Here is a 202,281-nt window from a genome sequence, read left to right as displayed (position 1 = left end):
CCGAGGTGACCGTGTGCGCGACGATGAGCGAGCCCCTGGAGGCGTCCGGCTCGGGCCCGGTGCCCATCGGGCGGCCCATCGCCAACACCCGGGCGTTCGTCCTCGATGACTGTCTTCACCCGGTCCCCGCAGGTGTGCTGGGTGAGCTGTATGTCGCGGGTCCTGGCCTCGCCCGTGGCTACCTCGGCCGCCCCGGGCTGACGGCGGAGCGCTTCGTCGCGTGCCCCTTCACGAGTGGGCGGATGTATCGCACCGGGGATCTGGCCAAGTGGACTGCGGACGGTCAGCTCGTCTTCGGCGGTCGGGTGGACGACCAGGTCAAGGTGCGTGGCTTCCGGGTCGAGCCCGGTGAGATCGAGACCGCCCTCGCCGCCCACCCGAGCGTCGGCCAGGTGGCGGTCATCGCCCGGGAAGACCGTATGCGGGGTAAGCGGCTAGTGGCCTACGTTGTTCCGGATGGCGCGGTGGACGGCACGCTGGATGGTCTGGCCGACGTCGCCCCGTTGCGGAGGTTCCTCGCTGACCGGCTGCCCGACTATATGGTCCCGGCCGCCTTCGTGACGCTTGACGTGTTGCCCCTCACGGTGAACGGCAAGCTGGATCGTGCCGCTCTTCCCGCTCCGGACTTCACCGGCGAGGCAACGGCGGGGCGCGGTCCGGAGACGCCCACGGAGGAGCGCTTGTGTGCCCTCTTCGCCGAGGTGCTGGGCCTGGAAGAAGTTGGTGTCGAGGCGTCGTTCTTCGAGCTCGGTGGCGATTCGATCCTGGTGATGAAGCTGATCGCCCAGATCCGTGCCGTCCTCGGCGCCGAGGTGAGCATCCGCGGGCTGTTCACCGCTCCGACGGTGGCCGACGTGGCACGGCTGCTCGACGGTACGGAGGGCGGCACCGCCCCCACCGACTCCGGCGAAACCGGCCTGTTGCTGCCGCTCCGGACCGAGGGCGACCGGCCGCCCTTGTTCTGCGTCCACCCGAGCACCGGGCTGGGGCGCTGCTACGCGGAACTCACGGACCACCTGCCGCCGGACCGCCCGGTCTACGCACTGCAGGCCCGCGGCTTCGGCACGGATGAGTCACTGCCGGGGACGGTCGCGGAAATGGCCGCGGACTACGTGGCGAGGATCCGGACCGTGCAGTCGGCCGGGCCCTATCACCTCCTCGGCTGGTCGTTCGGTGGCACCGTGGCCCATGCGATGGCGGCACTCCTCCAGCAGCAGGGCGAAACGGTGGATCTCCTGGTCAGCCTCGATGGTTACCCCGGTGGAGACGAGGCGGAACCGACGGGCGGGCGCGCGGGCGAACGCACCGGTGAGCCCGGTGAGCCCAATGAGCTCACCGGCGAGCCCACCCATAAGCCCGACGTCGGCCCCACCCGCAAATCCGACGTCGGCCCCACCCGCGGACCCGCCGAAGGCCCCCACCACAGGCGGCGCCAGCAGGTGCGGATGCTCTCCGAGATCCATCGGGTCAACGCCAACAACAACCGGCTCCTCCAGCGCCACACGCCCGGCGTCTTCCGCGGAGAACTCCTGCTCTTCGTCGCCACGGAGGGCCAATCCGCGTCGGCCCCCGCCCGGCTGGCTCCGGACAGCTGGGCGCCGTACGTCGACGGGCCTGTCGAACCGGTCCGTATCACCTCCGATCACGACGGAATGCTCGCCGGAGAGCCCCTTAAAACGATCGGTCGGCTTATTTCCGCGCGGCTGCTGACAGAGAACAGCTGCTGACGGAGAACTGCAACTGCTGCTGCCGGAGAATGAAGGAGAGGGTGGAGAGAGTATGGACGAGAAGGAGAACGCGGCCGCGGGCGAGCCGCCCGGGGGCGCGCGCCGACAGGGCAGATTAGCCATTCTGCTCGTTTCGCTGGGAGCCGCCCTGGCGATCGCCATGGTGGCGGGCGGATTGGGATTCGCGCTCGGCTCCGACGATTCCCCGAAGTCCTCCGGCAGCGCCAGCGCCGGGGCGGGGGACAAGAGGGCCAAAAGCATGGCATTTGTCGAATGCCTCCGGGACAACGGCGTGCCGGACTTTCCCGATCCCGCCGCGGACGGCTCGATCCTGCTCGACCCGAGCAGCGGCATAGACGTCGAGGGCGCTGCGTACAAGAAGGCGGAGAAGGCCTGCGAGCGTCTGATGCCCGAGGGGCGCCGGGCCTCACCGCCGCCCGGTGGGATGCCCGATCTGACGACGTACGTGAACTGCATGCGGAAGAGCGGGGTGCCCGACTTCCCCGATCCGAAGGGCGGCGGCTTCGCGCCCGAGGAGGCCGGGATCGACGTCCAGTCGCCCGGGTTCCGGGACGCCCACAAGGCTTGCCAGCGACACCTGCCCGCAGGAGCGCCGGGGCCCGCGTAACCCCGTACGACGCCCTGAAGGGTGCCCCTCCGCCCCGGTCCCGCCGGACCACCCGTCCGGCGAAACCGGGGCTTCCGCATGCTCGGCGGTCCGGGGGCTTCCACCTGCGCCGGCAGACCATGGCTTCCCCCGCCCGGCGCCAGGCCCCGCCCACCGGGCCCCACGCCCCCGGCCGTAACCCCCACTGAAACCTCGGCGAAACCGCCTCCTCGCTACAACAGGAAGCACAGGAAAGAAATCCCGAGGGAATGGGGACAGTGGCATGGTGGTTATCACGGAGCGGCCGTCGGATGGCAGTGCCGCATCCAGGAAGAGGCTGCGGCGCACCACCGCATTGGCGGCGCTGCTGACCGGGGTCGCCCTGCTCGCCACTGCCTGTGGCGATAGCGATGAACCGGACAAGAGCGTGGCCAGCGTGGGCTCCGGGAAGAACTCGCAGTCCAAGCAGCCGGAGGCCGGTGCACAGGGGGACGGGCTGAAATTCGCGCAGTGCATGCGGAAGAACGGCCTGCCCGATTTCAAGGACCCGAAGCCCGGTGAGGGAATGGGCGCCGGAATCGATCCGCAGTCGTCGGAGTTCCAGAAGGCCGAGAAGGCCTGCAAGCAGTACATGCCTGCGCCGCCCCCGCAGGAGGGCGGCGGCGGTCCGGGCGATGTGTGGCCGACCGAGGACAAGCTCAAGTACGCCAAGTGCATGCGCAAGAACGGCGTGCCCAGCTTCCCCGACCCCGATGAGAGCGGTGCCTTCAAGCTGGAGGTCGACCCGACCACACCGCAGTTCAAGAAGGCGGAGGACGCCTGCAAGCAGTACCAGCCGGAGTCCCTGCGCAACATGGAGCCCAACAAGCCCGGTGGGGGCTCCGCGTGAGTGCGACCCAGGTCCCGACCGAGGACGAGGAGACGAGCCCCCCGGAGCGGCAGGGCGCGCCGCCACCGGCGCGGCGCAAGCGGCGCGGGCTGACCGCGATCGTCGTCGTGGCGATCGTAGTCGTGGCGGGCGCGGGAGTCGTCGTGGCCGATCCGTTCAAGAAGTCCGAGAAGGGCTCGTCGGCCAGGACCAGCGCGCCCACCGGACTGGCGAAGGTCACCCAGGGTTCCCTGTCGGCCCGCACCCTGGAGAACGGGACGCTCGGCTACGCGGGTTCGTACGACGTCGTCAACAACGCCAAGGGCACCATCACCGAGCTCCCCGCCGTGGGCGACGCGATCAGCCAGGGCGAGGTGCTCTACCGCGTGAGCGGCAAGCCGGTGGTGTTGCTCCAGGGCGCCGCCGCGCCGGTGTACCGCGATCTGGCCTACGGCGCCGAGGGCGCCGATGTGCGACAGCTCAACGCCGCGCTCGTCAGCCTCAAGTACGCCACCGAGGCACAGATCGACCCCGACTCGGACTACTTCAGCCTGCAGACCTTCTACGCCCTCAAGGAGCTCCAGGAGGACGTCGGACTGAAGGAGACGGGTGAACTGTCCCTCGGACAGGCCGTGTTCCTGCCCGCCGACGAGGTCCGGGTCATCAAGTCGGGCGCCGTACGCGGTGGCCCGGCCGGGCAGGGGCAGAACGTCCTGCAGGTCTCCTCGACCAGGCGGCAGGTCACCGTCGAGCTCAACGCCAGCCAGCAGACCGGGGTGGCGGTCGGCGACAAGGTGACCATAACCCTCCCCAACGGCAAGTCCACCGATGGCGAGGTGTCATCGGTGGGGAAGGTGGCGAAGCAGACCGACGACAAGACCACCATCGAGGTGCGGATCAGGCCGGAGGACCCGAAGGCCACCGGAGGGCTCGACCAGGCGCCCGTCCAGGTGGCCATCGTCTCCGACACGGTGAAGGACGTGCTGTCGGTGCCGGTGAACGCGCTGCTGGCGCTCGCCGGAGGCGGTTACGCCGTCGAGGTGGTCGACGCGGGCGGCAAGCACAAGCTGATCCCGGTGCGTACTGGGATCTTTGACGACAGTGAGGGCAAGGTGGAGGTCAGCGGCGCCGGGCTCGGGGTCGGCCAGAAGATCGCGGTGCCCGCCTCATGACCGGCGTGGAGACCGAGACGCGGCCGGTCGAGGTGCGGAGCACCACCGGCGAGGCGGTCCTTCAGCTGGAGGACGTGACCAAGGTCTACCCGGGCGCCTCCCCGGTCGTGGCGCTCGACGAGGCCGGATTCACCGTCCACCGGGGCGATTTGGTGGCCATCGTGGGACCCTCAGGATCCGGCAAGTCCACTCTGCTGCAGGTGATGGGCACCCTGGACCGGCCGACCTCCGGCACGGTACGGGTCGTGGGGGAGGACGTGGCCGCGATGTCCGACCGAGCGCTGGCCGGGCTGCGCGCCACCCGGATCGGCTTTGTCTTCCAGCAGTTCTTCCTGGCCGAGCACGCCACGGCGCTGGAGAACGTGGCCGACGGGATGCTGTACTCCGGCGTCCGTCGCCCGGCCCGGCTGTCCGCGGCCGCCGTGGCCCTGGACCGGGTCGGCCTCAGCCACCGGATCCACCACCGGCCGTCGCAGCTGTCGGGTGGCGAGCGGCAGCGGGTGGCCATCGCCCGCGCCCTGGCCGGTGACCCGGCGATCGTGCTGGCGGACGAGCCCACCGGCAACCTCGACAGCGTCGCGGGTGCCGCCATCTTCACACTGTTCAAGGAGCTCAACGCCGAGGGCACCACCATCGTCATGATCACCCACGATCGGGAACTGGCCGCCCTTCTGCCACGCCGGATCGAGGTGCTCGACGGCCACATCGTCGCGGACGTCAGGTCGGCGGAGGATCCGCTGGGCACCGAGAGGCGGTTGCCATGACTCCCACCGCCACCGCCCCCGGCCGGCTCCACCCCGCCGACCTGGGCCGGACCGCCAGCGTGGGGCTGCGCACCCGCCGGATGCGGGCCGCCCTGTCGGCGCTGGGCATCGCCATCGGTGTCGCCGCGATGGTGGCGGTGCTCGGGCTGTCCTCCTCCTCGCAGGCCGGGCTGCTCGCCGAGATCGACAAGCTGGGCACCAATCTGCTGAAGGTCACTCCGGGCCAGTCGCTGGGTGGCGGGGACGCCGAACTCCCCATCGAGGCACCGGGCATGATCTCCCGGATCGGCCCGGTCGAGGCGGTACAGAGCACCGGCAAGACCGACGCCGAGGCGTACCGCAGTCCGCACATCCCGAGCCTCAACACCAACTCCCTCTCGGTGAACGCCGCCAGCCTGCGCCTCCCGGCCGCGGTGCGCACCTCGATGGCCCAGGGCAGATATCTCAACGCCGCCACCGCGCGGCAGCCGGTGGCCGTCCTTGGCTGGGACGCCGCCAGCCGGCTCGGCATCTCCCGCATCCACCCGGGCATGCGCATCTGGGTCGGCGGTCAGTGGTTCTACGTGTCCGGGGTGCTCAAGCCCGCGAAGCTGACGCCGGAGATCGACTCTGCGGTGCTGGTGGGCTACGAGGCCGCGAAGACATACCTGGACTTCGACGGCCACCCCTCCACGGTGTACGTACGGTCGGACACCGACCAGGTCAAGGACGTCCGGAAGGTCCTGGCCGCCACGGCCAACCCGCAGAACCCCAGCGAGGTCAGCGTCACCCAGCCGTCGGCCGCGCTCGAGGCCCGGGCCGCCGCGCGATCGGCGCTGGACGGGCTCTTCCTCGGGCTGGGGGCGGTGGCCCTGCTCGTCGGGGGCATCGGCGTGGCCAACACCATGGTGATCTCCGTGCTGGAACGCCGCTCGGAGATCGGCCTGCGGCGGGCGCTCGGCGCCACCCGTGGCACCATCCGGCTGCAGTTCCTCTCCGAGGCGATCCTGCTCGCCATGCTCGGCGGCGCGGTCGGGGTGGTGCTGGGCACACTGGCGACGTTCGTCTACGCGGGCGTCAAGGGCTGGGAGACGGTCGTACCGGTGCTCGCCTGGGCGGGTGGACTCGGCGCCGCCGTGGCCATCGGCGCCATCGCCGGGCTGCTGCCCGCCCTGCGGGCGGCCCGGATGCCTCCCACGGAGGCGCTGCGCACGGTCTGAACCGAACCGCCCGGCACCGTGGTGAATCCCCCGTCTCCGTCCCGGTGCCGGGCTCCGGGCTGCCCGTCCAATCGTCCAAGTGCACATTTCTGTCTGGGAGTTGGCTCGCCGAGACTGGGCGGATCCGGTGACGGGGGAGGGCCATGGCCATGAGTGGCAGTGTGCTGGAAGAGACCATCCGTGATGTGCTGATCGGCCTCGCCGTGGTCGTGCCCGCGGCCATCGTCTGCGGCCGGATCGCCCAGCGGCTGCGGCAGCCCGCGGTGCTGGGGGAAATCGCCGCGGGCCTGATGCTGGGGCCCAGTCTGCTGGGGCTGCTGCCCGGGAATCCGACCGCGGCCCTCTTTCCCGAGCAGGCCCGGCCCTTCCTCCAGCTGCTGGCCCAACTCGGCCTCGTCCTCTTCATGTTCGGCGTGGGATACCACCTCGACGTGGCGCAGCTGCGCGGCCGGGGCCGTCAGGTGGTGTCGGTCTCGCTCAGCTCCGTCGCCCTGCCGTTCGCCCTGGGCACCGGCCTGGCCGTCGCCTTCGCCTCCTGGGGTCTCACCGAGCGGGGGCGGACGGGGCTGCTCGGCCCGGCGCTGTTCCTGGGCGCGGCCATGTCCATCACGGCCTTCCCGGTGCTCGCCCGCATCCTGACCGACCATGGTCTGGCCCGGGAGCGCATCGGCACCATGGCGCTCGCCTGCGCCGCCCTGCAGGACCTGCTGGCGTGGGGCATCCTCGCGGTCGTGGTCGTCGTGGTGAACGCCGACGGCCCCTGGCCACTCGCCCGGATGGCGCTGCTGTCCGCCCTCTTCGTCCTCGGCATGCTGTACGTGATCAAGCCAGTACTGCGCTGGCTGCTGGCGCCCGAACGGCCCTGGAACGGGGACAGCACACTGGCCCAGGGCGTGGTCTTCAGCGGCCTGCTGCTGTCGGCCTGGGCCACCGACGCGATGGGACTGCACACCGTGTTCGGCGCCTTCGTCTTCGGCGCCGTCGTACCGCGCCGCCAGCTCGAGGCCCACGCTCCGGACGTGCCCGCGCGCATCGAGCAGTCGAGCCTGCTGCTGCTCCCGGTGTTCTTCACCGTCACCGGGCTGTCCGTCGACTTCCGGGGACTCGGCGGCCAGGGCCTGGCCATGCTGCTCGCCGTGCTCATCGCGGCCTGCGCGGGCAAGTTCATCGGCGCCGCGGCCGCCGCCCGGCTCACCGGGGCCACTCCACGGCAGGCCACCACCCTCGGCGTGCTGATGAACGCGCGCGGGCTCACCGAACTCGTCCTGCTCAACGTGGGTCTGGGCCTCGGTGTCATCGACGGCCGTGTCTTCACCGTGATGGTGGCCATGGCCGTGATCACCACGATGATGACCGGCCCGCTGCTGCAGCGCCTGGTGCCGACGCCCCCGTCGCGCACCGCCTCCCGCGGGCGTGCCGATGCAGTCAGATGACGGATACCGCCCATGGCCCACCACGGGGAGGATTCTGCTGCGAATCGGATTTCCCATGAACGAGGCGATTACCCATGCAGCGGATAACCCTGGGCGATGTCACCGTCACACGCGTTGAGGAATACGTCGGGTCCGTCGATCTCACGTCCGGAACCTTCTTTCCGGAAAGCCCGAAGGAGGCCTGGGAAAACAATGCCCCCTTGCTGGTCCCGGACTTCTACGATCCCGGTACCGATGACGTGCGGTCCGCGATTCAGACCTGGGTGCTGCGCAGTGAGGGCAAGACCATTCTCGTCGACACCGGGGTGGGCAACCACAAGCACCGGCCCTACGCACCGGTGTGGAGCTATCTGAACACCGGCTTCCTGGAGAATCTCGCCAGGGCCGGGGTGCGGCCCGAGGACGTCGACATCGTGGTCAACACCCATCTGCACGTCGACCACGTGGGCTGGAACACCCGCCTCGACGGTCGGCAGTGGGTGCCGACCTTCCCGAACGCCACCTATCTCATCCCCGAGCGGGACTTCGAGTTCTGGAATCCGGAGAATGAGCACAAGCCGCTGCTCGGCAGGGGCAACCAGAATGTCTTCGAGGACTCCGTCGCCCCCATCAGGGAAGCGGGCCAGGCACTGCTGTGGGACGGCGGCTTCGATATCGACGCCCATCTCCGGCTGGAACTCGCCCCCGGACACACACCGGGGTCCTCCCTGCTCACCCTCGATTCCCGGGGCGATCGCGCGCTCTTCGTCGGGGATCTGCTGCACAGCCCGGTGCAGCTCGTGGATCCGGACACCAACAGCTGCTTCTGCGAGGACCCGGCCGAATCCCGCGCCACCCGCCGCCGGGTCCTCGGCCGGGCCGCCGATCAGAACGCCCTGGTCTTCCCCGCCCACCTGGGCGGCCACGGCGCCGCCGAGGTGCGGCGCGAGGGCGGCGGGTTCGCCGTCAAGGAATGGGCCGCCTTCGCGCGCCTGTGACCGGCGGACCGGAGCGAAGCCGAGGAAGCGACGCCGAGCGAGCGGTATCCGGCCAGCGACGCCGAGCGAGCGGTACCCGGGCAGCGACGCCGAGCGAGCGGTACCCAGGACAGCGACACCGAGGAAGCGACATACCACGCATGACGCACCACACCACCGCCCCCACCGTCGTGACCTCCCAGGGCGCGGTCCGTGGCCGCCAGGAGGAGCACGCCACCGTCTTCCGGCACATCCCCTACGCAGCCCCGCCACGCGGCGCCGCCCGGTTCGCCCCGCCGGTGCCGCACCCGCCGTGGGACGGTGTCCGGGACGCCACCGCCGCGGGCCCCACGGCACCGCAGCCGAGGCGCGACGCGTTCGGCCGCCTCGACATGTCCCCGTACTTCGGACAGGGCTGGGTCCCGGGCGAGGACTACCTCGCGGTGAACGTCTGGACGCCCGACACCGCACGTGACGACCTCCCCGTGATGGTGTTCGTGCACGGCGGCGGCTTCGTGGCCGGGTCCACCCGCTCCGAGCTCTACGACGGCACCGCCTTCGCCCGGGACGGCGTCGTCCTGGTCACCCTCAACTACCGGCTCGGGATACCCGGCTTCCTGCACCTCCCCGACGCCCCCGACAACCGGGGCCTGCTGGATGTGATCGCGGCGCTGCGCTGGGTCGGGGACAACATCGCGGCCTTCGGCGGCGACCCGTCCCGGGTGACGCTCTTCGGCCAGTCGGCGGGCGCCACCATCGTGGGCGCGGTGGTGGCCGACCCCCGGGCCGACGGGCTCTTCCAGCGGGCGATCATCCAGAGCGGCAACGGCCAGGGGGCGTTCAGCCGCGCCCAGGCGAGCCGGGTCACCCGGGCCCTCGCCCGCGTCCTGGGGACCGCCGCGACCGCGGAGGCACTGGCGTCGGTCCCCGATGAGCGCTTCGTCGAGGCCATGCCGCGACTCGCCGGGATCGATCTCACGGTCGACGGACGCTTCGACCCGCTGATCGGCCTGAGCGCGTTCAGCCTGGCCCTGGACCAGCAGCCCGCCGAGGCGGTGGCCACCGGACGTGGCGCGGGCATCGATCTGCTGCTCGGTACGACCGCCGAGGAGGGCAACCTCTATCTGGCCCCGCCGGGTCACCTCACGTCCTCGACCGAGGAGGACGTCCACGCCACGGCGGCACGCTGCCACCCCGACCCCGAGAAGCTGGTGGCGGTCTACCGCCGGGAGCGGCCCGGGGCGTCCCCCGGCGAGCTGCGGGCCGCCATCATGACGGACGCCCTGTTCGGTGCGGGCACCCGGCGGCTCGCGACCGCCCACGCCCGGCACCCCTCGTCGCGTACCCACGTCTATGAGTTCGCCTGGCGGTCGGGGGCGCTGGACGGTCGGCTCGGCGCCTCGCACGTCGTCGAGCTGCCGTTCGTGTTCGACCGCACCGGGCTGGCGCGGCTGCACGGGCCCGAGGCGATCCTCGGCCCGACCGAGCCGCCCGCGGACCTCGCCACCCGTGTCCACGCCGTCTGGATCCGGTTCGCGAGGACGGGCGACCCCGGCTGGCCGCCGTACGACGGCGTGCGCAGGACGACCATGCGCATCGCCGAGACCTGGACGCAGGTGGCGGACCCCGGCGCCCAGGTACGGCTGGCCTGGGAATAGCGCCATCGCGGGCCCGCCGCCGCGGGCGGGCCATCCCGGGCCCGCGCCGCGGCGGTGTGCTTTCGGCCCCGGCAAGGACTTGACCAGAGACGAAGTGGCTCCTACATTCCTCACACCCTCGAGGTAGATCGATTAACCACTCGTTAACCGCCTGGTTGGAGACCCCCGCAGTGCACTCACCGCTGACCCGGCGCGGCTTCCTCGCCGCCGGTTCCGGCCTCGCCGCCGCGACCGTCCTGCCCGGCCTCTCCGCCTGTTCCGCGCTCACCGGGGCGGACTCCGATCCCGATACGCTCGTCGTGCACAGCCAGCTGGGCACCACCGCCCCGGGATCGCCCACCTACCTCGCGGCCCTCGACCGGTTCCGCGAGGAGCACCCGGGGCTCAAGGTCAAGAACCTCATCAACGGCGACGACCTCGCGCAGGTCTACGAGACCTCCCGGCTGGCCCGCAAGGAGCCCGACGTCGTCATGGTCAACCTCTACGACAAGACGCTGGCCTGGACCGACGTCGGCGCCACGGTCGACGTCAAGGGCTATCTGGACGACTGGGGGCTACGGACGCGCGTGCTTCCGCAGGCGCTCGCCGAGTGGACCGATCCCAAGGGCAGGGTGCGCGCCTTCCCCTACTTCGCCACCAACTGGCCGATCGCCTACAACCGGTCCCTGCTGGACCGGGCGGGCGTCGACGCGATACCCGCCACGGGCGACGAACTGATCGCCGCGGCCCGCAAGCTGCGCGCCAAGGGGATCGCGCCCGTGACCGTCGGCGGCAACGACTGGACGGGCCAGAAACTGCTCGCCCAGATCATCCAGACCTTCCTCACCGAGGACGAGGCCCGGCACGCCTACTCCACGGGGGACTTCGGCGGCAGGGGCGCCCGCGAGGGCATCGAGTACTTCGTGACCCTGCGCGACGCGGGCGTCTTCGCCGACAAGGCCCAGGGCCTCACCTCGGACTCCATGACCACGCAGTTCAACACCCAGACCGCGGCGATCCAGTCGGCGATGTCCTCGGCGCTGGCGAAGGTGCCGCCGAAGGTGGCCCGGCACACCGAGGTCGGCGGGTGGCCGCTGGCCGACGGCGCCGCGCACGACAAGCCCACCATCCTGCGCACCTACACCCTGATCGGGTTCTGGATCAGCCCGAACGGCACCAAGAAGATCGACGCCGTCGAGAAGTTCCTGCGCTTCATGTACCGGCCCGACACCGTCGCCCGGTTCATCCGGGAGAGCGGCCGCGACATGGCGCTGCGCTCTGACGCCGTCAGCACCGATTTCCCGCTGGTCGCCGCCGCCCAGCGGCTGGGCTCGACGGTGAGCCAGGCGCTGCTGCCCGATGTGTACGTACCGCCGGCCGCCGCCCAGCCGCTGATCACCGCGACCAGCACCTCCTTCACCCGCGGCACCAGCGCCGCGAAGGTCCGCGCCGCGCTCGAGACCGCGTACCGCTCCGCGTGAACCGCCCGCCCGTTCGCTCATATCCCGAGCCCGACTCCACGGGAGCCACCTCATGACGACGCTGACGTCACCCCCGGGCGGGGCCGCGATCCGCCACCCCGCACCGCCCGCCACCACGGGCCGTACCGGCACACCCCGGCAGGGCGGTACGATCCTCGCCATCCCGGCGCTGGTCTGGTACGCGGTGTTCATGATCGGCCCGGTGATCGCCATCTTCGTGATCGCCGCCCTGCACTGGCCGGGCATGCTCCAGCCGGTGTCATTCGCCGGGCTCGGCAACGTCCGCACCGTGCTGGACGACCCCGTCTTCTGGGACGCGGTGCGCAACACCGCCGTCCAGCTGGCGGTGGCACTGCCGATCATGATCGTATGCGCCTACATGCTGGGCTACTACGTGGCGCAGAAGCCGCCCGGACACCGGGTGATCCGCTATCTGCTGTTCATCCCCGGCCTGGTCTCCACCCCCGCCAAGGCCATGGTGTTCTACGCGGCGCTGTCCCCGGACGGGCTGGTCAACGGCGCGCTCGACGCCACGGGGCTCGGTGCGCTCACCGACGCCTGGCTCGCCTCGCCCTCGACAGCCCTGGCCTGTCTGATCGCCCTGGACGTGTGGAGCGGCATCGGCTTCACCGCCGTCCTGTTCGCCGCCCGGCTCGACAGCGTCCCCGACGACCTCGGCGAGGCGGCCCAGCTGGACGGGGCCGGGCACTGGCGGACCATGTGGCGCGTCCACTTCCCCGTGATCCGCGACTACGTCGGCGTCGTCACCATGCTGCAGTTCCTGTGGACCCTCTTCGGCTCGGCGCAGCACGTGCTGCTGCTCACCCAGGGCGGTCCCGGCAGCTCGTCCACGACCCTGTCGTTCCTCGTCTACCAGAAGGCGTTCATCGCGGCCGACCTGGGCTACAGCCAGACCGTCGGCGTCATCCTCTTCCTGGCCGGGCTCGTCGGGCTGCTCACCATCCGCCGCGCGTTCCGCCAGAACTACTGACCGTAAGGCGGCTCACCATGAAACTCGGCAAGCGCTGGCTGCCCGCGCACATCCTGGTGTGGACCTACGCGGTACTGCTCATCGTGCCGCTCTACTACTTCCTCGCCTCCGCGTTCAAGAGCAACGAGGAGATCTTCGCCCATCCCTTCGCTCTGCCCGGGTCATTGGGCTTCGGCAACTTCCGCACCGCCTACGACAGCGCCGATCTGGGCACGGCCGTCGTCAACTCCGCCCTGGTGACAGTGCTCGCGCTGGCGCTGACCCTGCTACTGGCGCTGCCCGCGGCGTTCGCGCTCGCCCGCTCCACGGGACGGCTCGCCTCGGCGATGGAGAAGGTCTTCTCGCTGGGCTTCCTGATCCCCACGTTCGCGGCGCTCTTCCCCACCTTCCTGCTCGCCGCCGCCACCGGGCTGTTCCACACCCGGCTGTTCATGGTCTTCTTCCTGCCCGCGACGGCGATGCCGCTGTCGGTGGTGATCCTGGTGCAGTTCATGCGGACCATCCCCAGGGAGATGGAGGAGGCCGCCCGGATGGACGGGGCCTCCACCTACACCGTGCTGCGCCACATCTACATACCCATGTGCCTGCCCGGCATCGCCACCGTGCTGCTGCTGAACTTCCTCACCTTCTGGAACGAATACCTGTATTCGCTGGTCATCATCGGCCCCGACCCCGAGCAGCGCACCGTGCAGGTGGCCCTGCCCACCCTCAAGGCCATCACCGGCACCGACTACGGCGTGCTCACCGCCGGAACCGTCCTGACCCTGATCCCCGTCTGGGTCGTCTACACGGTGCTCCAGAAGCGCATGCAGCAGGCGCTCATCAACGGGGCGGTCAAGGCGTGAGCACGACCGCCGCGAACGTGGACACGACCGGCGCGAACGTGGGCACGACCGCCGCGAGACCGGGACGGCGCCCCACCATCAAACAGGTGGCGGCGGCCGCCGGGGTGTCCACCGCCGCCGTGTCCCAGGCGTTCAACGACAAGGGCCGGCTGTCGGAGGCCACCCGGAAGCGCATCCTGGACACCGCGACGGAGCTCGGCTGGTCGCCGAGCGCGTCCGCCGCCGCCCTGCGCAGCGCCCGCACCCGCACCCTCGCCCTCGTCGTCCGGCGCCCCACCGATGTGCTCGGCGCGGACCCGCACTTCAGCGAGCTGATCACCGGCATCGAGGGCGAACTGGCGCCCCGCGGCTACGGTCTGCTGCTGCACCTGGTGGCCGGGGCCCAGGAGGAGAACGCCCTCTACAAGCGGCTCGCGGCCGAGGGCCGCGTCGACGGCGCCGTCCTCACCGACGCCCGCGCCGACGACCCGCGCCCCGCCCTGCTGGCCCGCCTCGGCCTGCCCGCCGTGCTGCTCGGTCCCCCCGACCGTGCCGCCGCCGTGCCCCGCGTCGGGCTCGGCCACCAGGACGCGGCCGTCGAGGAGGTCGTCCGCCACCTGCTCGGGCTCGGCCACCGGCGGATCGCCTATGTGGCGGGCCCGGCCGACCTGAGGCACACCCGGCTGCGCGGCGGTGTCTTCGCAACCGCCCTCCGGCGGGCGGGCCTGCGGCCCTACGCGGTGCTGCACACCGACTTCACCGAAGTGTCCGCCGTCGCCGCCACCCAGGCCCTGCTGGACGCCACCGACCGCGCCACCGCGATCGTCTACGCCAATGACTCCATGGCGATGTGCGGCATCGGCGCGGCCCAGCGCGCCGGGCTGCGCGTCCCCGAGGACCTGTCGGTCGTCGGCCACGACGATCTGCCGCTCGGCCGCTGGCTGCACCCCCGGCTCACCACGGTCGACCAGCAGGTGCAGCGGGTCGGCGCGGCGGCCGCCCGGCTGCTCCTCGCGCGCTGCGGCGAGGACGTCGAGGAGACGGCGCTCGACGACCGGCCGCGGCTGGTCGTCCGCGAGTCCACCGGACCCGCGCCCGGCTGACGCACCACCCCCGGCCCGGACCTGGACCCCGCCCCACCCCCCGACCCCGGTCAGCCCCGACCCCGGCCATATGCCGGGCACCCCCCACCCCGTACCACCGACATCCGAGAAGGACCATGCGACGCCACAGCGCCCAGCTCACCCACCACTCCGCCGTCCTGCCCTGGCTCGGCGCCAACTTCTGGTCCCGCACCGGCGGGCCCCTGATGTGGCGCGACTACGACCCGACGACGGTCCGCGCGGAACTGCGGGTGCTGCGCGAGCACGGCCTGACGATGACCCGGTCGTTCTTCTACTGGCCCGACTTCCACCCCGAGCCCCACCGCGTCGACGAGACGCTGTGCGAACGCTTCCGCGACTTCCTCGACGCCCACACCGAGGCGGGCATGGCCACGGTGCCCACCTTCATCGTCGGCCATATGTCGGGCGAGAACTGGGACCCCGTCTGGCGCGGGGGCCGCGACCTCTACGAGGACGTGTGGATGGTCGGCCGCCAGGCGTGGTTCGTGTCCCAGATGACCCGCCGCTTCAAGGACCACCCGGCGGTCACCGGCTGGCTCATCACCAATGAGATGCCCGGCTACGGCCGTGTCTATCAGGTGGATCCCCCCTCCTCCGAGGTGGTGACCGCCTGGGCGCAGGCCATGTGCAACGCCGTACGGGCGGCCGGTGGCACCCAGCCCGTCTCCCTCGGCGACGGCGCCTGGGGCATCGAGGTCACCGGCCGCGACAACGGCTTCTCGCTGCGTGAGACCGCCGAGTACGTGGACTTCGTGGGCCCGCACGTCTACCGCTCGGACACCGACCGGCCGCGCCAGCACCTGCGCGCAGCCTTCGAGTGCGAACTGGCGGCGGTCACCGGACAGCCCGTCGTCCTGGAGGAGTTCGGGCTCTCCACGGACACCGTGTCCGATCGGCACGCGGCGGTGTACTACCGGCAGACCCTGCACAACTCGCTGCTCGGCGGGGCCACCGGCTGGATCGCCTGGAACAACACCGACTACGACGATCTGTGGGACCGCTCGCCGTACGACCACCACCCCTTCGAGATGCACTTCGGCATCACCGACCACACCGGAGCCCCCAAGGCCCCGCTGCTCGAACTCGCCGCGTTCGCCGAGGTGTTGAAGGCCGTGGACTTCGCACACTGCCGGCGTGCCGACGCGGACGCGGCCCTGGTCGTGCCCGCCTTCCTGGAGCGTGGCTACCCCTACAGCAGGCCCGCCGACCGGCCGCTGATCTTCACGTCCCTGCACCAGGGCTATGTGGCCACCCGCGCCGCCGACCTGCCGGTGGGCTTCACCCGGGAGGCGGACGGCCTGCCCGGCGACGCGGCCCTGTACCTGCTCCCCGCCACCCGCCAGCTCACCACCCGCACCCGGCGTGAGCTCGAACGCCGCGCCCACGAGGGCGCCACCGTCTACCTCTCGTTCTGCTCCGGCGAGCACCCCGGGACCCGCGGCCCGTGGTTCGACGACCTGGACGGGCTGTTCGGGGTGGAACTGCAGCTCTCCTACGGCGTGGCCGAGCCCATCGAGGACGATGCCCTGGAGATGACGTTCACCGAGGACTTCGGCGGGCTGACGGCCGGGACCTCGCTGCGCTTCCCCGTCGCGGGCAACGAGGACAGCCGGGCGTATCTGCCGGTCGTTCCGCGTGACGCCCGGGTGGTGGCCGTCGACGCCCACGGGCGGCCCGCCCTCCTGGTGCGCGACACCGGGTCCGGCCGCACCGTGCTGGCCACCTACCCCCTGGAGCACATGGCCGCCCGCACCGCCCGCGTCAACCCCGAGGAGACCCACCGGCTGTACGCGGCGCTCGCCGATGTGGCCGGGGTCCGCCGCCCGGTGACGGTCGACAGCCCCCATGTCGGGGCTGACCTCCTCGTCCACGACGACGGACGCCGCTTCGTCTGGCTGGTCAGCCAGAGCCCCGAGGAGGTCACCGTCCGCCCCGCCACCGGGGGAACGCTGTACGACCTGGTGTCCGGCGCGGCGACGGCGGACGTGACACTCGTCCCGTACGGTGTGCGCGTCCTGGAGCTGAGGTGACCGGCCCCCGCTATCGCGACCCGGCCGCGCCGGTGGCGGAGCGGGTCCACGATCTGCTCGGGCGCATGACGCTCACCGAGAAGGTCGGCCAGGTCAACCAGCGGATGTACGGCTGGCACGCCTATGAGCGCGCCGACGGCGGCCACGGACACCGGCTCACCGACGACTTCCGGGCCGAGGTCGCCGCGTACCGCGGGATGGGGGCCCTGTACGGGCTCCAGCGGGCCGACGCCTGGTCCGGTGTCGGCTTCGCCGACGGCATCGCGGCGGCGGACGGGGCGCGGGTCGCCGACGCCGTACAGCGGCATGTCGTGGAGAACACCCGTCTCGGCGTACCCGTGCTGCTCGTGGAGGAGGTTCCGCACGGCCACCAGGCACTGGACGGCACCGTGCTGCCGGTCAATCTCGCCGTGGGGGCCACCTGGGACCCCGGGCTCTACGAGGCCGCGGCGGCCGCGGTCGGCGTGGAGGTGCGGGCACGCGGTGGCCACGTGGCGCTGGTCTCCGCCCTCGACCTGGTGCGCGACCCGCGCTGGGGCCGCGCGGAGGAGTGCTTCGGCGAGGACCCGTATCTGGCGGCGCGGCTCACCGAGGCGCTGGTGCGGGGAATGCGCACGGCCGGTGTGGCCGTGGTGCTCAAGCACTTCGCCGGGCAGGGGGCCACGGTCGGCGGACGCAACAGCGCGGCCACCGAACTGGGCGCCCGCGAGCTGCACGACATCCACCTGGCGGCGGCCCGGGCCGGGATACGCGCCGGTGCGGCCGGGGTGATGGCGGCCTACAACGAATTCGACGGCCTGCCCTGCGTGGCCAGTCGGCCACTGCTGACCGAACTCCTCCGGGAGCGGCTGGAGTTCGACGGTGTGGTGATGGCGGACGGCGGCGCCATCGACCGCCTGGTCCGGCTCACGGGAGACCCGGTGGCCGCGGGCGCCCTGGCCCTCAACGCCGGATGCGACCTCAGCCTCTGGGACGCGTGCTTTCCGCGGCTGGCCGAGGCGGTGGCCCAGGGGCTGGTCGCGGAGCGGACCCTGGACACCGCGGTGGCGCGGGTGCTGGCGCTGAAGTTCCGCCTGGGGCTCTTCGAGCGGCCTTATGCGCCTGCCGTCGAACCGCGCCATGCGCCCACCGTGGCACAGCCCGCTGGGGCTCGGCCCTCCGACGCGTGCGAGCTGAGCGAACGCATCGCCCGCGCGTCCATCACCCTGCTCGCCCACGACGGCGGAGTCCTGCCGCTGGCCCCCTCGACCCGCAGGATCGCCGTCCTCGGCCCGAACGCGGACTCCATCGCCCAGCAGATCGGCGACTACACCGCGCCACAGCGCCCCGGCCACCACCACATCACGGTCCTGGACGGCATCCGCTCGGCCGCCCCACCGGACACCGAGGTCACCTACGCGCCCGGGTGCGAGCTGGTCGGCGGCGACCTCTCGGGTGTCCCCGAGGCGGTCGCGCGCGCGGCGGCGTCGGACCTCGCGGTGCTCGTCCTGGGCGGGTCGAGCGCCCGGTCCGGCGACACCACCTTCGACACCAATGGCGCGGCCGTCGTGAGCTCCGCCGACCCCACCGGTATGACCTGCGGCGAGGGGGTGGATCTGGCCGAACTGGGACTGCCCGACGGACAGTTGGCGCTTCTGGGCGCGGTGGCGGCCACGGGTGTGCCAGTCGTCGTGGTCCTCGTCCAGGGCCGTCCGCACGCCCTGCCCGACCTCTCCGGCACGGCCGCGGCGGTGCTGAGCGCCTGGTATCCGGGTCCATGGGGCGGACGGGCCGTCGCCGACGTACTGTTCGGCGCGGCCGAGCCCGAGGGGCGGCTCCCGGTGTCCATCCCCAGGTCGGCCGCGCAGCTGCCGGTGTTCTACAACGCCAAGGACCACGGGTACCGCGGCTATGTGGACCAGCCCGCCACCGCCCGCCACGCCTTCGGCCACGGCCTGTCGTACACCACGGTCGGCTACGCTCCGCCACGGCTCTCGCGCACCCGGGTGACCCCGGACGACCCGGCGCTCAGCTGCCGGGTCACCGTGCGCAACACGGGGCAGCGGCCGGTGCGCGAGACGGTCCAGCTCTACGTACGGCGACGGTCGGGCGGCTCCTCGTGGCCGCGCGTCCGTGAGCTCCGCGGCTTCGTCCGCCTGGATCTGCGGCCGGGGGAGGAGGCCGACGCGGTGTTCGCGATCGACGCCGACACCCTCGCCTCCGTCACCCGGGACCTCGGCCTCGCCGTCGAACCCGGTGAACTCCTGCTGGAGACCGGGCCCTCGTCCGGGGCAACGCAGGGGGTACGGCTGGTGATCGAGCCGTCGAGCTGATCACACGCTGGCTGGACGGTGATGTGTTGGTCCGTCAGTCGTCGCGCATGGACTGGGAGGTGCGCGCGGGCACCGTGCGCCGCCCTGGACCGTGGAGATCGGCCATGCTGTTCAGGCGGCCGAACGACCGCTAATGTGGCCTGCGCCGTAGGGCCGACTTTCGCTCCGCGCCGCGCGTCAGATGCCGTGTGGCGCCTCCCACGAGGACCTTGCGGCCCGGCCGGAATGGCCCAGCTGTCGCACTAAGGACATCGAAATGCACTTGCCCCCTGCCGAGCCGTCCGAGCTGGAGTCCCTGGCGGTCGAGCCGCTGATGACACGGGACTTCGAGACCCAGCCCGCCTCGGTCTACACCCGTCTGCGGGCCCAGTGGGGGCCGGTGGCACCCGTCGTTCTGTACGGGGTGCCGGTATGGCTGGTGCTCGGCTATCGCGAGGTGCGGGAAGTGCTGCGCGACGAGAGCGTATGGAAGAAGAACGTCCAGCACTGGCGGTGGCTGCGCGAGGGCCGGGTGCCGTCCGACTGGCCGCTTCTGCCCGGCTACCAGGCCAGCTTTCTGCTGTTCCAGGACGACCAGCGGCACAAGGCGACACGCGCCGCCGTGGAGGAGGCACTCGCGCCTTTCCAGGACCCCGACGCGCCCCAGTCCTGGGAGCTGACGAACGCCGTCTCCCGGCACGCCGACGAGCTGATCAGCTTCTTCGCGGACGGCAGCGAGAGCGGATGGGTGGATCTGGGCGCGCAGTTCGCGCGGGCGCTGCCGCTGATGGCCGTCAACCGGCTGTTCGGCTTCCCGGTCGAGCAGGGCGACGACGTGTTCATGGACTCGTGGCGGGCGGTGGACGGCGGCCCGGACGCCGCGGCGGCCATGGGCCGACTGACGGCCGCGACGACCGAACTCGCGGTGTACAAGAGACAGCACCCCGGTGACGACCTGACCACCCGCCTGCTCGCGATCGAGCCCCCACTGACGGTGGAACAGATCGGCCGGGAGCTGCTCGCGATCATCGTCATCCTGTCGGATCTCGTCAGCCACGCCATCACCAACAGTGTGCTGGAGGTGCTGGCCGGGGAGTCCGGGACACGAGCCGGGCTGATGGCAGGGCCGCCCGAGGAGCTGGTCAACCGCGTGCACATCGCCTCGCCGCCGTGGGTCAACCTCACCGCCCGCTTCCCCGTGGCCGACACCGACCTGGGGGACTTCCGGCTCGCCGCGGGCGATGCGGTGATGCCCTCGATCGCCGCCGCACACGGCGATCCGATGTTCGCCACGCCCGGCAGCCAGGACGCGTCGGTGAGTTCGCGCGCGCATCTGGCGTGGGGCGCGGGGCCGCACCAGTGCCCGGGACGGGGGCTCGCCGACATGATCGTCACCACGGCGGTGGGCAAGCTGTTCCAGCGGTGTGACTTCGAACTGGGCCTGCCCGTCGACCACTTGCCCTGGCGCTCATCTACGTATGTGCGCGGGCTGAAGGCCTTCCCGGTCCGGTACCGGATGCGGACGCGGCGGGCCCCGATGCCCTCGGCCCCCGGAGCCGCGGCGGCCGCCTCGCTGCCGGAGCCCGAGCCAGCCGCCCACCCGGCACCCGCCGCCGAGGCATCCGCCTCCGCCCAGCCGGAACGGCCCCGTTCCGCGCTCTGGCGCTTCCTGGCGAGCCTGCGCCGGGACTGAGGGAGCCTTCTGATGGATCTCCGCGGCGGTCGCGACGCGGAGATCCATCAGAAGCCCTCTTGGGCGTGTTTCGGGGGTTCGTGGACGAACTGCCCGTGGACGTACTCCTGATGGCCGGTGACCACGAGGATGCCGAACTGCTGTCGCCGGGCGCCGTGGTGGAGCACCGGCTGGACGGCAGGCGGGCACCGCGCTACCTGCCGTTCACCGGGAGCCGACGCCTCCGGTGAACGGCCCCATCGGAACGTCTGCCGCAAAGGCCACGGATACTCGCGCTAGTGTGCGCGCGTGAACCTACATGTCGTCATAGGATTCGGGCCCGCGGGCGCGGCCACTGCTCGGCTGCTCGTCGAAAAGGGCCATACGGTACGTGTCATCACCCGGTCGGGCCGCGCCCCGGAACCGGGTATCGAGCACCTCGCGCTGGACGCGAGGGACAGTGAGCGGCTGACCGAGGCCGTGCGGGGTGCGGCCGCCCTCTACAGCTGCGGGGCGCCGCCCTACCACCGCTGGGCGAGTGAGTGGCCGCCCCTGGCCGCGTCGCTCCGCGCGACCGCCGAGGCCACCGGGGCGGTCCTGGTCATGCTGGGCAATCTCTACGGCTACGGCCCGGTGGACGGCCCCCTCACCGAGGAACTGCCGCTCGCCGCCACCGGCACCAAGGGGCGGGTGCGCGCCGCCGTGTGGGAGCGGACGCGGGACCTCCATGAGCAGGGCCGCATCAAGGCGGTCGAGGTGCGGGCGTCGGACTTCTTCGGGCCCGGGGTGACCGACGGCGGACACCTGGCCGCGCGGGTCGTGCCGAATGTGCTGCGCGGCAAGGCGGTGTCCTCGCTCGGGGACCCGGACACCCCGCACAGCTGGAGCTATGTCCCCGATGTGGCCGCCGCCCTGGCCGAGGTGGCGGGTGAGGAGCGGGCCTGGGGGCGCGCCTGGCACGTACCGACGGCGCCCGCGCTGTCCACCCGGGAGATGGTCGGCCGCCTCGCCACCCAGGCGGGGACCGGCCCGGTCGCGGTGCGCAGGCTGCCGTCGGCCGTGCTGGGGCTCGCGTCGCTGGTCTCCCCGCTGCTCCGCGAACTGAGGGAGGTCCGCTACCAGTTCGACCGGCCCTTCCTCATGGACGCCAGCGCCTACGAGGCCGAGTTCGCGGTGCGCGCCACCCCCGTCGACGAGCAGGTCAAGTCGACGGTGGAGTGGTGGCGCGAGCGACTGGCCAGCGCCCGGTGACGGCCGTGACAGCGAAGGAATCCACCGTGGGCGCGAACGGAGCGCGGCGCGATGACATCGCGATCGTGGGAATGGCCTGCCGGTTCCCGGGGGCGCGCGACGTCAACCAGTACTGGCGGCTCCTCAATGAACCGTGGCCGCAGTTCGCCGCCGTACCGGACTCGAGGTGGCGCACCGCCGCCTTCCTCAGCGACAACTTACGCGACACGTCCTCGACCTATACCGACACCATGGCGCTGCTGCCGGACGTGGGCCACTTCGACGCGGCGCACTACGGCATCCCGCCACGCCGGGCCAGATCGATGGACCCGCAGGGGCGGCTGCTGATCGACCTGGCCCGGGAGGCCATCCAGGACGCCGGATGGGAGGCCGAGGGCTTCGACCGCGAGGAGACCTCGGTGATCACGGCGCTCACCGAGAGCGGCTATCGCGAGATCACCACCATGCGCATCCGGATGCGCCAGCTGGCCGGCGGCGAGTTCGGGGCGCGGGCCACCGGTCCCGGGTGGCCGGAGACCGTCCGTGCGGTGGACGGTCTGCACGGCTCCTCGGTGGCCGGGCTCCTGCTCAACATGGGTCCGAACACCGTCAGTTCGGTCTTCGATCTGCACGGCGAGAGCTATGCGCTGGACTCGGCGTGCTCCGGTGGCCTGATGGCCGTGGCCAACGCCGTGTTCGCCCTGCGCGCGGGCCGCTGCCGCATCGCCCTCGCGGGTGGCGCCCAGCTGATCCTCACCCCCGACCTGCTGGTGGGGCTGTGCCGGATCGGCGCCATCTCGCGCACCGGCAGATGCCTGCCGTTCGGCGCGGAGGCCGACGGCTTCGTCCTGGGGGAGGGAGCGGGGGTCCTCGCACTGCGCCCCCTGGCCGACGCACTGGCCGCGGGCGACCGGGTCTACGCGGTGATACGGGGCGTGGGCACGGCCAACGACGGGACCGTACAGGGCGGAATGCACCCCCAGGCGGCCGGTCAGCTCAGGGCCCTGCGCCGGGCCTACCGCGACGCCGATCTGGCCCCGGACGCGGTGGGCTACCTCGAGGCCCACGGCACCGGGACCACGGTCGGCGATCCGGTCGAGGTCGGCGTCCTGGGCGAACTGCGCGGCGAGCGGGGCGCGCCCGCCTACCTCGGCGCGGTGAAGGCGGTGGTCGGACACGCGCTCAACGCCGCAGGGATGGCCGGGCTCGTCAAGACGGTGCTGGCCGTGCACCGGGGAGTGATACCGCCACAGCCGGAATTCGACCTCGCCGACCGCTCCGGGCTCGACGCCGCGCGGCTGACCGTTCCGACGAAGCCGACCGCATGGCCGGAGTCCGGGCAGCCCCGCCGGGCCGGGGTGAGCGCCTTCGGCTTCGGCGGCACCGGGGTCCATCTGGTGGTCGAGGAGTGCGCCACCGCACCGGCCGGCCCCGCACCGGACGGGGAACAACTGCTGGTGCTCAGCGCCCGCGACCGGGCCGGGCTGGCCCGCCACGCCCGGGAGCTGGCCGACACCCTCGCCGAGGACCGTCCGCCGCTGGCCGTGGTGGCGGACACCCTGGCCCGCCGGGCCCCGCTCGCCGAACGCCTCGCCCTGGTGGCCGAGGACACCGCCGACGCCGCCGCCAAGCTGACCGCCGCCGCCGAGGCCGTGGCGGCCGGGGACGACGGACGGCTCGGGGCGGGGCTGGTGGCCGGGACGGTGCCACCCGGCGAACAACCGGAAGCCGCCGTGCCCGCGCCGGGCTCGCTGTCCACCGCGGAACGCTCGGCCGAGCTTGCCCGGCTCGCCGAGCGCGCGGTCACCGGCGCGGGGCTCCGCCCGGTGATGGAGCACAAACCACCCTGCACCCTGCCACCGAGCCCGCTCGCCCCGCGCCACCACTGGGCGGTGGACGAGGCGGCGCGCGCTCCCGAGGAGGCCCCGGCCGCCCCCGAGGAGGCCCCGCCCGACCTCGCGGCAGCGGTGGGGGAGGGCCGGGCAGGAGGCGGATCCGCCGCGGCCATCGTGCTCGAAGAGCTCTCGCGGACCGGGGTCTTCCCGCTCGCCGAGCTCACCGAGCCAATGGAGCTGGTGACCGACCTCGGTTTCGACTCCCTGATGCTCCAGGAACTGGAGGTCAACATCGGCAAACGAATACCGGGATTCCGCGCCGAGGAGATCTTCTCGCCCGACCTCACCGTGGCACGGCTGGTCGGGCTGGTCGATCCGCACCTCACCGGGGAGCCCGTCCCCGGGCCGCCCGTCCTCGGTGGGCCCGCCCCCGGCGAGCCACTGCCCCCGGAGACGCGGGCGGCGGACTGGGACGCGGCGACCGCGCGCCCCGATGACTTCCCCGAGGTGCGGCAGTTCGAGGAGCGCCTGAGCACGATCACGGGCAGCGGTGCGGACTTCCCCTACTTCCGCGTCCACCAGGGCACCATCCGCGATACGACCATGATCGACGACAGGCCGTATCTGTCCTTCGGCAGCTACAACTATCTGGGGCTCTCCGGCCATCCGGCGGTCAACGAGGCCGTGCACGCGGCGGTGGACCGCTACGGGACCTCGGTCTCCGCGAGCCGGGTGCTCTCCGGCGAACGGGACCTGACCGTACGGCTGGAGCGGGCGCTCGCCGACTTCCTGGGCACCGCGGACTGCCTGGCCCTGGTGAGCGGACACGCCACCAACGTCACCGCGATCGGGCACCTCGTCGGGGCGCGGGACCTGGTGGTGCACGACGCGCTCGCCCACGACAGCATCCTCCAGGGCTGCACCCTGTCCGGGGCGGCCCGGCGCCCGTTCGCCCACAACGACATCGGCGCGCTGGAGGACACCCTGCGGCGCAACCGGTCCCGGTTCAGACGGGTGCTGATCGTCGTCGAGGGCGCGTACAGCATGGACGGCGACCTGGTGGACCTGCCCGCCGTGATCGAGCTGAAGCGGCGGTACGGCGCACTGCTGATGGTCGACGAGGCGCACAGCATCGGCACCGTGGGCGAACGCGGCCGTGGCGTCAGCGAGTTCTTCGGCGTCGACCGGGGCGATGTGGACCTCTGGATGGGCACCCTGTCCAAAACGTTCGCCAGCTGCGGTGGCTATCTCGGCGGCTCGGCCCGGATGGTGCGGTGGCTGCGGCACACGCTGCCGGGCTTCGTCTACAGCGTCGGTCTGACCCCGGCCAACGCGGCCGCGGCGCTGGCCGCCACCGAACTGATCGTCGCCGAACCCCACCGGGTGTGCACCCTGCGGCGCAACGCGGAGCTCTTCCTCGGCCTGGCCGCCTCGGCCGGTCTGGCGACCGGCACCAGCGCCCACACCCCGATCGTGCCGTGCCTCCTCGGAAACTCGGCGCGGACCCTGCACATCGCGGACCGGCTGTTCGACCGCGGTGTGATCGCCGATCCGATCTTCCACCCCGCCGTGGAGGAGGGGCTTGCCAGGCTGCGGTTCTTCGTCACCAGCGAGCACCGTGAGGACGACATCCGGCGCGCCGTGACGATCCTGGCCGAGGAGGTGGCGGCCACCGGGGGATGAGGGGAACACCGTCGGATCCGCCTCAGATCAGCGTGCGTTCGATCCGGCTGAGCATGGCGTCCTTCCCGGATGCCCCGGCGTCCTGGGCCGTGGGCGCGCCGGGCGGCTCCTCGGCGCCGCCCACCCGCTGGGAGAGCAGATAGGCGATGACCTCCGCCTCCTGCTCCTGGACGTCGTCGTAGGTCGCGCGCAGGAGCATGTCACGCACGAGGTCGGGGTCGAGGTTGGGGAAGAGGAGGCGGGCGCTCGCCTCGTCCAGCCAACCCGCCCCGCGATGGCAGCAGATGATGTGGCCCAGCTCATGCAAGATGATGTGCTCCTGATGCGCGCTGGTCGTGTTGGCGTCATAGAAGATCAGGTCCTCGTCGCGGGCGGCGACCCACATGCCGCAGGGGTGGGTCGCCGGCATCGGCATCGGGACCAGCGTGATCGGGCGGCCGCGGACCTCGCCGAGATGGCGGCAGAGCTCGGCCACATCGGCCATCTCCGGCAGGTCGAGGTCGGCGATCCGCCGCGCACCGGCCTTGCGGAGCTTCTTGAGCTGACTGCGGCGGTCGTGATCGGCCGACCGCCCCTTGCCTGTGCCCCTCACCCAGCCGCACCCCTCATTCCGGGTCCGAGGAGTCACTGACCGGCGGCAGGCCCTGGAGCTGCCGGTACTGATCCATGATGGTCGTGATGGCCTCGAGGTTCTCCTTCTTCATCCCCGCCGCGCGCATCGCCACGGCGCGCACCCCGGCCTGGCGCAGCGCCTCGATGGCGGCGACCTCGCTGAGCACCGACTCGGCGACCTGGTCGTCGAAGAAGTACGCCACCGATACGCCGAAGAAACGTGCCAGGGCGGCCAGCAGGTCCGGTGAGGGATTGGAGCGCTTGCCGGTCCGCAACTGCGACAGATAGACGCCCCCGACCTTCAGATCGGGGTTGGCCCGCTTGAGCTCCTCCGCCACCTCGGCGTTGGTCCAGTGCTTGCCCTTGGGACGAACCGTCTTGAAGAGGTCGTCCAGACGCACTGCCAGCATGGGCCGGTCATCAGTCTCGGACATGCGAATCTCCCTCCCTCACCTCCTCGGCTTTGCCCCCGGCTAATCGTCAGTTTCGCAGATTAGCGGTCAGTTGACAATCGGACGCAACTCCGCCACCGTGGAGCTCACCGATAGCTGCTGGCTAACTCCGCTCACGGGGGTGGCCGAGTTGGCCGCTAGTTCTATCGGCTTGGTCCGGCCCTGCCTTCCGGGGCCGGACCCGGGCCGGACTGAGTGGGGCCATCCACTCGGCTCGGCAGAAGAAAACGGGGGACACGGGGGAATCACGGGGGAAGTCCCGCCCGGCCTGACGGGGGCAGACCGGGCGGGATCCCTTTCGGCGCGCACGCGCCCGCGGCTTCCGCGCGCACGCGCCCGCGGCCCCTCAGCGGGCTGGGCCGGCCGTCAGCGCGCCTTGCCGAGCCGCCGGTACGCTGAGGCCACCTTGGTGAGCCAGACGACCTCGGCGGTGAAGTTGTCCGAGTCGCGGTCCTCGAAGTCGCCGGTGTCCGCGTTGTCGTCGGGAATGGTGCCGGTGCGCTTGGCGTGCAGGGCCTGTCTGATCTGGGCCGCCTCGGCGAACGCCTGCCGGGACTCCTCGCTCACCCTGGGGCCCGCCCCGCCGTCGCCGTTCGTGGTGCGGTCGATATAGGGGCGCAACTCCCGCCATCCGTCCCGTATCTCGATCACCCGGCGGTGCAACCGGTAGTCGAGGTCGGAGACCGCGGCCCCGGGCGGCTCCAGGACGATGTCCGGCGAGGACTCGTACAGATCCCGCCACAGCGGATACAGCGCCCGGTAGGACCGGTAGCCGTGCGCCCACTCCAGCAGCCTGGTGGCCGACGGCCCCCAGGACGAGATCGTCAGGGCCAGCGAGAGGGTGACGATGCCCAGCGCGCTGAACACGGAGGCGGCCAGGGTCCAGCCGCCGATGTCGAGCCCGCACGCGGCCGTGAGGACGTTGACCACCCGGGCCAGGCAGTACAGGAAGAGGATCACCGCGGCGACGAAGAGCAGCCGCAGGGCCTGCCGCAGCGAGGTCTTGCTCGCCATGCGGGCGTAGGGCCCGCACTGGCGCAGGATGGTGACGCACGGCACCGCTTGGGAGACCATGAAGACCAGGAGGTAGGTGAGGACCAGCGGCTGGCCGCTGCCGGTGTTGAAGTCGTCGGCCGGACGGCCCGGGCCGTCGGCGATGAAGAAGAGCGCCGTAAGGAGCGCGTTGAGGGCGATTCCGGTGATCAGCCAGTAGCGTGCCCTGCGCACCGACTCCTCGCCCCCGGTCGCCCAGCGCAGCAGGATGATCTGGGCGCTGACGCAGAAGGCGACCGCCGACAGGTGCATCACCAGGATCGCGAGGTTGCCGACGCCCAGGAAGCGCTCGCTCCCCATGGCGACGGCACCCATGGTGAAGGTGAGGCACTGCAGCAGCAGGGTGACCAACAGCGTGCGGTAGGCGCTGTCCCGCCAGCCGCGTCTGACCTGGAACAGCCGGTAGACGAGTGCGGCATACGACGACAGCGCCGCGATGACGAAGCAGAGAGTCTTGATGGTGTTCACGGCCCTTTCCCCCACAGGCGCCGCGCACGCGGCGAACGGTTCAGTCGGTGTGCTCTCGGAGTCGGTGCTCTCTCAGCCGGTGCCCCCTCCATCGGCGTTCTCGCCCAAGGGAACCACCAGTCCGATCCCTTCGGCCGCGACGGCGACGGCGTAGTCGAAGAACGCGGCCTCGTCCCGGACGCTGTCATGGGTGCGGCTGAAGACCTGGAACACCAGCAGCCCGATCAGGCTGCTCCACAGCACGATGCCGCGCTCGATGACGTCGGAGAACGGGGCCTCGGGCACCCCGCCGAACAGCCGCACCGCCTCCGGCAGCAGCAGCGGCGGCCCCGGCACCTCCCGCCGGGGCGCGGTGAGTTCACCGGCCTCCAGCGCCGACCGTACGATCCCGGCCAGCACCGCGGGGGTGCGCGAGGCGGGCGGTACGGTCTCCTGCGGGGCGTGGTAGTCCGGCACGGGCGAGCCGTAAACCAGCGTGAACACACCGGAGTTGGCGAAGGACCACCGGCGCAGCGCCCGCGTGACCGCGAGCAGCCGGGCGCCCGCCGACGCGCCCGCCTCCCGGGCGGCCCGGTCGGCCTGCTCTATCGCGGCGCCGGACTCGTCGTAGGCGTCGATGAGCAGCGCGGTCAGCAGATCGTCCCGGTGCGGGAAGACGGCCGCCACCTCGCCGGCGGAGAGACCGCTCTCCCGGGCGACCGCGGCCGGGGACAGCCCTCCGGCGCCCAGTTTCACCAGCAGCTGGCGCGCGGTGGCCATGATGACCGCCCGGATCCCGGAGTCGTCATCCGCGGAAGGTGTTCCGGAAACATCCATGGGCCAAACCGTACCCGTGCCACGGCACTTCGCGCCCCGCGCACCCTGACCTGAACCCTGACCGCGGAGGGGACTTCGCGGCTATGGTGAGCGGGAGGTGAGCGGTTGCACGGGCTCGGCGGGGGACGCGCGCCGACGCCGCGAGGGAGGGGCTGCTGTGGACGGCGGCACGGTGGGTCTGCGGATCGCGTCGGCAGTGGTCGTGCCGGTGGTCAAACGACTGCTGCTGCCGCCCGCGAGCGCGCCCGCCGCGGAGTACGGCGAACGGCCCGTACCGATCCGCAGGCTCGTCTCCTTCGGCAGGGAGCACCGCACCCTCACCGAGGACGACCTCCACAAGCTCGCCCGCGAGCTGGTCCGCCGCGCCGTGCGGGCCGCCGGGCCGCACGATCCGCCGATCGGCGCCGATGAGCACGACTCCGTGGGGCAGGCGCTGACCCGCACCCTCCACGCGCTCGGCGATCTCGACATGGACGACGTACACGCCTTCGCGCTCGGCCCGGAGCGGCTGGCCGCGGAGCTGTCCCGGCGCGCGGGCCCCGACACCCGCAGGCTCCTCGGCGACGACGCCGCCCGCTTCCACGACCGGCTCCTGGAGACGGCCTGCGTCCACCTCATGCGCTTCTTCAGCCAGCGGCCCGGCTTCGCGGCCCGAGCCCAGATCGAGCAGAGCCGCGAGATCCGGGAGCAGAGCGAGAAATTGGACGCCATCCTGCGGCGGCTGCCCGACATCAGCCGCCAGGACGAACAGTTCGAGGAGGAGTACGCGCGCTACGTCGTCGAGTGCCACGGCAGGCTCACCATCTACGGCGTGGACCTGCGCGAACCGGACGGCCAGGACTGGCCGCTGGAGACCGCGTATCTGAGCCTCCAGGCCAGGCCGTACCGCGACGGCACCGACCGGGTGCCGGTGGTGAACGGCGAGCCGGGCGCCGACCGGGACACCGAGACCGAGCGGGCCCCGGGCCCGGCCGAGGCCGTCTTCGCCACCCAGGAGCGCGTTCTGCTGCGCGGGGTCGCCGGCACCGGGAAGACCACCCTCGTCCAGTGGCTGGCCCTGTCCACCGCACAGCAGGAGCGGGTGCCGGGCGGGCTGTCCCAGCTGTTCGGGCGCGTCCCCTTCGTGCTGCCGCTGCGCACCCTGGCGCGCAAGGACGCCGAACTGCCGATGCCCGATGACTTCCTGCGCTGGATCGGCTGCCCGCTGGTGGGCACCGAGCCCGACGGCTGGGCCGCCCGGGTGCTGCGGCACGGGCGCGGAGTGCTCCTGATCGACGGGGCCGATGAGATCCCCAAGGACGACCGCACCCGGGTGCGGGCCTGGCTGAGGAAGCTGCTCGCCGTCTTCCCCGGCAATCTGTGGCTGCTCACCTCCCGCCCCGCCGCCCTCGAGCGCGGCTGGCTGGCCCGCGAGGGCTTCCAGGAGTTCGCGCTCGCCGCGATGCGGCCCGCCGATATGAAGCAGTTCATCCGGCGCTGGCACACGGCCGCCGGGGCCTCGCAGGAGCTCGGCGACGCGCTCGCGCAGTCGCTGCGCAGCAGCCCCGAGCTCAGCCGCCTGGCGACCAATCCGCTGATGTGCGGCCTGATCTGCGCCCTGCACCGGGAGCGCCGCGGCTTCCTGCCCCAGGGCCGCGCCTCCCTGTACGAGGCGGCCCTGTCCATGCTCCTGGAGCGGCGCGACCTGGAGCGCGAGGTCTACGGGCGCAGCCGTAAGCCCGTCCTGGACCAGAAGTCGGCCACGGAGCCGCTGCAGAGGCTCGCGTACTGGCTGATCCGCAACGAACGGACCCAGCTGGACCGCCCGGACGCGGTGAACGTGGTGCGTCGGCTGCAGCCCTCCGTGCCCCGCCTCGCCGAGGTCGGCACGGCGGAGGAGACCCTTCAGCACCTGCTGGAGCGCTCCGGTCTGCTGCGCGAACCCGCCCCGGGCGCGGTCAACTTCATCCACCGCACCTTCCAGGACTTCCTGGGCGCCAGGGCCGTACTGGAAGAGCGCGATATGGGCATGCTGGTGAACAACGCACACCTGGACCAGTGGGAGGACGTGGTGCAGATGGCCGTCGCACAGGCTCGACACCAAGAGCGTGCCGACCTGCTGACCCGGTTGCGCGAGCGGGGCGACCGGGAGCAGGACGCGACGGTCCAGGCGCGGTTGCGGCTCCTCGCCCTCGCCTCCCTCGAACAGGCCACCCGCCTGGAGCCCACGGTCCGCGAGGCCATCGAGGACCGGGCCGCCCGGCTGCTCCCGCCGCGCAGCCTGCGGGAGGCCAGGTCACTGGCGCAGACCGGCCCGCTGCTGCTGGGCCTGCTGCCCGACGCCAAGGACCTGGCGGGCGACGAGGAGCTGGCCACCGTCCACGCCATCTGCCAGATCGGCGGGGACGCCGCCATCCCCAGGCTCCGGGAGTTCCTGGGCACGGGCCAGCCCGCGGTGCGCGCCCAACTCCTCGCCCACTGGGACCGGTTCGACACCAAGGCGTACGCCGAGGAGATCGTCAGGCCGCTCCTCGACGCCGCGCCCGAGGAGATCGTCACCGTGCGCTCCCACGCCGAGCTGGACGCCCTGAGCACCATGTCCGGCTACCAACGCGTCGGGCTGCACGGCGACTTCGCACCCGAGGCGATCCGCGCCGCGCTCGACCCGCGGCAGCTGCGCGAGCTGCGCCTGCGCAACACCCTCCAGCTGGATGACCTCGATCTGCTCTCCGCCTACCCCGAGCTGGAAACCCTCGCCCTCCAGGGCTGCCGGAACGTGAAGGACCCCGCGCCGCTGACCCGGCTGCCCCGGCTGCGGCGGCTGGAGCTGCGGGACCTGCCGCAGTTCGAGCCGCTGCTGAAGCTGGCGGACTGCGCCCTCCTCGACGGGCTGCTCATCGGGCCCGAAGTGCCCTGGCGCGGCCTCTCCGACCTGCCGCGCCCCGCCGAGCTGCGGCTGCTCTCACTGCCGTCGTCGGCGGCGCAGCTCGCGGGGATCGTGGAGTGCCGGGAGCTGACCGAGCTGCGGCTCCAGGACGCCAGCGAGCGGCTGACCCCGGACGAATGGGGCTCCCTCATCGCCGAGCTGCCCCAGCTGCGCAAGCTGACGCTCTCCCCGCAGCAGCTGAGCATGCTGCTGTTCGCGCCCCGCACCGAGATACCCCAGGTCACCCATCTGGACGTGTGGGCCAGGGCCGGGGTCGCGGTTCCGCTGCGCCGAATCGCCCGGCGGCTGCCGGGACTTGAGGAGATCCATCTGTCCCAGGTGGCGGAGCTCGACCTCGCCTCCCTCGCCGGACTGCGGCGGCTGCGCCGGGTGCGGCTGGTCTACCCGGGCGAGGTCCGCGGCGCGGACTCGCTCCCCGAGAGCGTCGATCTCGACATCTATCCGCACCCCTGACCGGCGCTAACTCCAACGGTGCCGCGTCCACCTGGTGGGATGTTTACCCAAGGGGTAAATTCAGGACTGTAGGGGCGTAGTTGGTACGGATGTCAGCGGCTGATGTCTCGGGGGAGCGGTGCCGCCCGTCTCCGAGGTCGCGGCTGCCGGGCAGCAGAGGACGACTGAGGCGGGTCGCAACGGGATGGGCGTATCGGAAGGGTCACCGCTCTATGGCCGGGACCCGGTGCTGCGCTCGCTCGTTCCCCGGCTGACCGGCCTGGCCTACGACGAGCGGTCCCGGGTCGGCCGGGAGTACCAGGGCGATCTGCCCGTGGTGCTGCTGACGGGCCACCACGGCATGGGGCGCAGCGCCGTCCTCGAGGAGCTTGCGGCCCGCTACCGGGACCGGCTGCCGCTGGCCCACGTCCGGGCCGTGGCCACCGACCCCGCCCCCTTCCCGCCCGCCCCGGCCGACGGCGGCGCCCCCACCGCCGCCACCCTGGTGGAGACCCTGGCGGAGCTGGTGTGCGCACTCGCCCCCGCGCTGCGCCGCCGCTTCCCCGTCCTGCTGCCCGGCCTGTTCGCCGTCTCCGGCTGGTACCACGGCAGCGGCGAGCAGCGGGACGCCGCGTGTCTGTGGTTCGCCCGGCTGCTGCTCGCCTGCCGGCTGGCCGGTGGCGACGAGAACGCGCTGAGACACGCCTGGGCCACCGCCGTCGAGGGCCGTCTGGAGGCCGTCGACGCGGAGGCCGACGCGGAGTGGGGCCGGGACGCGGTCACCGCCGCCGTGGTGGCCGAGTACACCGAACGGCACCAGCCGGCCGCGGCCCAGGAGTGGTTCCGGGGGCGCTTTCCGCGGGGCGCGGACGGCCAGGATCCGCTGGTGCTGCTGGGGGAGTGGTTCCAGCGCGGCGGCGACTACCGGCACTCGGCCGAGCAGAGCCTGATGGCCGCCTTCCTCCACGACATCGCCTCCTCCTACGGCAGGCTCCAGCGGTGGAACCGCGAACCGTGGCCGCTCATCCTGCTCGACGACGCCCACTGCCCGCCCGGACAGCACTTCCTCGACCTGCTCCTCGAGCACCGCGCGCTGCCCGAGCGCCCAGATCACGAGGAGCTTGTCGTCGTGGCCACCCGCCTCGGCGGCTTGCCCGAGGACGCGTCGGACGCCGTCCGCCGCGACCTGCCCGACCTGGTGAAGTCCTCCGGCTGGCAGCGCGGCGGCCTGGCCCCGTCCGCCGGGCTGCTCGCCGTCCCGCTCACCCCGCTGAGCCGGGACGACATCCTGCCCCTCCTGGTGCCCGACTGGCCCGCCCGGCCGCTCCACCCCTATCTGGCCTCCGCCGTGCACTCCCTGACCGGCGGCCACCCGGCGGTGACCACCGTGCTGTGCGCGGCGGTCCTGGACGCCACCAGGCGGGGCCGCGGCGTGGACCCCCGGGACCTCCTCGAACTGAGCGCGAGGGACGGCCGCCCGGTCACCGAAGCGCTCCTGGAGCGGCTGCTCCCGGACCGCCGCCAGCGCGACCGGCTGACCCTGCTGTCGCTCGCCCGCGACAGCACCGCGGCCGAGGCGCTGGCCGAGCATCTGCGGCTCCAGGGTCCGGACCAGTTGCCCGCCAACTCCGCCACCGACTACCTCGAAGAGCAGCAGTGGCAGCGGTTGACCCCGCCCGACCAGCCGCTGGTCACCGACGCGCTGCTGCGCACCCTGCTGGTGCACGAGGCGCGCCGCACCTCTTCGCGGGCCGAGGACGGCCGCAGCTGGCAGGACATCCACCGCTTCCTGCGGATGCACCATGCCCAGCGCGGTGAGAGCGGCGAGGCGGACGCCCTGCGGCACACCCTCGCGGCCGGGAGCGCCGAGACGGTGGTGGCCATGCTGACGGAGGAGTTCCAGTCGGAGAAGGACGCCCACGCCGCCGCCCACTGGCTGCTGTGCCTCCAGTACGCCGCCACCGCGCCCACCCCACCGGCCGAGGAGTGGACCGACGAACGGATGCAGATCGCCCTCGGCGCGCACGACGGCCGGTACGCCGAACTGCACGAGATCGAGCGCTGCGTCAACCGGCTGCTGCACGCCCTGTGGCACGTCTCCGAGCCGCACGCCGAGCCGGATCCCGATATGTGCAAGGCGGTCGGCGAGGAGCTGGCCTATCTCTCACCGCGCCATCCGTCCTGGCACGCCGTCCTGGGCCAGGCGGCCCGCAACTGGCCCGCGGCAGCACGGAAGAGGCGCCCCTTCCCTATCTCCGGTCAGTGAGGAAGCATGCTGCTCCGTCTCTTCCGCCGTCATCCTCGCGAATGGGGGCCGCTCGAATGGCTGGCCGTCGCCGGGATCGGTGTGCTGGTCGCCGCCGCGATCACCGTCGCCGTCAACGTGGCGCAGGGCCCCGGCAGGTGCGGTGACGACCTCCGGGACATCGACGGGGACTGCGTGGGCGTCACCGAGGACGCCTTCGATGCGGACCCGGGCGTCGAAAGCCTCATCGGGGCGGTGGCGGACGAGAACGCCCGGGTGAAGCGGGGCTGGGAGGATCCGCCGAGCGGCCCCAGGATCCCGTACGTACGGATCGCGCTGATGATGCCCTTCACCGCGGATGACCACAGCGCCATGACGGCGGACATGATCCGGCGCGGCATCGCGGGTGCCCTGGCCGCCCAGCGGCAGGCCAACCGCTTCGGCGGACCGCACTACCAGCTGCTGCTCGCCCCCGATGGCCGCAACCTCGACCAGTGGGAGCCCGTGGTCGACCGGTTGGCCGAGCTGACCAAGGACACCCGGGCGCCGCTGGTGGGCGTGACCGGCATCCCCAGCAGCACACCGGAGACCCGTAAGGCGATCGCGGCGCTCAGCGAGCACAGCATCCCCACCGTCGGCCCGGTCATCACCGCCACCAACATGAACTCCCCGTACTTCTTCAAGACCTCGCCCAACAACGACCAGTTCGCCCGCGCACTCAAGCTCTACCTGGACGAGAGACCCGCCCAGCACAGGGGCTTCCTGGTCTGGGACAACCGCAGCGAGGACGTCTACTCCCAGAACCTGCGCGGGGTCTTCGAACGGCACTTCGCCGACGCGTACGACCTGACCAGCCACAACTCCAACTTCACCGGCACCTCCGGAACCGACAAGGGCATCCCCCAGCGGTTCACCGACGCCGTCCAGAAGATCTGCAACGAGAAGTCAGACACCGTCTTCTTCGCGGGCCGCGACCAGGACCTGCCCGCCTTCATGGAGCGCATGGCGCAGGAGGGCAGCTGCGGGCGCACCACGACGCTGCGCGTCCTGAAGGTCGGCATCGGCCTGGAGCCCACCCTCACCGGGGACGCGCCCGCCCGATGGCTGGATGAGGCGCGCGCCACGATCGTCGACGCATCCGCCGTCGATCCCGCCTGGTGGGCGGGGAAGTCCAAGCCCAAGAAGGCGCTCGGCCGCTTCCTTGACCGCTTCGAGGAGATACGGAGCCAACACAAGCTGGGGGACAAGCCGCTCGACGATGGCTACGCCGTGATGTACCACGACGCCTTCACCCTGCTCGCGGGCGCGGTGGACCGCACCTTCGCCGAGATCAACGAGGGCGGCGAGAAGGCGCCGGAGGCGTTGAGCATCCCGACGAAGGACGATGTGTACAACACCCTCATCATTCCGAGCATCGCCGGTGACGGGTGCAGCTTCTGCCTGGTCGGCGCCGGGGGGACGTACGGGTTTGAGGGCCCGGGCAAGAACGACCAGTGGGCCGTGTGCAAGCCCGTGCCCGTGGTCGAGTTCCCGCCCCGCGCCCGCTCCGGCGATCCGGGCGCGCCGGGCATCTACCGTACCTACCGGGGCGGTTCCGAGAACGCCTGCCCCTCCTGACGCCCGTGTGCGGCGCGCTGACGCCCGTGTGCGGCGCGCGGTGGCTCAGCCGGTCCTGCGCGCCCCGCCGTAGTAGCCGATCTCCCGGGTGCCGGACGCCGGAGTTCTCCGCGCCCGGGCTCCCGGTGTCGGTCGGCCGGTCAGCCCTCGGCCGCCGCCGTGGACTCGGCCTTCGCTTCCCCCGCTTCTGCCGCTGCTGCCGCCGCGGCGGCAGCGCGCTCCTGGCCCTTGCGGCGCGACCGCCTGCCGTAGATGGCCGTCCAGGTGCCGAGTGAGCCCAGCACGGCGTAGATCAGGACCGGGCTCAGGACCACCATGGTGTCGGTTTTGAGGGTGTACGACAGCACGACCCGGACCGCGGACTCGATGCAGTAGGCCACGCCCCAGACGGTCGTCATCGTCATCATGGCCTTGCGGAAGCCATCGACGTACCACAGGCTGTTCCACCAGGCGGTGCTCGCCTCGGTGCCATCGGTGGCGAACTTGCGCCCCAGGTAGAACATCAGGGGGCGCGGCGTCAGCAGCGTCGCCAGACACAGCACTCCGAACAGCCCGGTGACGCATGAGTCCTTGATCAGCAGTGCGCGGGCCGAGTGCGCGCCGACGGTCGACACCACGGCCGTGATCACGATGAACACCAGGGTGACGATGGCGAGTTCATCGAGGCGGCGGCGCCAGGCGAGGTGGACTGCGCCGTCGACCACCGGCCAGGCGCTGCTGATCAGCAGCGCGGCGAACTCGCTGAAGCCATGGTCGCGCAGTGTGTAGTACGTGATGATCGGTGCGACGACGGTGAGACTGAGCGTGACGGCCCAGCCGAGAATGGCGGCCTTCTTCGACCGGGCGGGCGCTTTGGGCCGCTCGCCGGTCAGTGGCGCCTCCGTATCCGGTGCGCTCGAGGCGCCTTGCGTGGTCGAGTCCTGAGTGAGCACGGTTCCCCTGTACGAGTGCCTGGTGATGCTGTGCGTGGTGGTGTGAGAAAGGAGAAATTTAAAGCAGTCATGTCGTATGAGGACAGTGCCGGGACGCCAATTGTCGCCAAAATCTCGGCGGAAGGCCGTTTCACAGGGAAAGGCCCTTTGCGAAAACCGTCCGATTAACGGCAGTTTCCGATGTATGCGGTGCACTGGAAAATCCGGCTGTTCTCCCTGATAGAGGGTCATTGCGCGGCTTGACCTCAACGCCGCTCCCGTACTCGCAGGGCGGTCCTGGCGTTCAGTGGCGTTGTCAGGCTTGCGCGGTGGGCCGGACGACGATCTCGTTGACGTCGACGCCGGCGGGCTGCTCGATCGCGTAGCCGATGGCGGAGGCGATGGCGGAGGGCGGCATCGCGATCTCGTCGCGCATCTGAGTCAGTGCTGCGGATACCTCGGGAGTGGCTCCCTTGCCGACACCCTCGGTGTGGGTGAAGCCGGGCGAAATGACCGTCACGCTCAAATCGGGACCCGATTCCTGGCGCAGGCCCTCGGAGATCACGTTCACCGCCGCCTTGGTGGCCGCGTAGACGGCTTGGGGGGATTTGACGACATAGGCCGCGGTGGAGCTGACATTGACGAAGTGGCCGGAGCCCTGCCGCCGGAAGACGGGGAGGGCCGCCCCGATGCCGTTGAGCAGACCGGTGATGTGCGTGGAGACCATGCTGTCCCAGTCGTCCTGCCGCAGTTCGTCGAACGGGGAGACGGCCATGGTGCCCGCGTTGGAGACGAGAACGTCCAGGCGGCCGTACCGCTCGATGGCGGTATCGGTGAGGCGGCGGAGGTCTTCGCGGCGAGTGACGTCGACGACGACGCCGGTGGCGGTTCCGCCCTTGGCCGTGATGCCGTCCACCACAGTGCTCAGCCGGTCCCCGCGCCGGGCCCCGAGCACGAGCCGGGCTCCCTTTTCGGCGAGGAAGCTCGCGGTCGCCTCGCCGATGCCGCTGCTGGCACCCGTGATCGCGATGACCTTGCCCTGGATGGTCGACATGATCAAGTTCCCTCCCGAGAGGTGTGCCCAGGTCATCGCGTGACCTAGAGTGAAAACGGGGTCATCCCCACTTATTCGAAAGGTAATCGGAGACGTCCCCACTTAGCAAGTCGGGGCACCCGGGAAGGGAAGTCGAAAAGGATGGTCGACGAGGTGCACCGCCCGTTGCGCGCCGACGCACAGCGCAACAGGGACAAGATCCTCACCGCTGCCGCACGCGTGTTCACCGCGGAGGGCCTGAACGCGCAGATGGACCGAATCGCCAAGGAGGCGGGCGTGGGCAGTGCGACTCTGTACCGCAACTTCCCCACCCGGGAGGCTCTGGTCGAGGCCGTCTACCGCAACGAGGTGGCCCAGCTCTGCGATTCCGTCTCTTCCCTGCTGGCACAGCGGCCGCCGGACGAGGCCCTGCGCTCGTGGACGCGTCTGTTCCTGGACTACGTCACCACGAAATACGGCATGATCGACGCCTTGCGCGCCATCGCCGCAACGGGAAGCAACCCCTACGGCCGCAGCAGGGAGATGATCCAGACAGCCGTCGCCACCCTCATGGACGCCTGCGCGGCAGCCGGGAAGATCCGAAGCGATATCCCCCCGACCGACATCAGCGCCGCGCTGGAGGGCATCGCCCTCACATCGGCGGGCGCGGAACACCGACAGCAGGCAGAGCGCCTGCTCGACCTCATCCTGGACGGCCTCAAGATCCGTGCCTGAAGACCTCGCGCCTCCGACCCCTGCCGGGCTGGCGCCGACGGTCAGGAAATCGGGCCAAACGCGGGCAAAATTTCTCCGCGGCGCTAGACTTTAACGGCTAGTTTCCTTGTAGCGTTCGCGTTAGTGCGGGTAGGTTCTGCGCCATGACCGCATCCCAGACTCCGACCACTGCCGAGGAGCTGCGCGGTGCCGGCCTGCGGGTGACGGCCGCCCGGGTCGCCTTGCTGGAGACCGTCCGGGACGGTGATCACCTCGGGGTCGAGGCGATCGCCTCCGGGGTGCGCGACCGCGTCGGCCACATCTCCCTCCAGGCTGTGTACGAGGGCCTGCACGCACTGACCGCGGTGGGCCTCGTACGCCGCATCGAGCCGGCGGGCAACCCCGCCCGGTTCGAAGGACGCGTCGGGGACAACCACCACCACGTCGTCTGCCGGACATGTGGTGCCGTCGCCGACGTCGACTGCGCCGCCGGTGAGGCACCCTGCCTGACCGCGTCCGATGACCACGGCTTCTCCGTCGACGAGGCCGAGGTCATCTACTGGGGCCAGTGCCCCGACTGTTCCACCGCCACCAGTTCCTGAGCACCATGATCCGCCCTAGCGTGGAAGGATTTTCCATGTCCGAGAACCATGAGGCAATCGTCGTAGACCCGAAAACAGAGGAAGCGGGGGGCTGCCCGGTCGCGCACGGGCGCGCTCCCCACCCCACGCAGGGCGGCGGGAACCGTCAGTGGTGGCCGGACCGGCTCAACCTGAAGATCCTCGCCAAGAACCCCCCGGTGACGAACCCGCTGGGTGAGGAGTTCGACTACGCGGAGGCGTTCCAGGCCCTCGACCTCGCGGCGGTGAAGCGGGACATCGCCGAGGTGCTGACCACCTCGCAGGACTGGTGGCCCGCCGACTTCGGCAACTACGGCCCGCTGATGATCCGCATGGCCTGGCACAGCGCCGGCACCTACCGCATCAGCGACGGCCGCGGCGGCGCCGGTGCCGGTCAGCAGCGCTTCGCCCCGCTCAACAGCTGGCCGGACAACGCCAGCCTCGACAAGGCCCGCCGGCTGCTGTGGCCGGTCAAGAAGAAGTACGGCCAGAGCATCTCCTGGGCCGACCTCATGGTCCTCACCGGCAATGTCGCCCTGGAGACGATGGGCTTTACGACCTTCGGCTTCGGTGGTGGCCGCGCCGACGTCTGGGAGGCCGAGGAGGACGTCTACTGGGGCCCGGAGACCACCTGGCTCGGCGATGAGCGCTACACCGGCGACCGCGAGCTGGAGAACCCGCTCGGCGCGGTCCAGATGGGCCTGATCTACGTCAACCCGGAGGGCCCCAACGGCAACCCGGACCCGATCGCCGCGGCCCGCGACATCCGCGAGACCTTCCGCCGGATGGCGATGAACGACGAGGAGACCGTCGCCCTCATCGCCGGTGGCCACACCTTCGGCAAGACCCACGGCGCGGGCCCCGCGGACGCCGTCGGCCCGGACCCGGAGGCCGCCCCGATGGAGCAGCTGGGCCTCGGCTGGAAGAGCAGCCACGGCACGGGCGCGGGCAAGGACGCCATCACCAGTGGCCTCGAGGTCACCTGGACGGCCACCCCCACCCAGTGGAGCAACGGGTTCTTCAAGAACCTCTTCGAGTACGAGTACGAGCTCACCAAGAGCCCGGCCGGGGCCAACCAGTGGGTGGCCAAGGACGCCCCGGAGATCGTTCCGAACGCCTTCGACCCGGACAAGAAGCAGCGTCCGACGATGCTCACCACGGACCTCTCGCTGAAGTTCGACCCGATCTACGAGCCGATCTCCCGCCGGTTCTACGAGAACCCGCAGGAGTTCGCGGACGCCTTCGCCCGTGCCTGGTACAAGCTGACCCACCGCGACATGGGCCCGAAGTCGCTATACCTCGGCCCGGAGGTCCCGGAGGAGACCCTGCTGTGGCAGGACCCGCTGCCCGAGGCCGGGGGCGAGCCCATCGACGCCGCCGATGTCACGGCGCTCAAGGCCAAGATCCTCGACTCCGGACTGACCGTCTCCCAGCTGGTCGGCGCCGCATGGGCGTCCGCCGCATCCTTCCGCGGCAGCGACAAGCGCGGTGGCGCCAACGGCGCCCGGATCCGCCTGGAGCCCCAGCGCGGCTGGGAGGTCAACAACCCGGACGAGCTCGCGCAGGTCCTGCACACCCTGGAGTCCGTCCAGGGCGAGTTCAACTCCGGCGCCAAGAAGGTCTCCCTGGCCGACCTGATCGTCCTCGGTGGCTCCGCCGCCGTGGAGAAGGCCGCCAAGGACGCTGGTGTCGACGTCGAGGTGGCCTTCGCCCCGGGCCGTGTCGACGCGGGCGACGAGCACACCGACGCCGAGTCGTTCGCCGCGCTGGAGCCGACCTACGACGGGTTCCGCAACTACGTCGGCAAGGGCAACCGCCTCCCGGCCGAGTACCTGCTGCTGGACCGGGCGAACCTGCTCACCCTGAGCGCCCCCGAGACGACCGTCCTGGTCGGCGGGTTGCGGGTGCTGGGCGCGAACCACAACGGGTCCAAGCACGGCGTCCTCACCGAGACCCCGGGCAAGCTCACCAACGACTTCTTCGTCAACCTGCTCGACCTGGGCACGACCTGGAAGTCCACGTCCGAGGACCAGACCACGTTCGAGGGCCGTGACGCCTCGGGCGCGGTCAAGTGGACCGGCACCCGTGCCGACCTCGTCTTCGGCTCCAACTCCGAGCTGCGCGCCCTCGCGGAGGTCTACGCGAGCGACGACGCCAAGGAGAAGTTCGTGCACGACTTCGTCGCGGCGTGGGTCAAGGTCATGAACCTGGACCGGTTCGACCTCGTCTGATCCGCTCCGAGCACACACCGTCCAGGCCGGTCCGCACGGACCGGCCTGGACGGCGTTCGGGCCCCCACCGGGCCGACCCACACGCTTTGCCATCTCTTTACAACGCGTCCCGCCGCTGCCTCGTCTCTCCGCTCGATCCGTAACCCAGCCCCGCCGCATTGCCCGTGGCCGGGCGGACCGACGAAAGAGAGCGACACATGCGCCGCACTGTCCTCAGCGCGATGACACTCGCGTGCACCGCCGTACTGGCGGCCACCGCCCCCGCGTTCGCCGACGACGCGACCACCCCCGCCCCCCGCCGCACTCCCGCGGCCTCCGCCAGCCCGGTCCCGAGCGAGCGGCCGACCCGTACGCCCGCCTCCGCCGTCCCGGCCCCGAGGGAGGAACCGGCCCAGAAGCGCGACCGCGGCCAGGTCGCCGTCGTGCCGAAGGGCGCGCCGAACACCGGAGTGACCGCCGAGTCCGCCGGGTCCTCCGGGTCCTCCGGGTCCTCCGGGTCTTCCGGGGACGAGGGCGCGCTGATCGGCGGGGGCGCCGCCGCGGTGCTCGCCGCGGGCGGCGCGGCGGTCCTCGTCGTACGCCGCCGCCGGGCGACCGGGGCATGACCCCGTTCTCCAGGCGCGCCTTCGCCACCGCGGCGGTGGCCTCGCTGCTCGCGGGCTGCGGCGGCCACCAGGCCCGGCAGACCACGGCCGCACGGCCCTCCGGAAGGAGGCCACCGCCGACCCCCGTGAAGCCGGCGCGCCCCCTGGGGCGTTCGGTCCCGGTCGGGCTGCGGATCCCGGCCATCGGCGTTGACACCCCGGTCATCCGGCTGGGGCTGGCGCCGGACGGGAGCGTGGCGGTGCCGCCGGTCACGGCACACGACCGCGCGGGCTGGTACCGGCACTCGCCGACACCGGGGCAGCTCGGCCCGTCCGTCATCCTCGGCCATGTCACGGTCGGCGGCTACGGTGACGGGGTCTTCCGCCACTTGGCGCGGCTGCGCCGGGGTGACCGGGTCGAGGCGCGCCTGGAGAACGGCACGGCGGCACGGTTCGATATCAGTGCCGTACGGACCGTCGCCAAGGCGGACTTCCCGGCGGACCGGGTCTACGGGAACGTGAACCGCCCGGAGCTGCGGCTGATCACCTGTGGCGGCCCCCGCTCCGGCGACGGCTACCTCGACAACGTGATCGTCTTCGCCGCGCTGACGTCCGCCGCCCCCTGACCCACCGAAAGGGTCCCGGGCCCGTGGAACCCACGGCGGCGGCCCGGGATCCTCCCCTCCGAAGTGCCCTCACGGCCGAGTGCCGTCCCGACCATGGAGTGTGTTGAAACGGTCCCGTGACAGGGCGGCGTCCGAGCTGTTCGCCGCCCTCTACCCGCGCCTGGCCGGCTGGTGCCGCCGTCTCGTCGACGACGACGAGACGGCGCATGAGATCGCCTCCGAGGCGTTCACCCGGCTCTGGGCCCGCTGGACGTCCGTTGAGGAGCCCCGTGGCTTCCTCTACGTCACCGCGGCCAATCTCGTCCGGGACCACTGGCGCAAGGTGGAGCGCGAGCGCAGGGCCATGCGCCGTGCCACCACGGAAGCCGCCGTACGCCCCCACACCGAACCGTCCGACCCGTCGGTGCGCCTGCTCGTGCAGTCGCTGCCGGAACGGCTGCGCGTCCCGATCCTGCTGCACTACTACGCTGACATGCCGATCCGGGAGGTGTCCGTACTGACCGGGCGCAAGGAAGGAACCGTCAAGGCCGACCTCCACGCGGCCCGGGAACTGCTCCGCGTCCACCTGAGGAGAAGCCTTGACCCCACGCTGTGACGACGGCCCGGAGCACATCGGCCCCGAGCGGGAGCCCGACGACCCCCTCGCGGTGATCCTGCGGCCCCCCTCCGACTACCTCGGCCCGCCCCCCGGCCGGTACGAGGCGGTCCGCCGCACCGCGGCCCGCCGCAGGCTGCTGCGCACCGCGGCCGGGGTCGGGGTGTCCTGCGCCGTGGCCGTCCTGATCGCGCTGCCGCTCCGCTCCGCGTCGCCCGAGCCGCCCGCGCGCCCGACGGTCCCGCTCGCCCCGCCGCCCACGACCGGCCGTACGGCGCCCCCGCTTCCGTCGGCGCCCACCGGTCCTTCGGTGTCCCCCAGGCCGTCGACGCCGTCCGAGTCGTCCGGTCAGCGCCGCACCCGCGGGCCCCGCCAGACCGTGCGCCCCCAGGACGGTGCGAAGGCCCCCGTCCGCGGACGCTCGGCGGCCCCCGACTCCCCGACGCGGGCCGTGCCGTCGGAGCGCGGGGACCGCGTTCCGACCCCCGGGAACACGCGTCGGCCGTAAGGCGGCCCCGAGCGGGCCGCCTCCGTCCTGCTACGCCTGCGAACCGATGCCGGTCAGCGACCGCACTTCCATCTCCGCCTGCTTCTTGGGATCCGCGGGCTCCTTGCTGAAGACCGTGCCGAGGAAGCCGCAGAGGAAGGAGAGCGGAATGGACACCAGTCCGGGGTTGGTGAGCGGGAACCAGTGGAAGTCCACGCCCTTGATGACCGACGTGGAGCTGCCCGAGATGGCCGGGGAGAAGACGATGAGCACCAGCCCGGACACCAGACCGCCGTAGATGCTCCACAGCGTGCCGGTGGTGTTGAAGCGCTTCCAGAACAGCGTGTAGAGGATCGTGGGCAGATTGGCGGACGCGGCGAGCGCCAGGGCCAGCGAGACCAGGAACGCGACGTTCTGGCCGTTGGTGAGGATGCCGCCGAGGATGGCCAGGAAGCCGATCACGAGCGCCGTCAGCCGGGCGACCCGGATCTCGGACCGCGGATCGGCCTTTCCGCCGCGGATCACATTGGCGTACACATCGTGGGCGAACGAGGCCGAGGCGGCCAGGGTCAGCCCGGCCACCACCGCCAGGATCGTCGCGAAGGCCACCGCGGAGACGATGCCCAGGAGCATCGCACCGCCGATCTCGAACGCGAGCAGGGGAGCCGCGGAGTTCTCGCCGCCGGGCGCGTTCACGATCTTGTCCGAGCCGACCAGCGCGGTGGCGCCGTAGCCGACGAGCAGGATCGACAGATAGAAGATGAACATCGACCAGGAGCACCACACCACCGAGCGCCGGGCCTCCTTGGCGTCCGGCACGGTGTAGAAGCGCATCAGCACGTGCGGCAGGCTGGAGATGCCGAGGACCAGGGCCAGGGAGAGCGAGACGAAGTCGAGCTGGTCCATCGCGTTGTTGCCGTACCAGCCGCCCGGGTTGAGCAGTTCGCCGCCCAGCGGGCTGTTCTGTGCCGCCTGGTCGAGGATGGCCGAGAGGCTGAACCCGAACTTGCCGAGCAGGAACACGCTCATGAAGGTCACACAGATCAGCAGCAGGCCCGCCTTGATGATCTGCACCCAGGTGGTGCCCTTCATGCCGCCCACCAGGACGTAGAAGACCATCACGAGCCCGACGCCGGTGATGATGAGGGCCTGCCCGCCCTTGCTGTGCACATTGAGCAGCAGGGCGATCAGCCCGCCCGCACCGGCCATCTGGGCGAGCATATAGAAGAACGTGATCACCAGGGTGGCGTTGGCCGCCGCCGCGCGCACCGGGCGCTGCCTCATCCGGAAGGCCATCACATCGCCGACCGTGAACCGCCCGGTGTTGCGCAGCCGTTCACCGACGAGCAGCAGCGCGACCAGCCAGGCCACCAGCCACCCCACGGAGTAGAGGAACCCGTCGTAGCCGTGGACGGCGATCGCCCCCGAGATGCCGAGGAAGGAGGCCGCGGAGAGGAAGTCGCCGGAGAGCGCGATGCCGTTCTGGACGCCGCTGAAGGCGCTGCCCGCGGCGTAGTAGTCGGACGTGGTCGAATTTCTGTTGGTGGCCTTGTAGACGACGAACAGCGTGATGACGACGAAAGCGAAGAAGACGCTCAGGTTGATCATCGGGCTGCCGGTCGTGCGGGCTGCGATCTGCACGGTCATTCCTTGCCGACTCCCGCCAGCTTGTGGACTGTGTCCACCTGGGGGTCAAGTTTCTTGTGCGCGAAGCGCCGGTACGTCAGGACGATCGCCATGGTCGTCACGAACTGCAGCAGACCGAAAACGGTGCCGGTGTTGACCGCGCCGAACAGCTTGCGGCTCATGAAGTCGTGGTCATAGGCCGAGAAGAGAACGAAGGTCATGTACCAGCACAGGAAGAACGCGCTCATCGGGAAGATGAACCAGAGCAGTCTCTTGCGCAGGAGTTTGAACTCCGGGCTCTGCTGGATCGCCTCGAAGTCGGGCTCCCCGATATCGTCACCGCGGTCGGTGAACCCCGGTCCGGTGGCCCGCTCTGCTGGCAATGGGGCGGGCGGTCGCACCGATTTATTCATGGTTTTCTCCGGGGTTTTTCTGACGAAACCGTCGGTTCGGGGGCGCCCGTGCTGGGGCGTCAGGGGAGGGCAACCGGCGGGCCCTTGACGCCGCAAGTGTAGTTAGGCGCCGGACGCAGTCAACGTGGCACCCGCCCCTGACCGGCGCAGGTGGGCCCCTGTCAGGTGGGGGCTGGGTGCTCAGGGTTGCGCCTTGGGGACATTTCGGTACCCGCCGTTGTGTCCCAAGTGTCGCCACTGGTACAACCAGTGGAAGGTCCATGGGGTGCGGGCGTGAGTGCGGTGAGCACGCCGCTGGGCAGCGGGTCTGTCATTGGCATATGACAGGAGCCCTCTGCTCGCCACTTCCTCCCCCGACGTGTTTGGATAGGCCAAGGAATGCAGTCCGCGGGGGTTTTCTCAAGAAGCCGGAGGTGGGTTGATCTGTGGGTTTCCTCGACCGCTCTCGCATCGTCGCAGGCGCGGGCCGGAATCGTTGGCTGATTCCTCCGGCGGCCCCTGCGATCCACTTCTCCGTCGGCCGGGCGTACGCCTGGAGCGTCTTTAAGATACTCCTGGGAAATTCCCTAGACTTCTCGGGAACGGCTGGACCCCGCAGTTTTGGCCGCTCCGGGTCGTGCTGAGCATGAACGTTACTGCTGGTATGGGGATCCTGGAGAAGGCCGCCCCGGTGATCCGCCGAAATCCGGTGACTGGCGCAGACGGTTCCTCGTCGAACGCGACCACGGCGGATTCCCCCGCAAAGGCAGCGGCATCGTGATACATCCCGGTGGGCAAGCCGGTTCGAGTGCGGAGCGCGCCTCATGACCCCGGGCAGGCACGCGGCCGCGCGCGACCGCTCGCCGTCGTGGTGGGCCGGCGTGACGGAGTGGCGCAACTGGCGGCTGCCGGTGAAGCTCGGCGCCGTTCTGGTGGTGCCCGCGCTGCTCGCCGTGGTCCTGGGCGTCGTGCAGATCCAGCGCGATGTCGCGCGCGCCAATACGTACGCGGATGTGCAGCGGCTGGTCAAACTGCGCGGTGGGCTACGGCCGTTGATCGGAGATCTGCAGGGGGAGCGCACCCTCTCGGCCGAGCGGCTGGGCGACGGCAGGTCCGCCGATCCGGCCGTGCTCCGCCAGCAGACCCAGCGCGTGGACCGCGCTCGGGCCGCCGTCACCCGTATCACACGGCGGACCCAGGGACTGACGGGGGTTTCGGCCAACCGCTACCGCGACGCCTCCAAGCTCCTGGACAAACTGCCCGGTCTGCGCGACCGGGTGACGTCCGGGGACCTCGGCTCATGGACCGCGGTGACCGAATACAGCAAGATCATCAACGGTCTGCTCGATCTGGACCAGGCGCTGGGCAGCAGGTTCGGTGACGCCCAGCTGTCGGGACCGGCCAGCGCGCTGTACGACCTGGAGATGGTCCAGGAGCAGGTGCACCTCCAGCATGTGATCGTCATGGTGGCGCCCGAGCCCGGCACCCTGGAGGACCCCAGGCTCATCAGGGCGCTCCAGGAGTCCGACATCCGCATGCGGGACAAGCTGAGCGACTTCCGCGCCGTGGCCGCCGCGGGGGACCAGAGCGCCTATGACCGCACGGTCACCGGCCCCGAGGTCGACCGGCGGACCAAGCTGCTGGACTCCGTGCTGTCCCGGGCGGGTTCGCCGAACGCCGGGCGGAACGCCGCCGGGGCCACGCCGTTCTCCCACCACAGCTGGCACCGCAGTTCGGAGGCGACCGGAAGCCTCATCAACGCGGTGGAGCAGCGGCTCGCCGACCGGCTCCGGGCGACCTCCGCCAAGCTCCAGGACGAGACCAGCGACCGGGCCGGTGCCGAGTCCGTGCTGCTCTTCGCGGTGCTCCTGCTCGCCTTCGCCATCGGCATCGGCATCGCCCGGCATCTGCTGCGGTCGCTGACCGTGCTGCGCTCCACCGCGCTCGACGTGGCCGAGCGCAGGCTCCCGGAGGCGGTGTCCAGCATCCGCGAGGGCGAGGCGTCCAGCACCGCGATCAGCGCCGTACCGGTGCACACCACCGAGGAGTTCGGGCAGCTCGCGAGGGCGTTCGACGCGGTGCACGGCCAGGCCGTACGGCTGGCCGCCGAACAGGCCGCGCTCCGCGGCGACCTGCGCGACACCCTGGTCAACCTCTCCCGGCGCAGCCAGAGCCTGGTGGACCGGCTGCTGCGCCTGATGGAGGAGCTGGAATCGCACGAAGAGGACCCGGACCAACTGGCCAGCCTCTTCAAGCTGGACCACCTTGCGACCCGGATGCGCCGGAACAACGAGAACCTGATGGTCCTGTGCGGCAGCACCCCGGTCCGCCCCTCAGAACAGCGGGTGCGGCTGGACAGCGTGGTGCGCGCCGCGGTCTCCGAGATCGAGCACTACCAGCGGGTGGTGGTGGAGCCCGTACCCACCGCCGAGGTGATCGGATACGCCGCCGGTGACCTGGCGCGAATGATCGCCGAGCTGCTGGACAACGCCACCGCGTTCTCCCCGCCGCAGTCCCAGGTGACCGTCAGCAATACCCTGCGGCTGGACGGCTCCGCGCTGATCGAGGTCCGCGACGAGGGGTTCGGAATGGGTGGCGCCGAATTGGCCAGGGCCCATCGGCGCGTGGCGGGGGACGCGTCCGTGGAGGTGCCGACGTCCCGGCAGCTGGGGCTGACCGTCGTCGGTCGGCTGGCCCGTCGCCACGGCGTCACCGTGGAGCTGGCCTCGGAGCGGCACACCGGTGGCGGACTGCGTGCGGGTGTGCTGGTACCGGCCAGGCTGATGCTCGGTGACAAGCCCGCCATCGCGGGCCGGGAGAGCTCGCTGCCGGTCCGGAAGACCACTGCCAGGACCCCCAGTACGTCCAGGACATCCAGTACGTCCGAGCCGGCGCGGGCGCACCGTGAGCTCGGCGCCGCCCCGGCGGCACCCCTGCCGCGCCGTGCGCCCGACGGCGCCCGCTCGCCGCGCGCCGGTGACGCTCCGGCCGCGTCCGGGCACACGGGCCGCTCGCTGCCCACGCGCCCCGGGTCCTCGCGGGCGTTCACGGATCCCCAGCAGACCGGCGGACTGCCGCGCCGGACCCCCGCCAAGCCCGGCCACCCGGCCAGGCCAGGTCACCCCGCCGGGCCGGGCCACCCCAACCCGGTCGGCGAATCGGCCGGCGAGGGTCCACCGGTCGCCGAGGGGCCACCGGTCGCCGAGGGGCCACGGGTCGGCGAGGGCCCATCGGTCGGTGAGGGTCCACGGGTCGGCGAGGGCACCCCGGCCAACGGCACCCCCTCGCCCTGGTTCGTCTCGCCCGAGACGGCACCGGCGGCCTCCCACGGCGAGGAGCCGCCCGACGGCCGTCAGCTCGCGGACCCTCCGGCGTCCGCCGCCTCCCGGCGGTCCGAACCCACTTCGTCCGGACCCCCCGAAGAGGACCGTCCGGACCCCGCCGACGAGCCCGGCCAGATCGTCCATGAACGGCCCGGTGCCGCGGAGGCGGGCGGCGTCACCCAGGCCGGGCTGCCCCGGCGGGTGCCGCGCCAGGGCCAGGCGGCGGACCGGGACGGGCCGCGCGCCACCGGAGAGCGGCCCGCGCGGCGCGCCGCCGCGGACGAGGCCGCCGCGCGGCGGGACGCGGGGCGTACCCATTCGTTCCTCAGCAATTACCAGTCGGGCATCCGGCGGGCTCCTCAGCCCGGCGGACGCGATGAGACATAAGACCCCAGCGAAGATGGACAGGAAGAACCCATGACCTCACCCCAGCTGCGGGAGGTGAGCCAGTTCGGATGGCTGGTCACCAACTTCACCGAGCGCGTGCCCAACGTGGCGTGCGCCGTGGTGGTTTCGGCCGACGGGCTGTTGCTCACCGCGTCGGAAGGGCTGGCGGCCGATCGGGCCGAGCAGGTCGCCACCATAGCCGCCGGGGCCATCAGCCTGATCCAGGGCGCTGCCGAGTGCCTGGACACCGGTGATGTGCGGTCCTCGGTGATCCAGATGGAGCTCGGGAACATGCTCCTGATGTCGATCAAGGACGGCTCGTGCCTCGTCGTGCTGGCGGCGCCGGACTGCGAGATCGGTCAGGTGGCGTACGAGATGACGGTACTGGTCGACCAGGCCGGCGAGATGCTGACCCCGGAACTCCGCGCCGAGCTGCAGCAATTGAACCTTCGGACCGCACAGCGGACAGCAGCCCAATAGGCCGGACGGGGAGATGATGAGCACCGGTGAAGGCCCTTCCGGGCGGGGACCTGGGAGAGAACAGGGGACGGGGGACGAACAGACCTTCGCCGATGTGCTCAACGCCTTCAGCCTCGGCAAGGGGCGACGCGGGCGGAAGCCACCGCGGTCCGACGGGGCGCCCGAGGGCGCCAGGTCCCGCCGCCGGGGCGGGGACACCCGGCCGGAGGAATCCGGGGAGCCTGGGGGGACCGGGGAGACTGGGGAGCCGGGGGGACCCTTCCCGCGGGGGGCGTCGGAGCCGGAGCGGACGGGCGTCTGGGAGGCTCCGGAGTACGACGGCGGCCAGGGCCCGGCCTCGCTGGTGCGCGCCTACTCCTGGACGGGCGGTCGGACCAGGTCCGACCATCACTTCGAAGTCGAGACCCTGGTGTCCACCACCGAGCTGGGTCACGGCTCGATGGACACCTCGCAGGCGGACCACCGCCCGGTGATCGCGCTCTGCCAGGAGCCGCGGTCGGTGGCCGAGGTGGCGGCCATGCTCCCGGTGCCGCTGGGGGTGGCCAAGGTCCTGCTCGGCGACATGGCCGAGCAGGGCCTGATCGCCGTCCACGGGACGGCCTCCGCGGAGGGCGAGCCGCCGGACGTCGCCCTGATGGAGCGCGTGCTGGTGGGTCTTCGGCGGATCTAGCGGCTTCGGGCCGGTGCAGTGCGCTGCGGCTTCGCCGCGCCGGAACCGACAGATCCCGCGCGGTGATATGCCCCCTTCCGTGCCGAACGCCCGCCAACAAGCCCTCACCCGCTGATTGCTTATGCGCGTTCAAAGCCAACACTGAGCAGTTTCACGCTCTTGACGTGATTCGGTCCGATCGGTTTACTCCCTGGCACCGCCGATGTCGAATCCTCGGCGGCAGAGGTACGCCCAGCCGGTATGCGGCTCCGCCGCGAGTCCGGCCCGAGTCGCCAGGTCGCTGTCGATGACCGAGGCGGGGCCGTGCCCTCGGATCATGGAGCTCTCAGCGATGAGCCTGAACCGTTCGCGTATCCCTCCCCCCGTGCGCGGCGGTCCGTCCCGGCGTGGGGTCCTGCGCGGCGGGGCGATGGCGCTCACCGGTGCCATGGGCGCCACGGGTGCCGCCGTGGCGGGGTGCGGAACGGGCCTGGGGGTGGATTCCCATGGAGTCGTCCACATCGAGGTGTGGCACGGGCAGACCAGCACCGCCCTGCGGACGGTCAAGCGGCTCGTGGCCGACTTCCACCGTGGTCACCCGGCGATACGGATCGACCTGAGCGGCGGTGTGCTGGCGGACGACATGCTGCAGAAGGTGATGACCGGTCTCGTCGCCGGATCCCCGCCCGATGTGGCCTATGTCTTCGGCTCCGACCTGGCCAGCGTCGCCAGAAGCCCCCAGCTGGCGGATCTGACGAGCGTCGTGGAGTCCGGGCAGGTGCCCTGGAAGCAGTACTGGCCCGCCGCCCGGGAGGGCGTCACGGTCGACGGTGTGGTCCGTGCGGTGCCCGCGGTGCTGGACTCGCTGGCCGTGGTGTGCAATAAGGCCCTCTTCCGCCGGGCGGGCCTTGAGCTGCCGGAACCCGGCTGGACATGGCGGGACTTCACCGAGACGGCCAGGAAGCTGACCGACCGCGGCCGGGGCGCGTTCGGCACCGGCTGGCCCGCCGCGGGTGACGAGGACACGGTGTGGCGGATGTGGCCCATGGTCTGGGACCTGGGCGGCGAGGTCATCGCCGAGGGCAAGCGGGAGGTCGGATTCGCGGGCGAACCCGGGGTCCGGTCCCTCGAGGTGCTGGCGGCACTCGCCGGGGACAGCAGCGTCTACGTCGATCCCAAACCCGGTGGCGAGCAGATGTACCAGGCGTTCGCCGCCGGACGGCTGGGCATGGTCGCCACCGGCCCCTGGCAGCTGCCCGACATCCGCCAGGCGAAGATCGACTATCAGGTCGTACCCCTGCCGGGCTTCCGCGGCGGACGGTCGGTGACCATCTCGGGGCCCGACACCTGGAGCGTGTTCGACAACGGCTCCGCGCGGCTGAAGGCCGCCCGTACGTTCGTCGGCTGGCTCATGGAGCCCGGACAGGCGTACCGGTGGGACACCCAGGCGGGCAGCCTGCCGCAGAGCCGCCCGGCCGAGCGCCGTCCGCGGTGGCGGGCGTACGCGGCCGGGGTGCCCGGTCTGCAGGTGTTCACCGAGGTGCTGGAGACCGCCAGGGTACGCCCCGTCGACCGGGCCTATCCCAAGATCTCCATGCCGTTCGGCGAGGCCATCACCGCCGTCCTGCTCGGCAGGAGCACACCGGCGAAGGCCCTGCGGCGGTGCGCCGACGAGGCCAACGCGGCCATGGCCAAGGTGCGTTGAGGAGCCCCCGTGTCCCGTCTGCCCACCCCCATCACCCGTCCGGCGCCCCGCACACCGGCCCCTGCGGCGCCCCGCGCACCGGCCCGTCCCGCGCGCCGCGCAGGCCGCCGGGAGGCCGCGACCGCCTGGGTGTTCGTCCTCCCCTCCGTCCTGGTCATCCTGGGCCTGAGCGTCGTCCCCGTGCTGTGGTCCCTGCTGCTGTCGTTCCAGTACAGCGACCTCCTCACGCCGAGCGTCTGGGTGGGCTGGGACAACTACCGCCAGCTGGCCGACGATCCGCAGTTCGCCCAGGCCGTGCGCAACACCCTGGAGTACACCGCGCTGTACGTACCGCTGAGCATCGGCCTGGGGCTGGTGCTCGCGCTGGTCCTCGACCGCCGCATCCGGTTCGCCGGTCTGTACCGCACCCTGCTCTTCGTGCCGTTCGTGGTCTCGGCCGCCGCCCAGGGCGTGCTGTTCTCCTTCATCCTCGACCCGGAGTTCGGCGCGGCCAACTCGCTGCTGCACCACCTCGGAGTCTCCCCGCAGGGATTTCTGTCCGATCCGGGCCAGGCGCTGCTGGTCCTGGTGGGTATCTCGCTGTGGAGCGGCACCGGCTTCTGCGTCGTCATCTACCTCGCGGCCCTCCAGGACGTGCCACGCGAACTCACCGAGGCCGCCACCCTGGACGGCGCGGGACGCCGTCACGTGCTGCGCCATGTCACCCTGCCCACCATCGCGCCGGTCAGCGTGTTCCTGCTGCTCTGGCAGACGATCAGCGCCCTGCAGGTCTTCGACCTGGTGTACGTGACGACGAAGGGCGGTCCGCTCGGATCCACCACCGTGATCGTCTACTTCGTCTGGGAGCAGGCGTTCCGCAACTTCACCGCCGGTTACGGGGCCGCCGCGGCGTACGTCCTCGGCGTCGCCCTGCTCGTGGCCGCCGCCGCGCTGCGGCTGGTCCGGCGCCGCGGTGACCGCCGTATCGAGGGAGCCACGTCATGACGGACCCGTCCCGGCGGCGCGGCGTGCGGCTGCCGTTCAACCCGTGGCATCTGCTGCTCGCGCCACTCGCGCTGCTCTTCGCCGTACCGCTGATCTGGCTGGGGCTCAGCTCGGTGATGAGCGACGCGGAGATCAACCGCTTCCCGCCCGCGCTCTGGCCCTCGGGGATCCACCTGGGCGGCTACCGCTTCGTGCTCGGCAACGCGATGTTCCCGCGCTGGTTCGCCAACTCCCTGATCGTCTCGGCCGTGGCGGTGGTGTCCAATCTGCTGCTGGGGACGCTGGGCGGATACGCCTTCGCCCGGATGCGGTTCGGCGGTTCCCGGGTGCTGCTGGTGCTGATGCTGGCCACCATGGCCATCCCGTTCCAGCTGACGATGATCCCGACCTTCCTGGTGATGCGGAAGCTGGGGCTCGTCGACACCCTGGGTGCGCTGATCGTGCCGTCGCTGGTGACGCCGTTCGCGGTGTTCCTGCTGCGGCAGTTCTTCCTCTCCCTGCCCAGGGAGCTGGAGGAGGCCGCCTGGATCGACGGGTGTTCGCGGCTGCGGGTGCTGTTCCAGATCGTCGTGCCGCTGTCCCGCCCGGCGCTGAGCACGGTCGCCGTCCTGACCTTCCTCACCACCTGGAACGACCTGTCGTGGCCGCTCATCGCGCTGAACCACGACGCCAACTACACCCTCCAGCTGGGCCTGACCACCTTCCGGGGACAGCACCACACCCAGTGGTCGGCGGTGATGGCGGGGAACGTCATCACCGTCCTGCCGGTACTACTCGCCTTCCTCGCCGCCCAGAAGACCTTCGTCCGGTCGATCACCTCCACCGGTCTCAAGGGCTGACCGGCACCGCCAGCCGCTCCCTCACCCTCCAGGAACCCGTATGCCACCCACCTTCGACCTGCTCGTCATCGGGGACGCCAACCCGGACGTCATCGTCGGACCGCTCGACCCCCCGCTCGCCTTCGGCCAGCGCGAACAGCTCGTCGACGGCGGCGCGCTCACCCCCGGCGGATCCGCCGCGATCACCGCGTGCGGCGCCGCCCGGCTGGGACTGCGCGTGGCCTTCGCCGGACGCGTCGGGGACGACGGCGCCGGACACTACACCCGCGACCGGCTCGCGGCGCACGGCGTCGACGTCAGCGGACTGCAGCTGGACAGCGGCCTGCCGACACCGCTCACGGTCATCGTGACCCGCGGGGACGACCGGGCCATCCTCACCGCGCCGGGCACCCTCGCCACCACCTCGGGCCGCGACATCCCGCCCCACCTGCTGACCTCGGCCCGGCACCTCCACGCCGCGTCCTACTTCCTGATGCCGGGGCTCGCCGCCGATCTGCCGGACCTCTTCGACACCGCCCGCGCGGCGGGCGCCACCACCTCGCTGGACACCAACGACGACCCCTCGGGCCGGTGGGACCGGGCATCGCTGGCGCCCGTCCTCGCCCGGACCGACCTCCTGCTGCCCAACGCCGCCGAGGCCCACCGGCTGGCCGGGACCGACGGCACATCCGTCGCGGCGGCCGCCGAACTCCTGGCGCGGCAGGTCCCGCTGGTGGCGGTCAAGAACGGGGCGGACGGCGCCCTGTGCCACGACGGCCGCACCCTGCTCACCACCGCCGGGATCCGTGTCACACCCCAGGACGCCGTCGGCGCGGGCGACAGCTTCAACGCGGGCTTCCTCGCCGGACGGCTGACGGGCCGCCCGATCGCCGAGGCGCTGGACCTCGCCGCCGCCTGTGGTGCGCTGTCCACCCGCGCGGCGGGCGGCACCACCGCCCAGCCCACCTGGGACGAAGCCCTCACCCACCTCACCGCCAACGGAGACATCCGGTCATGAGCCATCCCAAGATCGTGCTGGTCGGCGCGGGAAGCGTCGTCTTCACCCAGGGCCTGCTCGCGGACCTCTTCGCCTTCCCGGAGCTGAAGTCCGCACGGATCGCCCTGCACGACATCGACCCGGAACGCCTGGCCACCGCCGAGGCCGCCGCGCGGTACATCGCCGAGCGGCGGGGTGCCGCCGCGCACATCACCGCACACGCCGACCGGCGCGAGGCGCTGGACGGCGCCGACTTCGTCATCAACCTCGTCCAGATCGGCATGGGGGAGGCCACCCGCATCGACTTCGAGATCCCGGCGCGCCACGGTGTGCGGCAGACCATCGGCGACACCCTCGGCGTCGGCGGCATCTTCCGCGCCCTGCGCACCTTCCCGTTCCTCAGGGCGCTGGGCGAGGACATCGCCGCCGTATGCCCCGGGGCATGGCTGCTCAACTACACCAACCCGATGGCCATGAACGTGCAGTACCTGGTGGCGGCCACCGGGCTGACCAGGGTGGTCGGCCTGTGCCACTCGGTGCACTGGACCATCCACGACCTGTGCGACCTGCTGAAGGTCCCCTTCGCCGAGGTCACCTACCGCGCCGCCGGGGTCAACCACCAGGCGTGGGTGCTCCGCCTGGAGCGCGACGGCACCGATCTCTACCCGCGGCTGGACGCGCTGATCGCGGAGAACGGGCAACTGCGACGGCGGGCCCGCGTCGACATGTACCGGCGGCTGGGCTACTACCCGACCGAGACCAGCGAGCACTCCTCCGAATACGTGCCCTGGTATCTGCACCACGACGGCGAGATCGAACGGCTGCGGCTGCCCGTCGGCGCGTACCTCTGCGTCGTGGACGAGAACGTGGCCGCGTACGAAAGGACCCGCGACGCCCTCGCGGCCGGCGCCCAGATCGACGTCGAGGGGACCATGGAGTACGCCCCGCAGATCATCCACTCCATGGTGACGGGCACCCCCAGGACCGTCTACGGCAATGTGCCCAACCACGGGCTCATCGAGAACCTTCCGGCCCACGGCGTGGTCGAAGTGCCGTGTCTGGTCGACCGGTCCGGTGTCCAGCCGACCCGCGCCGGTGCGCTGCCCCCGCAGCTCGCCGCGCTCAACCGCACCTACCTCAGCATGAACGACCTCGTGGTGCGCGCCGCCCTGGAGGACGAGCCACGCCACATCCGGCACGCGGCCATGACCGACCCGGCGACCGCCGCCGCGCTGCGCCTCGAGCAGATCTGGGAGCTGTGCGACGAGATGGTGCGCGCGCACGGCGAGCGGCTGCAACCCGCGCTGCGCGCGACCCTCGCCATCTGACCATACGAAGAATAGTGTGCCAAGCGGCGCCAAGCGGCTGACCACACGGGCGGCCCCCGCCATCGGGCGGGGGCCGCGGAAGTGCCGGACGTCAGCGGGTGTAGACCTCGGCGCGGTCCACGCTCACGAACGAGGCGCCCGACTGGGCGTTGTGCTCGCCGGTCACCCGGAGGCGCAGGGTGTGCGGGCCGGAGGCGAGCCGTGGGCTGAGGTACTGCAGTGTCTCGCCGGTGCGGAGCGCACCGTAGAAGTCCACGCGTTGCTCGGGGCCGCCGTCGATGCTGAGGGCGGCGATGCCGTTGCCGGTGTCGCGGACCGACAGCAGGGCGATCCGGGTGCCGGTGAAGGAGAAGGTGGCGGTGTTGCCCGCCTGGTCGCTCCAGTGGTCATCGCTCCAGAAGCACTGGGCGGCGCAGCCGGTCCCCGAGTTCCAGGTGCCGGTGTACGACACGGTTCCCCCGCCGCTGGACCGGCCGTCGTCATTGATCCAGTACGTGCCCGCCCCCGGGTCGCCGGACGGCAGGTCCTGGGTGGCGCCCATGGCGAGCGGACGGCCCGGGTTGGGGCTCCCATCGGCGTTCCAGGTGATCTTCTGGGCGCGGGTGGTGCGATCGGTGTAGGTGTTCACGGACGTGGTCTTGGCGTGGTAGACGATCCAGTCCTCGGTGCCGTCGGGCGAGCGGAAGAACGCGTGGTGGCCGGGGCCGTAGACGCCCTGGTCATCGGCGCGGGAGAACACCGCGCCGGAGTGCTGGGTCCAGTTGCCGGGCACGAGCGGGTCGGCGGTGGACGGCAGGGACATCATCCAGACCTGGTAGTCCGGCTTGCCGGTGTCGCAGGTGGAGTAGGTCATCCAGGTGCGGCCGTTGCGGTAGAGGAATTCGGGGCCCTCGCGGACCTCCGGGCAGCCGCCCGCCGCGTTGATGGCGACCGCGTCGCCCGAGACGGTGTACGGGTTGGACATCGGGGCGATGTTGAGGCCGTTGTGCTGGTACTGGTTGATGCCCGAGTAGGCGAGGTACAGCCGCCCGTTGTGCTCCAGGACGCCGGGGTCGATGGCGAAGTCGGCGGCGTGGTTGGGCGGCGTGAGCCGGGACTTGAAGTGGTACGGACCGGCCGGGTCGTCACGGTCCGACTCCAGCACATAGAGCCTGTGGTGGTCGTCGACCCCGTCGTCGGCGGTGTAGTAGAGGTACCAGCGGTCGCCGAAGCGGTAGAACTCCGGTGCCCAGATGTGCTGGTTGCGGGAGCCGTCGGTGTCCGTCCACACGGTGATGGGATCGGCGTCGAGCAGGGTGCCCAGGGAGGTGGAGCGCCACATCCGAATGCGGTCGCCCTGCGTGGTGGTCAGGTAGTAGGTCCCGTTCCAGGTGGTCATGAACGGGTCCGGGCCGGTGTTGAGGGGGTTGCGGAAGGTGCCCGCGGCGGCGGCGCGCGGGGCCGCCGTGGCGGCGGGCGGAGCGGAGACCAGGCCCCACAGGACGGCGAGCAGGGCGGTGAGCAGCGCCGCGCGGCGGCGGGCGGTGCGAGGGCTCATGGGCGCTTCCTTGCGTCGATGCGAGTACGGCTCATGGGGGGTGGTTTGTGGAGGAGGGGGATCACAGGCCGTCCGCGGCCGTCAGCGCGCCGAGGGCACTGGCCTGGGTGCGCCAGTCCACCTGGTTGGGGGTGGTGCCCGCCCAGCGCTGGCCGAGCCGGTTGAGCGGGTCGCGGTCGGTGGCCCAGATCGAGTCGGCCTGCTCGGTGATGTACGCCCGGTAGGCGGCGGATCCGGTGGCGTCCGCGAGGTCGGCGAAGTGGCGCATGAAGACGCCCTTGAACTGCTTCTGGTTGTCGTCGCAGGCATTGCCGCCGGTGTCACAGGACTCGGTCAGCACGCCGTCGCGGGTCAGCGCCGCCGAGGTGGTGGCGGCGTCTCCCAGGCGCCGGGCGGTGTCCAGGTACTTCGCGTCGCCGGTGGACCGCCACAGCTGGGTGAAGGCGCCGATGGCGAGGCCCTGGTTGTAACTCCACACGGTCTGGGAGTTGTTGCGGCAGTCGGCGGTCAGCCCGTCGTTGACCAGGCCCGATCCGTTGATTAGCCCGCTGTCCAGATACCAGGTCGCGGCCGTGGCCGCCCGGTCGCCCCACACGCTGTCGCCGGGGATCGTCCGGTGCAGCGCTGTGGTCAGCCACAGATACAGCCCGTTGGTCACGGCGTTCTTGTAGGTGCGCTCCCGGTCCCACCACACACCGCCGCCGCAGCTGCCGGTGTCCCAGTACTCGTGGACGTAACTGGCGATGGTGACCGCCTCGTCCAGATAGCGCCGCTCATGGGTGTGGTCGTACGCGGCCAGCCAGGCCACGCCCCACCAGGCCGCGTCGTCGATGGCACGGCTGATGAAGTGGCCCTCCACCGCGTCGGAGCTGCGCTCGCCCGGGGCGAAGGTGCCGCGGTTCTGCTCGAAGGTGCGGGCGATGACCCAGTCGTAGTCGTGCCGCCCGGTGCGCTGGGCGAAGTCGATGAGCGAGGTGACGGCGACGGCCGAGTTCCACCAACTGCTGCGCCACCAGCCCTCGTAGGTGTGGTACGACGCCATCAGCGCGTCGGCGGCGGCGTGCGCCCGGCTCGGCGCGGGCCTGGCCCAGGCCGTGCAGCTGCCCTCCTGGTGGCTCGCCGCACGGCCGCACGCCCGGACGGCGCCGCCGAACATCAGCCCGCGCGGATCCCGGGTGGCGAACATGGCCGTCCGTGCCGAGGCCGTGCCCGACGCCACGCCCGTACGGCCGAGGGAGGAGCCCTCGGGCCAGCTGGCGCCGCTGTCCCAGGAGCGGTCGAGCCAGATCTCGTCGCCCGCGCCGCCGCCTTCCACGACGCCCCACGCCATCCCGTTCTTCTGGTCCACATGGAGGCTGACGGTGCGCCCGAACAGGGTGGTGGAGGGCACCGGGCGGTCGTCGCCCGCCGCGGTGGCGGGGTCGGCGCCGTCGCAGGACGCGCCGTCGCACACCGTGGGGTAGACCCAGTCGGTGCAGGTGACACCGGCGGCGTCGGCGCAGGCGCGGATCCAGCCACGCCGGTGCCCCACCGGATCGGTGAGGTTGTACATCAGGGTGCGGGTGCCGGTCCAGGTGCCGGGGATGCTCGCCCTGCCGAGCAGGCCCTCCCAGGTGGCGCCCCGGTCCCAGGTCCGGTCGAGCCAGACCGCGTCGCCCGCCACCCCGTTGTCGAGGCTGGCCCAGGCCATGGAGTCGGGGTCGGACACATGCACCTTCAGGATCCGGCCGTTGAGGTCCACATTCGGTACGGGGAAGGTCTCGCGCTGTGCCTTCGAGGGGTCGAGGGTGTCGCACGCCAGCGCGCAGACCGGGGTGGCGGCACGGGACGGCGTGGGGAGGGCGACCAGACCGGCCAGGGCGATGACAAGGGCGATGGCCAGGGTCGGGAGTCCGTGGAGGACCCGGTGGAGCCGCGCTGACATGACGTACCCGCCTTTCCATGGGGGGCCGTGTGCATGAGCGTGGGGGGAGAGAGAAGCGGCAGCCGAGCGTGGGGGAGGAGAGATGGGCGGCCGCCCGCGCGGGCGGCCGCCGTGGGGTGCGGGCCCGTCGGTCAGGGCCCGCGGCGGTCGATCAGGGAACGATCAGGGAGCCCAGGGCGACTCGATCGCCCACGTGGTGTCCTCGGTGAAGCTGGCAGGGTCGTCCCAGGCGTGGGTGCCGCCGGACTGGGCCAGCCACAGCTCGGCGTTGATGTGCCGCAGATACTGACCGGGGAAGTTGGCCGCCGACATGCGGATGCCACCGACGCCCTGGACCGGGCACCAGGTGGCGTCCTCCTTGGACACGGTGGTGCCGTCGCCCGCCTCGCGCCGGACCCGGAAGTCGCGGTGGCGCAGATACTCCCCCGGGTAGTTGCGGGATTCGAAGGAGTAGCAGAGCTTGTTCGCCAGCCCCTGCCGGACCGTCCAGGTGGCGTCCCGCTTCAGCACATCGGCGCTGGCGGAGTTCACCACCTCGGTGAAGCCCAGCCCGTCGTAGTGGCGGACGTAGCGGTCGGTGTAGCCGGGGGTGGTGACCCGGATGGACACGTTCTGCCCGACGGGCAGCTTCACCGTGGCCCCGGCCGACCGGGAGGCCGCGACGAGGGCCTGGTTGGCGGCCCGCACCCGGGCCTGGTCCACCTTGACCACCTGGCGGTCGTAGGACATCAGCCCGTTGGCCTCGTTCTCCACGTCCGTGATCTGGGTGTAGACGGAGGCCGACAGGCCGCCCGCGGGCATGCCGCTCTCCCGGATCCCGTCGAGCAGTCCGACGAGCCGGTTGTTGAGCGCGGCGATGCTCGGCTGGTCCTCGTAGCTGAACCCGCCGCCCGGATACCACTCGTGGTCGGGCACCCGGTAGCCCAGGCCCCCGTACTCGCCGAGCACCGAGGCGCGCACCGACTCCACCGGGGTGTTGCCGGGCCCGACGTAGTTGTGGTTGTCGATGACGTCGCCGTTGCCGCCGTCCTCGGCGGCGCAGCAGTTGACGCCGCTCATGTTGTCGACGAGGCGCGAGGGGTCGTACGCCTTGACCATGTCGGCGATGCGGGCCTGGTCGTACTGGCCCCAGCCCTCGTTCTGGTCCACCCACTGGATGAGCGAGGGCGAGCTGCGGTGCTGGTCGATGATGGCGCGGTACTCGCTCTCCCACTGGGTGCGGGCCGCGGTGTCCGGGGTCTTGCCGCTGTCCATCGAGGGCATGTCCTGCCACACCAGCAGCCCGAGCCGGTCCGCCCAGTAGAACCACCGCTGGGGCTCGACCTTGATGTGCTTGCGGACCATGTTGAAGCCCAGGTCCTTGTGTTTCTGCAGGTCGTATTTGAGGGCTTCGTCGGTGGGCGCGGTGTAGATGCCGTCGGGCCAGTAGCCCTGGTCCAGGGTGCCGGTCTGGAAGACGAAGGTGCCGTTGAGCACCGGCCGCCGGACCCCGCCCACGTCCTTCACCGCGATGGACCGCATGCCGGTGTAGCTGCCGACCTTGTCGGCCCCGGTGCCGCCGGTCAGCTCGGCCGTGACGTCGTACAGGAACGGGTCCTCCGGCGTCCACAGGTGGGCGTTCGGCACCGGTACGGAGAGCTCGCCGCCCACGGTGCCGGTGGCGCTGCCGACCGCCGTACCGCCGCTGGAGACGGTGACCTTGACGCCCGCGCCGTCCGCTCCTCCGGCGCCGCGGACCGTGACCCGCAGGGTGTTGTCCTCCAGGCGCGGGACCATGTCCAGGCGGGTGATGTGCGCGGGGGCGGTGGGCTCCAGCCAGACGGTCTGCCAGATCCCCGAGGAGGCGGTGTAGACGATGCTCTTGCCGGGGTGCGGGGTGACGTCCTGGACGCGCTGCTTGCCGATGGCCTGACCGCCGGTCTCCGTGGGGTCGTACACGGAGATGACGACGGTGTTGGTGCCGCCGTTCAGCAGGGGTGTGATGTCGTAGCTGAAGGCGTCGTAGCCGCCGCGGTGGGCGGCGCCGGCCTGCTCGCCGTTGACCCAGACCGTGGTCTCCCAGTCGGACGCGCCGAAGTTGAGCTGGACGCGGCGGCCGTTCCAGCCGGAGGGGACCGTGAAGGTGCGCTTGTACCAGAGCTTGTCATTCTGGGTGATCTTGCGCTGGACGCCGGAGAGCGCGGACTCGGGCACGAACGGCACCCGGATCTGCTCATCGAACGTGGCGGGCTGCCCGGCGTCGCGGGAGGTGACCGCGAAGTCCCAAACGCCGTTGAGCGGGGACCAGTCGGGCCGGGTGAGCTGGGGGCGCGGATACTCCGGCAGCGGGTTGTCGACCGGGACCTGGTTCGTCCACGGCGTCGTCATCGGGGAGGGTTTGGGATCCCAGGCCTGGGCGGCGTGGGAGGGACCGGCACCGGAGACGAGCAGACCGGTGGCGGCCAGCGCGGGGGCCACGGCGGTGGCCACGCGCCGCCGCCAGGTCCGTCTTGGGCGGAGGAGGGAAGGGAGGCGAAGGAACAAGTGTCTCAGCACGCTGCTGCTCCATGGGTCCGGTTGGCGCCGCCGCCCGGAGGACGGCGGAACTCTTCCACAGGGAACACTTGCTGCACGCATTACCAGAGCACTCACTCAGGTGTTTGTCCATACCTTGGGACAACGTTGTCGGCGAGGCAGGGGTCGCATGCGGAGCAGCGGTGCGCGGGAGGGGAGCCTAGATCGCCCGGGGCGGCCCGGAGGCGTCCCCGGGTGACCAGCGGGGCTGGATGCCCGCGATGTGACAGGTCATGAAGTACAGCGGAATCGGCGGTGTGTACGGCGATTCGTCCTGCGGATGATGGATCAGGCCGGGGAGGCGGGAGCGCCCGGAGTGCTCTCCGCCCGGCTCGCTCATCCGCGCCCCGACCGCGTAGCTGGTGAACGGCGGCCAGTCGACGTCGATGTTCGACCCCGATGGCACGATCCACCACCACCGCTGGTCGTCGGCGAAGACACAGCCGACGCGGGGCAGACACGTCATGACCCGCCTGCCGATGTCCACGGGCATCCCGACCGCGTCATAACCCAGCCTGGCGGGCAGCCCGTCGGGGAGGCACAGACATCTGCGGTGTCCTCGGGGAAGGGCGAGGGGAGACACGAACGGCCGCCTTTCGTCTGCCTGCGCATCATGACCGTGCCGTTCCCGCACTGCGCAGTGCCTACGGACGTACCCACGCAAGCGTTCCCACCGTGATCGGACGGTGTGACCACTGTGACAGGTGCGACGAGCGACTTGCAAGCGGTAACTTGAAAATTGCAAGTTGCCATCGCGGGGCTGCCGTTGGCGTGGTGGCGACCGTGACAGACTGCAGCCGTAGTCCGGTGTGAGGAGGTTGGAGAGCGTTGGAGGCGGAAACCGCGTGGGGCGACGCCCCCTCTGTCCTCCGCATGATCCTCGGCAGGCAGCTGGAGGAGCTGCGGACGCGCGCCGGCCTGAGCTACGACCAGGCGGGCGCGGCGATCGGGGTCAGCCACTCCACGATCCGCAGGATGGAAGCCGCCAAGGTGGCCCGGCTCAGGCTCGCGGACGTGGAGAAGCTGCTCCAGACGTACGGCGTCACCGACCGGCACGAGCTCGACACCTTCCTGAAGTCGGTCCGCGAGGCCAATAAGCGCGGCTGGTGGCACACCTACCGCGATGTGATGCCGGACTGGTTCGCCGCGTATCTGAATCTGGAGCAGGCGGCGCTTCAGATCCGTGCCTACGAGGCGCAGTTCGTCCACGGGCTGCTGCAGACCGAGGACTACGCCCGTGCGCTGCTGAGCGCCGGAAACCCGCACGCTCCGGCGGAGGCCACCGAGCGCAGGGTCGCGCTGCGCATGCAGCGCCAGGAGCTGCTGTCCCGGGAATCCCCTCCCCGGCTGTGGGTGGTGATGGACGAGACCGTGCTGAGGTGGCCGGTCGGGGGCCCGGCGGTGATGCGCGCCCAGATCGACCACCTCATCGAGATCAGCGCCCTTCCCCAGGTGACCGTGCAGATCATGCCGTTCGGGAGCGGCCCGCATCCGGCCATGCGCGCTGGTGCGTTCCATGTCTTCCGGTTCAGGGCTCCGGAGCTGCCCGACATCGTCTACCTCAGCGGCCTGGTCGGCGCCGTGTATCTGGACAAGGAGGACGACGTGGTGGTGTATCGCGAGGTCCTGGACCGGATGGGCGCCCAGTCGGTGCCCGCCAGGAAAACCGAGGCCGTCCTCGGCGCGATTCGCAAGGAGCTCTGAAGTGCACCACCACATATCCAGCGGCATGCCCTCCCATGACCTCGGCACCATGGGCTGGTCCAAGCCGTGGAGCGACGACGCCGGGGGCGCCTGCCTCGAGGCCAAGAAGCTGCGTGACGGACGGGTGGCGCTGCGTCAGTCGACCGACCCCGACGGCCCCGCACTGGTCTTCACCACGAACGAGATGACCGGGTTCCTGGCCGGTGTGAAGGCCGGCCGCGCCGACTTCCTCTGCTAGCGCCACGACACCGCATCCTTCCCGGTCGCGCGGGCCCGTCCCGGCCCGCGCGACCGGGGGCCACACCGACAGCGAACTGACGATCCACTGGGAGGGGACGCCTTGAGCGACAACGGATGGTCGGCCGACCGCATCGACACCGAGAGCGCGCATTCGGCACGCATCTACGACTACATCCTGGGCGGCAAGGACTACTACCCGGCCGACAAGGAAGCGGGCATCGCCATGTCCCGCGAGTGGCCCGCTCTGCCGATCCACATGCGGGCCAACCGCGACTTCATGAACCGGGCCGTGCGCTATCTGGCCGAGGAGGCGGGCATCCGGCAGTTCCTCGACATCGGCACCGGCATCCCGACCTCGCCCAACCTCCATGAGATCGCCCAGGCGGTGGCCCCGGACTCCCGGGTCGTCTACGTGGACAACGACCCCATCGTCCTCACGCTCTCCCAGGGCCTGCTCGCCAGCACCCCCGAGGGCAGGACCGCCTATGTCGAGGCGGACATGTGCGAGCCCGCCACCATCCTTCAGGCCCCCCAACTCCGCGAGACCCTCGACCTGACCCGGCCGGTCGCCCTGACGGTGATCGCCATCGTGCACTTCGTCCTGGACAGGGACGACGCACGCGGAATCGTCAGCCGCCTCCTTGAGCCGCTGCCCTCCGGCAGCTACCTGGCGATGTCCATCGGCACCGCCGACTTCGCGCCGGACGAGGTGGCCCGGGTCGCCCGTGAGTACGCGGCCCGCGACATGCCCATGCGGCTGCGCACCGAGGCGGAGGCCGAGCGGTTCTTCGACGGCCTCGAGCTGGTCGAGCCCGGCCTCACCCAGGTCCACAAGTGGCGCCCAGACGCCACGGACACCGAGGACATCAAGGACGAGGACATCGCGATGTACGGGGCGGTGGCCCGCAAGCCCTGACACCGCTGCCCGATTCCGCGACGCGGTCCCCACGGACAAGGCTCGTTCCGCCGTCTCGTGCACGGCTCGTCCCGCACCGCTCATCCCGGACGGCTCACGCCCGGCCCGGTGCGGTCCGTGCGTGGTGCGGACCCGCCCGGGGCGCTACGCCCGCCAGCTGTAGCGGCGCTCCGGGCGCCCGGCGGTGCCGTAGCCCAGGGAGACATCGGCGTGGCCGGTGGCGTGGAAGTACTCCAGGTAGCGGCGGGCGCTGACCCGGGAGATGCCGATGGCGGTGGCCGCCTCGGCGGCGGAGACGGTGCCGTCCGCCTCGCGGAGCGCGTGCTCGACGAGCCGGGCGGTCTCCACGCTCAGGCCCTTGGGGAGGGCGCCGCCCGCCGGGGGCGCGAACGCCCCGGCCAGCACGCGGTCCACATCCGCCTGGCCACGGAGGACCGCGGTGAGCAGCCGCCCGCGCTGGGTCGCGTAGCGCTCCAGGCGGGGTTGCAGATCCTCGTAGTCGAAGGGCTTGAGGAGGTAGTCCACCACCCCCTGACGGACGGCGCCGCGCACCGCGGTGTCCGGGCGCACAGCCACGCCCTCTACCCCGCTCAATACCGGTGTGAAATCCTTTTCACCACGAGGTAGGGTGAAGGCTGGGCGCACACGGTGAAGGGATGCGGGCACAGTTGGTGACGATCCATGACGTGGCGCGAGCCGCCGGTGTCTCTCCGGCGACCGTCTCGCGCGTCTTCAACGGCGGCAAGGTCACACCGGCACGTGCCCTGTCCGTGCAAGAGGCCGCGGCGGCCCTCGGGTTCGCGCCCAACCGGGTGGCGCGGTCGCTGCGCAAGCAGCGGTCCAGTGTGATCGCGCTGATCATCCCGGACATCGAGAACCCGTTCTTCACCTCGCTCGCCCGTGGCGTCGAGGACGCCGCACAGCGCACCAGCCTCTCCGTGGTCCTGTGCAACTCCGACGAGGACACCGACAAGGAGCGCCGCTATCTGGAGGTGGCCCTCGGCGAGCAGATGGCGGGCGTGATCGTGGCGGCGGCGTCCCAGGACGAGACGGACCTGGGGCCGCTGACCGACCGGCGGGTGCCGGTGGTCGCCGTCGACCGCCGTCCGCGTGACGCCGAGGTGGACGCGGTCCTGGTCGACAACCACCACGGTGGCGAGGTGGCCACCCGCCACCTCCTCCAGGCCGGTTACCACAGGATCGCCTGCATCACCGGGCCCGAGGGCGCCTCCACCTCCGAGGAGCGGCTCGCGGGCCATCGCGCGGCGTTGCGCGCGGCCCAGGGCGGTGCGGCCGCGGCCGACGACACCTACGTACGGCATGCCGACTTCCGGGTGGACGGCGGTCGCGCGGCGATGCGCGAACTGCTGGCGCTGCCCGAGCCGCCCGACGCCGTGTTCGTCGCCAACAACCTCATGACCATCGGTGTCCTCGACGCCCTCCGCGAGGCCGACCGCACCCCACCCGGGGTCGGTGTGCTCTCCTTCGGCGACGTTCCCTGGGCGTCGCTGGTGCGGCCATCCCTCACCGCGGTCGAACTGCCCTCGTACGAGCTGGGGCGCACCGCCGCCGACCTGCTCCTCCAGCGCATGGACGGCGGCGTGTCGCCGGTGCAGACCGTGGTGCTGCGCACCAAGCTGCAGGTCCGGGAGAGCACGGCCGGGCCTGCCCGGTCCTGATGGGCAGGACACAAGGCAGGCGCCACTTCACCCCTCAGCGCTCACTTCAGCCCCGATGTCTTGATCGACTCCACGATCTGCCGCTGGAAGATGAAGAACAGCACCAGCATGGGGAGCGCGGCCACCGTCGCCGCCGCCAGGATGTAGTTCCAGTTGGAGGTGTACTGCGTCTGGAACGACGAGATGCCCAACTGCACCACCGTCAGGTCCTGATCGCTCGTGGCGACCAACGGCCAGACGAAAGCGTTCCAGTTGGCGAGGAAGAAGAAGATCGCCAGGGCCGAGAGGATCGGCCGGGACATCGGCAGGACGATGTTCCAGTAGACCCGCCAGTGGCCGCAGCCGTCGATGACCGCCGCCTCCTCCAGTTCCTTCGGCAGCCCCAGATAGAACTGGCGCAGCAGGAAGATGCCGAACGCGTTGAAGATCGCCGGGATGATCAGCCCGGCATAGCTGTTGAGCAGTCCCAGTTCGCGGGCGACGAGGAACAGCGGGATCAGCACCACCGGCGCGGTGACCAGCAGCGTCGCGAAGATGGCGCCGAAAAGCCTCTCACGCCCGGGGAAGCGCAGCCGCGCCAGCGCGTAGGCGGCCATCGAGTGGAAGAACAGCGCCGCCACGGTGATCACCGTGGAGATGAAGAAGCTGTTCCACAGATAGCGGGCGAACGGCACCTCGGTGAAGACGTAGACGAAGTTCTGGAAGGTGAAGTCCTGCGGGATCAGCCGTCCGTCGGTGACGGTGGCACGCGTCTTGAAGGACGACGTGACCATCCACAGCACGGGAAAGAGGCTGATCAGCGACAGGACGACGGCCAGCAGGGTCAGCCCGGCGCGCGAGGACAGCAGCCGCCGCCGACCGGCGGCGGCAGCCGTGGTGTGGGTCCGGGTCGTCAGGGCGTCACTCGCCATCGTCGAACCTCCCGCCTCTCGTGAACGTGAAGAGGACCGCGGAGATGAGCACCATGATCAGCACCAGGAACGAGCCCATGGCCGACGCGTAGCCGTACTCCCCGAATCCGAACGCCTGCTGGTAGATGTAGAAGATGGCGAGCGAAGTGCCGTTGGCGGGGCCGCCGTTGGTCAGGACGAAGATCAGGTCGAGGCCGCCGGTGATGGCGGCCACCGTGGACATCAGCAGGACGAAGAAGCTGGTGGGGCGCAGCAGCGGCCAGGTGATGGTGCGGAACGTGGTCCACGGCCCCGCACCGTCCAGCTTCGCGGCCTCGTAGTACTCCTGGGGGATCTCCTGGAGCCCGGCCAGGAAAATGATCATGTAGTAGCCCATCATCACCCACACCATGACGGCGATGACACAGCCGAGGGCGAGGGACGGGCTGCCGAGCCAGGGCTCACCGTCGAGACCGGCGGCGCGCATGGCCCGGTTGACCACGCCGGTCTGCTCGTCGAGCAGGAACTTCCACAGCACGCCGACCACCACCAGGCTGATGACGTACGGCATGAAAAGCATCGTGCGGTAGACGCCGACCCCGGGCAGCTTCTGCCTCACCAGAAGGCCGAGACCCAGACTCACACAGAACAGGATGGGGACGAGGAACACCACATACAGCCCCGTGATCTTCATCGAGTCCCAGAACAGCGGGTCGTTCACCATCCGCCGGTAGTTGCCAAGACCGATCCACTCATAGCTGCCGAAGCCGCTGACCTGGAAGAAGCTCAGTCCGATGGACAGCACCATCGGGATCGCGACGAACACCAGCAGCCCGAGCACATCGGGTGCGAGAAACAGCCCGGCGGCCAGCCACTCGCGGTGCTTGCGGCTCAGCCTCGGCCGGCGCCCCGAGGTGTCCGGCGACTGCGCCGGGGCCGCCATGGTGGTCCCGCGGCGGCGCTCCTGTGCGGCGACACCGCTCATATCAGGCTCGCCCCCTGGTAGCTCTTGGTGTAGGCCTCGATGGACCGGGCGGCTCTCCCGGCGTCACTGGCCACGCCGTGACCGGCGAGCATGGTGCCCTGGATGGCGTCGGAGATCGCCTTGTAGACGACCGGGGGATAGCGCGGTTCGGCACGGCCGCCGGGGAAGATCTCGTCCTTGAACTTCTTCATGATCGCGGAGTCATAGCCGCCCTTGGCGGAGCCGCGGTCCAGGGCGCTGTCCCGCGGCGCCACATCGGACTTGGTGCCGACGCACCACTCCACCATCCGGTCGATGGAATCGTCCTTCATGGAGCCCAGCGCCCAGACGCAGAACTCGGCCGCCGCCTCGGCGTTGCGGCCCTGGGCATTGGCGCAGAAGGACCAGCCGCCCAGCGCGGTGACATACCGGCCGCCCGGTGGCGTGGGCAGTTTGAAGACGCCGTACCGGTATTTGGGCGCGAACGCCTTGAAGCTGGAGACGTTCCAGATGCCCTGCTGCCACATGGCGACGTTGCCGCCCTTGAAGCCGCCGATCACGTCCGCCGCGGCGGGCATGGTGCGCGGCGCGATGCCGTGGCGCACCGCGTCCTGCCAGAGCCCCAGGGCCTGGCGGGTGGCCTTGGAATCGAACGCCACCTCGCCGTGTTCGTCCAGGACCTCGCCGCCGCCCTGCCACATCCACGGGTACCAGGTGAAGTTCTGGTAGTAGCCCGGCCTGGTCTCGAAGACCAGCCCGGCCCGGGTCTTGGTGCGCAGCTTGTCGCCGATGTCGAGCATCTGGTCCCAGGTGGTGGGGATGTCGGCCTCCGACAGACCGGCCTTCTCCCAGACGTCCTGGGCGTAGAACATGGCCAGCGGCTCGATCTCCATGGGGAGGGCGTAGACCTTGCCGTCCACCTTGCGGCTGTCGAGCGCGGACCCGAAGTCGCCGATGGCCGCCTTCTCCATGTGCGGGGTGAGGTCGGCCAGGACGCCGCCGTTGTAGTAGCGCAGGAAGTCGCCGGGGGAGAGCAGGAAGATGTCCGGGCCCTCACCGGTGGCGAAGGCGGCCGGCAGCTTGAATCCGTTGAGATAGGTGGCCTGCGGCAGATAGACGAGGTCGATCCGCGCCTTGTGGGTGGCGTTCCACCGGTCGACCATGTCCACGAACCACTTGGACTGTGCGTTGACCGCGGGGTCCGGCGAGCGCTGGGGCCCGTAGAAGTTCCAGAACTGGAGGTTTCCCCCCTTGGCCCGGGCCGTTCCGCAACCGGTGAGCAGCGCCGGGGCCGCCACGGCCGAGCCCGCGCCCGCCGCCGCGGTGAGGAAACGGCGGCGTGAGGTGCCGGGGGAGGTGGCCGGACGCCCGGCTTCATTGCCGTGCTGGAGCATGCGTGCGCTCCTGTCGGAGTGGGATGGGGCTGGGATGTGCGGGTGGGGGGAATGGGGGGCTGGGACTGGTGGAGAAGGCCGCTGACGGCTCAGTCGACTTCGAGCGTGAGCAGGTCCGGTGTGGCCGGGCGGGACGCGGACGACGGGGCGTCCAGGTAGAACAGCGAGGTGCTGGCGATGTCATCGCTGGTGTGCCGGTAGCGGTGCGGCAGCCCGTTGCCCTGCCCGGGGCCGATGCCGAGGCTCTGCACGGTCACGCGCAGGTCCTCGGAGAAGTGGATGGGGTCCAGGAGGTGCCATCGGTACATCCCGAACCGCTGCTGGCTCTGGTACAGCCCGTCCGGGCGCAGGATCTGGTTCAGGCCCAGATACGGGGTGGTGTAGGCGGTGTAGCCCTGGCCGGGGACGTCGAAGTTCCAGGCGCCGCCGAAGTAGTCCTCGGTGCCGGTGCCGCAGAGCGTGGGGAACTCGTCGTCGCCGTCGAGGTAGAACTTCAGCTCGCCCTCGCCCCACCAGCCGGGGCTGTTGACGCCCCAGGCCAGATAGGTGCCGACATAACTGCCGGCGCCGGTGACCGTGTCGAGCAGGGTGTGCACCTCGCCGTACGGCACCGGGTGGCTGCGGCGCCACTGGGCGTGGAACCAGAGGGCGTCGTCCCCGACCTCGTCCAGCTCGTAGTCCACCTGGTAGTAGAGCGTGACCTTCTCGGCGGTCAGGTTCTCCAGGGTGATGCGGGCCCTGCGGTGGAAGGGCATCGGCCAGTACGCGTTGAAGCCGCCGTTGGGATTGGCGGCGATGGGCACGGACGAGACCTGGCTGAAGGTGTTCCAGCCGTTGCAGAAGAGGTCACCGAGCGGGACCTCGACCGCCGGTTCCTCCTCGTCCTCCCAGTACATCCGCAGCAGGGTGCCCCGCCAGGCCCGGTGGGGGTCGGTGGTGCACCACAGGTGGCGGATGGTGCCCGGACCCTCGATGTCGGCGAGCACGGCCGTCGTGCCGGGGGCGATGTCGATGCTGGGGGAGATCTTCCAGCCAGGCCCCAGCCTGCTCGCCGCGACCGCTCCGGTGCCCTCCGTGGCACGGCCGCCACCCGACTCGGCGCCCGTGGTGTTCTCGGCGCTGATGGAACGGCTCACGGCTCGCGTCCTGCGGGAGATGCCGTCGAGTCCATAGGTCGTCATCGTGTCTTGCCCTCATGGGTGGGGTACGGGGCGCGCGCCGACGGGCCCTGACCAGGCGCCGCGACGTGCGGAGAACGGCGTTGCCAGCGTGCTCCGGCAGCCCGCTTGAAATCCATTTCACCGCAACGTAGAGCGGCCCCTAGGGGGTGTCAAGAGGTGAGCAGGAGGAGACATGTGGCTCACCACGGGGTGGCCCCATGCGCTGCTGATATGGCTTTTCGCCAGGGGAAAGGCCATTCGTGTGGCATCCCTTGACGGTGAAATCGATTTCTGTCAGCGTGCTCGCCATGCCTCGCAACGCAGTCATCGGAGTGGACATCGGCACCTCGAGCAGCAAGGGCGTCCTCGTCGGTCTCGATGGCGCACTGATCCGCTCGGCCACCCGGGAGCACACCCCCGCACGACCGGGCCCCGGCCACTTCGAGATGGACGCCTCCGTCTGGTGGCGCGAGTTCACCGAACTCGCCCAGGAACTGACCGCCGCGGAGGACACCACCGTGGTCGCCGTCGGAGTCAGCGGCATGGGGCCCTGCGTCCTGCTGACCGATGAGCACGACGCCCCGCTGCGTCCCGCCGTGCTCTACGGTGTGGACACCCGCTCGGTCCGTCAGATCCGGCACATCGAGGCGCGGCTCGGCGCCGACGAGATCATCCGCCGCGGCGGCTCCGCCCTGACCACCCAGGCCGCCGGGCCGAAGATCGCGTGGATCGCCGAGGAGGAGCCCGGGCTCTACGCACGGGCCAGGCGCCTGTACATGCCGAGCTCCTGGCTGGTGCGCAAGCTCACCGGGAACTACGTCCTGGACCACCACTCGGCCAGCCAGTGCACCCCGCTGTACGACACCCTCGGCCGCGAGTGGTACGCCCCCTGGGCCGCCGAGGTCGCCCCCGGGATCGAACTGCCACCGCTGCGCTGGCCCGGCGAGTCGGCCGGTGCCCTCACCTCCGAGGCCGCCACGGCGACCGGTCTGCCCGCCGGGATCCCCGTCACCACCGGCACCATCGACGCCTGGGCCGAGGCCCTGAGCGTGGGCGCGCAGAACATCGGCGATCTGATGCTGATGTACGGCACCACCATGTTCCTCATCCACACCGTGCCCAAGCCGCTGACCAGCCCGTCCCTGTGGGGCACCGTCGGCGCCCTGCCAGGGACCCGGAACCTGGCCGGTGGCATGGCCACCTCCGGGGCGGTGGCCAACTGGCTGAAGGACCTGTTCGCCGACGGCGACCACGCCCGACTCACCGCGCTGGCCGCCGAGTCGGGCGTCGGCGCCAACGGCCTGCTGATGCTGCCGTACTTCTCCGGCGAGCGCACCCCGATCATGGACCCCGACGCCCGCGGAGTGATCGCCGGGCTGACCCTCTCCCACACCCGCGGCGACCTCTACCGGGCCGCACTCGAGGCCACCGGGTTCGCCGTCCGCCAGAACGTCGAGGCCATCGAGGCGGTCGGCGGCGACATCCGCCGTGTGGTGGCCGTCGGCGGCGGCACCCAGGGCTCACTGTGGACACAGGTCGTCTCCGACATCACCGGCCGCCCACAGGAGTTGCGCACCATCACCATCGGCGCGGGCTACGGCGACGCGCTGCTGGCCGCCCAGCTCGTCGGCGAAGCCGCCATCGACGACTGGAACCCGGTACGCGAGACGGTGGCCCCGCGCGCCGAACACACCGGGCGCTACGACGACCTGTACGCCCTCTACCGGCGGCTGTACCCGGACACCGCCGCGACCGTCCACGCGCTGGCGGCCCTGCAGGAGCGCTGAGCGCTCCCACGGCGCTCCCCGAGCGCACCGCACCACCGCGCACCAACCACGCACCACCAACGGAGACCGCATGACCACGTACACCCTGCCCGAGCTCCAGCGCCCGCCCGCCGCCGAGCCGGCCACCGTCTACACCGTGGCCAGCGGCGACCTGCGCCCCGCCGCCAATGTCACCTGCTGGCCCACCCAGGAGAAGTTGGAGGGCGACCTCGCCACGGCCCTCGGGGACCTCGGCTGGAAGGTCCGCCGGGGCCACGCGGTGGACGAGGCCAAGGGGCACGGGTTCATCGACAGCCAGCGCGCCGGAATCGAGGTCTTCAAGCACATACCCAAGGACGCCCCGCTCATCGTGGTCGAGGCCGTCTGGCAGTACAGCCACCACGTCCTCGCCGGGCTGCGCGACCACCGGGGCCCGATCCTGGTGGTGGCCAACTGGAGTGGCGAATTCCCCGGGCTGGTCGGCCTGTTGAACCTCGCCGGGAGCCTCACCAAGGCGGGGCGCGACTACGCGGTGCTGTGGAGCGCCGACTTCACCGACGACTGGGCGCGCGAATCGTTGCGCGGCTGGCTGGAGACCGGCACGCTCACCCATGACACCAGCCACGTCCGGCCCCTGCCGCCGCTGTCCGGTGCGGACCCCGAGACCGCGCTGGGCGTGGCGCTCGCCCGGCAGCTGCGCGAGGAGAAGGCGATCATCGGCGTCTTCGACGAGGGCTGCATGGGCATGTACAACGCCATCATCGACGACGAGTTCCTCAACCCGCTCGGCGTCTACAAGGAGCGCCTGTCGCAGAGCGCCCTGGTGGCCGAGATGAAGAAGGTGTCCGACGAGGAAGCCCAGCAGGTCCGGGCCTGGCTCGACCGGGCCGGGCTGACCTTCCACACCGGCACCGACGAGGCCACCGAACTCACCGACGCCCAGCTGCACAGCCAGTTCAAGATGTACATCGCCGCGGTGCGCATCGCCGACGACTTCGGGCTCGACGCGGTCGGCATCCAGTACCAGCAGGGCCTGAAGGACACCGTCCCGGCGAGCGACCTCGCCGAGGGGCTGCTCAACAACGTCCAGCGCCCGCCGGTACGCAGCCGCGACGGCGTCCGGGAGCTGTACGCGGGCGCGCCGCTGCCGCACTTCAACGAGGTGGACGAGGGCGTCGCCGTGGACTCCCTGGTCACCAACCGCATCTGGACGGCGATGGGCCTGGACCCGGCCACCACCCTGCACGACATCCGCTGGGGCGAGGAGTACGACGGCCGGTTCGTCTGGGTCTTCGAGATCTCCGGCTCGGTGCCCGCGTCCCACAACGGCGGCTACGACAAGTCGTACAGCATGCGCCAGCCCCCGATGTTCTTCCCGCTCGGCGGCGGCACCCTCAGCGGCGTCTCCAAGCCGGGCGAGATCGTCTGGTCGCGGGTGTTCCTGATGGACGGCGGGCTGCACGCCGACCTCGGCCGCGCCACCTCGGTCGAGCTGCCCGAGGAGGAGACCCGGCGCCGGCTCGACGCCACCAACCACCAGTGGCCGATCATGCACGCGGTCCTGCACGGCGTCACCCGCGACCAGTTCATGGCCCGCCACCGCGCCAACCACCTCAATGTGGCCTACGCACCCGACGCGGCGACCGCCGACAAGGCGCTGCGCGCCAAGGCCGCGCTCTTCGCCGAGCTGGGCGTCGAGGTGCACCTGTGCGGGGACGTGGCGGTCCAGCCGTAGCCGTCGCGCAGAGCCGTAGCCGTAGCCGTACGCGTAAAGCCGTAGCCGTACACGTAGCCGTGGTCACAGCCGTAGAAGCGCACGATTCCGAGGAGTCGCACATGGCAGCTTCATCAGATCCCCTCAGCACCGGAACGACCGGTGGGGCGACCGCAGAAACAGCTGGCGGGGAGCGCGCGGGAGCGGCCGGTGGCCCCGGCCGCCGTCTGGTGCTCGCCGCCGGTCTCGGCCTGGCCACGGCGGCGGCCGGGCTGACGGCGGGGGCGCCGCGGGCGAGCGCCGCCGCCACCGCCATCACCGGTACGAAGGTCAGGAACCTCACCGGCCCGGCCGAGACGGGCCCGTTCGCCGTGCCCTGGACCGACCTCGGTATCCCCGTCCGCTGCCCCGACGGCACGATGCTGTTCGTATGCGGCGACACCTTCGACGGAGGCGGCGTGGGCGGCCCCAACTGGCGGGCCCCGGTGGGCCTGCGGGCCCGCCACCCCGATCTGAACGCTCTCGTCATCGACGACAGCGTGGGCGGTTCACAGGCCGTGGGCCTGGTCCCGGAGAGCCACGAGAACAACACCACCGCCATACCGTCGGACGTCTTCACCGTCGGCGACACGATGTACATGCACCTGATGCGGGGTGTTCTGTACCAGACCCACCACTCCGACTTCTGGCGCTCGACGGACAACGGCCAGACGTGGGAGTACCTGTGCCAGTGGTCAGGCGACCAGTACGGCGGCCAGTTCCAGCAGAAGACCTACGCGGTGGCGGACGACGGCTACTGCTACGTCCTCTCCAGCGTGTTCAGCCGGGACGTGGCCTCCGACCTGCTGCTCCACCGCGTTCCGCAGGACCTGCTGGGCGACCCGGCGGCGTACCAGCCGTGGGGCTACGCGAACGGCGCCTGGGCCTGGGGCAACTACCCGACCACCGTCACCGCCCGGCGCAGGTTCGGTGAGATCTGCTTCCGTGCGATGGCCGGCAAGTACGCCCTGACCTGGCTGAACATGGAGCCCCTTGACATCCGCGCGCAGGTCTTCGCGCTGCCGACGAGCGATCTGTTCGCCACCCCGGAGCAAACCCTCATCGTCCCCACCACCCCCGGCGACGAGTCCGGCAACGCCGTGGCCAACCCCTACGGCGGCTTCATCGTCCCGGGCTCGACCTTCGGCACCTTCCACCTTGCCGTGAGCCAGTGGTACGACGACCAGAACTACCGGGTGATGCAGTACCGGATCAACGGCCTGGCCGCCTGAGCACGCCGCCACGGACACCCGCGAGGAGCACACCGTGCGACGATCCAGACTCCTGATGACCCTGGCGGCGGGGCTCGCCGTCGTGACGATGGCGACCGTACCCGCCGTCCAGGCGAACGGCGCGGCCACCGGCCACGGCCGTGCGGCCGGGCGCGGAACATTCACGGCCGCCACCTCCATCATGGACCGCTCCACCTGGCAGTTCTACTCCGGTGCCAGCGGCGGCACCCCGCGGTGGTCGTCCGACATCGACCAACGGGTGTCGGTCCTCCACGACGACCACCGCGTCTACCAGAACGTGGGCACCCCGGACCGGGTCAAGGACCTCAGCGTGATCAGCCAGGGCGGCGTGGTCTACGACAAGGCGCTGAAGCGCTACCTCTACACGTCCTGGACGGAGTACACCTACGAGTTCTACGAGGCGCCCACGCCCTGGGGTCCGTGGAAGCACTTCACCCCCAAGGACTTCGGCGGCTACCCCTGGACCCACACCAAGCACGGCGGCTACGCCACCACCATCCCGTCGAAGTACATCAGCGCGGACGGCAAGTCGATGTGGCTGCAGTCCAATGTCTGCCCCTGCGGCGGCGGTTACCCGGCGGGCGACTTCTGGGCGTACACCTTCTCACTGCGCGAGATGTCCCTCACCCCCTCGGTCCCCACCACCCCGGACAACCCCCCGGACGCCTCCCGCGACCTCGCCCGCGAACCCGGCACCGTGCCCGTCGAACGCGCCACCCACTTCGGCCGCGCGATCTACAACGACGGTGACACCACCCAGAGCGAGGACGACTGGAACGACGAACGCAAGCCGACCAGCTGGTGGGGCTACACCTGGCCGCGTACGTACCGCCTCAACCAGGTGGCCTACACCACCGGCACCATGTTCGGCGACGGCGGCTGGTTCAGCAGCCCACCCAAGATCCAGGTCCGCCGCGACGGCACCTGGACCGATGCCACCGGCCAGCGCGTCACCCCGTCCTACCCCACCTCCTCGGCCGCCGGTACGCACAAGACCTACGTCTTCGACTTCGACACCACCACCGGTGACGGCGTCCGCGTCATCGGAGGCTCCGGCGGAACGCAGACCTTCACCTCCCTCGCCGAACTGACGGCCACCTACCGCTGAACGCCCGCCCACCGTGGTGGACTCAGGTGCCCGGTGCCCGGCCCGCGGCCTTCCGGTACCGCCCCGGGGTGGTACCGAACTCCCGCTGGAAGGCGTGTGAGAGTGCGTACGGGCTGCCGTAGCCGACCCGGGCGGCGATGGACGCCAGGGTGTCCGAGGTGTCCCGGAGCAGGGTGGCGGTGAGAATGACGCGCCACCATGTGAGGTACGCCATCGGAGGGCGGCCCACCAGGGCGGTGAACCGGCGCGCCAGGGTGGGGCGGGAGACGCTCACCGCCGCGGCCAGGCGCTCGATGGTCCACGGGGCGGCCGGATCCGAGTGCAGCGCCCGCAGCGCGGCGGCCGTCACCGGGTCGCCGAGGACACGGGGCCAGGCCCCGCTGGTGGCCTCGGCCATCCAGGCGCGGATCATATAGACGAGGAGCAGGTCGAGCAGGTTCGGCAGCGCGATGCAGGAGCCGGGCCTGCTGTCGTCCAGTTCGCCGGCGAGCAGGTCGATCGCGGCGCTCAGCTCGACATGGCCGCCCACGCGGCTGGGAAGGTGGATGACCCGGGGCATCTCCGCCAGCAGCGGGTGGATGCGGCTGCAGTCGAGCCGGTACTGGCCGCAAAGGACCTCCGCAGCGGTCGGGGAGCCGCCGAGCGCATGGCCCGTGCCATGGGGGAGCAGCACCGCGTCACCCACGCCGAGGGTCACCGGGTCACCGCCGTCGGGCAGCAGCGAGCAGCCGCCCTTGAGCACCACATGGAAGCCCGCGCCGCCGAAGGGGGGAAGCCGTGTGCATCCGCTGCCGTCGATCCGCAACCGGTGGGAGGAGGGGTGCCCCAGCCGCATCGCGGAGATCGCGTCGCTCACCACATCCATGTGCGCAGAGTACGTTCCGTATGAGGCATGAGACGGATGCGCATCTCAGTGAGCCGGACGCGCATTGAACGGCTCGTGCGGACTTCTTAGCGTCGGCCGCATGACGAATGAGAGTGTGCACCACCTCGTGCTGGGCGATGTCGAGGTCATCCGGGTCGTGGAGTGGCAGGGCCCGTTCGTGCCCGTCCCCGACCTGGTCGCGGAGACCGTCGGAGAGGTGTGGAGGGACAACGAGGACTGGCTGGCGCCGGACCACTGGGAGCCGGAGACCGACCGGCTGGTGTTGGCGCTGCAGACCTGGGTGCTGCGCAGCGCCGGGCGGACCGTCCTGGTCGACACCGGAGTGGGCAAGGGGCGCGAGCGGCCGGGCTCGCCGCCGTTCCACCACTGGCGGGGCGATCTGCTCGGCTGTCTGGCGAAGGCGGGCGTCCGCGCCCAGGACGTGGACGTCGTCGTCAACACCCATCTGCACATCGACCACGTCGGCGGGAACACGGTCGAGGCGGACGGGGAGTGGACACCGGCGTTCCCCCGTGCCCAGTACCTCATCCCGGCCGCCGACGACGCCCACTTCGGTCCGGAGGGCGGGTACGGCAACGGCTCACAGGCGGACGGCCGCCTGATCTACGAGGACAGCGTCGCGCCCGTCCACCGGGCCGGGCAGGCCGTGCGGTGGGACGGCCACCACCGCATCGACGAGCACCTCACCCTGGAGTCCGCGCCCGGTCACACCCCGGGCTCGTCCGTGCTGCGGCTCGCCTCCGGCGGTGACCGGGCCGTCTTCGTCGGAGATCTGCTGCACAGCCCGGTGCAGATCCTCCGGCCCTGCTGCAACAGCAACGCCTGCCTGGACTCGGAACGGGCGGCGGCGAGCCGTCTGCGCGTCCTCCAACGCGCGGCCGACCAAAGGGAGTTGCTGGTACCCGCGCATTTCTCCGGTGGCGCGGGCGCCGTGGAGGTCCGGCGGGGAGGCGGGGGGTTCACCCTGGGCCCGTGGGCGAGCTCCCTTCTCGTCGGGCAGAGCCGCGGACCGGATGGCGATCACCCGTACCCCACCAGCTGAGATCTTCACGGGAAGGAACTGAGATCGCGATTGCGCTAGGATGGGACGGTGAAGTATCTGCCAGCCATCCTGAGTGAAGACCATCCGAGTCTCAGCGCCACCGAGCGCGCCTACGCCACCATCAAGCGCCAGATCATCGAACTCGAGCTGGAGCCAGGTGCCCACGTCACCAAGTCGGCCCTCGCACACCGGGCCGGTGCCAGTACGATGCCCGCCCGGGAGGCCCTGACCCGGCTGCAGCGGGACGGTCTGGTGCAGGCGCTGCCCCGCTCGGGCTATCGCATCCTGCCGGTCACCCTCAAGGGGACGCGTGATCTCTGCGCCTTCCGCCGGCTGCTGGAGGTCGAGGCGGCGGGGCTCGCCGCGGAGATCGGCTGCCCCGAGCGCGAGCTCGCCCGGATGGAAGAACTCCTGTCGGTCACCTACCAGACGGGGGCCCCGGCCAGTCTCGACGCGTTCCTCCACGCCAATCTCGAGTTCGACGCGATCATCGCCAACCGGTGCGGCAACGACATGCTGGCTCGGGCGGTCATCCGGGTCTTCGACGAGTTGGAGCGGGTCCTGCGGATCACCTTGAAGTTCCTGCCCTTCTCGGACTCCGCCGTGCACCAGCGGCGGGAGATCCTCGAGGCCATCCGGGACCGTGACCCGGCCGCGGCCCGCGCGGCCATGGACGCCCGCACTCGGACCGCCCAGGAGCAGATCATCGACCAGCTGGTGTCCCATGCGTCGCTCGCCGAGGTCAGCATCAGCGTCACCTGAGCCCGGAGGACGCGGCAAGACGGTCCGGGCCCCGGTGCGCGGCTGCCCGGCTGCCCGGCGGACCAAGACTCGTGAAGGGAATCTGATGAAGCTGGAACGCCTACCGGCTCTCGAACTCGCCGATCGCGCCCCGACCGCACCACCGAGCCACGCTGCCGCAGTCCCCTTCCGGGGCGTGCCGGCGCTGCCCATGCCGGAGCACGTCGTGGAGGCGGTGCGGACCGCCGCGGCTGAGGTGTTCCCCCGGAACAGCCGCGGTTCCGAAGCGCTCCGCCAGGCGATCGCCTCGCATCTGGAGGCCGCGTACGGGCTCGCCGTGGACCCGGGGCGCGAACTGCTGATCACCCACGGTGCCCAGCACGGCATGAGCGTGGCGCTGAGGGCCCTGCTGTCGCCGGGCGACGACGTCGTGGTCCCCGCTCCCAGCTATTTCTTCGACGGCATGATCCGCCTGGCGGGGGCCCGCCCGGTGTACGTACCGTCCGACGAGAGCCGTGGCTGGGACCACGTCCCGGCCGCGGTCGAGGCCGCGATCACTCCGGCCACCCGGGCGCTGCTGATCTGCAACCCCAACAATCCGACCGGTTATGTGCCCGGCCGGGAGCGGCTGTGCCAGCTGCTGGCCATCGCCGCGCGCCACGGTCTGATCGTCCTCTCCGATGAGTCCTACGAGCGGTACGTATGGGACGGGCCCGGCTATGTGCCGCACATGCTGCTCCGCGACCACCATCCGGACCTGGTCACCGTGACCAGCCTCAGCAAGAACTACGCCTTCAGCAGCTGGCGGATCGGATATGTGCACGCCCCCGCCCACCTGCTGGAGCCGATACACCACGCCTTCGAATGGGACGCCATCAACGTCGGCGACGTGGCCCAGGCCGCGGCGCATGCCGCCATGACCGGACCACAGCACTGGATAGAAGAAGAGTTCGCCACCATGCGGGCCAGGCGTGACATTCTGCGCGGCGGGCTGGAGCGTGCCGGTCTCGCTTCGGTGCGCCCCGACGCAGGCGTTTTCGTCTTCGTCGACTGCACCCCCCTGGGATTCCGCGGGCGCCGGCTGGAGCGGCTGCTGCTGGATCACGGCATGACGGCCATCGCGGGAGACGCCTTCGCGGGGCCGGATACCCACGTCCGCATGGTGTACGGGGGATCCGCCGCCGACCTCGAGGAAGTGGGGCGGCGGCTCGGGGAGTTGACACGGGGGTACGGCGAGGTGCCGCACGAGCAAAGAGGCTGATGCGTCAGGGATCCTACTTTCCCATTGCTGAGATCTCAGATCTGCCTTATGGTCATCGCAGCTGCCGGAGAGGCGGCGTGAGGGAGCCCCCAGGGCCGCCTTTCAAGGAGCCGAACATGCCAGGACCCGCTGTGACCGAGCTCGACGGAAGCTGGCGAGTGGCCGCCGACATCGGCGGGACCTTCACCGATGTCATCGCCCTCGGCCCGGGCGGCCGGGTCGTCCCCGTCAAGGTCCTCTCCACACCGCCGGACTTCGGCAGCGGCGTCCTCGGCGGAACCCGGGCCGCGCTCTCCGCGGCGGGCGCGCTTCCGCACCAGGTCACGGCGATGCTGCACGCCACCACGGTGGCCACCAACGCCATTCTGGAGATGCGCGGAGCACCTACCGCCCTGGTGACCACGCGGGGGTTCCGGGATGTGCTGGAGCTCGGGCGCCTGCGCCGCCCCCTGCTGTACGACCTCTCCTGGCAGCGCCCGGCCCCGCTCGTTCCCCGGCGCCACCGCTACGAGATCGACCAGCGCATCACCGCCGACGGCCGCCTCGAACCCCCTGCGGACTCCGCCGAGCTGGCGCGGGTGGCCGGCGAGATCCGGGCCGCGGGCATCGAGGCGGTGGCGGTGTGCCTGATCAACTCCCATGTCCGTCCCGAGGAAGAGCGCCGGGTCGCCGCCGAACTGCGGGCCCTCCTCCCCGGCACCTATGTGACCGCCTCCGTCGACATCACACCTCAGCCACAGGAGTACGAGCGCACCAGTACCGCGGTGGTCAACAGCTATGTGGGGCCCCAGGTCCATGACTATGTCACGGCGCTCGGCGAGGGTCTGCGGGACGCGGGCGTCTCCGCACCCTTGATGATCATGCAGTCCAGCGGTGGCCTCCTCGACGCCCCCTCAGTGGTGGGGCGCCCGGTACAGATCATCGAGTCGGGGCCCGCCGCCGGCGTCATCGCCGTACGGAAACTCTCCCAGCTCATGGGCCTGGACTCGGTGGTCGCCTTCGACATGGGCGGCACCACGGCCAAGGCATCCCTGATCGAGAACGGGGAACCGTTCGTCGCCGGTGACTACGAGGTCGGCGGGGGCATGAACATCACCCGCGGCATGGGCAAGGGTGCCGGATACGCGCTGCGCGTGCCCTCCATCGACATCGCCGAAGTCGGTGCGGGCGGGGGCAGTGTCATCTCCACCGATATCGCCGGATCCCTGCGGGTCGGACCGGAGAGCGCCGGATCCCGGCCCGGTCCCGCCTGCTACGGCAACGGAGGGACCAGCCCCACTCTGACCGATGCCAATGTGGTCCTGGGCTACCTCAGCCCCCAGGCCCTGGCGGGCGGACGGGTGACCATCGAGCCGGACCTCGCCCGGCGGGCCATCGCCCCGGTCGCCCAGGACCTCGGCATCGACATCCCGGCGGCCGCGCGCGGAGCCTACGAGGTCGCCGTGTCCAGCATGACCAAGGCCGTCAAGGCCGTCACCAGCGAACGCGGCCGCGATCCGCGGGAAGCGGTCATGGTGGCCTTCGGCGGCGCCGGGCCCCTCTACGGCGCCGCCATCGCCCGGGAGCTCGGCATCGGTACCGTCATCGTCCCCGTGCACACCGGGCTGTTCAGCAGCCTGGGGCTGCTCGTCGCCGACACCGAAAGGCAGTCGGTGGTGCCCCACCGGGCCGACCCCGACGCGCTGGACCTGCTCGGCGCGGAGTTCGACCGCATGGCCAAGGAGGTCACCGAGGCCCTGCGGGAGGCCGCCCCCTCGGCGCACACCGAGGTACGGCGGGTCTTCGACATGCGCTACCGCGGCCAGCGGTTCGAGCTGTCGATCACCGTCCCCGACGGGGAGCTGGACCCCGGCCTGATGGCCTCCGTACGCCAGCGGTTCCACGCCGAGCACCACCGCACCTACGGACGCGCGGGCACCGACGAACTCGTGGAGATCGTCAACCTCCGCGTCCGCGGGCGGGTGCCCAACCCCGTCGGTGTCGAGCGGCTGCTGAGCCTGCCGCCGTCGGCGCCCGGTGCCGGAACGACCCGGGAGTGCCGGTTCGACCAGACCGAGCCGACCCCGGTCATCCCCCGCGCCGCACTGTCACCGGAGCCCCGGCCGGGCCCCCTCGTCATCGAGGACATGGACTCCACCACCCTCGTACCGCCGCCCGCCACCGCCCATCGCGACCGCTTCAACAACATCGTCATCAGCTGGACGGCCACAGCCCCGGAGGCCACCTCATGAGCCCGCGCCCGATCCGCGACGCCGCCACCTTCGAGGTCTACCGGAACGCGGTGACCGGACTCGCGGACGAAATGGCGATCACCATCCTGCGCACCGCGCACTCCCAGATCGTCGCCTCCAGCATGGACTTCTCGGCCGCGCTGTGCGACGCCTCGGGACGGGTGATCGCCCAGGCCAACACCTGTCCGGTGCACCTCGGCTCCATCCCCGAAGCCATGAGCGCCGTACTGACCGCCTTCGGCGACTCCGTACGCCCGGGCGATGTCTATCTGCTCAACGATCCCGACCTGGGCGGCATGCACCTGCCCGACATCTTCGCGATCGCCCCGGTGTTCACCTCCGGGCAGGAACTGCTCGGCTACTCGGTCACCGTCGTCAACCACGTGGACGTGGGAGGCTGGGCCGCGGGATCCATGGCGGTGCAGTCCACCAGCATCTTCGCGGAAGGCGTGCAGATACCGCCATCGCGGCTGTGCGACGCGGGCACCCTCAACGAGACCTTCCTCGCGCTCATCCTCCGCAACGTACGCGAGCCTGACCTGCTCCGCGGCGACCTGGACGCACAGCTCGCCGCTTGTCACGCGGGCGGGGAAGGGCTGAAGGCACTGGCCGGACGCCACGGCACCGACGGGCTGGCCGCACTCAACGAGCAACTGCTCGCCCACTCCGAGACCCTGCTGCGCGCGGCCCTCGCCAACGCACCCGACGGCTCCTACGCGTTCGAGGACTTCATCGACGACGACGGCATGGGCTCGCCGCCCATCCCCTTCCGCGTCACCATCACCATAGCCGGGGACACCCTGCACCTGGACTTCACCGGGTCCTCCCCGCAGGTCGCCTCGGCCCTCAACGCCACCGAGTCCTTCACCCGTTCCGCGTCCTACGCGGCCATCCAGGGCGCCCTGGGATCCGACATCCCGGCCAACAGCGGCTTCTACCGGCCACTCACCTTCACGATTCCCCGGGCCTCCATCCTCAACGGCCGACGACCCTCGGCCCGCGGCGCCCGCGGCCTGGTCGCCTACCGCATCATCGACACCGTCCTCGGAGCGCTGGCCCCGGTCTTTCCCGACCGGGTCCCGGCCGCGGGCGACGGCGGCCCGGACTCCGTGGCCATCGGCATCACCGGGGAGGACGGAACCACCAACGTCCTGTGGGACATCCTGTGCGGGGCCTGGGGAGCCCGTCCGGACCGCGACGGTGTGGACGGCGTCAGCCCGCTCGGCGCCAACCTGGCCAACGTGCCGGTGGAGGAGCTCGAGCGGTCCGGCCATGTGCGCATCGACGGCTACGGCTATCTTCCCGACACCGGCGGCCCCGGCCGCTGGCGCGGCGGCCTGTCGACCTTCCGCGATATGACGGTCCTCGCCCCCGCGGTCTCCGTACAGATCCGCTCCGACCGGCGCACCCACCTGCCGTACGGTCTCGGGGGAGGGGCCCAGGGCACGCCGTCGTCCAACATCCTCAACCCCGGCACCCCACGGGAGCGGACCCTCCCCGCCAAGGTCGTCCAGCCCCTCGCCGCGGGCGAGCGCCACCGGCACGTCACCGCCGGCGGAGGCGGCCACGGGGACCCCTTCGCCCGGGATCCCGACCGTGTGCTGCGGGACGTACTCGACGGGAAGGTCACCGTCTCCGGCGCGATCCGCGACTACGGAGTCGTCATCACCCCCGACGGCGCGATCGACACGGCGGCGACCCGGCGGCGGCGCGCCGCGCGGCGCCGCTAGCACCGCCCCGCCCACCGAGAGGACCCCGTCATGGCCGAGGTCACCGCCCTGACACCGACGGACGATGACATGCGCCGGGTGTGGCGCAAAGTAGGCATCCGCATCATCCCGCTCATCGGCCTCGCCTATGTGATGAGCTATGTCGACCGTGCCAACCTCGGCTATGTGGCACCGTCGCTCAACAAGAGTCTCGGCATCACCGCCGGACAGCTGGGCCTGGCCTCCGGCCTGTTCTTCATCGGCTACATCCTCGTGGAAATCCCCAGCAATATGATGCTGCGCCGGTTCGGGGCACGGAAGTGGATCACCCGGATCCTGGTCTCCTGGGGCCTCGTCACCATGGGAACCGCGGCCGTGCAGAGCGTTGTCCAGCTCTATGTCATGAGAGTCCTGCTCGGATTCGCGGAGGCCGGGCTGGCGGCCGGGATCCTGCTGTATATGACCTTCTGGTTCCCCAGGAGACAGCGCGGCTGGGCCATGTCGGTCTTCTTCATCATGATCCCGCTGTCCGGCATCATAGGTTCGCCCCTCGCCGCGGCCATGCTGTCCTGGGGCGAACGGCTCACCGGGTACGCCGGGTGGCGATCGCTGTTCTTCACCGAGGGCCTGTTCACCGTTCTCTCCGGAGCCCTGGTCTACCTCCTTCTGCCGGACCGGCCCGCCGACGCGAAGTGGCTGACACCCCAGGAGAAGGACGCCATCCAGCGTCGGCTCACCCTGGAAACCGCCCAGCAGAACGCGCACGGCGCGCTCACCGGGATGCGTCAGGCGCTCTCCAGCGGACGCGTGTGGATGCTGTCCTTCGCCTTCTTCGCCATCGTCTTCGGCCTGTACCCCATCGCCTTCTTCCTGCCGACGATGATCGCCACGCTGGCCGGGAACGCCTCCACGATCTCGGATGTCAGCAGTGTGCTGCTCGCCGGCATCCCATCGGCCATCGCCATCGTCGCCATGCTCGCCTGGGCCAGGGTGGCGGCGCGCCGGTCCGTGGTGTTCTCCACGGCCATACCCCTGGCCTTCGGCGCCGTGGGCCTGCTGCTGGCCACCTTCACCCATGACGACGTCCTGTTCATCGGGGCGTTCTGCGTCAGCGTCTCCGGCGTCTACACCGCGATGCCGCAGTTCTGGCGACTGCCGCCGCTGTGCCTGACCGGTGCCGCCGCGGCCTCGGGCATCGCGCTGATCAACTCGGTGAGCAACGCCAGCGGATTCATCGGCCCCTATATGACCGGCGCCATCGCGGACGCGACCGGAGACTTCACCTACGCCCTGCTGGCCATCGCTCTCATGCTCGCCACCGGGCTGGTGATCCTGCTGACGGCCGGGCGAAAGGCCGAACGGGCCACCGCCCAGGAGCCACTGGACCAGCCCCATGACACGGCGAAGATCGGGTGACCGGCCCCCGTTGGTACGCGGGGACGTCTACGACACGACCGCGCCATCGGCGTGCTGGTCATCGTTCTCCGGCTCCTGTGGCGGATGGCTGAGCTGCTCGCGCAGGTAGCTCCAGACCACCGCGATCAGCGCGGCCACCGGTACGGCCAGCAGACTGCCCACGATCCCGGCCAGGCTGCCGCCCAGTGTCACCGCGAGCAGGACGACCGCCGCGTGCAGACCGAGCCCGCGGCTCTGGATCATCGGCTGGAACACATTGCCCTCCAGCTGCTGCACCACGACGATGATCGCCAAGGCGATCAGGGCGTCCGTCGGGCCGTTGAACACCAGCGCGATGAGCACCGCGACCATACCCGCGAACAGGGCCCCCACGACGGGGATGAACGCGGAGATGAAGGTCAGGACCGCCAGCGGCAGCACCAGCGGTACTCCCAGGGCCCACAGCCCGAGTCCGATGAGGATGGCGTCGAGCAGACCGACGAACGCCTGGGAACGCACGAAGGCGCCCAGCGTGTCCCAACTGCGCTCGGCCACGGCGGGGATGTCGGTGGCGAGCCGGCCGGGGAGCTGCCGGGCGAGCCACGGCAGGAACCGCGGACCGTCCTTGAGGAAGAAGAACATCAAGAAGAGCGCCAGGACGGCGGTGATCACACCGTCGACCACGGTGCTCACCCCGGCGACGACGGCGGTGACCAGGCTTCCGGCACTGCTCTGCAGCCGGGCCGCCGCGGTGTCGGTGGCCTGCGAGATCTGGGCGTCGTCAATGTTCAGCGGCGGCCCGGCGGCCCATTCGCGCACCCGCTGGATGCCTTCGGTCACACCGTTGGCCAGCTCACCGGACTGGGACGCCACGGGCACCGCGATCAGCGCCACGATGCCCGCGGCGACCAGGAGGAACAGCAGGGTCACCACCGAGGCGGCCAGCGCGGGGGGCCATCCGTGCCCGCGCAGAAAGCGGGCCAGGGGCCAGGTCAGCGTGGTGAGGAGCAGGCCGATGACGAGCGGCCAGATGACCGACCACATCTGGCCCAGGGTCCACAGGGCCGCCGCGGCCATCAGGAGGACCACCAGCAATTCGAGCGAGACGCGTGCCGATGAGTGGAGCGCGGCGCGGGTTTTCGTTGAACTCAACGTGCGAGACATGGGGCCACCCGTACCCCATGAGCACCATCCGACGCTGCCTTTCCTGAGCACTGTAGCCAAAGTCCCAGTGATCTCACCGGGGTTGGGGGCGGGACGGCGGGGGATCCGGTGCGGGGCACCGGTGGGGGCCGGGCCGCGGGGGCGTCCGGCCGGCGCCGCGCAGGCCCGCGCGGGTGGGCCGTCCGAGCATGACTCCGGCCAGGACCAGCACCAGGCCGCACAGCTGCTGAACGGTCAGCGTCTCCGTGCCGACCATCGTGCCGAGCAGCACACCCGTGACGGGGTTGAGCAGCCCGATCAGGCCCATGGTCGCCGCGGGCAGATGCCGCAGCCCGGTGAACCAGGCGGTGAAGGCCAGCGCGGTGGCGACCAGGGAGACATAGCCGAAGGCTACGAGCGCCGGTGTGGAGAGCGCGGGCGGAGGGCCCTCCGCCACCGCGGCGACCGGAAGCAGGAACAGCCCTCCGGCGGTCAGCTGCCAGGCGGTCGAGGCGAGCACATCGGTATCGGCGTTCCACCGCTTGGTCAGGATGTGGCCGAAGGACGACACCAGCATGGCGGCGGCCGAGGCGAGGACTCCCGGCACGCTCACCCCGTCCGCTCCCGGGAGCAGCATGAGGCACACTCCGGCGAGCCCGACCACGGCACCGGCCAGGTGGGCGGTCCTTGGCCGTTCGGACACCAGGGGCCAGGCGATGAGCGTCATCGTCAGCGGGGACATCGCCATGACGGTGGACGCGACGCTCGTCGGCAGCAGCTGGGAGGCGACGTAGACGAGGGCGAAGAACACGCTCACATTGAGCGCTCCGAGCACCGCGGACCGCCACCACCACCCACCGTGCGGCCGCCGCCACCCGCACAGCGCCAGCAGGACGAGCCCCGCGGGCAGCGCCCGCAGAGCGGCCCCGTACAGCGGGCTTCCGGCGGGAAGGTATTCGTGGGTGACGAAGTAGTTGGCTCCCCACGCCACCGGCGCGACCGCGGTCAGCGCCACCCAACGCATATGAGCTTCCATGGAAGACAAATATAGCTTCCCGGGAAGCTATATTTGTCTTCCATGGAACATCCGCAACCGCTGGACCGTGTGGCCCGCATCCAGGCCGACTGGCGCCGCGAACGGCCCGACCTCGACACCTCGCCGCAAGGAGTGATCGGCCGACTGCACCGGCTGGCCGGTCGGCTCACCGAAGAACTCTGCCGCGTATACGGCCACTACGACCTCAGCGAGGGGGAATTCGACGTGCTGTGCGCACTGCGCCGCGCCGGTGAACCCTATGAACGCGCTCCCGGCGAGCTCGCCGCGCACACCATGGTCACCACCGGTGCGATGACCAAGAGGATCGACCGCCTCGAACGAGCCGGACTCGTCACCCGCCGCCGCTCGGACGACGACCAGCGCGGCAGGATCGTCGCCCTCACGGGACCGGGGCGTGAACTGATCGACGAGGCGTTCACCGACCATATGCGCAACGAACGCGATCTGCTGAATCTGCTGACACCCGCGGAGGCCGGGACGCTCGAGGCGCTGCTCACGACGTGGCTCTCCCGCCTGGAAGAACCACGCCCTCCCCGCCCCGAGTGACCCGGCCCCTGAACGCGTGCTCGCGGATGCTCGCGGCGCCACTGGCTCACCTTCCGGCGCTACTGGCTCACCTTGACGGAGAACCAGTCCACGCTCATCCCCTCACCGGAGGTGGTGTCCGCCCCGGGCGAGGTGCAGCCGCAGACCTTGTTCGGATAGGAGCCGCCGACCGCCACGTTGAAGATGGCGAAGAACCCGTGGTCGACCGCCTTCTTCCAGGTCTCGGCCGACACCTGGTCCTGCTTCACCGTGAAGGTCTCCTTGCCGTCGCGGTAGAAGCGCAGTTGCTCGGCTGAGGTGTCGGTGCGATCCACGATCACGGAGTAGGTGTGGTAGTCGGTCTGACAGCCGTCGCACGGCAGCAGATCGCTGCTGATCCCGTCCGGGTCGTGGCACTCACCGGCCCACTCACCGCAGTGGAAGGTGTGCGAGTGCTTGTTCAGCCCGTTGACGGCTTCCATGATGTCCAGCTCGCCGATGCTCGGCCAGTTGGTGGCGCTCACCGGGCGGGCGTCGGCGCCCATGGCCCAGAAGGCGGGCCAGATGCCGAGGGCCTTCTCCGGATTGGGCTGCTTGAGGGACGCGCTGATCTCCAACTGGCCACCGGCGGGCGCCTCGAAGTCGGTGCGCTGGGTCTCCACCCGGCCCGAGGTCCAGTTCCCCGAACCGTCGCGGATTGGCTTGATCACCATGTGACCGTCGCCGTCGTGGTAGACGTTCTCGGTGGAGTCCGTGACCGACTCGATCTCGCCGGTGCCCCAGTTCGCGGCGCCGCCCGGGTAACCGGTGCCGATGTCGTACAGCCAGTCGTCCTTGTTCAGGCCGGTGCCCGCCGCGCCGTCGAAGTCGTCCTGGAAGACGGTGGTCCACTCGGCCTTGGCCGAGGTCTCGCCCGCGGCGGCGGTGTTGGAGGACACCGTGAGCGCCAGCAGACCGGTCACGGGGAGCGACAGGGCGGCCACGAAGGCCAGGAGGCGTCGTCGTCGGCGGCGGGGTGTGGCGTCCGCCGTTGTGTCTGTGTCTGAGGAAGTGATTCTGAACATGTGGGGGGCTGCTTTCGTTTGAAGGTGCCGCGGTGATGTGTGACTGGGATGTGCGAGTTCCCGTAGCCCGCTCCTGGCGTGGGGGTGATGGAGACCGGGCTACGGGAACTCGGGCACAGTGGGCAAAGCGAGCGCCATCGGGGGCGTGAGAGCGCTCACACAGAATGACTGTCTTGGACCCTGCCCTTGTCGGTCAAGTGCCGTGCTGGCTTTACTAGTTGAATGAAAGCTCCCGGCATGACCTCGTCGCCGCGGAAGTATCGATCGCCCCACTTCAGAGTTGGAGACATGCCGGGGGAGGCGGCACTCGCGCTCGCCAACTCTTGACGGCGCGTGGCGATTCCCTGTCACGTGCCGCGTGTTGAGGCGCGGGCGGTCGCCGCGGTCTGCAGGAGGGACGCGGTGACCGGGTGCTCCGGTGCGGTCAGTACGCGTGGGGCCGCCCCCTGCTCGACGAGTTCTCCGGCGTCGAGGACCGCGATGTGGTGGGCGAGCGCCGCGACGTCCAGATCATGGGTGATGAGGAGCAGCGAGAGGTCATCGCGGTCACGGAGCAGCTGGGCGAGGAGTTCCAGGAGGCCGCGGCGGTTGAGGGTGTCGAGGCCGGAGGTGATCTCGTCACAGATGAGGACGCGGGGCCGGGCGAGCAGGGCGCGGGCGAGAGCGGCGCGCTGGAGTTCGCCGCCGGAGAGCTGAGGTGGGCGCCGGTCGGCCAGGTCCTTCGGCAGGCCGAGACGGGTCAGGGTGGTCAGGGTCTCCTGCCGTGCCGCCTCCTTGTCGGTGCCGCGCAGACGTACCGCCGTGCGGGCGACCTGGTGCAGCACGGGACGGTGCTCGTCGAAGGCGGCGCGCGAGTCCTGGAAGACGTACTGCACGGCCGCCAGTTGGCCGCGGTCGCGGCTGCGCAGGGTGCGGGGCAGAGCGGTGGAGCCGAGGAGGACCTCCCCTTCGTGGTCCCGGTGGAGTCCGGCCAGGCAGCGGGCGAGCGTGGTCTTGCCGCTGCCCGAGCGGCCGACGACGGCCAGGCTTGTGCCGGGGTACAGGGCGAGGTCGGGAACGCGCAGCACCGTGGTCGGGCGGCCGTGGGCGCCGCCGTCGCGGTGGCGGGCGATCAGCCCGCGTATCCGCAGGACCGGCTCCCCGGTTCCGGCGGAGCGCCCGAGAGGTGTGAACTCCCGCTGAGCGCCGAGCTGTTCACGGGTCCACGGATGGCGTGGCGCGCTCCACAGGCGTTCGGCTGGGCCCGACTCCACGATTCTTCCGGCGCGCATGACCAGGACGTCGTCGGCGAGGGCGCGGACCACGTCGAGGTCGTGGCTGAGCAGCACGACGGCGATGCCCCGTGCGGCGACGGCCGCCAGCTGGCCGACGACGCGGCTCTTGGTGAGGGCGTCCTGGCCGGTGGTGGGCTCGTCGGCGACGATGACGCGGGCGCCGAGGAGGAGCGCCTGGGCGAGCACGACGCGTTGCTGCTGGCCGCCGGAGAGCTGGTGCGGATAGCGCCTCAGCAGGGTCTCGCCGTCCGGGAGCTGGGCCTCCGCCAGGGCGCGGACGACCCGCTCGCGGACCGCCGCCCGGCGCCGGGCGCGGGGGAGGTGGCGCACCTGGGACCGGGCGATGTCGGTCAGGAGGGCGGAGACGCGGCGGGCGGGGTTGAGCACGGCCGCCGGGTGCTGGGGGACATAGCCGACCAGGCCCTCGGAGGCCAGACGGACGTCGCCGCCGATCCTGGCCCCCGGCGGGTACTCACCGAGCAGGGCCAGACCGGTGGTGGTCTTGCCACTGCCGGAAGCGCCCACCAGGGCGGTGACCGTACCGGGCCGGGCCTCGAGGTTCACACCGTCGACGATCACCCTGCCGTCGATCTCCACGCGGAGGCCGCGGATCGCGGCGACGGGCCCGATGTCGGGGCCGACGGACTCGGGCTCGAGGCCCACGGCCCTGGTGTCGGGCTCCACGGCCCTGGTGTCGGGGCTCACGGACCTCGTGTCGGGGCCCACGGGCCCGGGGCCGAGGCCCACCGCCCTGGTGTCGGGGTTCACTCCCCCGGTGTCGATGCCCACGGGCCCGGTGTTGGGGTCCACCGTCTCGGTGTTGGCGCCTACGGGCCCGGTGTCGAGGTCCACCGCCTCGGCGTTGGCGTCCACCGCCCCGGGGCCGGGGCCCACCGTCCCGGTGTTGGGGGCCGCCGCCCCGGGGCCGCGGCCCACGGGAGCGGCGTCTGGGCCGAGGGGCCCTGTGTCGGGGGTGAGGGGTCCGGCCGGGTCTTCGGGGCCGAGGGGTGTGGCGTCGGGGGCGACGGGTGCGGCCGGGGGGTTGGTGTGCTTCCTGTGGTTCACCGGCGTGACTCTCCTGCCCGGTTCCGGTTGATCCCGCTCCGCGCGCCCCGGCGCGCCACGTGCCGTCGGCGGCCCGTGAGCGCGGCGTCGAAGAGGAGGTTGGTGCCCATCGTCAGGGCGACGATCAGTACGGCCGGGATGACCACGGCCCACGGCTGGACGAACAGACCGGTGCGGTTGCGGTCGACCATGACCGCCCAGTCGGCGGCGTCCGGCGCGACCCCGACGCCGAGGAACGCGGCCGTGGCGACCAGGTACAGCACGCCGGTCAGCCGGGTGCCCGCGTCGGCGGCCAGGGTGCGCAGCATGGAGCGCCCCACGTAACCGACGGCCATGCGCCACCACGTCTCGCCCTGCATGCGCAGCGCCTCGACCGCCGGGCGGGCGGCGGCCTCGGCGGCGGTGGCCCGTACGATACGGACCGCGTCGGGCACGTTGACCACCGCGACCAGCAGGGCGAGGCCGACGGCGCCGGGGGAGAACACCGAGGCGACCAGCAGGATCAGCAGCAGCGACGGCACGGCGAGCAGGACGTCCAGGGGCCGGATCAGCAGCTCCTCCAGCCAGCGGCGGTGGGTGAGCGCGCAGACCAGGCCCAGCGGGAGGGCGACGAGATAGGACAGCGCGGTGGCGGCGAGCGCGGTCAGCACGACCGGACGCCCGCCGTGCAGCACCTGCCGCCACACGTCGCGCCCCACGAAGTCGGTGCCGAGCCAGTGGCCGCCTCCGAGGGTGAAGGACGCGGCCCGCGGGCCCGGGGCGCCCGCGAACACCGGCCCGAGAAGGGCGAGTACGAGGGGTACGGAGACGACGGCGACGCCGAGCGCGAAGCGGCCCGTGCGCCCTTTCGCCGCACGGCCGGGCGTCGGCATCGGGCGGACACCCGCGCCCGGGGCGCCGGACGGCCCCCGCGGGGGACCCGCGACGGGAGGGGTGTTCACGCGGCCACCCCCGCCCGGGGCGCCAGCCGGTGGGTCACCAGGTCCGCGCCCAGGTTGAGGACGACGGTCAGGACGCCGAAGACGACGGCGAGGCCCTGGACGACGGGCACGTCCCGCTCGGCCACGGCGTTGAGCAGGACCGTCCCGAGGCCCGGGATCACAAACAGGGCCTCCACCACGACGACGCCGCACAGCAGCCAGTCGACGGTGCGGGCCAGCTGCTGGGCGGCCGGGGCGAGGGCGGCCGGGAGGGCATGGGCGTAATGGACCCTGGCCCCGGAGACGCCGTAGCGCCGGGCCTGCGCCACGTACGGGGAGGCGAGCGCGTCGACCATGCCCGCGCGCACCAGCCGGGACAGCGAGCACACCGGCCGGGACAGCAGGACGAGCACGGGCAGTACGAGCGCGGCCGGGTGGCCGAGCAGGTCGGTGCCGTAGCCGACGGCGGTCGGTGGCAGCCAGCCGAGCCGGAGCGCGAGTACGGTCACCAGCAGTACGCCGAGGGCGAACTCGGGCACCGCGTACACGGCCAGCGTCACCGAGCTGATCAGCCGGTCGACCAGGCGGCCTTCGTACCGTGCGGCCAGCACCCCGAGGCCGAAGGCGGCCGGGACGAGCAGCGAAACGGTGAGCGCGGCCAGCAGCAGGGTCGGCCCGAAGCCGTCGGCGAGGTAGGTGCTCACCGGGCGGCCGGAGGTGAGCGAGGTCCCCAGGTCGCCATGGAGCAGGCCCACGGCCCAGTCGGCCAGCCGCTCATGGGCGGGCCGGTCCAGCTGGAGGGCCGCGCGGATGGCCGCGATGCGCGCGGGATCGGGCTGGTCACCGGCCAGGGCGACCGCGGCATCGCCCGGCAGCGCCTCGGTGAGCGTGAAGACCAGCAGCACGACGGCCACGGTCTGGGCGCCGCCGAGCAGCAGCCGCCGGGCGACGAAGGAGCGCAGTCCGCTCACCCGAGCCACACCTTGTCGAAGCGCGCCCAGTCGAGGGTGTTGGCGGGCGCCTTGGACTCGACTCCCCTGACATTGCGCGCGGTGCCGAGGATCGAGTCGGCGAAGCCCCAGACCAGGAAGCCGCCTTCGGAGTGCAGGCGGCGCTGCATGCGCTCGTAGAGGGCGGCGCGCTCGGCCTTGCCCCTGGTGGACTGGGCCCGCCGGTAGAGCGCGTCGAAGTCCTTGTGGTGCCACTTGGTGGCGTTGGTGGTGGAGCCGGTGAGCAGCCGCTGGGAGATATGGGCCTCGATGGGCATGGCACCGGAGCGGTAGGAACACAGGACGCCGCCGTCCAGGATGTCGCTCCAGTACGAGTCCTTGCTGCCCATCTTCACATCGATCGTGACCCCCGCCTTCGCGGCCTGGTCGCGGAAGACGCTCGCGGACTCGGTGAACCCGGCGGCCACCGCCGAGGTGTCGAGGGTGACCCTCAGCTTCTCGGCACCGGCCGCCTTCAGCAGGGCGCGGGCCCGGTCGAGGTCCTGTTCGCGCTGCGGGAGGCCGTCGGCGTAGTACTCGTAGCCCCTGCCGAACAGATCGTTGCCTATCACCCCCGCCCCCGACAGGGCCCCGTCCAGGAGTTCCCCGCGGTCGGCGATCAGGAAGAACGCCTGGCGCACCCGCTTGTCGTCGAAGGGGGCCCGGTCGGTCTTCATCGCGAACCCCTGCATATCGCTGCCCCGGAGCCGGACGATGGTGATCTGCCCCTTGCCCTCGTGCGCGCGGGCGGTGGTGGGGTGGAGTTCATGGGCGTACTCGACCTGTCCGCCGAGGAGCGCGTTGACCCGGGCGGACTCCTCGTTGGCGACGATGAACTCGAGCTCGTCCAGGTGCGGGGCGCCGTCCCAGTAGTCCTCGTTGCGGCGGAAGACGGCCGACCGGCCGGGCGCGAAGGACACGAAGCGGAACGGCCCGGAGCCGATCGGCTTCTTGTCGAAGTCGGTGGTGTCCTGCGGCACGATGTACGCGCCGAACGCGGCCAGGACGTTGGGGAATTCGGCGGTGGGCCGCTTGAGGACGAACTCGATGCCGCGTTCGCCGGTCGCGCGGCTCGCGCCGAGGTCGATGGGTTCCAGGGACGCCTTGGCGCGGAACGCCTTCTCGGGGTCGGTGATCCGGCGGTAGCTGTGGAGCACGTCCTTCGCGGTGACCGGCCGGCCGTCGTGGAACGTGGCCCTGCGGAGGGTGACCCGCCACCGGTCCAGGGTCCTGTTCGGCTCCCACTTCTCGGCGAGGCGTGGCCGGGCGGACAGGTCGGAGCCGAAGTCGGCGAGCTTGTCGTAGAGGGCCTTCGCACGGGCGGCGTCGGAGAAGAGGTTGGCCAGGTGCGGATCGAGGGTTTCGCTCGCGCCGCCGCCAGGGAACGTGGCGCGCAGCCGTCCGCCACGCCGTGGGGTACCGGCGCCGCCGCCCGCTCCCGCGGTGTCATCGGTGCCGCCGCATCCGGTGACGGCGAACGCGCCGAGTGCTGACGCGCCCGCGGCGGCGAGGAAGCCGCGGCGGCGCAGTCCGGGGAAGTGGTGTTCGTCCGGGTGGTCGCCCACGGGGCGCAGGTGGCGGGCGGGTTCATCATGCATGCGGGTGTCCTCGGGGTGTGGGAAGTACCGGTGGGATACGGGGTGGTACGGGGCGGGTGCCGGGCGCGGGCCCTCAGGGTGCCGAGGGGGCGGGCGCGGTGACGCGGGCCACCACATGCAGCCGGTCGGCGTCGGCCGTACGGCCCGGTGACAGGCCCTCGCACCAGGGCGGCTCGGTGCGCGGACCCGGTCCGTCGTGCAGCTCCAGGACCTCGAAACCGTGCGCGCCCAGCAGGTGGCGCAGCTCCTGCGGGAAGAGCAGCCGCCATGCGGAGCGCTGCTCCACGGACGGGGATCCGTCGTCCGTGGTCCATACGCGGGTACGGCGCAGGAGCTGGGCCGTGCGGTCCACCGTGAGCGTGGTGGCGGACCGGTAGGCGGTGCCCCGCCAGGTGAACTCGCCGGCCCTGGGCGCGTCGAGCAGATCCGTACGGCCCAGGAAGTAGGCACCGTTGCGCATCTCCGCGACGAGCAGTCCGCCCGGGACGAGGGCGCGCCGGCAGGACGACAGGAAGCCGTCGAGCTGGGCGTTGGTGTGGCAGTACAGCAGCGCGCTGTCCAGGCACACCACGGCGTCGGCCACGCCCCGGCCCAGGTCGAACGCGCGCAGATCGGCGCGTACGTACGCGGGTCCCGGGTGGTGCCCGCGGGCGTGGGCGAGCATCGCCTCGGAGAGGTCGGCACCGGTCACCTCGCGGCCCGCGCCGTGGAGGTGGGCGGCGTCGCGGCCGGTGCCACAGCCCAGGTCGAGGACGCGCCGCCCGGCGCCGTGCCGACGCAGGCAGTCCTCCGTCCATCGGCCCGCCAGCCGCTCGGGGTCGGGAAACCTGGCCTCGTACAGCTCGGGGTGGTCGGTGAGCAGATTGTGGGCATCCGCGTCCGCCGTGGTGGCCGTCATGTCTTCTCCCTCGTCACGCCGCGTCCGGTGGGACCGGTGTCATCGGACACCGCGTCCGGTGTGGCGGGCTTCGGCGTCGTCGGCAGTGAGCCCAGCCGGTGCAGCCAGGCCACGCCGAATGCGGAGACGAGCCCGAACAGCGCACAGCACGCCCAGGGCAGCCAGCCGGCGCCGCCCCGCTCGCCGGTGTCCATGGCCCAGCCGACGACGGTGTTGCCGAGGGCGGCGGCGATGCCCGAGACCACGTAGAAGATGCCGAAGTAGGTGCCCGTCAGTTCGGGGCGGCCGAAGCCGGGGACGAGCTCCATCACGAACGGCTGGGCGACCATCACCCCGAGGTAGAGCAGCAGGGCCCCGAGCAGCACGGGCAGGGCGCGCAGCACCGCGTCGGCGGTGCCGTCCGGGCCGCCGGAGCCGCCCGCCACCAGCGCGGGCGGCACGAACGCCAGCGCCATCACACCGAGCCCCGCGGCGATCCAGCGCGCCCGGTCACCGCTCGTCTTCAGGGCGCTGGTGATGCGCAGCTGGAGCGCGAGGTTGGCGAGGGTGCCGACGAGGAAGACGAGCCCGGCGGCACCGTCCCAGCCGGTGGCCCGGCGCGCTCCGTCGGGCAGCAGCAGATACAGCTGGTTCTCCAGGGTGAACATGCCGACCATGGCGAGCGCGAACGCCAGGAAGGCGCGGTGGCCGAGCACCTCGCGCCAGTCCGCGAGCACCGTGCCGTTGCCCGGCGCCACCTCGCGCGCGGGCAGCACCAGGGCCTGCGCCACGGTGAGGACCGCGAAGATCCCGGCGGCGGTGAGGGCCGAGGTGCGGAAGTCCACCAGGAGCAGCGCGCTGCCGAGCAGCGGACCGATCAGCGCCCCCGTCGTGGCGAAGACGTTGAACAGGGCGAACGCCTCGGCCTTGCGCCCGCCCGCCTCCTGCGCGATGTAGGCGCGCACGGCGGGGTTGAACAGTGCCCCGGCGAACCCGCTGAGCACGGATGCGGCGATCAGGACGGAGAGGCTGTCGCCGAGCGCGAACAGCCCGAACCCGACCGTGCGCAGGGCGCACCCGGCGATGATGACGCTACGTGCGCCGAGCCGGTCCGCGGCCGAGCCGCCGATGATGAACAGGCCCTGCTGGCTCAGGTTGCGCACACCGAGGACGACGCCGACGACGGCGGCCGACATGCCCAGGTTCTCGCCGAGGTGGGTGGCGAGATAGGGGATGAGCAGGTAGAAGCCGGTATTGACGCCGAGCTGGTTGACCAGCAGCAGCTGGATCGCGAGCGGAAAGCGGCGCATTTCATGCCACGTCCTCACGGCTCACCTCCCGGGGCTGAACTCCCAGTCCGGGAAGGGTGTTCGCACGGACGAGACCATCGGCACCACCGATGCCCGACCACGGGTCATGGGCCAGCAGCAGATGTCCGTCGAGGTCGGCCCAGCGGGCACGGTCGGCGAGGTGGACGGCGGGCGCCAGGCCGAGGCTGCTGGCGGCCAGACAGCCGAGCATCAGCGCGGTGCCGCTGCCCTCGATCGCCTCGGCGATGCGGAGGGCGGCGTGCACCCCGCCGCACTTGGCGAGCTTGACGTTGACCCCCTGGACGCGTCCGGCCAGACGGCGTACGTCCTTGAGGTCCACGGCGTCCTCGTCGGCGATGACCGGTACGGGTGAGCGCTCGGCGAGGGCCCCCAGCGCGTCCGGGTGGCCGGGCGCGAGGGGCTGTTCGACGGCCGCCACGCCGAGTTCGGCGAACCGCGGCAGCAGCGCCACGGCCTGCGCCACGGTCCAGGCGCCGTTGGGGTCGAGGAGCAGCCGGACCCCGGGTGCCGCGTCGCGGATGACGCGTACGCGCTCGACATCGTCCTCGGGGTCGGGAGTTCCCGCCTTGACCTTGAGGGTCTGGAAACCGCGCGCGGCCAGGCGGCGGGCCTCGGCCGCGGCACGGCCCAACGCGGTGATGCCGATGGTGCGGGCGGTGGCGGCGACGGGCGGTTCCGTGGTGCCGAGGAGACGGTGCACGGGGGTGCCCGCGCGCTTGCCGACGAGATCGAGGAGCGCCGCGTCCACGGCGGCGGTCACGGCCGGGGGAGTGTCCGCACCGGCCAACTCGCCCGCCCGCAGGGCCTCCAGGGCGCTCTCGGGGTCGCGGTGGCGGACGAGCTCCGTGCCGACGACCGCGAGGAGCCGTCGCAGGGTGTCTGCGTCGAGACCGTAGTAGACGCTGGTGACGGCCTCGCCGTGGCCGCTGACCCCGTCGTGTTCGACGCTCAGCCACACCGCGTCGCGGGCGGCCGTCGTGGAGCGGGAGATGCGCAGCGGCTCGGTGAGCCGCAGGGGGATGGTGCGCTGACTGGCCTTCACAGGTTCTCTTCCAGGTCTTCCAGGTGGTGGCGGGCGGGGACGGCCTCCAGCGGGACGGCCCTCAGCGGGGCGGGCCCCAGCAGGTCGGCACGCAAGGGGTCGGTGACCCTCGTACATCGCGTCCAGCCGGTGGCCTCGGCCGCGCCGGGGCGCGGGATCTCCACGGGCCGGGTGGCCGCCGTGGCCGGGTCGAGACCGTGGGCGGCGGCGAAGCCGTCGTCGTAGACGCTGCCGAGGTAGCGGTGCGGGCCGTCGGGGAAGACGGTGGCGACGACCGCTCCCGGGTGGACGCGGGCGGCCCAGGCGGCGACCAGCGCGACCGCACCGGTGCTCCAGCCGCCGCTGACGAAGCTCCCGCGGGCGAGCCGGCGGCAGCTGTCCACGGCCTCCGCGGGACCGATCCAGTGGACCTCGTCGAAGGCGTCGTAGGCGACGTTGCGCGGGTGGATGCTGCTGCCCAGGCCGCGCATCAGCCGGGGCCGCGCGGGCTGGCCGAAGATCGTGGAGCCGGTGGCGTCGACGCCGATCAGCCGTAGCGCGGGCCAGTGCCGCCGCAGCGGACCGATGATCCCCGCGCTGTGGCCGCCGGTCCCCACGCTGCACACCAGGATGTCCAGGTGGTCCAGCTGGGCGGCGAGTTCGGCGGCGAGCGAGGCGTAACCCGCGGTGTTGTCGGGGTTGTTGTACTGGTCGGGCCAGTACGCGCCGGGCAGTTCGGCGAGCAGCTCCCGCAGCCGGGTGAGCCGGGCGGCCTGCCAGCCGCCGCGCTCCGCCGGACGGTCCACCAGCTCCAGCCGCACCCCGTGGGCGCGCAGCAACTGCCGCATGGACGGCTCGAGTTCGCTGTCACCGACCAGCACCACGGGGTGGCCGAGTGCCTGCCCGGCGAAGGCGAGCCCGATGCCGAGGGTGCCGGAGGTGGACTCCACCACGGGCGCTCCGGGCCGCAGCTCGCCCCGCTCGCGGGCGCCCAGCAGCATCGACACGGCGGCCCTCGCCTTCATGCCGCCCGCCGCGAGCCCTTCGAGCTTGGCCCAGAAGCCCGGATGCGGCCCCGGCAGATCGGAGGCGATGCGGACCACGGGCGTACGGCCGAGCAGCGCGAGCAGTTCCCGGCGGGCGGTGGGACGGACGGCCGTCGTGGTCACGGGGCACCTCCGGGGCGGTCGGCGCGGTAGTGGTGGACGGTGCCGGGGCCGCCGTCCAGCCAGAAGAACGGGTACGGCTCGGCGCACACCGCGCTCACCCCGCACCCCAGGAGCCGGGGCAGTACGGCACTGCCGGTCTGCGCGAACAGCGCCAGCGGCTTGCCGTGCCGCAGCGCGTGCTCCCGCAGCGGCTCGAAGGTCCCGTTGCCCAGCGTCATCCCGGAGACGAGCAGCGCGTCGCAGCGGGCCGCCGCGGCGAGCGCGTCGGTGACGACCGGCTCGTCCCACTCCGTCACCCCACCCTTGAGGTCGCACGGCACATAGCCGATGCCGCGCGAACGAAGCGCCTCCAGCAGGGAGTTGACCACGCCGACCACGAGCACCGTCGCCCCCGGCGGCGGGTCGAGCAGTGCGACGACGGCCCGCGCCCGTGCCCGGGACTTCTCCAGCGACGTCCCGGCGGGGAGCGCCACCGGACGGGCCCCGTGCTCCGGGGTGTGCGGAGTGATGTGCATCAGGTAGGCGTCGAGCGCGGCCACCCGCACCGGGAGCAGCGGATGGTCCAGGAGCCCGGCCACATCGGCGCCGACACACTCCGCCACGGCGCCGTCGGACAGGGCGCCGGGCTCGACCGCGCACGAGCCGACGGCCCCGGCGAGCCGCAGGCTGAGCACTTCGTTGCGGTAGCCGGTGGCGCGCCCGTCGTGCCGTACCGCCTGCCGCGTGGTGAAGGCCACGGCGATCCGCCGGGTGCGCGGGTCGGGCCCGAGTTCCCCGGCCAGGACGCGCGCCACGAGATCGTCGTACGTCCGCACGCGGGCCGCGGAGGAGGCCCGGGCGGAGCCGACGGCGGTCATGGGGGAGGTCTCGGTGGTGTCGGCGGTCATCGGATCACCAGTCCTGACCGCACCTCGGCGAGCAGCGCCTCGACCCGGTCCCGGGCTCCGGCCCCGTCCGGGTCCCCGGCCATCACATGCCCGAGGTATTCGTTGTTGCTGCCCGCCGCCTTCACCCGGCCGCCGTGCTCCGCGAGTCGCACCTCCAGCACGCCGGGGGCATCCCGCAGCCCGGCGCCGTCCAGCGCGGCGAGGGTGCCCGTGCGCTCCGGCACCAGGAAGCCGATGGCGGCGCTGCGCAGCCCGGTGTCCGTGCGCCGCAGATCGGGGGTGCGGCCCAGGGCCACGTCCACGCAGGCGGCGGCGAGGTCGATCCCGGTGACATGGCGGACGAGTTCGGTGATGCGGTTTCCGGCGGGGCGCGGGTTGACCTCGACCACGCGCGGCCCGGCGGAGGTGAGCTTGACCTCGGTGTGTGCCACCACGCCTGCGGTGAGCCCGAGCGCCTTGAGCGCGGCCAGGGCGGTCTGCTCGGCGGCCTCCGTGTCGGACGCCGTCAGCGCGGCGGGGAACATGTGCCCGGTCTCGATGAACGCGGGCGCCCCGCCGACGCTCTTGTCGGTCACGCCCACCACATGGACCGCGCCCCCGTACGAGACCGTTTCCACGCTCACCTCGGGGCCGTCCAGCAGCTCTTCGAGCAGCACCGCGGGGGTGCGCCGCTGGCCGCGGGCGTTGACCGGGAAGTCGGCCAACGCGCCGAAGGCGGCGGCGAGTTGGGACTCGTCGTCCACCCGCCGTACATACATGCCCGCGCACAGGTCGACGGGCTTGACGACCAGCGGGTAGCCGATCTCCCCCGCGGCCCGTGCGAGGTCGGCCCACTCCTCGTGCACGGCGAAGCGGGGCCCGGGCACCCCGGCCCCGGCGAGGACGCGGCGCGTGGCGTCCTTGCGGCAGGCGTCGCGGACCGCCTCGGGGGCCGGTCCTGGCAGTCCGAGGTGTCCGGCCATCCGCGCGACCGTCGGCAGGTAGTAGTCGCAGGACGTGATCGCCCCGTCGAAGCCGAACACCGCGTGCAGCCGCTCGGCCTCCGGCAGCAGCGCCTCGGTGTCATTGGTGTCGGCAGTGATCACATTGCGCGCCCCGAGCAGCGGGTGCGCCGTGCCCTCGGGGGCGGAGCGCAGGTAGTGGTGCAGGTCGCGGGTGAGGAAGGTGAACTCGTGCCCGCTCTCGCGTATCGCCCGTGGCAGCAGTCTGCTCATCGACCCGACCCAGCTCTCTACCACCAACAGATGAGCCACAGCTCCCCTTTTCCATTCGTGTGGGATAACGTGGCGGCCACGTTATCGATAATCGTTTTCATTGTCATCTGGCTCCCCGTGTACCGAGGAAGAAATCGCTGTGACCTCACCCACGCGCCGCACGGCCCTGCTGTGCGCCCTGGCGGCCATCGCCGCGACCGTTGCCCCCGCAGCCCCCGCCCAGTCCGCCGCCCGGACCCCCGCCACCGGTCCGGCGTCCGCGCTCCGCTTCGGCGGCTGCCCCGCGTCCGTGCCCGATCCGCCCGCGCCGGAGCGCGTGGAATGCGGGCGGCTGAGCGTGCCGCTGGACCGGAACCGCCCCCGTGGGCCGCGCATCGAGATCGCCGTCTCGCGCGTCCGGGCCTCCGGGACACCCGCGGAGCGGCGCGGCATCCTGTTGGTCAACCCCGGTGGGCCGGGCGGCTCCGGGCTGCCCTACGCGGTCACCAAGCGGGCCAAACTCCCGGAGAGCGTGCGCCGTTCGTACGACGTCATCGGCTTCGACCCGCGCGGCGTCGGGCAGAGCGCACCCGTCGACTGCGGCCCGATGGGCGGTCTCTTCGCCACCCCGGGCGTGGACCCCGTGCCCATCGGCCCAACGGCCGAGCGGGCCCAGCTGGCGTCACTGCGCGATCTGGCCGACGACTGCGCGGCGGGCGGCGGCGACGCGTTGCCGTACCTGTCGACGGAGGAGACCGCCCGGGACATGGACGCGATACGTGCCGCACTCGGCGAACGGCGGACGAGCTTCCTCGGCGTCTCCTACGGCACCTACCTCGGCGCGGCCTACGCCGCCGCCTTCCCGCACCGCACGGGCCGGATGGTGCTGGACAGCGCCGTAGGGCCCTGGGACTGGTACGACTTCGACGTGCTCCAGAGCCGGGCGCTGCTGCGGCAGCGCGACACCTTCTTCGCCTGGGCCGCCGCCCACGCGGACCGCTTCCGCCTGGGCGACAGCGCGGCGGCCGTACGCCGGGCCTATCTGCGCGTACGCGACCGACTCAGCGCCGACCCGGTGGACGGCTTCGGCCCCGCGGAGTTCGACCGGGCCGTGTACCGCGCCCTCGGCCGCACCGAACGCTGGGCCGACCTCGTGGACGGCCTGCGCACCTACCTCCGCGACGGCAGCCCCAATGGACTCCGTCCCACCGAGGACTTCACCGGCCCGGACTCACGCAACTACGAGGCCGCCAACCGCACCGTCAAGTGCGCCGACGGCCCCGGCCCCACGCCCCGGCGGATCGTGGCGGACATCCGCCGCACCCGGCGCCTCGACCCCCAGCCGGTCCTCACCGGCATGGAGGCGTCCACCTGCGCCTACTGGCACCACCGGCCCGCCCGCCGCACCCCGCTCGGCAGCCCCGACGCGCCGCCCGTCCTGCTGGTGGCCTCCGCCCACGACCCCGTCACGCCCATCGAGGGCGCGCGTCAGCTGCGCCGACTGCTCCCAGGCTCACGCCTGGTGACGCTCGACGACGACTACTCGCACGGGGTGTTCGCCAGCCGGGGCAACGCCTGCGTGGACGGCGCCACGGCCCGGTACCTCGTCGACGGGGCCGTGCCGGCGGCGGATGTGCGCTGCACGGGGCCCGGTCTGCCCGTTCCGCCGCCCACCGGGAGCGCGGCCACGCCTCAATAGCGCCTCGGGTCCCGCGCGTGTGCTCCTGGCATCGGCCAGGACGAGATCAGCGCAGCGCGGCCACCAGTGCGTCGCTCGCGGAGCACCACACCTGCCGCGCCTCGCTGAATCCCCGGTCCAGCAGGGTCTCGAGGTGCCAGCGGGTCGCGGTGGGCCGGTCCCGCCGGGCGCCGCCGTGCGGACTGGGCTCGCGCGGGTCGCCGAGCAGGGCGAAGCGCTGGGCCGTCGCCTCGGCGAGGAGGGGGTCGTCGGCCGCCGTGTGCCACCAGTCGGCCCAGTCCAGGGCCCCTGCCGCCGCTGCCGCTCCTGGCGTTCGGTGTGCAGGGTGTGATGGACGACGCGAGGCCGCTTCAGCGGTGAGACGCCTGCGCGATATGCCTTTCCCGCGCAGTGCCCGGCGGTTGGGTCTTCTGGCGGAGCAGGCCACGGCCGCCGACAGCCAGCATCCACGCCAGGAGGGGAAGCGCCGCGACCCGCTCCATGCCTCCCATGCCGAGCCCGAGATAGTGGTGGGAGAGAAAGAGCCCGAAGGCCGTGATCGCTGTGATCCCCAGCAGGCTGGTCATCCACCGCAGCGGCCCCGGAACATCGTCCGCCAGGCCGATTCCCGCCAGCGCGAGACCGATGTTGCCCGCCGCCATGATGAGCATGGCACCCAGGACATGCTGGTTCTCGTTGACATCCGCAGGAGCCAGCCCGGCCAGCACAAACCCCACACCAGCACCTGCCAACAGACAGCGAACCACGGTTGCGACCGCACCGCTACGCCACAGCGCACCAGTCAGGACGGCGCCGACGACGAGCGACGTTCCCAGCACGATGAACGAGGCGTTCATCAGGCCGTGTTCGGGCGAACAGATATACCGTGGCTCGGGTTCCGACTGCATCGCGCAGTTGGCGTTCCCCAGGTCACTGATGTTGTTCCGCGCCCAACTGTACGGTGTCGCCCAGGCCGACTCGACGATCCAGTGGGCCACAAAGAACTGCACCATTCCTGCCGCCCACGCGGCGTATCCGATTCGAGCCTTCACCTGTCCGCCCCTTCTCGCGCACATTTCCGTGTGCACAGCGGATCATGCGGCCCCGCCCCAAGGCACTCCGGCAAACCCCCGGAACGAGACGGTGGCAGCCCCCACGCCCCGGACCCCCGGCTCAGCCCAACGCGTCCATCAGGGCGGCCACATAGGCATCCAGCCGCTCCTCCACGGCTCGCGCCGTCAGCTCCGTCCGCCCTGCCGCCCGCCACGGCCGCGACACCAACCGCACTTCCTCAGAGAGCGCCAGCCCGTCGCGCACCCGCCAGTACAACCGCTCGCTCGCGGTCGCGGCCAGCGCCCCGCCGGCCTCCTCATACGCCTCGGCGAACCGCAGCCCCCACGCCGGGCCGTGCAGCAGCACGAGATTGGTGGAGCAGTGCGCCACATCGATGTCCGCCGGGCCCCAGGAGGTCTGCGCCCAGTCGACGACGCCGGTGATCCGGACACCAGCCGCCCCCGGAGACAGCGCGTCGCCGAACAGCACATTGCCGGGGTGGAAGTCCCGGTGCAGGAACCGTCCCTCATAGGACGGCGCGGGCTTGCGCATCACGTCGATCGCCGCGGCCCATACCGCCGTGTCGGCGCCCTTCGGAACGACGACGGTGTCGGCGGTCGTCCGCGCCACGTACTCCGGGGGCCGCTCGGCCGGTCGCAACGCGTGGATCGCGACGAGTTGACGGGCCAGCACGGGGACGCGTGTCTCCAGTCCCCCGTCGTCGAGGACCGTCAGGCCCGCCAGCTGTGTCATCAGGAGCGATGGACGCTCGCAGTGCGTGGCGGTCGGATCAACCGCGAGCAGTCCAGGAGCGGGCACGCCGGTCCCCGTGAGCAGTGTCAGGGCACTGGCCTCCCTGTTCAGCCAGTCCTTGGCGTGCTGCGCGTTGACGAGGGTCCGCAGCACCAGGTCGCGGGTGCCGCCGTCCCGCGTGCCGACGGTCAGCCTCCGCATCTCGGCAGTGATGCCGCCGTGCAACGCCTCAGCCCCGACGACCCGTTCGCCCGCCTCCAGGTGGCGGCTCACCCAAGCCAGTGTCAACGGTTGGACAGCCGCCGTCCCATGGTGGTTGGCCACCGTGCGACCTCATCATCCGGGCGGCGCCATCTGCAAAGGGTTTTTCCTGTGTCCCTCAAGGATGAATGTCCGGACGAATGTACGGAACGCTTGTCGGCGTGGCGTTCCCTGCCGATCATCCCATAGGGGGACGGCGCCGTTCGAATTCGCGGCGCTAGTATCTCAGCATCTTCGGTTCGTGCAATTGCATGACGGGATTGTACGGCGCTGCGGCCTGCTGCTTTTCCTGATCGGCAGACCACGTGCGACGGAGAAGTGACATATTCGAACGCAATGGTTCGGAGGTTCTGTATGGGCGAGTACCGGAACGGGAGCCCGGCGGGCTCCATCGATGCGATCTGGACAAAGAGCAGGAAGAGCACGGCGACCGGTCAGTGCGTCGAGTTAGCGGCTCTGCCGGAGGGCAGGGTGGCCATGCGTAACTCGACCGATCCCTGCGGGCCCGCGCTCATCTTCAAGGCGTCGGAGATCGCCGCATTCCTGGACGGAGCGAAGAAGGGTGAGTTCGACCTTCTCGCGGTAGTCAACTAGGCCGAAAAGAAACCCATACTCAAGGGACACGCGAGCTTCGACCGTGCCAAGATGGGCTAGCCCTATCCACGAATGGAGTTCGCGTGTCCACCCGTCCTGATGATTCTCTCCCGCTTTTCGGCGCAGACCGGCTTGCAGAGGTCAGGCCGACCGCGGCTGGGCTCCTCCTCGGGCTTGACCTTCGCCGAGTGCGTGATCAGCGTGGCATCGCCATGAAGATGGCCGCGAAGGCGATCAACGCCTCGGTATCCAAAGTCAGTCGGCTGGAGCGCGCCGTAAGTCCCCCGGACGTGCATGACGTCGCAGCGCTGGCCACCTGGTACAAGTTGCCCGCTGAGGACCGAGCTCACCTGGAGGCACTGGCCCGGCGTGCCCAGGAAGCCGAATGGTTCGAGCCCTACTCGGACTACACCCCGGTGTGGATGCACCGGCTGATGGGCCTGGAGGCGATGTCCGTCCAGCTCATGACGTATGAGATGAAGATCGTGCCCGGCCTCATGCAGAGCGATGAGTACGCCCGGCAGATCATCAGCAATGGCCTGCGTGCCGCTGATGGCGACCAGGTGGATCCGCGCGTACGTCTGCGGCAGGAACGCCAGAGGCGGTTCTTCGATCAAGCTCAGCCGCCACAGGCGACGTTCCTGCTGGACGAGTCCATCATCTACCGTCAGGTCGGCGATCCTCAGACGATGCGGGGGCAGCTGCTCAAGCTGCTGGATTTCCTTGACGTACCCGACGTCAGCATCAGGTTCGTGCCCTTCGACAGCGCGGTCGTATCCAACTATGGCTCCATGACCCACCTGGTCTTCGGTGACGGTGGTCTGCCGCCCATGGTGTACATCGAGGGGAACGATGCCGCGACGTACCATTCGAAGACGGAGGACGTGGAGCGTCATGTCGAACTGATGCTGCGGCTCAGCGGTGAAGCGGCCGTTTCACGGCGCCAGAGCCGCAGCATGATTCACAAGGCCCTCGAACGGTTCTCCGAGTAGCCGGAACGGCTCGTTATGGCCTGGCAGGCACTTCGGCTAGGCCGCCGAACTCGGTCCATTCGATACTCCGCTGTCGCTGCCGCAACTCGGAGTCCGGACGCCAGTCAGTCACATCCACAAGCCCTGGCGGCTGGACCGCGAGCCCGTCGAAGTAGTCATACACATCCTGCTTTTGCCGCACCCGACCCCAGTGTCCCTGGGTCTGCTCCAGCATCAGCTCCGTCACCTTCTGGCGGAGCCGTGGGTCCTCGCTCACGAGTTGGCAGAGCACGACGAAGCTTCCCGGCCGCAGGCGCTCGACGACCCGCTGGACGAGTTGCCCGGGCTCTGCCTCGTCCGAAATGCAATGCAGCACGGAAATGAACAGGACGGCGACGGGCTCGCTTAGATCGACAAGCCGTTTGAACTCAGCGTGGCTGAAGATGTAGTCGGTTTCCGTTATGTCGGCCGAGATGATGGTGGTTCGGTCGTTCTCATCCAAGATCGACCGGCCGTGGGCCAGGACTACGGGATCGTTGTCGATGTATACGACGCTCGACTGCGGATCGACTGCTTGTGCGACCTGGTGGACGTTGTTCTGCGTCGGCAGCCCAGACCCGAAGTCGATGAACTGCCGTATGCCGTGCTCCGCGGCGAGAGTCCGGACCACGCGCTCAAGAAACCAACGGTTGTTGCGGGCCAGCTCTCTTGTGGTCGGCGCGGAGCGCAGCAGTAGCTGGCAAGCTGTCCGGTCCGCTTCGTAGTTGTAATGACCGCCAAGTAGCCAGTCGTACATCCTGGCCGCGCTTGGAACCGATAAGTCGATGCGTCGCTTGTCCGTCAAGGACAGACCCCCTCCCGGTCGAGCCCCGATCTCTCCAGGGAATGAGGGCCATCTTATGAGGGCAAGCCAAGCGCCACCACCACTGTTAAGAGTGATGATGGCGAAAACTGGGCGTGAACGTCGTGTTCTATCGTAGACGTTGACGTGAGATCCCTGCCGATTTCAGTGCGGAACGGGCGACTCCAGATATTCGAGGGCCGTGGTGGAAAGCTGCCGCCTGGCGGCCAGGAGGCTGGCCGTCACGACAGGTGGCTCCACCCCCATCAGCTCGGCGGCGGTCTTGACCGGCATCTTCAGTCGGCACCGCAGCACCACCGCGTCGGCGGTCCCGTCGGGCAGTGAGCCGTACAGCCGGTCGACGGCCTGGTCCCGGCGGTCAGTTCTTCTTCTGTGGCGTGCGGCGCTGATCTGGCCGCGGAGTTGACGCCATGCCTCGGCCGCCAGTCGGGGTTCGCGCAGGAGCTCGTCCCATCGGCTCGCGACGATGCCGAACGTGGCATCGACGGCCGCCTGGCCGGCCGGTTTGTCCAGCAGTCGCACCTGCGCGTAGCGGAGGTAGCGGGGCCGGTGCAGCTGGACGAAGGCCAGGTAGCCGGCGTCGCTCCACGGGTTCGCCGTGATGGGGCCATGCTCGTGGGAGTCCTGGTCCGCGGCCGGGGCACCGCCCTGACGCCGTTTGCTGTCACCGAGGAGTGCGGGCGGCGCACTTAACTGACGGGCAGTCGTAGGAGGCTTTCCCTCGCGAATCACTGCGGGCCCGAAATTGAAGCTGATACCGTGCGATGGCCCGGAGGGTGGTTGCGTGCACCCTCGGCGAGATCGGTCAAGCATTCGCATTCCTGTCTTGATCACATCGCACTCCGGGGGATGGCTGCTATCCATTTCCCCGGGGCGGGCTCCCTTGCCTGGAGCCAGCACGACAGTATCGTGAGCGGCGACCCCGATGGCCCTCGAAAGCCTCTCATGCAAAGTCATCTCTTACGTGGAGCCGCTTGAGGTATTTTCACCTCACGGGAATCAAACGCGGTGCCGAAATTTCGTGCATGTGTTCGCGGATGATGGGTGGGGCCGCTTGGCGGCACCCTGTTCTTGAGCTCTTAAAGAGGTCAGTCAAGAGCCCTGTACTCAGCTGACGGATCCATCAGCTCGGGGTGCTCCACGGTGTACCGATGGCCGTAGAGCGCCAGCATCGCCCAGTGCCAGGCTTCGTCATGAAAGAGGAGGCCGCGATGGGGCTCATCGCTCGGCTCGTATGGGTATCGCTCCACAGCGGCCTGCCGGGCTTGGTCCGGTGCCAGGCCGCCGTATCGCCGCATCACCCACGCGTAGCAACGCCGCTCACCGTGCAGATAGTCGACGTACTCCTCCTCGCTCCAGGTCATCTGGCCAATCTAGCCGCGGGCCTCGCGGATACTGGGCCGTATGCGTATTGACTTCGAGCCCGAGACCATGGGTGCCACCCCCTTCTACAAGCTGCTGACCTCGGTCATCGTGCCCCGGCCGATCGCCTGGGTGTCGACCGTCGGCCAGGACGGTGCCGCGAACCTCGCTCCGCACTCGTTCTTCACCGTCGCGGCCGTGGCTCCGCCCGTTGTGCAGTTCACCTCCGTGGGGCGTAAGGATTCGCTGCGGAACGTCGAGGCCACCGGGGAGTTTGTGGTGAACCTCGCTCCCGAGGGGCTGTTCGAGCAGGTCAACGCGACGGCGACGGACTTTCCGCACGGGATGAGCGAGTTCGAGGAGGTGGGGGTGGAGCAGGAGGCGAGCTTGCGGGTGAAGCCGCCTCGGGTGGCGGGGTCACCGGTGGCGTTGGAGTGTGTGGTGCACAGCACGATGGGGATCGGGAACTCGACGGTGGTCTTTGGGCGGGTGGTGCATGCCGTGATCGACGACGAGGTGATGGTCGACGGGCATGCGGAGATCACCAGGCTGCGGCCGCTGTCCCGGCTGGGGAGGAACGAATGGGGCACGGTCGGTGAGGTGCTGGATCTCGCCCGGGTCCGTTACGCGGACTGGGAGGGGCGGGGGCCGGAGAAGGCTTGAGGACCGTGGGCCATGGGCCGGGGGAGTAGGCGGGAGTAGGAGAGGGCCGTGGTGGTGGAGAGCGTGGTGTTCGACATCGGCTCGACCCTCGTCCGTGAGGACCGCTACTGGGGTGCCTGGGCCGACTGGCTCGGGGTGCCGCGGCACACCCTGTCCGCGCTGGTGGGGGCCGTCGTCGCACAGGGGCGCGACGACGGGGACGCGATCCGGCTGCTGCGGCCGGACGGCGTGGACATCGACACCGAACGGCGGGCGCGGGAGGCGGCGGGGCGGGGGGAGTGGCTGGACGAGTCCGATCTGTACCCGGATGTACGGTCCGCGCTCGGCGCGCTGCGGGGGTCCGGGCTGCGGGTGGTGCTGGCCGGGAACCAGTCGCTGCGGATGGGGGAGCTGCTGCGGGGAATGGAGCTGCCGGTCGATGCCGTGGCGACGTCCGGTGGATGGGGGGTCGTCAAGCCGGATCCGGAGTTCTTCCGGCGGGTGCTGGAGCTCGGTGGCGCCGCGCCGGGGGACACGGTGTACGTGGGTGACCATCCGGCCTTCGACATCCGCCCGGCGAAGGCCGCCGGGCTGCGGGCCGCGCATATCCGCCGGGGGCCGTGGGCGCATCTGTGGGCGGATACGGCCGAGGCGGCGATGGCGGACTGGCGGATCGACTCGCTGGGTGAGCTGGTGGAGATCTTCACCGGACCGGCGGGGCCATCGTCTCCGTAAGGCCGCAGCCCGGGGCAGGGGTGTGCGCAGAGTGAGGAGTTCACACCCGGTGTGATGTGAATGCTTGCATATATCTATCGCACACCCTTCCCTGCCGCGCGGCAGGGCGCTTGACTCGTCCCATGCCGCTCAGGGGGCGCCAGACCTGAGCGAAGGGGCCGCCGGACTCCTCCCTCCTCGGCCGGCGGCCCATCTCCCTGCCCGGCGGATGTCCGAGAGGCAGGTGTCTGAGACGCGCGTCAGCCTGCCGACTCGGCCGCGTGCGCGCTCAACACACTGAGGCCGACGAGCGCGAAGAGCGCAATGCCCAGCAGAATCCGGTAGATCACAAACGGCATAAAGCTCTTGCTCGAGATGAACTTCATAAACCACGCGATCACCACATAGCCGACAACGAAGGCGATGACCGTCGCGAAGATCGTCGGACCCCAGTCGGTATGGCCGTCGGAGGCGTCCTTCAACTCGAAGGCGCCCGAGGCCAGTACCGCCGGGACCGCGAGCAGGAAGGAGTAACGGGCCGCCGCCTCGCGGGTGTAGCCCATCAGCAGCCCGCCGCTGATCGTGGCGCCCGACCGGGAGACGCCCGGCACCAGCGCCATCGCCTGGCAGACCCCGAATATGAGCCCGTCCCGGATGCTCAGCTCCTGGAGCGTCTTGCGCTGGTTGGCGACGCGGTGCCGACCGCCCGTCTCATCGCGGGCCGCGCGGCGGTCCGCGAAGCCCAGTACGAGGCCCATGACCACGAGGGTCGTGGCTATCAGCCGCAGATCGCGGAACGGACCCTCGATCGCGTCCTGGAGGGTGAGCCCGAGCACACCGATGGGCAGCGAGCCGACGATCACCAGCCAGCCCATCTGGGCGTCGTGGTTGCCGCGCCACTCCTTGCTGAAGAGCGAGCGGAACCAGGCCGACACGATGTTGACGATGTCCTTGCGGAAGTAGATGAGCACCGCGAGCTCCGTGCCGATCTGGGTGATCGCGGTGAAGGCGGGCCCAGGGTCGTTCCAGCCGGCGAACGCGGCCGTGAGCCGCAGATGGGCGCTGGAGGAGATCGGAAGAAACTCAGTCAACCCCTGGACCAGCCCGAGGATGAATGATTCAAACCACGACATTGAGTCTTCGCTATCCAAGGCTGATCGTGCGCTGCTCGGTTCCTGGTCGCAGATGTCCAGGCATGACCGATTCAGGCGGGGCGGTCAGTGGGAGGCCGACCGTCGAGGATCAACGGCCGGTTGTGGGGGCAGCGTAGCGTCCTCGGGTGTGCGGCCCATCAAGGGCCTGGTCAGACCCTCGGTTCAGCGCTTTGACCTCGGGTACTCGGGGCTTCGGCCGCCCCGCCGCGGGCGGCCTGACGAGGACCAGCCGGGTAAGACCGGTGAACAGCTGAGGGCAGCCGAGGAGCCGAACCGTATGACCGCGATCGGGCACGACGGAGGACGGGGTGGCCGACGGGACGACGGGGCCGGGGGCGGCGCCGGAAGCGGGCCGGGCGGGACGATCACCACCGAGGTCCCGGCGCGGCTGGACCGGCTGCCCTGGTCACGCTGGCACTGGATGATCGTGATCGGCCTCGGCACCGTATGGATCCTGGACGGTCTCGAGGTGACCGTCGTCGGCAATATCGCCAACCGCCTCGCCGAGCCCGGCAGTGGGCTGCCCATCACCGATGCGCAGGTCACCGGGATGGCGGCGGCCCTCTATGTGGCCGGGGCCTGCACCGGGGCGCTGTTCTTCGGCTGGCTCACCGACCGCTACGGCCGCAAGAAGCTCTTCCTCATCACGCTCGGGGTCTATCTGGCCGCCACCGCGCTCACCGCCATCTCCTTCTCCGCCTGGTGGTTCTTCCTCTTCCGCTTCCTCACCGGCTTCGGCATCGGCGGGGAGTACGCGGCCATCAACTCCGCGATCGACGAGCTGATCCCCAGGAAGTACCGGGGCCGCGTCGACCTGGTCATCAACGGGAGCTTCTGGCTCGGCGCGATGGGCGGCTCGCTGCTCTCCGTGCTGATGCTGAACACGAACCTCTTCGCGCTGGACGTCGGCTGGCGGCTCACCTTCGCCCTCGGTGTCGTCCTCGGCCTGGCCATCCTGCTGGTTCGGCGGAACGTCCCGGAAAGCCCGCGCTGGATGTTCATCCACGGCCGCGCGGAGGGCGCCGAGGAACTGGTCGCGGCGGCCGAACGGCGGATCGAGGACGAGACCGGGCGGCGCCTGGCCGAGCCGGACAAGGCCATCACCATCCGCACCCGGAAGAGCACCGGCTTCATCGAGATCGCCCGGACGCTCTTCCGGGCCTACCCCAGGCGCGCGCTCCTGGGGCTGGCCCTCTTCATCGGGCAGGCGTTCCTCTACAACGCCATCACCTTCGGCTTCGGCTCGATCCTGGTGAAGTTCTTCAACGTGTCCAGCGGTGCAACCGGCTACTACTTCGCGGTCATCGCGTTCGGCAACTTCCTCGGGCCCCTGCTGCTGAGCAGGCTCTTCGACACGGTCGGCCGTCGGCCGATGATCTCGGGGACGTACATCCTCTCCGGTGCGCTGCTGTTCATCACGGCCTGGTTGTTCGGCAGCGGCTGGCTCAACGCGACCACGATGACCGCCTGTTGGTGCGCGGTCCTCTTCTTCGCCTCGGCCGGTGCCAGCTCGGCGTATCTGACGGTCAGCGAGGTCTTCCCGATGGAGACGCGCGCCCTGGCCATCGCCTTCTTCTACGCCGTCGGCACGGCGGCCGGGGGCATCAGCGGTCCGCTGATCTTCTCGGATCTGACGGCGAGCGGAGTCGTCGCCGACACCGTGCTGGCCTTCTGCATCGGGGCTTCGCTCATGGTCGCGGCCGGGCTGGCCGCCGTCTTCTTCGCCGTTCCGGCGGAGCGGCGTTCACTGGAGGACGTCGCGGAGCCGCTGTCCGCGCGCGCCGCGGCCACGTCGCCCTCCGCCCCCGGTCCGCAGGGTGGCTGACGGCGCCGGCCCTCGTCCGTCAGCCCCGCGGCGCCATCTCGTCCGCCGTCCTGTCTTCCGCGGGCTGTACGGGCCGTACGGGCCTCAGGGGCCGCACGGTCCGGATACGGCCGCGTTTGCGCCAGGCCACCAGCGCTCCCGCGACGGCGGGCACCGCGATGAAGGCCAGCGCGAGGAGGAAGACGGGCGAGGTGGGGGTGGTGGCGCGGCTGCCCGCCACCACGTAGGCGGCGGTGTTCGGCACACTGCCCAGCCCCGTGGCCAGTAGGAACGACGGCCAGCCCATCCGTGAGACGGCCGCGCAGTAGTTGGCGGCGGCGAACGGCACACCGGGGAACAGCCGGATCGCCAGCATCGACCGGAACCCGTGGTGGCTCAACTGCCGGTCCGCCGCAGTGAGCCAGCGCCCCCGCAGCAGCGGCCGCAGCGCGTCCTGCCCCAGCAGCCGCCCGAGGCCGAAGGCGATCCCGGCGCCGATCACCGTGCCGCCTATGGCCGTGGCCAGCCCGGCCTGGATGCCGAAGAGCGCACCGGCCGCCAGGTTCAGCAGTGGCCGGGGGACCAGCGCGGCGGTGCCCACTCCGTACGCTGCCGTGAACAGCACCACGGCCGTCCCGCCCGTCAACTCCGGCCAGCCGTGGGTCAGCAGCCGCTGCGGCTGCCACAGCCAGACCGCGATCGCGGAACCGGTGAGCAGCGCGGCGAGCAGCCCCAGCCGTGACCACGGCGAGAGGAGCACGGCGCGGGCGCGGCGCGCGGCCGGTTTCGCGGGCGGCGGGGCGACATCGAGCACCGGTGGAGCGTAACCGACCGGGCCCGGCGGACGCTGTGATGTCGTCGGGTTGTCGTCCGATTGTCGGCAGACCGTCGACAGAGGGTCGCGGACCGCGTCGGCAGAGGGTTCCGGACCCGGTCCCCAGAGGGCTCCGGACCCCGACCGCAGAGGGTCCCGAAGCCCGTCGACAGAGGTTCCGGACCACCGCCCCACCCACCCCGCGCGCCCCGAAACCACCGAAAACCATTCGACGCGGACCGAACAGTGCGCGAAGATCACAGCATGTTCCGGCTCGCCTTCCTCACGCCGACGTCCGCGGTCGCGGACGCGCCGAAGGCTGCCGTCCTCCCCCTCGCTCCGGCCGCGGTCGCCGTCCTCACCACGGACCCGCCCGCAGCCGCTCCCACTGCCGTTCCCGCCGCCTGCCTCGACGGCGCCCGAAGCTGACCCTCCTCGGACAACTCCGACGGATCCCCCAGGGGGAGGGTCGGCGAGGTTCTGGGGTCCGCGCTTCCCACCCCGGTGACGAGGAGAGACCGTCGTATGTCCACCACCTCCAAGCAGACGTACGTGCGCACCAAGCCGCATCTGAACATCGGCACCATGGGCCATGTCGACCACGGCAAGACCACGCTGACCGCCGCCATCACCAAGGTGCTGAGCGAGCGCGGCACCGGCGGCGCCTATGTTCCGGCCGACCGCATCGACCGGGCGCCGGAGGAGGCCGCGCGCGGTATCACCATCAACATCGCGCATGTCGAGTACGAGACCGACACCCGGCACTACGCCCACGTCGACATGCCCGGCCACGCCGACTTCATCAAGAACATGGTGACCGGCGCCGCCCAGATCGACGGGGCGATCCTCGTGGTCTCCGCGCTCGACGGTGTGATGCCGCAGACCGCCGAGCATGTGCTGCTGGCCCGCCAGGTCGGCGTCGACCACATCGTGGTGGCCCTCAACAAGGCCGACGCGGGCGACCCCGAGCTCACCGACCTCGTCGAGCTCGAGGTGCGCGAGCTGCTGTCCGCACACGGCTACCCCGGCGACACCACGCCCGTCGTACGGGTCTCGGGACTGCGGGCGCTGGCGGGCGACCCGCGCTGGACCGCGGCGATCGAGGCGCTGCTGGACGCCGTGGACATCTACGTACCGACGCCCGTGCGGCACACCGGGGCGCCCTTCCTGCTGCCGGTGGAGAACGTGCTGACCATCACCGGGCGCGGCACGGTCGTCACCGGCGCCATCGAGCGCGGCACGGTACGGGTCGGCGACCGCGTCGAGGTGCCCGGCACCGATGTGGCCACGGTGGTCACCGGGGTGGAGACCTTCGGCAAGTCCATGGAGTCGGCCGAGGCGGGCGACAACGTGGCGCTGCTGCTGCGCGGAGTGGCGCGGGACGCGGTGCGCCGCGGCCATGTGGTGGCCGCGCCCGGCAGCGTCGTGCCGCGGCGGTGCTTCACGGCGCGGGTGTACGTCCTCCCGGCGGCCGAGGGCGGTCGGCGGACCCCGGTGTCCACCGGCTACCGCCCGCAGTTCTACCTCCGTACAGCCGATGTGGTCGGCGCCGTGGACCTCGGGGCCGCCGCGGTGGCGCGCCCCGGTGACACGGTCACCATGACGGTCGAGCTCGGCCGCGCGGTACCGCTGGAGCCCGGCCTCGGTTTCGCGATCCGCGAGGGCGGCCGCACGGTGGGCGCGGGCACGGTGACGACCGTGCTGCCGTAGCCATCACCGGCCCCGCTCGCCCGCCCCCGTGCAGGAGGCGGGCGAGCGGACGCCAGGGCCCGCGCGCGACGGCACAATGAGAGGGTGAACGAGCCGATCCCCGTGAGCCGCGCCGTGGACGGCGGCACCGCCAAGCTGCTGCCGGACCTGGACCGCCCGCGTGCCTGGCTGCTCACGGTGGACGGCGCCCCGCAGTCGTACGTCGACCTGGACGATCCGGGCCATCTGGAATTCGAGTACGCACGGCGGATCGCCCATGTCCTGGACGCGGCCGCCGCTCCCGGCGCCCCGCTCGACGTACTCCACCTGGGCGGTGGGGCGCTGACGCTGCCTCGCTATCTGGCCGCCGCCCGCCCGGGCTCCCGGCAGGTGGTGATCGAGGCCGACCGGGGGCTGCTCGAGCTGGTCGCCGAGCAGCTGCCGCTGCCGTCAGGGGCGGGGGTCACGGTGCGGCCCGAGGACGCCAGGGCCGCGCTGGAGGCCGCGCCCGAGGGGTCCGCCGATGTCATCGTGGCCGATGTCTTCGGCGGTTCGCGGGTGCCCGCGCACCTGACCTCCGTCGAGTACGCCCGCGCCGCGGCCCGGGCGCTGCGGCCGGGCGGGTGGTACGCGGCCAATCTGGCCGACGGGGCGCCGTTCGCCTTCCTCCGCTCCCAACTGGCCACGTACCGCACGGCGTTCGCGCATCTCGCCCTGATCGCGGAGCCGTCGGTGCTGCGCGGTCGCCGGTTCGGCAACGCCGTGCTGGTGGCCTCCCAGTCGCCGCCGCCGGTCGCCGTGCTGGCCCGCCGCACCGCGGCCGACGCCTTTCCGGCCAGGGTCGAGCACGGGGAGGCGCTGGAGCGGTTCATGGGGGGCGCGGCGCCGGTGCGGGACGAGGACGCGACGCCCTCGCCCGAGCCGCCGAACGGGGCCTTCAGCGTGGGCTGACCGGGTCTGGCGGTGACGGGTCCGGGACGGCGTTCAGCGTGGGCTGACCGGCTCCGGGGTGGCGTCCGTGGTGGCGGCCGGTCCGTCCCCGGCGACGGGCTTGGTCTCGTGCCGGCGCAGCCGCCGTACGTCCGGGACCGTCAGCACCGCCAGCGTCAGCGCCAGGATCAGCGCGGAACACCCCCACAGCGAGGCCGACCGGCCGAACGCCTCCTCGGCCGGGCCCGCGAGCGCCGTGGCCAGCGGCACCATGGCGATCGAGCCGAACCAGTCGTACGCCGAGACCCGCGACAGCTTGTCCTCGGGGATCTCCTGGTGCAGCGCGGTCATCCAGGCCACCCCGAACACCTCGACCGACACCCCGACCAGGAACATCACCACGATCAGCGGTGCGATCGGCATCGGCACGGCGAGCGCGGCCGACGGCAGCGCGAGCGGCAGCACGCACAGGGAGCCCGCGAGCAGCATCCGGCGTGGCCGCCAGCGCACCATCAGCAGACAGCCCAGGACGGTGCCCGCGCCGAACGCCGCGAGCGCGAATCCCCAGGGGCGCGCCCCGCCCAGCTGGTCCTCGGCCACCAGCGGGCCGAACACCCCCTCCGCCGCTCCGACCACCGCGTTGACGACGGAGAACTGGACGACGATCGACCAGAGCCAGGGCCGGCCGATGAATTCGCGCCAACCTTCGCGCAGATCCCGCAACATGCCGCCGCCCGGTTCCCGTTGGGCGACGGCGCTGACGTCGAGCAGGGAGCGCAGGGCGCCCGCGACCGCGAACGCGGCGGCGTCGACGGCCAGCACCCAGCCGGGGCCGACCACCGCGATCAGCGCACCGCCGAGCGCGGCCCCGCCGATCTGCGCACCGTTCATGCCCATGCGGAACACCGCGAAGGCGCGGGCGGCCTGTTCGCCGTTGACGCTGGAGAGCAGCATGCCCTCGGCGGCGGGGGAGAAGAACGCCTGCCCGGTGCCGCCGAGCGCGGACAGCACGGCCATCTGCCACAGCCGCGCCTCGCCGGACAGGACGAGCACCGCGAAGGCCGCCTGCGAAAGGCAGTTGAGGCTGTTGGCGGCGACCATCACCCGATGGCGGGGCAGCCGGTCCGCCACCGCGCCGCCGATCAGCAGGAAGACGACCAGCGGAAGCGTACGGGCCGCCGCCACGAGACCGATGTCGCCGCCGTCCCCGCCCGCCTCAAGCACCGCGAACGCCGCCGCGATGAGGGCCCCGGCGTTCCCGAGGCCGGTCACCACGGCGGCGGTGGTCAGGAGCGTGTAGTTGCGGCCGGCCCATGCGGGGCGGTGCGGTAGGTGGCGCGGGGCCGGAGGAGTCGTCACATCCGGACTATCCCCGGGGGCGGGCCCCGGCGTCCAACCGGATTCCGGCCGCCGCGATCGGAGCCGCCGGGTGGTCAGGCGGTCACGCGGTCACGCGGTCTGGCGGTCACGCGATCGGGCGGTCGGAGGGTCTGGCGTGTGGCGGTCAGCCGGGGATCAGAGGGTCAGGAGACCTCCGACTTCACCGGCCGCAGCGAACTCATGATCTTCTTGATGGTGGAGTCCGGGACCTCTTCCTTGGCGCCCTTGACCGAGTACAGGACCCAGGTGGCGAAGTCGCCGTTGGTGTCCGTGTAGGTCACGGTGACCGCCTTGCCGTCGGTGGTGCACTTGTCGGTCTTCTTCACCCCGGTGACGGTGGCCGACGCGGTGTAGCCCCGCAGACCGTGGGCGCTCTTGAACTTCTTGGCGTCGGTGACCTTACGGGTCCCGGTCTGCTTCTGGTCGAAGGCGGCGAAGACCCAGTTCTCGGCCTCGATCTTGGCGGCCGACGCCTCGCTCGTGGCGCCCTGGGCGCCCTTCGAACCCGCCCCGGCGGCATGGCTCTTGTTGACGTAGCCGTCCTTGTCCTTGACCGAGCAGTAGTCCTTCTTGTACCTCGCCGGAGCGGACATGACCACGAGCGGCTTGCCCTTGTCGTCCTCGAATCCGGTGCTCAGTCCCGGCGATTCGATCGTCCAGTTCGGAGGGACGTCGAAGGCGTTGTGCCGCTTGGGGCTGACCACCGGCTTCCAGCCGGGTATGACCGCCTTGACGTCGCCGGTGTCACCGCCGGCGCGCGGGTTGTCCGCACCACCGCCGCCGCGCGGGTCCCCGGTCGGCTCCTCGGAGGCCGAAGCCGAGACGGCGGGCGTCTTGTCCTTCCCCTTCGACTCGTCACCGCCGCCGCTGTTGTCCTTGCCCAGGACCAGCACGCCGGTGATGGCCGCGGCGGCGACGACCGCGACGGCCGCAATGATGGCGATGGTGGTCGTGCGCTTCTTGTTGTCGCGCGGCGGCCGCGGTGCGCCGGGTGGACCGGACGGAGCGCCCCACTGCTGGCTGGGCGGACCCTGCGGCGTGCCGTACCCGGGCTGCTGCCCAGGCTGGTCCGGGTACCCCGGCTGCTGCTGGGGCGGCTGCTGATAGGGGTTCGGCTGCTGGTATCCGGGCTGCTGATACGGGTTGGGCTGCTGGTACCCCGGTTGCTGGTATCCCGGTTGCTGATAGGGGTTCTGATCCTGCGGGTTGTTCTGCTCGCCCCCGGGCGGCTGCTGTCCTGGCCACATGGCCAGTAACGATAGAGGGGCCCGCCGACAGCTGCTACGGGCTGCCCGGCGAACTGCCCCTTTCCCCGTTTACTACTGGATGGTAACTTCCGGGGCATGTCAGAAACCCTGCCCTCCGTCGGTGAGATGCTCGCCGCCACGGTGCCCATGGTGCGCACCCTGAACCTGGAGTTCCGCGAGACGTCGCCCGAGCGCGCGGTGCTGTGCCTGCCCGACCAGCCCGACTTCCACAACCACGTCGGCGGCCCCCACGCGGGCGCGATGTTCACCCTGGCGGAGTCCGCGAGCGGCGCCATCGTGCTGGCGGCGTTCGGCGATCAGCTCGGCCGCGCAGTACCGCTGGCCGTGCGCGCCGAGATCGGTTACAAGAAGCTCGCCAAGGGGCCCGTCACCGCGACCGCCACCCTCGGTCGGCCCGCCGCCGAGGTGGTCGCCGAGCTGGACGCGGGGGAGCGCCCTGAATTTCCGGTGAACGTCGCGATCACGCGCGAGGACAGTGCGGTTACGGGTGAAATGTCCATCGTGTGGACCCTGCGCCCCCAGTCCTGAGGCCGTACCTCCTCGCCAGCATCATGTGCGTATCCCCCAAGCCCTGAGTGCGTACCCCTCCCAGCCCTGGGCCCCTCCTCCCTTCGCCGGAGTCGGCGCGAGCGCGAGCACGACTTGGGGATGATGGCGACCGCGCGCCGATTGAGTAGGCTTCCCGGCGTACGCCGCGTCCTGTCCGGCGTACGCCGGGAAGCGGTCGCCACACGGGGAGGAACCGGCGTTGCATATCGAGGAATGGCTCGAGACGGTGCCCGCGGTCAGCGTGTATCTGCTGGTGGGCATCGTCATTGGCCTGGAGAGCCTGGGAATTCCGCTCCCCGGTGAGATCGTCCTCGTCAGCGCGACGCTGCTGGCGGCCTCTCAGGACCACATCAACCCCTACATCCTGGGGACGTGCGCCGTCGCGGGCGCGGTGATCGGCGACTCCATCGGCTATCTCATCGGCCGCAAGGGCGGACAGCCGCTGCTCGCCTGGCTGGGCCGTAAATTCCCCAAGCACTTCAGCGCCGAGCACGTGGCCACCGCCGAGCGCTCCTTCCAGAAGTGGGGCATGTGGGCGGTCTTCGTCGGCCGGTTCATCGCGCTGCTGCGGATCTTCGCGGGACCGCTCGCGGGCGTGCTGCGCATGCCGTACTGGAAGTTCCTCATCGCCAATGTGCTCGGCGGCGTCGTCTGGGCCGGTGGCACCACGGCGGTCATCTACTCCCTGGGTAAGGTCGCGGAGGACTGGCTGAAGCGCTTCTCCTGGCTCGGGCTCGTACTGGCCCTGCTCTTCGGCCTCGGCTCGATGCTGGTCATGAAGTGGCGCGCCAAGAAGGCCGAGGCGGCGTCGGTCACGGCGGCCGATGCCGAGACCGCCGAGCCGGAGCGGGTCCCGGCCGGGGACTAGGGGGCGGCGGATCGCGCCGCCTGCGGCGGGCTGGTTTCCCTGCCGCGCGGCGTAGCCGCATATCGATGCCAGGGCTCTGCCGGAGCTACCGGCCGGGGCGTGGAACGCGAAGGGAACGACCAGGTGGGAGAGACGGTGCGCGCCTTGATCTTCGGCATCGACGGGAAGGAGCCACAGGTCGACCCCGACACTTTCGTGGCCCCCACGTCGGTGGTGATCGGCGATGTCGTACTGGCAGCGGGGTCCAGCGTCTGGTACCAGGCGGTGCTGCGGGGTGACGGCGGCCCCATCGCCGTCGGCGCGGAGAGCAACATCCAGGACAACTGCACGGTGCATGTCGACCCCGGGTTCCCGGTCTCCATCGGCGAGCGGGTCTCGGTCGGGCACAACGCGGTGGTGCACGGCTGTACGGTCGAAGACGACGTACTGATCGGCATGGGGGCGACGGTCCTCAACGGCGCGCGAGTCGGTGCGGGATCACTGGTCGCGGCCCAGGCGCTGGTGCCGCAGGGGATGGAGATACCCCCCGGGTCGCTGGTGGCCGGGGTGCCCGCGAGGGTGAAGCGCCCGCTCACCGACGAGGAGCGAGAAGGCATCAAACTGAACGCCCAGGTGTACGCGGACCGGGCGAAGCAGTACCGCAAGGCGCTCAGAAGCGGCGAGTAGCCGGATGTGATCGGATGGTGGTCATGGATTGGGAAGCCTTCGCCGAGCGCATGGCCACCATGGCGCGGGACCTGCTGGCGCAGGAGTCCGTGGAGGCCACGCTGGACCGGATCAGCGCATGCGCGGTGGACATCGTGGAGGGCTGTGACGCGGCAGGCATCCTGGTGCTCCGCGGCAACCGGGTGGAGTCACTCGCCCCCACCGAAGGGCTGGTGGTGCGGTCGGACCGGCTGCAGGAGCGGCTCCGCGAGGGGCCCTGCTTCGACGCCGCCCGCCGGCGCGAGCGGGTGTTCCGGATCAGGGACTTCACCGAGCCCGAGGAGCGCTGGCCGGATTTCGTCAGTGAGGCCCGCCACCTCGGCATCGGCAGCATGATGGGGTTCCTGCTCTACACCGAGCAGGAGAACCTCGGCGCGCTGAACCTCTACTCGCGGCGCCCCGCCGTCTTCACCAAGGCCAGCGAGACGGCGGGCTGGCTGCTGGCCTCGCATGCCGCGGTCGCCTTCTCCAGCGCCCGCACCGCCGATCAGCTCCAGCAGGCGATCCAGACCCGGCACACCATCGGGGAGGCCATGGGCATCCTCATGGAACGTTTGAAGATCACCGAGGATGACGCCTTCGCGCTGATCCGGCGGGTGTCCCAGGAGCGCAACGTCAAGCTGCGGGACATCGCCCGGCAGGTCTGCGAGAGCGGCGGAATCGACGACTGAAGCGCCGGCCCGAGCCGACGCAACAGCCGAAGCGGCTCTTCCGGCCCGCGGTCTGGACCGGAAGCGCCTGGCCACCGTGGTCCCCCGGGGGTCGCTGCGATGGCGTGACGTGCAGGTACCCCAGAGACCTCCGGTGGTAACCCCACCGTCACCCGGATTTCGGCAGGACGCCCGGGGCGTGGGTCCCCCGCTTCGGCCGCCGCACCGGGACCGCCCGCCGACGGTGCCTCCGCTGCGTTCGCTGCGTCGGCTGCGTGACTGCGTCGGCTGCATCCGCTCAGGCCGCGGTGACGGTGAACAGACCGCCGTCGGGGTCGCACAGGATCGCCTGACCGCCCGTGGGCGAGGCGTCCGGCGGCAGGGCGACCGTGCCACCGGCGGCGCGGGCCGCCGCCACGGCGGCCGTCACATCGGGGACGCGGAAGTGGACGTACCAGCGCGGCCGGACCCGAGGGTCGGGGGCCTGCTCGACGGCGCCGCCGTGGATCACCGCCAGCTTGCGGCCCTCCTCGCACACGATCACCTCGTCGTTCGCGTACTCCACGGAGCACGTGCTCTCCGGCGAGGCCCAGCCGAAGAGCTCGCCGTAGAAGAGGGCGGCCGCGAACGCGTCACGGGTGCGCAGCTCCAGCCGGGCCGGGGCGCCTTCCCCTGAACCCCCCGGAGTCAAAGGACCCTCCGCACCCTCCGGACCCGAAGGACCCGAAGGCCCCTCCGGACCCGATGGCCAGCCGGGCAGCGCCTCCCCCGTCCAGAAGCCGAAGACGGCGCCGTCGGGGTCGGTGGCGAGACCGGCGCGGCGGCCGGTGCCGAACGGGAGCGGGCCGACGCCGACGGTGCCGCCCCGCTCACGGATGTGTGCCGCGGTGGCGTCCGCGTCCGCCACGGCGAAGAACGGCGTCCAGGCGACCGCGCCCCTGAGGCTGTTGGCGAGCGCCCCGACCCCGGCCACCGGCGCTCCACCGAACAGCGCCGTACGGAACCCCTCGCCCGGCCCGGTGGGGCGCCAGGTCCACCCGAGGACCGCGGTGTAGAACTGCTGCGCCGCCCCGAGGCTGGGGACGGCGAGGCTCACCCAGCCGGGGAATCCCGGCCGTGCCTGGGCGATCGGCTTCATGGGCACCACTCCTCATCACTCCGCCCCGGCACCACCGCGGGGGATTGCACCGATGTACCCCGCCGCCCGGGTGCTATGCCCGGGCGGCGGCGCGGGGCCAGGCGTCCGGGGCGATGTCGTGCCAGATGTTCTGGGCCTGGATCAGCAGGGTGCCCAGCACGGCGGCGGTGCCGGGGGAGACGTAGCGCTCATCGGTGAGCCGTTTGTGCAGGGCGCCGTGGTGCCGTTCCACCGCCTCCAGCGCCTCGTCGAGTGCGCCGTGCGGGCCGTCGGGGGTGGCGGGCTCACAGATCATTTCGGCCCGGGCCTCGCAGGCCGCCGCGAGATCGGCGAGGAGACGGCCGTATTCGCGCAGCGGCTGCTGGTCGGGGGTGGGAATGGTGCGGTTCTCATCGGCGACGTCGACCATCGTGCTGACCACCGCGTACACCTGGCTGACGATCGAGCCCCACCGCTGGTCCTCGCTCTCGGGGGGAAGCGCCGGCGGCAGCTTCTCGCGCGACGTCCACGGCAGCCTGGGGTTGAGCCGGAGGCTTTCATGGCTCCACAGCCGGGCGGAACGCAGGCTCTCCTGCCGCTGCTGGAGCTGGTCGGCCAGCCGTCGCCAGTCGGCGGGGGTGTCCGCGGACCAGTCCCCCTGGGCCAGCCCCTCGGCGACGCTCGCCAGGGTCTCCTGTGTTCCGCGCGCCAGACTGCTGAGGTTCTCCCGTACGTTCCGCAGATGGACCGGCGGCAGGATCAGCGCGTTGACCGCGATGCCGATCGCGGCGCCCAGCAGGGCCTGCAGCAGCCGGTGGGAGACCGTGAGGCTGGAGACCGGGGCCGAGGTGAGGGTGAACAGCGCGGTGGTGGGGCCGTAGATGCCCTGGTCGCCGAGGCGGGGCCAGTTGCTGAGCAGCATCACGACGGGGAGGACCAGGGCCACCGAGATGAGGATGTTCCCCGTCAGGGCCTCGGCCCCCGCCGCCAGCAGGGTGCCCACCGCGATGGCCGCCAGCTGCTGCAGCCCCTTGAACAGCGAGCGGTAGACGGTGGCCTGGACCAGGACCACCGCCACCCACGGCGCCATCAGCGCCACCGGGTCCTGCAGCCACCACCCCGAGACCGCCCAGGCGAGCGTGGCCGCACCGGCCGCCTTGAGCGACTGCACGAGCAGGTCCCGCTCCCGTCCCGGGCCCTGCCACGCCCGCGCCGCGGCGTCCACGATCCCCCGGGTCTCGGCCCGCACCGTGTACAGCTTGTCGTTCGCATGCCCCATGGCGTAGCGGGTTCCTGGCGTACGTCGGCTTATGCACGGCCGGGCGGACAGCGGGTGGGCGCCCCTCAGCCCGTGGCCAGCAACAGCGTGCCCACCAGGGCGAGTCCGGCACCCGTGGCCTGGACCACACGCAGCCGCTCGCCGAGCAGTCCGCGGGCCGCGAGGGCGGTCACCACGGGGTAGAGGGAGGCGAGCACCGCGGCGACGGTGACCGGGCCGTGATGCGCGGCGAGGTTGTACGTGCCGTTCGCGGCCACGTCGGCCAGGCCCACGAAGGCGAGCGCGGGCAGCGACGCCCGCACCACGCCCATCCCGCCCTCGGGCAGCCCGGGGTTGCCGCGCCGTACGGAGACCAGCAGTGCGGCGTCGCCGACCGCCACATTGCACACCCGCTGCACGAACAGCGCGAGGAACAGCCCGGTCAGGGTGTGCGACGCCTCGGCGATCAGTGCCATCACCGAGCCGAAGCCCAGCGCGGCCACCAGGGTGAGCAGCAGCGTCTGCCGCTGGACGGGCGCCCCGCCGGTCTGCGGACCGCTGGCCATGACCACGCCCGCGACCGCCACCACGACCCCCGAGACCTGGAGCAGCCCGGGCCGCTCGCCGAGCACCAGCGCGACCCCGAGCGGCACCATGACCCCGCCGAGCGCGCCGAGCGGGGAGACCACGCCCATCGGGCCGAGCGCGAGAGCCCGGTAGAAGCACAGCATCGCGGCCGGGCCGACCACACCGGCCGCCGCGGCGAACCACAGCTGCGGGCCCGCCGCTGACCATCCGCCGGTGGCGACCACGATGGCGCCGAGGACGGCGGCCGCGATGATCTGGGAGACGACGACCACGGTGATCGCGGGGGTGCGCCGGGTGAGCAACCCTCCGCCGAAGTCGGCCAGCCCCCAGAGCAGGCTGGTGGCAAGAGCGAAGAGTGCGGACATCGTGAAACCTCGCCGTACAGTGTGGTGGACGTGGGAGTACAGCCCACGGTAGTTCACTCCACTCGACTATGCCATTCACTATTTTGGACGGATGGACGGACCGGAACGTGACGGACCTCGACCAGCTCACACAGTCGCTCGCCCGCAACCTCAAACGGTGGCGCAATGAACGCGGCTTCACCCTCGACGCCCTGGCGGCCCGCGCCGGGGTCAGCCGGGGGATGATCATCCAGATTGAGCAGGCCCGTACGAATCCGAGCGTGGGCACCACCGTCAAGCTCGCCGACGCGCTCGGCGTGAGCATCACCACACTGCTCGACTACGAGCAGGGGCCCCGGGTGACCTTCGTCCCGCCCGACCAGGCGGTGCGGATGTGGTCCACCGAGGCGGGCAGCTACACCGCGCTGCTCGTCGGCACCGAGGCGAACGGCCCGCTGGAGATGTGGCAGTGGCGGCTGATGCCCGGCGACGAGAGCAGCTCCGATCCACACCCCTCCGGCACGGTCGAGCTGATCCATGTGACGACCGGCGAACTCACCCTGGTGATCGGCGGCGAGACCCACACCGCCCCGGTCGGCACCTCCGTGGCGTTCGAGGCGAACACCCCGCACACCTACCGCAACGACAGTACGGCGCCGGTGGAGATGACCATGACCGTGTCGGTGCCACCCGCGCGCTGAGGCCACTGGGCCCGGCCCTCGTGCCCCGCCCCGGCTGCTAGCTTGGCGGCATGAGTACGCCGATGGATGCCTTCGCCGAGGTCCGTCCCGCCGTCGAGTGCCTGGACCTGCTGACCGCCCCCGTCGCCGAGGCGCTGCGCACGTGGCGCGGCCCGGAGCCGGTGGAACAGGTGCTCTTCGTGGACACGGACCCGGACAAGGCCGACACCGCCGTGCTCGTCGAGAACTACGGCTCCTGGCTGCTGGAGCAGTCCGCCAACTGCGTGGTGGTCGCGGGCAAACGGGGCGGCGAGACCACCCTGGCCGCCTGCGTGGTCCTGGCCCACACCCGCGCGGACGTCAACGGCGTGGTGCGCCGCCACCTCGGCGCCCGCAAGGCGTCGTTCGCCCCGATGGACACGGCGACGGGCGAGAGCGGCATGGAATTCGGCGGCATCACCCCGATCGGCCTCCCCGCCGACTGGCCGCTCCTGGTGGACGCCGCCGTGGCCGACACCCCCTACGCCCTCATCGGCAGCGGCGCCCGCCGAGGCAAGCTCATCGTCCCGGGCAAACTGCTCGCCGCCCTCCCCGGCGCGGCGGTCCTGGAGGGCCTGGCCGCCTGAGGGCGGGGTGATCTCCGTGGTGCGGCTCAGCCCAGCTGGGGGATTTCGATGGCTGGGCAGCGGTCCATGACCATGGTCAGTCCGGCGGCGCGGGTGCGGGCGTACGCTTCCGGGTCGATGACGCCGAGCTGGAACCAGACGGCCTTGGCGCCGATGGTGACGGCCTCGTCGGCGACCGGGCCCGCCAGGGCGCTGTTGACGAAGACGTCGACCACGTCGACCGGGAACGGGATCTCGGCGAGTGAGCCGTAGCCGCGCTCGCCGTGCACCGTCTCGGCCTTGGGGTGTACGGGCACGATGCGCTTGCCGAAGCGCTGGAGGACCCCGGCGACGCCGTAAGCCGCACGCCGCTGGTTCGCCGACAGGCCCACGATGGCCCAGGTGTCTCCCAACTCCGTAAGGATTCTGCGGACCGCCGCCGCGTCGCCGTACATGTTTGCCCCCTCCGGGTACGACATACAGCCTGAGTGCCACAACGGGCATCACCATCCAGGGATTCCCCAGCACCAGGGTGCCGGGCAACGGACCCGGCTTGACCTGCACGCCCGGGTCCTATCAGGCCATCTGTGAGCGGGGCGGGCATGCTGGAATCAAGGGCACGTGACGGGCGGACGCGCGCTGCCGCCGGTTCGCGCAGGAGACCCGCGCGCCCCCTCGGCGGCCTGCTGGCCGGTCGAACCCCTCGGAGTCGAACCGTGGGCGGCACCGCACAGCGGCCACAGCCAACACGACACCACCAGGAGCACCCATCATGCCAAGCCGCCGCCTACTGATCGCTGCCACTGCCGTCGGCGCCGCTGTGGCCATGGGAACCAGGGCGTTCGCCACCTCGCCATCCGCCGCCGCTGTCCGGCGGGAGGTGCTGGCCTGGTCGACCCCGACCGTACGGGCCATCCGCGCCGCATCCGACCGCCTCAACCTGGGCATCACCCGGCAGGAGGCGCAGTTGTACGCCGAATTGGCGCCAGGGCTCGTCGCCGCCCACGGGCGGGTACGCGCCGCATGGGAAAAGGCCCATCCCATGCCGGAACCGCCGCCCTACGCCCGCGGCACCGACGCCCTGAACGCCGTCGAGTTCGAGCTTGGGACGACGCCGGGCACCGTCGGCTCGCTCGCCGGAAAGCGGGTCGCGATCAAGAGCACGATCGCCTACGGCGGGGTGCCGCTCGCGGCCGGTTCACGGCTGGTGCAGGGGCATGTGCCACGCGAGTCCGCCACGGTCGTGCTGCGCACCCTCGCCGCCGGCGCGGCCGTCACCCACACCACCAGGACAGACGATCTCTGTCTGGCGATCACCGGCGCCACCCCGTGGGACGGCCCGGTCCTCAACCCCTGGGACCGGGACCGCACGACGGGCGGCTCAAGCGCCGGAGCGGCAGCGCTGCTCGCCGCCGGTCTCGTGGACCTCGCCATCATGGTTGACCAGGCCGGCAGCGGCCGGGTGCCGCCCTCCCACTGCGGGGCGTTCGCGCTCCTGCCGACTTCTGGTCTCATCCCCATGACGGGAATCCTCGGGTTCACGCCCGTTCAGGACCGGGTTGCCGTCGCCGGACGCCGCGTGCGCGAGGTCGCCGTACTCGCCTCCGAACTGTCCGGCACAGACCGGCGCGACAGGTTCGCGCAGCACGCGCCCCGGGACTGGACACGCGGCCTCCGGGACGGCGTGCGCGGACTGCGCGTCGGCATCGTCGGTCAGTCCCTCACCCCCGAGTTCTGCACCCCAGAAGTGGCCGCGGTAGTGCGCGCCCGCGCGGACGATCTCGCCCTCGCCGGTGCCGTCCTGTCCACCGTCGACATCCCCCAGTACGGAGAAGCCCGCGACCTGGCGATGTTGCTGACCGTGCACGGTGGGGTGCCCGCCGTGCTCGCCGGCCACTTCGGGCACAGCCCGGGCGTCGCCCACGGTGATCCTGAGCTTGTTCACCAGGTGAGCGACCGCCGCGACCGGGACCCGGGTCACCTCGGGGCCACCACGAAGCTGTCCGCCGCGGTGGGCGCGGCCTGCGGCGACTCCGCGGAGTGGGTCGCGGCCACGCTGGACGGCATCGCCCGCCTGACCACCGCGTGGGACGCCGCCCTCAATGGCGTGGACGTTCTCCTCACCCCGACCGTCTACACCCCCGCGCTGCCCGCGCCCGGCCCGGGCACCCCAGATGGCGAGGTCATCGCCGATGCCATCGGGAAGGGCATCGCCCACACCTGCGGGCTAAACCTGACCGCGCACCCTGCCGCACAAATCCCCGGTGGCACGGTTGACGGGCTCCCCGTCGGCGTGCAGGCCATCGCCGGCCTGCACCGCGAGGATCGGTTGTTGCGCGTCGCCACGGTACTGGAACCGAGCGGCGGCTGGCCGACCGCGCCCCAGGGGGCGGAGAGATGATCGAGGCCCACCTTCAGTCCAAGGGTTCAGGGGCCATAGGTGGTCAGGGAACGCGTGGCGGATGCACGACCTCCCGGCGCGGGAGCCCGGTCCGTAGTCAGCCACTACGACCTGGCGTCGCCCGGGGAACGCCTCTCGCGGGTGATTCCCTCAGACAGGTGGTTGCGGTCTTCCGTCCGCCGCGGCCACCACGACCATCCGTGTGCCGGTCGAGACGTCGGGATGCTCCAGGGCGAAGCTGAGGACGTCGAGTTCGACGGGCTCCTCCCCCCAGCCCGGCAGATACATCGCCCGGCGCCGCCCGTAGGTGTGGTCCTGGAGATCCACACTCGTGAGCCAGAACCTCTCGACGGCCGGGTCCCGTCGGATGACCTCCGTCATTGCCATCAGGCTGTGCCGGTGCTCGACCTGGTAATGGACGGACTGGAGCACCATCGTCTTGATCTGGGCGACCAGCGCGGGGATCCACACCTCCTCACGGTCGACGAGCTGCGCCCGCCCCTCGCCGACCAGCAGCCCCTCCATCACGTTCACGCCCCTGTTGGAGAACCACGGAAAATTCCGGAGCGCGGCGTCATTGCAGTCCAGCAGTTCCCAGTCCGGGCCTTCGATCATTGCCGCATCCTGCTGGCGGTGCATCGTCCTCAGCAGCGGGTGCGGGATCTCGACCCCTCCTCGCGGCGGAGGAGGGGGCGGCAGATGCCCCGCTCGGGAATGCAGCAGCTTCGCCTCGGCCCAGTTCAGGCGCAGGGCCTTCGAGAGGGCCTGAACCTGCGACAAGGTCATCTTCCGCTCGCCGGAGACCAGTCTCGCCGCATGACGGGGGTGCACGGCGAATACATCTGCCAGCTGCTCGCCCGACCTGAGCCCCCGCCGGGTCATCCATTGCCGCAGGATCTCCGGCATGGAAGCCGTTGGATCTTCGTGGTTTACCCACCCTTCCTGCATCATGCAACCTCCTTACAAGCGGCGATTCCCAGAATAGGACGGCACTGCGGCGTCATCCCAGCGTTCCGTGCACCGCAGAACGGGTTGCTGACCAATCTTGGACATGCCCAATCTTGGCCATTACGCAGCCGTCTGTTCCGGTGTTCTCTGGAATCAGACATACCGATCTGATTGCGGGACTGCGAGGACGAGATGCTGCAATTCACCGTCGCGCCCACCCCAAGCGCCCCCCGCGCGGCACGGAAATGGGCGGGAACAGTTCTTGAAGCCTGGCTGCAGGGCACCCGTGACAGCGTGCTCCTCGTTCTTTCCGAGCTGACGACGAACGCGGTCAGGGAAGCCGCCTCCATCCACGCGGATACGACACTCCGAGTGGAGATCGGATTCGACGCGGGCTGCGTTATCGTCAGCGTGACGGATCCCAGCAGCCATCTTCCGCCGGAGATCCGGCACGCGAGCGACGAGCAGGAGCACGGCCGTGGCCTGGAGATCGTTTCTCTGGTGTGCCGGCACATGGGGTCCGAGCCGTGCAGCGCCGGGGGCAAACGGGTATGGGGCGCGATTCCCGTGGACGGAGAAGAAACCGCCGCGGTGCTGTGCCCCGCCCGCCTCGCGTAAGGCGCGATTGATGGCGCAGCAGCAACGTTCCCGGCTGACGCGCCAGCGGTATCTCGTGGCGGGCGCGTGGGAAATCGAGAAACGTGGATTCGCCGGGGCCTCCACGCCGCGGATCATCGCGGCGGCTAATGGTTCGGCCGGCGGATACCACCACCATTTCGAAGACAAGATGGCTCTCGGTGACGCCATCATCGACGCACAGTTGCAATTCTTCGACGAGGCTGCGAGGCAGGTGGCGGAGCAGCCCGCTCCGCGCACGACTCCGCGGCTGCAGGCCCTCATCGACCTGTCCTTCCATTACTGCACCGCAATCCAGGAACAGGTCGTGCTGCGGGCTGCCGTCAAACTGAGCACAGAGGCGGGCCCGTGGATGACGATGCGCAGCTACTCCGCGCCGCAGAAGGCGGTCACGCGGCTCCTGGCGGCGGCCGACGAGGCGGGTGAACTGCTGGAGGGCGTCATCGTCGAAGACGCTGCGCGATTCTTCGTCGGCGGAATCGCCGGCCTGCGCATCACCTCCTACGTCGCGACCGGCCTCGCCGACCTACTGGTTCAGATCTCCAACATGTGGAAATACACGATGCCTGGGGTCGCCGAAAAAGGGGTCTGCTCGCGCCTGCGGTACCACCCTCCATCGTCAGCGAAGGGCGACTGACCACCCTTTCTGCGCCGCGGTTGAGGATCAAGACCGTCTCCTGGAACCCGGGGCCGACCCCGGCAGCGTGATCGTGCCCTGCGGTACGCGGGTTCTCGGTGACCACGGCATACTTGCCATGACGGCAATTTTGCCGAGTGTGCATATTTCGTTAGGGTGGCACGCATGCTGGCTGACGAGGGACGGGATGGGACGCGCGGCGGTCTGCGGGAGCGCAAGAAGCAGGCGACCCGAGAGGCATTGACTTTGGCTGCGGTGCGTCTGGCGTCGGAGCGCGGGCTGGAGAACGTCCGCAATGAGGACATCGCCGCCGAGGCGGGAGTGTCGCCACGGACGTTCAGTAATTACTTCTCCAGCAAGTACGAAGCACTCGCCGCGCGGAACATCGACCGGGCGAGGCAGGCCGCGGACACGCTGCGGTCCCGCCCGGAGGGCGAGCCACTGTGGGACGCGCTCATCGAGGCCACGCTGTCACCCTTGGCGGGTGCAGAGCGGGCCCACCGCGCTCCTGAGCCGGACGTGCTGGCCAGGCTGCGGCGGATGAGCGATGCCCCCGCGCTGCTCGGTGAGGCGTTGAAGACCGGGCTCGCGGCCGACAGCGAGCTCGCCGCGGCCATCGCCGAGCGCACAGGAACGGACGTCGATCGGGACTTGTACCCCAGGCTGGCGGCTGCCGCCGTGACGAGCGCGGTACACGTAGCCACCGATCGGTGGTTGCGCGCGGATCCGCCGGTCCCTCTGGTGCCCCTGCTGGTTCAGGCGCTGCGGCAGTTGGCCGCGGGACTTCCTGACCCGTCCACCGACCCCGGTGCCGCGGCCCCCTAGGTCAGCCTTCCGGCAGCCCCATGCCAACGAGCCCTCTTCACCGCCTACCGCCTCACTGCCGGCCCGCAGGTGAGATCGCGATGGTTGCCACCGGATGTTGAGACAAGGAGTTCCTTTGACAGTGGATGTCGTTATCGCCGGTGCCGGACCCAATGGACTGATGCTGGCCTGCGAGCTGAGCCTGGCGGGCATGCAGCCGGTCGTTCTGGAACAGCTGCACGAGCGCGGTGAAAGCCCTAAGGCCAACGGCGTGATCGGGCAGGTGGTTCGGCTCCTCGACCACCGTGGGCTGTACGAGCGGCTCCGTGGCGAGCCGGGAGCGCCGCAGGCGATCCCGGCATTCCTCTTCGGTGCGCTGCCGCTGAATCTGAGCGGGCTGGACGCGAATCCGATGTATGGCCTGGGCGTTCCGCAACGCCGCTTGGAGCAGGTGCTGGAGGAACGCGCGCGTGAACTCGGCGTTGAACTGCGACGTGGTCACGAGTTGGTCCGCCTCGACCAGCGGGAAGACGGAGTGACCCTGCGCGTGCGGGGGCCGGATGGTCGGTACGAGATGCGTACCGGCTATCTGGTCGGCTGCGACGGCGGACACAGCACCGTCCGAAAGCAGGCGGGTATCGGCTTCCCAGGCGTGACCGCGCCGGATGTCACGTCCCGCACTGGCCATGTCGCCATTGAGGGTGCACAGGCCGTGCCGGGAACGGTGGATCTGGAGGTGCCGGGGGTGGGCCGCATCGGCATGTATGCCTGGCAGCGCACTGAGCATGGCGCGTACGCGATCATGCCGCTTCCTTCCGGCGCCCTGACGGTCAGCGTGATGGAGTGGGAGCGCCCGCCCACCGACGACGACGCACCGATGACCACGGAGGAGTTGCGTGCCAGCCTGCGCCGGGTGCTCGGCGCGGACCTTCCGATCACCGAACCTCAAGCCCCCGGCCCGCACCTGTTGCGTCGGCTCGTCGGCCGCAACACCCGGCTCGCCGAGACGTACCGCAAGGACCGGGTGCTGCTGGTCGGTGATGCCGCCCACGTTCACTCCGCCGTCGGCGCACCCGGGCTCAACCTCGGCCTCCAGGACGCGGCCAACCTCGGATGGAAATTGGCAGCCGAAGTCAGCGGTTGGGCACCGCCTGGGCTGCTGGACACGTACCACACCGAACGGCACCCGGCCAGCGAGCGGGTCGCCATGCACTCCCAGGCGCAGATGGCCCTGATGGCACCTGGCAGCGGGATCACCGCACTTCGCCAGGTGTTCGGCGAGCTGCTACAGGACAAGGACACCATTCAGCGCATCGCCGGTCTGATGGCGGGGGCGGACGTACGCTACGCGGCGGGCGCGCAGAACGACGAGGCCGCAGGGCACCCGCTCACCGGACGATTCGCACCGGACCTGATGCTGACCACGGAGACCGGCCCTGCCCGGCTCGCCGACCTCATGCGCAATGCCAGGCCGCTCCTGCTCGACCTCTCCGGCGGAACGCAACTGTCCACAGCGGCGGCCGGTTGGAAGGACCGGGTGGACACCGTCTCGGCCCACTGCACCGACCCGCCCGCACACGCGCTCCTGATTCGCCCGGACGGCTATGTTGCCTGGGCGGCAACGCTGGACGAGCCGATCGAACACCTCCGCAACGCACTCGGGTCCGCACTGACAACATGGTTCGGCACGGAATGGGCGGGGTCGACGAACTGATCTCGCCGACCGCCGATCACCAGCAGAGGAGCGCGGATCGTACTCAGATCGGCTTCCCGGACCTCGGTCTGCTCCGCAGTGTGCCGGACGTGGACGGCCGCCTCCGCGCCCGGCGCGTGCTTGGCCACGTTGGTCAGCGCCTCCTGCACCACACGGCGCACCGGGCGCGCTCCACGTCCGGCGGCAGCTCGCCGGGCTCGTCTTCGCTCTGCAGCCGGACCGCAAGACCCGATGCCGCCAGCCGCTCGACCAGCTCCGCCACATCCGCGCCACCCGCCACATCCGCGCTGCCAGCGTTATCCCGCGTTGCCCGCGTCACCCGGCTCCGGCGGCGCCCCGTCCGGCTCCTGGCGCAGGACGCTGATCACCTCGCCGAGGCGGTCCACGGCGCCCGCCGCCCCGGCCCTGATGTCCCCGGCGGCCTCCCGGTGGCCGTCCGTCAGCCCGGGCGCCAGCTTGAGGGCCCCGGCCGAGAGGGCGGTCAGGCTGAGCTCGTGGCCGAGCACATCGTGCATGTCCTGTGCGATACGGGCCCGCCGCAGCCGGGCCTGCTCGGCGATCAGCCGCTGCTCGCGCTCCAGCCGCGCGGCCCGCTCCCACCCCGCCCGGTGACGGCAGAACCGCCCCACGAACCACGGCAGGACGACGGCCCCCGCCACCGCCGCCACGAAGCGGTTCGGCCCAGGTGATCCAGGACGGCACCACGGCGACCGCCACCACCGCGCCCGCGACCACCCCGATCAGCCCCACCGCCGTGGACCACGTCCGCCCGGGCCGCCACCCCGCCGCGAACGCGCACAGCGCCGTGGGCACCCCCCACCCCAGGCTGACCACGCTCAGCCCGGCGGCGCCGATGGTGGCCGCCAGCGTGGCCGCCAGCGGCAGGTGTCCGGCGGCCCGGGACGCCCACGGGCGGGCACCGGATCCGGTCGTAGGCGTCTGCGTCGTCATGTACCCCACCCGCGTCCCGAGTGATCAGCCGACTCGCAGGGGCGACCTTACGAAGACGGAGGACCGGCGGCCACTGCCCAAAGACCCATCCCGTGGAATCCGCACACCGCACGGCATCCGGCCGACGCCCAGGAGACGCACGCTGGTTATGGGGGAGAGAGCGGGGGGAACCCGACTCATGCGGTCGGCGATCTCAGGCCGTCGGCCGCCACGAACCGAGGGGGAAGGAGAGGAAGACACCATGCCCGCAGGATCCAGCCGCAAGCGTGAACGGCAGTACGAGCACATCAAGGAAGGCGCCGAGCAGCGCGGCGCGTCCACCGGCCGGGCGAAGGAAATGGCCGCCCGTACGGTCAACAAGGAGCGCGCCCGCTCGGGCGAGTCCAGGGCCGCGAGCAGGACCTCGACCAAGGACCCGAAGTCCGCGCCGCAGCGTGGCGGCCAGCGCTCCGGCAGCCGGACGGGTCCCAAGGGCCCGACGCGCGACCAGCTGTACAACGAGGCCAAGCAGCGCGGCATCGAGGGCCGCTCCACCATGACCAAGGACCAGCTGGCCAAGGCCCTGGGCCGCTGACGCTGGCCCGGACGCCGCCGCCCGCTTCGGCCAACCCGCTGGTCTTCGAGGAATGGGCGAAGGACCTGCCCACGACCGTGTGGGTCGCCCGGAGGCTGTGTGACTACATCCACCTCCGGGACGACGACGGTGGCTCCACCGATGTCCACCCCTGGGTGCTCAAGGGGGAGGAGACCGGCCGGGGCCCGGACAACGAGCCCCTGGTCCTCGATGTGGAGCCGGTGGCCTTGATCGCCGAGAGCGTGATCGCCGAGGCCGAGGGCGTGGTGGCGCGCCAGCGGGGCGCGCGGGGGCCCTTGCACCGACCGGCCCGGTTCAGCCGCGGTGGAAGCGGCTGAAGTGGCGGACGCGGCTGAAGTGGCGGAAAGGCCTGACCGGGCGCGGTCAGCCGCCCTTCCCCGTCGCCCCGCGGACCAGCGCCGGGACAGCGGACCGGTGCCGGGACATAGGGTGGCCTGATGCAGGAGCGGTACCGGACGGTCGCGCGCGAGGGCGTGCACGAGACCGAGATCAACAGATCGCGCTTCCTCTGCACGCTCGCGCCCGCCGCGACCGAGCAGGAGGCGCAGGACGTCGTCCAGCGGGTCAGGAAGGAGCACCCCACCGCCACCCACAACTGCTTCGCCTACGTCATCGGCGCGGACGGCGGTGTGCAGAAGGCGAGCGACGACGGGGAGCCGGGCGGCACGGCCGGGGTGCCGATGCTGCAGATGCTGCTGCGCCGCGAGATCCGGTACGCGGTGGCCGTCGTCACCCGTTACTTCGGGGGCGTGAAGCTCGGCGCGGGCGGTCTGATCCGGGCCTACGGCGGAGCGGTCGGCGAGGCGCTTGACGCGCTGGGCACCGTCACCCGGCAGCGGTTCCGGCTGGTGACCGTCACCGTGGACCACCAGCGGGCCGGAAAGCTGGAGAACGATCTGCGGGCGACGGGGCGCGCGGTACGCGAGGTGCGCTACGCCGAGGCAGTGACGATCGAACTCGGGCTCCCCGACGCGGACGTGGACACCTTCCGCGACTGGCTGGCGGACACCACCGCGGGCACGGCGACACTGGAGCTCGGCGGCGAGGCGTACCAGGACGCCTAAGGCGTACCAGGACGCGTGAGGCGTACAGACTTCGCTGTCCGTGCGGGGATTGCGCCGGTGACAGGCCCCGGCACGGGCGACACGGGCGGGAAATACGAGGTCCATGAGAGACCGGGCGCCGAACGCGGCTAACGTGGTCGGTGCCCGCATCGCGAACACACCGCGGGTGTGATGCTGGCCACCGGGGTGGGAGGAAGGACAGAAGTGCAGGTCGGAGACCACTTGTGAGAATTCTGCACACCTCCGACTGGCACCTCGGGCGGTCCTTTCACCGGGTCAGCCTCCTTGCCGCACAACGGGAGTTCATCGACCACCTCATCACCACCGTGCGCGACCGGCGCATTGACGCGGTGGTGGTCGCGGGCGACATCTACGACCGCGCCGTGCCGCCGCTCGCCGCCGTCGAGCTCTTCGACGACGCCCTGCACCGGCTCGCGGACCTCGGGGTGCCGACGGTCATGATCTCCGGCAACCATGACTCGGCCCGCCGTCTCGGCGTCGGCGCCGGGCTGATCGACCGGGCCGGGATCCATCTGCGTACCGACCCCGCCGGATGCGCCACGCCCGTCGTCCTCGCCGACGACCACGGCGAAGTGGCCTTCTACGGTCTGCCGTATCTCGAACCGGGTCTGGTGCGGGAGGAGTTGGGCGCCCCGGCGGCCGGGCATGCGGCGGTGCTCGGCGCCGCCATGGAGCGGGTGCGCGCCGACCTCGCCACCCGGCCGTCCGGCACCCGGTCCGTCGTCCTCGCGCACGCCTTCGTCACCGGTGGCGCGGTCAGCGACAGCGAGCGGGACATCACGGTCGGCGGCGTCGCCTCCGCACCCGCCGAGGTCTTCGACGGCGTCGACTACGCCGCGCTGGGCCATCTGCACGGCTGCCAGACCATCACCGAGCGCGTCCGCTACTCGGGCTCCCCGCTCGCGTACTCCTTCTCCGAGGCGGCGCACCGCAAGTCCATGTGGGTGGTGGAGCTGGGGGCGGCGGGCGAGGCCCCGTCGTACCAACGGGTGGAGTGCCCGGTGCCCAGGCCGCTGGCCCGGATCCGCGGCCGGATCGAGGAGTTGCTGGCCGACCCGGACCTCGACCGCCACGAGGAGGCGTGGGTCGAGGCCACGCTGACCGACGCGGTGCGGCCGCATGAGCCGATGGCCCGGCTGGTGCGGCGCTTCCCCCATGTGCTCACGCTGGTCTTCGACCCCGAGCGGCCCCCCGAGGATCCGCTCGCCTCGTACGCGCAGCGGCTGCGCGGCCGCTCGGACCGGCAGATCGCCGAGGACTTCGTGGCCCATGTGCGGGGCGGCCGCGGCCCGGACGCGGCGGAGCGCGTACTGCTCGAGGACGCGCTGGAGACCGTAAGGAGCGAGGCGCACGAGGGGGTCGTGCCGGGCGGGGAGAACGGCCCGGGGGCGGCGACGGCAACCGTAAGGACGACCCCCGGGGCGGCGACGGCAACCGTAAGGACGACCCCGGGGGCGGCGACGGCAACCGTAAGGATCGCGGGGGAGGCGGCGCGATGAGGCTGCACCGGCTCGCCGTCACGGCCTTCGGGCCGTTCGGCGCCGCCCAGGAGATCGACTTCGATGAGCTGTCCGCCGCCGGGCTCTTCCTGCTGCACGGGCCGACCGGCGCCGGTAAGACGTCTGTCCTGGACGCGGTCTGCTACGCGCTGTACGGCCAGGTGCCCGGCGCCCGCCAGGGCGGCGGGCTTTCGCTGCGCAGCGACCATGCCGAACCGCTGACCCCGACCGAGGTCGTTCTCGAATGCACCGTCGGGGAACGGCGCCTTGAGATCACCCGGCGCCCCGAGCAGCCGCGCCCCAAGAAGCGGGGCACGGGGATGACGCGGGAGAAGGCGCAGACCCTGCTCCGCGAGTACGTCCCGGCGCCCTCCTCGGCCAGCGCGGGGGCGGGGGCGGCGGGCACGGGGACGGGAACGTGGAAGGCCCTCAGCCGCTCGCACCAGGAGATCGGCGAGGAGATCGCGCAGCTGCTCGGCATGAGCCGGGAGCAGTTCTGCCAGGTGGTGCTGTTGCCGCAGGGCGACTTCGCGCGCTTTCTGCGTGCGGACGAGCTGGCCCGCGGCAAGCTGCTGGGCAAGCTGTTCGACACCGGCCGCTTCGCCGCCGTCGAGGAACGGCTGGCGGAGCAGCGGCGGGCGGCGGAGCAGCGGGTCGCGGCCGGGGACGAGCGGCTGCTCGCGCTCGCCCACCGCATGGCGCAGGCGGCGGGCCGCACCACGGAGCTGGACGGCCACCCGCTGCCGGAGCTGACCCCCGGTGAGCCGGGGCTGGCCGACGCCGTCCTGGAGTGGGCCGCCGTCGCGCGCGCGGGCGCGCGGGAACGCAGGGACATCGCGCTGTCCGCCGTACGGGCCGCCGAGTCGGCCCACGACACCGCCCAGCGGACCGCCGACGCGATCCGCGAACGGGCCGAACTCCAGCGCCGGCACACCGAGGCCCGCCGCCGGGCGGATGACCTCGAACGGCGCCGTCCCGACCACGACCACCTGCGCGAGCTGCTGGAACGCGCCCGCGCCGCCGACGCGGTGGTCCCCGCGCTCGACCTCCGCACCGTCGCCGCCCGCGACCACGACACCGCAGAAGCCACCGAACGCCAGGCCCGCGCCCGCCTGGCCGCCGAGCCCGACCTACGGACGGCGCCGGACATCCCCGACCAACGCACCCCCGCCGCCTCGGTCCCGACCGCTTCGCCCGACGCCCCGCTGCCCGCACAGGCCACCGCGTCCCCGGAGGAGCCCGCCCCGCACCCGGGCACGGAAGGTGCGTGGGCCGGGCGGGCTGCCGACGAGGACACCGCGGACGATGTGCGGCGCCGGGCGCCGTCCGGCGACGCTGCCGCCCCGGGCGGGGCCGGTGCGTCGGGCGGTGCGGATGCGTCGGAGCGCGGAGTGCCGCACGTGGGGGCTTCCCGCGGTCCGGGCACCGCCACGGGGGCGCGCGGTCCGGGCGCGCCGGACCCTGGCGCGGCGAGGCAGGCCGCGCCGCCCCAGGCGGGTCGTGGCGGCGCGGCCCGTGGCGGTGAGGGGCCGTATGGCGAGCCGGGCGCCGGTTCGCGGGGCGCGGGCGTGGCCGTGGTGCCCGCCGAAGCCGATGCCCAGTGGCTGGCACAGGCTGAGCGGCGGGTGCGGGAGGAACTGGGGGCGTTGGGGGCCGCGCGGCGGGCGGAGGCCCGGGCGGGGGCCGTCCTCCGTGAGATCGCCGCGCTCGAGCGGGAGGCCCGTGCCGATGACGAGGCGGTCGAGGAGGCCGACGAGTGGCTCGCCGGGTGGGAGGAGACCCACCGGGCGCATCAGCGGCGGGTCGAGGCGGCGCAGGAGGCCGTCGCCCGGGCCGAGCAGCTCGGCGGGCGGATCGAGCCCGCCGAGCGGCGACTTGAGGCCGCCCGGCGGCGGGACCGGCTCGCCGGGCAGGAGGAGCAGGCGGCGGAGGAGCTGTTGCGGGCGCGGGAAGGGGCCGCCGCCGCGCGGCAGCGCTGGCTCGACCTCAAGGAGGCCCGGCTGCGCGGTATCGCCGCCGAACTCGCGGCCGGGCTGCGCGCCGGAGAGCCCTGCGCGGTGTGCGGGGCGACCGAGCACCCGAGCCCGGCCAGGCCCGGGGCCGGGCATGTGGACCGTACGGCGGAGGAGGCCGCGCTGGCGGACTACCAGCGCGCCGAGGAGGTCCGGGAGGAGGCCGAGCGGGCGCGGAACGCGCTGCGGGAGGCACGTGCGGGTGCGGAGGCCACGGCCGAGGGCGAGGACGCGGCCGAACTCGACCGGGCCCTGGGCGAGTTGCGCACCGCGTACGCCGAGGCACGGAACGCGGCGGCCGACGCGCACGCCGCCCGCGAGGCCCTGGACCGGGCCGAGGGCGAGCACGCACGCCGTCAGGAACAGCGGCAGGAGGCCGAGCGGCGGGCCGCCGCCCGCACCTCGCACCGCGAGGCCCTGGCCAGGGAGCGGGCCGCGCTGCTGACCGAGCTGGATCAGGCGCGCGGCGCGGACGCCACCGTCGCGCGGCGCGCGTCGCGGCTCGAACGGCAGGCGGGGCTGCTGGCCCACGCGGCCGAGGCGGCGCGGGCCGCCGGGACGGCCGCGAACCGGCTCAAAGAGGCCGACGCCCGGCTCGCCGACGCCGCGTACCGGGCCGGGTTCGAGACCCCGGAACAGGCCGCGGCGGCCGTGCTGCCCCCCGACCGGCAGCGCGAGGCGCGCCGCCGCCTCGACGCCTGGCAGTCGGAGTCGGCGGCCGTGGCGGCCGAGCTCTCCGACCCCAGGGTGCTCGCCGCCGCGCAGGCGCCGCCCGCCGACGCCGGGGCGGCGCAGTCGGCGGCCGACGCGGCCACCCGCGCGCTGCGCGAGGTCTCGGCAGCGGACGCCGCGGCCCGCACCCGCTGCGAGGAGCTTGACGCGCTGTCCGCGCAGGCGCTCGCCGACGCCCATCGGCTCGCCCCGCTGCGTGCGGAGCACGACCGGATCGCCCGCCTCGCCTCGCTCGCGGCGGGCACCTCCGCGGACAACGAGCGCAGGATGCGGCTGGAGGCGTATGTGCTGGCGGCCCGGCTGGAGCAGGTCGCCGCGGCGGCGAGCGTACGGCTGCGCCAGATGTCCTCCGGGCGCTACACCCTGGTGCACTCCGACGCCCGCTCCGGCGGGCGCGGGCGCTCCGGCCTCGGACTGCATGTCGTCGACGCCTGGACGGGCAGCGAACGCGACACCGCGACCCTCTCCGGCGGAGAGACCTTCTCCGCGTCGCTGGCCCTCGCGCTGGGGCTGGCCGATGTGGTCACCGACGAGGCGGGCGGGGTCCGCCTGGACACCCTCTTCATCGATGAGGGGTTCGGCAGCCTGGACGAGCAGACCCTGGACGAGGTGATGGACGTGCTGGACTCGCTGCGCGAACGCGACCGTACGGTCGGCATCGTCAGCCATGTCGCCGATCTGCGTCGGCGGATCCCCGCCCAGCTGGAGGTCGTCAAGGGGCGCCGGGGCTCGGCCGTACGGCATCGGACGGCCGCCGCGCACTAGGGGCGTCCGGCGCGCTGCTTTTTCCCCTCCCCGCCCCTTCCCACAACTGGGGCTTCGCCCCAGACCCCGCCGGGGCTTCGCCCCAGACCCCGCCGGGGCTTCGCCCCAGACCCCGCCGGGGCTTCGCCCCAGACCCCGCCGGGGCTTCGCCCCAGACCCCGTGCTGGGGCTCCGTCCCAGGCCTCGCCGGGGTTTTGCTCCAGGCCCCGTGCCGGGGCTTCGCCTCAGATCCCGTGCCGGGGTTTTGCTCCAGGTCCTGTGCCGGGGCTTCGCTCCAGGCCTCGCCGGGGTTTTGCTCCAGACCCTGTGCCGGGGCTCCGCTCCAGACCCTGTGCCGGGGCTCCGCCCCAGGCCCCGTGCCGGGGCTCCGCCCACGCCCCGTGCCGCGGCTTCGTCCCAGGCCCCGTGCCGCGGCTTCGCCCCAGATCCCGTGCCGGGGTCTTGCTCCAGGCTCCGTCTCGCGGCTTCGTCCCAGGCCCCGTACCGGGGCTCCGCCCAGGCCTCGCATCGGGCTTCGTCTCAGGCCTCGGCGGTCAGGGGCGGAGAAGACCCTGGGTGGTTCGCCGGACAGTTCTGGAGCGGGGCGGGCCGCATGCTACGGATGTGGCCCGCCACGGCCAAGTCAACCCAAGCGCAACGCGCTCAGAGCGCTGACAGCTCCTCCACCAGGTCATCGAGGCCCAGCGAGCCCTGCGACAGCGCCGCCATGTGCCACTTCTTGGCGTCGAAGGCGTCGCCGTGTGCCTTACGGGCCGCCTCTCGCCCCGTCAGCCAGGCCCGTTCGCCCAGCTTGTAGCCGATGGCCTGGCCCGGCATGCCCAGGTAGCGCACCAGCTCGCTGTCGAGGAAGTCCGCCGGGCGGCCGCAGTGCAGCCCGAAGAACTCGCGCGCCAGCTCCGGGGTCCACCGCTCGCCGGGGTGGAAGGGCGAGTCGGCGGGGATCTCCAGTTCCAGATGCATCCCGATGTCCACGATCACCCGCAGCGCCCGCATCATCTGCGCGTCCAGGTAGCCCAGCCGCCGCTCCGGGTCCGACAGATAGCCCAGCTCGTCCATGAGCCGCTCCGCGTACAGCGCCCAGCCCTCCGCGTTGGCGCTGACCATGCCGACCGTGGCCTGGTAGCGGGAGAGCTGGTCGGAGACGTGCGCCCACTGCGCGAGCTGCAGATGGTGGCCGGGCACGCCCTCGTGGTACCAGGTGGAGACCAGGTCGTAGACGGGGAAGCGGGTCTCGTCCATCGTGGGCAGCCAGGTCCGGCCGGGGCGGGAGAAGTCCACCGACGGCTGGGTGTAGTACGGCGCCGCCGCGCTGCCCGGCGGGGCGATCATCGACTCGACCCGCTTGACCCGCTCGGCCAGGTCGAAGTGGGTGCCGTCCAGCTGCTCGATGGCCTCGTCCATCAGCTCCTGCAGCCACACCCGGGTCTCCTCGACGCCCTCGATATGGGCACCGTGGGCGTCGAGGTGGCGCAGCGCCTCCCACGGGTTGGCGCCGGGCAGGATCTTCTCGGCCTCGGTGCGCATCTCGGCGTGGATCCGGTGGAATTCCGACCAGCCGTACGCGTACGCCTCGTCCAGGTCGAGGTCCGTGCCGTTCCACATCCGGGCCCAGCGGCGGTAGCGCTCACGCCCCACCACATCGGGCGCGCCCTCGACGGCCGGGGCGTAGGTGTCGCGCAGCCAGTCGCGGAGCGCGACCAGCGCGCCCGTGGCCGCGGCGGCGGCCCCGTCCAGCTCACCGCGCAGCGCGTCCGGGCCCTCGGCGGTGAAGTCCGCGAACCAGCCGCCGTCCGTGCCGATCCACTCCGTCAGCTGTCCGAGGACCGTGGCCACCTGCCGGGGCCCGGCGGGCAGGCTCCGCCGCAGCCCCTCGGCGAGCGAGTCGCGGTACCCCTCCAGCGCGGCCGGTACGGCGCGCAGCCGGGCCGCCACCGCCGACCAGTCCTCCTCGGTCTCGGTGGGCATCACGGTGAAGATGCCGCGCACCGAGTGCAGCGGGGAGCTCAGATTGCTGACCGCGCGCAGCTGCTCATCGGCCTCGTGCACGGCCAGTTCGGCGGTCAGCCGCTCCCGCAGCAGCCGGGCGCAGCGGCGCTCGGCGTCGCTGTCCGCGCCGGGGCGCGCCTCGGCCTCGGCCAGCCGGTCCAAGGTGGTGCGGTTGAGGTCGGCGACGGCCTTCGCCCCCTCGGGGGAGAAGTCGGGAAGACGCCGGGAGCTCTCGGGAACGCCCAGGTAGGTGCCGGTGATCGGGTCGAGTTCGACGAGGGCGTCGACATAGCCGTCGGCGACCTGGCGGGGCAGCGGAGCGTTCTTGGTATCGGACATGCGGCCCATCCTCGTACGTTCCGGGGTGCGGCGTCAGCACCAAGGGGGTGTGACGCATGGGAACAGGAGTGTGCTACGGGACTGCTGAGCCGTCCCGGGCGGGCGGCAGCAGCGGGCCGCAGCTCCACTGCTGGAAGATCAGGCGGGTCTCGACCCGTGCCACCTCGCGGCGCGAGGTGAACTCGTCCAGCACCAGCCGCTGGAGATCGGCGGTGTCGGCCACCGCCACATGCACCAGGTAGTCGTCCGGCCCGGCCAGGTGGAACAGCGCCCGGGACTCGGGCAGCGCCCGGATCCGCTCCACGAACGGGCCGACCAGCTCCCGGCGGTGGGGCCGCAGCTGCACCGAGAGCAGGGCCTCGAGACCGCGCCCAAGCCTGGCGGGGTCCAGCCGGAGTTCATGGCCGAGGATCACCCCGGAGCGGCGCAGCCGGGCCACCCGGTCCAGACAGGTCGAGGGCGCCACGCCGACCTGGGCGGCCAGATCGCGGTAGGTGGTCCGGGCGTCGTTCTGCAGCAGCCGCAGAATCTGAAGATCCACCGGATCGAGGGCGACGGTTTCGGCCATCGGCCGAACGTAGCACGGACATCGGCCGCGAGCGTCCGGTGGTTGTTCACCCTTCACCCATGGACATCAGGCAGAGCACGGAGAGCACAGGGAGCACAGCGGGCACGGGAACCGTATGGAGCGCGGAGACCGCGCCGGGCGGTACACAGGGCCCGTACGGCGACGACGCCGCGCTGCACGCGTTCGCCACCGAGGCCGTCCACGCCGGGCGCGAGGACCTTCCGGGCATGGGTCTGCACGCCGTACCCCTGGATCTGTCGACCACCTACCCCTCGTACGACAGCCGCCAGGAGGCCGCTCGTATCGACGCGTTCGCCGCCACCGGCGCCCGGCCGGACGGCCCGCCGGTCTACGCCCGTCTGGACAATCCCACCGTGGCCCGCTTCGAGACCGCCCTGGCCCGGCTGGAGGGCACCGAGAGCGCGGTCGCGTTCGCCAGCGGCATGGCGGCGCTCAGCGCGTGCCTGCTGGCGCGCGGGGCCCAGGGGCTGCGGCATGTGGTGGCGGTCCGGCCGCTGTACGGGTGCAGCGACCATCTGCTGGACACCGGGCTGCTCGGCACCGAGGTCACCTGGGTGGACCCGGCGGGGATCGCGGACGCGATCCGCCCCGACACCGGCCTGGTCATGGTGGAGACCCCGGCCAATCCGACGCTCGCGGAGGTCGATCTGCGGGCCGTGGCCCACTCCTGCGGGACGGTCCCGCTGCTCGCGGACAACACCTTCGCCACCCCGGTGCTGCAGCGCCCGGCCGAGCGGGGCGCGAGCCTGGTCCTGCACAGCGCCACCAAGTACCTCGGCGGACACGGCGATGTGATGGGCGGCGTGGTGGCCTGTGACGAGGAGTTCGCCCGGGTGCTGCGCCAGATGCGGTTCGCCACCGGCGGGGTGCTGCATCCGCTCGCCGGATATCTGCTGCTGCGCGGGCTGTCCACGCTGCCGGTACGGATGCGGGCCGCCTCGGCTACCGCGGCCGAGCTGGCCCGGCGGCTGGCCGCCGACCCCCGGGTGGCCCGCGTCCACTATCCGCGGATCGGCGGGGCGATGGTGGCCTTCGAGCCCCATGGCGATCCGCACGCGGTGATCGGCGGGGTGCGGCTGATCACTCCGGCGGTGAGCCTGGGCAGTGTGGACACCCTCATCCAGCACCCGGCCTCCATCAGCCACCGGATCGTGGCCGAGGGGGACCGCCGCTCCTCGGGGATCGGCGACCGGCTGCTGCGGATGTCGGTCGGGCTCGAGGACGTGGCGGACCTGTGGCGCGATCTGGACCAGGCGCTCGACGGCGGCCCGGCGGGGCGCGACGCCCGCCGGGCGGGGCACGACGACGCTCGCAGGACGGTGGGCGACGGCGCCCGCCGGGCGGGGCACGGGGCCCCGGTCGACCTCAGCGCGCGTGCGGCCGGGCAGGCAGCGGAATGACCGGCCCGGGCGCCGCTGCGGGAGCCTGGTCGAGACGGGCGCTGATCACCAGCGTGCCCTGCTCGATCTGGTAGTCCAGCGGCAGCTCGAGGGCGCGCATCGCGGCCACCATGCCGGTGTTGGCCGACTGGGTGACGGCGTAGACGCATCCGCAGCCGGTCTCGGTGGCCATCGCCACCAGCCGCCGCAGCAGCTCCCCGCCGACGCCGCGGCGCTGCCACTCGTCCTCGACGATCAGCGCCACCTCGGTCTCGTCCCCGTCCCACAGCAGATGGCCGAGGGCCACCAGCCGTCCGGAGGCGGTGTACGCGGCCAGGGTGCGGCCGAGGCGGGGGCTCAGCAGATGGGCGAGATAGCGGTCGGCGTCGGCGACCGGCCCGTGGTAGCGCAGCCCGAGCGTGGCGGAGGAGCAGCGGGCGTGCATCTCGCGGGCGGCGGCCAGATCGCCGGTGTCGGAGCGGCGCAGCGTGATGGCGTTGCCCTCGGGCAGCGTCAGCACATCGCCGCCGTCCGGGATCCGCGGGCCGAGCCGGGCGTCCAGCTCGACCAGCGCCCGGGCCCGGGCGAACTCGGTCGGGGTGAACGGCAGATACGGCCGCTCGATGACGATCGCGCCGCCGGACGGGTCCCGCAGCCGCATCACGGTTTCCTCCAGGACACCTTCGGCGGGCGGTGTGTTCTCCAGTGACCGTCCGCTGAGGGACTTGGCGGGAACGGAGTGAATGGTGCAGCGGCCGAACAACTGGCGCAGGGCGAGCGGGAGTTCGGCGGCATCCAGGGCGGTGCGGGTGGCCAGCGTCAGCGCCCTGGTCGGCGCGTCCACCAGGTCGTGGGTGTCGGCGCGCTCGACCCAGGTGTCACGGCCGCCCGCGGCGGCGACGGCGTCGGTCAGCCCGTCGGACGGCAGGGCCTCGGGGGCGCGCAGCAGGAACTCGTCCACCGTGCCGTCCGTCAGCGGATGGGTCTGCAGGGCCAGGATGTCGACCCGGTGCCCGGCCAGCGCCGCGCACAGCGCGGCGAGGGTGCCCGGCTCGTCCCGTACGGTCGTGCGCATCCGCCACAGCGCGGTGGCCTCGGGGGCCGTGGTCTCCGAGGTCGTGGTCTCCGGGGCGCCCGCGGCGTGGGCTTCGGCCGCGGGCGAGGGTGAGCCGCCCGGCGGCGCGTGGCCCTGACGCCGTGACCACCATGCGACCAGATCCTGCCGCCAGCGGGGGCGGTGCCGGTGAGGGGGCTGGGGGGTCGCTCGAAGTGTCATGCAAACACCCTCGCGCAGGGGTGTTGCGTGATCACGAACAGACTGTGACCTATGGGTTAAGGGTGCATCTGGCAATGGAAGCTTATTTTGTCCGAAATCAAAAGGTTGAAGCCTGAGGTTCCGTCACCCTGCCGCCCACCTGCGCAGTACTCTGCCGCACCGCCGTGCGTACGCCCGCTGGAAGAGCGGCACCAGCGGCCCACCGGCCCGGCCGAACCAGGACTCCGAACGGCTGAACGCGGTCACCGTCAGTATCACCGAGCCATCCGGCTCCAGCTCCACCACGAACGACTCCTCGCCCCGCTCCGGATGGCCGGGCAGCGTGCCGTACGCGAAGCCGGTCCGCGACTCCTCGGCGACCGTCCACACCACCTCGCACGGCGCGCGCAGCCGCAGCCGCCCGACTCCGAGGCCCACCACGACCGGCCGCCCCGGCGTGGCGGCCGGATCCGCGGCGCGGATCGACACCCCCACCGCGCGGTGCATCCGCCAGTCCACGACCGCCCGCCCGGCCGCCTCGAACGTGGCCCGCCCGTGGCCCACACGGGTCCGCACCCGCAGATGGCGGTAGCCGGACGGCAGCGGCCACCGCCGGGTGGCGCCCACCTCCGGATAGGTGAGCCGGGAGGCCCGACCGGGGGCGTCACTGGATCCCATGCCCGTACGGTACGCGGCGCCCTTACGGTGCGCGTCTCGGGATCGTGGCGGCCTTACGGTGCGCGCCACCGGTGCGCGGCGCCCTTACGGTGGCCGCCACCCGGATCGTGGCGGCCTTACGGCGCGCGGCTACTGGCCGACCAGCCCCGGTCGCAGCACCTTGGTGAACAGCACCTTGCCGCCGTCCTCGCGCAGCCGGACCGTCATCTCGGCGCTGTCGCCGTCGATGTCCACCTCGCCGTAGAACTGGAAGCCCTCGGCGGGCGAGACGTTCGCCACGGTCGGCGCCTTGACGAAGGGCTGCTCGGGGCCGAACGTGCCATCCAGCCCGACCGCCGGGAACGCGCCCGCGTTCAGCGGACCGGAGACGAACTCCCAGAACGGCGCGAAGTCCTTGAACGCCGCCCGCGAGGGGTCGTAGTGCTGCGCCGAGGTGTAGTGGACGTCCGCCGTCAGCCACACCGTGCCGGTGATCCTCCGGTGCTTGATGTGCCGCAGCAGCTCGGCCAGCTGGAGCTCACGGCCGAGCGGGGCGCCCGGGTCGCCCTGCGCGACGGCCTCGAAGTCGGTCTTCCCGTCCGGGACCACCAGGCCCAGCGGCATATCGCAGGCGATGACCTTCCACACCGCGCGCGACCGCGACAGCTCGCGCTTGAGCCACGCCAACTGCCCGGCGCCGAGGATGCCTTGGGTGTCCTCCGGCTGGCGGTTCGGCGAGTTGGGGTCGCGGTACGTACGGCAGTCCAGCACGAAGACGTCCAGCAGCGGGCCCTGGTGCTGGACCCGGTAGACCCGGCCGCTCGCGTCCGGGCGCAGCGTGCTGATCGGGAAGTACTCGGCGAACGCCCGGCGGGCGCGGGCGGCCAGCACGTCGACGTTCTTCTCGGTGTAGCGGTCGTCGACCAGGATCTCGCCCGGGTACCAGTTGTTGAGCACCTCGTGGTCGTCCCACTGGGTGATCGTGGGCACCTCGGCGTGGAACCGGCGCAGGGCGGGGTCGAGCAGGTTGTAGCGGAAGTTGCCGCGGAACTCGTCCAGCGTCTCGGCGACCTTGGCCTTCTCCGGGGTGATGAGGTTGCGCCAGGTGGAGCCGTCGGGCAGTTTGACGGTCTCCGTCAGCGGACCGTCCGCGTAGATGTTGTCGCCGCTGCACAGGAAGAAGTCCGGCTCGCGGCGGCGCATCTCCTCGAAGACGCGGTAGCCGCCGTGTTCGGGGTTGATGCCCCAGCCCTGGCCCGCCAGATCGCCCGACCAGACGAAACGCACGCCCTTACGGCGCTCGGGAACCGTACGGAACGTGCCGTGCACCGGCTCACCCGTGCGGCGCGGGTCCTCCGGGTCGGCCAGCAGCACCCGGTAGTGCACCTGGCTCCCGGCGGGCAGGCCGTGCAGCGCGGTGCGCCCGGTGAAGTCGGTGCCGGGGCCGACCAGCGGGCCGTGCCAGCGCTTGGCCCGCGCGAAGGACTCGGTCGCGGAGGTCTCCACGATCATCCTCGTCGGACGGTCGGAGCGGACCCACACCAGCCCCGACGACGTCGTCACATCGCCCACCTGAACGCCCCACCGGGCGCCCGGACGTCCCGACAGTGCCTGAGCGGGTGCGCCGGACGCGGCCGACGCGGTGGCCGATGCCACGGCGGGCACCGCGAGGGCCGCCGAGGCGGCCGCCGATCCCCGCACTACCGCGCGCCGCCCGATCCCTCTGCCCGATTCCCGCCCCATGGTGCCCTCCGTCGCTCGTAGAACCGCTGTGCTGTTGTGTTTGTTATCGGTGCAAGGTGCCGCCCTTGCGAACGCCCAGTGAATATCGGTGCGGCCGCCCGGAGTAAAGACCCCGGACGCGGCGCGGTGCGGAGTTGCGGTGCGGGGGGCGAGGTACGGAGGTCTAGTCGCGGAGGCGGCGGGGCCGTCAGCGGCTGCCGTCCAGGATGACGCGGGCGACCAGCGCGGGGTCGTCGTTCATGGGCACATGGCCGCAGCCGGGGAGGCGGACCAGCCGGGCACCGGGGATCACCCGTTTGGCGCGGACGCCCTGGCGGCGCGGCATCAGCCGGTCGCGCGAGCCCCAGGCGATGGTGACCGGGACATCGGGGATGTCGTGCGTGAACAGCCCGGAGCCTCCGGCGGCCAGCGTGGCGTCGAAGCCGACCGCCTCGCGCATCGCCCGCGTCTCGGCGATGACGGCGTCCGGTGAACGCCGCGCGGGCCGGGCGTAGATGGTGCCGGTCAGCGCGGCCCGTCCGGCCGCGCCGCGGGCCAGCCACGCCACCATGGGCGGCGGCAGCACCCGCGCCCCGGCCCGCATCGCGGACAGCACGCCGAAGGCGTAGCGGCGCTCGGCCTCGGTCCAGAACCGGGCGGGGGACAGCGCGGTGACGGACCGTACGAGCCCCAGTCGGCCCAGCTCCAGGGCGATGAGTCCGCCGAGCGAGTTCCCGGCCACATCGGGGCGCCTGGTGCCCAGGGCCTCGAAGAGCGCGTCGAGTACGGGTATGACGCCGTCCAGGTCATAGGGGATGCCGTCCGGCAGCGCGTCCGACGCTCCGAAACCGGGCAGATCCACGGCGATCACATCGCGCTCGACCGCGAGGATGTCGAGCACCGGCTCCCACGCCTGCCAGTGGTGGCCGATGCCGTGCAGCAGCACCAACGGCCGTCCCGCGCCGCGCCGTTCGTGGACGACCCGGGCCGTGCGGGGGCCGCCGGGGGTGGCGACGGAGAAGGAGAGGGACGCGGGCATCGGGTGGCTCCTCACGATCGGCGTTCCGGCGGGCGCATGCGGCGTATGAGACAGCATGTCAGCAAGAGTTACCGGAGGGTAGACCCGATGGCGGATGGCGGTTAGCGGACGGCGGTCGGCGGATGACCGGCCGCCGACCGCCGTACAACGGCACACCGCCGACGGCCCGGGTGACCGTACGTCGCCGACGCCCGGACAATGGCGGGCCGCCGACCGTCGCTGACGGCCGTACAGCGGGCACATCGCCGCCAGCCCGTACAACCGCACACCGCCGGGCTACCGCGCGTCGCCGAGCGCGAGCGAGCGCGGCCGTCGTTACAGCCCGCCCGCGACCCGCAACACCGCCCCCGTCGTGTACGACGCCTCCGGCGACAGCAGCCACGCCACCGCGCCCGCGATCTCCTCCGGCTCGCCAGGGCGTCCCATCGGCACCCGCCCCGGGTCGCGCCACGGCCGCTCGGGGTCGCCCATCCGCGCGTGGATGTCGGTCAGCGTCATCCCGGGCTGGACCGAGTTCACCCGGATCCCCTCCGCAGCCAGTTCCTTCGACAGCCCCACGGTCATCGCGTCGACCGCCGCCTTGCTGGCCGCGTAGTGCACATACTCCCCGGGGCTGCCGGTCGTCGCCGCGCCCGAGGAGATGTTGACGATGGCGCCGCCCTCCCCGCCGTGGCGCGTGGACATCTCGCGCGCCGCGCGCCGGGCGCACAGCAGGGCCCCGGTCACATTGACGTCCACGACGCGCCGCATCACCTCCGGTGAGGTCTCGGTGAAGCGGCCCAACGGCCCGGTGATCCCGGCGTTGTTGACCAGTCCAGTGATCGGGCCCAGCTCTTCCCGTACCTGGTCGAACATCGCCTCCACCTGTTCCGCATCGCTGGTGTCGGCCCGGACGGCCATCGACCGCACACCCTCCGCGCGCACCGCCGCCGCCCACCGCTCGGCCGCGTCCCTGGCGAGCTCGTAGCCGATCGCGACGCTGTGCCCGGCGCGCGCGAGCCGCACCGCCACCGCCGCGCCGATGCCGCGACTGCCCCCCGTGACCACCGTGACCTGGTCCATGCCCATCAGCTCAGCTCCGCCCCGTTACGCATCCTGCTCCGACGGTCACCGACGATAACCGCTCGGAGAATTGGTCTTGACCAAGTGCCGCACGCAGCCTTATCGTCGCATTGATACTGCAACAACCTTTAATAAAGAAGCGCGCATAACTGTGAAGGCGTGCGGGACCGTCGACCGTCGGAATCAAGGGGGACAGGGTGGGGACCACGCAGCTGGAATCGGTGCCAGAGCCCAAGTACTGGCATCTGAAGACCGTGCTCAGTGACGCACTCGACTCGGAGTTCGCGGTCGGGGAGATCCTGCCCAACGAGCGCGAGCTGGCCGCCCGCTTCGGTGTCGCCCGCGCCACCCTCCGACAGGCCCTCGAGCAGCTTGAGCTGGAGGGCAGGCTGCAGCGCCGCCGCGGCGTCGGCACCACCGTCGCCCCGCCCCGCGTCGGCGTGGCCGTCGGGGACTACGCCCATGGCTGGACCGACACCTCCGCCGAGGACACCTGGCAGACCGTCGACAGCACCGAGACGGCCCCGCCCGCCGAGGTCGCCCGGCTGCTGGAGATCGACCCCGACACCCCGGTCCACCGGGTGCGCCGCACCCGGATGAGCCACGGCCAGCCGCTCGCCGCCGAGCTGCTGTACGTACCGGCCGAGTCCGTCCCCGGCCTCGCCGCCATCGACACCCCGAGCGGACTGGCCCGGGCCCGCACCGTGCTGCGCGAGCTGCGCAGGCTGGAGCTGGAGGGCCGGGAGCAGACCGTGGAGCTCGGCTCGGCCCGCGCGGACGACGCCAAGGAGCTCGACCGGCTGCCCGGGGCCCCCGTCCTCCTCGTGACCACCCGCTATGTGGCCCAGGGCCGCACCGCGGCCGTCGCCGTGGCCACCTACCGGGCCGACACCTGCCGACTCACCTTCGGCGACGCGGGCGAGGAGCTGCTGGCGGGCTGAGCAGGGACGCGGGCGAGCAGGTGCTGGCGGGCTGAGCCGGGCCCACCCGCTTCAGCGACCCGCGCGGCGGGTCGTCACCGTACTGTCGACCGCGAAGAGCTCCTGCTCCACATGGTCCAGGGCCAGCCGCAGCGCCCCCGTGGCCACCGCCGCCTCGCCGAGCAGCGAGAGCGCGACCTGCGGGGGCCGCAGACAGTAGCGCGACAGCTCATCGCGCAGCGGGGCCAGCACCCCGTCGAGACCGGCGGCCCAGCCGCCCACCACCACGACCTCGGGGTCCAGCGCCAGCACCAGGGCCGCCGTGTCATGCACCAGCCTGCGGACGAATCGGTCCACGGCCGCGCGCGCCCGTACGTCGCCCTCCCGGGCCAGCGCGAAGACATGCGCCACCTGCGCCTCGTCCAGCGGGCTCAGCGGCTCCCCGGTCGTGGAAAGTACCTCCTCCGGGGCGGCCTCGCGGCCCAGCAGATGCAGCGCCCCGATCTCCCCGGCCGCGCCGGCGAAGCCGCGGTGGAGCCGCCCGCCGATCAACGACCCGGCCCCCGGGCTCAGCCCGGCCAGCACGAAGACCACATCGTCCGAACCGGCCGCCGCGCCCTTCCAGTGCTCGGCCACCGCGGCGGTGTTCGCGTCGTTCTCCACCAGCACCGGACAGCGGAAGGACCGCCGCAGCCGCTCGCCCAGGGGCAGCCCGGTCCAGCCGGGGAGCGCGGTGCACAGATGCACGGTGCCGTCGGCCTCGACGATGCCGGGGCTGGCCACCCCGACCGCGCGCAGCGAGAACCGGGCCACCCCCGCGCGCCGCAGCAGATCCGCGACCGCGGTGCGCAACCGCTCCAGCCGCTCGTCCGCGGACGCCTTCTCTGACACCTCGCGCACGATCGAGCCGAGCGGGCGGCCGTCGAGGTCCGACAGGAGCGCGGCCACCCGGTGCGGCCCTATCTCTATGCCCAGCAGATGCCCGGCCTCGGCCCGGAAGCGGAAGCGGCGGGCGGGGCGCCCCTGGCGGCGGACACCGCCCTCCTCGGCGGGCACCTCGACCACCAGACCGCTGTCGGCCAGCCCGTCGATCACCCCCTCGACGGTGGGCCGGGAGAGCCCGGTCACCCGGGTCAGATCGGTGAGGCTCGCGCTCCCGGCGCAGCCCCCCGCCTCGCCCTCGCCACCCCCGGTGGCCGTGCCGGACGCGGTCGCCGCGCGCAGCGCGTGCAGGACCACTGCGGAGTTGATGCGTCGCAGCAGGGACGGATCCCCACCGGTGAGCCGCCCCAACGTCGGCCTCCCTCCCAGTGCGTACCCGCCGGATCGTATCCGCTGGGCGCGGCGGCGGCGAGTGCTTCTTCCCAGGTCGGGCCACCCTGCCAGCTGACGGGCCGCCAGGTGTCTGACCTACGCGGTTTACTAGCACGATGACCAGTACGGCGGACCACGTGGCCACGATCGATCACCTGCGCGCGCGGGACTTCCCCGCACGGCCGACCGCCGACGGACGGGTGGAGAGCGGCCCGGGCTTCCATATCGCCGACCTCCGGGTCAGCGAGGACTTCTGGGACGCGGATCTGAGCCGGGTCGAGGAGGTGCTGGAGGAGTTCGAGGCCGAGCTGAGCGCGCTGGACCGGGTGCTGACCTCGCGGTGGGGCGCCCCCGACGTCCTCGACCTCACCGACTCCCTCGAGCGCTCGGCGATGGGCGATCCGGTGCCGCCCCCGCTGGACACCCTGTGTGGTTACGTCCCCGAGCTGCGCGTATGGCGCGTCAACGGCCGCTGGGTGGGGCTGGGGGTCGGGCAGGGCGACCGCGAGTCGCCGTTCCAGCTGTTGGTGGCGATGGGGGAGGAGGGTGCGATATGACACCCCTCCGGCGCTGGCTGCGACGGATGCCGACGGTACGGCTCGGGCGGATACCGCGCGGGACGGTGCGAACAGCGTCCGGGGCACGACACGACCGGAGGTGTCCTGATCGCATAGGCTCGACGGATGGCGAAGTACTACGATGTGCACCCCCAGAATCCACAGCAGCGCACCATCAGCAATGTGGCCGAAATGATCCGCTCCGGCGCGCTCATCGCCTACCCGACGGACTCCTGCTTCGCACTGGGATGCCGACTGGGCAATCGCGACGGCATCGGCCGGATCCGGTCGATCCGAAACCTCGACGAGCGTCACCACTTCACGCTGGTGTGCCAGAACTTCGCGCAGCTGGGCCAGTTCGTGCACGTCGACAAGGACGTGTTCCGGGTGATCAAGGCAGCGACGCCCGGCAGTTTCACCTTCATCCTCCCGGCGACGAAGGAGGTGCCGCGGCAGCTGCTGCACCCGAAGAAGAAGACGGTCGGAGTCCGGATCCCCGACCATGCCGCCACTCAGGCCCTGCTCGCCGACCTCGGTGAGCCGCTGCTCTCCAGCACCCTGCTCCTGCCCGATGAGGACGAGCCGATGACGCAGGGCTGGGAGATCAAAGAACGGCTCGACCACGTCGTGGACGCCGTGGTGGACTCGGGTGACTGCGGGACCGAGCCGACCACGGTCATTGACCTGTCCGGGGGCGAGGCCGAGATCGTCCGTCGCGGGGCGGGCGACACAGCACGGTTCGAGTGACCGCGTCGGCATCAAGCGGGTGGAACCCGCGGGCAGGGACCTCGAAGACGAGTTCGCGACCGTCCACCTCGTCCCAGTGTTCTCCGACCTCGACGAAGCCGAAGCCCGAGATCGTGGCCAGGGATGCCACGTTGTCGGGGCTGATCGTCGCCCGCACGGTCGTGACCGCGGGTTCGGCCGCTGCCCGGCGCAGCAGCTCGCTCAGCGCGGACCGGGCGTATCCCTGCCGACGGAAGTCGGGAGCGATGGAGTAGCCGATTTCCACCGTGCCGAACTCATCGGGCGGTCCGTGGAACCCGGCGTGTCCGACGACGAGACCCTTGTCGCCGACGACCGCTTGCCGTGCCATCCACCCCGCGCGGCCGGGATCCGCGGCCATCTGGCCGAGCCGGAACTGCCACAGCCACCGTGCCGTGTCGGTCACGAAGTACTCGGTCAGCGAAACCCCGGCGATCCCGCTGGCTCCGGACAGGTCCCCATCCAGCAACGCGGACATCGCCCCGCCGGACAACTCGACAAAGCGGATGCGTTTCGGGCTCCGCACGAGCGGGCTTGGGTGATCGGCTTCATCTGTCACCCGCGGATGCTCGCCGACCGCCCCCAAAGTGTCCAGCGATTTCGAGGCGCTCGGGCCACCAGCCCGCGACACCATCCACCACGGCGCTACTGAACTTGATCGAGTGATGTCGGTGCCGTTCGCCTGACGGCTGGACCTCGGCACCGCGATAGCCCTGGGGTGTGAGGTACGCGCGGGGCGGCGGGCTGAAATTGCCGCTGCCCTGCGGATCAGCGTGCGGTCGATCGAACGGTGGCGCCGGAGCCGCGCGCGGTCAAGAACAGTCTGAGCGGTAGGCGAAGGGCCTCTCGGGGCAGCTGGTGCATTCGAACAGGTAGATGCCGCCCATGTCGCCGAGCGTGAGACCAGGAGGGCATTGAATCTCGGTGCGTTGTTCGTAAGGAAGGTCCCAGATGGTTCCCGTGGCCGGGGTGTCCTCGATGGGCAGCCACGTGCGCCAGCTCTCGCCGTCGAACTCGGAGCTGTTGATCGTCAGAAGATGCTCCATGCGCACACTGCATGTAGGGCACGTCGGCCAGTTGGGCTCTTGCGTCCACGTCGGGTACCCGCCGACCTTGACGCCGTCCGCCACGGAGAGGTGGGACCAGTAAGACCAGCCGGTTTCCTCCTCCATCTGCTCGAACCCGACGTCGAGCGCGTCGGCGACCTCGTCCGGGAGGTCCCAGCTCGGGTAGTCGGTGACGCGCTCAGGGTGCAGGACGCACGGGTCCGGAAGGTAGTTGTTGTCAGGGCCGGTCGGGCAGGGTGGATCGGCCGGCTGTAGGTCGCTCAGAGAGCTGTCCCGCCAATAGACCTCGGGGCGGGGAACATAGCCGTCCTCGTGGTCGAAGGGGCACCAGAGCACCTGCAGTAGATCGGTGGCGCTGGGGAAGGCCAGGTCAGGCACGTCGGTTGCGAACAGCTGGAGGACCGGGACGAGCGGGATCGGTCCCTGGGCGGGAGGGGAGAACGCCGTACGCGGGTGGTCGTCCTCGCAGTGCGGCCAGGGCTCCGAGAGCGGCCAGAGCACGGGACCGCCGAGCGAGCTTTCCCGCGCGCTTGGATCACCGAGGCGCGGATGCAGGCGAACGGCCGTCTTCCGATAGCTGGCCACCTCCGGGAACAGCGTCTCGACATCGAGCGGACGTGGCGGGGTGGTGCGAGCCATCGGACGTGCTCCTCACAGACCAAAGCGTTGGCTTGGCCACGACCGAGGCCGCGGCGCGCTGAGAGTAGCCGCACGGCCTGTCGGATCCACCAGCAGGTCCCGTTCTCGGCCACGGGCACTCCGCGGTCAGCCTTGCCAACACCCGACATCACAGGTTCAAGTTCAGTAGCCGTCGGCCTCAGCGGCGGTGCGCAGGCGGCCGTACTCCTCGGCCATGGCGGGCAGTGTCCAGTGCGCGTTGAGGCCGCTCAAGGCTTTGGAAACTATGCCCAACATAATATAATTAGGGCATAGCGCATGAAAGCGGACATAAACTCCATACGAGTTGCCCCCTACGCCCATATCTCAGATACGGATGAGGAGCGTGCTCCCGGTCTTGACCGGCAGCTTCGTACTGTACTTCCGCTCATCGACTCACGCGGCGGGACGGCAACGCATGAGTACATCGACAATGACAAGTCCGCGTATAAGCCAGAGGTCATCTGTGACGAGGGATTTGAACCCTGGCTTCAAGACTTCACCGCCGGTAGGAATGATGGCATTGCTGGTTGGGACCTCGACCGCATCTTCCGTCAGCCCTCGGACCTTGAACGCGTAATCAAGGCGTACTGCCACGCGTACTTCAAAGAGGGCCGTGCAAAGCCAGTGAGCCTTTTCCAACCTCAGTTTGAGGCGTTGCGGTGGAGGGTGAGGATGGCTTGGACGAGGGTGGTTATGCGGGTGGTGCTGCACCGTAGCTTGCGCAGGAGGCGCCAGGTCTTGAGAGTGGCCATGGCCTGCTCGACGAGCGCGCGGATCTTGGCATGGGAGACGTTGACGGCTCGCTGACCCGCGGAAAGCTTCTCCCGGCGACCTTGGTAGGGTACGCGTACCGTCCCGCCTGCGCCTTGGTAGTCCTTGTCGGCCCAGCAGCGGATGCCGGCTTCGGCCAGGGCGTCGGGGATGCCGTGGGTGCGGGCCGCGCGGATGTCGTGGACCGCGCCGGGTAGCGCGGGCGAGGCCCACAGCAGATTCCCGAACGGATCAGTGATGACCTGCACGTTCATCCCGTGCTTCTTGTGCTTGCCGGAGTAGTACGGCCGGTCGGCGGAAATGCGGTCGACCGGGAGCAGCGTGCCGTCGATGATCACGAACGCCTTGTGCGTCGCTGCGCGGGTGGCGGCGGCGAGGTCTGGCGCGAGGGCGGCAAGGATCTCGACCGCCTCGGCCACATACCGGTAGACGGTGGCGATCCCGATGCCGAAACCGGCTGCGAGCTGGGCGTATGTGTGTCCGCACCGCAGATGCGCCAGCACGAGGAGAGCCTGCCGGTCGGCAGGAAGCCGACGCCAACGTGTTCCGAGATCGCGACGCCGGGCGGTCAGCAGACTGGACAGGAACCGAAGGGCGGCGCTGGACAGATCGATACCCGATGGGTAGACAAGCACATGAAGCTCCGGGCGGACAGGTGGTCTTGGTCGACACCCCATCTACCAGGAGCTTCACCCCTCCGCACATGGCCCCTATCTCAACTCAGGCCGTGGCCTGGCACGTTAGAAGAGGCCCCGCGGCGGCTGCTATGCTCTCCCGGCTTCATCACCGTGTGCAACATCGAAGGAAACATGCCATGTCCGTCGCCCTGCCCCACCTGGATGTCTACTTCGAACATGGCAGGAGCAGGCGACACACGGGAACTACCATCATCGGGGACCCGTTTGATGACGAGCTGACCATCTCGGTGGATTCCCTTGGTGAGCTGTGGCTGCCAAGCGGCGAAGTCATCGTGGGTGACCCGATCTTCCTTGGCGACGAAGACCAGCTGCCCTATGCCGAGCGGGTTCCGTCCGGGCGCTATCCGGTGTCCGTCTCCAAGGTCACCGTGCAGGACCTCAAATACCCGGACACCTCTCCGTACGAGGACGGGGTAGCGGCTGCCCGGCTCCTCGTACGCGACACTCCGACGTTCGTTTGGGAACCGGCGCTGCTGCGGGGCCGTGAGAAGTTCTACGGGTACGGCGTCGACTCCGGCCGGTCCTGCTTCCTGGACGCCGAAACCAATCGCGTACTCGCCCAGGATGATGCAGCGCGCGAGGAGGTGGAAGGCCCAGCGACGAAGCGGGACCGCATACCAGGGGTCATCACCGCCCCGTCAAACGGCCACCAGGTCGCCGTCTTTCCCTCGGGCGCGGGCGACGGCGTCTATCCGACCTGGCTGGGCCGTGACGCCGACGGCCAGGTCACCTGTTTCGTGACGACCTTCCGCCACGACCTGGAGTGAACGCCCTTACGACCGCAAGGCAGACCAGGGCGCGTGCACCCCGGAAGGTGACCGCTCTCCCCGACGCGGCTCCCGCAACTCGCTCTGTAGACTATCCGGGGACGACGGAGAGGCGACGAGCGTTGCAAACACTCTGAACCGATGAGGTGTTTGAGACGCTGAGGTCGCTGGGAGAAGCTTTCCGCGGGTCAGCGAGCCGTCAACGTCTCCCATGCCAAGATCCGCGCGCTCGTCGAGCAGGCCATGGCCACTCTCAAGACCTGGCGCCTCCTGCGCAAGCTACGGTGCAGCACCACCCGCATAACCACCCTCGTCCAAGCCATCCTCACCCTCCACCGCAACGCCTCAAACTGAGGTTGGAAAAGGCTCAGTTATCTGGCTCCCCTCGATGAGCATCGACCTGACGGACGAAGACGGCCAGATGGTCGCCCGCATGTTGGTGAACATCGCCAACCACTCCAGTGCGAAGACCGTGAAGCGCGTAACCAACTTCTACCGGGACGAGGCGCTGAAGGGCAATGTCTTCGGCAACTACCCGGCGTTCTATCGCAACAAGGACGGCTCGATCAATGAGGACAAGGCCGTCATCACCCACAAGGCCATCGCGGATGTATTCGCGAGCATCCGTCCCACGGCCATCGCGGAAGAGTGGCGTACCAAGGGCATCACGACTGCGCGGGGTGTAGAGGTGCTAGGGGATGACGAAGGTTGTGCTGTACTTCGCCCGCGTCACAGCGACGTAGAACTTCGCCCGCTCCTTGAGCTGGTTGAAGTCGCGAGCGCTGTAGTAGTTGATCATCGGTGTCGTGGGGAAGATGAGCACTCGGTCGTAGGTGCTGCCCTTCGAGGCGCCCATGTTCATCGCGTCCAACCCCAAGGTGTTGGTCAGACGATCCCAGCGCAGCACGGTCGGAGAGTACTTCTCCATGTACTCCTGCACTTCCGACCTCTTGATTCGGAAGATGCCGTCATGTCCCGTGATCTCGTTGTTCATCGAGATGGTGCGTGGCAGCTCGGGGTACAGGTCATCCGCGAAGTCGCAGATGCCTTGACCGCACCGGTAGCTCTCGACGCGGCTGTCGATGACGCACACGTTGGTACGCTCGCTGAACCAGTCAACGATGCGACTTCCCTTGTACTGCTTGTTCTTCTGCGCAGTGTTCGTGGAGAAGGTCGCCTGCCGCGGATCTCCGACCATGGTGAGGCCGATGGGCGACTTCAATAGGGCGTCGAGGAGCTCTAGGTCGTATCCCGCCATGTCCTGGATCTCGTCGACGTAGATGTGGTCGTACATCCCCGCAAGCCGATCTACAACCTTGCCACCGCTTCGCCGGTTCGCTTCATCGGCGAGAGCTGCAACTTCATTGCGGTACACCGCCCGGGAGGAGTCGAGGTAGTACCGCGTGGGGTTGTCCTTGCGCGCGAACCGGGAGCGCTGGCCCAAGAAGTTGAGCCCGCCCATCACACCGATGTCGTTCAGGACATAGCTCTGATATGGACGGGCGCACTGGTTCATGAGGAAGGTGAACCAGCCCATGACCGTGACGTGGCTTGGTAGAAGACCGGTTCCAGCACTGAGCCGGTTCACAATCTGGTTCAGGTTCTCGTTGGTGTACGTCGTCACCAAGACGCGCTTCGTCGGGTCTCCGAGGACCTGGTCGATGATGTGCTGCGTCTTGCGCGAGCCGGCCGCCGCGATGATGGCCCGGTTGTTATGAGACTGCATCCACCGCGTCCTTGAGGTACTCCGGCATGGTGATGGTCTGGTCGCTCTCGAAGATGGCGAGCGCCGAGTCTGTCTTGCGCTTCTTCATGTGGTCGAGCAGGTCATCGTCAGTGGTGAAGCGCTTCCCGACGGCAGCGTTCAGCGTGGCCCGGCCGTTCACCTTGAAGAGCTGCGGCTCCAAGGTCTTAAAGTTCTTGTCCTCGCCGACGTGCACGGAGATGTTGGGGGCCGTGGTGTAGCTCGCGTAGCGCTGCTTCACGTCGCTGGCGTCCTTGCCATCGTTGTCGGTGACGACAGCGACGAAGTTCTGTGGCAGCAGCATGGCGATGTCGAGGAAGCGCTTGAAGGAGAGCCCCCGCACGTTGATGACGTCGATGCCGCTCTCGGCAGGCAGCTTGCCGCCACGCATGTCTATGTGAGCGCGCTGAATGACCAGTTCGTCCGACGGGCCTTCAACGAGGATCGACTTCTTCGCCAGCACTAAGGGCTGTCCCGTAACTGCTGGTCACGGGTGAGATGATCTTGCCGTGTCTGGTGTAATCACGGCGTCTGAGCCCTCCTGGATAGCCCCGTTCACCGGGCTGAGCCCGCGCCAGTTCAGCAAGCTGATCACCGCGCTCCGGAGTGAGGGAGCGGACCCGGTACGCAAAGGCCGCCCCTGGAGCCTGCCGCTGGAGGACCGCATGCTCCTGGTCGCCGCGTACTGGCGCACAAACCTGACCCTGCGCCAACTGGCGCCGTTGTTCGGGGTATCGAAGTCGGCCGCCGACCGCATCATCGACCACCTCGGGCCCGCGCTCGCGCTCCAGCAGCGCAAGCGGTACCGCAAGGACACCGTGCTGATCGTCGACGGAACCCTGGTCCCCACCCGCGACCACACCATCGCCGAGCAGTCCAAGAACTACCAGTACTCCACCAACCACCAGGTCGTCATCGACGCCGACACCCGGCTCGTCGTCGCGGTCGGCCGACCAGTCGCGGGCAACCGCAACGACTGCAAGGCATGGGAGCTGTCCGGCGCGAAAGACGCCGCCGGCAATACCACGGTCATCGCAGACGGCGGCTACCGCGGCACCGGCCTGGTCATCCCGCACCGCCGGGAGAAAGGCCGGACAGAACTCCCGGACTGGAAGGAGAAGCACAACGCCTCCCACCGCAAAGTCCGCGCCCGCGTGGAGCACGTCTTCGCCCGCATGAAGAGCTGGAAAATCCTTCGCGACTGCCGGCTGAAAGGCGACGGCGTTCACCACGCCATGCTCGGCATCGCCCGCCTGCACAACCTCGTCCTCGCCGGGTGACGCAGGGAACCAGCAGGTCATCCTGCACATCAAAGGTCATTTACGGGACAGCCCTTAGTGAGCGGATGTCCTATGCCCTGGAGAATCCGGCATCGGCTGACCTGATGGTGGTGGCCTACCTTCACGAGCGGCTGCGTCAGCTGGATGAGTCCTACGACCTGGAGGCGTCGACCGGGCTGCTTGGTACGGCCGGACAACTGCACGGCCAGGTGAAGTTCCTTCGGGAGAACGCTGCGAGTCCTCGCGTGCGCCGAGCGCTGTACGAGGTGGAGGCCGACTCAGCGACGTTCATGGGGCAACTGGTATGGGACGTCAGTCAACGACGCGACCACCACGCGCCGCTCGGGTACTTCGAGGAAGCGGTCAACGCTGCGCGGCACGCCCGCGATCCATCGACGGAGTCGTACGCCACGCTACGGATTGCTTACGTGGCGCTCTACGGCGAGAAGAACCCTGGCCGGGGTGTGACGCTCGCCGAGCAGGCCGCCGAAGCCGCCAAGCTGGTCAGCCCCTCACTGACTGGTCTGTCGCTTCTGCATGTCGCCGAGGGGCACGCCATGACCGGTGCGACCAACGAATGCGAAGCTGCGCTGAGAAAGGCGGAAGACCAGTTCGACCGCGTTCACGCGGACGACGTGGCCGCGTCCTACTACTCCGTCAACGAGTTCAATCGGCTGGCTGGCTCGTGTTACCTGTTCCTCGGCCTGCCTGAACGAGCCGAACCCATCCTCCGTATGACAACGCGGGCACTCGCCGCCAAGAAGAAATCTCAGGCCATCGCGCTAGGCAACCTGACCTTGGCGCTCATCCGGCAAGGCAAGCTGGATGAGGCGGCATCGGCAATGCATCGAACGATTGATGCCGTGGAGCTGACGCGCGGTGGCGGTGGTCTTAACCTGGCGTTCTCTGCTGGGCGTGAGCTGCGGCAGTGGCGACAGGAACCATGGGCGCAGGAGATCAACGATCGGTTGCTTGCCCTGATGGCAGCGATCTAGAACGGGTACGGGTGGGGCGTGACGAACATCGACCAGGCCAAGCAGGAGCTACGCGAGAAGGTGTGGCGTCGTCTCATCGACGGCGGCGGCGCACCGGCTGACTCGTCCGGCAAGATCCCTGGCTTCTACGGTGCTGACGCCACTGCTGTGCAACTGGCCGATCAAGACTTCTGGCAGCGTGCCTCCACCGTGAAGGCAAACCCTGACTGGGCGCAGTACCCCGTCCGAGTTCGTGCTCTCCAGGACGGCAAGCGCGTCTACATGGCCGTCCCGCGTATGGCCTCGCTCGAACCCTTCTACCTGCTCGACCCGAAGAACCTCGGACTTCCGCCCGAGGAGGCTGCCGAGAAGAAGGGCGCGGCTCAGGTCGCCCGCCGGCTTGCGCCAGAGTCGATGGAACCTATCGACGTCGTGGTGTGCGGCAGTGTCGCCGTGAACCGGTCGGGGGCACGCATCGGCAAGGGGGCCGGGTACTCCGACCTTGAGGTTGCGCTCTTGATCGAGGCAGGTCTCGTCACAGATCAGACGGTGATCGTTGCACCGGTTCATGCGCTCCAAGTGGTCGAGGATGACATCCCGGAGACGGAGCACGATTTCAGCGTGGACTACATCGTCACCCCCGACGAGGTGATCCCATGTGCCAACCGACGACGACCCAGCGGCCTTGTTTGGGCTGACCTTAGCCCGGAGAAGATCGCGGCGATTCCGGCGCTGGCAGCACGGGCCAGGCAGGGGTAGCCGTAGCCGTCCCTGGGGGCACTAGACGGCTACACTAGTCCTCGGGGCCACCCGCACACGACGCGTCGGGTAGCCCTGTGACCAGCCGAAACGCACGAAACACATCCGTCAGTTTGGGTGTAGTCCACAGCGCATTGAGGCCGCTCGGGTTCGGCAGGGCCCAGATCCGGGTGTCGCCTATGGTCCTCGTCTGCGGGCCGATCTTCGCCTTCTTGTCGCCGAAGGCGACCCGGTAGGCGGTGACCCCCGCCACCGCCAGCCAGCGTGGCCGCAGCCGGAGCACCTTCTCCTCCAGGATCCGGCCGCCTTCCCGGTACTCCTCGTCGCTCAGCTCATCGGCCCGGGCGCTGGCGCGTGCCACCACATTGGTGATGCCCAGGCCGTGGCGCACCAGCTCCGACTGCTCGGACGGGTGCAACTGCCGCGGGGTGAAGCCCGAGGCGTGGAGGGCGGGCCAGAAGCGGTTGCCGGGGCGGGCGAAGTGGTGGCCGGTGGCGGCCGTCATCAGCCCGGGGTTGATACCGCAGAAGAGGACGCGCAGACCGTCCGCGACCACATCGGGGACGAGGCGGTCGCGGACGGCCTCCAGTTCGGCGGGGGTCATCGCGGGGGTCTTCGCGGATGTCATCGCGTCAGAGGATCGAGCCGGGGGCGTACGCGGCGGCCTCCGGGCGCTCCTTGACGATCTCCTCGATGCGGGCCACCACCGCGCCCACCTGGTCCGCGGCGGCGCCCGTGAAGGAGAGCTTGTCGTCCATCAGCGCGCCCAGCGCGGCCCGGTCCAGCGGGATCCGCTCATCGGTGCCGAGCGAGTCCAGCAGCTCATTGCGCTCGGCGCCGCGCTCGCGCATCGCCAGCGCCGCGGCCACCGCGTGCTCCTTGATCGCCTCATGGGCGACCTCACGGCCCACTCCTGCCCGTACGGCCCCCATCAGCACCTTCGTGGTGGCGAGGAAGGGAAGGTAGCGGTCCAGCTCACGGGCGATGACGGCGGGGAAGGCGCCGAACTCGTCGAGCACGGTCAGGAAGGTCTCCAGCAGGCCGTCGAAGGCGAAGAACGCGTCCGGCAGTGCCACCCGGCGCACCACCGAGCAGGACACATCGCCCTCGTTCCACTGGTCGCCCGCCAGCTCCCCGGTCATCGAGGCGTAGCCGCGCAGGATCACCGCGAGGCCGTTCACGCGCTCGCAGGAGCGGGTGTTCATCTTGTGCGGCATCGCGGACGAGCCGACCTGGCCGGGCTTGAAGCCCTCGGTCACCAGCTCGTGCCCGGCCATCAGCCGGATCGTCTTGGCCAGTGAGGACGGGGCCGCGGCCAGCTGCACCAGCGCCGTGACGACGTCGTAGTCCAGTGAGCGCGGATAGACCTGGCCGACGGAGGTGAACGCCTGCCCGAAGCCGAGGTGGGTGGCGATCCGCCGCTCCAGCTCGGCCAGCTTCGCGGCGTCGCCGCCGAGCAGGTCCAGCATGTCCTGAGCGGTGCCGACCGGGCCCTTGATGCCCCGCAGCGGATAGCGGCCCAGCAGGTTCTCCAGCCGCTCGTACGCCACCAGCAGCTCGTCCGCCGCGCTGGCGAACCGCTTGCCGAGCGTGGTGGCCTGCGCCGCGACATTGTGCGACCGCCCGGCCATCACCAGCTCGGCGTGGTCGGCGGCCAGCCTGCCGAGCCGGGCCAGCACCGCGACCGTGCGGTCCCGCACCAGCTCCAGGGAGAGCCGGATCTGAAGCTGCTCCACGTTCTCGGTGAGATCGCGGGAGGTCATGCCCTTGTGGACGTGCTCATGACCGGCGAGGGCGTTGAACTCCTCGATGCGGGCCTTCACATCGTGGCGGGTGACCTTCTCGCGCTCGGCGATCGAGGCCAGGTCGACGGTCTCCAGGACCCGCTCGTAGTCGGCGAGGGCGGCGTCCGGCACCTCGATTCCGAGGTCCTTCTGGGCACGGAGCACCGCGAGCCACAGCCGCCGCTCCAGCGTCACCTTGTACTCGGGGGACCACAGGACGGCCAGCTCCGTGGAGGCGTAGCGGTTGGCCAGGACGTTCGGAATGCGCGGCTTACCAGTCACGTGCACAGAGTCTACCTATCGTCCATGGCGGTCGTTCACGCCCATGGAGACCAAGAAAGTCCAGGTCGAAGGCTCGTGGGTGCGTACGGCGCGAGCAGTCTGAGACTGCCAAAGGTCGCAGCCGCGCGGCGAAGCAAGTGTCCCCGGGCGCTGCGCTGGGGTCAGCCCGGATAGGTGACGAGCGGAGGCGTGCTCGAGCAGCCCATGTCGGCCGGATCCTGCCGCGTCATACCCAGCCCTCGCGGGGAGCCTTTCACCGGCGAATACCGTGACTGGCAAGGGGGGAATACATGTTCGGAAGCAGTGCTGTGGTCCGAGCTGTCGGGGGACTGACGGAAAAGATTCAGGGGTTACAGAACGCCCTCACAACAGCGATCGAGCAAGGGCTCGACAGTATCAAGACCAGCATCGACCAGATCGGTGGCGCTGCCCAGCGGACCAGCGAATCCGCGGGTGTCATCAGCCGCCGAGTCGACAGCCTCCACACCGAGATCCAAACACTCCGCACTGACATCGAACGACTCCGCGCTAGCGTCGAAGCTAGCCACCCAGCTTCGGAAAGCTGCGACGGTGACCGGATCCACCGCGAGATCGCCGGACTACGGGCCACCGTCGAATCGTGGCGGGCAGACACCTCGGAAGCCCGGGTCACCGCCGAAGCCGTCCAGGCCCAGCAGCAGCAAGAACCAGCCATCCCCGAGCAAGCCAGCACGGGCGACTTCGAAGAGCTCCTCGACCGCGCGGCCGGTGTCGCCTACGCCGAGATCTCCTGCCACCGCGACACCTGGGACTTCCTCGTCGCCCAATCCAGCCGCGGTGAACACTTCCGGCTACCCGCGGCCGTCCGGGAAGAAGACTGCCTCATCGACGCGGACCTGTCCGGCCGCACCCTGATCGCCGTCCTCGACGCCCTCTGGCACACCCAGCGCGACTCCGACGTCCCATCAGGCACCCGGCGCCTCGCGGCCAAGGTCTACGGGCGCGTCGGCGACGCCCTCCGTGAAGTCGAAACCGACGGCAGCACCGAGCGGGGTCAGGGCGGCAGCGAGCGGCGCCAGCCTGGGGTGACCCGCATCGTTATCGACGACCGGCCCCCGGCCGACGAGGGCGGCTGAAGCGGTCGAGTGTGAACGCCGCCGTCACCTTCTGAGGGTCGGTGACGGCTGGATGCCGATGACGTCGAGCAGTTGCAGTCTGCTGGCGGCGTCGCTGCCCGGCGGTGCGGTGAGGATGACGATGCGCAGGTCGCCGCCGGGTTCGGTGAGGATGTCGCAGTCCAGGTCGAGCGGTCCGACGTCGGGGTGGTGGACCGTCTTGGTGTGCAGGGTGTGCTCGCCGACCTCATGGCCGTCCCACAGGGTGGCGAAGCGGGCGCTGGCGGCGCGCAGGTCCGCGATGAGACTGCGCAGGGCCGGGTCCTTGGGGTAGCGGGCGCGGATGGTGCGCAGGTCGGAGACCACCGCGGTCTCGAAGCTGGCCTGCTGCCCCGCGGTGTGCCGCACCCGGCCGGGCGGTCCGGTGAAGTGCTGCCACACGAGGTTGCGCTTCCGGTGGGCGAGCGGGGACGGGTCGCCGAGCAGGGCGGCGTGGAGGCGGTTCCAGGCCAGTAGTGTCCAGGCCGCGTCGTACACGCCGACGGGGGTGCCCGGCAACTGGTCGACCAGCCGCTGCACACCTGGGGTGAGCCGGGCCCACAGCCTGCCCTCCGGTGGCTCGGGCTGCCCGGCGAGGGCGAACAGGTGCCGACGCTCGGCCTCCGAGAGCCGGAGTGCCCGCGCCAGCGCCCCGAGCACCTGGGCGGACGGGGAGGTCGCCCGGCCCTGCTCCAGGCGGACGACGTATTCGGCCGAGATGCCCGCCAGCAGGGCCAACTCCGCACGCCGCAGCCCGGGTGTGCGGCGGTTCCGCCCGGTGGGCAGCCCGACGTCGGCCGGGGGCACGCGGTCGCGCCAGCGGCGCAGCGCCTCTCCCAGGTCGCTGTCACGCCGCCGCGGGTGTCCGCCGCCGCTGCTCATGGGTCCAGTACCGCCGCTGCTCATGAGGTCCAGTATCGGCGCGGCGGGACAGTCCGGGCTGGTACTGGCGTTACCAGGAAGAACAGTGATCTGCCCGGATGACCGCCGAGGGGCGAGGCTGTTCGGCATGACGACGACGCTCATCACCGGGGCCAACAAGGGCCTCGGCCTGGAGACCGCCCGCCGCCTCGTCGCGGCCGGGCACACCGTGTATCTGGGCGCCCGTGACGCCCGCCGCGGCAAGGAGGCCGCCCGACGGGTCGGCGCCCGTCCGCTGCTCATCGACATCACCGACGACGCCTCCGTACAGGCCGCCGCGACGTTGGTGCACGAGCGGGACGGGCACCTCGACGTCCTGGTCAACAACGCCGGGATCGTCGGCTCGGTGCGGCCAGCGGCCGAGATCACCGCGGCGGACATGCTCGCGGCGTACGACACCAACGTGTTCGGCGCCGTGCGGGTCACACAGGCATTCCTCCCGCTGCTGGAGAAGAGCGCGACGCCGGTCGTGGTGAACGTCAGCAGCGGGCTCGGGTCGCTCGCCATCGCCTCGGATCCGGAAGCCCACGCCTGCCTGGTGCCGCTCTGGGTGTCCGCGCTGCCGTACAACTCCTCCAAGGCCGCGCTGAACATGGTCACGGCGCTCTACGCACGCGCCTTCCCGACGATGCGCGTCAACGCCGTCGACCCCGGCCACACCGCCACCGACCTCAATGGCCACACCGGTGCCCAGACCGTCCAGGAGGGCGCCGACATCATTGTCCGGATGGCCCTGGTCGGCCCCGACGGGCCGACCGGCGGCTATGTCGCGGCGGGCGGCCCGCTCCCGTGGTGACCGGCACCCTTCCCCGCGAAACTCAAGGAGAACCGACATGACCAGCCCCCACCGCGTCGAGGTCGTCCTCGACTTCGCCTGCGTCCACTGCTACATCGGCTTCACCCGCTACGCCCGGGCCCTCCGCCAGTACCGCGACCAGGGCGGCGCCGCCGAGACGGTCTTCCGCCCCTTCCAGCTCCGGCCCGATGCATCGCCCGCCGGGGAGCCGCTGGTCGAGGTGTGGGCGCGGGAGCGCGGTGCCGCCGTCGCCGCGGAGCTCGCCGCCGACACCTCCTTCGGCGCCGCCGACGCCCTCGCGCTCGACTTCCGCCGCGCGGTGTTCACCAACACCTTCGACGCCCACCGACTGGTAGCCCGGGCCGCCGCGCAGGGCACCGGGGAGCGGATGGCCGAACGGCTCTTCCGCGCGTACTTCGCCGACGGGTTGAACATCGCGGACCCCGGCACCCTCGCCCGGCTCGCCGCCGAGACGGGCGTCACGGACACCGGCGGCGGTGCGGACGAACTGCGCGCCGAGCTCGCCCGCGTCCGCGCGCTCGGGCTGCCGGCGCCGCCCGTTCTCCGCTTCGCCGACGGCACCACCCTGTCCGGGGAGATCGGCACGGAGGACGTCCTCGCCGCGCTGCGCGGATGACGCCGGGGCTCACGGCACCGCGCTCCGCTCAGCCCTGGTACGGCAGCAGCTCGGCGCGCTTGGGGGCGCGCCCGTCGCCCGATGAACGGCCGGTCAACCGCCTGCCGATCCACGGCCCGAGGTGCTGGCGGGCGAACCGCGCATCCGAGGTGCGGCGGGCCAGCCAGCCGACGGGCACCGCGGGCGGCAGGGGCGCGTTCCAGTCCTCCTCCGGTTCGAGGCCCAGCGCCTGCCATACGGCCTCGGTGACCCGCCGGTGCCCCTCCGCGTTCAGGTGCAGCCGGTCCTCGTGCCACATCCGGGGATCCCCGACCGCCTCCGAGGCGTACAGGTCCACGACGGTCGCGCCATGCCGCGCGCCCAGCTCGTCGATGAACGCGAACAGCCGCTCCATCCGGGGCAGGAACCGCTCCAGCACCGGTCCGCGCCGCCCCGGGCTGCGCATCAGCACCAGCCGCTCGCAGCTGGGCGCCAGCCGCTCGACGGCCTCCTCAAGCAGTCCGCACACCCGGTCCACATCGCATTTCGGCCGCAGCACATCGTTCAGCCCGCCGACCAGGGTCACCAGGTCGGCGCCCATGGCCGCCGCCGGAGCCGTCTGCTCCTCGACGATCTGGCCGATGAGCTTGCCGCGCACCGCGAGATTGGCGTAGCGGAACCCGGGGGCGCGGGCGGCGAGCCGCCCGGCGAGCAGATCCGCCCAGCCCCGGTAGGTGCCGTCGGGAAGCGCGTCCGACATGCCCTCGGTGAAGGAGTCGCCGACCGCGACAAAGCTGCTGTAGGTGATGTTCGTCTGCATGGCTCGGGCGATTCTATCCGGGCGCGTGTGCTGCGTGGGCCGCCGTCCGCGAGCATGATGAGCCGCATGGCGATGACCCACATCTACTTCGAGGGCGGAGCGCGGAACGGGACGACCGCCAGCTGGAATGTGGAGCCCGGCGCGGACATCTACGACGACAACATCTTCCGGCCGCCCGAGCTGTACCGGCGGACGAAGCGGACCAAGGTCATCGGACGGGTCGAGTACGTGATCTTCCGCCACGACCCGATGGGCACCCGGTCCGGCTCCGGTTCCGTTTCAGGTCCCGGCCCCCGTAGCTGATTGGACCGGTTGGACCGCCCGGGGTTCCCCGCGCCGCACCGCGGGGCAGTCTGGTCGGCGTGGATGCCTTCGAATGCGACCGTACGACCATGGCCATCGTCGCCGCCGCGCTCGCCGACGACGGGGAGGGCGCCGCCGCCCTCCTTGAACCGCTCGACGCCCGCGATGTGTGCCGGGTCGCGGTGCGGCTGGCCGCGATGGCCGCCCATGCGCTGGTGGCGGTGGCCGAGGAGGGCGGTGGCGGCCGGGAGGAGGCGCTGGCCCACTGGCAGGCGTGCATCATCGCCCATGAGTCCAGACAGACCGAGGAGTGATCGGGCACGGGCGGGCGGGAGCGCTCAGGCGACCAGTTCCCGCAGTACGTCCTCCATGGTCACCAGCCCCTCCAGCCGTCCGTCCGCGGCGATGACCGCCGCGAGATGCGTACGGCTGTCGCGCATCGCGGTGAGCACGTCGTCCAGCGGTGTGAGGGACCGCACCCGGGGGATCGGGCGCAGCTGATCGGGGCGGAACGGCACATCCCGGGGCCGTGCGTCCAGCGCGTCCTTCACATGCAGATAGCCCAGGATCCGCCCGGAGCCGTCCACCACCGGGAACCGCGAGAAGCCGGTACGCGCTGACAGCCGCTCCAGCTCATCGGGGGTCACCCCGAGCCGCGCCCTGACCACCTCGCCCATCGGCAGCACCACGTCCCGCACCCGCCGCCGGCCCAGCTCCAGCGCGTCCCGCAGCCGCTCGGTGGCGCGGTCGTCCAGCAGCCCGGCCTCGCTGGAGTCCGAGACCATCCGGGCCAGCTCATCGTCGGAGAAGGTGGCCGAGACCTCGCCCTTGGGCTCCACGCGCAACAGCTTCAGCACCCCGTTCGCCAGGGCGTTCACCCCGAAGATCACCGGGCGCAGGGCGCGGCCGAGGGCGACCAGGGGCGGGCCGAGCAGCAGCACGGTGCGCACCGGCTCGGCCAGCGCCACGTTCTTCGGCACCATCTCGCCGAACAGCATGTGCAGATAGGTGGCCAGGGTCAGCGCGATCACGAACGAGATCGGGTGCACCAGCCCCAGGGGCAGGCCCACCACGTGGAAGAGGGGTTCCAGCAGATGGGCGATGGCCGGTTCCGCGACGGCGCCGAGCACCAGTGTGCACAGGGTGATCCCGAGCTGGGCGGCGGCCAGCAGCGCGGAAAGGTGCTCCAGGCCCCACAGCACGGACCGCGCCCGCCGGTCGCCCTGCTGGGCACGCGGTTCGATCTGGCTGCGGCGCACCGAGATCAGGGCGAACTCCGCGCCCACGAAGAAGGCGTTGAAGACCAGCGTCAGCAGTCCGATCAGCAGTTGGACAACGGTCATCGGCCGGTCGCCCCCTCGGCCCCGTGCACTCCGCCGGACCCGTCGCCGCCGGTTCCGTCGCCCCCGGCCCCCTCGCCCCCGGCACCGCGCAGCGGCGCCCGCAGCCGGACCCGGGCCGCCCGGTGGCTCGTCACCTTCCGCACCTCCACCGCCCAGCCCGCCGGGTGGACGGTGTCACCGACGGCCGGGATCCGGCCCAGCTCGGCGGCGATCAGCCCGGCCAGCGTCTCGTACGGGCCCGGGGGCACCCGCAGCCCGATGCGCTCCAGCTGGTCGACGCGGGCCGCGCCGTCCGCGTCGTACAGCCGGTGGCCCTCCGGGTCCCGGCCCGCCGGGACCAGCTGGGCCGTCTCCTGCGGATCGTGCTCGTCGCGGACCTCGCCGACCACCTCCTCGACGATGTCCTCCAGGGTGACGACCCCGGCCGTGCCGCCGTACTCGTCGATCACCACGGCCATGCTGCGCTGGGCCGAGAGCCGGTCCAGCAGCCGGTCCACGGTGAGCGGCTCCGGGACGAACACCGCGTCGCGCATCAGCTCCGACACCGGGCGCCGTGGCCGCTCCTCGGCGGGGACCGCCAGCACGTCCTTGATGTGGACGAGCCCGGCGACGGTGTCCAGGCTGCCCCGGTAGACGGGGAAGCGGGACAGCCCGGTGGCGCGGGTCGCGTTGGCCACGTCCTCGGCGGTGGCCCGTACGTCCAGCGCCACCACCCGCACCCTCGGGGTCATCACGTTCTGCGCGGTGAGCCCGGCGAGGTTGAGGGTGCGCACGAACAGCTCGGCGGTGCCCTTCTCCAGCGCGCCCTCCTTGGCCGAGTGCCGGGCGAGGGCGATCAGCTCCTGCGGACCGCGCGCGGAGGCCAGCTCCTCGGCGGGCTCCAGGCCCATCCGGCGCACGGTGCGGTTGGCGGTGTTGTTGAGATGGCTGATCAGCGGGCGGAAGACGGAGCTGAAGACGCGCTGCGGGTTGGCCACGGCCTTGGCGACCGGCAGCGGCCGGGAGATCGCCCAGTTCTTGGGCACCAGCTCGCCGACGACCATCAGGACGACGGTCGACAGGATGGTGCCGAGCACCAGCGCGGCCGAGCGGACGGCCGACGGGGGCACGCCGATCGCGGCGAGCGGCCCGGCCAGCAGGGCCGCCACGGACGGTTCCGCCAGCATGCCGACGACCAGGTTGGTCACGGTGATGCCGAGCTGCGCGCCGGAGAGCTGGTAGGTGAGGCTCCGTACGGCCTTCAGCGCCCCGGCCGCGCCGCGCTCCCGGCGCCCGGCCGCGAGCTCCAGCTCGCTGCGCTCGACCGTGGTCAGCGAGAACTCCGCCGCGACGAAGGCGCCGCAGGCCAGCGCGAGGAGGAGCGCCACGGCCAGGAGGAGGACTTCGGTCATCGGTTCACCTCCGTCCCATGCTAAAAGGCCACGCACGGCGGCGCCGCTGCTAAGGGGCACCGTACGGCGTGCGGCGGGGTCAGGGGCGCAGCGGCTTGACCCAGCGGCTCCACTGCGGCTGCGGCTCATAGCCCGCCGCGCGCCACGCGTGGTGGGCGAGGTCGTTCTCGTTGAGCACCATCGCGTCCCCGCGCCGTCCGCCCAGGGCCGCGAACCGCTTCTCGGCCGCCGCCAGCAGGGCCGTCGCCACGCCGCGGCGGCGGTGCCCGGGGTGGACGGCCAGCCGGTACAGATGGCAGCGCCAGCCGTCGAAACCGGCGATCACGGTTCCGGCGAGCTCACCGTCCCGCTCGGCCAGCAGCAGCGACTCCGGGTCGCGGTCGAGCAGCCGGGCCACCCCGTCCCGGTCGTCGCTGATGCTGGTGCCCTCCGCCGTCCCCTTCCAGAAGGTGAGCACCGTGTCGAGGTCGGCGGAGGACGCGGCCCGTATCCGGAGATCGTTCATGGCCGTATCCCACCACCGGGCGGACCGCGGCGTCGACGGAATTCCGCGTTCCGCCGGTCAGCCGCCGTTCAGCTCCTCGATCACCGGGGCGAACGCCTCCATGTTGTGGTCCAGCACCGTGAAGTACGAGAGGCCGAACCGCTCGCGGTGGGCCCGCAGCTGCTCCGCCATCTCCTTGGCGCCGCCCAGCAGCAGCGCCGGGTGCTCCAGCAGCTGGTCCTCGGTGAGGTCCGGTGCGTACGAGGTCAGCTCGCGCGCCTTGGCGCGGCGGTCGTCGGTGGGCCCGACCAGCTGGATGAGGTAGTTCAGCTCGATGCCGGTCTCATCGGCACCTTCCGTCCTCCCCGCTTCGGCGGCGAAGCCGCGGAAGGCGGTGACCCGGTCCTCCAGCGCCTCGGGGCTGATCAGCTCCAGGGCGCCCGCTGGCTTGCCGGCGGGCTGCACCGCACCGGTGAAGGCGGCGATGTCGGCGTGGCGCGCTGCCAGCCGCAGCATCCGGTCGCCGTTGCCGCCGAGCAGCAGCGGTGGGCGCGGGGACTGGGTGGACCGCGGCCGGTGCTCGGAATCGGTCAGCAGCCGGTCCAACTCGGCCACGGTGTGCACCAGATGGTCCACCCGCTCCCGGGGCGAACCGAACGGCAGCCCGGCGCTGTCGTGCTCGGCCTTGACATAACCGGCGCCCAGGCCGAGCTCCAGCCGGCCGTCGGTGAGCGCGTCGCAGGTGGCCACCTCCCGGGCGAGCAGTGCCGGGTTCCAGAAACCGGCGTTGAGCACGAAGGTGCCGAGACGCGGGCGCTCGGTCACCTCGGCGGCGGTGGCCAGCGCCGGGAACGGAGCGGGGTTGCCGAGGTGGTCGGGGACCAGCAGCACGTCATAGCCGAGCCGCTCGGCATGGCGGCACTTCTCCCGCCATGCCTCCCCCGACTCAAGGGTGAGCAGATTGACTCCAAAACGGAACTGCCTTGCCATGAGCACTCCTTGGTCGCGGATACCGCGAACGTACCGGAGTCCGGCTCCGTTCGGGGCCGCCATCCCTCAGTCGGCGGCCCGGCCGATGGGCTCGGGGTCGGGGACTCAAGTGAGCGGATCGGGGTCGGGGGTGGTGGCCGCGAAGATGTGCATCCGCTCCAGCACCGCGTCGGCCGTGGGGCGGTCCATCCGGTCCACGATCCGGCCGTCGGCGAGGAAGAGCACCAGATCGGAGTGGGCGGCCGCGGTCGGGTCATGGGTGACCATGACGACCGTCTGGCCCAGCTCGTCCACGGCCTCCCGCAGGAAGCGCAGCACGTCCAGGCCCGACCGTGAGTCCAGGTTGCCGGTGGGCTCGTCCGCGAAGATCAGCTCGGGGCGGGAGGCGAGCGCCCGCGCGCACGCCACCCGCTGCTGCTGTCCGCCGGACAGCTGGGCGGGCCGGTGCCGCAGCCGCTCCCGCAGTCCGAGGGTGTCGATGACCCGGTCCACCCACTCCTGGTCGGGCTTGTGGCCCGCGATGTCCATGGGCAGGGTGATGTTCTCGGCCGCGTTGAGCGTGGGCAGCAGATTGAACGACTGGAACATAAAGCCGATCCGGTCGCGGCGGAGCTGGGTCAGCTCCTTGTCGCCCAGGCCGGTGATCTCGGTGTCGCCCAGCCAGGCCCGGCCCGACGAGACCGTGTCGAGACCCGCCAGACAGTGCATCAGCGTGGACTTTCCGGATCCGGACGGGCCCATCACCGCGGTGAACCTGCCCCGTTCGATCTCCACGTCCACCGCGTCCAGCGCGAGCACGGCCGTCTCGCCGCTGCCGTACGCCTTGGTCAGGGCCCGGGCCCGGGCCGCCACATGGGCGCCGCCGTCCGCGAACCCGTCCGTCTTCGTTGCCGCCGGTGTGGACATGTGATGCCTCTCCGTATCGGAACGTCGTGCCCTCGATGGTAGGGACCCGGCCGCCGGTACGCGCGCCTGCGGACACGGGCGTACGGGATTGCGAACGACCGCCGATGGGATCGCGACCGCCGGGACGGGAACGCGACCGCCGGCCGCGAGGCGATCAGGGGCCGGAGGGCGACGGCGGGCGGCGCGCGGCGCCGAGCACGCACGGGGACGTCGGCAGCGTCGGGCCCCGGTCCGGGACGCGCAGCCGACGGTGGCCGATCGGCTCGAAGCCCGCGGCCACGATCTCCGACCGCACCTCGCGCGCCGTATGGCAGCCGCCGAACACCAGCGGCCACACCGTGCGGTCCAGCGCCCGCTGGGTCGTCGCCAGGACCCGCCCCTCAGCGCGGCCGTGCTCGAGGAAGCGCAGCTCACCGCCGGGCCGCAGCACCCGCAGCAGCTCGGCCAGCGCCCGGCGCACATCGCGCACCGAACACAGCACCAGACAGGCCACCGCCGCGTCGAACCCCTCGCTCTTGACCGGCAGCGCCTCGGCGACGCCCGGCACCACATCCACCGGCACCCCGGCGCGCAGCCCCGCCCGGGTGGCCAGCCGCCGCAGATGGCGCTCGGGTTCGATGGCCACGACCTCGGAGACGGTCTCGGGGTAGTGCGGGAAGTTCAGGCCATTGCCCGCGCCGATCTCGATGACCCGGCCGGAGAGCCCGGCCAGCAGCTCGCCGCGCAGCTCACCCAGCCCGGCCCGCTCGTCGGCCAGCGGGCTCAGCCTGGCGTAGCAGCGGGCGAAGAGCGGATGGTGGACGGCGTCACGCGGGGGTGTACGACGGCATACGGGCATGGGAGCTCCCCCTTGTCCCGGGTATGGGTGATTGTCCCGGATGTGGATGGTTTCTCCGGGTCGTCCCGAGGAGGGGCGATCGCCGGTACCGGCATTCTGCCCAGGCGGGGGGTGTGGCTACGCGGCCAGCCGCGCGGCCTCCCAGGTGCCGTCCAGCCGGGGCGCCAGCCAACCGGGTGCCTGGGCGCGGAACTCGGCGGGCGGCAGGGCGGGGGCTCCCTGGGGGACGGCGCCCAGCAGCGGGACGCCGGAGGACTCCGGCAGATCGGCCACATTGCAGCGGGAGGCCAGATCCGCGGCGGCGGGCCAGCTGCCGATGACGACGCCGGGGCACTCAAGACCGCGGACGCGCAGCGCCTCGGTGGTCAGGGTGGTCGCGTTGAGCGTGCCGAGGCCCGCGTGGGCGACGACGAGAACGGGCGCGCCGAGCAGCCGGGCCGCGTCGGCGAGCGTCGCCCCGGTCTCGTCGAACCGTACGAGCAGCCCGCCCGCGCCCTCGACCAGCACCAGATCGTGCTCGGTGGCCAGCTTCCCGGCCGCGTCCGCCACCTCGTGCGGCCGCACCGGGGGCCGTCCGGCGCGGCGGGCGGCGGTGGCGGGGGCCAGCGGCTCGGGGTAGCGGGCGAGTTCGAGCAGGGTGACCGCCCCGGCGAGGCGGGCCACCTCCGCGGCGTCACCGGGCTCGCCCTCCGCGACACCGGTCTGGGCGGGCTTGAGCACCGCCACCGAGCGCCCGCGCGCGAGCGCGGTGGCGGCGATGGCCGCCGTGCTGACGGTCTTTCCGATCTCGGTGCCCGTACCGGTGACGACCAGGACTGTCATCGTTGTTTCCGCTGCCTTTCGCTTTCGCTTGTGCCCCGACGCCCCCGACGCCCCCGACGCTCCCGGTGTCCGCCCGGAGCGGGCGTCGGACGGCCGGTGCCCCGGGGCAGGGCCGGTCAGACGGCCGCGGTCGCGGCAGCCCGGACCGCCGCGCAGATCCGGGCCAGATCGTCGTCCCCGGTGATGTACGGCGGCATGGTGTACAGCAGATCGCGGAACGGGCGCAGCCACACGCCCTCGCGCACCGCGGCCCGCGCCGCCGCCGCCATCGCCGCGTCGTCCAGCGGACGGTCCAGCTGGACGACGCCGATCGCGCCGAGCACCCGTACGTCCCGGACGCCCGGCACGGCCGCCGCCTCCGCGAGCCCGTCCCGCAGCCCGGTCTCGATCCGCTTGACCTCCTGCCGCCAGTCGTAGGAGAGCAGCAGCTCGATCGAGGCGCTGGCCACGGCCGTGGCCAGCGGATTGCCCATGAAGGTCGGGCCGTGGGCGAGCACCGGCACCTCGCCGCGCGAGATGCCCTCCGCCACCCGCGGGGTGCACAGCGTGGCGGCGAGCGTCAGATAGCCCCCGGTCAGAGCCTTGCCCAGACACATCACATCGGGGCACACCCCCGCGTGCTCGGCCGCGAAGAGCGCGCCCGAGCGGCCGAAGCCGGTGGCGATCTCGTCGAACACCAGCAGTACGTCGTGCTCGTCGCACGCCTCGCGCAGCGTCCGCAGCAGCGCGGGGGAGTGGAAGCGCATCCCGCCCGCGCCCTGCACCACCGGCTCCACGATCACCGCGGCCAGCTCATGGGCGTGACGGGCCACCAGCTCCCGGATGTGCGCCTCGTACGCCGGGTCGGGGTCGGCGTCGAAACCGGGCGGTGGCGCGTCCGCGAAGATCTGCTCGGGCAGCACCCCGGACCACAGCCGGTGCATACCTCCCTCCGGATCGCACACGGCCATCGGCTGCCAGGTGTCGCCGTGGTAGCCGCCGCGCCAGGTCAGCAGCCGCCGCTTGGCGGGGCGGCCGAGGGAGCGCCAGTACTGCAGGCACATCTTCACCGCGACCTCGACCGACACCGAGCCGGAGTCGGCGAGGAAGACGTGCTGGAGCGGTTCGGGCGTGATCTCCACCAGCCGGGTGGCCAGCCGGACGGCGGGCTCATGGGTGAGCCCGCCGAACATCACATGGCTCATCCGGTCAAGCTGGCCGCGGGCGGCGTCATTGAGCGCCGGGTGGTTGTAGCCGTGGATGGCGGACCACCACGAGGACATCCCGTCCACCAGCTCGCGTACGCCCTCCACCGGCTCGGCCAGCCGCAACCGAACCCCGGCCGCGGACTCCACGACCAGCGGGTCCTGGCGGCCGGGCATCGGGCCGTACGGATGCCAGACGTGCTGCCGGTCCAGCGCCCGCAGCTCGGCCGGGGTCAGCGGCTCAGGCATTGGGTGGCAGGTCCGTGCCCGCGCCGCGGCGGCGCACCGCGACCAGGTCGGCGTGGGACTCCCGCGGGCCCGCGGCGGCGGAGACCGTCGCACCGGCCGCCGCCTGGGCGGGCACGGCATCGGCGGGTACGGCTTCCGCTGGCACCGTCTCGGCGAGTGCGGCATCGGCGGCTACGGCCTGAGCGGTTACGGCGTCGACGGGCGCCGCGTCACCGCACGGGCCGCAGCCGCCGCCCTCCCCGCCGTGGCCGCCGCAGCCCGCACCGGCGGCGGCGAGTGCGTCGGCGCGGTGCGCGGGCAGTGTCGTCGTATCGGTGCCCTCCACCTCGAAGCCCGCGTCGGCGATCATCGCCAGATCGTCCTTGCCCGACTGGCCCTCGGTGGTCAGATAGTCGCCGAGGAAGATCGAGTTCGCCAGGTTCAGGGCCAGCGGCTGGAGCGTCCGCAGATGGATCTCGCGCCCGCCCGCCAGCCGCACCTCGACGTCCGGGCAGACGAACCGCACCATGGCCAGGATCCGCAGACAGCGCTGTGGGGTGAGGTTCCAGTCCCCGGCCAGCGGGGTGCCCTCGATCGGGATGAGGAAGTTGACCGGCACCGAGTCCGGGTCCAGCTCGCGCAGCGAGAAGACCACGTCCACCAGGTCCGCGTCCGACTCGCCCATGCCCGCGATCAGCCCGGAGCAGGCGGACATCCCCGCCGCCTGGGCCTGCCGCACGGTCGAGACCCGGTCGGCGTAGGTGTGGGTGGTGGTGATGTCGCCGTACGTCGCCTCGGAGGTGTTGAGGTTGTGGTTGTACGCGTTCGCCCCCGAGTCCTTCAGCCGCTCCGCCTGGCCGTCGGTCAGCAGCCCCAGACAGGCGCAGATCTCGACGTCCTGGTGCTCCTCCTTGATGGCGGCGATGGTCCGGGAGACCCGGTCCACATCGCGGTCGGTCGGACCCCGTCCGCTGGCGACCAGGCACACCCGCTTGGCGCCGCCCGCGACCCCGGCGCCCGCCGCGGCGGCGGCCTGCTCCGGCTTGAGCCAGGTGTACTTGAGGATCTCCGACTTCGAGCCCAGCCGCTGTGAGCAGTACGAGCAGTCCTCGGGGCACAGCCCCGACTTGAGGTTCACCAGATAGTTGAGCTTCACCCGCCGCCCGAACCAGGCGCGGCGCACCTTGCCCGCCGCGGCCACCACATCGAGCAGCTCGTCATCGGAGGTCGCCAGGACGGCGAGCGCCTCTTCGCGGGTGGGCGTCTCGCGCCGCAGCCCCTTCTCCACCAGCGTGTTCAGCAGGTCCATGGCGACGATCCTTTCCTACCCCACCGCCCGCGGCCAAGGAGGGACCGCACAAGACGCGCTGATCGGGGTGTGTGTATTGCCACACCATTGACCGGGCGTGGACGGGGCTACGTTCTATCCGGACCCGACAGTCGGTGCCCCAGACGAGGCGACGAAGGCGAGACAGCCGATGCCCCAGGACCGCGATGACGCGTTCGCATGGATCGACGCACAGCGGGAGCGGCGCGACCGGGCGGGGCTGGTGCGCCGGCTCAGCCCCCGCCCCGCCGACTCCCCGCTGCTCGATCTGGCGAGTAATGACTATCTGGGGCTGGCGCGGCATCCGGAGGTGACGGCCGCCGCGGCCGCCGCGGCGCACCGCTGGGGTGCGGGGTCGACCGGCTCGCGTCTGGTCACCGGCTCCACCGAGCTGCACACCACGCTGGAGCGGGAGCTCGCCGAGTTCTGCGGATTCGAGGCGGCCCTGGTGTTCTCCTCCGGCTACGCGGCCAATCTGGCCGCCGTCTCCGCGCTGAGCGGCCGGGACGCCCTGGTCGTCTCCGACGCGGACAACCACGCCTCGCTCATCGACGGCTGCAGGCTCTCCCGCGCCGAGACCGCCGTCGTCCCGCACGCGGACCCGGACGCCGTGCGCAAGGCACTGGGCGCGGCCGAGACGGCCGGAGCGGGCCCGGGGGAGACGCCCGGAGCGGGCGCGGCGCGGCGGCGCGCCCTCGTCGTCAGCGACGCGGTCTTCTCCGTCGACGGTGACGCCGCCCCGCTGGCCGCCCTCGCCGCCGTCTCCCGGCCGTACGGCGCGGCGCTGGTGGTGGACGAGGCGCACGGCCTCGGGGTGCTCGGCGAGGGCGGGCGCGGCACGGTGCACGCGGCCGGGCTCGCGGGCGCGCCGGACGTGGTGGTCACGGCCACCCTCTCCAAGTCGCTGGGCAGCCAGGGCGGGGCGGTGCTGGGGCCCGCCCGGGTCATCGAGCATCTGGTGAACTCCGCGCGGACGTTCATCTTCGACACCGGGCTCAACCCGGCGGCCGTGGGCGCCGCCCTGGCGGGTCTGCGGCTGCTGCGCCGGGAGCCGGAGCGCGCCGCCCGCGTCCGTACGGTCGCCATGGGACTGTACGGGCGGCTGACCGCCGCCGGGCTGGCCGCGGTGCGGCCGGACGCGTCGGTGGTGTCGGTGCGGGCCCCGTCGCCGGAGAAGGCGGTGCGCTGGGCCGCGGATTGCCGCGCGGCCGGGGTGATGGTGGGGTGCTTCCGCCCGCCGTCCGTCCCGGACGGCGTCTCCCGGCTGCGGCTGACCGCGCGCGGCGATCTGACGGAGGAGCAGGTCGAGGAGGCGGTCGACGTGATCGTGAGGACCGCGCCGACCGCCTGATGGCTCACTGACGGGAGGGTGAGCGGTTCAGCGGCTCACCGGCGGAACAGATACTTCACTGACGGATCAGCTTCCGGTTCCGGCCGAGCGGAAGGGGCCGGAGCCGGGGCCGTCGCCCTTGACTCCCTCGAGGAAGGAGACCCAGGTCGACGGGGTGAACAGCAGGACGGGGCCCGCCGTGTTCTTCGAATCGCGCACACCGAGCCGGTCGGGGCCCAGCAGGGCCGTTTCGACACAGTTGTTCATTCCGACGCTGTAGCTGCTGCGCAGCCAGTCGACGGAGTTGGCGGACATTTTGGACATGGTGCCCCCTCAGGCGCCGCCCCCGATTTTGTTGATGAAGGACAACGATTCCTCAGGTGTCAGGGCGTGAGCGCGCAGTACTTCGAACGCGGCGCTGTACGCCCGGAGGTCTTCTTTCCGCTCCAGATAGAGGCTACTCGTCAAGTGGTCAAGAACTACTACGTCCAGGTCACTAATGTGCGGAAAAGAGAAAATAATGAAAGGGCCCGTCATGCCAATGGGCATTCCAATGGAGAATGGCAGCACCTGGAGCTGTACCTGAGGCAATGCGCAGAGTTCGGCCAGATGGCGCAATTGCGTCGTCATCACTCCGGGTCCGCCCACCTCGCGCCGCAGCGCCGCCTCGTCGAGCACCGCGTGCAGCCGCAGCGGCTCCTCGCCGTGCAGCACAGACTGGCGCGCGATCCGCACCTCCACCAGCGAGTCCACCTGCGGCCCCGGCAGATCCGGGAGCGCCGCCAGGGTCACCGCCCGGGCGTAGTCCGGGGTCTGCAGCAGCCCCGGCACCACCGTGGTCTCCAGCGTGTACGCGTCCGACGCCTCCGCCTCCAGGCTGATGAAGTCCCGGTAGGCGGGCGGCAGCAGATCGCGGTACGCGTACCACCAGCCGCGCCGTGACCCCTCCGGATCCGAGGCGCCCCCGCGGCACAGCGCCTCCAGCAGGGCGCGCAGCTCCGGGTCGGCGACCTGGTAGACCTCAAGCAGCCGCGCCACGTCCGAGGGCTTGGCCCCGCTCCGCCCGGTCTCGATCCGGCTCACCTTCGACTGGTGCCAGCCCAGCCGGGCGGCTACCTCACCGCTGGTGAGCCCGGCCAGATCGCGCTGGCGGCGCAGTTCCGCACCGAGCTTGCGGCGACGCACCGCCGGGCCGTATCGCATCAGTTCTGCCTCCCGCCTTTCCTGTGGCGCGCCGCCCACAGCGCGTGTCGCACCAGTGGCCCAGTGTGCCTTCTAAATCCGGTCTTCCGTAGCAGAGTTCACCGCTTTGGGCGACAGATATATGCATAACTCGGTGGATCGCCCCCGTTATGACGGCCATTGGTGGCAGTCTGACGCGTAGAGCCATCGGGGCAGCCCACGACTTCACCGGCTTCGCAGTACCACCTCGAAACGCGTCCGCAGCCGCGCCCCGGCCGGAAAGGGACAGGCCGTCATGGCAGACCATCAGGAAGCATCCGTCACTCTGCCGAGCGCACCGGCGTCGGTTCCCGCGGCACGCGCCTACGTCACGGACGTGCTCGCCGAATGGGGGCTCGGGGCGGGAGCGGAGGCCGCCGACACCGTGCGGCTGATCGTCTCCGAGCTCGCCACCAACGCCGTGGAGCACACCGTGGGCCAGTCGCCCACCTTCACCGTGGACCTACGGCTCGACCGCGAGCAGCGGCTGGAGATCGGGGTCACCGACAGCCATCCCCAATGGCCCAGGTGGCTGCCGCTGGCCACCCAGCAGGACAGCGGGCGCGGGATGGTGATCGTCCGCTGTCTGGCCGCGGAGTCCGGCGGCGAGGTGTTCGTCACCCCGACCGCGGACGGCGGCAAGACCGTCTGGATCGCCCTGCCGTGGACCGTGCCGGTCCGCTGAGCCCTCCTGCCCACACTCTGCTCACAGCACGCGCTGGGCCCGCCCCTCCGAGACCCGCGCCTCGGCCAGCTGACGGATCCGGGTGTGGACCCGCCCCGCGGCCGGGCCGATCAGATAGTGCGGCATGTCGCCGCGCTCGATCACCCCGTACGGGCTCGTGCCCATCAGATACGCGGAGTACAGGATCAGCCCGCTCGGCCCGCGCATATCGATGGTGAGCGCGGAGAAGCCGGGGAACTCCTCCGTCTGATAGACCCGCAGGCCGTCGGCCTCCGCCCCGTAGCGCTCCTTGAAACGGCCGAACCGCTCCAGCGAATCCTTGATCTTCCGCGTCATGTCCTCCTGGTACTGGCGGGAGAGCGTGGCCGCCGCGTCCGAGGACGGGTCCAGCAGATAGCAGTGGTAGCCGCCGCCCCGGCGCAGCAGCCCGAGGACCGCGTCACGGAAGCGGGCCGGGCGCTCGGTGGTGACCAGCCGGCCGGAGGTGGTGCGCAGCGCCGTCCCCATGTCCAGGACCTCCTCGGCCGCCGCGTCCAGCAGCCGCGCCTTCTCCTGGGGGCTCGGCCGCTCCGGATACGCGTGCACCTGGGCGCCGCCCGCCAGCCCCCGGCCCGCCAGCCACGCCTTGGCCGCCCCGTCCGGGCCACCGTCGCCCGCCATCAGATAGACGTCCTTGCCCTCGTGGCTTCCGACATGGGCGAACAGCTCCGCATACGGTCCCGCGGTGCGGTGCACATCCTCCGAGACCGCCAGGCAGTCCGGCGGAGTGGCCTTCTCCAGATGCGCGGCCAGATTGATGTCGGGGGAGTGGATGGTGCCGGTCCGGCCCTCGCCGGTGTGCCGGATCGCCCCCTTGTGCAGCGCCATCCGCACATGCAGCTCACCGTCCACCCCCGCCTGCGCGAACTCGTCCCGCAGATGGCGCAGATCGAGGGTGAGGAAGGTGCGGGCCGCCTCCAGCGCGACATCGCGGGCCACGCTCTCGCGGTCGTCGTGGACCGCGAAGAAGCCCCCGTCGCCGCGCCAGCTCCATAAGTCGCCGCGGGCACAGCGGTACTGCGCCGAGAACTGCTCGATCCGCGCGCGCATCCGCTCGCGCAGCAGATCGAAGGCGTGGGCGGCGCGGTCCCTGGGGTTCGAGCGGACGATCGTCGAATACCCGGAGGTGTCGACGAAGAGCAGATACACCTGGTCATAGGTCCGGTCAGCCTGGAAGGGCTCGCTCATGCCGGCACCAGACCACGCTCGACGGCGCTGCGCTCCACGCAGAACTCATTGCCCTCGACATCGGCCATCACCACCCACCCCAGCCCGTCCTCCGTGCGCCGGTCGTCCACCACGCGCGCGCCGAGCCCGAGCAGCCGCTCCACCTCCGCGTCCCGGGTGCCAGACGGCGGCTGGATGTCCAGGTGGAGGCGGTTCTTGACGGCCTTGTCGTCCGGGACCCGCAGGAACAGCAGCCCCGGCACCCCCGGCTGCCCCGAGCTGACCAGCGCCCATTCGCCGTCCGGCTCGGAGTCCTCCAGGGCGTAACCGGTCAGCCCGGACCAGAAGCGTGCGAGGGCGTGGGAATCACGGGCGTCGAAGGTGATGTGCCGGACCGGGTTGAGATACGCCATGCGATGCCTCCGGCGGTTGACGGGGCCGGTCCACGGCGGTGTACCGGCCCCGTCAACCTACCCATGGCCACTGACACCTACGGCGGGTCAGCGCACATGCCCGTACGACACCTTCTTGGTCCAGATCCGCTCCAGCCGCACCACCGAGCCGGTCTTGGGGGCGTGCCAGACGCGCCCGCCGCCCGCGTACACCGCGACGTGGTACACCCCGCTGCCGGAGTGGAAGAACACCAGGTCCCCGCCCTTGCGGGAGGCAACCTTGATGTGGCGGGTCCGGTTGTACTGGGCGGCCGCGGTGCGCGGCAGCCGCTTCCCGGCCCGCTTGTAGGCGTACTGCGTCAGCCCGGAGCAGTCGAAGCGCTTCGGCCCCGTCGCGCCGTACTGGTACGGGGCGCCCTTCTTGGAGGCCGCGATCCGCAGCGCCTTGGCGGCGACGGTCGCGGCCTCGGCCTCCGGTGGACCGCCCGGTGTCGCCACGGTGCCGCCCACGGCCGCGACGGTGAGGGCGGAGACGGCGCCCGCTCGGGAGAACATCCTGGGGACACGTATGTGCGCAGACATCACACGAAACCCTTCGTGAGCCGACCCCGCCCCGGTGTGGTCGCGGGGTCCTGTCGTCTCCTGGGATGGTCACGCAGGCGCGGCGCCGGTTCCGACTCGAGAGGGTGCGGTGTGACGGTGGTCACGGCGGGGCCGTTCGGGTGGTGGCGACCGATCCGTCCCACGGCGATGACCTGCCGGAACGGGCGTGCTGCGGCGTGCTGGGGCGGGCGGCGGAACGGACCCGGGCGGCGGCGGTGCGCAAGCCGGCCCCGCCCGGAGCGCGGAAACCCGGCTCCGCCGTTCGAGCGACGGCCTCTGCGCTCCCGACGGGCTCCGAGCCCCCGACGGCCTCTGCGCTCCCGACGGTCCCCGAGCCCGCGACGGGCCCGCGCCCAAACGGCAGGCCCGCGCCCGCGGCGAGTCCGGTTCAGGTCCGCAGCGCCGGGGGCAGCGTGACGCGCTCCGCTCGCCGCTCGCCGTCCAGCACCCGCAGCGCCCGGGCCAGGGTCGCGGTGTGCAGCTCGCTCTCCCCGCGCTCGTGCATCAGCGTCAGCGCGTCCCGCAGCGCGGTGGCCCTCGCCACCAGCGCCTGGGCGGCCCGCAGACTGCCGTAGGTGTCACGGCCGCGCGCCGGATTGATCCGGCCCAGCAGATCGACCACCTCCAGATAGCCGTCGATCACATTCCCCTCCGCGCGGGTGAGCGCGGGCAGCGGGGGCAGCTCCGGTGTCAGCACCGCGCTCACCCCTCCCGCGCCGCCGGGCCCGGCCGCTTACGGCTCTGGGTGACCTCGTCCACCAGTCCGTACGCCTTCGCGCCCTCGGCGTCGAAGATCTTGTCGCGGTCGATATCGGCCCGGATCCGCTCGGCGCTCTGGCCGGTGTGCCGCACCAGCATCCCCTCGAGCATCTCCTGGGTGCGCCACAGCTCATTGGCCTGGATCTCCAGATCCGAGGTGGTGCCCTCGACGGGCTCGCTGAACGCGGCCTGGTGGATGAGGATCCGCGCGCCCGGCAGGGCCAGGCGCTTGCCCCGGGCACCGGCGGCCAGCAGCACCGCGGCGGCCGAGGCGGCCTGGCCCAGGCAGATCGTCTCGATGTCGCAGGAGACGAAGTGCATGGTGTCGTAGACCGCCGTCATGGCCCCGAACGAGCCGCCCGGCGAGTTGATGTAGAGCGAGATGTCCTGGTCGGGCGCGGCGTGCTCAAGATGGATCAGCTGCGCGATCACATCGTTGGCGGCGGTGTCGTCGATCGGGGTGCCGAGGAAGACGACGCGCTCGGAGAGCAGCTTGGAGTACGGGTCCATGGTGCGCGTCCCCGAGCTGGTGCGCTCGGTGAACTCGGGCAGGACATAGCGCGCGGTCGGTCGTTCCATCGCTTCACCTCTCGAATGGGCTCCGTAAAAAATGTACAGGATGTACATCCAGATATGATGGGAGCATGGCTTACGAGATTCCGGTGACGCAAGCCCGTGCAGAGCTCGCGGAGCTGATCAACCGCGTGGTGTACGGCGGCGAGAGGGTGGTCGTCACGCGCCACGGGAAGCCGCTTGTCGCCCTGGTGTCCGCTGCGGACCTGCAGCGACTCGAGGAGATCGAGACGGGCGCGGAGGAGCAGGTGATCAGTACCGTGTCATCGATGCGCCCCACCTCGTCCGCTCCGGGCGAACGGCGGCGCTTCGGCATCGCGGCGGAACACAGCGGCCCGGACGCCGGGGATCGGCGTCCGGGCCGCGAGGAGTGACGGACGGAACGGGACCGCCCCGGACCGGCTCAGTGCCGGTCCGGGGCGGGGGTGCTCATCAGGAGCTGAGCGACCAGATCGCGTTGGCGATGGCGTCGGTGTTCAGGTCCAGCGCCTTCTCGTCGACGTTCGACGTCTTGTCGCACGCGGAGTGGTAGCACGGGTCGAACGCCTCGCCCGCCTCGCCGCCCCACTGGTCGGCCTGCTCCTGGCTCATCGTGGCCTCGGCGCCGGTGAACAGACCGCCGACCCGCACGCCCGCGTCCTTGAACGGGGCGTGGTCCGAGCGGCCGTCGCCCTCGGTCTCCGGCTCGGTCGTGATGTCCTTCGCCGCGTACCAGTCCTTGAAGACCTTCTCCAGCTCCGGGTCGTCGTCATAGACGAAGTAGCCCGGGTTGGGGGAGCCGAGCATGTCGAAGTTGAGATAGGAGTCGATCTTCGACGTCTCGTCGGCCGCCAGGCTGTCGACGTAGTGCGTCGACCCGACCATGCCGTCCTCCTCGTCGCCCCACCAGGCGAACCGCAGGTGCTTGGTGGGCTGGAGGTCGGCCTTGGCCACGGCCAGCGCGACCTCGAGGATCGCGGCGGAACCGGAACCGTTGTCGTTGATGCCGGGGCCCGCCTGGACCGAGTCGAGATGCGAACCGGCCATGACGACCTTCTCGTCGGCGCCGCCCTTCCAGTCGGCGATGAGGTTGTAGCCCTTCTCGCCGCCGGAGGTGAACTCCTGGACGGAGGTGGTGAATCCGGCCTCGTCCAGCTTGCCCTTGATGAAGTCCAGGGACTTCTGGTAGCCGGGCTCGCCATGGGCGCGGTTGCCGCCGTTGGCGTCCGCGATGGACTGCAGCTCGCCCAGATCGGCCTTGACGGCCGCGACGTCCACGTCGGGGGCGGCGGCCTTGGAGTTGACGGTGGCCTCGGCGCCGGAGGCGCCGCTCAGCAGGGCCGCGGCGAGCGCGGCACCGGTTGCCGCCGCGAGGCTTCCGCGGCGAATTGACGCTATTCGCTTCACAGTTGGGCTCCGTTGTGATGTGGGGGGTTGGAGCGGAGCAGGTGAATCATGGTGTTGCGGTGATGAGAATCGGGGCTATCCGGTGGGGTCGTCAAGTGCGATAGCCGGACGTACGGGTCCGCCGAGCGGATGTCGGACGGTGGCCGAGGGGGGTGCGAAGAGCTGGCGGCGGCTCATAAGACCGTCTTGACCAGCATCGATCGGATTGATCAGGCTTGCCCGCACCATGGCTCAGTTAACGCCGACGAAACGCCGCGGAACTAGCCTGCGGGGGCCGGACGCACATCGCCCCGGATCGTGCGGAGTGGGCGAGAAAAGGGATGAGGGCGATAATGAGGTGGAAAGCGTGCACTTGACCCCGCATGAGCAGGAACGTCTGCTGATCCATGTGGCCGCCGACGTGGCCGAGAAGCGACGGGCCCGGGGCGTGCTCCTCAACCACCCCGAGGCGACGGCGCTGATCACCGCCCACATCCTGGAGGGCGCGCGCGACGGCCGCGGCGTCGCCGAGCTGATGGCCTCCGGCCGCCGGGTGCTCACCCGCGACGAGGTGATGGAGGGCGTTCCCGAGATGCTCCACGACGTCCAGGTCGAGGCCACCTTCCCCGACGGCACCAAGCTGGTCACCGTCCATCAGCCGATCGCCTGATGGGGGGCGCCTCCATGATCCCCGGAGAGATCCTTTACGCCGATGAGCCGGTGCCCCTCAACGAGGGGCGGCCCATCACCCTCCTCACCGTGCTCAACGCCGCCGACCGGCCCGTCCAGGTCGGCTCCCACTACCACTTCGCCGAGGCCAACCCCGGCCTTGACTTCGACCGCGCCGTCGCCCGCGGCAAGCGGCTGAACATCGCCGCGGGCACCGCCGTGCGCTTCGAACCCGGCATCCCCGTCGAGGTCGCCCTGATCCCGATCGCGGGGGAGCGGATCGTGCCGGGGCTGCGCGGCGAGACGGGAGGGCGGTTGTGAACGCCGCGCGCGAGGCCGCCGGTCGGTACGAGACTGCCGGGCGGTACCTGGCCGCCGGGGTGCGCTGTCGCCTCGTGGACGGAGAGCGGAGAAGTGAACGAAAAGGTGCAGCATGACCGCTGAACTGAACCGCGCGGCCTACGCCGATCTCTTCGGCCCCACCACCGGGGACCGCATCCGGCTCGCCGACACCGACCTCTTCATCGAGATCGAGGAGGACCGCGGTGGCGGGCCCGGCCGGGCCGGGGACGAGGCGGTCTTCGGCGGCGGCAAGGTGATCCGCGAATCCATGGGCCAGTCCCGCGCCACCCGCGCCGAGGGCACCCCCGACACCGTGATCACGGGTGCGGTCGTGCTGGACCACTGGGGTGTCGTCAAGGCGGATATCGGCCTGCGTGACGGCCGCATCACCGGGATCGGCAAGGCCGGTAACCCCGACACCATGGACGGCGTCCACCCCGACCTCGTCATCGGGCCCGAGACCGAGGTCATCGCGGGCAACGGCAAGATCCTCACCGCGGGCGCCATCGACGCCCATGTCCACTTCATCTCCCCGACCCTCGTCGACCAGGCGCTCTGCTCCGGGATCACCACCCTCGTCGGCGGCGGCACCGGGCCCGCCGAGGGCACCAAGGCCACCACCATCACCCCCGGACCCTGGCATCTGGCCCGGATGTTCGAGGCGCTGGAGGGCTATCCGGTCAACATCGGGCTGCTCGGCAAGGGCAACACTGTCTCGGGCGAGGCGATGTGGTCCCAACTGCGCGGCGGTGCGCTCGGGTTCAAGATCCATGAGGACTGGGGGGCGACCCCCGCCGCCATCGACGCCTGCCTCGGCGTCTGCGAGGAGAGCGGCGCCCAGCTCGCCATCCACACCGACACCCTCAACGAGGCGGGCTTCGTCGGCGACACCCTCGCCGCCATCGCCGGGCGCTCCATCCACGCCTACCACACCGAGGGCGCGGGCGGCGGGCACGCGCCCGACATCATCACCGTGGTCTCCCGGCCGAACGTGCTGCCCAGCTCCACCAATCCGACCCGCCCGCACACGGTCAACACCGTCGAGGAACACCTCGACATGCTGATGGTCTGCCACCACCTCAACCCAGCCGTCCCCGAGGACCTCGCCTTCGCCGAGTCCCGCATCCGGCCCAGCACCATCGCCGCCGAGGACGTGCTGCACGACCTCGGCGCGATCTCGATCATCTCCTCGGACTCCCAGGCCATGGGGCGGATCGGCGAGGTGGTGCTGCGCACCTGGCAGACCGCGCATGTGATGAAGCGACGGCGCGGGGCGCTGGCCGGGGACGGCCGCGCCGACAACCACCGGGCACGTCGCTATGTCGCCAAATACACCATCAACCCGGCGGTGGCGCAGGGGCTCGACGGTGAGATCGGCTCGGTGGAGCCCGGGAAGCTGGCCGATCTGGTGCTCTGGGACCCGGCGTTCTTCGGCGTCAAACCGCACCTGGTGATCAAGGGCGGCCAGATCGCCTATGCGCAGATGGGCGACGCGAACGCCTCCATCCCGACCCCGCAGCCGGTCCTGCCGCGCCCCATGTTCGGCGCGCTCGGCCGCGCGGCGGCCGGGGGCTCGGTCAACTTCGTGACCCAGACCGCCTTGGACGACGGCCTGGCGGACCGGCTGGACCTCCGGAAGCGGTTCGCCCCGATCCGCGGGACGCGGGGGGTCACCAAGGCGGACATGCGGCAGAACGACGCCCTGCCGCGGGTGGAGGTCGACCCCGATACGTTCACGGTGACGATCGACGGTGAGCCCGTCGAACCGGCCCCGGCGGCGGAACTTCCCATGGCCCAGCGCTACTTCCTCTTCTGACCGGCCGGACCCGTGATGCCCACACACGAGACTCCGCGCACGCTGGGGGCGCCCACGGTCCGGCCGCGGGTGGCTCTCCCCCACCCCGCCCCTCCCCGAAACCAGGGGCCCCCGCCCCCTGGACCCCCGCTTCCCCGCCAGCGGACGGGCCGGACGGGGCCGGTTCCCAGGCGGAGGACGGGCCGCGCTCCCCGCGTCGGGCGCCCATGGGCGAGGCCCCCGGCGGGGCCGCCACTGCCGCCTCGCGGGTACCTGGCGCCCCGTCACCGGCTGGTCCGGGCCGGGCCGGTGCAGAAGCGGAAGCGCTGGCCCCCGGCGGCGTCCCGGACGCCGCCCCTGGCGGGACTGCCCCTGCCGCCTCTCGGGCGCCGGATGGGCCGGGGCGGGCCGGTGCGGGGGCGGAGGACATGACCGTAGGGCGTGCGGTGGAAGGCGGGCCACAGGCCGCGCGACGGGCCTTTGGGGGCGAGGCTCCTGGTGGGACGGTTGCCGCCCCTTGGGCGCCAGCCGCGCGTTGGGGGATCGGGGGCGGTGCGTTGCTGGTTCTTGCTGATGGGCGGTTTCCGGCCGGAGGGCATGCGCATTCCGGGGGTGCCGAGGCCGCCGTCGCGGCGGGACGGATCCGTGACGCCGACTCTCTGGAGGCGTTCTGCCGGGGGCGGTTGCACACCGCTGGGCTCACCGCGGCCGGGCTCGCCGCCGCTGCCGCCGCCGGGCTCGATCCGCTCGTGCTGGACGACGCGGCGGATGCCCGTACCCCCAGCCCCGCGCTGCGGGCCACCGCCCGGCGGCTCGGTCGCCAGCTGATGCGTGCCGCCCGCGCCACCTGGCCCTCGTCCGAGCTGGACGCCCTGGCCGCCGCCCGGCCGCGCGGGGCGCATCAGCCCGTGGTGCTCGGACTCACCGCGCGCGCCGCCGCGCTCGGGCCGCCGGACGCCGCGTACGCCGCCGGGTACGAGGCGGTGAGCGGACCCGCGACCGCCGCCGTACGGCTGTTGAGCCTCGACCCCTTCGACGCCACCGCCGTGCTCGCCCGCCTCGCCCCCGAGCTTGACCAGGTCGCGGCGCGGGCCGCCGACGCGGCGCGGCGGGCCCTCGACGAGGGCCCCGGCGCGCTGCCCGCCGCCTCCGCGCCGCTGCTCGACATCGCCGCCGAACACCACGCCACCTGGTCCGTACGCCTCTTCGCCTCGTAACCGGGCCCGCGCCCCCGCTGCTGGAACATCGGAGCCGTCTCATGCATCTCGACCACGCGGACAACACCTACCCCCCGCGCCACACCTACGGTGCCCCCCGCCCTTACCGCCCCGACGGCACCCGCCGGGCGCTGCGCATCGGCCTCGGCGGACCCGTGGGGTCGGGCAAGACCGCCACCGTCGCCGCCCTGTGCCGGGTGCTGCGCGACCAGCTCTCCCTCGCCGTGGTCACCAATGACATCTACACCCGCGAGGACGCCGAGTTCCTGCTGCGCAACGCCGTACTGCCGCCGGAGCGCATCACCGCCGTGGAGACCGGCGCCTGCCCGCACACCGCGATCCGCGATGACATCTCCGCCAACCTGGAGGCGGTCGAGGAGCTTGAGGAGACCGTGGGCCCGCTCGATCTGATCCTGGTCGAGTCCGGCGGCGACAACCTCACCGCGACCTTCTCCAAGGGCCTGGTCGACGCGCAGGTGTTCGTCATCGACGTCGCGGGCGGCGACGACATCCCCCGCAAGGGCGGCCCCGGCGTGACCACCGCCGACCTGCTCGTGGTCAACAAGACCGACCTGGCCCCCTACGTCGGCTCGGACCTGGCACGCATGGCCCGCGACGCCAGGGCCCAGCGCGGTGAACTTCCCGTCGCCTTCACCTCCCTGGTCGCCGAGGACGGCGTCCGCCCCATCACCGACTGGGTCCGCACCTGCCTGGCCGCCTGGACAGCGGCCCCGGTGTGACGCCCGCCCCGGACACCGCGTCCGGCGCTGAACGCCCACGGGCGACCTCCCCCGCCGGGCCGAGCCCCGCCCCGCGCATGCCCGGCCGCACCCCAGAGCGGAAAGCCCCGGCCACCCGGAGCACCCCGACCGCCTCGGCTGTGGCGGGCACCGGGGACGCGGCGGGCGTCTCGGGTGCGTCAGCACTCGTTTCGGGCGCGGCGCGCACCTCACCCGCAACAGGCGCCCCCGGCGCACCCGTGCGGGCCACCGCCCGTCTCCTCGCCGAGGCGGACGGACGCGGCGGTACCGCGTTGCCCGTGCTCGCCGGGGACGGGCCGCTCGCGTTGCGGCGGACCCGGGGCGTGGCTGGGGAGGCGTGTGTCACCGTCGTCGGGGCCATGAGCGCTCCCCTCGGCGGTGACCGTATCGCCCTCGAGGTGACCGCCGGGCCGGGTGCCCGGCTGCGCGTCGGTTCCGCCGCGGCCACCATCGCCCTGCCCGGGCGGGCGGCCGGGCCCGCGCACTACGAGATCCGGCTCACCGTCGCCGACGGCGCGGCCCTGCACTGGCTGCCCGAGCCCCTGATCTCCGCGCACGGCAGCGAGCTCATGATGACCACCCGTGTCGAACTCGCGCCCACCGCCCGCCTCGTGCTCCGCGAGGAGCAGATCCTGGGCCGTACCGGCGAATCGCCGGGCCGTCTGACCAGCCGCCTCACCGTCCACCGCGGTGGACGCCCACTCCTCGACCAGGAGCTTTCCTACGGCCCCGGCGCCCCCGGCTGGGACGGCGGCGCGGTCCTCGGCGGCCATCGGGCGGTGGGTCAGCTCCTCGTGGTCGACCCGTCCCATGACGCTCAGCCCCTCACCCCCCGCCGCCTCGCCGGGACCGCCGTCCTCGTGCCGCTGACCGGTCCCGCCGCCCTCGCCACCGCCGTGGCCCCGGACGCCCTCCAGCTCCGCCGGGCCCTCGATGAAGCGGTCACCGCCGTGGGCTGATGTGCACTCCTGAAGTCATCTTCATGTTCACGTCTATGTTCACGTCTTGATAAAGAATCGGCGGTTTGCCCTGTACTCGGCGGTAAGCAAGACAGAAGAATCCCTTTGACACTCTGTGATCATCGCCGCCCCTGGCGGCGCAACAAAGCAGGGGGATAACTACGTGAGACGCACAGCACTCTTCGGCGTGACCGGCGGTGTGATCGCCGGTGCGCTGATAACCGGTGCACTGGCCCCCACGGCCGGGGCATCGGAGCGGACGCCCGGCGGGGCCGCCGAGGCCCGTGGGGTGGCGGTGGCCGCGGCCAAGGCCGCGAAGAAGGGCATCGACTGGACGGACTGCCCGGCCGACTGGGAGCTCGCCAAGCCCATCCAGTGCGGCTATGTCACCGTGCCGCTCGACTACGCCAAGCCGAACGGCCGCACCATCAGGCTCGCGGTGGACCGGATCGCCAACACCGGCTCCGCCTCCGAGCGGCAGGGCTCGCTGATCTACAACCCGGGCGGGCCCGGCGGCTCCGGGCTGCGCTTCCCCACCCGGGTCACCACCAAGAACCCGCTGTGGACGAAGACGTCGAAGGCGTACGACTTCGTCGGCTTCGACCCGCGCGGGGTGGGCCACTCCACGGCCATCTCCTGCGTGGATCCCCAGGAGTACGTCAAGGCCCCGAAGTCGGACCCGGTGCCCGACAGCGAGGCGGACAAGCGCGCCCAGCGCAAGCTGGCCCGCGAGTACGCCGAGGGGTGCGAGGAGCACAGCGGCTGGATGCTGCCGCACCTGACGACGCCCAACACCGCCCGGGACGTCGACGTCATCCGGGCCGCGCTCGGCGACAAGAAGCTCAACTACATCGGCGTGTCCTACGGGACGTACCTCGGCGGGGTCTACGCGACGCTCTTCCCGACCCATGTGCGCCGGCTGATCGTGGACAGCGTGGTGAACCCCTCGCGGGAGAAGATCTGGTACCAGGCCAACCTGGACCAGGACGTCGCCTTCGAGTCGCGCTGGAACGACTGGAAGGCGTGGGTGGCGAAGAACGACGCCGCCTACCACCTCGGCGACACCCCGGCGAAGGTGCAGCGGCAGTGGGAGAAGCTGCGCGCGGCGGCCAAGAAGAGCCCCATCGGCGGGGTCGTGGGCCCGGCCGAGCTGCTCGGGTTCTTCCAGAGCGCTCCGTACTACGACTCGTCGTGGGCCACGGTCGCCCAGGTGTGGAGCGACTACCTCGGCGGCGATGAGAAGGCGCTGGTCGAGGCCGCGGGCCCGGACATGTCCGACACCGCGGGCAACATCGCCTCGGAGAACGGCAACGCGGTCTACACGGCCGTCGAATGCGCCGACGCCAAGTGGCCGACCAGCTGGGCGAAGTGGGACCGGGACAGCACCCGGCTCCACCGCGACTACCCCTTCTTGACCTGGTCCAACGCCTGGATGAACCTGCCGTGCGCCACGTGGGGTGCCAAGCAGGGGACCCCGCTGGAGGTGGGGGCCGCCAAGGGGCTGCCCAAGACGCTGATCGTGCAGAGCACCCGCGACGCCGCGACCCCTTACGAGGGCGCGGTGGAGCTGCACAAGCGGCTGAAGGGCTCGCGCCTGGTGACCGAGAAGGACGCCGGTTCGCACGGGGTCACCGGTCTGGTCAACCCGTGCGTCAACGACCGGGTGGACACCTACCTGCTCAAGGGCACGGTGGACGCCGAGGACGTGACCTGTGCTCCGCACGCCACACCGGTGCCCGCGAAGTCGGGCGCCTCCGCGAAGGCCGCCAAGGAGGCGGCCGACATCGTCAAGTAGTCGGCGGTACGCGGTACTGGGCCGGGCCCGTGCGTTCCCCGCACGGGCCCGGTTCCGTTTCTCCGCTACGCGTCCCGCAGCCACGCGTCCTCGGCCGCGTAGTCGAACAGATCGGTCATCGGGTCGTAGGCGGCGGCCATGTCGGGGAAGGCCGTGCGCCAGTCCGGGGCGGCCGCCAGCCGGTCCGCCAGCCAGGCGACGGTCGCCGGGAGCGATTCCGCGTAGCCGGTCACCGGGCGGTAGCCCAGCTCCCGTTCGGCCGCGGACAGGTCGTAGACGAGGGGGTGGGCCAGGCTCCAGGGCGTGCTGCCGACATGCGGATGCGGCGGTTCGCCGTCGATCAGCACCAGCTCGCCGCGCACCTCCAGCACCGCGTCCACGGCGGCGGCGATGTCGGCGACCGTCGGGACCTGCGGATCGCCCGCGTTGAGCACCCGTGAACCGGGACGGTGGGCGGCCAGCCGCACCAGCTCCGCGAGGTTGTCGACGTGCACCGGATGGAACCGGCTGCGGCCGCCGTACGCCAGGATCCGCACCGGCCGCCCGTCCAGCGCCCGCTTGACGAAGTACAGCTCGCGGGGGGTGCGGCAGTGCGGGCCGTGGATCGCCCCGGCGCGCAGCAGGGTCGTCGGCAGCCGGTCCCCGGCGGCCAGCAGCTCCCGTTCCAGCGCCGCCTTCCGGCCGCCGTAGCCGTCGCCCGGCGGGACGGTCCGCTGGGACTCGGGGAGCGGCACCGGATACCGCGGGGCGCCGTCCGGCCGGTCCTGGGTCCCGAAGCCCCGGCCCTCGTCGTCCTCGTACACCGCTCCGGTGGAGACCACCACCGCCGACCCGACGCGGCCGGCGAGGTCCAGCAACTGCCGTGCGTGCGCCCCACCGTAGGCGACGCAGTCCAGCACCACGTCGCAGCCGTCGCCGATCAGCGCGGCGACCGCGGCCTCGTCGTCCCGGTCCACGGCCACGCTCTCCACCGACCCGGGCCAGCTCCCGTCGCGGCCCCCGCCGCGCGAGGCGGCCCGCACCCGCCATCCCTCCTCGGCGAGCGCGCGCACCGCCGCCCGGCCGATCTGTCCCGTCGCCCCGATCACACATGCGCTCCCAGTGCTCATGCCGGGACGCTAAGGGCCCGGGCGCCGCGCTGCCCAGACTCCTTCGCCCTGAGCAGATTCGCCCTCGGCCGATCATTCACGGTCAAAGAATGAGTACAGGTGATCGCTTTTTCGCGCTCTTTGAATTCACCGTGGCGCATTCCGAAGAAAAAAGCATCTTCGATTCATGCGACGGTGAAACCGCTATGCTCCAGGGCCCATGACGGGCTGACGCGTCGCCCTCATTCCGCACCCATTTTCTCTTCGCTGTTTTTAAGGATGCCCATGGTTTTCGCCGGTACCTCATCCGGAGGCGGCACTTCATCCGGAGGCGGCACCTCGACCGGAGCCGGCACTTCACCGGGAGGCCGTCGGCCCGCCGCCACGCTCGTATGGGTCATCCCTCCCGCCGCGATGGCGCTCTGCGCAGCCCTGGCCGTCGCCGTGGTCCCGTCCGGGGCGCGGGCCACGGTCGCCTGGTGCGGAGTGGCGGCGACCCTCGCGGTGGCCCTCGCGGCGGCCGAGGCGATGCGCCGCGGCCGGCTGATCACCACCCTGCGCACCCGGCTCACCGCCCAGGAGACCCGGTTCCGGCAGCGCCTGGCGGACCAGGAGGCGGAGATCCGGCGGCTGACCCGGGAGGTGCTTCCCGCGACCGTGGACCGGCTGCGGCGCGGCGCCATGGTGCACGAGGCGATGAAGGCCGTCGACTACGCGCCCCGTCTCGACCCGGACTTCGACGCCGCCCACGAGCAACTGCTGCGGTGGGTGCTGGAGACCGTACGGACCGAGGAGGACCTGAGGGACGCGGGCCAGCGGGCGTTCGTCAACATCGCCCGCCGGGTGCAGGCCATCGTCCACCAACAGGCCCTGGACATGCGGGAGATGGAGGACAAGCACGGCGCCGACCCGGACGTCTTCGAGGATCTGCTCCACCTGGACCACGGCAACGCCCTCATCGGCAGGCTTGCGGACTCCATCTCGGTCCTGGGCGGCTCGCGCCCGGGCCGCCAGTGGCAGAAGGAGGTGCCGCTGTTCAACGTCTGCCGCGGCGCCATGTCCCGCATCCTCGAGTACGAGCGGGTGGACCTGCACTCGGTGGCGGACGTCGCCATCGTCGGACCCTCGGTGGAGCCGCTGATCCACGCCCTCGCCGAGCTGCTGGACAACGCCACCCGCTACTCGCCGCCCAAGACCCGGGTGCACCTGACCGCGATCGAGGTCCAGTCCGGGATCGCGATCGAGATCGAGGACGCCGGGGTGGGCCTGTCGGAGGGGGCGAGCAGGCGCACCGACTCGGTGCTGCGCCAGGCGGCCACCGGATTCGACCTCAACGACCTCGGCGAGACCCCGCGGCTCGGCCTGGCCGTGGTCGGCAGGCTCGCCGTGCGGTACCGGTTCCAGATCTCGCTGCGGCCCTCGGCGTACGGCGGGGTGCGCGCGGTGCTGGTCGTACCGCAGGACATCATCTGCCCCACCCCCGCGCCCGGCGGTGCCATCGCCCGCGCGGCCAAGCTGCCCCCGCCCAAGCCCATCAAGCGGGCCACCCCCCTGCCGTCGCCCACCCGCACCGGCGGCACGGTGGCGCAGGGCCGTCCCGGACCTGGCCCCGGACCCGGACCTGGCCCCGGCTTCCGGCAGAACGGCGCCGGACTCCCGCAGCGCCGCCGCCGGATGCCCATGGCCGCCCCGCCCACCAGGGTCGACTCCGCGCCCCCGGCGGTGCCCGGCACGCCGCGCGAGGCGGCCCGGCGGCCCGTACAGCCGGGGATCTGGCTGGACGCCTTCACCAAGGGGCTCAACGGCGAGCCGATCCCGCCGGCGCCCCCCGCCGCCGACGCGCCGGACCCCCGGGACTGCCACCCCATCCCGGACGGCTCGGGCACCCCGCACACCCCGTACTCCCCGAACCCGTCGAACCCGTCGAACAAGGATGAGTAGGCAAGTGACGCAACCGCGGTTCAACATGGACTGGATGCTCCGGGACCTGGCGTCCAGCGTTCCGGAGACCCGGCACGTGGTCCTGCTGTCCTCGGACGGCCTGTGCATGGCCCAGGTCGGCACGGACAAGGACACCGCCGACCGCCTGGCCGCCGCCTGCGCCGGGCTGCAGAGCCTCAGCGCCGCGATCGCCGCCGAATTCCCCGAGGGGGACGGCCGGATGCGGCTGGTCGTCATCGAGGTCGACGGCGGGTTCTTCTATCTGATGGCGGCCGGTACCAGCTCGTACCTGGCGGTGCTCGCCGAGGACAGCGTGGACGCCGGGCTGATGGGCCAGTGCATGCGAGACCTCGTCGCCCGGCTCGGGGAGCACCTCAGCAGCCCGCCGCGGGTCGACGGACGCGTGACATGAGCGAGCCCGGCAAGCCGGGGGACGAGGGCGGCCCCGAGCGGCTCTACACGGTCAGCCGCGGCCACGCCCCGCAGGAACGCCGGCACCGGCCCGTCGAACTCGTCAGCCTGATCGTGGCGCGCGCCGAACCGGAGCCGGGGACGGCCCCCGAGGCCGCGGCGGTGCTGAGGATGTGCCAGTTCCCGCTCTCGGTGGCCGAGGTCTCCGCGTATCTGGCCCTGCCCGTCTCCACCGTCGCCGTGCTCCTCGCGGGGCTGCTGGGGGAGGGCCGGGTGGAGGTCAGGGCGCCGGTCCCGGCCGCCGTGCTGCCCGACCCCGAACTGCTGCTGGCGGTGATGCATGGACTACAGAACCTCTGAGGGAATCGCCGGACCGCGCAGCGAGGACATCCTCCCGGCCTCCGTGGCCGCCGCCGTCAAGGTGGTGATCGTCGGTGGCTTCGGCGTCGGCAAGACCACCATGGTCGGCTCGGTGAGCGAGATCCGCCCGCTGACCACCGAGGAGACCATGACCCAGGCCGGGGTCGGCGTCGACGACATCGCCGGGATCGAGCGCAAGACCGAGACCACCGTCGCGATGGACTTCGGCCGGATCAGCCTCAACGAGCGCCTGGTGCTCTATCTGTTCGGCACCCCCGGCCAGGAGCGGTTCTGGTTCCTGTGGGACGGCCTCTTCGAGGGTGCCCTGGGCGCCGTGGTCCTGGTCGACACCCGCCGTCTGGAGGTCAGCTTTGACGCGGTGGGGCGGCTCGAGGAGCGCGGGGTGCCCTTCGTGGTGGCGGTCAACGCCTTCCCCGAGGCCCCCGTCCACTCCATGGCGGAGCTGCGCGCGGCCATGGACCTGCCCGACTCCGTACCGATGATCGACTGCGATGCCCGCGACCGGGCCTCCAGCCGCGACACCCTCCTCGCCCTCGTGCGCCATCTGCGATCCCTCCACACCGTGACCCCCTCCACACCGTGACCCCGGAGACACCGTGACCCCTCATCCCGACGACCCCGGCACCGGGCCCGCCGAACTGCCGCCCACCCGGTGCCCCGTCCGCACCGCGCTCCCCGGCGGAGACGGCGGCCTGGTGGACCTCCTCGGGCCCGAGAACGAGAAGGACCCGATGGGGCTGTACGAGCGGCTGCGCACCGAGCACGGCCCGGTGGCCCCGATCGTGCTCGACGGTGGCATACCGGCCTGGCTGCTGCTGGGCTACCGCGAGAACCTGGAGGTCTCCCGCACCCCCTCCCGCTTCTCCCGCGACTCCCGCCACTGGCACGCCTGGAGGGACGGCCGGATCGCCGCTGACTCGCCCCTGCTGCCGGTCGTCGGCTGGCAGCCCATGTGCACCTTCGCCGACGGCGATGAGCACGAGCGGCTGCGGGCCGCGCTCACCGAGTCCATGGGGCGCTTCGACCGCCGTGGGATCCGCCGCCACGTCACCCGCTTCACCCATCAGCTGGTGAACGACGTCTGTGCCCACGGAGGCGCGGAGATGGTCACGGCCTTCGCCGAGCAGCTGCCCATGCTCGTCCTCACCCAACTGCTGGGCATGCCCGAGGAGTACGGCCCACGGCTGGTCGAGGCCACCCGGGACCTGATGAAGGGCACCGAGACGGCCCTGCGCAGCGACGCGTACGTCACCGGCGCCCTCGAGGGCCTGGTGGCCCGCAAGCGCGCCGAACCCGGCGAGGACCTGGCCTCCTGGCTGCTGGCCCACCCCTCCGGCCTCACCGAGGAGGAGGTGGTCCAGCATCTGCGTCTGGTGCTGCTCACCGGCAA

At 71.4% G+C, this 202,281-nt stretch carries 186 protein-coding genes and 4 pseudogenes (1 of these 190 only partly in view); 107 read left to right on the top strand and 83 right to left on the bottom strand.

Features of this window, described 5'->3' with window-relative positions; translation table 11 throughout:
- From VT50_RS33940 to VT50_RS33850, 19 genes are all read left to right on the top strand, one after another.
- Positions 1-1,727, top strand: a 1,727-nt coding sequence (locus VT50_RS33940; RefSeq protein WP_206269525.1) for an alpha/beta fold hydrolase, incomplete at its 5' end; no start/stop codon positions are given.
- A 52-nt stretch (positions 1,728-1,779) separates the two neighbouring features.
- Complete coding sequence (locus VT50_RS33935) at positions 1,780-2,355, top strand: hypothetical protein (protein WP_053048740.1); 576 nt, start codon at positions 1,780-1,782, stop codon at positions 2,353-2,355.
- Positions 2,356-2,617: 262 nt separating this feature from the next.
- Positions 2,618-3,223 carry a hypothetical protein gene (locus VT50_RS33930; RefSeq protein ID WP_046089053.1) on the top strand — a complete coding sequence of 202 codons (606 nt, stop codon included), beginning with the start codon at positions 2,618-2,620 and terminating at the stop codon, positions 3,221-3,223.
- Positions 3,220-4,374 (top strand): peptidoglycan-binding protein, encoded by a 1,155-nt coding sequence (locus tag VT50_RS33925; protein ID WP_046089054.1) that lies wholly within the window; start codon positions 3,220-3,222, stop codon positions 4,372-4,374. Before VT50_RS33930 ends, VT50_RS33925 begins: the two co-directional genes overlap by 4 nt.
- Positions 4,371-5,138, top strand: a complete 768-nt coding sequence (locus tag VT50_RS33920; protein WP_046089055.1) for an ABC transporter ATP-binding protein — start codon at positions 4,371-4,373, stop codon at positions 5,136-5,138. The genes VT50_RS33925 and VT50_RS33920 overlap by 4 nt, the downstream gene beginning before the upstream one ends.
- Positions 5,135-6,337 carry an ABC transporter permease gene (locus tag VT50_RS33915; protein ID WP_046089056.1) on the top strand — a complete coding sequence of 401 codons (1,203 nt, stop codon included), beginning with the start codon at positions 5,135-5,137 and terminating at the stop codon, positions 6,335-6,337. Before VT50_RS33920 ends, VT50_RS33915 begins: the two co-directional genes overlap by 4 nt.
- Positions 6,338-6,486: 149 nt before the next feature.
- Positions 6,487-7,770 carry a cation:proton antiporter gene (locus tag VT50_RS33910; RefSeq protein WP_046089064.1) on the top strand — a complete coding sequence of 428 codons (1,284 nt, stop codon included), beginning with the start codon at positions 6,487-6,489 and terminating at the stop codon, positions 7,768-7,770.
- Positions 7,771-7,844: 74 nt separating this feature from the next.
- Positions 7,845-8,747, top strand: a complete 903-nt coding sequence (locus VT50_RS33905) for an MBL fold metallo-hydrolase (protein WP_046089057.1) — start codon at positions 7,845-7,847, stop codon at positions 8,745-8,747.
- 140 nt (positions 8,748-8,887) lie between these two features.
- Positions 8,888-10,384 carry a carboxylesterase/lipase family protein gene (locus VT50_RS33900; RefSeq protein ID WP_046089058.1) on the top strand — a complete coding sequence of 499 codons (1,497 nt, stop codon included), beginning with the start codon at positions 8,888-8,890 and terminating at the stop codon, positions 10,382-10,384.
- A gap of 170 nt (positions 10,385-10,554) precedes the next feature.
- Complete coding sequence (locus VT50_RS33895; RefSeq protein ID WP_046089059.1) at positions 10,555-11,844, top strand: ABC transporter substrate-binding protein; 1,290 nt, start codon at positions 10,555-10,557, stop codon at positions 11,842-11,844.
- A 52-nt stretch (positions 11,845-11,896) separates the two neighbouring features.
- Positions 11,897-12,835, top strand: coding sequence for a carbohydrate ABC transporter permease (locus tag VT50_RS33890; protein WP_046089060.1), 939 nt, complete (start codon positions 11,897-11,899; stop codon positions 12,833-12,835).
- A gap of 17 nt (positions 12,836-12,852) precedes the next feature.
- Complete coding sequence (locus tag VT50_RS33885; protein ID WP_046089061.1) at positions 12,853-13,680, top strand: carbohydrate ABC transporter permease; 828 nt, start codon at positions 12,853-12,855, stop codon at positions 13,678-13,680.
- A 38-nt stretch (positions 13,681-13,718) separates the two neighbouring features.
- Positions 13,719-14,762: a LacI family DNA-binding transcriptional regulator gene (locus VT50_RS33880; protein WP_046089065.1), complete on the top strand. Its 1,044-nt coding sequence runs from the start codon at positions 13,719-13,721 to the stop codon at positions 14,760-14,762.
- A gap of 116 nt (positions 14,763-14,878) precedes the next feature.
- Positions 14,879-16,813 carry a cellulase family glycosylhydrolase gene (locus tag VT50_RS33875; protein WP_046090852.1) on the top strand — a complete coding sequence of 645 codons (1,935 nt, stop codon included), beginning with the start codon at positions 14,879-14,881 and terminating at the stop codon, positions 16,811-16,813.
- Positions 16,810-19,125 carry a glycoside hydrolase family 3 N-terminal domain-containing protein gene (locus VT50_RS33870; protein WP_046090853.1) on the top strand — a complete coding sequence of 772 codons (2,316 nt, stop codon included), beginning with the start codon at positions 16,810-16,812 and terminating at the stop codon, positions 19,123-19,125. The genes VT50_RS33875 and VT50_RS33870 overlap by 4 nt, the downstream gene beginning before the upstream one ends.
- 256 nt (positions 19,126-19,381) lie before the next feature.
- Positions 19,382-20,797: a cytochrome P450 gene (locus VT50_RS33865; protein ID WP_046090854.1), complete on the top strand. Its 1,416-nt coding sequence runs from the start codon at positions 19,382-19,384 to the stop codon at positions 20,795-20,797.
- Between the two features lie 59 nt (positions 20,798-20,856).
- Entirely contained in the window at positions 20,857-21,027 is a 171-nt protein-coding gene (locus VT50_RS39410; RefSeq protein WP_158083240.1) for a hypothetical protein, read from the top strand.
- Between the two features lie 58 nt (positions 21,028-21,085).
- A complete protein-coding gene (locus VT50_RS33855; protein ID WP_046090855.1) occupies positions 21,086-22,027 on the top strand; it encodes an NAD-dependent epimerase/dehydratase family protein in 942 nt (313 codons plus the stop codon).
- A 26-nt stretch (positions 22,028-22,053) separates the two neighbouring features.
- Positions 22,054-25,524: an aminotransferase class I/II-fold pyridoxal phosphate-dependent enzyme gene (locus tag VT50_RS33850; RefSeq protein ID WP_276207358.1), complete on the top strand. Its 3,471-nt coding sequence runs from the start codon at positions 22,054-22,056 to the stop codon at positions 25,522-25,524.
- 22 nt (positions 25,525-25,546) lie between these two features.
- On the opposite strand, the gene VT50_RS33845 is transcribed toward VT50_RS33850, so the two are convergent.
- From VT50_RS33845 to VT50_RS33830, 4 genes are all read right to left on the bottom strand, one after another.
- Complete coding sequence (locus VT50_RS33845; protein WP_046090856.1) at positions 25,547-26,116, bottom strand: toxin; 570 nt, start codon at positions 26,114-26,116, stop codon at positions 25,547-25,549.
- Positions 26,117-26,129: 13 nt separating this feature from the next.
- Positions 26,130-26,570 carry a helix-turn-helix domain-containing protein gene (locus VT50_RS33840; protein ID WP_046090857.1) on the bottom strand — a complete coding sequence of 147 codons (441 nt, stop codon included), beginning with the start codon at positions 26,568-26,570 and terminating at the stop codon, positions 26,130-26,132.
- Positions 26,571-26,954: 384 nt separating this feature from the next.
- Positions 26,955-28,109, bottom strand: a complete 1,155-nt coding sequence (locus tag VT50_RS33835) for an MAB_1171c family putative transporter (protein ID WP_046090858.1) — start codon at positions 28,107-28,109, stop codon at positions 26,955-26,957.
- Between the two features lie 72 nt (positions 28,110-28,181).
- Positions 28,182-28,925, bottom strand: a complete 744-nt coding sequence (locus VT50_RS33830; RefSeq protein ID WP_046090859.1) for a TetR/AcrR family transcriptional regulator — start codon at positions 28,923-28,925, stop codon at positions 28,182-28,184.
- 97 nt (positions 28,926-29,022) lie between these two features.
- Here VT50_RS33830 and VT50_RS33825 point away from each other — a divergent pair, with 97 nt between their 5' ends.
- The 3 genes from VT50_RS33825 (at position 29,023) to VT50_RS33815 (ending at position 36,145) form a co-directional block, all read left to right on the top strand.
- Positions 29,023-32,304, top strand: coding sequence for an NACHT domain-containing protein (locus VT50_RS33825; RefSeq protein WP_240529413.1), 3,282 nt, complete (start codon positions 29,023-29,025; stop codon positions 32,302-32,304).
- 184 nt (positions 32,305-32,488) lie between these two features.
- The gene (locus tag VT50_RS33820; RefSeq protein WP_079343941.1) at positions 32,489-34,549 is read left to right on the top strand and encodes a hypothetical protein; all 2,061 of its coding nucleotides are present in this window, start codon (positions 32,489-32,491) and stop codon (positions 34,547-34,549) included.
- A 6-nt stretch (positions 34,550-34,555) separates the two neighbouring features.
- Positions 34,556-36,145 carry an ABC transporter substrate-binding protein gene (locus VT50_RS33815; RefSeq protein WP_046084788.1) on the top strand — a complete coding sequence of 530 codons (1,590 nt, stop codon included), beginning with the start codon at positions 34,556-34,558 and terminating at the stop codon, positions 36,143-36,145.
- A gap of 140 nt (positions 36,146-36,285) precedes the next feature.
- Here the strand turns inward: VT50_RS33815 and VT50_RS33810 are convergent, their stop codons facing one another.
- The gene (locus VT50_RS33810) at positions 36,286-37,077 is read right to left on the bottom strand and encodes a VC0807 family protein (protein ID WP_338058365.1); all 792 of its coding nucleotides are present in this window, start codon (positions 37,075-37,077) and stop codon (positions 36,286-36,288) included.
- A gap of 295 nt (positions 37,078-37,372) precedes the next feature.
- Positions 37,373-38,110, bottom strand: coding sequence for an SDR family oxidoreductase (locus VT50_RS33805; RefSeq protein ID WP_046084787.1), 738 nt, complete (start codon positions 38,108-38,110; stop codon positions 37,373-37,375).
- A 141-nt stretch (positions 38,111-38,251) separates the two neighbouring features.
- On the opposite strand from VT50_RS33805, the gene VT50_RS33800 reads away from it, so the two are divergent.
- The 7 genes from VT50_RS33800 to VT50_RS33770 all read left to right on the top strand — a co-directional run bounded on the left by VT50_RS33800 (position 38,252) and on the right by VT50_RS33770 (position 43,967).
- The gene (locus VT50_RS33800) at positions 38,252-38,824 is read left to right on the top strand and encodes a TetR/AcrR family transcriptional regulator (protein WP_046084786.1); all 573 of its coding nucleotides are present in this window, start codon (positions 38,252-38,254) and stop codon (positions 38,822-38,824) included.
- 143 nt (positions 38,825-38,967) lie between these two features.
- Positions 38,968-39,405, top strand: coding sequence for a Fur family transcriptional regulator (locus tag VT50_RS33795; protein WP_046084785.1), 438 nt, complete (start codon positions 38,968-38,970; stop codon positions 39,403-39,405).
- 35 nt (positions 39,406-39,440) lie between these two features.
- The gene (gene katG, locus VT50_RS33790; RefSeq protein ID WP_046084784.1) at positions 39,441-41,654 is read left to right on the top strand and encodes a catalase/peroxidase HPI; all 2,214 of its coding nucleotides are present in this window, start codon (positions 39,441-39,443) and stop codon (positions 41,652-41,654) included.
- A 197-nt stretch (positions 41,655-41,851) separates the two neighbouring features.
- The gene (locus tag VT50_RS33785) at positions 41,852-42,259 is read left to right on the top strand and encodes a hypothetical protein (RefSeq protein ID WP_046084783.1); all 408 of its coding nucleotides are present in this window, start codon (positions 41,852-41,854) and stop codon (positions 42,257-42,259) included.
- Positions 42,256-42,864 carry a class F sortase gene (locus VT50_RS33780; protein WP_046084782.1) on the top strand — a complete coding sequence of 203 codons (609 nt, stop codon included), beginning with the start codon at positions 42,256-42,258 and terminating at the stop codon, positions 42,862-42,864. The genes VT50_RS33785 and VT50_RS33780 overlap by 4 nt, the downstream gene beginning before the upstream one ends.
- Before the next feature lie 103 nt (positions 42,865-42,967).
- Entirely contained in the window at positions 42,968-43,459 is a 492-nt protein-coding gene (locus tag VT50_RS33775) for an RNA polymerase sigma factor (protein ID WP_046084781.1), read from the top strand.
- Entirely contained in the window at positions 43,443-43,967 is a 525-nt protein-coding gene (locus VT50_RS33770) for a hypothetical protein (protein WP_046084780.1), read from the top strand. Before VT50_RS33775 ends, VT50_RS33770 begins: the two co-directional genes overlap by 17 nt.
- A 30-nt stretch (positions 43,968-43,997) precedes the next feature.
- Here the strand turns inward: VT50_RS33770 and VT50_RS33765 are convergent, their stop codons facing one another.
- On the bottom strand, positions 43,998-45,593 hold the full coding sequence (locus VT50_RS33765; protein WP_046084779.1) for a solute symporter family protein: 1,596 nt from the start codon (positions 45,591-45,593) through the stop codon (positions 43,998-44,000).
- On the bottom strand, positions 45,590-45,985 hold the full coding sequence (locus VT50_RS33760; RefSeq protein WP_053048450.1) for a DUF485 domain-containing protein: 396 nt from the start codon (positions 45,983-45,985) through the stop codon (positions 45,590-45,592). Before VT50_RS33760 ends, VT50_RS33765 begins: the two co-directional genes overlap by 4 nt.
- An 803-nt stretch (positions 45,986-46,788) precedes the next feature.
- Between VT50_RS33760 and VT50_RS33750 the strand changes: the two genes are divergently transcribed.
- Genes VT50_RS33750 through VT50_RS33740 form a run of 3 tightly spaced genes read left to right on the top strand, consistent with a single transcriptional unit; the run spans position 46,789 to position 50,824 of the window.
- Positions 46,789-49,674: a sensor histidine kinase gene (locus tag VT50_RS33750; RefSeq protein ID WP_046084777.1), complete on the top strand. Its 2,886-nt coding sequence runs from the start codon at positions 46,789-46,791 to the stop codon at positions 49,672-49,674.
- A gap of 30 nt (positions 49,675-49,704) precedes the next feature.
- Positions 49,705-50,154 carry a roadblock/LC7 domain-containing protein gene (locus VT50_RS33745; RefSeq protein WP_046084776.1) on the top strand — a complete coding sequence of 150 codons (450 nt, stop codon included), beginning with the start codon at positions 49,705-49,707 and terminating at the stop codon, positions 50,152-50,154.
- A 16-nt stretch (positions 50,155-50,170) separates the two neighbouring features.
- Positions 50,171-50,824, top strand: coding sequence for a DUF742 domain-containing protein (locus VT50_RS33740; protein WP_075200274.1), 654 nt, complete (start codon positions 50,171-50,173; stop codon positions 50,822-50,824).
- 183 nt (positions 50,825-51,007) lie between these two features.
- Here VT50_RS33740 and VT50_RS41090 read toward each other — a convergent pair whose 3' ends face one another.
- Entirely contained in the window at positions 51,008-51,142 is a 135-nt protein-coding gene (locus VT50_RS41090) for a hypothetical protein (RefSeq protein WP_276207357.1), read from the bottom strand.
- Between the two features lie 13 nt (positions 51,143-51,155).
- Here VT50_RS41090 and VT50_RS33735 point away from each other — a divergent pair, with 13 nt between their 5' ends.
- The 5 genes from VT50_RS33735 to melA are packed head-to-tail and all read left to right on the top strand — an operon-like array spanning position 51,156 to position 56,635.
- Positions 51,156-52,508, top strand: a complete 1,353-nt coding sequence (locus tag VT50_RS33735; protein ID WP_046084774.1) for an ABC transporter substrate-binding protein — start codon at positions 51,156-51,158, stop codon at positions 52,506-52,508.
- 9 nt (positions 52,509-52,517) lie between these two features.
- Positions 52,518-53,492 carry a carbohydrate ABC transporter permease gene (locus VT50_RS33730; RefSeq protein WP_046084773.1) on the top strand — a complete coding sequence of 325 codons (975 nt, stop codon included), beginning with the start codon at positions 52,518-52,520 and terminating at the stop codon, positions 53,490-53,492.
- Positions 53,489-54,331: a carbohydrate ABC transporter permease gene (locus tag VT50_RS33725; protein WP_046084772.1), complete on the top strand. Its 843-nt coding sequence runs from the start codon at positions 53,489-53,491 to the stop codon at positions 54,329-54,331. The genes VT50_RS33730 and VT50_RS33725 overlap by 4 nt, the downstream gene beginning before the upstream one ends.
- Before the next feature lie 40 nt (positions 54,332-54,371).
- The gene (locus tag VT50_RS33720) at positions 54,372-55,328 is read left to right on the top strand and encodes a carbohydrate kinase family protein (RefSeq protein WP_046084771.1); all 957 of its coding nucleotides are present in this window, start codon (positions 54,372-54,374) and stop codon (positions 55,326-55,328) included.
- Positions 55,325-56,635: an alpha-glucosidase/alpha-galactosidase gene (melA, locus tag VT50_RS33715; RefSeq protein ID WP_046084770.1), complete on the top strand. Its 1,311-nt coding sequence runs from the start codon at positions 55,325-55,327 to the stop codon at positions 56,633-56,635. The genes VT50_RS33720 and melA overlap by 4 nt, the downstream gene beginning before the upstream one ends.
- A gap of 91 nt (positions 56,636-56,726) precedes the next feature.
- On the opposite strand, the gene VT50_RS33710 is transcribed toward melA, so the two are convergent.
- From VT50_RS33710 to VT50_RS33695, 4 genes are all read right to left on the bottom strand, one after another.
- Positions 56,727-58,172, bottom strand: coding sequence for a family 43 glycosylhydrolase (locus tag VT50_RS33710; protein WP_046084769.1), 1,446 nt, complete (start codon positions 58,170-58,172; stop codon positions 56,727-56,729).
- A 61-nt stretch (positions 58,173-58,233) separates the two neighbouring features.
- Positions 58,234-60,096, bottom strand: coding sequence for a glycoside hydrolase family 76 protein (locus VT50_RS33705; RefSeq protein ID WP_046084768.1), 1,863 nt, complete (start codon positions 60,094-60,096; stop codon positions 58,234-58,236).
- A 162-nt stretch (positions 60,097-60,258) separates the two neighbouring features.
- Positions 60,259-62,565: a glycoside hydrolase family 2 gene (locus VT50_RS33700; protein ID WP_075200272.1), complete on the bottom strand. Its 2,307-nt coding sequence runs from the start codon at positions 62,563-62,565 to the stop codon at positions 60,259-60,261.
- A 244-nt stretch (positions 62,566-62,809) separates the two neighbouring features.
- Positions 62,810-63,232, bottom strand: coding sequence for a hypothetical protein (locus VT50_RS33695; protein WP_046084767.1), 423 nt, complete (start codon positions 63,230-63,232; stop codon positions 62,810-62,812).
- A 245-nt stretch (positions 63,233-63,477) separates the two neighbouring features.
- On the opposite strand from VT50_RS33695, the gene VT50_RS33690 reads away from it, so the two are divergent.
- From VT50_RS33690 to VT50_RS33680, 3 genes are all read left to right on the top strand, one after another.
- The gene (locus VT50_RS33690; RefSeq protein ID WP_046084766.1) at positions 63,478-64,353 is read left to right on the top strand and encodes a helix-turn-helix domain-containing protein; all 876 of its coding nucleotides are present in this window, start codon (positions 63,478-63,480) and stop codon (positions 64,351-64,353) included.
- A gap of 25 nt (positions 64,354-64,378) precedes the next feature.
- Positions 64,379-64,591 carry a DUF397 domain-containing protein gene (locus tag VT50_RS33685; RefSeq protein ID WP_046084814.1) on the top strand — a complete coding sequence of 71 codons (213 nt, stop codon included), beginning with the start codon at positions 64,379-64,381 and terminating at the stop codon, positions 64,589-64,591.
- 102 nt (positions 64,592-64,693) lie between these two features.
- Positions 64,694-65,509 (top strand): SAM-dependent methyltransferase, encoded by an 816-nt coding sequence (locus VT50_RS33680; protein WP_046084765.1) that lies wholly within the window; start codon positions 64,694-64,696, stop codon positions 65,507-65,509.
- Between the two features lie 144 nt (positions 65,510-65,653).
- Here the strand turns inward: VT50_RS33680 and VT50_RS33675 are convergent.
- A pseudogene (locus VT50_RS33675) lies at positions 65,654-66,082 on the bottom strand (response regulator); the annotation flags it as partial.
- 83 nt (positions 66,083-66,165) lie between these two features.
- Here VT50_RS33675 and VT50_RS33670 point away from each other — a divergent pair.
- Positions 66,166-67,188, top strand: coding sequence for a LacI family DNA-binding transcriptional regulator (locus tag VT50_RS33670; RefSeq protein ID WP_240529412.1), 1,023 nt, complete (start codon positions 66,166-66,168; stop codon positions 67,186-67,188).
- A 41-nt stretch (positions 67,189-67,229) separates the two neighbouring features.
- Here the strand turns inward: VT50_RS33670 and VT50_RS33665 are convergent, their stop codons facing one another.
- From VT50_RS33665 to VT50_RS33650, 4 genes are all read right to left on the bottom strand, one after another.
- Complete coding sequence (locus VT50_RS33665; RefSeq protein ID WP_046084764.1) at positions 67,230-68,099, bottom strand: carbohydrate ABC transporter permease; 870 nt, start codon at positions 68,097-68,099, stop codon at positions 67,230-67,232.
- Positions 68,089-69,063: a carbohydrate ABC transporter permease gene (locus tag VT50_RS33660; RefSeq protein ID WP_078840580.1), complete on the bottom strand. Its 975-nt coding sequence runs from the start codon at positions 69,061-69,063 to the stop codon at positions 68,089-68,091. Before VT50_RS33660 ends, VT50_RS33665 begins: the two co-directional genes overlap by 11 nt.
- Positions 69,060-70,436: an ABC transporter substrate-binding protein gene (locus VT50_RS33655; RefSeq protein WP_046084763.1), complete on the bottom strand. Its 1,377-nt coding sequence runs from the start codon at positions 70,434-70,436 to the stop codon at positions 69,060-69,062. Before VT50_RS33655 ends, VT50_RS33660 begins: the two co-directional genes overlap by 4 nt.
- Before the next feature lie 89 nt (positions 70,437-70,525).
- On the bottom strand, positions 70,526-71,617 hold the full coding sequence (locus VT50_RS33650) for a glycoside hydrolase family 172 protein (RefSeq protein ID WP_046084762.1): 1,092 nt from the start codon (positions 71,615-71,617) through the stop codon (positions 70,526-70,528).
- A gap of 287 nt (positions 71,618-71,904) precedes the next feature.
- Here VT50_RS33650 and VT50_RS33645 point away from each other — a divergent pair, with 287 nt between their 5' ends.
- The 4 genes from VT50_RS33645 to VT50_RS33630 all read left to right on the top strand — a co-directional run bounded on the left by VT50_RS33645 (position 71,905) and on the right by VT50_RS33630 (position 77,476).
- Positions 71,905-73,383, top strand: a complete 1,479-nt coding sequence (locus tag VT50_RS33645; RefSeq protein WP_046084810.1) for an FGGY-family carbohydrate kinase — start codon at positions 71,905-71,907, stop codon at positions 73,381-73,383.
- A 70-nt stretch (positions 73,384-73,453) separates the two neighbouring features.
- A complete protein-coding gene (locus VT50_RS33640; RefSeq protein WP_046084761.1) occupies positions 73,454-75,097 on the top strand; it encodes a fucose isomerase in 1,644 nt (547 codons plus the stop codon).
- A 101-nt stretch (positions 75,098-75,198) separates the two neighbouring features.
- Entirely contained in the window at positions 75,199-76,347 is a 1,149-nt protein-coding gene (locus VT50_RS33635; RefSeq protein ID WP_078840579.1) for a DUF4185 domain-containing protein, read from the top strand.
- 34 nt (positions 76,348-76,381) lie between these two features.
- A complete protein-coding gene (locus VT50_RS33630) occupies positions 76,382-77,476 on the top strand; it encodes a hypothetical protein (RefSeq protein WP_143645309.1) in 1,095 nt (364 codons plus the stop codon).
- Positions 77,477-77,498: 22 nt separating this feature from the next.
- Here VT50_RS33630 and VT50_RS33625 read toward each other — a convergent pair whose 3' ends face one another.
- Positions 77,499-78,341: an AraC family transcriptional regulator gene (locus tag VT50_RS33625; RefSeq protein WP_046084760.1), complete on the bottom strand. Its 843-nt coding sequence runs from the start codon at positions 78,339-78,341 to the stop codon at positions 77,499-77,501.
- Between the two features lie 100 nt (positions 78,342-78,441).
- On the opposite strand from VT50_RS33625, the gene VT50_RS33620 reads away from it, so the two are divergent.
- The 6 genes from VT50_RS33620 to VT50_RS33595 all read left to right on the top strand — a co-directional run bounded on the left by VT50_RS33620 (position 78,442) and on the right by VT50_RS33595 (position 86,762).
- Positions 78,442-79,404: an MBL fold metallo-hydrolase gene (locus VT50_RS33620; RefSeq protein ID WP_046084759.1), complete on the top strand. Its 963-nt coding sequence runs from the start codon at positions 78,442-78,444 to the stop codon at positions 79,402-79,404.
- A gap of 48 nt (positions 79,405-79,452) precedes the next feature.
- On the top strand, positions 79,453-80,166 hold the full coding sequence (locus tag VT50_RS33615) for a GntR family transcriptional regulator (RefSeq protein ID WP_046084758.1): 714 nt from the start codon (positions 79,453-79,455) through the stop codon (positions 80,164-80,166).
- 175 nt (positions 80,167-80,341) lie between these two features.
- Entirely contained in the window at positions 80,342-81,406 is a 1,065-nt protein-coding gene (locus VT50_RS33610) for a pyridoxal phosphate-dependent aminotransferase (RefSeq protein WP_240529411.1), read from the top strand.
- A gap of 116 nt (positions 81,407-81,522) precedes the next feature.
- Complete coding sequence (locus tag VT50_RS33605) at positions 81,523-83,637, top strand: hydantoinase/oxoprolinase family protein (protein ID WP_046084756.1); 2,115 nt, start codon at positions 81,523-81,525, stop codon at positions 83,635-83,637.
- Positions 83,634-85,367, top strand: a complete 1,734-nt coding sequence (locus VT50_RS33600) for a hydantoinase B/oxoprolinase family protein (RefSeq protein WP_046084755.1) — start codon at positions 83,634-83,636, stop codon at positions 85,365-85,367. Before VT50_RS33605 ends, VT50_RS33600 begins: the two co-directional genes overlap by 4 nt.
- Before the next feature lie 30 nt (positions 85,368-85,397).
- The gene (locus VT50_RS33595) at positions 85,398-86,762 is read left to right on the top strand and encodes an MFS transporter (RefSeq protein ID WP_046084754.1); all 1,365 of its coding nucleotides are present in this window, start codon (positions 85,398-85,400) and stop codon (positions 86,760-86,762) included.
- A gap of 27 nt (positions 86,763-86,789) precedes the next feature.
- On the opposite strand, the gene VT50_RS33590 is transcribed toward VT50_RS33595, so the two are convergent.
- Both VT50_RS33590 and VT50_RS33585 read right to left on the bottom strand, forming a co-directional pair.
- Positions 86,790-87,905: an AI-2E family transporter gene (locus tag VT50_RS33590; RefSeq protein ID WP_046084753.1), complete on the bottom strand. Its 1,116-nt coding sequence runs from the start codon at positions 87,903-87,905 to the stop codon at positions 86,790-86,792.
- A 73-nt stretch (positions 87,906-87,978) separates the two neighbouring features.
- The gene (locus VT50_RS33585; RefSeq protein ID WP_046084752.1) at positions 87,979-88,908 is read right to left on the bottom strand and encodes an EamA family transporter; all 930 of its coding nucleotides are present in this window, start codon (positions 88,906-88,908) and stop codon (positions 87,979-87,981) included.
- A 54-nt stretch (positions 88,909-88,962) separates the two neighbouring features.
- Here VT50_RS33585 and VT50_RS33580 point away from each other — a divergent pair, with 54 nt between their 5' ends.
- A complete protein-coding gene (locus VT50_RS33580; protein WP_046084751.1) occupies positions 88,963-89,487 on the top strand; it encodes a MarR family winged helix-turn-helix transcriptional regulator in 525 nt (174 codons plus the stop codon).
- Positions 89,488-89,546: 59 nt separating this feature from the next.
- On the opposite strand, the gene VT50_RS33575 is transcribed toward VT50_RS33580, so the two are convergent.
- The 11 genes from VT50_RS33575 to VT50_RS33525 form a co-directional block, all read right to left on the bottom strand.
- Positions 89,547-90,449, bottom strand: a complete 903-nt coding sequence (locus VT50_RS33575; RefSeq protein ID WP_240529409.1) for a glycoside hydrolase family 16 protein — start codon at positions 90,447-90,449, stop codon at positions 89,547-89,549.
- A 428-nt stretch (positions 90,450-90,877) separates the two neighbouring features.
- A complete protein-coding gene (locus tag VT50_RS33570) occupies positions 90,878-92,467 on the bottom strand; it encodes an ABC transporter ATP-binding protein (protein WP_046084806.1) in 1,590 nt (529 codons plus the stop codon).
- Between the two features lie 398 nt (positions 92,468-92,865).
- On the bottom strand, positions 92,866-93,741 hold the full coding sequence (locus VT50_RS33565; RefSeq protein WP_046084750.1) for an ABC transporter permease: 876 nt from the start codon (positions 93,739-93,741) through the stop codon (positions 92,866-92,868).
- Between the two features lie 65 nt (positions 93,742-93,806).
- Complete coding sequence (locus VT50_RS33560) at positions 93,807-94,760, bottom strand: ABC transporter permease (RefSeq protein WP_046084749.1); 954 nt, start codon at positions 94,758-94,760, stop codon at positions 93,807-93,809.
- Positions 94,757-96,376, bottom strand: a complete 1,620-nt coding sequence (locus tag VT50_RS33555; protein WP_046084748.1) for an ABC transporter substrate-binding protein — start codon at positions 96,374-96,376, stop codon at positions 94,757-94,759. Before VT50_RS33555 ends, VT50_RS33560 begins: the two co-directional genes overlap by 4 nt.
- A gap of 73 nt (positions 96,377-96,449) precedes the next feature.
- On the bottom strand, positions 96,450-97,274 hold the full coding sequence (locus tag VT50_RS33550) for a class I SAM-dependent DNA methyltransferase (RefSeq protein WP_046084747.1): 825 nt from the start codon (positions 97,272-97,274) through the stop codon (positions 96,450-96,452).
- The gene (locus VT50_RS33545) at positions 97,271-98,581 is read right to left on the bottom strand and encodes an MFS transporter (RefSeq protein ID WP_046084746.1); all 1,311 of its coding nucleotides are present in this window, start codon (positions 98,579-98,581) and stop codon (positions 97,271-97,273) included. Before VT50_RS33545 ends, VT50_RS33550 begins: the two co-directional genes overlap by 4 nt.
- On the bottom strand, positions 98,565-99,626 hold the full coding sequence (locus VT50_RS33540) for a dipeptide epimerase (RefSeq protein WP_046084745.1): 1,062 nt from the start codon (positions 99,624-99,626) through the stop codon (positions 98,565-98,567). Before VT50_RS33540 ends, VT50_RS33545 begins: the two co-directional genes overlap by 17 nt.
- Positions 99,623-100,774: a PLP-dependent cysteine synthase family protein gene (locus VT50_RS33535; RefSeq protein ID WP_240529408.1), complete on the bottom strand. Its 1,152-nt coding sequence runs from the start codon at positions 100,772-100,774 to the stop codon at positions 99,623-99,625. Before VT50_RS33535 ends, VT50_RS33540 begins: the two co-directional genes overlap by 4 nt.
- Positions 100,771-101,631, bottom strand: coding sequence for a hypothetical protein (locus VT50_RS33530; protein ID WP_046084804.1), 861 nt, complete (start codon positions 101,629-101,631; stop codon positions 100,771-100,773). The genes VT50_RS33535 and VT50_RS33530 overlap by 4 nt, the downstream gene beginning before the upstream one ends.
- Positions 101,632-101,657: 26 nt before the next feature.
- Positions 101,658-102,914, bottom strand: coding sequence for an ATP-grasp domain-containing protein (locus VT50_RS33525; RefSeq protein ID WP_206269524.1), 1,257 nt, complete (start codon positions 102,912-102,914; stop codon positions 101,658-101,660).
- A 100-nt stretch (positions 102,915-103,014) separates the two neighbouring features.
- Between VT50_RS33525 and VT50_RS33520 the strand changes: the two genes are divergently transcribed.
- Positions 103,015-104,553 carry an alpha/beta hydrolase gene (locus tag VT50_RS33520; RefSeq protein ID WP_053048447.1) on the top strand — a complete coding sequence of 513 codons (1,539 nt, stop codon included), beginning with the start codon at positions 103,015-103,017 and terminating at the stop codon, positions 104,551-104,553.
- A 350-nt stretch (positions 104,554-104,903) separates the two neighbouring features.
- Here the strand turns inward: VT50_RS33520 and VT50_RS33510 are convergent, their stop codons facing one another.
- Together VT50_RS33510 and VT50_RS33505 are read right to left on the bottom strand one after the other, a co-directional pair.
- Positions 104,904-105,584, bottom strand: coding sequence for a DUF998 domain-containing protein (locus VT50_RS33510; RefSeq protein ID WP_046084744.1), 681 nt, complete (start codon positions 105,582-105,584; stop codon positions 104,904-104,906).
- A gap of 121 nt (positions 105,585-105,705) precedes the next feature.
- Positions 105,706-106,611 (bottom strand): phosphotransferase family protein, encoded by a 906-nt coding sequence (locus VT50_RS33505; protein WP_046084743.1) that lies wholly within the window; start codon positions 106,609-106,611, stop codon positions 105,706-105,708.
- Positions 106,612-106,953: 342 nt separating this feature from the next.
- Here VT50_RS33505 and VT50_RS33500 point away from each other — a divergent pair, with 342 nt between their 5' ends.
- Together VT50_RS33500 and VT50_RS33495 are read left to right on the top strand one after the other, a co-directional pair.
- The gene (locus tag VT50_RS33500; RefSeq protein WP_046084801.1) at positions 106,954-107,193 is read left to right on the top strand and encodes a DUF397 domain-containing protein; all 240 of its coding nucleotides are present in this window, start codon (positions 106,954-106,956) and stop codon (positions 107,191-107,193) included.
- A gap of 83 nt (positions 107,194-107,276) precedes the next feature.
- The gene (locus VT50_RS33495) at positions 107,277-108,185 is read left to right on the top strand and encodes a helix-turn-helix domain-containing protein (RefSeq protein ID WP_276207356.1); all 909 of its coding nucleotides are present in this window, start codon (positions 107,277-107,279) and stop codon (positions 108,183-108,185) included.
- A 13-nt stretch (positions 108,186-108,198) separates the two neighbouring features.
- Here VT50_RS33495 and VT50_RS33490 read toward each other — a convergent pair whose 3' ends face one another.
- The 3 genes from VT50_RS33490 to VT50_RS33480 all read right to left on the bottom strand — a co-directional run bounded on the left by VT50_RS33490 (position 108,199) and on the right by VT50_RS33480 (position 110,390).
- Positions 108,199-109,008, bottom strand: coding sequence for an SAM-dependent methyltransferase (locus VT50_RS33490; RefSeq protein ID WP_075200269.1), 810 nt, complete (start codon positions 109,006-109,008; stop codon positions 108,199-108,201).
- 162 nt (positions 109,009-109,170) lie between these two features.
- The gene (locus tag VT50_RS33485) at positions 109,171-109,758 is read right to left on the bottom strand and encodes an RNA polymerase sigma factor (RefSeq protein ID WP_053048444.1); all 588 of its coding nucleotides are present in this window, start codon (positions 109,756-109,758) and stop codon (positions 109,171-109,173) included.
- A 356-nt stretch (positions 109,759-110,114) separates the two neighbouring features.
- Positions 110,115-110,390: a hypothetical protein gene (locus tag VT50_RS33480; protein WP_046084742.1), complete on the bottom strand. Its 276-nt coding sequence runs from the start codon at positions 110,388-110,390 to the stop codon at positions 110,115-110,117.
- A gap of 40 nt (positions 110,391-110,430) precedes the next feature.
- Between VT50_RS33480 and VT50_RS33475 the strand changes: the two genes are divergently transcribed.
- Positions 110,431-111,051: a flavin reductase family protein gene (locus VT50_RS33475; RefSeq protein ID WP_046084741.1), complete on the top strand. Its 621-nt coding sequence runs from the start codon at positions 110,431-110,433 to the stop codon at positions 111,049-111,051.
- A gap of 51 nt (positions 111,052-111,102) precedes the next feature.
- Positions 111,103-111,765, top strand: a complete 663-nt coding sequence (locus VT50_RS33470; protein ID WP_046084797.1) for an HAD family hydrolase — start codon at positions 111,103-111,105, stop codon at positions 111,763-111,765.
- A gap of 239 nt (positions 111,766-112,004) precedes the next feature.
- Here the strand turns inward: VT50_RS33470 and VT50_RS33465 are convergent, their stop codons facing one another.
- Positions 112,005-112,877: an undecaprenyl-diphosphate phosphatase gene (locus tag VT50_RS33465; protein ID WP_046084740.1), complete on the bottom strand. Its 873-nt coding sequence runs from the start codon at positions 112,875-112,877 to the stop codon at positions 112,005-112,007.
- 298 nt (positions 112,878-113,175) lie between these two features.
- On the opposite strand from VT50_RS33465, the gene VT50_RS33460 reads away from it, so the two are divergent.
- Positions 113,176-114,723, top strand: a complete 1,548-nt coding sequence (locus tag VT50_RS33460) for an MFS transporter (RefSeq protein WP_078840576.1) — start codon at positions 113,176-113,178, stop codon at positions 114,721-114,723.
- Positions 114,724-114,742: 19 nt separating this feature from the next.
- Here the strand turns inward: VT50_RS33460 and VT50_RS33455 are convergent, their stop codons facing one another.
- The gene (locus tag VT50_RS33455) at positions 114,743-115,516 is read right to left on the bottom strand and encodes a TVP38/TMEM64 family protein (RefSeq protein ID WP_240529407.1); all 774 of its coding nucleotides are present in this window, start codon (positions 115,514-115,516) and stop codon (positions 114,743-114,745) included.
- Positions 115,517-115,780: 264 nt separating this feature from the next.
- On the opposite strand from VT50_RS33455, the gene VT50_RS39870 reads away from it, so the two are divergent.
- The 3 genes from VT50_RS39870 (at position 115,781) to VT50_RS33440 (ending at position 118,156) form a co-directional block, all read left to right on the top strand.
- Positions 115,781-115,945 carry a hypothetical protein gene (locus VT50_RS39870; RefSeq protein ID WP_167396646.1) on the top strand — a complete coding sequence of 55 codons (165 nt, stop codon included), beginning with the start codon at positions 115,781-115,783 and terminating at the stop codon, positions 115,943-115,945.
- A gap of 96 nt (positions 115,946-116,041) precedes the next feature.
- Positions 116,042-117,226: an elongation factor Tu gene (gene tuf / locus VT50_RS33445; RefSeq protein ID WP_046084738.1), complete on the top strand. Its 1,185-nt coding sequence runs from the start codon at positions 116,042-116,044 to the stop codon at positions 117,224-117,226.
- Between the two features lie 84 nt (positions 117,227-117,310).
- Positions 117,311-118,156, top strand: coding sequence for a spermidine synthase (locus VT50_RS33440; protein WP_046084737.1), 846 nt, complete (start codon positions 117,311-117,313; stop codon positions 118,154-118,156).
- A 33-nt stretch (positions 118,157-118,189) separates the two neighbouring features.
- On the opposite strand, the gene VT50_RS33435 is transcribed toward VT50_RS33440, so the two are convergent.
- A complete protein-coding gene (locus VT50_RS33435; RefSeq protein WP_046084736.1) occupies positions 118,190-119,494 on the bottom strand; it encodes an MFS transporter in 1,305 nt (434 codons plus the stop codon).
- 164 nt (positions 119,495-119,658) lie between these two features.
- Positions 119,659-120,762, bottom strand: coding sequence for a DUF8017 domain-containing protein (locus tag VT50_RS33430; RefSeq protein WP_046084735.1), 1,104 nt, complete (start codon positions 120,760-120,762; stop codon positions 119,659-119,661).
- A gap of 96 nt (positions 120,763-120,858) precedes the next feature.
- Between VT50_RS33430 and VT50_RS33425 the strand changes: the two genes are divergently transcribed.
- From VT50_RS33425 to VT50_RS33410, 4 genes are all read left to right on the top strand, one after another.
- On the top strand, positions 120,859-121,311 hold the full coding sequence (locus VT50_RS33425) for a DUF4442 domain-containing protein (protein WP_046084734.1): 453 nt from the start codon (positions 120,859-120,861) through the stop codon (positions 121,309-121,311).
- 220 nt (positions 121,312-121,531) lie between these two features.
- A complete protein-coding gene (locus VT50_RS33420) occupies positions 121,532-122,200 on the top strand; it encodes a DedA family protein (protein ID WP_046084733.1) in 669 nt (222 codons plus the stop codon).
- Between the two features lie 99 nt (positions 122,201-122,299).
- Positions 122,300-122,866 (top strand): gamma carbonic anhydrase family protein, encoded by a 567-nt coding sequence (locus VT50_RS33415; protein ID WP_420822253.1) that lies wholly within the window; start codon positions 122,300-122,302, stop codon positions 122,864-122,866.
- A gap of 23 nt (positions 122,867-122,889) precedes the next feature.
- Positions 122,890-123,576: a GAF and ANTAR domain-containing protein gene (locus tag VT50_RS33410; RefSeq protein WP_078840581.1), complete on the top strand. Its 687-nt coding sequence runs from the start codon at positions 122,890-122,892 to the stop codon at positions 123,574-123,576.
- A gap of 277 nt (positions 123,577-123,853) precedes the next feature.
- Here the strand turns inward: VT50_RS33410 and VT50_RS33405 are convergent, their stop codons facing one another.
- The 3 genes from VT50_RS33405 to VT50_RS33395 form a co-directional block, all read right to left on the bottom strand.
- Complete coding sequence (locus tag VT50_RS33405) at positions 123,854-124,693, bottom strand: VOC family protein (protein WP_078840575.1); 840 nt, start codon at positions 124,691-124,693, stop codon at positions 123,854-123,856.
- 73 nt (positions 124,694-124,766) lie between these two features.
- On the bottom strand, positions 124,767-125,951 hold the full coding sequence (locus VT50_RS33400) for an FUSC family protein (protein WP_046084731.1): 1,185 nt from the start codon (positions 125,949-125,951) through the stop codon (positions 124,767-124,769).
- Between the two features lie 65 nt (positions 125,952-126,016).
- The gene (locus VT50_RS33395; RefSeq protein WP_046084730.1) at positions 126,017-126,883 is read right to left on the bottom strand and encodes an EamA family transporter; all 867 of its coding nucleotides are present in this window, start codon (positions 126,881-126,883) and stop codon (positions 126,017-126,019) included.
- A 107-nt stretch (positions 126,884-126,990) separates the two neighbouring features.
- Here VT50_RS33395 and VT50_RS33390 point away from each other — a divergent pair, with 107 nt between their 5' ends.
- Both VT50_RS33390 and VT50_RS33385 read left to right on the top strand, forming a co-directional pair.
- Positions 126,991-127,563, top strand: a complete 573-nt coding sequence (locus VT50_RS33390; RefSeq protein WP_046084729.1) for a helix-turn-helix domain-containing protein — start codon at positions 126,991-126,993, stop codon at positions 127,561-127,563.
- A 50-nt stretch (positions 127,564-127,613) separates the two neighbouring features.
- Positions 127,614-128,168: a YbaK/EbsC family protein gene (locus VT50_RS33385; protein ID WP_046084728.1), complete on the top strand. Its 555-nt coding sequence runs from the start codon at positions 127,614-127,616 to the stop codon at positions 128,166-128,168.
- Positions 128,169-128,194: 26 nt separating this feature from the next.
- On the opposite strand, the gene VT50_RS33380 is transcribed toward VT50_RS33385, so the two are convergent.
- Entirely contained in the window at positions 128,195-128,602 is a 408-nt protein-coding gene (locus VT50_RS33380) for a CoA-binding protein (RefSeq protein ID WP_046084727.1), read from the bottom strand.
- A gap of 317 nt (positions 128,603-128,919) precedes the next feature.
- Between VT50_RS33380 and VT50_RS33375 the strand changes: the two genes are divergently transcribed.
- Entirely contained in the window at positions 128,920-130,548 is a 1,629-nt protein-coding gene (locus VT50_RS33375; RefSeq protein ID WP_107424937.1) for an amidase family protein, read from the top strand.
- Between the two features lie 150 nt (positions 130,549-130,698).
- On the opposite strand, the gene VT50_RS33370 is transcribed toward VT50_RS33375, so the two are convergent.
- Positions 130,699-131,499 carry a helix-turn-helix domain-containing protein gene (locus VT50_RS33370; protein ID WP_046084725.1) on the bottom strand — a complete coding sequence of 267 codons (801 nt, stop codon included), beginning with the start codon at positions 131,497-131,499 and terminating at the stop codon, positions 130,699-130,701.
- Between the two features lie 189 nt (positions 131,500-131,688).
- Between VT50_RS33370 and VT50_RS33365 the strand changes: the two genes are divergently transcribed.
- The 4 genes from VT50_RS33365 (at position 131,689) to VT50_RS33350 (ending at position 135,287) form a co-directional block, all read left to right on the top strand.
- Positions 131,689-132,114 (top strand): ATP-binding protein, encoded by a 426-nt coding sequence (locus VT50_RS33365; protein WP_046084792.1) that lies wholly within the window; start codon positions 131,689-131,691, stop codon positions 132,112-132,114.
- 10 nt (positions 132,115-132,124) lie between these two features.
- Positions 132,125-132,769 (top strand): TetR/AcrR family transcriptional regulator, encoded by a 645-nt coding sequence (locus VT50_RS33360; protein WP_046084724.1) that lies wholly within the window; start codon positions 132,125-132,127, stop codon positions 132,767-132,769.
- A gap of 165 nt (positions 132,770-132,934) precedes the next feature.
- On the top strand, positions 132,935-133,594 hold the full coding sequence (locus tag VT50_RS33355; RefSeq protein WP_046084723.1) for a TetR/AcrR family transcriptional regulator: 660 nt from the start codon (positions 132,935-132,937) through the stop codon (positions 133,592-133,594).
- Between the two features lie 121 nt (positions 133,595-133,715).
- A complete protein-coding gene (locus VT50_RS33350) occupies positions 133,716-135,287 on the top strand; it encodes an FAD-dependent monooxygenase (RefSeq protein ID WP_240529415.1) in 1,572 nt (523 codons plus the stop codon).
- A 296-nt stretch (positions 135,288-135,583) separates the two neighbouring features.
- Here the strand turns inward: VT50_RS33350 and VT50_RS41190 are convergent, their stop codons facing one another.
- On the bottom strand, positions 135,584-135,955 hold the full coding sequence (locus VT50_RS41190; protein ID WP_053048442.1) for a histidine kinase: 372 nt from the start codon (positions 135,953-135,955) through the stop codon (positions 135,584-135,586).
- A 524-nt stretch (positions 135,956-136,479) separates the two neighbouring features.
- On the opposite strand from VT50_RS41190, the gene VT50_RS33340 reads away from it, so the two are divergent.
- The 5 genes from VT50_RS33340 (at position 136,480) to VT50_RS33320 (ending at position 142,926) form a co-directional block, all read left to right on the top strand.
- Positions 136,480-136,812: a hypothetical protein gene (locus VT50_RS33340; RefSeq protein ID WP_046084721.1), complete on the top strand. Its 333-nt coding sequence runs from the start codon at positions 136,480-136,482 to the stop codon at positions 136,810-136,812.
- Positions 136,809-137,150 carry a DUF6098 family protein gene (locus VT50_RS38820; protein WP_338058367.1) on the top strand — a complete coding sequence of 114 codons (342 nt, stop codon included), beginning with the start codon at positions 136,809-136,811 and terminating at the stop codon, positions 137,148-137,150. Before VT50_RS33340 ends, VT50_RS38820 begins: the two co-directional genes overlap by 4 nt.
- Positions 137,151-137,270: 120 nt before the next feature.
- Positions 137,271-137,897 (top strand): YigZ family protein, encoded by a 627-nt coding sequence (locus tag VT50_RS33330; RefSeq protein ID WP_046084720.1) that lies wholly within the window; start codon positions 137,271-137,273, stop codon positions 137,895-137,897.
- Positions 137,898-138,121: 224 nt separating this feature from the next.
- The gene (locus VT50_RS33325; protein WP_240529406.1) at positions 138,122-139,417 is read left to right on the top strand and encodes an exonuclease SbcCD subunit D; all 1,296 of its coding nucleotides are present in this window, start codon (positions 138,122-138,124) and stop codon (positions 139,415-139,417) included.
- Positions 139,414-142,926, top strand: a complete 3,513-nt coding sequence (locus tag VT50_RS33320) for an AAA family ATPase (protein ID WP_079343940.1) — start codon at positions 139,414-139,416, stop codon at positions 142,924-142,926. Before VT50_RS33325 ends, VT50_RS33320 begins: the two co-directional genes overlap by 4 nt.
- A 642-nt stretch (positions 142,927-143,568) precedes the next feature.
- Here the strand turns inward: VT50_RS33320 and VT50_RS33315 are convergent.
- Entirely contained in the window at positions 143,569-145,251 is a 1,683-nt protein-coding gene (locus VT50_RS33315; RefSeq protein WP_046087559.1) for a DUF885 domain-containing protein, read from the bottom strand.
- 73 nt (positions 145,252-145,324) lie between these two features.
- On the bottom strand, positions 145,325-145,819 hold the full coding sequence (locus VT50_RS33310; RefSeq protein ID WP_046087560.1) for an Lrp/AsnC family transcriptional regulator: 495 nt from the start codon (positions 145,817-145,819) through the stop codon (positions 145,325-145,327).
- A gap of 59 nt (positions 145,820-145,878) precedes the next feature.
- Between VT50_RS33310 and VT50_RS33305 the strand changes: the two genes are divergently transcribed.
- Positions 145,879-147,240 carry a trans-sulfuration enzyme family protein gene (locus VT50_RS33305; RefSeq protein WP_240529405.1) on the top strand — a complete coding sequence of 454 codons (1,362 nt, stop codon included), beginning with the start codon at positions 145,879-145,881 and terminating at the stop codon, positions 147,238-147,240.
- On the opposite strand, the gene VT50_RS33300 is transcribed toward VT50_RS33305, so the two are convergent.
- The 5 genes from VT50_RS33300 to VT50_RS33280 form a co-directional block, all read right to left on the bottom strand.
- The gene (locus VT50_RS33300) at positions 147,206-148,495 is read right to left on the bottom strand and encodes a GNAT family N-acetyltransferase (protein WP_046087561.1); all 1,290 of its coding nucleotides are present in this window, start codon (positions 148,493-148,495) and stop codon (positions 147,206-147,208) included. The two genes, VT50_RS33305 and VT50_RS33300, sit on opposite strands and share 35 nt — an antisense overlap.
- A 123-nt stretch (positions 148,496-148,618) precedes the next feature.
- Positions 148,619-149,152: a DUF1990 family protein gene (locus VT50_RS33295; RefSeq protein ID WP_046087562.1), complete on the bottom strand. Its 534-nt coding sequence runs from the start codon at positions 149,150-149,152 to the stop codon at positions 148,619-148,621.
- Positions 149,153-149,281: 129 nt separating this feature from the next.
- On the bottom strand, positions 149,282-150,874 hold the full coding sequence (locus VT50_RS33290; protein WP_046087563.1) for an alkaline phosphatase D family protein: 1,593 nt from the start codon (positions 150,872-150,874) through the stop codon (positions 149,282-149,284).
- Positions 150,875-151,061: 187 nt separating this feature from the next.
- Positions 151,062-151,892 carry an alpha/beta fold hydrolase gene (locus VT50_RS33285; RefSeq protein WP_046087564.1) on the bottom strand — a complete coding sequence of 277 codons (831 nt, stop codon included), beginning with the start codon at positions 151,890-151,892 and terminating at the stop codon, positions 151,062-151,064.
- A 315-nt stretch (positions 151,893-152,207) separates the two neighbouring features.
- Positions 152,208-152,954: an SDR family oxidoreductase gene (locus tag VT50_RS33280; RefSeq protein ID WP_046087603.1), complete on the bottom strand. Its 747-nt coding sequence runs from the start codon at positions 152,952-152,954 to the stop codon at positions 152,208-152,210.
- Positions 152,955-153,151: 197 nt separating this feature from the next.
- On the opposite strand from VT50_RS33280, the gene VT50_RS33275 reads away from it, so the two are divergent.
- On the top strand, positions 153,152-153,895 hold the full coding sequence (locus tag VT50_RS33275) for a GntR family transcriptional regulator (protein WP_046087565.1): 744 nt from the start codon (positions 153,152-153,154) through the stop codon (positions 153,893-153,895).
- 51 nt (positions 153,896-153,946) lie between these two features.
- Here the strand turns inward: VT50_RS33275 and VT50_RS33270 are convergent, their stop codons facing one another.
- Positions 153,947-155,167, bottom strand: coding sequence for an ROK family protein (locus VT50_RS33270; RefSeq protein ID WP_046087566.1), 1,221 nt, complete (start codon positions 155,165-155,167; stop codon positions 153,947-153,949).
- Between the two features lie 137 nt (positions 155,168-155,304).
- On the opposite strand from VT50_RS33270, the gene VT50_RS33265 reads away from it, so the two are divergent.
- Positions 155,305-155,745: a hypothetical protein gene (locus VT50_RS33265; protein WP_046087567.1), complete on the top strand. Its 441-nt coding sequence runs from the start codon at positions 155,305-155,307 to the stop codon at positions 155,743-155,745.
- Positions 155,746-155,871: 126 nt separating this feature from the next.
- Complete coding sequence (locus tag VT50_RS33260) at positions 155,872-156,492, top strand: L-threonylcarbamoyladenylate synthase (RefSeq protein ID WP_046087568.1); 621 nt, start codon at positions 155,872-155,874, stop codon at positions 156,490-156,492.
- Here the strand turns inward: VT50_RS33260 and VT50_RS33255 are convergent.
- From VT50_RS33255 to VT50_RS38815, 3 genes and pseudogenes are all read right to left on the bottom strand, one after another.
- A complete protein-coding gene (locus VT50_RS33255) occupies positions 156,422-157,144 on the bottom strand; it encodes a GNAT family N-acetyltransferase (protein WP_078840798.1) in 723 nt (240 codons plus the stop codon). The two genes, VT50_RS33260 and VT50_RS33255, sit on opposite strands and share 71 nt — an antisense overlap.
- A gap of 178 nt (positions 157,145-157,322) precedes the next feature.
- Entirely contained in the window at positions 157,323-158,216 is an 894-nt protein-coding gene (locus VT50_RS33250) for a YwqG family protein (RefSeq protein WP_046087569.1), read from the bottom strand.
- Between the two features lie 162 nt (positions 158,217-158,378).
- A pseudogene (locus tag VT50_RS38815) lies at positions 158,379-158,465 on the bottom strand (mismatch-specific DNA-glycosylase); the annotation flags it as partial.
- Positions 158,466-158,513: 48 nt separating this feature from the next.
- Here VT50_RS38815 and VT50_RS41480 point away from each other — a divergent pair.
- Positions 158,514-158,807: pseudogene (locus VT50_RS41480) on the top strand (recombinase family protein); the annotation flags it as partial.
- Between the two features lie 71 nt (positions 158,808-158,878).
- On the opposite strand, the gene VT50_RS33240 reads toward VT50_RS41480, so the two are convergent.
- Positions 158,879-159,643 (bottom strand): IS5 family transposase, encoded by a 765-nt coding sequence (locus VT50_RS33240; protein ID WP_046087570.1) that lies wholly within the window; start codon positions 159,641-159,643, stop codon positions 158,879-158,881.
- A gap of 179 nt (positions 159,644-159,822) precedes the next feature.
- Here VT50_RS33240 and VT50_RS33235 point away from each other — a divergent pair, with 179 nt between their 5' ends.
- Both VT50_RS33235 and VT50_RS33230 read left to right on the top strand, forming a co-directional pair.
- Positions 159,823-160,473, top strand: a complete 651-nt coding sequence (locus tag VT50_RS33235) for a DUF4241 domain-containing protein (RefSeq protein ID WP_053048646.1) — start codon at positions 159,823-159,825, stop codon at positions 160,471-160,473.
- 162 nt (positions 160,474-160,635) lie between these two features.
- Positions 160,636-160,827 (top strand): annotated as a pseudogene (locus tag VT50_RS33230) (transposase family protein); the annotation flags it as partial.
- A 337-nt stretch (positions 160,828-161,164) separates the two neighbouring features.
- Here VT50_RS33230 and VT50_RS33225 read toward each other — a convergent pair.
- Both VT50_RS33225 and VT50_RS33220 read right to left on the bottom strand, forming a co-directional pair.
- Positions 161,165-162,199, bottom strand: a complete 1,035-nt coding sequence (locus tag VT50_RS33225) for a UvrD-helicase domain-containing protein (protein WP_046087572.1) — start codon at positions 162,197-162,199, stop codon at positions 161,165-161,167.
- On the bottom strand, positions 162,186-162,680 hold the full coding sequence (locus VT50_RS33220) for an ATP-dependent endonuclease (protein ID WP_206269523.1): 495 nt from the start codon (positions 162,678-162,680) through the stop codon (positions 162,186-162,188). The genes VT50_RS33225 and VT50_RS33220 overlap by 14 nt, the downstream gene beginning before the upstream one ends.
- Before the next feature lie 46 nt (positions 162,681-162,726).
- On the opposite strand from VT50_RS33220, the gene VT50_RS33215 reads away from it, so the two are divergent.
- The 3 genes from VT50_RS33215 to VT50_RS33205 all read left to right on the top strand — a co-directional run bounded on the left by VT50_RS33215 (position 162,727) and on the right by VT50_RS33205 (position 165,230).
- Entirely contained in the window at positions 162,727-163,497 is a 771-nt protein-coding gene (locus VT50_RS33215; RefSeq protein WP_046087573.1) for an IS5/IS1182 family transposase, read from the top strand.
- A 65-nt stretch (positions 163,498-163,562) separates the two neighbouring features.
- Positions 163,563-164,492 (top strand): NsdA family TPR-like regulatory protein, encoded by a 930-nt coding sequence (locus VT50_RS33210; protein ID WP_240529404.1) that lies wholly within the window; start codon positions 163,563-163,565, stop codon positions 164,490-164,492.
- Positions 164,493-164,510: 18 nt separating this feature from the next.
- Positions 164,511-165,230 carry a 5-formyltetrahydrofolate cyclo-ligase gene (locus tag VT50_RS33205; protein ID WP_046087575.1) on the top strand — a complete coding sequence of 240 codons (720 nt, stop codon included), beginning with the start codon at positions 164,511-164,513 and terminating at the stop codon, positions 165,228-165,230.
- Positions 165,231-165,264: 34 nt separating this feature from the next.
- Here VT50_RS33205 and mug read toward each other — a convergent pair whose 3' ends face one another.
- Together mug and purB are read right to left on the bottom strand one after the other, a co-directional pair.
- The gene (gene mug, locus VT50_RS33200) at positions 165,265-165,834 is read right to left on the bottom strand and encodes a G/U mismatch-specific DNA glycosylase (RefSeq protein ID WP_046087576.1); all 570 of its coding nucleotides are present in this window, start codon (positions 165,832-165,834) and stop codon (positions 165,265-165,267) included.
- A gap of 28 nt (positions 165,835-165,862) precedes the next feature.
- Positions 165,863-167,296: an adenylosuccinate lyase gene (gene purB, locus VT50_RS33195; protein ID WP_046087607.1), complete on the bottom strand. Its 1,434-nt coding sequence runs from the start codon at positions 167,294-167,296 to the stop codon at positions 165,863-165,865.
- 290 nt (positions 167,297-167,586) lie between these two features.
- Between purB and VT50_RS33190 the strand changes: the two genes are divergently transcribed.
- Positions 167,587-168,411 (top strand): hypothetical protein, encoded by an 825-nt coding sequence (locus VT50_RS33190; RefSeq protein ID WP_240529403.1) that lies wholly within the window; start codon positions 167,587-167,589, stop codon positions 168,409-168,411.
- A 24-nt stretch (positions 168,412-168,435) separates the two neighbouring features.
- Here VT50_RS33190 and VT50_RS33185 read toward each other — a convergent pair whose 3' ends face one another.
- Complete coding sequence (locus VT50_RS33185; RefSeq protein WP_078840800.1) at positions 168,436-169,335, bottom strand: helix-turn-helix domain-containing protein; 900 nt, start codon at positions 169,333-169,335, stop codon at positions 168,436-168,438.
- 103 nt (positions 169,336-169,438) lie between these two features.
- On the opposite strand from VT50_RS33185, the gene VT50_RS33180 reads away from it, so the two are divergent.
- Positions 169,439-170,146 carry an SDR family NAD(P)-dependent oxidoreductase gene (locus VT50_RS33180; RefSeq protein ID WP_046087609.1) on the top strand — a complete coding sequence of 236 codons (708 nt, stop codon included), beginning with the start codon at positions 169,439-169,441 and terminating at the stop codon, positions 170,144-170,146.
- Positions 170,147-170,183: 37 nt separating this feature from the next.
- Positions 170,184-170,783, top strand: a complete 600-nt coding sequence (locus VT50_RS33175; RefSeq protein ID WP_046087578.1) for a DsbA family protein — start codon at positions 170,184-170,186, stop codon at positions 170,781-170,783.
- Positions 170,784-170,811: 28 nt separating this feature from the next.
- Here VT50_RS33175 and VT50_RS33170 read toward each other — a convergent pair whose 3' ends face one another.
- On the bottom strand, positions 170,812-171,582 hold the full coding sequence (locus VT50_RS33170) for an SGNH/GDSL hydrolase family protein (protein WP_046087579.1): 771 nt from the start codon (positions 171,580-171,582) through the stop codon (positions 170,812-170,814).
- A 66-nt stretch (positions 171,583-171,648) separates the two neighbouring features.
- On the opposite strand from VT50_RS33170, the gene VT50_RS33165 reads away from it, so the two are divergent.
- Together VT50_RS33165 and VT50_RS33160 are read left to right on the top strand one after the other, a co-directional pair.
- The gene (locus VT50_RS33165) at positions 171,649-171,885 is read left to right on the top strand and encodes a hypothetical protein (RefSeq protein WP_240529402.1); all 237 of its coding nucleotides are present in this window, start codon (positions 171,649-171,651) and stop codon (positions 171,883-171,885) included.
- Between the two features lie 59 nt (positions 171,886-171,944).
- Positions 171,945-172,199, top strand: a complete 255-nt coding sequence (locus VT50_RS33160) for a hypothetical protein (RefSeq protein ID WP_046087580.1) — start codon at positions 171,945-171,947, stop codon at positions 172,197-172,199.
- A 24-nt stretch (positions 172,200-172,223) separates the two neighbouring features.
- On the opposite strand, the gene VT50_RS33155 is transcribed toward VT50_RS33160, so the two are convergent.
- From VT50_RS33155 to bioB, 9 genes are all read right to left on the bottom strand, one after another.
- The gene (locus tag VT50_RS33155) at positions 172,224-173,228 is read right to left on the bottom strand and encodes a hemolysin family protein (RefSeq protein ID WP_046087581.1); all 1,005 of its coding nucleotides are present in this window, start codon (positions 173,226-173,228) and stop codon (positions 172,224-172,226) included.
- Complete coding sequence (locus VT50_RS33150) at positions 173,225-174,619, bottom strand: hemolysin family protein (protein ID WP_046087582.1); 1,395 nt, start codon at positions 174,617-174,619, stop codon at positions 173,225-173,227. The genes VT50_RS33155 and VT50_RS33150 overlap by 4 nt, the downstream gene beginning before the upstream one ends.
- Before the next feature lie 79 nt (positions 174,620-174,698).
- The gene (locus VT50_RS33145) at positions 174,699-175,124 is read right to left on the bottom strand and encodes a GNAT family N-acetyltransferase (RefSeq protein ID WP_046087583.1); all 426 of its coding nucleotides are present in this window, start codon (positions 175,122-175,124) and stop codon (positions 174,699-174,701) included.
- A gap of 57 nt (positions 175,125-175,181) precedes the next feature.
- Positions 175,182-176,093 (bottom strand): LLM class F420-dependent oxidoreductase, encoded by a 912-nt coding sequence (locus VT50_RS33140; protein ID WP_046087584.1) that lies wholly within the window; start codon positions 176,091-176,093, stop codon positions 175,182-175,184.
- Positions 176,094-176,198: 105 nt separating this feature from the next.
- Positions 176,199-176,999 (bottom strand): ABC transporter ATP-binding protein, encoded by an 801-nt coding sequence (locus VT50_RS33135; RefSeq protein ID WP_046087585.1) that lies wholly within the window; start codon positions 176,997-176,999, stop codon positions 176,199-176,201.
- A gap of 154 nt (positions 177,000-177,153) precedes the next feature.
- Entirely contained in the window at positions 177,154-177,837 is a 684-nt protein-coding gene (locus VT50_RS33130) for a class I SAM-dependent methyltransferase (RefSeq protein ID WP_046087586.1), read from the bottom strand.
- Positions 177,838-177,954: 117 nt separating this feature from the next.
- On the bottom strand, positions 177,955-178,659 hold the full coding sequence (bioD, locus tag VT50_RS33125) for a dethiobiotin synthase (protein WP_046087587.1): 705 nt from the start codon (positions 178,657-178,659) through the stop codon (positions 177,955-177,957).
- Between the two features lie 116 nt (positions 178,660-178,775).
- Complete coding sequence (locus VT50_RS33120; RefSeq protein ID WP_046087588.1) at positions 178,776-180,092, bottom strand: adenosylmethionine--8-amino-7-oxononanoate transaminase; 1,317 nt, start codon at positions 180,090-180,092, stop codon at positions 178,776-178,778.
- Positions 180,085-181,380 carry a biotin synthase BioB gene (gene bioB / locus VT50_RS33115; protein ID WP_046087589.1) on the bottom strand — a complete coding sequence of 432 codons (1,296 nt, stop codon included), beginning with the start codon at positions 181,378-181,380 and terminating at the stop codon, positions 180,085-180,087. The genes VT50_RS33120 and bioB overlap by 8 nt, the downstream gene beginning before the upstream one ends.
- A gap of 169 nt (positions 181,381-181,549) precedes the next feature.
- On the opposite strand from bioB, the gene VT50_RS33110 reads away from it, so the two are divergent.
- Positions 181,550-182,749, top strand: a complete 1,200-nt coding sequence (locus VT50_RS33110; protein WP_046087590.1) for an 8-amino-7-oxononanoate synthase — start codon at positions 181,550-181,552, stop codon at positions 182,747-182,749.
- Between the two features lie 66 nt (positions 182,750-182,815).
- Here the strand turns inward: VT50_RS33110 and VT50_RS33105 are convergent, their stop codons facing one another.
- Positions 182,816-183,043: a DUF397 domain-containing protein gene (locus VT50_RS33105; RefSeq protein WP_420822252.1), complete on the bottom strand. Its 228-nt coding sequence runs from the start codon at positions 183,041-183,043 to the stop codon at positions 182,816-182,818.
- Positions 183,044-183,061: 18 nt separating this feature from the next.
- Entirely contained in the window at positions 183,062-183,931 is an 870-nt protein-coding gene (locus tag VT50_RS33100) for a helix-turn-helix domain-containing protein (RefSeq protein ID WP_046087592.1), read from the bottom strand.
- A 274-nt stretch (positions 183,932-184,205) separates the two neighbouring features.
- Between VT50_RS33100 and VT50_RS33095 the strand changes: the two genes are divergently transcribed.
- Entirely contained in the window at positions 184,206-184,634 is a 429-nt protein-coding gene (locus VT50_RS33095) for an ATP-binding protein (RefSeq protein WP_046087593.1), read from the top strand.
- A 21-nt stretch (positions 184,635-184,655) separates the two neighbouring features.
- On the opposite strand, the gene VT50_RS33090 is transcribed toward VT50_RS33095, so the two are convergent.
- The 5 genes from VT50_RS33090 to VT50_RS33070 form a co-directional block, all read right to left on the bottom strand.
- Positions 184,656-185,861, bottom strand: a complete 1,206-nt coding sequence (locus VT50_RS33090) for a nucleotidyl cyclase domain-containing protein (RefSeq protein WP_046087594.1) — start codon at positions 185,859-185,861, stop codon at positions 184,656-184,658.
- Positions 185,858-186,253, bottom strand: coding sequence for a VOC family protein (locus VT50_RS33085; protein ID WP_046087595.1), 396 nt, complete (start codon positions 186,251-186,253; stop codon positions 185,858-185,860). Before VT50_RS33085 ends, VT50_RS33090 begins: the two co-directional genes overlap by 4 nt.
- Positions 186,254-186,340: 87 nt before the next feature.
- Entirely contained in the window at positions 186,341-186,814 is a 474-nt protein-coding gene (locus VT50_RS33080) for a C40 family peptidase (protein ID WP_046087596.1), read from the bottom strand.
- A 409-nt stretch (positions 186,815-187,223) separates the two neighbouring features.
- Positions 187,224-187,532: a hypothetical protein gene (locus VT50_RS33075; RefSeq protein ID WP_046087611.1), complete on the bottom strand. Its 309-nt coding sequence runs from the start codon at positions 187,530-187,532 to the stop codon at positions 187,224-187,226.
- A gap of 5 nt (positions 187,533-187,537) precedes the next feature.
- Positions 187,538-188,173 carry an ATP-dependent Clp protease proteolytic subunit gene (locus tag VT50_RS33070; RefSeq protein WP_046087597.1) on the bottom strand — a complete coding sequence of 212 codons (636 nt, stop codon included), beginning with the start codon at positions 188,171-188,173 and terminating at the stop codon, positions 187,538-187,540.
- Between the two features lie 65 nt (positions 188,174-188,238).
- Between VT50_RS33070 and VT50_RS33065 the strand changes: the two genes are divergently transcribed.
- A complete protein-coding gene (locus tag VT50_RS33065; RefSeq protein WP_046087598.1) occupies positions 188,239-188,541 on the top strand; it encodes a type II toxin-antitoxin system Phd/YefM family antitoxin in 303 nt (100 codons plus the stop codon).
- 58 nt (positions 188,542-188,599) lie between these two features.
- Here the strand turns inward: VT50_RS33065 and VT50_RS33060 are convergent, their stop codons facing one another.
- Positions 188,600-189,553: a M28 family metallopeptidase gene (locus VT50_RS33060; RefSeq protein ID WP_046087599.1), complete on the bottom strand. Its 954-nt coding sequence runs from the start codon at positions 189,551-189,553 to the stop codon at positions 188,600-188,602.
- Between the two features lie 346 nt (positions 189,554-189,899).
- Here VT50_RS33060 and VT50_RS33055 point away from each other — a divergent pair, with 346 nt between their 5' ends.
- From VT50_RS33055 to VT50_RS33020, 7 genes are all read left to right on the top strand, one after another.
- Entirely contained in the window at positions 189,900-190,202 is a 303-nt protein-coding gene (locus VT50_RS33055) for an urease subunit gamma (protein WP_046087600.1), read from the top strand.
- Between the two features lie 14 nt (positions 190,203-190,216).
- A complete protein-coding gene (locus tag VT50_RS33050) occupies positions 190,217-190,522 on the top strand; it encodes an urease subunit beta (protein WP_046087612.1) in 306 nt (101 codons plus the stop codon).
- A gap of 112 nt (positions 190,523-190,634) precedes the next feature.
- Positions 190,635-192,359 carry an urease subunit alpha gene (locus tag VT50_RS33045; RefSeq protein ID WP_079343939.1) on the top strand — a complete coding sequence of 575 codons (1,725 nt, stop codon included), beginning with the start codon at positions 190,635-190,637 and terminating at the stop codon, positions 192,357-192,359.
- Between the two features lie 521 nt (positions 192,360-192,880).
- Positions 192,881-193,555 (top strand): urease accessory protein UreF, encoded by a 675-nt coding sequence (locus tag VT50_RS33035; RefSeq protein ID WP_079343942.1) that lies wholly within the window; start codon positions 192,881-192,883, stop codon positions 193,553-193,555.
- A gap of 41 nt (positions 193,556-193,596) precedes the next feature.
- On the top strand, positions 193,597-194,295 hold the full coding sequence (ureG, locus tag VT50_RS33030; RefSeq protein ID WP_046088541.1) for an urease accessory protein UreG: 699 nt from the start codon (positions 193,597-193,599) through the stop codon (positions 194,293-194,295).
- Between the two features lie 140 nt (positions 194,296-194,435).
- A complete protein-coding gene (locus tag VT50_RS33025) occupies positions 194,436-195,275 on the top strand; it encodes an urease accessory protein UreD (protein WP_240529401.1) in 840 nt (279 codons plus the stop codon).
- 163 nt (positions 195,276-195,438) lie between these two features.
- Complete coding sequence (locus VT50_RS33020; RefSeq protein ID WP_046088539.1) at positions 195,439-197,070, top strand: alpha/beta hydrolase; 1,632 nt, start codon at positions 195,439-195,441, stop codon at positions 197,068-197,070.
- Between the two features lie 65 nt (positions 197,071-197,135).
- Here VT50_RS33020 and VT50_RS33015 read toward each other — a convergent pair whose 3' ends face one another.
- Positions 197,136-198,179 (bottom strand): NAD-dependent epimerase/dehydratase family protein, encoded by a 1,044-nt coding sequence (locus VT50_RS33015; protein ID WP_046088538.1) that lies wholly within the window; start codon positions 198,177-198,179, stop codon positions 197,136-197,138.
- Positions 198,180-198,572: 393 nt separating this feature from the next.
- Between VT50_RS33015 and VT50_RS33010 the strand changes: the two genes are divergently transcribed.
- The 5 genes in view from VT50_RS33010 to VT50_RS32990 are tightly spaced (at most 13 nt apart) and all read left to right on the top strand, a layout consistent with a single transcriptional unit that may run on beyond the window.
- Positions 198,573-200,099: an ATP-binding protein gene (locus VT50_RS33010; protein WP_240529400.1), complete on the top strand. Its 1,527-nt coding sequence runs from the start codon at positions 198,573-198,575 to the stop codon at positions 200,097-200,099.
- Positions 200,092-200,511, top strand: coding sequence for a roadblock/LC7 domain-containing protein (locus VT50_RS33005; RefSeq protein WP_420822251.1), 420 nt, complete (start codon positions 200,092-200,094; stop codon positions 200,509-200,511). Before VT50_RS33010 ends, VT50_RS33005 begins: the two co-directional genes overlap by 8 nt.
- On the top strand, positions 200,508-200,870 hold the full coding sequence (locus VT50_RS33000) for a DUF742 domain-containing protein (RefSeq protein WP_046088536.1): 363 nt from the start codon (positions 200,508-200,510) through the stop codon (positions 200,868-200,870). The genes VT50_RS33005 and VT50_RS33000 overlap by 4 nt, the downstream gene beginning before the upstream one ends.
- Positions 200,851-201,474, top strand: coding sequence for a GTP-binding protein (locus tag VT50_RS32995; RefSeq protein WP_046088535.1), 624 nt, complete (start codon positions 200,851-200,853; stop codon positions 201,472-201,474). Before VT50_RS33000 ends, VT50_RS32995 begins: the two co-directional genes overlap by 20 nt.
- A gap of 13 nt (positions 201,475-201,487) precedes the next feature.
- Positions 201,488-202,281, top strand: the 5' portion of a protein-coding gene (locus tag VT50_RS32990) for a cytochrome P450 (protein WP_046088534.1). The gene runs 706 nt beyond the window's last position; the window shows 794 of its 1,500 coding nt (coding positions 1-794); it begins with the start codon at positions 201,488-201,490; its stop codon lies beyond the right edge, outside the window.

It is taken from the genome of Streptomyces antioxidans, assembly GCF_000968685.2.
GTDB classification, from domain to species: Bacteria; Actinomycetota; Actinomycetes; order Streptomycetales; family Streptomycetaceae; genus Streptomyces; species Streptomyces antioxidans.
Note: the sequence above shows the minus strand (reverse complement) of the source record. Positions and strands in the feature narration are given on the sequence as shown.

Coding starts and splice junctions, on each gene's coding strand:
- VT50_RS33935 (WP_053048740.1), top strand. CDS start 1,780: ATGGACGAGAAGGAGAACGCGGCCGCGGGCGAGCCGCCCGGGGGCGCG.
- VT50_RS33930 (WP_046089053.1), top strand. CDS start 2,618: ATGGTGGTTATCACGGAGCGGCCGTCGGATGGCAGTGCCGCATCCAGG.
- VT50_RS33920 (WP_046089055.1), top strand. CDS start 4,371: ATGACCGGCGTGGAGACCGAGACGCGGCCGGTCGAGGTGCGGAGCACC.
- VT50_RS33915 (WP_046089056.1), top strand. CDS start 5,135: ATGACTCCCACCGCCACCGCCCCCGGCCGGCTCCACCCCGCCGACCTG.
- VT50_RS33910 (WP_046089064.1), top strand. CDS start 6,487: ATGAGTGGCAGTGTGCTGGAAGAGACCATCCGTGATGTGCTGATCGGC.
- VT50_RS33905 (WP_046089057.1), top strand. CDS start 7,845: ATGCAGCGGATAACCCTGGGCGATGTCACCGTCACACGCGTTGAGGAA.
- VT50_RS33900 (WP_046089058.1), top strand. CDS start 8,888: ATGACGCACCACACCACCGCCCCCACCGTCGTGACCTCCCAGGGCGCG.
- VT50_RS33890 (WP_046089060.1), top strand. CDS start 11,897: ATGACGACGCTGACGTCACCCCCGGGCGGGGCCGCGATCCGCCACCCC.
- VT50_RS33885 (WP_046089061.1), top strand. CDS start 12,853: ATGAAACTCGGCAAGCGCTGGCTGCCCGCGCACATCCTGGTGTGGACC.
- VT50_RS33875 (WP_046090852.1), top strand. CDS start 14,879: ATGCGACGCCACAGCGCCCAGCTCACCCACCACTCCGCCGTCCTGCCC.
- VT50_RS33865 (WP_046090854.1), top strand. CDS start 19,382: ATGCACTTGCCCCCTGCCGAGCCGTCCGAGCTGGAGTCCCTGGCGGTC.
- VT50_RS33840 (WP_046090857.1), bottom strand. CDS start 26,570: ATGTCCGAGACTGATGACCGGCCCATGCTGGCAGTGCGTCTGGACGAC.
- VT50_RS33830 (WP_046090859.1), bottom strand. CDS start 28,925: ATGGATGTTTCCGGAACACCTTCCGCGGATGACGACTCCGGGATCCGG.
- VT50_RS33820 (WP_079343941.1), top strand. CDS start 32,489: ATGGGCGTATCGGAAGGGTCACCGCTCTATGGCCGGGACCCGGTGCTG.
- VT50_RS33815 (WP_046084788.1), top strand. CDS start 34,556: ATGCTGCTCCGTCTCTTCCGCCGTCATCCTCGCGAATGGGGGCCGCTC.
- VT50_RS33805 (WP_046084787.1), bottom strand. CDS start 38,110: ATGTCGACCATCCAGGGCAAGGTCATCGCGATCACGGGTGCCAGCAGC.
- VT50_RS33800 (WP_046084786.1), top strand. CDS start 38,252: ATGGTCGACGAGGTGCACCGCCCGTTGCGCGCCGACGCACAGCGCAAC.
- VT50_RS33795 (WP_046084785.1), top strand. CDS start 38,968: ATGACCGCATCCCAGACTCCGACCACTGCCGAGGAGCTGCGCGGTGCC.
- katG (WP_046084784.1), top strand. CDS start 39,441: ATGTCCGAGAACCATGAGGCAATCGTCGTAGACCCGAAAACAGAGGAA.
- VT50_RS33785 (WP_046084783.1), top strand. CDS start 41,852: ATGCGCCGCACTGTCCTCAGCGCGATGACACTCGCGTGCACCGCCGTA.
- VT50_RS33780 (WP_046084782.1), top strand. CDS start 42,256: ATGACCCCGTTCTCCAGGCGCGCCTTCGCCACCGCGGCGGTGGCCTCG.
- VT50_RS33765 (WP_046084779.1), bottom strand. CDS start 45,593: ATGACCGTGCAGATCGCAGCCCGCACGACCGGCAGCCCGATGATCAAC.
- VT50_RS33760 (WP_053048450.1), bottom strand. CDS start 45,985: ATGAATAAATCGGTGCGACCGCCCGCCCCATTGCCAGCAGAGCGGGCC.
- VT50_RS33750 (WP_046084777.1), top strand. CDS start 46,789: ATGACCCCGGGCAGGCACGCGGCCGCGCGCGACCGCTCGCCGTCGTGG.
- VT50_RS33745 (WP_046084776.1), top strand. CDS start 49,705: ATGACCTCACCCCAGCTGCGGGAGGTGAGCCAGTTCGGATGGCTGGTC.
- VT50_RS33740 (WP_075200274.1), top strand. CDS start 50,171: ATGAGCACCGGTGAAGGCCCTTCCGGGCGGGGACCTGGGAGAGAACAG.
- VT50_RS41090 (WP_276207357.1), bottom strand. CDS start 51,142: ATGATCCGAGGGCACGGCCCCGCCTCGGTCATCGACAGCGACCTGGCG.
- VT50_RS33735 (WP_046084774.1), top strand. CDS start 51,156: ATGAGCCTGAACCGTTCGCGTATCCCTCCCCCCGTGCGCGGCGGTCCG.
- VT50_RS33725 (WP_046084772.1), top strand. CDS start 53,489: ATGACGGACCCGTCCCGGCGGCGCGGCGTGCGGCTGCCGTTCAACCCG.
- VT50_RS33720 (WP_046084771.1), top strand. CDS start 54,372: ATGCCACCCACCTTCGACCTGCTCGTCATCGGGGACGCCAACCCGGAC.
- melA (WP_046084770.1), top strand. CDS start 55,325: ATGAGCCATCCCAAGATCGTGCTGGTCGGCGCGGGAAGCGTCGTCTTC.
- VT50_RS33710 (WP_046084769.1), bottom strand. CDS start 58,172: ATGAGCCCTCGCACCGCCCGCCGCCGCGCGGCGCTGCTCACCGCCCTG.
- VT50_RS33705 (WP_046084768.1), bottom strand. CDS start 60,096: ATGTCAGCGCGGCTCCACCGGGTCCTCCACGGACTCCCGACCCTGGCC.
- VT50_RS33685 (WP_046084814.1), top strand. CDS start 64,379: ATGCCCTCCCATGACCTCGGCACCATGGGCTGGTCCAAGCCGTGGAGC.
- VT50_RS33670 (WP_240529412.1), top strand. CDS start 66,166: ATGCGGGCACAGTTGGTGACGATCCATGACGTGGCGCGAGCCGCCGGT.
- VT50_RS33665 (WP_046084764.1), bottom strand. CDS start 68,099: ATGGCGAGTGACGCCCTGACGACCCGGACCCACACCACGGCTGCCGCC.
- VT50_RS33660 (WP_078840580.1), bottom strand. CDS start 69,063: ATGAGCGGTGTCGCCGCACAGGAGCGCCGCCGCGGGACCACCATGGCG.
- VT50_RS33655 (WP_046084763.1), bottom strand. CDS start 70,436: ATGCTCCAGCACGGCAATGAAGCCGGGCGTCCGGCCACCTCCCCCGGC.
- VT50_RS33650 (WP_046084762.1), bottom strand. CDS start 71,617: ATGACGACCTATGGACTCGACGGCATCTCCCGCAGGACGCGAGCCGTG.
- VT50_RS33645 (WP_046084810.1), top strand. CDS start 71,905: ATGCCTCGCAACGCAGTCATCGGAGTGGACATCGGCACCTCGAGCAGC.
- VT50_RS33640 (WP_046084761.1), top strand. CDS start 73,454: ATGACCACGTACACCCTGCCCGAGCTCCAGCGCCCGCCCGCCGCCGAG.
- VT50_RS33635 (WP_078840579.1), top strand. CDS start 75,199: ATGGCAGCTTCATCAGATCCCCTCAGCACCGGAACGACCGGTGGGGCG.
- VT50_RS33625 (WP_046084760.1), bottom strand. CDS start 78,341: ATGGATGTGGTGAGCGACGCGATCTCCGCGATGCGGCTGGGGCACCCC.
- VT50_RS33620 (WP_046084759.1), top strand. CDS start 78,442: ATGACGAATGAGAGTGTGCACCACCTCGTGCTGGGCGATGTCGAGGTC.
- VT50_RS33605 (WP_046084756.1), top strand. CDS start 81,523: ATGCCAGGACCCGCTGTGACCGAGCTCGACGGAAGCTGGCGAGTGGCC.
- VT50_RS33600 (WP_046084755.1), top strand. CDS start 83,634: ATGAGCCCGCGCCCGATCCGCGACGCCGCCACCTTCGAGGTCTACCGG.
- VT50_RS33595 (WP_046084754.1), top strand. CDS start 85,398: ATGGCCGAGGTCACCGCCCTGACACCGACGGACGATGACATGCGCCGG.
- VT50_RS33590 (WP_046084753.1), bottom strand. CDS start 87,905: ATGTCTCGCACGTTGAGTTCAACGAAAACCCGCGCCGCGCTCCACTCA.
- VT50_RS33585 (WP_046084752.1), bottom strand. CDS start 88,908: ATGCGTTGGGTGGCGCTGACCGCGGTCGCGCCGGTGGCGTGGGGAGCC.
- VT50_RS33580 (WP_046084751.1), top strand. CDS start 88,963: ATGGAACATCCGCAACCGCTGGACCGTGTGGCCCGCATCCAGGCCGAC.
- VT50_RS33565 (WP_046084750.1), bottom strand. CDS start 93,741: ATGCCGACGCCCGGCCGTGCGGCGAAAGGGCGCACGGGCCGCTTCGCG.
- VT50_RS33555 (WP_046084748.1), bottom strand. CDS start 96,376: ATGCATGATGAACCCGCCCGCCACCTGCGCCCCGTGGGCGACCACCCG.
- VT50_RS33550 (WP_046084747.1), bottom strand. CDS start 97,274: ATGACGGCCACCACGGCGGACGCGGATGCCCACAATCTGCTCACCGAC.
- VT50_RS33530 (WP_046084804.1), bottom strand. CDS start 101,631: ATGACCGCCGTCGGCTCCGCCCGGGCCTCCTCCGCGGCCCGCGTGCGG.
- VT50_RS33500 (WP_046084801.1), top strand. CDS start 106,954: ATGGGCGAGTACCGGAACGGGAGCCCGGCGGGCTCCATCGATGCGATC.
- VT50_RS33480 (WP_046084742.1), bottom strand. CDS start 110,390: ATGACCTGGAGCGAGGAGGAGTACGTCGACTATCTGCACGGTGAGCGG.
- VT50_RS33475 (WP_046084741.1), top strand. CDS start 110,431: ATGCGTATTGACTTCGAGCCCGAGACCATGGGTGCCACCCCCTTCTAC.
- VT50_RS33465 (WP_046084740.1), bottom strand. CDS start 112,877: ATGTCGTGGTTTGAATCATTCATCCTCGGGCTGGTCCAGGGGTTGACT.
- VT50_RS33460 (WP_078840576.1), top strand. CDS start 113,176: ATGACCGCGATCGGGCACGACGGAGGACGGGGTGGCCGACGGGACGAC.
- VT50_RS39870 (WP_167396646.1), top strand. CDS start 115,781: ATGTTCCGGCTCGCCTTCCTCACGCCGACGTCCGCGGTCGCGGACGCG.
- tuf (WP_046084738.1), top strand. CDS start 116,042: ATGTCCACCACCTCCAAGCAGACGTACGTGCGCACCAAGCCGCATCTG.
- VT50_RS33430 (WP_046084735.1), bottom strand. CDS start 120,762: ATGTGGCCAGGACAGCAGCCGCCCGGGGGCGAGCAGAACAACCCGCAG.
- VT50_RS33425 (WP_046084734.1), top strand. CDS start 120,859: ATGTCAGAAACCCTGCCCTCCGTCGGTGAGATGCTCGCCGCCACGGTG.
- VT50_RS33410 (WP_078840581.1), top strand. CDS start 122,890: ATGGATTGGGAAGCCTTCGCCGAGCGCATGGCCACCATGGCGCGGGAC.
- VT50_RS33405 (WP_078840575.1), bottom strand. CDS start 124,693: ATGAAGCCGATCGCCCAGGCACGGCCGGGATTCCCCGGCTGGGTGAGC.
- VT50_RS33400 (WP_046084731.1), bottom strand. CDS start 125,951: ATGGGGCATGCGAACGACAAGCTGTACACGGTGCGGGCCGAGACCCGG.
- VT50_RS33395 (WP_046084730.1), bottom strand. CDS start 126,883: ATGTCCGCACTCTTCGCTCTTGCCACCAGCCTGCTCTGGGGGCTGGCC.
- VT50_RS33385 (WP_046084728.1), top strand. CDS start 127,614: ATGAGTACGCCGATGGATGCCTTCGCCGAGGTCCGTCCCGCCGTCGAG.
- VT50_RS33380 (WP_046084727.1), bottom strand. CDS start 128,602: ATGTACGGCGACGCGGCGGCGGTCCGCAGAATCCTTACGGAGTTGGGA.
- VT50_RS33375 (WP_107424937.1), top strand. CDS start 128,920: ATGCCAAGCCGCCGCCTACTGATCGCTGCCACTGCCGTCGGCGCCGCT.
- VT50_RS33370 (WP_046084725.1), bottom strand. CDS start 131,499: ATGATGCAGGAAGGGTGGGTAAACCACGAAGATCCAACGGCTTCCATG.
- VT50_RS33365 (WP_046084792.1), top strand. CDS start 131,689: ATGCTGCAATTCACCGTCGCGCCCACCCCAAGCGCCCCCCGCGCGGCA.
- VT50_RS33360 (WP_046084724.1), top strand. CDS start 132,125: ATGGCGCAGCAGCAACGTTCCCGGCTGACGCGCCAGCGGTATCTCGTG.
- VT50_RS33355 (WP_046084723.1), top strand. CDS start 132,935: ATGCTGGCTGACGAGGGACGGGATGGGACGCGCGGCGGTCTGCGGGAG.
- VT50_RS33340 (WP_046084721.1), top strand. CDS start 136,480: ATGCCCGCAGGATCCAGCCGCAAGCGTGAACGGCAGTACGAGCACATC.
- VT50_RS33330 (WP_046084720.1), top strand. CDS start 137,271: ATGCAGGAGCGGTACCGGACGGTCGCGCGCGAGGGCGTGCACGAGACC.
- VT50_RS33320 (WP_079343940.1), top strand. CDS start 139,414: ATGAGGCTGCACCGGCTCGCCGTCACGGCCTTCGGGCCGTTCGGCGCC.
- VT50_RS33315 (WP_046087559.1), bottom strand. CDS start 145,251: ATGTCCGATACCAAGAACGCTCCGCTGCCCCGCCAGGTCGCCGACGGC.
- VT50_RS33310 (WP_046087560.1), bottom strand. CDS start 145,819: ATGGCCGAAACCGTCGCCCTCGATCCGGTGGATCTTCAGATTCTGCGG.
- VT50_RS33305 (WP_240529405.1), top strand. CDS start 145,879: ATGGACATCAGGCAGAGCACGGAGAGCACAGGGAGCACAGCGGGCACG.
- VT50_RS33300 (WP_046087561.1), bottom strand. CDS start 148,495: ATGACACTTCGAGCGACCCCCCAGCCCCCTCACCGGCACCGCCCCCGC.
- VT50_RS33295 (WP_046087562.1), bottom strand. CDS start 149,152: ATGGGATCCAGTGACGCCCCCGGTCGGGCCTCCCGGCTCACCTATCCG.
- VT50_RS33290 (WP_046087563.1), bottom strand. CDS start 150,874: ATGGGGCGGGAATCGGGCAGAGGGATCGGGCGGCGCGCGGTAGTGCGG.
- VT50_RS33285 (WP_046087564.1), bottom strand. CDS start 151,892: ATGCCCGCGTCCCTCTCCTTCTCCGTCGCCACCCCCGGCGGCCCCCGC.
- VT50_RS33280 (WP_046087603.1), bottom strand. CDS start 152,954: ATGGACCAGGTCACGGTGGTCACGGGGGGCAGTCGCGGCATCGGCGCG.
- VT50_RS33265 (WP_046087567.1), top strand. CDS start 155,305: ATGACCAGTACGGCGGACCACGTGGCCACGATCGATCACCTGCGCGCG.
- VT50_RS33260 (WP_046087568.1), top strand. CDS start 155,872: ATGGCGAAGTACTACGATGTGCACCCCCAGAATCCACAGCAGCGCACC.
- VT50_RS33255 (WP_078840798.1), bottom strand. CDS start 157,144: ATGGTGTCGCGGGCTGGTGGCCCGAGCGCCTCGAAATCGCTGGACACT.
- VT50_RS33250 (WP_046087569.1), bottom strand. CDS start 158,216: ATGGCTCGCACCACCCCGCCACGTCCGCTCGATGTCGAGACGCTGTTC.
- VT50_RS33235 (WP_053048646.1), top strand. CDS start 159,823: ATGTCCGTCGCCCTGCCCCACCTGGATGTCTACTTCGAACATGGCAGG.
- VT50_RS33225 (WP_046087572.1), bottom strand. CDS start 162,199: ATGCAGTCTCATAACAACCGGGCCATCATCGCGGCGGCCGGCTCGCGC.
- VT50_RS33210 (WP_240529404.1), top strand. CDS start 163,563: ATGTCCTATGCCCTGGAGAATCCGGCATCGGCTGACCTGATGGTGGTG.
- mug (WP_046087576.1), bottom strand. CDS start 165,834: ATGACCCCCGCCGAACTGGAGGCCGTCCGCGACCGCCTCGTCCCCGAT.
- VT50_RS33190 (WP_240529403.1), top strand. CDS start 167,587: ATGTTCGGAAGCAGTGCTGTGGTCCGAGCTGTCGGGGGACTGACGGAA.
- VT50_RS33185 (WP_078840800.1), bottom strand. CDS start 169,335: ATGAGCAGCGGCGGTACTGGACCCATGAGCAGCGGCGGCGGACACCCG.
- VT50_RS33180 (WP_046087609.1), top strand. CDS start 169,439: ATGACGACGACGCTCATCACCGGGGCCAACAAGGGCCTCGGCCTGGAG.
- VT50_RS33175 (WP_046087578.1), top strand. CDS start 170,184: ATGACCAGCCCCCACCGCGTCGAGGTCGTCCTCGACTTCGCCTGCGTC.
- VT50_RS33170 (WP_046087579.1), bottom strand. CDS start 171,582: ATGCAGACGAACATCACCTACAGCAGCTTTGTCGCGGTCGGCGACTCC.
- VT50_RS33165 (WP_240529402.1), top strand. CDS start 171,649: ATGGCGATGACCCACATCTACTTCGAGGGCGGAGCGCGGAACGGGACG.
- VT50_RS33155 (WP_046087581.1), bottom strand. CDS start 173,228: ATGACCGTTGTCCAACTGCTGATCGGACTGCTGACGCTGGTCTTCAAC.
- VT50_RS33150 (WP_046087582.1), bottom strand. CDS start 174,619: ATGACCGAAGTCCTCCTCCTGGCCGTGGCGCTCCTCCTCGCGCTGGCC.
- VT50_RS33145 (WP_046087583.1), bottom strand. CDS start 175,124: ATGAACGATCTCCGGATACGGGCCGCGTCCTCCGCCGACCTCGACACG.
- VT50_RS33140 (WP_046087584.1), bottom strand. CDS start 176,093: ATGGCAAGGCAGTTCCGTTTTGGAGTCAATCTGCTCACCCTTGAGTCG.
- VT50_RS33135 (WP_046087585.1), bottom strand. CDS start 176,999: ATGTCCACACCGGCGGCAACGAAGACGGACGGGTTCGCGGACGGCGGC.
- VT50_RS33130 (WP_046087586.1), bottom strand. CDS start 177,837: ATGCCCGTATGCCGTCGTACACCCCCGCGTGACGCCGTCCACCATCCG.
- bioD (WP_046087587.1), bottom strand. CDS start 178,659: ATGACAGTCCTGGTCGTCACCGGTACGGGCACCGAGATCGGAAAGACC.
- VT50_RS33120 (WP_046087588.1), bottom strand. CDS start 180,092: ATGCCTGAGCCGCTGACCCCGGCCGAGCTGCGGGCGCTGGACCGGCAG.
- bioB (WP_046087589.1), bottom strand. CDS start 181,380: ATGGACCTGCTGAACACGCTGGTGGAGAAGGGGCTGCGGCGCGAGACG.
- VT50_RS33110 (WP_046087590.1), top strand. CDS start 181,550: ATGCCCCAGGACCGCGATGACGCGTTCGCATGGATCGACGCACAGCGG.
- VT50_RS33105 (WP_420822252.1), bottom strand. CDS start 183,043: ATGTCCGCCAACTCCGTCGACTGGCTGCGCAGCAGCTACAGCGTCGGA.
- VT50_RS33100 (WP_046087592.1), bottom strand. CDS start 183,931: ATGCGATACGGCCCGGCGGTGCGTCGCCGCAAGCTCGGTGCGGAACTG.
- VT50_RS33095 (WP_046087593.1), top strand. CDS start 184,206: ATGGCAGACCATCAGGAAGCATCCGTCACTCTGCCGAGCGCACCGGCG.
- VT50_RS33090 (WP_046087594.1), bottom strand. CDS start 185,861: ATGAGCGAGCCCTTCCAGGCTGACCGGACCTATGACCAGGTGTATCTG.
- VT50_RS33085 (WP_046087595.1), bottom strand. CDS start 186,253: ATGGCGTATCTCAACCCGGTCCGGCACATCACCTTCGACGCCCGTGAT.
- VT50_RS33080 (WP_046087596.1), bottom strand. CDS start 186,814: ATGTCTGCGCACATACGTGTCCCCAGGATGTTCTCCCGAGCGGGCGCC.
- VT50_RS33070 (WP_046087597.1), bottom strand. CDS start 188,173: ATGGAACGACCGACCGCGCGCTATGTCCTGCCCGAGTTCACCGAGCGC.
- VT50_RS33065 (WP_046087598.1), top strand. CDS start 188,239: ATGGCTTACGAGATTCCGGTGACGCAAGCCCGTGCAGAGCTCGCGGAG.
- VT50_RS33050 (WP_046087612.1), top strand. CDS start 190,217: ATGATCCCCGGAGAGATCCTTTACGCCGATGAGCCGGTGCCCCTCAAC.
- VT50_RS33045 (WP_079343939.1), top strand. CDS start 190,635: ATGACCGCTGAACTGAACCGCGCGGCCTACGCCGATCTCTTCGGCCCC.
- ureG (WP_046088541.1), top strand. CDS start 193,597: ATGCATCTCGACCACGCGGACAACACCTACCCCCCGCGCCACACCTAC.
- VT50_RS33015 (WP_046088538.1), bottom strand. CDS start 198,179: ATGAGCACTGGGAGCGCATGTGTGATCGGGGCGACGGGACAGATCGGC.
- VT50_RS33010 (WP_240529400.1), top strand. CDS start 198,573: ATGGCGCTCTGCGCAGCCCTGGCCGTCGCCGTGGTCCCGTCCGGGGCG.
- VT50_RS33005 (WP_420822251.1), top strand. CDS start 200,092: ATGAGTAGGCAAGTGACGCAACCGCGGTTCAACATGGACTGGATGCTC.
- VT50_RS33000 (WP_046088536.1), top strand. CDS start 200,508: ATGAGCGAGCCCGGCAAGCCGGGGGACGAGGGCGGCCCCGAGCGGCTC.
- VT50_RS32995 (WP_046088535.1), top strand. CDS start 200,851: ATGGACTACAGAACCTCTGAGGGAATCGCCGGACCGCGCAGCGAGGAC.